Raw genomic sequence first — 199270 nt, forward strand, 5'->3', positions numbered from 1 at the left:
CAGGTATGAAGACCAAAAATAATGTTGAAGAGGAAAGAAATGTTCTTCATGGCAGGTATGAAGACCAAAAATAATGTTGAAGAGGAAAGAAATGTCCTTCATGGCAATTATGAAGACCAAAAATCAATTTGAAGAAGGAAGAAATGTTCTTCATGCCAGGTATGAATACTAAAAGTGTATAGTATGTCGGATCGAGGTTGTCCTTAACAGAAATGCATAGAATGATGGAACCGATAAACAAGAGAGTCCAGTCCCTACCAAAAATCCACTTCACAAATAAAGAGGACATCCAAATGCATAGGGAATCCTAAACATCCCTCACTCACCACATTGAACATTCTTATATAGTCGAAAATCTACATGCTTAGCTACTTGACGTTAAAACATAACTCGATTCAAAGGTGCGATGAAACTGAAAATAATAAACATAAGAGACCAGTAATTTAGGTCCCGCTAAATAAAATACATCTAAAATAGTTGCATTGAAAAATCCTATGCATAAATCAAGGCAGTGCAATTACTAAAATCTCCTCATAAACATTGAAACCATTTCAAATTATTATTACTTTTAACAAAATCAAAAGTCACCACGTCATGAACCACTCCCTCAACAATCACATATAGATAAGTGTGAGGTGAGCAATGTGAGTGTTATCAACACTATAAAGTGGATGAAAAAGGAACAATCGATTATTCCTTTATTAAAACCATATTTTGCAAATTTGAGTGAAGAACAGATTGAAAATAACCTTCGAATGTATGGGATGTCAAAAAAAGCTAAGGCAACAGATGAATGGATGAAACGGATTGAAGATACAAAAATCTTGAAGTTCTTACAAAGACATGAAACGATGCTTCGTGCTAAATGGCAAGGACCTGATATTCCAATTTTCACGCTTCCTTGTGATGAGCATAATCAAAAAATACAGGTGGAGTATAAGGGGCGAGCAGGGGTAGCTTTTTATGATAAGCTTTTTTATTTTTATCATCGCATATAGAGAAAGAATCTATAAAACCGTTATTTATACATGAATATCACCATGTGTGTCGCCTAGCCTCAGTAGGAAAAAAAGAAGCGGAATTTAGCTTGATTGATATTGTCATTATGGAAGGTTTAGCTGAAAATGCTGTACGTGAGGAATTGGGAGAAGCGGCTGTTTCGTCATGGGCTAAGCGTTACAATGATGATCAGGCTGATCGCTTGTTGGAAAGGATTATTATGCCTAATCATGAATTAACACGTAAACATCCGATTACTACACAAATTTTATACGGGACTGGGTTATATCCAAATATGGTTGGTTATGCCGTTGGCTATTATTTAGTTCAAAAGTATATGAATCGAACAGGATGTAAAACGAAGGATTTAATCGGAGTTGCTGCTGAAAAGTTTATAGAGTAAATAATTACTAGTGTTTTCAATGTATATCAGTGATGTTGGAATAATTTCTCTGTTTTTTGCCTATACTGTTTGACAAATGGTGATGAAGTGAGGGGTAAAAAATGTTATTTCTTCATGATGTTTGGGTAAATTGGTTTGAAGGTGAAGAGAATGGTTACAATGTTTGTCATTTCCATGAATGGAGAAAAGATGACAGTGTTGAACTTTTAGATCAGGTTCCCTTAGTCAAGGTAAATTCGCTACTATTTGACTACATAGAAAACAATTTAGCGGAGTTGCCACCTGGTCTACTAAAAGATGTTTTCCAAAAAGCTTATATTAGAAAAAACCATGAACGAATCCAATTAGACTATTGTTTTGTTGTAACAGATGGTATTGGAATTTTAGTAGTTGATACGATTGGCTATACAATTCCGATTAGAAAAAGCCGAGTTATTCCTCGTCAGGAACAATTAGTTTATGAAATGATAAAAGATATTGAACCTGAAACGTATTCAATTGAATCACTGAAAGATGAAATGGAAGATAAGGAATATCATATTCTTTCATTAGCTCCAGAATACGTAAGAGGATTGACTAGAAAAGAAAGACAATTAAAGCAATTATTATTTATGGCACTTGATCAATTACAAGGTACGAAAAATGCTGCAGAAGTAAAATATTGGTATACTGAATGGAATCCTACGATGTATCATGAAATTCAAGATAGTGCATTTGATGAAGTTTGGAGTAAATTATACGAAGAAACACTTGAAGGTTGGTCACAAAAGCACGTCCATTTATGTGAGAGACTTGTTAAAGGACAGCCATTTTTTGAAAAGCTCTGGGATATGGAGCATGAATCAAAAGTAAATTAATATATACTTACATACTATAGGAAACGATATGAAGGTTCATTGGAGATAGTGGACAAGCATATCGTTTTTCTTATTTATAAATGGCTGTTTTCGCAAATATTGTTGCTTTTAACTGAGTTGTCGTTTAGGGTTTGTCTCCTCTTACAGTCCTCACTTTCCGCGGGGTGGATAGTGCATCCCGCAGGAATCTCGCAATCAACTCCAACAAATCATTAAATCAGTGCAAAAGCCACAATCTTTTAGAATAGAGCTTATAAATCGTGAAGCTATGAAAAAATAGTCAGGCTCCGCAAACACTTTTACATCAGTGTTCGTAGGTGGAGGCTGACCATGATATGCTCAAAATTATTTACGTTTTCTGCCAAGTCCCATCGCATTTTCCATCTTCTTTAACATTTTGTTAGCTTGTGCGTTCGCCTTTGCAGCACCTTCGTCAAGTATGTCATCTAATAATGTTGAATTCATTAGCTGATGATACTTCTCTTGGATAGGAGCTAGAGTATGAATTATGACATCAGCGACGTCTGCTTTAAAATCTCCATAACCTTTACCAGCATATCTCGCTTCAATATCTTCTACCGATTCATTATTTAAGTTTGAGTAAATCGATAATAAGTTAGAGATTCCAGGTTTGTTTTCTTTATCGTATTTTACAATTCCTTCAGAGTCAGTTACGGCACTTTTTATTTTTTTCTCGATTTGTTTCGGTTCATCTAATAATGTGATAAAGCCTTTAGTGTTTGGATCTGATTTACTCATTTTCTTTGTGGGCTCGGCAAGTGACATAATTCTTGCCCCTACTTTTGGGATGCGAATTTCTGGAATTGTAAAAATATCATTGTATTTCTTATTGAAACGTTCTGCTAAATCTCTTGTAATTTCAAGATGCTGTTTTTGATCATCCCCAACTGGAACCAAGTCTGATTGATATAAAAGAATATCTGCAGCCATTAATGGAGGATATGTTAAAAGTCCAGCTGAGACTGCATCCTTCCCTTTTGATTTGTCTTTAAACTGTGTCATTCGTTCTAATTCTCCAATGTAGGCTAGGCATTGCATCATCCATCCTGCTTGTGCATGGGCAGGAACTTCCGATTGAATGAATAGAGTTGCCTTCTTGGGATCAATTCCAACAGCGATATAAAGTGCAGCAAGACTTCTGATATTTTTTCGTAGCGCGAGGCGGTCTTGAGGTACTGTAATCGCATGCTGGTCAACAATACAAAAATAGCAGTTATATTCATCTTGTAGTTCGACAAATTGCTTTAATGCTCCGATGTAATTTCCAAGTGTAACTGAACCACTCGGTTGAATTCCTGAAAAAATTGTTTTCATCATGATTCCTCCAATTGTTATACAAGTTATCTTTTCTATTTGCACATAAGTTGCTAAGGGTAATCCTAGATTTTCACTTTTGTGAAGTTTCCGAGAAATACAAAAAAGCCCACTCATCCCCTATATAGGGACGATGGACCGCGGTGCCACCCTATTTATTTCTAAACAGAAAATCACTCATGTCTTTAACGCAAGAATACGTCTAAGCTTACTTATTTCAGCTTAGAAGCTCGAAAGTCCATTCCATATCGACCATTACCTGTTTACAGCAACCACAGGCTCTCTGTAAATGAATCATATATGTACTACTCTTTGTCATCGCTTACTATTTTTTTCTTATTATATGAAAACAATCCTTATTTTGCAAATTATTTTGACAAGTTTGTATGTCAGTATTTACAGAAGCGAGGCAACTACCATGACGAATTTATGTCACGGCCACTAACATAACATATCGCTAACAATGCAAATGCTTCTTAATTGTAATAAATCCCTAATGCAATGAGCATGATACATAGTAAAGCTAATCCATTATAAAGAAGGATTGCATGGTCAAAAGTAACTAGTTTTGACATAGCAGGGATTTCAAGCGCCTCCTGCTTAGTAAGTTCTTTGCCTTTAGATACAAACATTCTCCGGAATCCATATGTGACAACATCAAAAAAACCGCTTTTAACCGTAATCGTTAAGAGGGAGATGAATAAGAAGAAGCCCCCGATAAAAAAGGTGGTATTAATGAAATGAAGTAAAGTCAACTCACGATAGGTTATAAGTGGAACTAAAATTGTAATAATGATTGAAAAGAAAAAGAGCATGATAAGCTTTTTAATCAAAAGTATCCTTCCTTTATAAGCGTAGTAATTCAATTATATCAAAGAGGAAGTGTATAAAAAAACTATCTTGAAATTGCAAATTGTTTGAATATTCACAATGTAAATAAAAATCTTAGATGAATGACATTTTTACAAAAACTTTATCAATTCAATGTTTTAAAGCGTTTGTTTATTAAACAGACAAAGTAATATAGTTCTTTGGAACTATTTTAATCTCTGTATAGCTTGCTATCACTAACTTGTATACATTTTCCTGAAAAAATATATACAAAATTGTTTGAATACTTGTATAATAATCCGTATGAGTTAATTTTAATACTGAAAGGGAGGTCATGATGTGAAAAAGTCAAAATTCACATTGGTTTTATCATTGCTTTTAGCAGTTAGTATGTTCTTAGCTGCATGTGGTGGCGGCGATACTGGATCAGATAAAAAGGGTGCTGAAAAGGGTAAAGCAGCACAAGAAATTACAGCGTTAGAGTCAGCATCTATCCCTTCAATGGATAGTGTAATGGCACAAGATACTGTAAGCTTTACAACATTAAATAACGTAAATGAAGGTTTATATCGTCTTGATCCTAAACAAGAAGTTGTTGAAGGTGTTGCTGAAGGTGAACCTGAAGTTAGTGAAGATGGTACAGTTTACACATTTAAAATTAAAGAAGCGGCAAAATGGTCAAATGGTGATCCTGTAACGGCGAATGATTTCGTCTATGCATGGCAACGTGCAATTGACCCTGCGGTTGCATCACCATACGGTCCCTACATGATGGACGGAAAAATTAAAGGTGCAGCAGAAATTTCAGCTGCAGGTGCAGAGAAAAAAGAATATGACTTAAATACGTTAGGTGTTAAAGCACTTGATGAAAAAACACTTGAAGTAACGTTAGAAAGACCGATTCCATACTTTAAATCTTTAATGGCATTCCCAACGTTCTATCCACAAAATCAAAAATTTGTTGAAGAACAAGGTGAAAACTACGGTAAAACTTCTGATAACTTAGTTTATAATGGACCATTTAAACTAACAGATTGGAAAGGTAGTACTTCTGCAGAGTGGACGTATACAAAAAATAATGACTACTGGGATGCAGATACAGTAAAACTTGAAAAAGTTCAATGGAATGTATTGAAAGACCCTCAAGCAGCTGCGAACGCTTTTGAAACTGGTGAGGCAGATGTTACAGGTAAATTATCTTCTGATATCGTACCTCAATATGAAGGTGACGACAGAATGGTTAATTGGTTAGAACCAACAGTATTCTGGTTGAAATTTAACCAATCTGAAAATCCAGCTTTGAAAAATGTAAATATTCGTAAAGCAATTGCTCAAGCAATTAATAAAGAAGATTATGTAAACAGTGTACTTAACAATGGGTCGGTTGTAGCTAATTATGCTGTGCCTAACGAATTTGTTAAAAATGATGAAACAGGTAAAGATTTCCGTGAAATTAATGGTAATGAATTACTACCATATGATTTAGATGCAGCAAAAGCAGCATGGGAAGCAGGATTAAAAGAACTTGGCACTGATAAAGTGGAAGTTAGATATTTAGGCGATGACACTGAAAACGCGAAGAAGACTGCTGAATATATTAAAAATCAATTAGAAACAAACTTACCTGGACTATCACTAAAAGTTGAAAGTGTACCATTTAGTGTTCGTCTAGACCGTGAAAACACTCAAGACTATGACATCCAATTAGCTGGTTGGGGTCCAGATTATCCAGATCCAATGACGTTTTCTGACCTATGGTTAACAGGTGGAGGAAATAACAAAATGGATTTCTCTAGTGAAAAATATGACAAGCTAGTGAAAGATGCGCAAACAACATTGGCTCAAAAACCTGTTGAGCGTTATGAAGCATTAGCTGAAGCTGAACGTGTGTTACTTGAAGAAGAAGCTGCAATTGCGCCGCTATACCAACGTTCTTCTAACGTATTAGTTGGTGACAATATCGAAGGCTTCACGTATCACTTAGTTGGTCCAGAGTACAGCTATAAATGGGCTTCAGTTAAATAAATCAGTAAGTTGATTTTACAATGACCTTCATTGTAGAAAGAGAGTATGTTGCCAGTCAATATGCTCTCTTTTCCCTTGTTTGAAATTGTCGAATTATGCGGAAAATTTTAAATTTTTTAGGAGGTGCGAGAATATGGCTAAATATTTAACACAACGTATTATTTACATGATCATTACTCTATTTTTAATTGCCACTTTTACCTTTTTCCTCATGAAAATAATCCCAGGTACACCTTTCACAAATGCTGGTAAATTATCAGAAACGCAGCTAACGATTATGAAAGACAAGTACGGTTTAGATGAACCGATCCCTGTTCAATATATGAATTACATGGTGAATATGGTGAAAGGTGATTTAGGCATATCTTTCCAATTTGATAATGTAGGTGTTACACAAATTTTAATGGATGCAATTGGACCATCGGCAACACTTGGATTCCAGGCAATTTTATTTGGAACATTTTTTGGTATCATTCTTGGTGTTCTCTCTGCATTAAGGCAAAATACGTGGGTCGACTATAGTTCAACTTTTGTTGCAGTTTTAGGTAAATCAATTCCATCATTCGTGTTTGCTGGATTATTACAATATTATGTTGGTGTTAAACTTGGTTGGTTCCCAGTTGCTTTCTGGCGCGGCCCTGAATACACGGTATTGCCAACAATTGCCCTTGCAATGTTTCCAATTGCAACAGCCGCTCGTTTTGTAAGAACAGAAATGGTTGAGGTGTTGGAATCTGATTATATTACGCTAGCGAAGGCTAAAGGTGCAAGTTGGTTTGATATTGCATTTAAACATGCTTTACGGAACGCATTAATTCCAGTTATAACAGTTCTTGGACCGTTAGTCGTGAGTTTAATGACTGGTTCATTAGTTATTGAGAAAATCTTTGGTATTCCAGGATTAGGAGAGCAATTTGTTAAATCTATAACAGTTAATGATTACCCTGTTATTATGGGAACGACGATTTTATTTGCTGTATTATTCGTAGTCGTAATACTTATTGTTGATTTACTGTATGGATTAATTGATCCTCGGATCCGCCTAGCGGGAGGGAAAAAATAATGGATTTAAAAAAAATAAGTAAAGACAAATTTGCTCCCGCGCAAATCGATGCCAATAAAAGCGAAGAAATTAATAAACCGAGCTTGAATTATTGGCAAGATGCTTGGCTACGTGTGAGAAAGAATAAGGGTGCAATTGTTAGTTTGTTTATTTTAGCAATTATCACAATCATGGCCTTAGTTGGTCCTCATTTAAATAGCTATGGTGTTGACGAGCAAAATTTAAAACATAATAATTTACCGCCAAGAATACAAGGACTTGAAAATATAAGCTGGTTACCATTTGACGGTGAATTGAAACGAAAAAATGGTGATACGTATAATGCTTATGAAGTAAAAAATGTTGAGAACTATTATTGGTTAGGTACCGATAGTCTTGGAAGAGACTTATTTACCCGAGTTTGGAAAGGTACACAAATCTCTTTATATATCGCACTTTTAGCTGCTGCCATTGATATGATTATCGGCGTCATCTACGGCGCAATTTCTGGTTTTGTTGGCGGCAGAACGGATAATATCATGCAACGTATTACTGAAATTCTAGTTGGTATTCCAAACTTAGTTGTTGTAATACTGATGATCATTGTTCTTGACCCCGGTATTTTATCAATTACAATTGCCTTAACTGTTACCGGTTGGGTTGGTATGGCAAGGGTTGTACGGGCCCAAGTGATGAAATTAAAGCAGCAAGAGTATGTATTAGCTGCTCGTACTTTAGGTTTATCGAATGGAAAAATAATTAGCAAGCATTTAGTTCCTAACTTAGCTGGAGTTATTATCGTCAATACAATGTTTACAATTCCTAATGCGATTTTCTTTGAAGCATTTTTAAGCTTTATCGGCTTAGGGCTGCAACCGCCACTTGCTTCATTAGGAACACTTATTGATGACGGATTTAAAGTGTTGCAACTATATCCTTATCAAATGATTATCCCAGCAATTGTAATCAGTTTAATTATGATTTGTTTCAATATGATTGCAGACGGATTACGTGATGCACTTGATCCGAAGATGCGTGACTAGAAAAGGTAGGTGAAATGATATGGATAAAATTCTTGAAGTAAAGGATTTGAATATTTCCTTTCATACGTTTGCTGGTGAAGTACAAGCAATTCGTGGAGTGAAGTTCGATTTATATAAAGGTGAAACTTTGGCGATTGTCGGTGAGTCAGGTTCAGGGAAATCTGTAACGACAAAGGCAATTATGCGCTTGTTACCTGAGTCGAACTCTGAAATCAAAAATGGCGAAATCATATTCGAAAATAAAGATATTACAAAACTGTCGAATAAAGAAATGCAAAAGATTCGTGGGAAAGATATATCAATGATTTTCCAGGATCCAATGACATCGTTAAACCCAACGATGAAGGTTGGGAAACAAATCATTGAGCCGATTGTAAAACACCAAAAATTAAGCAAAGCATCGGCGAAGGAACGAGCAATAGATATATTAAAACTAGTAGGGATACCGAACGCAGAAGAGCGATTTAATCAATATCCACATCAATTTTCAGGTGGTATGAGACAAAGGGTTGTTATCGCAATTGCTCTTGCATGTAATCCAAAAGTACTAATCGCTGATGAACCAACAACAGCATTGGATGTGACAATTCAAGCACAAATATTGGAACTTATGAAAGAATTACAAAAGAAAATTGATACTTCTATCATCTTTATTACCCATGATTTAGGTGTAGTTGCGAATGTTGCTGATCGTGTTGCGGTCATGTATGGTGGGAAAATTGTTGAAGTCGGTACGGTCGATGAATTATTTTATAATCCACAGCACCCGTATACATGGGGGTTAATAAGCTCAATGCCTGATTTAGATGTTGAGGATGAGGAGTTATATGCGATTCCAGGTACTCCTCCAAATTTATTACATCCACCAAAAGGTGATGCATTTGCACCAAGGAATGAATATGCGATGCAAATTGACTTAGAAGAACAACCGCCAATGTTTAAAATATCTGATACGCACTATGCTGCGACATGGTTGTTACATCCTGATGCACCAAAGGTTGAGCCACCCGAAGCGGTTAAACGCCGTAAAAGGCAATTCCTTGAAGAAGGAGGGAAACAATCATGAGTTCAAAAGAAAAATTAGTTGAGATAAAAAATTTAAAGCAATATTTCAATGTTGGTAAACCGAATGAAGTACGTGCTGTAGATAATATTTCCTTCGATGTATATAAAGGAGAAACGCTAGGATTAGTTGGTGAATCAGGTTGCGGTAAGTCTACGACTGGACGGACAATCATTAGACTATATGATGCAACTGACGGTGAAGTTTTATTTAATGGTGAAAACGTGCACGGGAAAAAATCACGAAAAGAACTAAAACAGTTTAACCGTAAAATGCAAATGATTTTCCAAGATCCGCAAGCTTCTTTAAACCCAAGAATGAAGGTATCTGATATTATTGCTGAAGGTATTGATATTCATGGCTTAGCTAAATCACCAAAAGACCGTATGAACCGTGTACATGAGCTTCTTGAGACAGTTGGATTAAATAAAGAGCATGCCAATCGCTACCCGCATGAATTTAGTGGTGGACAGCGACAACGGATTGGAATTGCGCGTGCACTTGCAGTAGAACCGGAATTCATCATTGCTGATGAACCGATATCTGCCCTTGATGTATCAATTCAAGCACAAGTAGTGAATTTATTGAAAAAGCTGCAGCAGGATAAAGGCTTAACATATTTATTTATTGCACATGATCTTTCAATGGTAAAATATATTAGTGACCGGATTGGTGTGATGTACTTCGGTAAACTTGTAGAATTAGCTGACGCGGATGAATTGTATTCAAATCCAATTCACCCTTATACTCAGTCGTTATTATCAGCAATTCCATTACCAGACCCTAACTACGAACGTTCACGGGTTCGCAAAACATATGACCCAAGTCAGCATCAATATAAACCTGATGAAGATGTATCATTTCGTGAAATAAAAAAAGGTCATTATGTGATGTGTTCACAAGCTGAATATGAAAAATATAAAAAAGAATATGTTTAATAATAATTGATGACTCGTAGCAATATGAGTCATCTTTTTTTGTTTTAATAAGACTATCTTTATGGCTTTTTCCCTAATTTTATTAGGGTCTATGGGGCTGAGTGCGAGAGTCCTGATTGGTGGTGAGGGGCACTGTGATTCATGCAGCGTATACGTCAAGCTTTACGAAAAGCGGAGCAATTTGCCCCCAGACGTACAATGGACCTGGAGTTTGCTTATTCGAGCAGATGGATCGATGAGGATCGCTACCAATCTCGAGGAAAAGGGTGGATGTAGCAGCAACCAACTAAGTTAAAATAAAACAATGTCTTAGAAAGCGGATAAATAGGTTTTATAGCAAACAATTACACGTTTAATGATAATGTAACAGGGTATATCTAACTATATACCAATAGCAACAAGAGATTGTTCCATACACCTATAGATAAGGGGAGACTGACATTGAATTGGTATGAAAAGTTAAATCAATACTTTCCGATTGAAGAAATGAAATCTAAAAAGCATATGGAATTATTACTGAAAGAACGTGCCGATATTTATATTAAGGATGAAGGGAAAAATCACGTCCTTATGTATGTAGAGCTCGATGATTTTATTTTTATTGATTATTTATTCGTTTCAAAGGATGCTCGGGGTGAGGGGTTAGGTCATAAACTTATTACCAAATTAAAAAAGAAAAACAAGCCTATTATACTAGAGGTAGAACCTGTTAATTATGACGATACAGACACTGAAAAACGACTAAAGTTTTATAAAAGAGAAGGCTTTCATCATGCAGAAACGATTGGTTACGAGCGCAGGTCAATTGCGACAAATGAAGTGAATAAAATGGAAATTTTATATTGGTCACCGAATGAGGAATCAGAGGAAGATATTTATAAAGCGATGATTAAAACGTATAACCTAATCCATACGTACAAAGATAAAGAAATATATGGTGAATCCTATGAGTCAGCACGTGAAGCAATTACCTTAGATGAAACAAAAAGGGATTCCAATATTTTAGATAATCTATAAAAAAGTTAGTTTGGTTGTAAAATGCAGGGTACATGCTTTAATTCTTATTCACAGTGGGCAAGGGTAACTAGACAGAAGAGTTTATCATGCCCACTTAATGGGGATAGGACTTTAACTTCTGTGTTAACTAAAGGCTACTTTTCTAAAAGATTGTTGTTTTTTGCATTGACTTATCGTAGGGAGATGACCTGAAGTTTGCTTGTTCGTGCCGCTAGGAGCTATGAGGCTCACCACCCACCCCGCAGAAAGCGAGTACTGTAAGAGGAAACCAACCCATATCGACAACTAAGTAAAAAGCAACAATGTTTGCGAAAACAGCCTTACTTAAAAAGACGATGTCAGTTTGACAAAATTGTTGGAATTTCTACAGTAATGTCAAATCTTGTTTAGAAAGGTTATTTTTTAATCTTTGTCGAATTTTTAAATTTGTCTGTATAGTTAAATGATACACAAACAACACTTTAAAGTATGCCAAAAAACAAGAAGTTTAGAAGAAAACACTAGTTAATGAAGTAAATAATAGATAAAATTTTCTCAATTACAAAACGCTCGTTGAGAAAAAAAGGTCGAATTGTAGTATGATTACATAAGGATTGTTAATGTTTGTAATCGGATTGTCACACTTTTAATCTTAATTTTTATATGCATACTTACTTTTTTATAGTATAATAAAAACAGTGATTCTTAATTTAAAGTAATTTCAATCAACATATTGTTAATCCATTCCAAAAATAGAGGAGTGAAAGTGAATTGGTCACATTATATACATCGCCAAGTTGTACTTCATGTAGAAAAGCGAAAGCATGGTTAGAAGAACATTCTATTGAATACGTAGAGAGAAATATATTATCTGAACCTTTATCCATTCAAGAGATTAAAGAAATTTTAAGAATGACAGAGGATGGAACAGATGAAATTATTTCAACTCGTTCAAAAATCTTTCAAAAGTTAAACATAAATTTAGAAAATATGCCACTTCAAGACTTATATAAATTAATACAAGATAATCCGGGACTGTTACGTCGTCCTATTATCATTGATGAGAAGAGACTACAAGTTGGATATAATGAAGATGAAATACGCCGTTTCTTACCTCGTCGTGTTCGTACTTATCAATTAAAAGAGGCACAACGTTTAGTTAATTAGCTTATATCCGAATAATGAAATATGAATATAATATAAAAAGAAAAGACTCCTCAAATATATTGAGGGGTCATATCTTTTTTTTGAAAAGTCACCTTTTTGCTTGTTGTTCTTAACCTTTATGATTTTGAATTAGGTTGTAATACGTGTTGATAGATGAGGCCAGCTAATAATATAAACGATGTTGTTAAAAGTGGTAAGCTTTGTGCCATGACAGGATATTCCTGATAAATAGCCTGTAGTCTTGGTTCATTGATAATCATTTTCCCTGATGTAAAAGCTAATAAACCACCGCCAACATAAATGAGAAGCGGATATTTTGTTAATAATTTTAAAATTAACTTACTGCCCCAAATTATGATAGGAATCGAAATAAATAATCCGATTACGATTAATATCATCTGCCCCTGTGCTGCTCCCGCAATTGCAATGACATTGTCAAAACCCATTAGTAAGTCTGCAATTATAATTGTTTTTATTGCTTTCCATAATGAATTATGACTTTCAATTTGATTTGAATCTTCTTCTTTGCCAACAATTAAGTGAAATGCAATATATAAAAGGAAAACCCCACCAATTAACTGTAAAAAGGGTATTCTCAATAGATAAACGGCGATTAGTGTAATGGCAATTCGTGTTAAAATAGCTAAGCATGTACCAATAATGATTGCTTTATTGCGCTGTTTATCCGGCAATTTTCTACTGGCCATAGCGATGACAACTGCATTATCAGCTCCAAGTACTAAATCAATACCGATGATTACTAATAGTGATAGGAAAAAATCATGTTCCATTTATAAAATACCCTCTTTCAGCTTAGTTAAAAGACCTTAAAAATTCAGGTTTTCTATTATGTTATATTGGGGTTAATAGGAATTAAATGTGAGACACCACGGGTACTCAATGATTACTATCCATTATGAGAATTTCTGAAAACTACCTCATAAGAATTTTGGTTTTTATAAGGTAAATGGATAAGTTTTCTTATGCTCGTACAATTATATGAAGGTAATCATAAATTATGATAGTGTGAACATATAGGTAAAATAACTGTTTTTACGAAATGAGGACTTTTTTATTTCATTTAAGAACGTTTTATCATAAAATAGGAGTACAAGATTATCTACTTGTATAAACTCCGATAAAGGTGTAGAAGAGCATCTTCAGCGTAGAGAGAAGGTTACCTACTAACACTTTTTCTTTATTCAATGGTTAAATTTAAATAAATTTGGGTAAAGTGTAGGAATGTACAACTACCTCACTTGGAGGGGGTTGTCCCTTCAACATCTTATATAGAAGGGAAGGTTTAAGTGATGGAAATCGAAAGAATCAACGAAAATACTGTAAAGTTTTACATTTCGTATTTAGATATAGAAGAACGTGGCTTTGATAGGGATGAAATTTGGTATAACAGGGATAGAAGTGAAGAGTTGTTTTGGGAAATGATGGATGAAGTTCATGAGGAAGAAGAATTCATGATCGAAGGTCCACTTTGGATACAAGTTCAAGCTTTAGATAAAGGCTTAGAAGTTATCGTAACGAAGGCACAAGTATCAAAAGATGGACAAAAACTTGAACTTCCAATCGCAGATGATAAATTAAAAGAACTTCCAATAGATGAGAGTGTTGAATCTTTACTTGGTGGCTTCTCAAAATCAGATGATGCACACGAGGAACTAGTCGAAGAGGTTGAACAAGAGCTACAATTCGTATTTAAATTCAATGATTTAGAAAACATTATTTCACTTTCAAAATACTCATTTTTAACGGGAATGACAAATCATCTCTATTCACTAGAGCAAACATACTATTTATTTATCGAATTCAGTGAAGAAATAACAGATGAGCAAATTGAAAATTCACTAAGTATTATATTAGAATATGGACAAGAATCTCGTGTTACGATACATCGTCTAGAGGAATATGGCACATTAATTGCGAAAGACCATGCCTTAAAAGTCATAAATAAGCATTTTGACTAAATAAATTGAATAAATAGCTTTGCAAATGATACCCGGTTCATTCGATCTCGGGTTTTTATTTTGGTTCATTTTTGGTTGTGTTTTACTTTGTTTGCTTAGACATTCCCTTTTAAAGATATCGTTGTCGCTGTATAGGTCTACATGCGCTATAGTAGTTACATATCATAATAAGAAGCTGAGTAGGCTAGACTTTTTGAGTTATCGCCTACTTTATTTTTAATATTAAAACGATACACCGAAACTTAACAACAAAAAAGTTTGCGAAAACAAATCACAGTTGGATTAAATTAATGAAATAGAAATATAATAGGTAACAATATCATGTTTGACTCTTTATGGGGAAAATTAAATCGACTACTTTGCAAAGAATCGACAACAAAGTGGCTTTAAAGTACATCCAAACGAAACGACTAATCCGTTTTCGTTTCATCTTTACAAGAAATCGAATAGAAAAAGCAGGGTGAAACGATGAAAAACACTTTTCGGCTTTTGTTATTTATAGGTCTGCTCGCAGCAATGATTCTTCTTACGAAAAGTCTTTGGGGAGACTTTGTCGTAGGGACAGTTAGTATCATCTTTACATTATCAATTATTTTTATTTGCATTGTAATTTTTTTAGAAAACCGTCATCCATCACATACGATAACATGGCTCGTTGTTCTCGGTGGCTTTCCGTTAATAGGGTTCTTTTTCTATATTTTGTTTGGGAGAAATGTGAAAAAGCGACGCTTATTTGCAAAAAAAGCTCTAACAGATGAGCGAGTTTTTTTAGAGATTGAAGGAAACCATTCTTCCTATCAAGATAAAATGGCTCATATGGGAGAACATCAACAACTCCTCTTTAAGCTTGCCCATCGATTGGGCCATAGCCCAGTATCCTTTGGGACAAGGACAAAGGCGTTAACAAATGGGGCTGAAACATTTGATCATATTTTTAATGAAATAAAAAAAGCAAAGCATCATATCCATCTTGAATATTATATCGTTAGGCATGATCAAATTGGACAACAACTAAAGGAGCACTTAATTGAAAAGGCCAAAGAGGGTGTAGAAATCCGTTTCTTATATGATGCGGTCGGTTGCTGGAAGCTTTCTAATAGTTTTTTTAAAGAGATGAGGGCCGCGGGCATTGAAACAGTTCCTTTCCTACCTGTTCGATTCCCATTATTAAATAATAAAATCAATTTCCGTAACCATCGAAAAATCATTGTAATAGATGGTGTTACTGGTTTTGTTGGTGGATTAAACATTGGTGATGAGTATTTAGGTAAAAATAGTCAGTTTGGATTTTGGCGTGATACACATTTGCTCATCAAAGGGGAAGCAGTACGTACTTTACAGATGATTTTCTTGCAGGATTGGTATTATATGACGAACGAGAAGCTTCTTTCAGAAACGTACTTGGCTTCTCCTAAAGAAAAACCTGAAGAAACGGGTGGAGTTCAATTAATTGCAGGTGGCCCGGATAATAAATGGGATGTCATTAAAAATTTATTCTTTTCAATGATTATCTCTGCGAAACAATCGATTTGGATAGCGTCTCCATATTTTATTCCTGATGAAGATATATTAACTGCTCTAAAGGTTGCTGCGTTAAGTGGTCTAGATGTGAGGCTGATTATGCCAAAGCATCCTGATAAAAAAATCGTCTATTATGCATCACGTTCCTACTTCCCGGAATTACTTGACGCTGGAGTAAAGGTGTATGAATATGAAAAGGGATTTTTACATTGCAAGATTATCATTGTAGATAATGAGCTTGCATCAATTGGTACAGCAAATATGGATATGCGAAGCTTCCATTTAAATTTTGAAGTAAATGCTTTTCTTTATCGAACTGGAAGTACACAGACACTTGTTAATGAATACTTACATGATATTAATCAATCGAAGCAAATTATGAAAATTGATTTTTCGAAGAGACCATTTTATAAAAAGCTATTTGAATCAACTGCAAGATTGCTATCCCCTTTATTATAAAGGGGATTTTTTAATCGCTAAAACGAAATGAAAATGAAGTTTTTATCATTTGCACAAAAGATTAAGATGTAGATAATAGGTGGTAAAAGGGTGTGTGGCATGTTTGTAGCTAATAATCAATCTGGTAAACCCGTGAATGTAGCAGAAAATAGACTATCAAAGGAACAGCTTCGTTATTTACGTGAAAATAACCAATTCTATTGTCCAGTATGCGGTAACGAGCTCGACTTGAAAATCGGTCATATTGTAAAGGCTCATTTTGCCCATAAAAGGCTATCGGGCTGTACAGCTAATCATATTTCTGAAAGTGATTATCATATGAAAGGTAAAGCTGATTTGTACAAATGGTTGTCATCTCAAAAGCACTTCAACGTAATGTTAGAGCCTTATCTCAATGAGATAAATCAACGACCTGACATATTACTTGAAAAAGTGAAACAACGAATACCAATTGAATATCAATGTTCTTCGATTGCCCCTTCAATCTTACTTAAAAGAACGAACAGTTACACTTCAATACAAATGACTCCACTATGGATACTTGGAGGAAAAATGTTAACTAGAGTTGGAGAAGTATCTTTTTTGCTCCCATCTTTTCAATGGCATTTTATCCAAACACCAAGAAAATGGATTCCACCTCATATTATTTATTATTGCAGTAAACAGGAAGCATTCATTATCTTAAATGCGATAATTCCTTTCTCAACTAGGTTAATATTTTCGAACCACATGTATTATCCAATTAAATCCATTTCATTCGAAAAGTTATTTAACATTAAAGTTGAGTTAAGGAATGTTTATTCAAAATGGTTTGAGCATGTAAAACAGTTTCGATTAAAACCACAACCTTACCAAACAAAAGAGACACGTAGCTTCAACAGATTGCTTTATCGGGCAAAACAACGTCCATTAACATATTTACCTGCGTTAGCTTTTCTTCCTCTTCGAACAGGTTATTTAATCGAATCACCAATCTACATTTGGCAAGGCTTCATTCTCCTTTACTTAGATAATATCCCTATTAATCATACTTTTTCCTTCCGCCATGTTTGTACCTTTGTAAACCAAAAAATAAAGAATAAACAGATAAAAATACGTATCTTACACCAAATTAAGGAAGATTATAGTTTGGCTATCAGGGAGTACTTAAGTAAATTAAGCCATTTTAAATTGATTAAGCAGTTCTCGAGAAATTCATATCAAAAATTAAAAGCAGTGAATTGGAGTAATCAACTAGATGATTTAATAAATGAAGACAAGCTTACGATGGAAACAGTTAACAAATTTTTTCGATAGTTGCATAGCTGCCATATTTTTGTACACATTAAAAGAGAGATAATAAGGCAGAGGTGATCATATGTTTAATAAAAAGAAACGGAAACCAAATCTATTTCTTTTTACAGCATCATTAATAGGTACAGGGGCAGTATCATACTATTTGACAAAAGATAGGCTACAAGGAGAAGATAGAGATAAATCTTCATATTCATCTGATTTTAATACCGTGCATGATTTGTAGGCAGCTGCGGAGGAAATTTTAGATGGGAGGATGAATATGAAGAACAACAGATTGCTTTTTATCATAACAGCGATTTCACTAATAAGTGGTACTATGACAAGCTCCGCAAATGCTATATCTAATTCTGAAGGGGGAAAAGTGATGAGTGAGCAAACAGCAGTAAAGAAGCTTCCAGCAAGAAGTGAGATTAAAAAAGAAGATACTTGGAGACTCGAGGATATATTCGCGACGGATCAAGAATGGGAAAAGGAATTTGAAGAAATTAAAGCACAATTACCAAAATTATCTGCTTTCAAAGGAAAACTAGGCAACAGTGCAGCAGACTTGTATCAAGCACTAAGTTTTCAAGATCAAGTGATGGAACGATTAGGAAAATTATATACATACGCACATATGAGATATGACCAAGACACAACGAATTCAACTTATCAAGCATTAAATGACCGTGCACGTAACCTTTATACACAAGCCTCTAGCTTAAGCTCTTATATCGTACCAGAGCTCCTAACAATTGATGAGGAGAAAATAAAGCAGTTCCTCAATGAGAAAGAAGAGCTAAAGCTATATGAACATGCTCTAGATGAAATTAATCGTCAACGTCCACATGTTTTATCAGCTGAACAAGAGGAGCTTTTAGCACAAGCATCTGAGGTATTAGGTTCATCAAGCAATACGTTCGGTATGTTAAATAATGCAGACCTTACCTTTCCAACGATTAAAGATGAAAATGGAGAAGAAGTAGAAATTACACATGGCCGCTATATACGCTTTTTAGAAAGTGAAGACCGTAGAGTGCGCGAGGACGCCTTTAAAGCGGTTTATAAGACTTATGGAGACTTTAAAAATACATTTGCTAGTACGCTTAGCGGAACGATAAAGAAGGATAACTTTAGTGCGAAAATTCGTAACTATGATTCAGCTCGTCATGCAGCATTAAGCAGTGACAATATTCCAGAATCAGTTTATGACAACTTAGTAAGTACGATTCACGATAATTTAGACCTGTTGCAACGCTACGTTAAGCTTAGAAAAGAAGTGTTAAACTTAACAGAAGTTCATATGTACGACTTATATACACCACTTGTTAAGGATGTAAAAATGGAAGTTACGTATGACGAAGCGAAGGATTATATTTTAAAAGGTTTAAAACCACTTGGTGAAGAATATCAATCGATTTTAAAAGAAGGCTTTGAGAATCGCTGGGTAGATATTCATGAAAATAAAGGGAAAAGAAGTGGTGCATATTCATCTGGTACATATGGAACAAATCCATATATCTTAATGAACTGGCAAGATAATGTAAATAACTTGTTTACATTAGCACACGAATTCGGCCATTCAGTTCATAGCTATTATACTAGGAAGCATCAACCATACCCTTATGGCAACTATTCAATTTTCGTCGCGGAAGTAGCATCAACTTGTAACGAAGCTTTATTAAATCACTATCTATTAGAAACGATTGAAGATAAGCGTCAAAGACTGTACCTGTTAAATCATTTCTTAGAAGGATTTAGAGGTACTGTATTCCGTCAAACAATGTTTGCAGAATTTGAGCATATTATTCACCAAAAGGCTCAAGAAGGAGAGCCGCTAACACCTGAGTTATTAACAAAAATTTATTATGATTTGAACCGGACATATTTCGGAGATGACATTGTCATAGATGAAGAAATCGGCTTAGAATGGGCAAGAATTCCTCATTTCTATTACAATTATTATGTATATCAATATGCTACAGGGTATAGTGCAGCAACTGCATTAAGTAACCAAATCTTAGAAGAGGGCGAACCAGCTGTCGAACGTTACCTAGAATTTTTGAAAGCAGGAAGCTCAGATTATCCAATCGAAGTGCTTAAAAAAGCGGGTGTAGATATGACATCTTCAACGCCGATTGAGGAAGCATGTAAAGTATTCGAAGAGAAGTTAACTGAAATGGAACAGTTATTAGCTGAATTACAATAATTACAAAGGGTCTGCCCCCTCCAACAAAGACTAGTATATAGAACGGAATCGTACAAGGAATTAATTCAAAAATAATGTTAGAGGGGGCTGACTCTCCTGTTTTGTCCCCTCCAAATATGACTAGTATATAGAACGAAATCGTACAGGAATTAATTCAAAAATATGTTAGAGGGGGCTGACCCACCTGTTTTGCCCCCTCCAAATATGACTAGTATATAGAACGAAATCAAACAAGGAATTAATTCAAAAATAATGTTAGAGGGGGCTGACCCTCCTTTTTTAGTCAGCTCCAATATTCAAAAGCCTTTAAATGTTTTACGGTGATTAATTAAATACAGCGTTATAAACAAGGCAATAAACAATAGAGGTGATGTGATATAGAGAGGAAGCAAATTCATAAATGCGAGTAAGTTAACAAAAAATAAAATTGTCGTCGAGATGATACCTACAATAATCCACTTCATCTAAAAAATTCCTCCTTACGTCTGTTCATAAATTATATATGAAACTGTATGTCCATTTATCCCACAATGACCTAATTTGATGGAACCATTCCTAAAACTATAGAAAAATACTATAATTATTTGTGAATTTTTTGTGAATATAAGGTCTTACCCTTGTCAAAATGCGACAGAATTTGATATAGTAAGGATGTGAAATTAATCACAAAACAAACATTTACCCCTTTGTTTGACCGTGAAAAATTTCTCCCATCCCCTTTGTTGTCGTTAAGACATAAAAGAGAAGACCTTATGCATTCGTGTATAAGGTATTCTTTATTTTAGAAGGTATTTTGAATACACAAAAGCTACATGCACGTTTTATGCTTTACTACATAAGGCTGTTTTCGTAAACATTGTTGCTTTTAACTGAGTTGTCGTTTAGGGTTTGTCTCCTCTTGCAGTACTCGCTTTCCGCGGGGTGGTGAGCTTCATAGCTCCTTGCTCACGAACAAGCAAACTTCAGGTCTTCTCCCTACGATAAGTCATCATCGATTCGCCATTCGGCTCATCGTGATTCCTTTATCACAGTCGATGCCCCTCCAGTTTGTACGTCGATGGGCAAGCCGCCTACGCTATACTTTCTCCTCAGCGTAAACGTCTGCTCACGTCTCACCTCTCCCACGCATCCCGCAGGAGACTCGCACTTTAAGCTCCAACAAACCCTTAAAAAGGTTAGTGCAAAAAGCCACAATCTTTTAGAAAAGAGCCATACATAAAAAGCCACCCTCACATGGCAATAAGGGTGGTTATCACTAATAATATATAAGGGCAATGTCATCGTAAGTAACGCCAAAACGTACCGTGTTTTGCTTGGACCTTTTCGACCTTTTGTGAAAGGATTAATTTTTTTAATTCCTTTTCAACCCCACTCAATGTCATGTTGTAGACGAGCGCAATTTCTGCAGAGGCGACAAATTGATAATGCTGTAAAAATGCCTCTAATGGAGGTGTATGTGACGGCTTAATTTGTTTGCCAATCATTTCTTGTAGGACGTTCACATACATATCATAGGAATATACTCCTGTAATAATGATACCTTCTTCCTCAACATTCTCACTAAAGAACGCTAATGTTGGAATCTCGCTCACATTCATTTCTGAGGTGATTTTTAAATCGCATTGAAACGCCTTTGAAGAAGCGTGTGAATGAATGTCCCGTTCAAATTCAGTTACATCTAATCCAACCATTTCTGCTATCGAGATTAAATGAGTAATTTTTGAGACATTTTTACTTTCAATGAATAATGTCTCTTGTAATTTTCTTAAAAAACGTAATCCAGCCTTTCTGCCTTGGAGCTCAGCTGCTTTAATTGCTAACGATGCTGTAAACGGAGAATCTACTCCTTCATCTAACCAAACTTTCCCGTCACAAGACATGCCTGTTCTGCTTGCAGTTTTCTCCCAAGCTTGGGCAAGCTTATCAGGCCTTTTTCTCTTTGTAATATTTAATGTTGCGAGCTTGCCACTAAGTATATGCCTAAGTGTAAATAGACGACCATACTCAATTTGAAGTTTTTTTATAATTGGTTCAAGTGCCCAACAGTCAGGACAAAGTGGGTCAACAAACATATAGATTTCTAGTGGCTTATTTGGGTGACCATTACAATGTGAGAAAAAGAGATTGTGGTCTTTATTCTCACAGTTGTTATTCATGATTTAATCCCTCTTTCTGATCGTTACTTGAGCTATTCACCATATGATGTGCTGTTAGTTGCAGTCGATGAAAAAGAAACTCTCTTATTTCTCCGCTTAGACCAACCTCATCCATTGCCTCTTCCATACAACTAAGCCATGCGTCAGCACGGGCAGGAGTAATTGGAAAAGGTAAGTGTCTCGCTCTTAACATTGGGTGTCCGTGTTCTTCGGTGTATAAAGGAGGACCACCTAAATACTGAGTAAGAAATTGTTTTTGCTTCCTTGCAGTTTCTGATAAATCGTCTGGGAAGATTGGAAAAAGCATTGGGTGCTTTTGCACTTTCCCATAAAAGGTATCAACAAGCCGCGAAAGCATTTCCTCTCCTATCGCATCATAGGGTGTTTGATTTGGTTCAGTCATGTTGAGAACTCCTTTATTTTGCTCAATTTTCTAATATATCTATAGAAGGAATACCGTTATTATAAAACATTATGTCATATTATTGCATTGAGTGAGAGCATTGCAGCTCATTTGTCAGATAAAGATATATAGTATACAAGCTGTCTAAAAACATCGAATTCAAATAATATAATATGATAGACTTCACCATACTTATTACATTTTAACAAGCGTTTGTAGATATCTCAAACAAATCGCTTTACCAATCCCATAAATAGTCCTAATCCAATTGTATGACTCGCTTTATATTATTAGGGGATTTACATATAAATGCTAGTATTTTCCTATTTGATGACTGTAGAAGACTATTGTTTATATCCATTGCCATTTGTTGAGGGAAATATGTATTAGTTTGATGGAGGAAGAAGGTATTTCAGTAGCGGAAATTTATTTATGACTGCTTCTGTAAAGAGGTATCCCCAAAATAAGAAATAGCCAATCGATGGATGATTGGCTATGCAAAATACGAAGCTGTTATTTTCTTTACATAATTTTGCGTTTCTTTGAACGGAGGTATTCCTCCATATTTATCTACATTTCCTGGTCCAGCATTATAAGCCGCTAACGCTAAAGTTACATCGCCATTATATTTTGAAAGCATCTTTTTCAAATATTTCGTTCCACCTTCAATATTTTGGACTGGATTAAATGGGTCCTCTACACCTAAAGAACGGGCAGTAGCGGGCATTAATTGCATAAGTCCCATCGCACCTACATGACTTTTAGCATTTGGATTGAATCCTGATTCTTGTTTTATTACAGCTTTAATGAGTTTTTCATCGACGCCATATTTCTCAGACGCGGCACGAATCATTGTGTCGATATCACCAGTTTGTCCAGTTTTCGTTACTGAGTCTGTAGATATCGGTGGGAGTTGGTGTGATGTTGTCTTGCTTAACAAACTTGTTAAGTTGTCTAAGTTTGGCATTATCTGCTGTTGTTCAGACGGTTTTGATTCAATAGACACTGAGTTTAATAGTGAATTCAATAAATCTTGAAAATCAGTATTAAGTGATGATGAGTCTGTTGTCGTTCCTTTTGTATCAAGATTTCGAAGTGCCTGTAATTCTAGCAGTGTTTTATAATATTGTGTTTTTATGTCCAAATAATCTACCTCATTTCTTTATATTTTTGCTCATAAAAACGTCTAATTTTATTTTTCGTTGTACGGACTGGAATTGCATATGTTTTTAGCAAATCAGTAAAGTGTTCCTTACCGATTTGTTCGTCTTTCACTTCAAATTCTAGCTCATAATCTTCTATATTTAAATATCGGCTATAATCTAAAACAATTAACCCTTCTCGGTAAATTTTTTCAGCGCGTATCGTTGTTAACGAACCAAAGTAGACAATGTCATGATGATTAACACCAAGATTTTCAATTTGTTTGATAATCTTCCCTTCAGGTAATTGACCAGTTTCGATAATAATCTGGGCAGTTTTTTCATCAATTTGTTGATGTGTTTCTAAAAGCCCAATCTGTGCAGGCTCCTTTAACGTTAAATATAATGTATCCTGTTTTTGGCGAATTCTTAACGCAGCGCCCACTTCTTTTAAATGAAATTGCGGTGTATCAAAATAATGATTTTCTTGTAAAATAAAATCACTGTCATCTATATCAAAAGCAGCCTTAAGTTTTGAAAACTCGTCCTTAGTGAGCATGTTTTTAAATTCGATTTCAATTTCCTGTGACATCTAAAAAATCGCCTCAAATCTATTGCGTATTTAAAAGGCTGTTATCATAAACATTGTTGCTTTTAACTCAGTTGTCGTTTAGGGTTTGTCTCCGCTACAGTACTCGCTTTCCGCGGGGTGGGTGCTGAGCCTCCTCAGCGCAAACGCCTGCGGGGTCTCAGCTCTCCCACTCATCCCGCAGGAGTCTCGCACTTCCGCTCCAACAAACCCTTAAAAAGGTTAGTGCATAAAGCCACAATCTCTTAGAAAAGAGCCATTTAAAAAGACTTTACCTCTATTATCTCTTCCTTTCAGTTAATAAGCAATGTTATCATCACAGTTTTTAATATGGTAAAATAATCATGGATGTAGAAACTGTTATATACAACAGTTACATTTATTTACTTGCACTTAGAACTGGAAGGAGATACATATGAATAAAAGAATTGAAGTAAAGCGCGCAATTATTGAAACTAATCGTATTCATTTACATATTGATGAATCATTAAATGAAATGGTCACTTTAGCACCTAAAGGACAAATGTTAGTTGATTCAGATAGGCTATCTTTTATCTATTTGTTAGAAACAGAGGATGAGTTTATTTATACAGATTTACCCCACACCATTTGGCCACAGCTTAAAAAGGCCGTGGATAACAAGTTTGATGTAGTATTGTCAATTAATGAACGAGAAATAGAATTGATAAACCTTGTTGACGAATTAAGCTACCTTATAGAAAATATTAAAGATAATGCAAATTATGGGGAAGAAATGGAAGCGAAAGTAACGGAAATATTCTCCCTTGATAAAGAATAACGACATATAATGAGGAGAAAACCGCTCGACCCTTAAGTTAGAGACATATCTTATGGGCATGAATCGTTCTATTTTAGGGGGCTTTTGATGAAACACGAACATTGGAAATTATTTTTAACACCGTATAATCAAGCAGTGGAAGAATTAAAAGTGAAGTTTAGAGGAATAAGAGCACAATATGAACTCCATCATTCACACTCTCCGATTGAATTCGTTACAGGACGCGTAAAACCTGTAGCGAGTATACTAGATAAAGCGAAGCGAAAAGGAATTCCTTTAGATAAAATTGAAGAAGGATTACAAGATATCGCAGGTATCAGAATGATGTGTCAATTTGTTGATGATATAAATGTTGTTGTGGAAATGTTAAGAAACCGCCATGATTTAGAAATTGTCGAGGAACGAGACTATATTACGAGTAAAAAAGAGAGCGGGTATCGTTCTTATCACGTCGTTGTGAAATATCCAGTTCAAACAGTCATTGGTGAGAAGAAATTGCTTGTAGAAATACAAATCCGCACATTGTCGATGAATTTCTGGGCAACAATTGAACATTCTCTAAACTATAAATATAGTGGGAATATTCCAGAGGATATAAAAGTCCGACTAAAGCGTGCAGCAGAAGCAGCCTACTCCTTAGATGAAGAAATGTCGCAAATTAAGGGTGAGGTTCAGGAGGCACAAGTTATTTTCTCAAGGAAAACAGAGTAGGATAACTTACGTATTGCTTGTTATTTAAAGAAAGTGAATGCGTCGGACATAACTATCAAACTTGAAGAATTTTTTGGGGTCACCACCCAATTTACATGGGCCAAGGCGTTTATTCTAATTGCTATTGGATATTGATATGATTTTCGATAATCATGTTTTATTTTATGAGATAAACTTAGTTCATATTGTGCGGATAGTCGTTTATTTATTGTTAGTAATCCATTAAAGATTTATGAAAATAACGATAAAGGGGTAGAATTATGAAATTTGCCATTTCATCAAAAGGTGACACGATTTCAAACTCGATTATGCAAAAAATGAAGACTTATTTAATAGATTTTCAGTTAGAATATGATGAAGATCAACCAGATATCGTAATCTCTGTTGGTGGAGATGGTACCCTATTATACGCCTTTCATCGTTACCGTAGCAGACTTAATAAAACAGCTTTTATCGGTGTTCATACTGGACATCTAGGATTTTATGCAGATTGGGTGCCAGATGAAATTGAGAAACTTGTCATCGCCATCGCAAAGACACCATATCAAATCGTCGAATATCCTATTTTAGAAGTAATTATCCGCCATAACGATAATCGTCGTGAGGCTAGATACTTGGCTCTTAATGAATGTACGGTTAAAAGCATTGAGGGTACATTAGTGATGAATGTTGAAATAAAAGGACAAAATTTCGAAACATTCCGCGGAGATGGTCTTTGTATCTCAACACCATCTGGTAGTACAGCCTACAATAAAGCTTTGGGCGGTGCGATACTTCACCCGTCGATTCGGGCAATTCAATTGGCGGAAATGGCATCAATAAATAACCGTGTGTTCCGTACGATCGGTTCACCACTTATTTTGCCTGAGCATCATACATGTATTTTAAAACCTGTAAATGATGGCGACTTTCAAATAACGATAGACCATCTTACTCTTTTACATAAAGATGTAAAATCAATAGAATGTCGTGTTGCCGATGAAAACATAAGATTTGCACGATATAAACCATTCCCATTCTGGAAAAGAGTGAGGGATTCCTTTGTTGGCGACGTGGGGAGAAAAGATTGAAGAAGCTAGCAAAATGATTGACAGGAGAATCATGAATGAGGCCATTTCAATTACGATGGAAGATAAGCGCACAAGATAGCGGGAAACTAGTAAGAGATTTTTTAAAGGAAAAGAAACTTTCAAAGCGTGCGTTAACCGATATAAAGTTTCATGGTGGAGATATTGTCGTAAACTCTGAACGTGTGACCGTTAGGCACCACCTTCGAGAAGGAGAAGAATTAACCGTTATTTTTCCAAATGAAGAAAGAGGTGCGGGGCTACAAGCAGACGTAGTTCCTTTTGAAATTGTTTATGAGGACGAACATTGTTTAGTCATTGATAAACCGGCATCTGTTCCGTCAATTCCTTCAAGGGAGCATGTTGCAGGAACAGTGGCAAACGGTTTAATTGACTATTATCAGCGAAACGATATAAACTCAACCGTTCATATCGTTAACCGTTTAGACAAAGATACTTCAGGCTTAATGTTAGTTGCTAAGCACCGTTTTGCCCATGCTCTCTTTTCTGAACAGCAAAAAAACAAACAAATTCATCGCACATATGAAGCAATTGCACATGGCCAATTTCGTTCAGCTAATGGAACAATTTCCAAGCCAATTGGGCGGAAAGACGATAGCATTATTGAAAGGGAAATTAGGGATGATGGTCAGGAAGCAATAACACATTTCAAAGTGTTGAAGGAATTGAAAGATAAGACATATCTCCAGCTTGTGCTTGACACGGGGAGAACACATCAAATACGAGTTCATCTTTCCTCGATTGGTCATCCTCTATGTGGGGATTCATTATATGGGGGAACGACCGAACATATCAATCGTCAAGCTTTACATAGTGCACAATTATCGTTTTGGCACCCATTTTTAGAACGCGAATTACAATTAAATGCGGATTTGCCAGAAGATATGAGATTACTTGTGGATAATAAATAGAATAGGGGAATCCAAAGTTACCCATTGCTGGTTAACTTGGATTCCCCTTGTTTAGCTTCTAAATCTTTCAGTGCCCAATGGAATAGAGGATTCAACAAATACGACCTCATCTTCCGGGTATCGATATGCTGTTAGTTTGTTGCCGAACACAGCACCGGTATCAATGTTAATTGTCCGTCCTGTTCGGACAGGCTCTTTAACAGGTGTATGTCCATAGACGATTAATGGTTTTCCTTTGTAATGTTTTGCCCAATCACGCCGTTCAGGTGTTCCGTCAGGATTGTTTTTACCTGTAATATCTCCATATAAGACAAATGTTTTTACCTTTTTTGAATACTGGCCTATGTAATCTTCACGAATACCTGCATGGGCAACGACTAGATTGCCGTTATCAAGTATTTGATAGAGTGGTGCTTGTTCATAAAGCCAAATGAATTTTCTTTTTATTTCATTTCGCTCTTTGCCTGATAACTGTTCATACTCTGCAACCGTTGTTTCAAGGCCATGTGTAATTTGGACTTTATTTCCAAGAAAATAACGGTACAGCTTATTGCAATGGTTTCCGGGAGAATAATAAGCCTGTTTCTCCTTTACTAACCGGTATACCACTTCGATAACTGGTATTGATTCAGGACCACGGTCTGTTAAATCCCCTACAAAAGACAATTTCCGCTTATCAGGATGAACAGGAATACCGCTTCCCCAATCATAACCAAGCTGCAATGTTAACGATTCAAACTCCTTATAACAACCATGGATGTCTCCGATAATATCGATGGACATGGATTACACCTCCTACATGTTGAGGGGGACAGTCCCCCGCTCCTTTAACGCGGTACATTGTTGGGGGACAGTCCCTCATCGCTTTAACGTGGTAATAAGCTGGGGGACTGTCCCCTATAAAGTATTTGCTAAGTTAATTTAGTATATGCCCTGCAGGGGGACAGTCCCCCGTTGTCAGTCGAACATATAAGACTTCGTACGGGAGCGGACGTTTAATACGATGCCGATGGCGACCATGTAGGTGGCTAGGGAGCTTCCGCCGTAGCTGACGAATGGCAATGGTAAGCCGGTAATCGGTAATAAACCAATTGTCATGCCGATGTTTTGGAATACTTGGAACGTGATCATCCCGATTATTCCTGTGCATAGGTAACTGCCGAAAGGGTCGTTACTTTCTAATGAGATATGAATCATTCTGTAAATGAGCATGAAAAACAGTGAAATGACGATACTTCCACCGATAAATCCAAATTGTTCGGAAATAATAGCAAAGATAAAGTCAGTATGTGCCTCAGGCAAATATACTTGAAGATTTTGATAGCCTTTCCCTTTTAACTCACCAGAGCCGATTGCTAATAACGATTTCACTAATTGGAACCCTTGCTCTCCAGAATATTCATAAGGGTTCAACCATCCATAAAACCGGTCCAACTGATATGACTTATCGCGGAGTACATATTTTAATAAAAATTCAGGGTATTTAATAAATGTAAACATAAATGCTCCTGCGACAATTACGACTGATGAAACTGCTGGGAGAAGTATACGCCATTTAATACCTGACACAATAATAAGTGAGGCTATGACGGCACAGAATACCATTGTCATACCCATATCCGGTTGTCTAATTAGTAAGAGCATAGGAGGTGCAGCTGCTGCAGCAAGTTTCCCTATTAATAAAAAATCATCTTTAACCGAATTTATCGGGTATTTTTCACGATGGTCTGAAATAATTTTACTCAGTACGATAATTAAAAAGATTTTCATTAATTCTGAAGGTTGGAAATTACCTAAAGGACCGAGCTTATACCAGCTTGTTGCACCCTTTATTGTTTGAACAATCCCGCTAGGCAGTACTTCTAGACCAAGTAATAAGAGCATGCCGAAGCCATACAAATACCATGCTAATTGTTTAAATCGGTCATAATCTATTAACATCGTTACCGCGATCGCTACTGACCCGATGATATACCATTGAATTTGTTTCATAGAAAAATCAATGTTTTGTAATACAGGTGGCAATGTAGCCTCTGCACTATGAATTGCGACAGAGCTAACAATTGCTAATAAAAAAAGTACAAAAAGTAAAGTGTAATCAATACGTTGCTGAGGGGACTTTTGTGTTGTCATAGAGGATCCCTTTCCATTCATTGCTTGATATTTTGCTAAAAGTCATTGTATCATAAACCATCGTAATTGATTAAGTTCGAAATGAATAGTTACCATAGTTCTATTCTGATACAATGTTAATTTTTTATGAAGTTTCTTAATCCGAATTGAGTTTTCAGGAAGGTTTCATTTAAAATATGATAATCAGGTTTTATTGATTTGCTGAAAATTGGCTATTGTGTCTATTCACTATTGTTTCGCAATCTCAATTATTCTAGAGAAAAAAGGAATAAACTGCAACTTCGTACTTCAGATTGGATGTTTCTTTACGGAGTCTGAAAGGTAAAAAGTAAGGAAAGGAGGAAATGATATGTCTGACGAACAAGAAAAAGTCATATTAGAAGAAGAGGGATTACTTGCTTCTTTATCAAGTCACAACTTAGATGCCTTTCGAGATATATTTCTCGAACAGCATCCATACGACCAAGCAAAGTTTTTTACAAAATTAGAGGAGGAAGCACGATTTACTGTATACAGTTATCTTTCTCCGGAAGAAATGGCTGCTATTTTTGAAAATATTGAAGTTGAAGAAGACCAATATGAAACGTATTTGTCAGAAATGGATCCAACGTTTGCGGCTCAAATGTTGTCACATATGTATGCCGATGATGCGGTCGATGTTTTAAATGAGCTGAACAAGGACCAGGTTGCTAGCTATTTAACAATAATGGACGATGACGCTGCCGAGGAAATCCGCGAACTCCTACATTATGAAGAATATACAGCTGGTAGTATCATGACCACAGAATATATTGCCATTCATGCGAATCAAACGATCCATTCGGCGATGCAAATTTTGAAAAATGAAGCACCAAATGCTGAAACAATTTATTACATTTATGTCATCGATGAAGATAAAAAACTAGTCGGTGTTATCTCATTAAGAGATTTAATAATCAATGAACCGGATTTAATGATTTCTGAAGTTATGAATGAACGAGTATATTCTGTTAGTGTCGGTGAAGACCAGGAAGAAGTAGCGCGGAAGATGAAAGATTATAACTTTTTAGCATTGCCTGTTATTGACTTTAAAGGGCATTTGTTAGGGATTATTACGGTCGATGATATTGTCGATGTTATTGATGAAGAAGCAAGTGATGACTACTCGAAACTCGCCGGAGTAAGTGATGTTGATTCAAATGACCGTGGTCCATTTTCAGCAGCTAAAAAGCGACTTCCTTGGCTAATTATTCTTCTTTTTTTAGGAATGTTTACTGCAAGCTTAATAGGTAGGTTTGAAGCGACATTAGATAAAGTTGCCATATTAGCTGTGTTTATTCCCTTAATTGCTGGAATGGCAGGAAACACCGGAACTCAAGCTTTGGCAGTTGTCGTAAGAAGAATCGCAGTCGGGGATCCGAAAGAGCATAGCAGTTTAAAAATGCTTATGAAAGAAGCTGGTACAGGTTTAATTACTGGCACAATATGCGGGATCGTTGTTACACTCATTATATTCGTATGGAAAGGTAATTTTATTTTAGGTCTATTAGTCGGTATTTCAATTTTAGCAACATTAACAGTTGCAACCATTGCAGGTGCATTTATCCCGCTTGTGATGCATCGATTAAAGGTTGACCCTGCTGTTGCATCAGGTCCGTTTATTACAACGATTAATGATATTATCAGTATTTTAATCTATTTCGGGATGGCTACATTATTTATGCAGTATCTAATTTAAACTTTTGATTGGAGGGATATGATGCATGGTGCATCTGTAACATCACTAGTTATTGTTATATTAGCAGCATTTCTAACGCCGATTATTTTACACCGCTTGAGGTTAAATTTCATGCCTGTCGTCGTGGCAGAAATTATTGTCGGATTAATTATCGGGAAGAGTGGTTTTGATGTTGTTTCACAAGATATGTGGTTAGAAACTTTATCAATGCTTGGCTTTATCTTTTTAATGTTTTTAAGTGGACTTGAAATTGATTTTACGGCCTTTGCGAGTGGGAAGAAGAAGGAAAAGCTTCCATCTGGTAAAAATGCACCAAATACCTTTTTCGTTTCTTCTATCGTCTTTTTAGGTATCTTTATTTTATCGTTACTATTATCTTACTTCTTTGTGTTAATAGGGTTAATGGATAATGCATTTTTAATGACATTAATTATCTCTACAATTTCGCTAGGAGTTGTTGTTCCGACATTAAAAGATGCCCAAATCATGAAAACAAATATCGGGCAAATCATTTTACTAGTTGCTGTAATCGCGGATCTTGTCACGATGGTGTTTCTAGCTGTATTTGCTTCGATATATGGTGGAGGAGAAAATAATACGTGGTTATTACTCGTGTTATTTGGCGCTGGTTTATTACTATATTTCTTAGGCAAGTCTTTCCAAAATCGTTCCTTTATTGAAACGATGTCGAAGGGCACGATTCAAATTGGCACAAGAGCGGTATTCACCTTAATCATTGTGTTAGTTGCCATATCGGAAACAATCGGAGCTGAAAATATCTTAGGTGCATTTTTAGCAGGTGTACTTGTCTCACTATTATCACCAAATAAAGAAATGGTACAAAAGCTGGATTCGTTTGGATACGGATTTTTAATTCCAATCTTCTTTGTGATGATTGGTGTTGACTTAGATATATGGTCATTATTCCAGGATCCGAAAATCTTTTTATTAATTCCATTGTTATTTATAGCATTGCTTATCTCAAAAGTTGTTCCAATTCTGTTCCTTAAACGCTGGTATGATACGAAAACAACATTAGCAGCAGGTTTTCTACTCACGTCAACATTGTCACTTGTTATTGCTGCAGCGACAATTGGGGAAAGAATGGAAGTTATTACAAGGGATATGGCAGATGCGTTAATACTTGTAGCAGTTATTACGAGTATCGTCACTCCGATATTCTTTAAAAAGCTATTCCCTAAACATGAGTCTGAGCGACAAAAAATTAAAGTAGCATTTATCGGTGCGAATCAGCTATCTCTTCCTGTTACTCGAGAGTTAAACCCGGATATTTATGATACGACGGTTTATCATATGAAACAGGAAAAATTAGATAAGCAAATTTCTGAATCACTGTTTGATATTAAAGAAATAGATAATTTCGAAGTTGAAACGTTACGAAATGAGCAAGCATTTGAGGCAGATTTACTCGTTGTGACAACAGGTAATGAACAACGGAATGCCGACATCGCCCTTTTTGCAAAAGAACAGCAAGTAGACCGTGTTATAGCGAGTGTGGCAACACCAGAATTAGATGAGAAGATGAAAGAACATGGTATCGATGTATTTTCTACATTGTTATCAACAAAAACAATGCTGCGTGCTCTTATCGAAGCACCTGGTGTCATGCGTATACTCACAAACAAAGAAACAATGCTGTACCAAATTAATTTAAATAATGCTAAATATGATAATATACTGCTACGAAATTTTCCGTTTACTGGCGATATCATTTTCGTTAGAATTTTCAGGGGCAAAGATTCAATCGTGCCTCACGGAGACACCGATTTAAAAGTTGGTGACCGCTTAATTGTGACAGGCTCAAGAGAATATGTGAATGAATTAAAAAGAGAGCTTGAGCTTTGGTAAGAGATTTTTTTCTTGAAAGTTAAAAAACAAATGGTATGATAGGTATAAGAAAAAAGTTTTGGGATTATTTTCTGAAACATTATAAAATGAATAACTCGTTAACCGCTAGGGGTGCCCTAATTAAAGGGCTGAGATTAAAGTGTTTCTTTAAGACTCTTATAACCTGATCTGGATGATACCAGCGTAGGGAAGTGGACTTACATTTGATAATCATTTATGTATGTTAGCCACTTTCCTACTTGGAAAGTGGCTTTTTGATGTTTTGAATAAAATGCTATTTTACAATATTGCTTTCAAATAGCCGATGGAGTCGAAAAACAATAGGTTGAAGTCTAACCCCGGCCACGGCATCAAAAGAAAAGGTTTCCGAAAATATTAACGATAATAGATTAACAGATTTAGCTCAATTGCTTCAGCTAATAAATGAGGGTGAAAGAAATGGAAATTCATATCATATCCAATGGTGTCATGACAGTTGAAGAGCTTACCCGAAAAATGCTCACCATTCATGAAAATGTTGATTATTTACATATTCGCGAAAAAACAAAAACAGTAGCTGAAATAAACGAGCTTGTATCAAATTTACTTCATCATGGAGTCGATCGAAATAAAATCGTCATTAATGACCGGTTAGACGTTGTCTTGTTACAAAATTTAATTAACTTACATTTACCAGGACATAGTTTTCCGATTGAAACAGTAAAAAAATATGCACCATCATTAAGAGTTGGGAAGTCCGTCCATTCGTTAAACGAAGCGATTGAAAGCGAAGAGGCTGGCGCTGATTATTTGCTGTTTGGTCACATCTTTTCTACAGATTCAAAGGCAAATCTCCCTCCTAGAGGTGTCAAGCAATTAGAGGAAATCTGCAAATCTGTCAAAATCCCAGTTATTGCTATTGGAGGTATTGTTCCTGAAACGATAAAACACATCACAAACATAAACATAGGTGGGATTGCGATGATGTCACATATTTTGGCAAGTGAGCAGCCTGCTGAGGCATTAAGGACGATAAAAGAGAGACTGGTAGAGGAGGAGCAAGATGGTGAATCATTATGATGTAGGAATTGTTGGAGGCGGCATTATCGGCCAGTCGATTGCATATCAGCTCGCAAAAGAGGGGCTGGCTGTTGTCGTTTTTGAAAGTAACCGAATTGGAAAAGGTGCAACTAGTGCTGCTGCTGGTATGCTCGGTGCTAATTCAGAACTAGAGAATAATGATGCGTTTTTTTCATTTGCGAAAGAAAGTCAACGACAATATCATAAATTGTGTGAAGAGCTTTTGCAATATTCACAAATCAATATCCAACTTGTCGATAACGGCATGTATAAACTTGCATTGACAGATTCAGAAGCAGAGTCATTGCAGCATACAACAAAGCACCATCAAGCAATCGAATGGCATCCGAAAGATATTGTATTGAATAATGAACCAAATGTGACAAATGAAATAAAAGGTGCTCTCTATATTCCTGAGGATGGTCATGTCTCACCAATTCACGTATGTGCAGCTTTTGCGAAATCAGCTAGCCATTTTGGCGCAACGATATTAGAGAATACACCCGTTCAACGAATTCAGAAAGTGGCAAATGATGAGTACAGATTATCTACTCCACATGCTAATTTTACATGTGAGCATGTCGTTGTTGCAAACGGGGTATGGAGTAATTATTTCTTTAACGAACTAGGAGTGCAGAGTGGCTTAAAACCTGTAAAAGGGGAGTGCTTCTCATTTCAGAGTTCTGAAATTCATTTGGAGCGCACATTATTCTTTGATCATTGTTATATTGTTCCGAAAGGGGATGGTCGCTTTGTCGTCGGCGCATCAATGGTAGAAAATGATTGGAGTACCGAACCAACTTTAGGAGGAATTCAATCATTGTTTGAGAAAGTCATTCCAATTTTGCCAAACATCAAATCTGCAAAACTATTAGAGACATGGGCAGGATTACGACCACAAACAGATGATGGGAAGCCGTATATTGGAAAACATCCAACAGAGGAAAATCTATATTTTGCAACAGGGCATTATCGTAACGGGATCTTACTTGCACCTAAAACAGGTACAATGATTCGTGACTTTATACTAAAAAGAACGCAGCAGGAAGAGTATGTGAATGCATTTTCACTTGACCGTAAACTAGTAAAAATGATGAGGTGATATAGGTGGAAATCAGGTTAAATGGTGAGTTAACAAGTTTGGAAAAAGTGAGGACAATCCAAGAATTATTAGCGTTTTATAATCTAGAGGATAGACTTGTCATTGTTGAACATAACCGTGAAATTATTTTAAAAGAAAAATATGAATCTACACCAATTCAAAATGGTGACGAAGTAGAGCTTGTTCATTTTGTAGGAGGAGGATGAAAAATGTTAAAAATAGCAGATAAAAAATTTCAATCAAGATTATTACTAGGAACGGGTAAATACCCATCATTTGAAATTCAAAAGGAAGCAGTCGCTGTTTCTGAATCAGAAATATTAACGTTTGCTGTAAGGCGGATGAATATATTTGAAGCGTCACAGCCGAATTTTCTAGAGCAGTTAGACCTTTCAAAATATACGTTATTACCGAATACAGCAGGTGCAAAAACGGCTGAGGAAGCTGTTAGAATCGCAAAGCTTGCGAAAGCATCAGGACTATGCGATATGATTAAAGTAGAAGTGATTGGTTGTGACAGGTCATTGTTACCTGACCCGGTTGAAACATTAAAGGCAAGCGAAATGCTATTAGAGGAAGGCTTCATTGTCCTGCCATATACGTCAGATGATGTTGTATTGGCAAGAAGATTAGAAGAATTAGGCGTACATGCAATAATGCCTGGAGCATCTCCAATCGGCTCAGGTCAAGGAATCTTAAATCCTCTTAATTTAAAATTTATAATTGAACAATCAAAAGTACCTGTCATTGTTGATGCTGGTATTGGCTCACCTGCTGACGCAGCAAGTGCAATGGAATTAGGTGCTGATGGAGTACTTTTAAATACAGCTGTTTCTGGTGCACAGGACCCTGTGAAAATGGCGATTGCAATGAAGCTTGCAATTGAAGCAGGCCGCATTGGTTATGAAGCAGGCCGGATTCCGAAAAAGGAATATGCAACAGCAAGCAGTCCAACAGAAGGAATGATGACAACTTAATGGAACGTTATTCACGTCAAGTCTTATTTGCTCCAATAGGAGAGAACGGTCAACAGGCGCTAATGCAAAAACATATCTTTATCGTAGGTGCTGGTGCACTAGGGACAGCAAATGCTGAGATGCTGGCAAGAGCAGGTGTAGGCAAGATTACCATTATTGATCGTGATTATGTTGAATGGAGCAATCTTCAAAGACAGCAAATGTATGTGGAAGACGATGCGATGAATCGTCTTCCGAAAGCAATAGCGATTAAAAACCATCTTGGAAAAATAAATTCAGAAGTGACTGTCGAAGCATATGTCGATGATGTGACATCAGCAAATATTGAAGAGTGGATTGATGGAGTCGATGTCATCGTTGATTCAACAGATAACTTTGAAACGAGACTATTAATCAATGATGTGTCAGCAAAGCATAAAATACCATGGGTTTACGGCGGTTGTGTTGGCAGCTATGGGTTGTCATTTACCGTCATACCAGCCAAAACACCATGTTTACATTGCTTATTAAAGCATATCCCGTTCGATGGCTTAACATGTGATACTGTCGGAGTTATTTCACCGATTGTCTCAATGGTAACCTCTCATCAAACAACCGAAGTATTAAAGCTCCTTGTTGGTGATGAAGAAAATTTACGAAGTAAGCTCGTATCATTTGATTTGTGGAAAAATCAATACTCGGCAATCAATATGGAACGACTCAAAAATGATGCATGTCCGACATGTGGTACAGATCCTGTTTATCCATATTTAACAGCAGAAATGGAAACAAAGGCTGCCGTTTTATGTGGCCGAGATACTGTTCAAATCCGTCCAAAGAGCGGAAATCAGTTATCATTTGCGAGCATCGCAGAACGGGTGAAACCAATTGCTGATGCCTTTTTAGAAAATCCATTTCTTATGTCATTTACATTTGGCGAACATCGAATTGTTCTATTTCAAGACGGCCGCGCACTTATCCATGGAACAAAGGATATTGCCGAAGCGAAAACACTCTACCATCGTTATATAGGTTAGGAGGGGAAGTAGATGCAAATAGCACGTGCTCTTACGATCGCAGGGTCCGATTCAGGTGGAGGCGCTGGAATACAAGCTGATCTGAAAACATTCCAAGAGCTGAACGTATTTGGAATGACGGCAATTACAGCTGTCACTGCGCAAAATACGTTAGGTGTTCAAGGAGTCTATCCATTATCATTAGATGCAATTGAAACACAAATTGAATCTGTAGCAGCAGATTTATATCCTGATGCGATTAAGACTGGGATGCTCTTTAATGCAGAAATTATTCAACTAGTTTCTGAACAAGTGAAAAAGCATGGTTGGGAAAATGTTATCGTTGACCCTGTCATGATAGCTAAAGGTGGTCAATCATTATTACAAAGAGAAGCGGTTGAAGCGATGAAAAAGCAGTTATTGCCGTTAGCGAAGGTAATTACACCTAACATTCCTGAGGCAGAAGTATTAACAGGTATGGTAATTAAATCACTTGAAGACCGCCAAACAGCTGCGAAAAAACTACATGAACTTGGCACAAGTTATATTATGATAAAAGGTGGACATGACATGTTAGGGGACGTTGTTGTCGATATGCTTTATGACGGGCAGTCATTCACCTATTTTGAAGGCGAGAGATTTGAAACAAAGCATACACATGGAACAGGCTGTACATTTGCTGCAGCAATTACTGCTGAAATAAGCAAGGGACATGACATTCATTCTGCGGTGCAAACTGCTAAGCAATTTATTCAAGCTGCGATAGAAGACCAATTAGGTATTGGTAATGGTCATGGACCAACGAACCATTGGGCTTTCGAAAAACGAAAAATGCTTAAGTCTGTTTAGGGGCCAGATTAAATGAATATTTCTGAACAATTAAAAGTTTATTTTGTGATGGGGTCGACGAATTGTATAAATCATGACCCAGAGAAAACATTAGCTGAAGCGATAAATGGCGGGATAACTCTTTTTCAATACCGTGAAAAGGGAGAGGCATCCTTAACAGATGAAAATCGAGTCTATTTAGGCAAAAAGCTTAGGGCATTATGTAAACGTTATAGTATTCCGTTCATTGTCAATGATGATATTGAGTTAGCATTGGAACTCGAATCAGACGGCGTTCACTTAGGGCAAGATGATGATGCACCACTTGTTGCGAAGAAACGAATAAAAAATCATATGATTATCGGGCTCTCAACTCATACCGTAGAAGAGGCGAAGCTAGCAGTAACAGCTGGAGCAGATTATATCGGTGTTGGACCGATGTTTACAACCAAGACAAAAACAGATGCACATGAAGTGGTAGGACCAACACTCATCTCCCATATACGCGCCGCAGGGTTACCTGATTTCCCTATCGTTGGCATTGGTGGAATTACGATTCACAACGCCCTAGAAGTCTATCAGTCTGGTGCAAACGGAATTGCTGTCATTAGCTCGATTAGTCATGCCTCATCCCCTCGGGAAGCAGCTGAAGCTTTCAATACATTAAGATAAATTTATACACTAAAGCAGATGAAAAATGTCTTTATTTTTTCATTTGCTTTTTTATTACATTTCAATAGTTTTTGCTATAAAAATACCACCCCTAAACGATTAGCCGCGCCCAAAACAATTAGAAATAATAGCACATGAAACATTTCCATGTTATAATTATAACCAGGTACTAATAACTTGTATTAAATTCGAGGAGGATATACATGAATTTATCACTTAATGGACGTAATATTGTCGTGATGGGAGTTGCGAATAAGCGCAGCATTGCTTGGGGAATTGCTCGTTCTTTGCATAATGCTGGTGCTAGACTCATCTTCACTTACGCTGGTGAAAGACTTGAGAAGTCAGTTCGAGAATTAGCAGCATCGCTTGATCGGGATGATTCAGTTGTTCTACCATGTGACGTTACTAATGATGATGAAGTAAAAGAATGCTTCAACAAAATTAAGGATGAAGTCGGAGTCGTTCATGGCGTTGCACACTGTATTGCGTTTGCTCATAAAGAAGAGCTTCAAGGTGAATATTTAAATACAACACGTGACGGATTCCTTTTAGCACAAAATATTAGCTCATACTCCTTAACTGCAGTAGCAAAAGAAGTAAGACCGCTAATGACGGAGGGCGGCAGCATTGTCACGTTAACATACCTCGGTGGTGAACGTGTATTACCGAACTACAATGTGATGGGAGTAGCAAAAGCATCCCTAGAAGCAAGTGTCAGATACTTGGCGAGTGACCTTGGAAAAGATAAAATTCGTGTCAATTCAATCTCTGCTGGTCCGATTCGTACACTTTCTGCAAAAGGTATTAGTGATTTCAACTCGATTTTAAAAGATATTGAGGAACGCTCTCCACTACGCAGAACGACTACACCAGAAGAAGTAGGAGACACAGCATTATTCCTATTTAGTGACCTTTCAAGAGGTATGACTGGTGAAAACCTTCATGTAGACTCTGGATATCATATTTTAGCTTAAACTAAAAAAGTAATTAGGTTTTGTCCGATGGAAAACGGTACAAGTAACCATTAAAAATTATAAAGAAAAACACTTGGATCAAAAGTCTAAGTGTTTTTTTATTGATATCCTTTTATACATAGTTGTCATCTGGATTTTTTGAGAACTTAGCGAGTAATATACTTAGAAAGGTTGTCCTCCTGTATTAAAAATGGTTATTTTGTAAAGGATGTAATCTCCAACAAACTTTTGCATAATCTCGGCTTCCCAATTAATAAACATATACATGAATGCTTTTTGATTTGTCTTAGTGTTTTAATCGACTTTTCGGGTGTGAGTAATTTGGTTTCTTTTCCCACTAAAATAGGCACGAACCTCATTTTGACGGCATACGATGTTTTAGTGTGTACATTCAAAAAACTCGGAGGTAATGTCATGAGTCATAAGCAAACACAGTATCGTCAAGCGAAGCCTCTCATGTATATTGTTCAACCAGATGGCATCAATGTTGATGTCAAGATGCAGTCCTTTGTTGTGAAAAAAGCAAAAAAGCAAGTTGAATCGGTCATTGAGGAAGAAGTAAAGGAAATTGATGAGCCTCAATTACAAATTGAAGTAGTGGACCAAGAAGTGCCAATTACACAACAGGAACCAGAAGTACCGACCGCAACAAAAGAGGTAGTGGAGGAAGTACAGGAGGAAGAGCCGCCACAATCTGCAAAACAATATCGCAAACAGAGAAAGCCGATATCGCAGATGACTATCGAGGAAAAAGTAGATTTTTTCAAAAACTTACCGAAAAACATGCCGCGTACTCTATGCTTGATTGAGACGACAGAAGAAAAATATCGCGGAGTAATTATTACAGAAGAAAATAAGATTGTAACCATTCGTTCTTTGCATCACACAAAGCCAATTCAATTACCGATAAATCAAATTAAAGAAATTAATTTGTTAGGATTTTAACTTTTAAGGATAGGCTAACTAAAAATAGTTGGCCTTTTTTGTTTTGTGCCACACAGTCGTTTTTTGTCAAATGACAGATTTTTTTAGAAAGTTGGGAGATTTTTCAATGGAGTTGACAGATTTTTTGGGAAAGTTGACAAATAAACCTCTAAAGTTGGGAGATTACACACTTATCTTATAAAAAAAGTAGCCTGGACGGGTGGTAGACCTGTCAAGCTAACTCATAAGCTTCGGTGATAGGCATTGAATTGCACAAAAACATGATAAATCTACTTCAATCCCACATCTTGTTTTCACTAACTCATCTACTTCACAAATGTCTTCGGCAAGATGGCCGTTTTTCTTAAGGGGGAGCAATAGACGAAGTGTTGCGCAACAATCAGAAATGCGTTCAATTCGATAAAAGGAAGTGGTAAAGCAATTCTTTCCTACAGAACCAGGCGACTGAAATAGTTCACCTTTTTGTGTGTATAACAGAAATGGAATTGTATCGCCGAGATAAGTTGTTTGTTGGAGGAGATTCTGGTAACAGCTTGTGAAACATTTTTCACGGACTTCGAGTTGCTGTGCCAATATGTTCTCTAGTACATGACATATACATTTATTTTCATGACATTTATCCATTTTTGACCCTCCTATTTTATTCTTACAATTAGTATAAGGAGAGGCAGAGAAAAGGTGCTAGGTGGGTGCCTATTCAAAGGAGCCTTTTAAAAAGGGAGCGAAAAATCAATAAAAAAGACTGCTGATTGTCAGCAGTCTATTCATTTTCAATTATTTGTGGTGTTTGTCAGCGATGCGGTCAACTAGCTCTGGTGATAAGCATTGGATAGCACAGAAGCAGCTAAGGTCAACTTCGATACAGAAGTCAGATTTTTCTAAGCCGAAGAAGCATTCGTCACAAGGGTCACATACACTTTCAGTATGGCCGTGAACGTCAACTGGGCGAAGTAAAGATAATGTCGCACAGCAATCTTCAACAGCTTCAACACGGAAGAAGATTGTTTTGAAGCAAGTCATATCTCCCATGAATCCACCAACATTACCGAATGCTTTGAAAAGTTCACCCTTTTTGTTCGTTAACATGAATGGAATTGTATCTCTTTGAGGTCCGCCAGCAGGGCTTAATAAATTACTGTAGCAGCTAGTAGGACAGCTAATTTCTTCGACCGCTTCTTGTTCAGCTAAGATTTGTTCTACTGCATCACATACGCAGTTTGTATCTTGGTCTCTTTTATCTTTGCAACCCATTATTAAGTCATCTCCTTAATAGTTATTTGACTTTAGTCCTTAACAGACTATGTGTTTTATGACTAGTTGGTGTGGGTGAATGTCTAGTGAATGCAAATCAATCAAAAAAGATTTGGGTGGTCAAGTTATTATTTATTGGTATGATATTTGACTGTAACCAGTGAAACGATCAACATGTAAAAAAAGCAGGGGTTCCCCTGCTTTTTGCGCATTAAAGGATATCGATGCTTACAACAAGTGCGATTAGGATTTGGAGAAGTACTTGTAGTGTAATTGCAACATCTGTGTCTGTTGTTGTTACTTTGACTTGACGAGAATTTTCGATGATTGTTTTTTGTTTATTTACTTGTTTAATATCTGCTTGTTGGATTAATTGCTGTGTTACTTGTTCAGCGCGGTTACTATCTGCAATTGTAATGTTAATAACTAATGCGATTGCGACTTGAAGTGCAACTTGTAGTGATACTGCAACTTGTGTATCAGTGCTTGTTACGTCTACTTCACAGGAATCTTTAATTACAATTGTTTCAGAAGAGATTTGTTCTGTATCACTTTCCTGGTCTGCGTGCTGAGATACTGTTGCATCTGTGTCAAAGAAGTTATGGTTGTGATTATGATTGCCACCTACACCTGCACCTTCATTACATTCACTTGGATGGCAGGATTGCTCATCTAAAGCTACCCATTTATATGGTCTTGCTTCCATTTGCTGATTCCTCCTTTCAATGTACTATTATTAAATGTTCAAAATTTATTTTTGTATATGACAAACATCTTGGGGAAAACCCCCATTTTTAGTTTATTTGTCATTTTTGCGGTTTTTTAGCATGTCTCTTAAAGTTGTGTTTTTTGTTGTTTCTTTAACTTCGTTTTCTTCATCCACTGTTTTCTTTGTTCCTTTTACATACTCATCAACTTGTGCTTGCAAATCTTCTACTACTTTTTTGATTTGCTCCTTTTGCTCATCTGTTAATGATTTTCGATTCTCTTTTGAAATATTGTTTTTAGCAAGGACGTCTTGAACGAATAATTGCATCATTGTTGATGAAATTTCCTGAAGGTTTAGTTTGTTTTTACTCATATTTATCACCTCACTTCTAGAATAGTAAAGGGGGTGCTTAAACGTGTCGCAAACACAAGTACCCCTTCAAAAATTACTCTTATTTTTATAAACAGTTCCTGGTCAGCTAAGCAGGAATTAGAGGATATCGATTGACACAACAAGTGCAAGTAGTATTTGAATTAATACTTGAAGAGAGATAGCTACATCCGTATCTGTTGTCGTAACTTTTACGTCTCTAGAATTTTCGATGATTAATTTTTGTTTGTTTGCTTGTTTAATTACAGAATTTTGTAATAGTTGTTGTGTTACTTGTTCAGCACGGTCACTATCGGCGATTGTTAAATTTATAACTAAAGCTATTGCAACTTGAATTGCTACTTGTAATGAAACAGCAACTTGAGTATCAGTAGAAGTTACTTCGATTTTGCAAGAATCTTTAATGTGAATAAATTCTTCTGAAGCTTGCACCGTTTTGTTGAATTGCTCGCTTTTCTGTGTTGGATTGTTTTCTTCTTTACAGTCATCTAAGGCAGACCATCTAGTTGTAGACAATACACTCACTCCTTTCGTGATTTAAAAAGGAGACACGCCTTAATAGGTTAGTCAGTGGACGCAAGGGGAAGCGTAATTGGTTAAAAGTCGTGTCTCCCTTTACTTGTATATAATGCAGATTCACTACTTTTTGTATGGGTAAAACATACAAAAAGACACCCATTTTTAGTGAATTGTCTAGAAAAAATAAAGTTATGAATAAAAACATGAGGCCGATTGCTTGGACGTAAACATAATTAACATTCGTTTTCATATTTTATTAGTGGAATGAAAAAAGGGGTTGAGGAGATGACATGGCTAAGTTTCATCATATTTGCATTTGCTTCATTTCGATTAACAAGACTCATCGTCTACGACAAGATTACATCGTTTATTCGTGCTCCTTTCCATAAAGAAATTGAAGAAGTAAATGAACAAGGAGAAGTTGATGTATACATAGAAATGAAAGGTACAGGGTTAAGAGCATGGATTGGAGAATTGTTAAGCTGCTATTGGTGTACGGGAGTCTGGAGTGCTGCCTTCCTTTACGGTTTATGGCTTGTTTGGCCACAAGGAACTGAGGTTTTAATGATGATTTTAGCAATTGCAGGAATTGCGGGAGTTATCGAGACACTTGTATCAAAATTGATAGATTAGGCTGTTCAATTAGAAACATAAAAGGAGATTCACATAAAATGATGTATGCTTCTTGAATATGGTTTCTAGTAGGCTATGTAACATTTTAAGTGAACATTTGAACACTTAGTTGAACGTGCGGATGTTTGAGGATTCTGCATAAAGCATTGTGCCGGTGGGAAATCCACAGTCGTTTGCTCTTATAGAACCAAGAGTGCTCGATGAATGTGAATGCCTCATGTTGCTATCAACAACAACCATGTTTAACTCCCTTAAAATGAAATGGAATTAAATAGGAAGGTGGGATAACCATGAAAAACGCAAAGTTGAATCCTTCCATAACAACACCAAGTAATTCAAACCAATCACTCTATCAAACTTCTAAACGTAAGAAAGTGAAAAAAAGAGGCTGTGGTTGTGGAAAAAAGAAAAAACAAGCTGAATAATTTAGACAAATCAGGGCTTGCCTAAGGGCAGTCCCTTTTTTCGTTGTTTAGTGAATCGACATCCAGACCTAGCCCCATGAGGAATAAGTCAATAGATCATTGAAGGCCAAAGAACACCTTCTATTCTAAATCGTCTTATGCTGGGTCATTGCAGAATAAGGCGCATGCGTTTTTCTTCTGGGAAAGTGACACATTCTATTATTCTGCATTATGTATAGAGAAAGGGGATGTTTAGGATGTCGCAAATTTCTCCAAGTCAATTAATTGAATGGTTATATAAGAAACATGAAAACATTCAGAACAGTGAAGACAAAAGGATAGGTCAAATATCAAACGAGCTTCATAACCTTGATAAAACGGCACTTCAATTCGAACAAAGGCTCGATACGATGGCAGAGGAATTTGAAAAGTGGATACAAGATTATGAAGAGAAAACTATAAAAAGGCCTTAACTTGATTGTTTCGTCCAAACAGTTAAGAGATTTTTTCATAAATTATAGTGAAGAAATGATAAGGAGGTGCTGATACACATGAGTTACGGATATGGTGGAGGTAACTATGGTAACGCTGGCGGCTACTACGGTAACAGCTTCGTGTTAATCGTTGTTCTATTCATTTTATTAATTATCGTTGGTGCATCCTTTTTTTAATCTTTAGATTTATGAGGGTACGGAACATAGAGTCCGTACTTTCTTTTTGCTGACAAAAGATTATTTTTAAAAGGCACTTTTCTAAAAGATTGTTGCTTTTAGCACAATCTTTATTAAGGTTGGTTGAAGCGAAATGCGAGTTCTTTAGCAGAGAACAACCGATAACACCAACTAAGTTAAAAGCAACAATGTTTACGAATACAGCCTTATTAAAAAACGATTATCACATTTTGCCTAGTCGATCATACACTATACCATGAATTAAGGAGGCGGGAAGATGGATAATAAATTTTTCAAAAACCTTGAAAATAAAACAGGTGTGAACATGAATGATGTGTTCCAATTGGCGAATTCCTTGCAAGGTGCAAACTTTAAAGATGAAAAAACAGTTAGAAATGTCATCAAACGTGTATCACAAATTGCGAATAAACCAGTTTCAAAGCAAATGGAAGATAAAATTGTTAAATCAATTGTAAATGGAGATGAAAAATTAGATTTTAACACGATTTCAAAAATGATGAATAAAAAATAAACCGAATTAATAAAAGGGTCTGCCCTCTGTCTAATATATAGAATACGAATCTATATATTTTGTTTGAGAGGGCGGACCCTTACTTGTTGAATAGGAGATAATCGCTCGACATACAGATTGAGCGCCTAGCCTCTCGAGGTCATAAACCAATATAGAATTGAAGGCAAAGAACACCTTCAATTCTATATCGTTTTATATTTGTCGGAGCTAATCTAGGCTCCCTGAGCTTTTGGTGAGTAATGGCTTTAGAAACCGTGATTGGACTGCTTTTCGATTGCGGCGATTATCGGGAGCAGATAAGAGGAGATGCTCTTTCGCTCGTGTCATCGCAACATATAATAATCTACGCTCTTCCTCTAAATAATCATAATTTCCTTTTCTTGCAGCTTCTAAGGCAAAATCATGCGGTAGTGAGCCGTCAACAGCACCAACAATGTATACATAAGGAAATTCTAACCCTTTGGAACGATGAATTGTCATCAGTTGTACACCTTGTGAACCTTGTTTTTCCTTTAATGCTTTTTGAGTCAAGATCATATGGTCGGTATGCTGAAGGAACGATTCAACAGTAGAGAATTTCTTCGCAACAACCTTTAGATCATGAATATCATCAGAGCCTTTGTCCATCGCATTTCCTTCGTTTCCTTGCTTTTTCATGTAATCATTAAATCCTAATTCTTTTTCAATTATTATAATGGCCTCTACAGGTTTCTTCTTCTTCAAATGACTAATCCGAGGAATGACCTTTTTTAACTTAGCCATTTGAAAGGCAGGGAGACCATTTAGCTGAAGCAGAGCATCCACTAGTGTACAATCATGCAAGATTGATAGTGCCTTCACGTCATTTAAAGCAGACTGTTTAAGAAATAACGGGCGGATTAGCTCAGTTAACGCACTAACATGGTCCGGATTTATACTTAACTGCAAGTATGCTAACACAGCTCGTACCATTTTTCGCTCATAAAACGAATTTTGTCCTTTTTCAATAACGAATGGGATGCTCGATTGAACGAAACGCTCAAATATTGCGCGACCTCCAGTATGAGTACGATATAAAATAGCAAAATCGTCTGGTTGTGCTCCAGAAGCAATTTTTTCCTTAATATCTTGAACAATCATTGTTGCTTCTTCCTCTTCGTCGTAAGGGAAAAAACATTTTGGTTCATTGGCTGTTTCATATTGTGCAGCCATTTTTTTAGATAATCTTCGTTTATTCTTTTCAATCACGGCGTTCGCTGCAGAAACGATTTTGTGGTCGGAACGATAATTTGAAGCTAAATGAACAATTTTCGCACTTGGAAACTCCTCTTTAAAGGAAAGGATAAAGGTTGGGTCACTTCCACGAAAACTATAAATTGTCTGATCATCATCACCTACTGCACATAGATTACGAGTATGGCTGGAAAGTATTTTCATTAAATTATATTGTGCTGGATTAATGTCTTGAAACTCATCAATTAAAAAGTATTGAAACCTATTTTGATAAGATGATAAAACTTCAGGGTTTTCGTTCATCAACTCATAGCATTTAACAAGCATATCATCAAAATCGAATTGCCCATGTGAAAGTTTTTGCTCTTCATAATATGTGTAAAGGGAAAGCGCATTTTCTTCAAAAGTGTCATTTGGTTTTACATCGCTAGGCATTAACAATGTATTCTTCCAATAGCTAATTTGTTGTAAAGCTTGGTCGAATGGAAACTCCTTCTCGTCAATACCAAATTCTCTGCAAGCCTGCTTAAGATAATTTTCTTTTTGCCAATCCCATTTTAATAGATGGTTCCCATTCCACTTCTGCCTGTCATGATGGTGTAATATTTTGTAAAATATACTATGGAAGGTACCAATAACAAGTTGATTCAACTGTGATGACTGGAGGCTTGTTTGCTGTTTGATTCGATGTTTCATTTCAAGAGCAGCCTTTGCGGTAAACGTTACGAGCATAATCGACTTTGGATTAATATTCATTTCTTCAATCATATATAATGCTCTTGTCGTTAGGACTCTAGTTTTACCACTGCCAGCACCAGCTAAAATAAGCAACGGGCCATTTACGGTTGTTACTGCCTCTTTTTGTTCAGCATCTAATGGTATACCGAGAATGGATGTAGGGGCGATCGTCTGTGGCTGAAACGGTGCATGTCCTTGTAATGTTTTTAATGTTTTCCAATCTGTCACCGTCGGCTTTTCGAGCGTTGCAATAGCTCTTGACTTCGGAATACGAAAGCCGTTCTGTTCTGAATAATACTGGTTCGTATCTACAGGTGTCATTTCAGCCGGTAGAGTTTGCTCTTCACGTTGACAAGTTTGATTTTCAAGTTTGTTCGGATGATAAAAGGAAGGTTCTTCAGTTAAACCGAGATAAAGTTTTACAGGTTTCCCGCAAACTATACATCGAACCTTGTCCTCTAAACATGCTTCATATATTTTCTGAAAGTCTTCACGAGGTAATGTTTGTAGTGAAATGTGTAGATTGTCTAATGCTGCAACTTGCATCCTCATTCTCCTTCCGAAACATAAGTAAATCTATAAAAAACCTATTATATATGGATATGTAAAGAGGTATTTTAATAGAAATGTCGAATATAATCCATATAGACACGACAAAGTCTATATTAACAGAATGAGATTCTCTCGGAAAGAAAAAGTTCCAGGTTTGTGTGATTCAAATATGGGGTAATAGTCTATAAGGGGTGAAGTGAAAATGGGATATATTTTACCAATCCAACAAGATACTTATACGCAATACGCGAATCGCTTTAGTAAAATCCAGGGACATTATTCACATATTGTTGCACCACAACGAGCTGCATCAATCCAACGAGAACAAAAAAAAGCAACCGAAAAGCAGCAAAAGAAATTTTCACAAGTACTAGAAGAAAAAATGTTTGAACAAGAAGTAAAGAATTCTTTAACAGGAAAAGGAAATCATATAAATTTGCTTGGATAGATTGCACAACGGTAACTATTTGATAAAGATGTGAGAGGGTGACACTTGATTAAGCGTTACGCTCTTTTTTATTTTTTTAGAAATATTGTTCTCTAGAATGAGAATAGTTTTTATATTAAGATTCCGATTAGAAATTCCTTTCTTAGGTCCCCCTTATTACCAAAGCACCTTTATAAACTTTTCTTACAGTGGCAAATTCTTTACCGTCAAGTCTGTCTAGTAAACAGGAAACCAAATCTTTGACCATCAATTCAGTTTGATTTTTGATGCTAGAAAGTGCAGGGAAAGTTGTTAGGCAAATTGAGTGGTTATCGAAACCAATAATGGAAAGTTCTTTTGGAACAGAAACACCATGTTTTTTGGCTGAAGAAAGCAACCCTGCTGCTAAAAAGTCACTACCTGCAAGAATTCCATCATAGTTGCATTGACCTGAAAAAATCTCATCTCCAAGTAGAAGACCTTCTTCAATCGTAGCGTAACCACTTACCTTTTGCTGAATTGTACATATTTTATTTAAATCAAGATGAGCTTGTTTAAACCCTTCCCATCTTTGTTGCTGAAGTGGGGTTATTTCTTCATCCATACACATTAATAGGTGGTTTCGTCCTTCCTTCAGTAGGTATTGAGTAGAGGAATAAACCGCATCCCTTTCATCAAGTGAAAAGACATCTAAATGTCTTGTTTGAAGAGGTTCGTTACAAATAAGCACTACATTATTTCTTACTCGCTGCTTAATCTCCTGCTCACTTAATAAAGTATGGGTAATAATTAAAGCATCCAGCTCATTCTCAGTTAATTTCTCATAAATTTCATATTCTTCTTCAATAGAATAAAACGTTTGAAAAACCACGATCTTATATCCAACATTTCTACATTTTGACGCAATCATGCCAACAAGTGGGCTAAAATAAGGATGATCAAGGTCCGGTATGGTTACACCAATAGTTTTTGTTGACTGTGTCCTAAGGTGTACACCTCGTGCATTTCGAACAAATGACAACTTTTCTATTGCCTCCATTACTTTTGTACGGCTGTCCTCTGAAACATGAGGATGATTATTGATAACGCGTGATACAGTGGACTTTGAAACGCCACTAAGCCGAGCAATATCTAAAATAGTAGCCATTTATTTTTCCCCCTAAAAAAGATTGACCTGGGAACGTTCCCTGCCTGTAACCTAAAAATAACATAAAACAGGGAGGTGTTAAACATGACATTTAATGTGTACCATTCTAATGGAAATCCCGACTACTTAATGTTATTTGACTTTGATGAAACGTACTTTCCGCATGAGTTAAAGGATTGGCAGTTAAAAGATTTATATAAGCTTGAAGAGTATCTTAATAGGATTGTTCATATGGAAAATATCAGAATTGGTTGGGTAACAGGAAGTAGCTTGGCTGATATCCATAAAAAAATGAGAGCAGCTAGGCTGAACTACCTTCCACATTTTATTGCATCAAACCTAGGGACGGAGTTATGGGAGATTAATAAAAAAGGAGAATTTCACCAAAATAAAGAGTGGAAAAATAGAATTGAAAAATCCGGATTTAGCCATAAAGTGGTTGAGGATTTAGTATATGATTTAAGACAGATATATGGGATACAGTTGCAAAATCAAACACAATTTGGTCAACAACCATTTAAAATGAATTATTATTATTTTGTAGAAGAAAGTGCGAGGGTTAAGTATGATCTTGATATCATCAAACAATTAGCACGCAATGCCGGAATAAACTTCAATATTAACCGTTGTAACCCTCTTGCTGGAGATCCGGTAAATGCATTTGATGTTGATTTTATTCCACAAAATACAGGCAAGCGTGCCGTTGTAAATTTTGTCATAAAACAGTTTAGGATTTCTATTGAGAATACTATTGCGTTTGGGGATAGTGGGAATGATATCGAAATGCTTAAAGCCGTAAAACATGGATATTTATTAAAGAATGCTACTGAAGAAGCAAAACGACTCCATGACATGATAACCTCAGAGCCTTATGCCAAAGGTATCCAAAGCGTTTGTAGTAGTTTTTTTGAATAGTATTCAGACGATTTTAGTGCTGACATTAACTAGCATAGCGAGGATTATTTCACAATTAATTTCTAATCACATATGACCATAACTTTTTGTTTATTCAGCCTTTTACCTTCAGAAAGTCAACACTACCACTAAGAATCTGTTGTAACTAAGGGATTCAGACCAATATTAAATAATGCATTACCGTATTTTCGAATGGTTGCGGTACTCCAATTTAGGGGTATCGCATTTTTTTATTCAGCTAAAAATATTAATTACTTTAAATCTGATGCAAGTACTATTTATACCATTGTTGAATTTGATTAATGGTGTATTAAGCAAGCGTCTACTCAAAACTTTATTAATTGGGAATTATTCATTGCAAAATATAACAAAATTGTATATATTAACATTGACTGACTATTCAATCAAAAAGGGAGCATCAGAAATGCCTAGAGACGAAAATAAAAATTTAGAAATCAGAGATGCAAGAAAAGAGCAAATATTAAGTGCTGCTGCAAAAGTGTTTGCTCGTCGAGGGATGGTAGCGGCGAAGATTAGTGATATAGCAAAGGAAGCACAGTTAAGTCATGGACTGGTTTATCACTATTTTGAATCGAAAGAACAAATTTTCGTAACATTGGTGAAAAAGGCATCTGATAAATCTATCGAGGTCGTAAATGAGGCAAACCAATATAACGGAACGCCAATCCAAAAATTAACGTGGATGACAGAAACGATATTAAGAAGTATTGCTACTGGTGAGGGGATTTATCTTTACCTAATCATGATACAGGCAAGTACATCCGACGCAGTTCCTGCAGAAGTAAGAGATGTTTTAATGGGCGATAATGCTAACTCTCCAGTATTCGCAACGATTCCTATAATAATAGAGGGACAAAATGAAGGAGAAATAGTGAAGGAAGACCCAGTTAAATTAGCTGTAACCTATTATGCATTTATTCAAGGGTTAGCGATAAATAAAATTCAGTGGAAAGAATGTCCTTTGCCTGAAGCAAAATTAATAATGAATGTATTTCAGACGAAACAAGAGGTTACTAAATGAGTATAGAGATAAGTAAATCTAAGAGAATAGCAGTTTTATTAACACCTCCATTAATCATTCTAATTGGGTATGTAACAGCTAGTATTTTTTCTAGGTTTCTAAATGAATGGGCATGGATTCCTTTGGCTCTTATATATTGGACTTCTCTTACGTGTTGTATCATTTATTTCAAGGGTGAGAAAAGGGTAAAAGATTGGTTAAAGAAGTCCAAACCATCTAAACTGTCAATAAGCTTGACTTTACTATTTGGTTTGTTTCCCATGTCAGTTTTAGTGATGAATTACCATTTGTTCGATTCAGCGATCATTATTATTCTTTGGATAGTATTTGCGTTAGTTAACCCTTTGTTTGAAGAGCTATATTGGCGTGGACTACTATTAGATGCTGCAATTAAGTGGTTTCCCAAATGGATTAGTGTCGGATATTCTACACTGTTTTTTATTCTTAGTCATCCTTTGATGTGGGGTGTATTTTCGATTGCTAATAATCATTACCATGTATTTATTACTTTATTTTTATTAGGGATAGTATGGTCTGTCATTTATTTTAAGACTGAGAGCTTAAGATGGGCAATATTTTCACACTTTTTAGTAGATGTAGGTATTATGACGGTCCCGGTCTTTTTAAATATATATGTACCACCAATGTGATATGTGTGTTTAGTTAATGCTTAATTGTTTTTCATAACCTATTAATCTCAGCATCTTAAAACGATATAAGTCCCAACTTATTATCTCATCATGGAATAGTTTAATGATATAGGTTGCTAATTTCCAACATGTGTAATTTAATAGAATAAAGAAACAGCGTTTAATAGGAGAGTGTATATGCCAAAAAATATAAAAGTTTGTTTGTTTTTTATTTTTGCTATGATGTTAACCGGGTGCGCAAGTACAGAAATAAAACAACCAGAAAACGAAACAAAAATAGAAACCCATAAACAAACCACTATACAAAACTCGAAGCTAACAATTGAGCCATATAACATAAGTGAAAAAGAGAGTATGCTCATTAGTAAAACAGGTGTAAATCAAATTGAATATTATACGTTAGAAGGCACATTGAAGGAAGGTGAATATATACAATTTGCTGTCGAGGTATATGAAAACGGGAAACGTAAAAGTGAGTTGTTAACGACTTCAGATGAAATGATACCAAAATATGAAAATAGCATCGTATCTTTTGGAATAAGTAATAGTACAGGTGAAGAGGATTCCTTGAAGCTGTTAACAGGTACACCTTCTGGGCTTGATACAACGGATTATCCGAATAACATGACTGTATCAACTTTTAGAAAGCTAATTGGCGAAAAGGTTACTTTAGAGAAAAATAAACCTATTTATTTAGCAGCATGGGCAGGTACAACGAAAAACGGACTGAGCTTTGGTGGCAACGAAAATGGTGAACTACCAACTGGGATTGATGAAGCTGAGACTGTACTTCTGTACAGGGTTTTATGGACTGATCCTATAAAAAATAATTAGCTTTCATATACATTTTAGCTATGTGTTGATGCCTGAGCTTTTTTGTATGAAAAAACACCGCAAAATAGCGGTGTAAATAATGATACAACATCACATATGAATTGCTGTGCACTTTACACAATTGGTATTTATTACCGATGTAATGGGTATAAGTTTACGAATGCTGTTTAACCATCGTTACGTGCGGAATACCTGCATCCAAAAAAACATCAGAAACAGTTTCGTAGCCTAGCCGTTCATAAAAAGGAATTGCGTGGGTTTGTGCATTAAGCTTAAACTTTGAGACTCCTTCTGCTAAGGCAATTTCTTCTAACTTATTGACTAATAGCTTTCCTGCTCCTTTGTTTCGAGCGGATGATAATACACAAATTCTCTCAAGCTTGCCAATCCCATCAATTACTCGTATACGAGCTGCCCCGACAGGAATATTCTCGTCATAGAGGACGATATGTGTTGCCTCATCCTCGAATTGGTCAATTTCTTCTTCTTCAGGTACTTGTTGTTCGTCTACGAAAACGGTTCTTCTTACTGTAAATGCATCTTCTAGTTGTTCTTTTGTCGTCACTTGTTGTATGTTCAATTATTTGCAATCCTTTCCAAGTAAAAAAGTTTCGTGTACAGTCCATGAACCATTTTCCAACTGGTATAGTAAGTGGAAACGGTCAATTGTCTCTTCATGCTTCACGTCAAGCATTTTTAAGCTCTCATATACATCTGAATGTTCATCATCGGATAGCTTTTGACCGATTGTAATATGTGGGACAAACGAATATTCAGGTGCACTGTTCAGAGAGCCGTTATGTAATCGGTCATGTAACTGTAACAATTGTTCAGTAGGCTCAACCTTTAAATAAATAACGTTATTAACGGGTGAAAAGGAGCTAACTTTTCTTATGGCTAATTTCATCGGAGGTGTGATTTCTGCAATACTTCTTAACTCTTCTGTAATCCTCGGCACATCTTCATCTGTTACTTCAAATGCAGATTTTAATGTTAAATGTGGTGGTACAAGAGCATAGTTAGGGTCATATCGTTTACGATAAGAATTTACTAAGTCCTGAATCTTTTTTGATGGAAAAAGGGCAATTCCGTATTTCATATCATTCCCTCCTAATTCGTTCTTTTCAATAGTATAACAAAAAGAGAAAAATAAACATATTTAGACTATAAGAACATCTCTCGTAAGATAGGTGTTAAAGCTGGCTGCCAATATTTCCAGGTATGGTCACCTGCAAACTCCTCATATTTGTAGGTGAATTGTTTAGATTCTAGAATCTTGTTTAGCTTGCGATTTGGTGTTAAAAAGTCTTGAATTGAACCATCTGTTGTTTTGACAGTTGTTTCTTGTATACCGATTTGATGAAAAATTGTCAAATGCTGACCAGAAGCATATCCCTCAACGGCTTTGATGACTGATTCGTCAACATATGGTGATTGTAGGATGAGCTTACTAAATGTATTTGGATAAGCAAGTCCGGTGAGCAGTGAAATAGTCGCACCTAGAGAATCTCCGATTAGAGCACGTCCTTCGGCTACTTGATGGGTAGGGAACTTACGATCAAGAAAAGGGACAAGCTCCAGGCTTAAGAATTGCTGATATTTTTCTGACTTCGGACTGCTAGGATGATACTTGTCGCGACGGTCATTCACGTTCTTATAAGGAATTCCGACAATGATAATATTTTCAATTTCGTTCATTTTCATTAAACTTTCTGCCTGTCTACCAATTCGTCCAAGTCGAAAATAATCTTGACCATCCTGCGCGATTAATAAGGTATAGGTAGAAAAATCTGAAAAATCCTCTGATAAATAAACAATTAAAGGTACTTCTTCTTCTAGAGCATCTGAATAAAAAAGCAGTTCTTTTATTCGACCTGTTTGTTTTGCCATGGAGACCTCCTCATGTGCAGCTTACAACTAGTGCGATTATTTCTATTTTATCGTACTATGTTGGCGAGAAAAACCCTTTCACATGGATTAATTTGTAAAGTGTAAAAGGTTGGAGTTTAGCGTAGTCGAATTTTTAAACTAAAACGTTTGATGGTAGCATGTGAGTGTTCAACCATTTAATAAAGCAGCAAATATTTATAACAAATCCTATTAAAAAATGATTTTTAGTTAAAAAGTCTTAGTGAAAAGTAGATGTTTGATGTTTTGGACCCATTTATTTCGTATGAAACCATTTGATACCATTAAATATTATGTATGTCTAAAACACTATCTATATAAATAGCGTCAATGGAAAGGAGAGATTAGTCATTGTCCTACTTGTCTTATTTACAATCAGAGCTTGCTGAGAAAAAGGAACAACTTGAACGATTAAAAAGTTGTGCAACTGAACTAGATGGTTATCAAGCTGAATTTAGCCAAAATCAACACCTCGTAAAAGATCCAGATTTATCAGGTACGACTTGGAAAGGAAATTTGGCAGACAAATTCATTGACATTCGTGAGGATATGGAAGGGGTTTATAAGGACCTCTCTGGATATCAACTAGATACAGCCATCACTGCAATCGAAAATAAAATTGCGACAATAAAAGCTGAAATTCAATCATTACAAGTGGCCATCTCTGCAGAAATCGCACGTATTGAACGGGAAGAGCGAGAGGAAAGAGAGCGAGAAAGAGCGAAAGCGAGAAATAAATAGGAAGGATGTGCAATTGTGAGCCAAGAAATACATATTAAATATGGAGAAGTTGAAGAAGCAATTTCTAAAATCGATCGAACAGCTGATTCTTTTGCAACAACGTTAGAATCAATTTCTGGCAGCAATGAACTTCAGGTTGTCGAGAAACTTAACGAGCTTAGCCAACTATTAATGGAAGTAAGTGATGCTTACAAACAAATTTTAGAGGATAACAACCAATCCGTACGAACAGCTTTAGAAGAAATGAAACAAGTAGATGAAAATCTTTCAAAAACGATTAAAGCAATATAGGAGGCAAAGCAAACCGTGAAGACACTAGATGCAAAAGCCTTACATACCGGAATAGCTGGATTAAAGAAAAACATTCAATCGCAAATGGAGCAGGTGAAGCAATTGGAATCTGCTGTTGGTGACTTTTCAAGTATGAGAAATGCCTTTCAAGGACAAGGTGGAACAGCGATTCGTCATTTCTATGACGATTGGCACGCAACAATTCTCTCTTATTATCAACATATGCTAAAAGAATTTGAGCGAGTTTTAGGTGATGTAGATAAGGCGTGCACGGACTTTGAGTCAGATGAAGCAGGCTTTATTCGGCAAAGCTTCCTTGAAGCAGAAGTAACACAGGGTGTTAACAAGGCAAAGAATTTTACAACAGAGCTAGTAGACGATGTAAATGCAGCTTTAGACAATGTATCAGATATTATTTATGTTTCACGATTAGATGACACGCGCTTCCATGCAACTGTCCAACGAGCAACGAGGAAAATTACTGAAACAATAGAAGACTTGGGGACGTTTGACTCTACCCAAACAAATGCATTGAATTCAGTTGAAGATGACCTGCAGCTTTTCAAAAAATCAATCGATGAAATTAAATCGATGTTTACAAGCGGAAAACTTACCGTTAGTAACTTTCAACCTCTTAGCTTAAAAAATGCAACAGAGTTTTCTCATTTAAAAAAGGACCTTGCTACGAAAAGGGTTATGGCTCTTGGTGACGCATTGACTTCACCGTTTGACTTCATTAACGGAAAGCTCAGTGTAGGAGATACGATGATTGCGGGCTACCAAGCGGCAGTATCATTTCGTACGCTAAAAGCTGCTGGAAAACTGAAAATTAACTATTTAGGACAAAAACCTACACTATGGCAAAAAGTAAAAGGCAACTACCGATTTAGTGTAGGGATGGATCCGAGTTGGACTAGTAAAAGCAAACATAGTAACAAACAAGCAAAATGGCTCTTAAACTTTTCGAGAGCTCCACAGCCTGCAAATCCGCTAATGAAACCATTGCATTCCTTTGTAAAATCTTATCAAAGCCCCTCACACTTATATAAGCATGTCGTGGGCTTTCCTAAAAATGCGAATGTGTTAACTGGAAAAGAATTTATGAAAATGAATCAAGAACGAATGTCTGCAGGGGTAAAGGAAGTAATGGGGAAGACTGTTACAAAAAGTGGGCTTGTTAATGTTGGTAAGCGGATTCCATTAATCGGAACAGGGGTATCAATCATTGCAAATGGTGGAGAATTTTTCTCTAAGGAAAATGAAAATAAATCAAATGCAGAAAAAACAGGGAGAATGTTAGGTGGTGTTGCAGCCGATATAGGCTCTATCGCTATAGGTGCAAAAATCGGAGCAACCATCGGTAGTGTAGGAGGACCTGTTGGCATACTTGTAGGTGGTGCTGTCGGAGCATTTGCTGGAGGTCTAGCAAGTTCGAAGGTTGGAAAAGTTGCCAAGGATATTGGTGGTAAAATAGGTAAGGGAATTAATGATTTTACAAAAAATGTAGGAAATAAATTAAAAAAATCTATAGTCAGTTGGTTTAACTAGATTTAAGTCAGGAGATTTTTATGATTGCTGATTTTGTATACATTTTTGAATTCGTATTAGGATACTTCTTAGGAATACAATGGGTATCAGTACTATTATTTTTTATTATTCAGTGGGCGATGGTTGATTTCTATAAACTGGGAACATTTGATAATCCTAAATCCATATTCGATAAGTTAACGAATTTTTTTATGATAACTTTCCTAGGATCAGGCTATTTTCTTTACAAAAGATTTAGTAAGCAAAAATGGGTAGTTAGAAAATTAAGTATGTTCGTTGCACTATGCTTGCAAGGGATTATATCCATTATCATGTACCATCTAATCACAATTCCTTTAAATCTCGTAGTTGATAAATTCCTATAAATAAGACTGGAGTCCAAATGCTAGAAGAAATACTATATGTCTTTAAAATGTTATTTGCCTATTACCTTTCTATTCAGTGGGGGTCAGTTCTACTTTTTCTATTTATTGAATGGGCAATGGTTGATTTCTTTGAACTAGGAACGTTTAAAAAAGCAAATACATTTTTTCAAAAAGTAACAAACTTTTTTATGTATGGCCTTATTGGATCAGGGTATCTACTATATATAAAATTCAAAAATAATAGTTGGATTATAAGAAAAATTTATATGCTGATAGCCTTAGTATTACATGGAATTCTCGCGATTATTATCTACTTTGTTATCACATTTCCGTTAGAACTAATCTTAGGATCTTTTTGATAATGTATTAAGGGATGAATGTTATGCTAATCTGAATATGACATGGTCAAAATTAGAGTATTTTTTAACCTGTAGCAAATTAAAAAAATATGATGTTATTAGGATGTTTTTCTATGACTATTGATTTTATCTATTTAATTAGTAGCATACTTGGGATATTTTTAGGCACACAATGGGTATCTGTCTTATTATTTTTTGCGATTGAATGGGCGATGGTAGATTTCTATAAACTAGGTACATTTGAAAATGCTACATCCATTCTTGATAAATTAACAAATTTCTTTATGATGGTATTCCTAGGATCAGGGTATTTTCTTTACAAAAAATTCAGTGGGCAAAAATGGCTAGTTAGAAAATTAAGTATGTTCATAGCGCTATGCTTGCAAGGGATTATTTCGATTATCATTTACTATTTATTGACGGTTCCTTTGAATCTAATTGTTGACCAACTCTAGTATTCAAGCTGAATAATATGAGTATTTCTATTAATCGAAATAATGCATCACTCTTATATAAAAGGACGTGACGAAATGAATCATTTACTTACATGTACAACTGAAGAGCTTGCATTGATGGTAAGTGTTGCAGGTTTTCCAGATGTTGCGAAGGGAATTGCTGAAACAGCGATCGGAGACAAATCAGAAAATGAATGGCTTGCCATTATGGAAGCAACTTCACATCAATTAATGATGAAAAGAATGTGGGACCCAGCACTTGAAGAAAAAGGGGAAATACCATTATCTCATGAGACAATGAAGTTTATTGAAAAATATGTTCATTCAGGACGGATGCTCCGTTGTTCAAATGCACCACAGCAATCTGCATTGATGCTGCATCATTATGAGGATGAAGAGTGGCTTATGCATATAATAGACCGAGATATTATTCATGAATTTGCAATGATTAGGTCCAACCAAGTTTCAGAAGTAATCCGGGATTATTATGGCATTGAATTCCCGCAATTTGCTGGAGAGCACCGCTTTGCATTAACAGATGAGGCATTTGATCAGCTTAGTAATCAAGATAAAGTTGAAACCGTTAAAAATCAGTCTAAATTTACTGAAGCAGAAAAGACCTCTTTTTCTCTATTTATTGAGGACTTACAAACATTCAATTGGACACTATTTAATATTTCAAATTTCAGTATGAGTTTGAAGGAAGATGAAATGTATTTAGAAAATATCCTCTTCTTTTTACCGTCAAAACATGGCATCTGGATTTCGGAATATACTGAAGATGAACACACACCTGTTTATATACATTTAGCAGAGCAAAAAGAATGGCAAGACATGTTGGATGGAATCGGGAGTTTGGTAACGTTACAAGTATGAAGATGGTCTGCCACAAAAGAGGGCAGGCCTCTTTTGTGACAAACCGAGTTAATCCTTTACCACATATGAGCCTTTGCGTTACTTCTCGTAATAATGTTTGTTTGCGACATCATTGTATGTCCATTCACTTGAGAGCTTGCACGCTTAGGTCTTGTCCAGTTATGGTGAAACTTCTGAGATAATGGATCTAAATGATCTTTATAACTCACTGCGAATCACCTCATAGTTAGTATAGGATTTATTGATACGATGTGTCTCACATGGTATCTTTTTTAGTATTTAACAAAAACGTTTGTACCATACATTTATATTCAGACGAATTTATTTTGTAAGCTTAAGGAATTTTATAGATAGGCTTAGTTAATTTCTGGGGGATGCTGTTTTCCTTCTTGTTATTATGTTTTTCATTTAGAAATAATGCGCTTTAGTACACACATTATTTGGAAAGAGATGTACTACGCTGTAAACACCTGTAGGGTCACGAATTTCCAACCTAAGCTCTTTTATAATGACTTTAACTTCTAGTAAAGCACCAAATTATATTATCCTTAAAAAATTTATTACTTGACTTCCATTATATATTGCATATAATATTCTTATTAATCCACATTAATCCGATAAAATAGATATGAATTAAAAAAGTAGGTGAAAACACTTGTTTTTAACGATAAATAATGTTTCAAAGCAATTTGAAAACCGTGAAAATAAAACAGAAACAGTTTTGGATGAAATAAATTTGCAAGTGAAGGAAGGGGAATTTGTTTCGATTCTTGGGCCTTCCGGCTGTGGGAAGTCTACTTTGCTTTCAATCGTTGCAGGACTTACGAAGCAAACTTCTGGTCAGTTATTCTTACAAGATAAAGAAATTAAAGGACCTGGTAAGGAACGTGGGATGGTATTCCAACAGGCGGCACTTTTTCCATGGCTATCAGTTGAAGAAAATGTCATGTTTCCACTCCGCAAAGAAATGTCAAAAAAAGATGCACAGGCAAGAGCACATAAATATTTATCAATGGTGCAATTAAGTCCATATGCAAAGCATTCACCACATGAGCTTTCAGGTGGAATGCAGCAACGTGTTTCGATTGCACGAGCATTAGCAATGGACCCTGCACTACTATTGATGGATGAACCATTCGGAGCTCTCGATGAACAAACACGTGCTAGATTACATGAAGTATTAGAAGAGGTTTTCCTTGAAACAAAGAAGACAATTTTGTTTGTCACACACAGTATCCATGAAGCATTAAAGCTATCAGACCGAATTGTCGTAATGGGTACTCAGCCAGGACGAATTTTAGACATTATTGAGTTAGATTTTCCACGACCTCGTGAACAAGCACGTGAAGAACTACTCACGTATGAGGAAAGAATTAAAGGCTTGTTAAAAACAGAGATTGATAAAGTTATAGCAAAGGAGCAGCAATATGCAACCAGTCGTTAAACGGATCTTATTTTACGGCATTCTGTTTATTGGTTGGCAGCTTGCAGTGACAGTTCTAGACATATCTGAGTCACTATTGCCTGCCCCAACAGATGTCTTTTCTTCACTTTATACAGGCTTTGCAGATATGACACTTGTTTACGACCTGACAGCTAGCTTTAGACGGTTAGCAATTGGTTTAGTGATTGCTTTGTCGTTAGGACTATTGTTAGGTGTATTATTAGCGAAGTCAAAAACAGCTGACGAAACATTAGGTTCACTCGTCATTGCCCTACAATCGGTACCAAGTATCGTGTGGCTGCCACTTGCGATTATGTGGTTTGGGCTAAATGAAGCAGCTGTTACATTTATTATCGTGCTCGGGGCAACACTTGTCATGACGCTTAATATGAGAACAGGACTGAAAAATGTACCGCCTCTTTATATAAAAGCAGCACAAACAATGAATTATAAAGGCTTTAGTCTGTTTTGGAAAGTCATGTTCCCAGCATCGATTCCATACGCTGTGACAGGGACACGTCTAGCATGGGCTTTTGCTTGGCGGGCGTTAATGGCAGGGGAACTGTTAAGCACAGGACCTGGTCTTGGCTATAAGCTTAAGTTCGCCTCAGACTTTGGTGACATGAGTTTAGTTATCGCGATTATGCTAATGATTATGGTTATTGGAGTAATTGTCGATTTATTATTTTTTCAACGAGTTGAAAAAAGCGTCATGAAAAAATGGGGCTTAGACACGAAGTAAAATGGAGGTAACAACATGAAAAAAGGATTACTATTAGCACTTATTTCGTTTTTATTTATCGGTGTTCTCGCTGCTTGTGGGACAACATCAAACTCAAATGGCAGTAAAGGAGATAAAGAAGAGGTCGTTATAGGATATTTTCCAAATATTGACCATGTTCCAGCGATGATTGCAAAAGAAAAGAAATTTTTTGAAGAAGCTCTCGGCGAGGATGTAAAAGTAACGTATAAAACGTTTCCTGATGGTGGAGCATTTATGACAGCATTGAAAACAGGTGATATCCATGCTGGTTTAGTTGGACCTGGTCCAGTTATGAATAACTATGCGAACGGGGCAGACGTGAAAATTGTTGCTGGTGCATCTTCAGGTGGTACAGTTGTCGTTGCATCTGCAACAAGCGGTGTTGAGTCTCTTGATGATTTAGCTGGTAAAACATTTATTACTCCAGGTGTTGGATGTACGCATGACGTTCAAATGGAAACATTCTTAAAAGATTATGGTATTACTTCTGCACGTATCGGCGGTACGCTGAAGCATGTGACAGGTAATCCTGCTCAATACGGCGCGATGTTTGAATCAGGTAAGGTTGATTTAGCTGCAGTACCAGAGCCATGGGCATCTGAGTTAGTAAAAGCTGGCGCAAAAATTATCGTTGATACGGAAGAAATAAGCTATGGAACGACACTTCCAAATACAGTGTTAGTTACAAGCGGCAAATTAATTAATGAAGATAAAGAGCTAATTGCAAATATTGTTGCAGCACATGAAAAAAGTGTAAACTTCATCAATGAAAACCCAGAAGAAGCACGTGAAATTGCGATGAAGGCAATTAAAGAAATTACAAATCAAGAGTTAGATAAGGAAATTGTTGAAAGTGCATGGGAGCGTGTCACATATACAACAGAAGTAAATGCTGAAGTTGTTCAAGAGTTTGCTAATTCATCATTTGATTTGAAATTTTTAAAAGAAAAACCTGAATTTAGCGATTTAATTGATACACAATTCTTAACGAAGTAGGCGTAAGCATGAAAAAAATCGCGTATATAGTATTTGTTGCTGTTCTTGGTTTGGTAGGCTGTTCGCAGTCTATCAACCTTGAAGAGCATTTTTCATTAAATGGAACAGTTGAGGAGTTAGAGGCGGTCAATCAAGATGGGGAGGCTGTGAACCTCATTGATGAGTATGAGAATAAAGTTTGGCTTGCTGCATTTATTTTCACAAATTGTGATACGGTTTGTTCGCCGATGACGTTTAATATGACTGGTCTACAAAAGGAAATGAATGAGAAAAAGGTAGATGCAGAGCTGGTTTCCTTTTCCATTGACCCTGAATATGACACTCCAGAAGTGTTGAAGCAATTTGCCCAAAGCTTTCATGTAGATGAGGGTAATTGGAATTTTCTTACTGGCTATGACCAAGAAACGATTGAATTGTTTGCAAACAAGAGTTTTCTCGCACCAGCAGCAAAACTTGAAGATTCAAACCAATTTATCCATAGCACAGAAATTTTCTTGATGAAAGGGACGAAAATTCTAGAAAAGTATGACGTCGCAGCAGAAGTTAATACAGAGAAAATAATCGAAGATATCAAACTATTACAATAATTTTATTGCAATCTATACTCGAATCATGTAAAGTAAGAGAAAATGTTAACGATAATAATTTCATATGTTTCTTATCAAGAGAGGCAGAGGGACTGGCCCTATGAAGCCTCAGCAACCGGTACAAAATAAGTGGATATCCATTAAGTAAGCTAATAGGCTTATGTGGGACTACAAGAGTTTGTACGCGTACCAAGGTGCTAAATCCAGCAAGCGACACAAGCGTTATGCTTGAGAGATAAGAAGGAGTTTTTAAATACAAAAGTCTTCTTCTTACGAGGAAGGCTTATTTCTGTTCTCTCAATTGTAATTTTTGATAGAATGATAATCTTTAATCTATAGGATGGTGACTAGCTATGACACAACGTATTGAAACAAAATTAGCGCAAATTGGGAATCGTAGTGAAAACGTAACAGGCACGGTTAATCCACCTGTCTATTTTTCAACAGCATACCGACATACAGGAATTGGTGAATCTACTGGTTTTGATTATATCCGTACCGGAAACCCAACGAGAATACTTGTTGAAAACGCAATTGCTGAATTAGAGCATGGGGACAGAGGCTTTGCTTTCAGCTCTGGAATGGCAGCGATTCAAACGATAATGGCCTTATTCAAAAGTGGCGATGAATTAATCGTCTCATCGGATTTATACGGTGGTACATACCGCTTATTCGAAAGAGAATGGCGCAAATATGGCCTGAATTTCAAGTATGATGATTTCTTAAATCCACTGGAAACAGAAAAGCTGATTACTGAAAACACGAAAGCATTGTTTATTGAAACACCAACAAATCCATTAATGCAAGAAGCGAATATTAAAGAACTTGCGGATTTGGCAAAAAAACATGGCATCCTTGTTATCGTCGATAATACATTTTATACTCCGGTCATTCAAACACCAATTTTAGATGGTGCAGACATCGTCATCCATAGTGCCACGAAATATTTAGGTGGACATAATGATGTGCTCGCTGGCCTAGTTGTCACAAAGGGGCAAGCATTAAGCGATGAGTTTTTCCAGCATCAAAATGCAATTGGCGCTGTTCTTTCTCCGTTTGATTCATGGCTTTTAATGCGTGGTATGAAAACTTTATCACTACGGATGAGACAGCATGAACAAAATGCACAAAAGGTCGCACAATTTTTAGAAGAACACCCAGATATTCTAGACGTGCTTTATACAGGAAAAGGTGGTATGCTATCGTTCCGTTTACAGGACGAAGCATGGGTCAATCCTTTCTTAAAAAGCTTAAACGTCGTTTCCTTTGCAGAAAGTCTTGGTGGAATTGAGAGCTTTATTACGTATCCTGCAACACAAACACATATGGATATACCTGAAGAGGTCCGAATTGCCAACGGTGTTTGTAATCGTTTGTTACGCTTTTCCGTAGGCATCGAGCATGTAGAAGATATTATTGAAGATTTAGCACAAAGCTTTAGAAACATGAAAGGAGATGGAGCAAATGAGTAATCAAGACTGGTCATTTCAAACGAAGCTGCTCCATAATGGGGCAAAGGTTGACAAAGCAACTGGTGCAGTAAGCGTACCAATTCAACATGCTTCTACCTTTCATCAATTTGATTTTGACGAGTATGGCAAATACGATTATGCTCGTTCAGGAAACCCTACTCGTGAGGCGCTAGAAGAGGCGATTGCTGAGTTAGAAGGTGGTACGAGAGGAATGGCCTTTGCTTCCGGAATGGCGGCCATTTCTACTGCGTTCATGTTATTATCGCAAGGTGACCATGTCGTTGTAACAGAGGATGTGTACGGGGGAACATTCCGAATTATTACGGATGTGTTAACGAAGTTTGGCATTGAGCATACGTTTGTTGACATGACGAATGTCGCAGAAGTAGCTGCTGCAATTCGTCCGAACACGAAAGTAATTTACATGGAAACCCCTTCAAATCCATTATTAAAGGTGACGGACATTCCTGCAATTGTAAGCTTAGCCAAACAACATGGCTGCTTAACATTTTTAGATAACACATTTTTAACTCCAGAGCTGCAAAGACCGCTTGAGTTAGGTGTTGACGTTGTTTTACATAGTGCAACGAAATTTCTAGCAGGTCACAGTGATGTGTTGGCAGGTCTTGCCGTGACGAAAGACGTAGAGCTCGGAAACCAGCTGTATAAGCTCCAAAATGCATTTGGTGCTGTTCTCGGTGTACAAGATGCATGGCTCGTACTCCGCGGCTTGAAAACATTGCATGTCCGTCTAAAGCAGTCACAGGAATCAGCACAGAAGTTAGCACAATTTTTAAGTAAGCATGAGAAGGTAGCAGAAGTGTATTATCCAGGTTTGCCTTCACATGCTGGATACGAAATTCAAAACAATCAGGCGGATGGCCCTGGTGCCGTTCTATCATTTAAACTAGCAGATGCTGACGCGGTCAGAACAGTCGTTAACAATGTTAAGCTTCCAGTTTTTGCAGTTAGTCTTGGCGCAGTTGAATCAATTCTATCATACCCAGCAAAAATGTCTCACGCAGCTATGCCTGCAGAAGAAAGAGAAAAACGTGGCATTTCGGATGGTTTATTAAGGCTAAGTGTTGGCTTAGAAAATGTCGATGATTTAATAAAAGACCTTGATGTAGCGTTGAATAAATTACCAGAATTAAAATCGTTGCAAAACATAAACAAATAAGAAATTAGCGGTTAATAATGTGAGGAGGGGAGCTGACTTGAAGCCCCCTTCATTTTTTTGCCTTTATATAAATACATAGTTTTCTTACAGCTTTCATCTACTACTTTTATCATACTTATACATAATATTGCGTAATTCGAAACAGACTAAAATCAACTTGATAATAAAAGGATGTATGTACATGAAGAAATATATGCCTTTATTCATTCTCATTGTAGTTGGGATGATTTCAGCACCAATTCTTGCAGATGCTCATGTGAAATGGTTTGCAAATGTTGCACCTCAGAAAGTGAAGCTTGAGGATATTCTCTCCCCGTTTTTCATGACGATCTCTTTATTAATAGCTATATTACTAGCTATTCTTTCACAAGTAATGGGAAAGCTAATGGACATCCCACTGGCAAAAAAGTTCGACCTAAGGCTTGATAGCTTTCGTAAGTATTCACGATATATTTTAAAATATGGGACAGCGGTTTCGTTCATCTTTCAAGTTTCTTACGGGACGATGTTTGCACCGGAATTTGCGATTCGTCATACATGGCAAACAATCGTCATGTGGCTAATTATTATCTTTTTAGTTATTCCACATCATATCTCAACAAAAATAGCCGCATTGTTGATGTTAGGATTATTTATTTCAGTTTGGGGACATGCTGGCTGGTTCCATATGCTCGACTATGGCTTTTACATTGCGATCATCGGTGTACTCCTAGTTGGGAAAACCAGGTTTGAAACAATTGGCTTTCCATTTTTATATTTAGGAACTGGCTTGAGTCTATGCTGGGTTGCCGTCGAAAAATGGGTATATCCAATGATGACAATAGATATTATCCACCACCATAACGTCCCGACCTTTGGATTCCCACCTGATATTTTCATTGTACTGTCAGCATTTATTGAATTTGTTGTCGGCTACTTATTAGTTGTCGGTATATTGAACAGAGTATTAGCTGTTGTTGTAACTATTCTCTTTATCTTAACAACAACGATTTTTGGTTATACAGAGGTTGTCGGGCACGCGATGATTCACATTGTCTTAATTATCTTTATCATTGAAGGGATTTCGTTCTACAACCCACCAATAAAAATGCATCAATCTAAGCTAGATCAAATGATTTTTGTCTCATTGAATTTTATTTTTGTGTTAAGTACGTTTCTAATCATCTATTATCGATTTGCGTAATTGGAGCTGTCTTAAATCAGGGAAAATGTCCCTGGGTTAAGGCAGCTTTTTTGTTATTTACACGAAATAACACCACGCCTTATTCAATGTCTATTGTTTCAATCTCGTGTGTTTTTTAGAAGTATTTATAAGAAATTATGCATGTACAGACGGGACAAATCATATATAAAAAAGTAAGCTATCGCTTTTTACACAATTTAGCAAAAGGGGGATATCAGAATGAAAAAAATGCGAACTAGCTTGTTATTTATTTTTATGTTGTCATGTATGTTAGTGTTGGCTGCGTGTAATGGTGGGAATGGGAATGAATCAGAGGGCTCATCAGGTGATGAGAAGGAAGGTACGACTGAGAATCAATCAAGCGGCAGTCAAGATTTAAGTCTTTTAACAGGTGGAACTGGTGGTACATATTATCCACTAGGTGGACAAATTGGCAAGATTATTACGGATAACACAGATGCAAAAATTACACCGCAAACATCAGGAGCATCTGCTGAAAATATGGAAACTCTTAGAGCTGGGGAAGCTGAGCTAGCATTTTCACAAACAGATATTGCAGCCTATGCGATTGAAGGAAAGGAAATGTTTGATGGCGACCCGATTGATAATATTCAAGCGATCTCTTCTTTATATCCAGAGACGATTCAGTTAGTTACAACAAAAGATAGTGGAATCAAATCAGTTGAAGACTTAAAGGGTAAGGCTGTTTCAATAGGAGCACCTGGTTCCGGTGTATATATAAATGCAGTTCAAATTTTAGAGGTTCATGGGATGTCGGTAGACGATATTAAGGCACAAAACTTATCATTCGATGAGTCAACAGACGGTATTCAAGCAGGTACAATTGATGCAGCGTTTGTTACAGCAGGGACACCGACAGGAGCAGTCGAGGCGTTATCTGCACAAGAAGATGTCGTTATTATTCCATTTGCGGATGACAAAATTAAAAGTTTAATAGAAAAGTATCCATACTATGCAGAAGACACAATTGCTAGTGGAACGTATAACATTGAAGAGGATGTTCATACAGTAGCCGTAAAGGCAATGTTGGTCGCGACGAGTGACCTTGATGAAAACTTAGTTTATGAAATGACAAAAGCGCTATATGAGAATACGGACAGTATTACACATGCTAAAGGAGAATTTATCACAGCCGAAACAGCATTAGAGGGCTTAGGTGATATGGAATTGCATCCTGGTGCAGCAAAATACTTTGAGGAAAAGGGAATAACACAATAATGAAAAGGTGTCGGTAGGTTATCTTTAACCTATCGACATCAGTCTATTAGGGGGGATGCAAAATGCAGCAACGATTGAAAATAAACATATTTTGCTTCTTAGTCCTCTTATTAGTTGTTGCTGTCATTTTCTCAATTACCCCATATAAAGAAGTTATTGCCTTCACATTTGAGGATAAACAGCAATTACTCACGTACCTTCCACTAGATGATGAAGAAACTTTTCAAATAACCTATACACATTCGATTCATCGCTCAGATGTATATGAAACCTTTGAAGTCAACGGAAATAAGCTTAAATTAATTGAAATAAGCTATGAAGATTTTGCGGTTGGCATGCCAGCAAATGCTGAAGGTGAAGAAACATTTGAAGTGATAAATGGTAGATATTATATAAGGAATATGAATCAAGTTTTCCCTTTTATTGATTTGCGAATTGGCCAAGTTCGAGCAAACCATTCGATAAACTATCAGGGAAATAAGTTTCAACTCTCAAACGTGATCGAGCCAGGTACTTGGGTGCGATTTTCTGTTAAAAAATTATCATTTTGGCAGCTTATGAAGGGAGTGAATCTCATTGGATAAAAATCATGATCAATTAACTGAGCAACAGCAACAGGAGCTATTGGAAAAATATGACCCAGAAGCAGGCACCCGTAAACTGACAGGAATGATTGGGAAAATTGTTTTTATCGGATTGTTAGCGTTTTCCTTATTTCAATTATATACAGCGATTTTTGGTGTATTTACAGCCCAAATTCAGCGGACAGTCCATCTTGGCTTTGCATTATCCCTCATCTTTTTATTATTTCCTGCAAATCGAAAGAAACGGAAAAAAGGTAAACTACAAATTGCGTGGTACGATGGTATCCTTGCGATATTAAGCATTGGTGTAGGTGCTTATTGGCCAATCTTTTTTGATGATTTAGTCATGAGTGTTGGAAGGTTATCCACAATTGACTTTGCTGTTGGTTTATTAGCGATATTACTCGTTTTAGAGGCAACACGTCGGGCGGTTGGATTACCAATTATGATTATCGCTGTTGTCTTCGTGTTATATGGATTACTAGGACCTTATATGCCAGGATTTTTATCACATCGAGGACTAAGTTTTGAGCGACTCGTGCAAACAATGTTTTTTACAACTGAAGGGATTCTTGGGACGCCTTTAGCTGTATCATCGACGTTTATTTTCTTGTTCCTATTATTTGGTGCCTTTTTAGTGAAAACAGGTGTTGGGCAATATTTTAATGACTTAGCGGTGACAATTGCAGGCCGCAGTACAGGTGGACCAGCAAAAGTAGCGATTTTCTCAAGTGCCCTACAAGGGACAATTAGTGGCAGTTCTGTAGCAAATGTTGTTACATCAGGCTCCTTTACAATTCCGATGATGAAAAAGTTAGGATATAAGAAGGAATTTGCCGGTGGAGTCGAAGCCGCCGCATCAACAGGTGGTCAATTAATGCCACCGATTATGGGAGCAGCTGCGTTTTTAATGGTTGAGTTCATTGGAAATGGTATAACGTATTGGGATATTGCCAAGGCAGCAGCAATTCCTGCTGTACTGTATTTTGCAGGAATATGGATTATGACGCATTTCGAAGCAAAACGAATTGGGCTTAGAGGGTTAGCGAAAGACGAAATGCCAAATCGTAAAGAAGTGTTAAAGAAAATATATTTGCTGTTACCAATCGTTATGGTTGTTGTCTTACTAATGTCTGGTGTCATCGTCACACATGCTGCACTTTATGCGATTTTAACAGCGATTATTGTTGGTCTCATTAATAAAGAGACAAGAATGGGTCCGAAGCAATTTGTCCTTGCCTTAGTCGATGGAGCACGTTCAGCACTTGGTGTAGCGGCAGCAACTGCAGCAGCAGGGATAATTGTTGGAATTGTCACGAAAACGGGTTTAGGACTAAAGCTTGCAAATGGTCTCGTCGATTTAGCTGGTGGGTATTTAATTCCAACTTTAATGTTAACAATGTTAGCTGCAATCATTCTTGGAATGGGCTCACCGACAACAGCTAACTATGTCATTACATCAACAATTGCAGCACCTGCTATTATTCTACTAGGCGTACCAGACTTGTCAGCTCATTTATTTGTTTTCTATTTTGGAATTATCGCAGATATTACCCCACCTGTCGCATTAGCAGCGTTTGCAGCAGCAGGTGTCGCTGGCGGAGAACCATTACGAACCGGTATAAACTCTGCAAAACTGGCAATTGCCGCCTTTATTATCCCGTATATCTTCGTTCTCTCACCACAACTACTAATGATTGATACAACATGGCTTGAACTCGTGTGGGTACTTATTACAGCGATATCAGGAATGATTGCAATTGGTGCAGGTGTCATCGGATTCTGGATGAGAAAGCTACATTGGCTTGAGCGGATCATCTCTGTCATTGCCGGATTATTGCTCATATACCCAGAACGTGTCTCAGATATAAGCGGGCTAGTCATCTTTATCGCCATGTTCGTCCTACAAATCATCAATAAACGAAAAGACGATAATTATAAATCAAATTTAGGGGACAGTCCCTCACTGCATTAATGCGGTAAACTGGTGGGGGACAGTCCCCCACTGCGTTAGTGCGTTAAACAAATGGGGGACAGTCCCCATATATTTTAGAAAATAATTGACTCACAAGTGAATTGTGAATATAATAGAAGATGTACATATAATTACGACCTGTTAGCTCAGTGGGAGAGCACTTCCTTGACAGGGAAGGGGTCGGGGGTTCAAGTCCCTCACAGGTCATCAAAGAAATCATAATTTGAAATAACAATGAAAAACCACGTCACACCAAATGTGAGGTGGTTTTTTGTTGTTTTAGAAGACGGAAAATCTCATATTTTATGGCTAAAACAGTTTCAAGTATAAAATGTCACCCTAGCGCAACATGTCTCAATTCCCCTTAATTCGACTTATTTCCCGGAAAATAGAATGCACTGAATTTTCAACATGATAATCAATAGTTCAGTGATTAGAATGTTAGCTACAAAGACAAGTATTACACCTAATATTAATGTCCATGACACACACCAATTTATTTTCACGCCAGAAAGCAAGAAATTTGCTAATAAAAATGAAACATGCTATTAATAAATCGAGAACGTAAAAAAGACTGGAGTGGAAAAAATGTATCGAACAGTTGCAGATTTTTTAGAGGATTGGAACAGTTCAGCAGACGGAACAATTCGTGTCCTAGAAGCTTTAACAGATGAGAAGCTAAATCAAGCGGTCGTAGAAGGTCATAGTACACTTGGCTGGTTAGGCTGGCATTTAGCAACAAGTATATCGTTTTTTGCTGGGCAAGTTGGTATAAATGTCAATGTTACTGGTGATGTGAACACTGTTCCTGGCAAGGCAAGCGAAATCGTTGCTGCTTATAAAAAAATCTCGGATGATTTCAAACAAGCTGTTGAAGAAAATGTAACAGATGCGAGCATTGTGGAAGAAGTTGAATCATTTGGAGGGTTAACGCCAAGAGGGAAATTACTTAGCAAGTGTATCGAACATCAAACACATCATCGCGGGCAAATGACCGTACTCCTTCGTCAAGCAGGTTTAAAAGTACCTGGCATTATGGGACCTACGAAAGAAGACCAAATGTAAGTACATAAATTAACTATTGAAAAGTGGTTGAAACAGGTCAGAACCCTTTAATACACACTGATATTAAGTATGTTTGCTTCATGGTTTACTAAATATAATGTGTTTGAGGGTCTGCCTGACACCACTACCTCTTATAACTACTAATTAACAAACTCCGTTCAAATACCGATACTTCTGTGGAGGTATCCCGACCACTTTTTTAAATGTTGCAACAAAATGACTCGTCGAACGAAACCCAACAGAGCTAGCAATTTCACTAATTGTCGTTGAACTCGTTTCAAGTAATAGCTTTTTGGATTGCTGAATTCGTAAATTCACAAAGTAGGCATATGGTGTAACGTGAAAGTTCTTCTGAAACAAAGAATTCAAATGGCGTTTAGATGTATTCATAAATACAGCCATTTCTTCTAAACCGATATCAGGATTTGCGAGATGTGATTTCATCCACTCAATGAGCCCATATAACGTCTGTAGGTGATTTGATTCTTTTAAACTGCTTTTATACGTTTTCCCGTATTTTTTTAATAGTAATAGAAATTCATAGATATGTGAGGAAGCACTAATACTAAATCGATCTGTTGTCTCATCACTATCCTTCAAAATGTCTAAAATAAATGTGGAGATTGGTGTATCCTGTTCCCAATGGAATAATGCAGATTGATATAGTTCAAGCGTAATCAGCATCTCTTTTACCATCTCACCACCAAAGGTAACATAGAGTGTTTCCCATGGCTGTGAATCATGGTCATTCTTATAGGAATGCGCGATATGTGGTAAAAGAAGAAATCCATTGTGAGCAGAAAGAGTTATTTGTTGATTTTGAAACGTTATCGTACCTTGGCCACTAACCGTCTGAATCCAATGATAATATGGATAACCAGAAGGACGTGTGATATGTTCTTGAATTGGATTGAAGCCAATTGTTTCAGCGAAAAGCGGCAATTTCTGTTCGTTTAATGGAATGAGGACATGCTTCTTCATGTAGTTATCTTCCTTCCGAGAGTTATCAATTCTTAAGTTCCTTATTCTTATATTGCTTTCCATTATATTATATATATTACAAGTTTGTAATCACTTACAATGTAAATATAATGATACTTTAGAAAAGGGTGAGCATTAATGATAAACGAAAGACTTCCAAAAATATGGTATGGTGGCGATTACAATCCAGAGCAATGGGAAAAGGAAGATTGGGATGAAGATGTCCGCATGTTTAAGCTCGCTGGCATTGATGTCGCTACACTTAATGTTTTTTCGTGGGCAATGATTCAACCAGATGAAGAGACATATGATTTTTCGTTTTTAGATGAGCAAATTGACAGACTCTATCAAAATGGTATTTATACATGTTTAGCAACAAGTACTGGGGCACACCCTGCGTGGATGGCGAAAAAATATCCGGATGTATTAAGAGTTGATTATGAAGGAAGAAAGCGTAAATTTGGCGGTAGACATAATTCATGTCCAAACAGTCCGACTTATCGTAAATATGCAGAGAAACTGGCAAATAAATTAGCAGAACGATACAAAGACCACCCGGCGGTATTAATTTGGCATGTTTCAAATGAATATGGCGGCTATTGCTATTGTGATAACTGTGCAAATGGTTTTCGAAATTGGCTGCAACAAAAATACGGAACGATTGAGAAAGTAAACAAAGCTTGGAATACACGGTTCTGGGGCCATACGTTTTACGATTGGGATGAAATTGTTCCTCCTAATGCACTTAGTGAGGAATGGAACGGTGATTCAACAAACTTCCAAGGTATATCACTAGATTACCGAATTTTCCAGTCTGATAGTCTTTTAGATTGTTTTAAACTTGAAAGGGATGCGTTAAAAAAGCATAATCCAGCAATTCCGGTTACGACGAATTTAATGGGTACGTATAAGGAACTTGATTATTTTAAATGGGGCAAGGAAATGGATGTTGTTTCTTGGGATAACTATCCTTCGTATAATACGCCTGAGAGCTTTACGGCAATGAGTCATGATTTAATGCGTGGCCTAAAAAGCGGTCAGCCGTTTATGCTAATGGAACAAACACCTAGTCAACAAAATTGGCAGCCATACAATTCATTGAAACGACCTGGTGTAATGCGCCTTTGGAGCTATCAAGCTGTTGCACGCGGTGCGGATACAGTGATGTTTTTCCAGTTAAGGCGATCAGTTGGTGCTTGTGAAAAATATCATGGTGCCGTCATCGAGCATGTTGGTCATGAAAATACAAGGGTTTTCCGTGAAACAGCAGCACTTGGCAAGGAGCTTGCACAGTTATCAGATTCACTGCTAGATTCACGTGTCCAAGCAAAGGTCGCAATCGTTTTTGATTGGGAGAACCGTTGGGCGATCGAACTATCAAGTGGTCCTTCTAAGGCATTAGATTATGTAAACGAAATTCACAAATATTACGCAGCCCTTTATGATGAAAAGATTGCCGTCGATATGATTGGTGTTGACGAAGACTTAAGCAAATATGATATAGTCATAGCACCAGTTCTATATATGGTTAAGACGGGATATGCCGAAAAGATAAAACAATTTATTCAAAATGGCGGTACATTTCTTACGACGTTCTTTAGTGGAATCGTCAATGAGCATGATATCGTGACAGTAGGCGGCTACCCAGGAGAGTTACGAGACTTACTTGGAATCTGGGTTGAAGAAATTGATGCCCTCCCACCAGAAGAAAAAAATCAAATCGTCGTAAAACAACAGACAGGAAACCTTTCAGGTAACTATGAATGCCGTTTATTATTTGATATTATTCATTCAGAAGGTGCAGAAGTACTTGCAGAGTATGGTTCTGATTTTTATGCAGGAACACCTGTCATTACGCGAAACACATATGGAAAAGGAAAAGCCTATTATGTCGGCACGTGTCCAGAGCATGACTTCTTAACAGATCTTGTGAAAACAATTTGTGCCGAAAAAGAAGTTGCCCCATTACTGAATGTACCTAAAGGAGTCGAGGTAACGGAACGAGTGAAAGATGGTACGTCTTACTTATTTATCCTGAATCATAATGAAGACGAAGTAGAAATTGATAATTGCAAAGGAACCGATTTATTATCAGGTAATCAACTAGCAGGTTCAACAGCATTGGCTGGCTATGGAGTAATGATTATAAAACAATAAGGTGCCAAGTAGTACCTTACTGATTCTTTAGACAGTAGCTAGTAATAACCTTGTTAAAAGGTGAGTCCCCATATAATAAGTAGTTTAGTCTTCGTGGAGAAAATTGAAAAAAACAGCAAAAATGTAGTGCTAAATCACACAGGGTTTAGCACTACATTTTTTGTTATCCAATCAATGGTTGAATGGATTATTAGCGATAATTAACATATCAAATAACACTATAAATAACAGATTGACAATAGCTATTGTCACTGCGTTAAATTTACTGCGAATTGATGTGCGATTTGGTATGTTAATTCCTCGGAGAGTAACAAGGGGATTTAGAATTTATTACCAAATATGCTATAATAAGACAAGAGTTTGTGATGAAATGATCTTAAACTAACGGTGCAGTATAGTTGAAAAGAGGACGTATGGTTTTTTATGATTGAAAATTCGAAAAAGTGAGGGGGATGTAAATGATTAGTAGGGTTTTGTTAGGAGTTATATTAGGTGCTTTAGGAGGATTTATTAGCAGTAAATTCCTAAATATTTTTTATAATCACACGGATGTTCAAACAGCTGTAGGCACTTATTTAGGTACTTATCTTGGTATTATTGCTGGATTAGTAATATGTCTAATTATTGAAGTTAATAAACTAAGGGATGGGAAAGAAAATAAAGTATAGATTACTATTGAACTAACGGGTGCAATAGTTAAAAGGAGCAACATCAAAAGAAGGAATGTTACTCCTTTTTAGTTAAAAATACTTCTGGTAAAATTCCTTCCGTAGTCTACCACTTAATTCGGCATATATCTTAGTCGTTTCACTTTTTTCATGACCCATTAAACTCTGAATTACCTCAATCGGTGCACCATTATTTAATAAATTAGTCGCATAACTGTGTCTGAGTTGATGGGGATGTATTACTTTATTAATTCCTGCTCGCTTGGATATACGTTGAATAATATATCTCATTTGTGCTTTACTCATACGGTGTGGATGTCTTTCTGTTACGAAGATAGCTGCTTCATTGTCTTCTCTACTCTCTACATATCGTTTTAACCAAATATCACACCGAATATTAAAATATACTTCTCTTTCCTTGTCACCTTTACCCCTAACGATTGCAGAATGATTAGACCAATTGATGTTATTCTTATCAAGAGTAACGATTTCCCCAATACGACAGCCTGTTGAGAACATAAACTCAAAAAGTGCTCTTTCTAAGGGTGAGTAACACGCTTCACGAAGATGTTCAATCTCTCTTTCTGTTAAGAACTTTGGAATTCGCTTCCCTACCTTTGGTTCTTTAATCTTAGCAGCTGGATTTCTACGAATATATCCTTCTTTATGTGACCATCGTAGGAGAGATTTTATTGAACGTACACGATGAGCTAATGATGAGGGTTTTAATGTTTTACTAGATTTAGAAAAGTATTCTTTTAATTGCTCAGTAGTAGGTGAATCAATATCTACATCCCCAAAATATCGTATAAGTAATTGAACTTGTAATTGATATGCTTTTAATGTTTGTTGTGAAAATCCTTCAATTCGCTTATCAGATTCATACGATTCCCATGCTTTTGATAATAACAAAATATCATCTCCAATAAATTGTCTTTATAAAGGAATTATTGACAGGTTTCTTGAAATTGAAACGGAAGTGATTATTTACTATTTGTGAAGTTTAATTTAACAACATATTTAAATACTGGTTTATTTATACCAATAAAGTAATATAATACTAGTTAATTTCTGGAGGGTAGCCAAGGATGAATTCATTAATTTTTATACAGCATTGTCAATCAGAACATCATATAAATAATATGTCGGGATGCTGGACAGATACTCCTATAACAGACACAGGGAGAAAACAAGCGAAACTTATAGGAGATAAATTAATAGAAGAAATAGTAGATATTAAAGAATATATTTTATATTCATCGGATTTATCAAGAGCAGTTGGAGGTATTACAATTTTAAGCCAAGATAGTTTTCAACAGAACGTTATCAATTAGTTTAATGATACCTCGCATTTTTCTTTATTGAACTAAATAAGCAGTTTAATTTATTATGGATTGAAACCTAATTTAAAACAATAAGTAGTTAAAGAGTCAAAATAAGCTGGTACTTCAACCAGCTTATTTTTAACTTAAACATAGAATTTTTCTGCTGATTCAACTGTATGTTTCATTAATGTAGCAATTGTAACAGGGCCAACCCCACCAGGAACAGGTGTTATTGCACCAGCAACTTCATAACAAGAGTTATAATCCACATCCCCGACATTCCCTTTATTGTAACCAGCGTCTAATACAATTGAACCCTGCTTTAACCAACTTCCTTTAATAAACTCAGGCTTTCCTACTGCTGCAACCACAATATCGGCTTGTTTTAAAATTTCGGATAAATTGGATGTTTTTGAATGGCAAGTAGTTACTGTTGCATTCGCATTGAGAAGTAAGGCAGAAACAGGTTTACCTAAAATTGGACTTCTCCCCACTACAACAGCATGTTTACCATCAATCAGGATCTTGTAATACTCTAAAATTTTCATAATTGCAGCTGGTGTGCAAGAAGGATATTCTCCGAACCCTAATGCAGTTTGTCCGTACCCTGAACTTGTGACACCATCAACATCTTTTCGAATATCAATTGCTTCAAATGCAGCACGTTCATCAATATGAGTTGGAACTGGATGTTGCAAAAGGATACCGTGCACCGAGTTATCGATATTTAATTCTATAATTGTTTCTACCAACTCTGATGTACTTGTTTCTTCTGGCAAATGCACACGAATGGAATTGATACCCAATCTTTTACAAGCATTCCCTTTCATTTTTACATAGGTCTCTGAAGCAGGATTATCACCAACTAAAATCGTTGCGAGGCAAGGTATTATTCCAATATTCTTTAATACTTCAATACGAGTTTTTAAGCCGTCTCTTATTTCTTGAGCAACAACATTCCCATCCAAAATGATTTTCCCCATAACAAAACCTCCTATAAATGTAATAAAAAAGAGATAAGGATATAATCCTTATCTCTGCCCAGACGACCCGACTAAATATAAAATCACAGCTTCCTTGTGGTCATTTCCACAAATGTCGTCAGTTACTGTGTCTATTTCCTTATATAAGTAAAAGATAACATATGGGGATTAAATGTCAACGACATTAATGGTTTTCTTAATTGTTTTTGGTATACTTTGTGAAAGTATGTACTTAAACCAATGGGTGCTTTAGTACAATAAAGAAAATATAAAGAAATAAAAAACGCTTGGAAAATCCAAGCGTTTTTGTTTGTTATTTAGTGTGTTACTATCTAAGTTTTTGGTAGGGAATTTAACGTGATATTTTGCTTTTTCTCCACGTTATCCTAACTACTTACCCATATAGTTGGGGGCTTTTTCTGTTGGGCTACTATCATTTAGGATAGGATATAACTTGCTTTATCATAAAATATATAAGAAACTAAACATAACGTTGCCTTTATTTATGCAACATACAGGGAGTTGCTGAAATGTTGGCAACTAGTCTTGGAGTTGTTGCTATTAGGGCAACATTCATCATTTTACGTTAATTGAAATAATTCTGAATGGGGTGAGTACTTCATGATTAAATATAGAGAGCATAATTTAACGAAAAAAAGATATGCTGCATGTATCGCCATTGATTTGATAAATTCAGAAAAAATGCTGAATCAAAATGAGAACCTTACATTATTAAAACGATTGATTAATCAGTTAAATGAACAGTATTCAGGAAAAGTTGTCGTCCCATTTCAAATTAGAGGTGGGGATGAAGTAATTGGCGTTGTTAATTCATTTGCAGGAGGCTATCATGTCGCCCACGATGTCTGGCTGTTTTCGTTAGAGAAAAAGATGAAAGTAAGAATTGGAATTGGATTCGGGAAATATGACACATTAGATACGATTGACCCGAATTTAATTAACGGAAGTTGTGTGATAAGTGCATTTAGGGCTCGTGATAAATTTTTGAAACTGACGAAAGATAATCCCTATGCTTTAACAGGACCCATTCAAATATACGCATATGCAAATGAATTACAAATCCCATTTCAGGCTGTAAATGCGTTAATGTATACAATGTATGAATTAATTAAAACAGAGAAACAACAGAAATTAGTCTTTATTTTACAACAGTACCCAGATGAAAATTATGAGCAAATTGCCGAGCGATTAGGGTATTTAAAGGACAGTACAAGTCAAAACAATCGTTCAACAATTAGTAAAATGCTAAAAAGAATGAAGTACAAAACGTTCACACAGATAAAAATCGATATCGCACATTTATTAAGTTCTTATCAAAATCTACTAGATGAGGAATGGAAGCATAATGATGAGTGAAATTTTATTTCTATTACTGGTAGGTCACTTCATTGCTGATTATTGGTTTCAAACTGCAAAAATGATTGAACGGAAAAATAGTGTCGATAATAGAGAACGACAGAAGGGGTTAGTTACACATGTCGTCATTCATTTTTTAACGTATCTCCTGCTGTTAATGTTTCTGGGGGAAATTTCATCGAAGACTATTTTGACAGTTTTCGCCATCTCAATCATTCACTATTTGATTGATTTTGGAAAAGTATCATTGGAAGCAAGGCCAACCAGGAAAAAGAATTCTATTAAACTCTTTAAGCAAATAAAGCATTATGCAGAAACGGTTCCTGGTAAAGCGAGCCTTTATATCACAGACCAGCTCCTCCATCTCATGACGATTATTGCAATGCTACATTTATTTTCGATTATAGATTATCGTGTTGAGCAATATATTCATTTCATTGAGACGCTATTATTTACTAATGCACTGACTTTATCAACATTAGATAAGCTATTGCTGATAACAAGTTTAATTATTTTCACCACCCATTTTTCAGGATATTTAATCGGGATTCTCCTAACGAATATTCGTCCAACGGATAGTACATTTACGGAAGCGAGAACAGAAAATAAAAATATTATGACGTTGAAGCATAAGAAAAAAGAAGTGGAGGAAGAGTCAACGGTAGAGAATGTCATCATACAGACAAGCTATTCAGAACCGAGTTTTGAAGTTGGCAGATATATAGGCATGCTTGAACGATTAATCATTATGATTTTAGTGGCGATGAATGCCTTTACAGGGATTACTTTTTTAGTTGCTACAAAAGCGTTAACACGTTTTAAACAGTTCGAAGATAAAAGATTCGCAGAATATTATTTAATTGGTAGTTTGTTAAGTATCTTACTAGCTTTAGGTTCCGGTTATTTATTACTTAAAATTATCAGCTAGTCTGAGCAGAATTGAATATAGGTAAACGATACAAGAGGGCGATTCAAAAGTGTCTAACACTATTGAGTCACCCTTTTTCTCTATTTTTGATTAATAGATTTAAATCATTGTATTAAATCTCGTAGTCCATCATATAAATAGAAAAATAAGTTTTCAACCCTTCAAGATCAGTAGAGATAAAACATAATCAATGGAGGAAAACGATGAAAAAGGAAAATATCACAATCTACGACATAGCAAAAGAAGCCAGTGTATCTCCAGCAACAGTTTCAAGAGTTTTGACAGGAAGTGCAAAGGTACGTCCGCAAACGATGCGCAAAATTGTTGATGTCATGGAAAAATATCATTTTCGACCGAATAGTCTTGCAAGAAGCTTATTGTATAAGCAAACGAAGACAATTGGGTTTATTTTGCCAGATATCAATCATCCGTTTTTTTCAACACTAGTATTGAAAAGTGAAGCACATGCGTTAAAGCTTGGCTATACTTCGTTTCTGTGTAATACGATGAACAATGCTATTAATGAATCGAATTATTTGCAAAGCTTGATCGAAAAACAGGTTGATGGGATTATTTATTTAGGCGGTCGCATTAACGATTCTGTTCCAGACAAACAGTACGCAGAAAAATTAAAGAAGGTGATGGAGCGAATACCGGTTGTGTTTGTGAATGGCAGGATGGAGGGTGTTGATGCACATATTGTTAGAGCAGATGAAGAAACAGGGATTGAAAGGCTTGTTGAATTATTAGTGAACTTAAACCATCAAAAAATTGGTTTTTTAGGTGGAGTTGAGGGGATTACGTCAACAGACGTGAAAAAGGCTGCATTTATTCAATTAATGGAGAAGAAAGGTTTAGAGGTCAACAGTGAGTGGATATTTGGTAATGGCTTTAGCATTGAATCAGGTGAAGAAGTTGCTGCACAATTACTTTCGTTAAATGAGCGGCCAACAGCTGTTATTTGTGCCAATGACCTTGTTGCGATTGGCATGATAAAGGTATTAACAAAGTTCGGGTTAAAAGTACCTGATGATATTTCAGTTGTCGGCTTTGACGATATTTATTTAGCAGAGCACTTTCCACCAGGAATTACAACGGTAAGTCAAAATTACGAGCAGTTAGGTCAGACTGCCATTAATGTGTTAGTTGATTTAATGAATCATAAACAAATCGAGAAGGAAATCATCGTCCCAACTTCACTTGTCTTAAGAGATTCGTGTAAGCTCCTTTGAATTTTTGGTAAGAAATAATTCATATTTTTGGAAAATGACAAATATGAATAAAACAAATTCTTTTTTTACAAAGCATTCGTTGAAATGAAACCCGTTTCATCATACAGCTGTGACGACTACTAAATGAATATGTTTTTACACAATTACATTTGGATATTCGAAGTTTTTTGAAACCCATTTCAAAAATTCGAATACTAAGAAATGAGGCCTCATACACATTAAAACATGCCATCTACTTATTATGTCTTTTGTGTATTAGCCTTAAAAAGGAGACTTTATGTTAAGGGGGGATTTACGTATGAAATCCGTACAATTACAGACATCCATTGTTGAGCCGCCGAAGAAATCGTTTTTCCAAAGGCTGTGGAAAAACCGAACCTTGCTGCTCATGTGTATGCCCGCGGTGATTTTCTTTGCAATCTTTGCATACTTACCAATGCCAGGGCTCTATCTCGCTTTTGTCAACTATGATTATTCACTCGGTATTTTTGACAGCGCTTTCGTAGGTTTTGATAATTTCCGCTTTTTAATTATGACAGGTGATTTATGGAGACTTACATTTAACACTGTCGCATATAACCTCGCCTTTATCGTACTAGGGAACTTCCTGCAAATCGGTGTTGCCATCATGTTGAATGAGTTAAGAAGTAAATGGTTTAAAAAAGTCTCTCAAACAATTATGTTTCTCCCGCATTTCATTTCCGCTGTATTAGTTGGTTTACTCGCCTACAATATTCTGAGCTATGATTATGGAACACTAAATTCATTTTTGAAATCAATGGGACTTGATCCCGTTCAAACGTATTCAAACCCTGCAATCTGGCCATATATTATTGTCATCACGTTCCTCTGGCAATCAACAGGCTACGGGTCAATCGTCTACTTTGCTGCAATTATGGGACTTGATAAGTCAATCTTAGAGGCAGCTGAAATTGATGGTGCTAATGCATTTCAGCGAATCCGCTATATTATTATCCCATGGTTAAAGCCGACCTTTATTATTCTACTGTTATTCTCTTTAGGTGGCGTACTGCGTGGTAACTTTGGGTTATTTTATAACCTCGTCGGTGCGAATAATACGATGTTATATGCGTCAACAGATATTATCGAAACCTATGTTTTCCGTACATTGATGACGAACTTTAATTTCTCGCTCGGTAGTGCCGTTAGTTTATATCAGTCTGTCTTTGGGTTCATCATCGTTATCACAGCAAACTGGATTGTGAAAAAAGTATCACCGGATAATTCACTGTTTTAAAGGAGGGAAGAATCGATGCAAAGTACACGGAGACGTAATATCGATGTTTCAACGGTAATGGTTCGGCTAATCGGATATGGCTTTATCGGCATTTTCGCTTTATGTTGTCTTTTCCCGTTTGTGTTAATTATTTCATCGTCATTTTCATCGGAACAGGCGATTATGGATAATGGGTTTACACTTTGGCCATTAGATTTTACGACGTTTGCATATGAAATTGTCTTTAAAAATCCACGGTTAATCTTTGGTTCCTATGCGGTCACATTTGGTATTACGATCGTAGGTACCGCTCTCGGGTTATTTATCGTTGCGATGACAGGCTACGCCTTACAGCGTCAGGATTTCCTATATCGCAATAAAATCTCATTTTATATTTACTTTACTACACTCTTCTCTGGTGGATTAGTGCCTTTTTATCTCTTAATCACTAAGTATTTACATCTTGGTGATAACTATCTTGCCGTACTTCTTCCGGGGTTATTGAGTCCGTTTTTAATCATTATGATGAAAGCGTTTACTAAATCAATCCCCCATGAAATTACCGAATCAGCGAAGATGGATGGTGCAGGAGACTTTACGATTTTTTTAAAGCTTATTTTACCGATGTCAACACCTGCTTTGGCAACAATTGGTTTGTTCATTGCCTTAGGTTATTGGAATGAATGGTACAACTCGATGCTATTTTTGTCACCAAATATGGAATATCGCCCGTTGCAGCTATTTCTTTATAACGTGATTACTAGTGCTGACTTCATTCGAAATTCAGCAGCAGCCTCCAATGTCGCACCACAGGAGATTCCATTAGAAACGATGAAAATGGCGACAGCAGTCATTGCGACTGGACCGGTTATTCTGTTTTACCCGTTTGTACAACGCTTTTTCATTAAAGGGATTACGGTTGGTGCGGTTAAAGGATGAACATGTATGTCACGAGGAAATATCCTCTTTCATAGAATCAACCATTAATTAAGGGGAGGCAGAGATATGTTTAGAATGAAAAGAATCCTAACTGTATTCTTGGTATTATTGTTAGCTTTTAGTCTTGTTGCATGTAGTAATTCTAGCAATTCGAGTAAAGAAAATGCTAAGCCGAGTACAAAGGTCGATGAAAATGGGGAAATTGACACATCAGAATTTGTGACCATTACGATGATGACATTAGGTGATAAACCGACGAACGGTCAATTAGAAAAAGTAATGGAGCAGGTAAACGCCAAGTTAAAAGAAAAGGTCAATGCACATCTTGAAATCAAATGGATCGAATGGGCCGATTATATGACGAAATATAATTTAACATTAGCTTCTGGTGAGCCTGTCGATTTAATTATTACAGCAACAGACTGGTTAGATGCATGGGGCAATGCCCAAAAGGGAGCATTCAAGGATATAACTGAGCTTTTGCCAACATACGCCCCTAATACATGGAAAGAGGTATCTGATGAAAACTGGGAACAAGTAAAGTATGAAGACAAAATTGTCATGATTCCAGAGGATGCCTTTACACAATGGGTAAACCACGGCTTTTTCTACCGCACAGATTGGGCGAAAGAATTTGGCATTACTGAACCGATAAAAGACTTTGAAACTTTAGGTGAATATTTTCAAGGAATTGTAGATAACAAGCCAGGTATCATCCCATGGGATACACCAGGAACGAATGTAACAACAGCATGGGGTTATACAACATCATACTCAGATGCGATTGAGCTACCTATTACAACTGGTGTATTTCCAATTTATTGGGCTGAATCATATGAAGAACCTTATACCGTAATGAGTCCGGTATTTGAAGATCTATTTGTTGACTACGCAAAAATGATGAAGGATTGGGCTGATAAAGGCTATTGGCGCGCTGATGTCTTGAATTATAAAGGGGATACGAGAGCATTATTCCAAGCAGGGAAAACAGGTGCTGACCAGCATCATACAGAAACATTTTCCGGGTTACGTCCACAAATGGATATAAAACAACCAGGTTCTGAGATTGATATGTTCGCATGGTCTGATACGCGTGACAACTTAATTTCGATGTCCATTACTCACGGTGCAACTGCGGTTGGTGCACATAGTAAAAACCCAGAGCGTGCGTTAATGGTCTATGATTTACTACGCAATGATGAAGAAATCTACCAATTATTTAACTTCGGAATTGAAGGCGTTCAGTATGAGCTTGAAGACGGCAAACGGGTTCGACCTGAAGGCTATGACGAAACGAAGCATTCTTATGCATCAAACTTCTGGGGAGGCCGTGTCGATAAATTTGAAATCCCAAGTGCCGACAAATGGGAGGGCATGTCTGAGATATACGCACAATATGATGAAATTAAAAAGCCGTACCCTTATGGACGATTTGTCTTTAACAGTACACCTGTAGAAGCAGAACTTGCCGCACTATCACAAGTAACTGCACAAATGATACCAGCCATTGCATTCGGCAAAGCAGGCGACCCAGAAAAAGCAGTAGAAGATTTACGTAAAAGATTAGAGGCAGCCGGCTATGAAAAAGTCCTAAACGAAATCCAAAAACAAATGGACGACTATAAGAAGCTGGTGGAGGGGAGTTAATCAACAACTACCTGGGGTCAGACCCCTCCAACAAAGAAAGAGTATAAAGAACGATAATTTATTATTTTAAACTATATTTTACAAAAGAGGGGTCTGACCCCAACATGACCCCTCCAACATTTAAAGGTATAAAGAACGGTAAATAATTATCTTAATCAATATCTTACGAATGAGGGGTCTGACCCCATTAAAAGTAGAATGAGGGGTCAGACCCCCACAACAACTACCCGGGGTCTGACCCCTCCAACAAATAAAGGTATAAAGAACGGTAAATAAATATTTAAATCAATATCTTACGAATGAGGGGTCTGACCCCATTAAAATGGCCCCATTAAAAAAACCCCATTAAAAGGAGTGCCTAAATGAAAAATAACAAAACCGAAATAATGAATACACATACGAAACGAACCAAATTCAACCTCAATTGGAGCTTTCTTAATGGCGATGCTCCAAATGCATACAAAATCGAGTTTGACGACTCCGAGTGGCGCGCTTTGCATTTGCCACATGATTGGAGTATTGAAGGACCTTTTAGTAAGGAATATGCGAGTGCTACAGGCTATTTACCTGGAGGAGTGGGCTGGTACCGTAAAAAATTTATCGTCCCCAATCATTTAAAAGGGAAGAAAGTATTCATTCAATTCGATGGAGTTTATAAAAATAGTGAAGTATGGATAAATGAACAATACCTCGGAAAAAGACCATATGGCTACAGTTCATTTCAATATGACGTAACACCATTTTTAAAATCCGAGTTAAAAGAAAATATCATTGCTGTAAAAGTCGACCATACCGACTTCGCTGATTCGCGGTGGTATACGGGCTCAGGAATTTATCGGAATGTGTTTATGACAATAACTGACCAGCTGTATATTAAACCATCGAGTATATTTATTACGACCCCGCTTATTACAGAGTCATTCGCAGAAGTTCAAATCCAAGCATACCTGAAAAATGAATACAACGAAAAAGTAAATTACGAGATTGTGCAGCAGATTAAAGATGCGAATGGTGATATCGTGCAAGAACATACTTCAGAAGCAACAATTGCTTCAAACGAAGAAGAGCATCTTTCGCAATCACTATTTATCGAAAAGCCATCTCTTTGGTCACCAGACCAGCCATATATGTACGAGGCGGTAACAAAGGTAATGAAAGCTGGGGAAGTCATTGATACGGAGACAACATATTTTGGGGTTCGCTCGTTTCAATTTGATGCAGATTCTGGTTTACACCTAAATGGTCGGAATATCAAGATGAAAGGTGTTTGTATCCACCATGATGCGGGCTGCCTTGGAGCTGCAGTACCAGAAAAGGTATGGTACAGACGCTTGAAACTTCTAAAAGAAGCGGGTGTCAACGCAATCCGTATGAGTCATAATCCACCAGCATCTGAACTACTTGATATGTGCGATAGACTAGGTTTTATCGTGCAAGCGGAGGCATTTGATGAGTGGGAGCACCCGAAAAACAAATGGGTCGATGGCTGGAATGTCGGCGTACCGTCTTTAGATGGATATGCTGCAGACTTCGCCAAGTGGGCTGAAATCGACCTGCGCGATATGATTTTAAGGGACCGAAATCACCCATCGATTATCTTTTGGAGTATCGGAAATGAAATTGATTACCCGAATGACCCATATTCACATCCAGTACTAGGGAAACGATACAGACCAGACAAACCGAAAGCTGAGGATATGGGAGAAATTGCACAAAAGCTAGCTGCAGTTGTGAGAAAGTATGACCCGACACGTCCTGTAACAGCTGCTCTTGCTAGTGTGAAGATGTCGAATGAAACGACATATCCAGACGCACTTGATGTTGTTGGATACAATTATCAGGAATCTCGGTATGACGAGGACCATTTAAAATATCCTAACCGTGTCATATACGGCAGTGAAAATGGTCGGAATCATTTTGAATGGCAGGCAGTCGAACAGAATCAATTTATATCTGGCCAATTTATATGGACAGGAATTGACTACTTAGGAGAGGCTCATAGCTGGCCACAACGCCACGCAACATTTGGAATGCTAGATTTAGCAGGATTTAAAAAGCCGCTTTATTACTTCAAACAGAGCCAATGGTCAAGTGTTAGTATGGTCTACATTGGATTAACTTCAATAAAAGAAGAACACGATGTTCAAATTAATTGGGATGGAGACGTAAAAGCGTCATGGTGTGGTCCAGAAGGAGAAATTGTCAGGGTTGCGTGCTGTACAAATTGTCCTGAAGTAGACCTGCAGTTAAATGGAAAATCATTAGGAATCAAAAAACGCAAAGATTATCCAGGAGGCACGATTTACTGGGACGTTCCATACAATGCTGGAACAATAATTGCAGTCGGACTAAGAGAAGGTCACGGGTGCTGTACACATGAACTGCACACTGCGAAAGAACCAACAAAGTTACAGTTACACAGTGATACATTCAAGCTAAACGCAGACAATGAAGATATCGCACATATCGAAGTATCAATCGTAGATGAGGATCATCATCTCGTCACAGATGCAACAAATCAAATTGATTGTAAGATTGAAGGTCCCGGAGAAATTATCGGGATTGAATGTAGTAATCCTGTAAGCCATCAAAACTATAAAGCAACTAGTAGAAATGCCTTTAATGGAAAGTTACTAATCTATGTAAAAGCAACTGACCAGCGGGGAACGATTAATTTAACAACGTCCAGTAAAGGGTTGGAAGGCCAAAGTGTAACGATTGAGGTTAAATAATGACTATATGATGCGAGCACTTGCAAAGTTGTTGCAGGTGTTCTTTAATTATCAAAAAATTTATATGAAAATAAAATAACTTGGTTTGAAAATGGAAGAATTATAGGCTAATATGGATTTTCTCTAGGTTAATGAGAGATTAGTATAGATATATTTTAGAATTTTCTAACAATGATCACCTCCTATAATTTGTTGTAATAAAACTATGAAAATTTTGAGTGAGGGTAGCTTTGAAGAATGAAACATATTGACCATGACCGTTTATTTAAAGAGTTAATCCGTACATTTTTCGGAGAGTTCATGCTACTATTTTTTCCAGCGATCCATGAATCAATCGATTATCGCCATACGACCTTCTTGTCAGAAGAGTTATATCGAGATATCCTTGAAGGAGAGAAAAACAGAGTTGATTTGCTAATTGAGACAAAATTGAAAGGAGAAGACGGCCTAATCATCGTCCATATCGAACCCCAATCATAAGAACAAAATGCTTTTCATGAACAGATGTTTATTTACTTCAGTCGCCTCTATGAAAACTACCGCAAACGTATACTACCAATTGCAATCTTTACCTATAATAAAAGAAGGAATGAACCGAACCGTTTTATCATGGAGTTTCCCTTTCACCAAGTATTAAAATTTGAATTTTTAAAAATAGAACTTAAAAAACAAAACTGGCGTGATTACGTAAAACAAGATAATTCCGTTGCCTGTGCCTTACTAAGTAAAATGGGCTATGCAAAGAGTGAAAAAATCCAGGTTAATCTAGAGTTTTTAAGAATGCTTACGTGCTTAGAACTTGACCTAGCAAGACTGGATTTAGTTGCAGGGATTTTTAATACCTACCTTAAGCTTAATAAAGTCGAGGAGAATCAACTGCGAGACAAAATAAGAAAATTAAATCCTGAGGAGGGAGCCAAGGTAATGGAAATCACAACTTCATGGCATGAAAAAGGAAGAGAAGAAGGGAAAATAGAGGCAGGGTTGGAAATTGCTAAAAAAATGTTAGAAGCAAAGTTTGAAATTGAACAAATTACAAAAATTACTGGGTTCTCTGTTGAAGAAATAAAGAGGATTATGAATTAATTATAAAAAATAACAATAAGCAACAGTAAAAGACGTAGCCGAACATTATTCGTGCTGCGTTTTATATTTGTTAGCCAATTTATCTTGCGAAAAGCGTAGGCGGCTTTCCCATCGACGTACAAACTGAGGGGCATCGACTAAGACCAAAGGTATCACGATGAGCCGAATGGCGAATCGATGATGACTTATCGTAGGAAGATGACCTGAAGTTTGATAACGGGTAGCCGCAAGGAGCTATGAGGCTCACCACCCACCCTGCGGAAAGCGAGTACTGTAGCGGAGACAAAGCCTAACCGACAACTCAGTTAAAAGCAACAATGTTTCCGAAAACAGCCTTAAATAAAGAAACTAGAAGAAAATTTAGTAACAACCTAACTTTATCGTATCTACCTATCATATAATAAAGGTATAAAAGTTGTCTATACTATACTTTATATACATAATGAACCACTATGTTTGTAAGGGAGCGTTTATTAATGACATTCTACAAAGATTTATACCCTTTCTACGACAGAATATTCCCACTTAACAAACAAGCCGAAGAATTCCTTTTACACTATTTTAACGAGGGGGATGCCGTTTTGGATATCGGTGCTGGAACAGGTAATATGGCAATTGCGTTAGCTGAAAAAAAGCTAAATATAACTGCGCTTGAGCTAGAACCATTGATGATTGAAGCGATTCAACAAAAGGCGAAATCAAAAGATATAACGATTGATTGTGTAAATTGCTCGATGATGGACATATCAAACATGAACAAAATGTTTAACGGGATTTATTGTATCGGTAATACATTACCACATCTACAAACAGTTCAGGAAATAAAGGCTTTTCTTCAAGAATGCTACGAAAAGCTTAATGATAACGGAAATTTCATTATACAAATGGTCAATTTTGATAAGTTTGCCTCAAAAGCAGATTTCTCCTTTCCATTAATCAATCAAGCAGATTTTTCTTTTAGAAGGAAATATGAGTGGACTGAAGACAAAATTCTCTTTACAGCAACACTTTCATTCGAGGGGAAAGAGACAACCAATCATACAACATTATTTCCGTTACAATCTCAGCAATTAGTTCAAATGCTAAAAGAAGCTGGCTTCAATAACGTAAGGCTTTTTGGCAATTTTAAAGCTAATCCGTATACTGTAGAATCCCCTGCAATTGTTACAGTAGCAATGAAATAACGTTTGGCTGCAATAATAAAAATAGTCATCAGGTAATGACTTTCTACCTGATGACTTTTAATTAGTTACTGATGGATGAGTTTTTTTCACCTAATGAAAATAATGAAACAGTACCAAGTAGTGAAGTCGTAAAGAGAATTATACCCATTGGAACAGCTGATGCTTCATTAATCCCAGCAAGTGGTGAAACAATCGAACCAATTAATAATGGCAGCATGCCGAGCAAGGCACTCGCACTACCGGCACGGTGTCCTTGTTTGGCGATTGCAACCGTAAACGAGCTTGTCAGAACGATTCCCATCCCTGTCATATAAATAAAGATAGGAATAACTATCAATGGCAGCGGACCTTTAATCATCGTCATAATAAATAGAAAAGCAGCTGCACTTGTCGATACTAAGGTACCAATTTGCAATAACCGTTTCTCTTCAATAATCCCAGCTAAACGACCGACTAAAAAGCTACCGGTAATAATCGCTATTCCGTTAATCCCAAATAAAATGCTAAATGCTTGTGGAGACACTCCGTAAATTCCTTGATAAACAAATGGTGTTCCTGAAACATAGGCAAAGCTTCCACCGTGAACGAAGCCCAGTGTAAGTGCATAGCCGATAAAGGAACGGTCTTTGAAAAGGTCACCCATCGTTCGAAACGTATGGCCTAAAGAGCTCGGCACTCGGTTTTCGTCAGGGAGAGTTTCCTTTAATTTGAAAAATATCATGATGATTATAAACAAGCCAACAATTGATAATGAAAAGAAAATTGTATTCCATTTCGAAAATGGCAACCATAATACAGCGCCTCCGGCAATTGGTGCTGCTAATGGTGCGACAGCATTGATGACCATTAGTAATGAGAAAAATTTCGTTAATTCCCTGCCACTAAACGTATCTCTTACAACGGCGCGAGATATCACAACACCAGCTGATGCGGTTAGTCCTTGTAAAAAGCGACCGGCGATTAATATTTCAATAGATGGGGACAAAGCACATATTAATGTCGCTAACACAAATAGAGATATTGAGATTAGCAAAGGTCTTCTCCGACCGTGTGCATCACTAATCGGACCAACAACTAGCTGACCTGTTGCAAGTCCGATTAAACAAGCCGTCAAACTCATTTGTACAAGTGAAGCTCTGGCATTTAAATCTGCAGCGATTTCAGGAAATGCAGGTAAGTACATATCAATATTTAATGGCCCTAAAGCTCCAAGCATACTTAGGATTAAGGCAAGACCAAGCCTTTGTTTTTTAGTTTGCTGATTTTGCATATATTTTTACACCTTTCTTGTTCGTTCTACCATTAATGAATACAACGGATTTTAATATATAACTATAATTTGTGTAGTTCAAGTAAATCGTATCCAATAGGAAATTTATATTTTAGGACACTAATTTCTATGGGATGTTGCTTATTAAACCCCGTTAGGTGAAGATAATCGTCACTGTAAAAACACCTAGTTAAACAATTAAATAAAGAAACTTCGCTAATATAAAGTGATTAGAAGGAGAATGACCAACTACCCGAGAATCATAGAGTAATATCTTAATATTTTGAAGAGTCAATGTACAATTAATAGGAGGCGTTCAAATTGAAGGAAAATTTATGGCCAAACAATCCAACGTTTCACCAAGGTGAAAAAGACGAAGAAACACCAACTATAACACATTATTTGTTAAACAAACAAGAACAACATTGTGCTGTCATCGTTTGTCCTGGGGGAGGCTATGTGAGACGTGCTGAACACGAGGGGGAACCAGTAGCTAAATGGTTAAACAGCATCGGCATATCGGCATTTGTTCTTGATTACAGAGTTGCACCTTCTAAGCATCCAGCTCCACTTTTAGACCTACAGCGGGCTATTCGATATGTTCGCCATCATGCCGAAGAGTGGAATATCGATAAGCAGAGAATTGGCATTTTAGGATTTTCTGCAGGAGGACATCTCGCTTCAACGGCAGCGACACATTTTGATGATGGCGATAAAAGTTCAGCTGATTTAATCGAACATGAAAGCAGCCGACCTAATTTAGCAATATTATGCTATCCCGTTATTTCTCTTACGCAATTTTATCATGAAGGATCAGCAAACCATTTACTAGGCGAGAATGCAACGCTTGAACAGCGACAGTTATTATCAAATGAACGGAATGTGACAGGAGCTACACCGCCTACTTTTCTATGGCATACTGCTGATGATGCAGCAGTTCCTGTTGAGAATAGCTTAATGTTCGCACAAGCGTTAAGTAAACAAAATGTCCCATTCGAAATGCATATTTTTCCAAGCGGACGCCATGGCTTAGGGCTCGCAGAAGATGAGCCTTTAGTAAGTAGATGGCCGGAATTATGTAAAAATTGGCTTAGCCAACAAGGATTCTGTTAATGCTCAAAAGAATATAAATGCTTATAGTAAGAGAAGTTTGTTTTCGTTCATTAACGAAGCCAGGCTTCTTTTTTTATGAAGCCGAAAATGAGCGAGATTCTGAGTAGAAATCGTCTTCATAAGGGGAAGGGATTTCTGCATATGGTTCTTATTGAACAAATGAAAAACTTCTCTGATTTTTAAACGGAATACACTGTTTTCTGCATGTCATTTTTAGGTAGATTCATTTAAAATAGACTAGATTTCTTTTTTTACAATAATTAAAAATGTAAGGGTTTACATTTTTGGGAAGGGGGCATAAAAACTATAATCTATTACGAAGAACCGACACAAGGGGATGAAAATTAAGGAGGTATGTTAAATGGGCAAAGGGATTTCTAAAAAGTTATCTGTCTTATTGAGTACAGTCATGTTGACTTCTACGTTATCTGGAGTGTCACCGTTTACGACAAAATCAGTAGCAGCAAAAGGACCTAAACAAAATTCGCTTGTCCAACTAGAATACCTTGATAGAGGCTTAGTAGCAGCTAGTACATCTGAAGGTATTTTCCTAAGCTGGAGACTTTTAGCGAATGAAGTATCAGGTTATTCAGAATCGGGCTTAACAGGTGTCGACTTCAATGTCTACCGTGATGGGCAAAAAATTACTACAGTTGAAGATAGTACAAATTTTTTAGATGAAAACGGATCGAGTACGTCAACGTATTATGTAGCAGCCGTTGATAATGGAAAAGAAATGGATAAAAGTTCTGAAGCTACACCTTGGGGAGATACATACTTCGACTTAAAGCTTAAAAAGCCGTCTGATGGCGTCACGCCAAGTGGTGAAGCATATTCTTATACGGCAAATGATATGAGTGTCGGAGATGTTGATGGTGACGGCCAATACGAATTCTTTGTAAAATGGGACCCGACAAATTCAAAAGATGTCTCACAAAAAGGATATACAGGTAACACATATATTGATGCCTACAAACTCGATGGAACATTGCTTTACAGAATTGATTTAGGGGTAAATATTCGAGCTGGTGCACATTATACACAATTTCTCGTTTATGATTTTGACGGAGATGGAAAAGCAGAGCTTATGTTTAAAACAGCTCCAGGTACAAAAGTTATTAAATATGATAAAAAAGGTCAGGTAACTTCAGAAGAGTACATTACTATGTTAAAGGAAGATACGAAAGCAGGTTTCAGTAATCAAGATGACTATCGGATGAATAGTGAAGATTACTATAACCACATTGTCGACACTTTTAAAAATTGGCATAACCATGAAGAGGTCAAAAAGGGCAACTGGCCAGCTACTCTTGAAGTAAGCTTTGGTATCGAAAAGCAATACAAGTACCCGCTTTCAACGGAAGATGCTGAAAAATTAGCAGACTATTTTATAGATGAATATGCTCCTAGTCGAAGTGCCCGCAATAATTTAAAGGATTTTGAAGGCTTTATCCTCAATGGTCCAGAATATTTATCGGTTTTTAATGGGGAAACAGGCGCAGAAATGCAAACAATTCGCTATAAGCATCAACGACATGATGATGGGCTAATGTGGGGCGATTATGCAATGTCTCGGATTGAACCTGGTAATCGTGTTGACCGCTTCTTAGCTGGTGTTGCCTATTTAGATGGAAAAAAACCATCTGCTGTTTTTGCACGAGGCTACTATACAAGAACAACAATGGTTTCATACAACTGGGACGGCAAGAAATTGAAGGAGGTATGGGATGTAGATAGCGGTTGGACACCGATGACGAACCCATTTAATGACGGACCGCACGGACGACTTGGGACAAGCAAGGAATATGGATCACTTACAACACAAGGTGCCCACTCTTTAAGCACAGCTGATGTTGATGGAGATGGGAAACAGGAAATTATATACGGTTCAGCAACAATCGACCATGATGGATCGCTTTTATATAGCTCAAGTGATATCATGCCTCCAGAAAGTGCAACACCTGGGAAAACAGCTGGCTTAGGTCATGGTGACGCTTTGCATGTAGCAGATATCGATCCGAATCGAAACGGATTAGAAATATTCATGGTACATGAAGGTGGCAGTTATGCACCATACGGCTATTCATTGCGGGATGCTGCAACAGGTGAAGTCATTTATGGCGGATACACTGGAAAAGACACTGGAAGAGGTATGATCGGTGATGTCGACCCAGACCACGAAGGCCTGGAAACATGGGCTGTTGGCTTATGGACAGCAGATGGCCAGAGAATTAATACGAATGCACCTGGTACGAATATGAACATAAAATGGTCAGCTGATATGAAAACACAAATCATTCATGGCTCTAGAGAAGAAACACCAACGATCCACGATTGGAAAAAAGGAACGGTCTTAACAGCAACTGGCACGAGAACGAATAATTACACAAAGGGGAACCCATCGTTAGTTGCAGACGTATTTGGAGACTGGAGAGAAGAAATGCTCGTCCGCACAGAAGACAGCAGTCGGATTCGAATCTTCTTAAGTACTGAAGTAACCGATCGGAAGCTATACACATTAATGCATGATGTACAATATCGAACGGGCATTGCCTGGCAAAATGTTGGCTATAATCAACCTGCATACCCAAGCTTCTATTTTGGCTCTGATATGAATTGGGAAGCAGTACCAACACCTGCTAGTTATATGCCAAGTGAAATTACTGCGTTGCAAAAATTTGTAGATTCATATATTAAAAATGGTGATATAAATGGCTCATTAGCTTCTAAGTTAAAAAACTCGTTAAAACAAGCACAACATCATCTTGAAAAGGGTTCCTATGATAAAGGTATCTCTTTCTTAAATAAATTTAACAGTCAGCTAGAAAAAAGTAAGAAAGGTGATGTAGCGGAAGAGGTAAAAGAGAATTTAATAGCTAAAGTTGAGAGGATCATCATGAGTTTAGAAAACGTAAGCTCCAGATAAACCTAGTTAATTGAATCTTATTATTGATAAGCTATTTTGGTAAAGAGGTAATGAAACCTTTGCCAAAATAGCTTTATTGTTGAGAGGAAGCTCATTTACATCTGTCATTAAATCATTTTAATTATCTTACACAAGACTTCCTACGAAGGACGTTCGAATTCCTGTAAAGTCGATTACCAGCTAGCCTTTTTTACACCCGGAAGCTGACCCTTATGTGCTAATTCCCGGAAAGTAATTCTGGACATTTTAAACTTACGCAGATAACCTCTAGGTCTTCCAGTTATTTCACATCTGTTATGCAATCGTGTAGGGGCGGAGTCTCTAGGTAATTTTCTTAATGCTTCGTAATCACCTTTAGCTTTTAATTCTTTTCTTATTTCTGCGTATTTTTTCACCATCTCCTGCCGCTTTCTTTCTTTTACAATTTTCGACTTTTTAGCCACTAGAAAACAACTCCTTATTTAAGTATGAATCGGAACCACAAAACGTAATTGTTACGATTTATGAAATATCTTATCTTGTTTTTCTTTGTAATGCAAATAAATTGTACTAGAGGTGATTAAGTATGTGGGCTAATTGAAACAAAGAAGTAAAAATAATTAGTAAAACTTGTAATTTGTTGATTTTAACATATTAGGTTGAAACAGATACATAGCTTAACTTGTATTGATTACATTTTGCAACAGCCTTATATTTTGAAAATAGTCATTAATAGATGTTTAAATTGTGGAATTTTGAGGTTATAGATTAAAGGTATTTTTTATGAACTATAATGGAGAATTATCATTTTTATGTGGAATGACCCTTTTATAGTGCCATATTACTTATTGAAGGGTTATGAATACCTCTTATCTGTTCGACTTATCAAGGTCTATCTTTAGCACTATATGTTCCGAGATAAACGAAAAAATCAGTTTTCTAATGGGAAATTCTCTAAGGTTTAATAAAAAAGTCTACCCCTCTAACAATCATATTAATAGAATCGATAATTTCTACTAAAATGTACATTGTAATAGAGGGTTATGACCTATTGGTACTTATTTCTTCTAAACGCTAAATCTATAATACAAACCGGCCAATTAATTGTTTTAAATTATTAGCGAGTTCATTTAATCTTACTGCACTTGTTGCGACTTCCTCCATCGATTTACTTGATTGTTCAACTGAGGCAGATGTCTCCTCAATTCCTGCCGCAGATTCCTCTGAGATAGAGGCGATTTCAGAGATCGATTTATTCATCGTATCACTGTTATTAGCAATGCTGCTGAGACTCTGTGAGATAGTTTGAATACCATTGGTCATTTGTGAGAGTGATTGTTCAATTTGCTCGAATGTTTTACCGGTATTAATAATTTTTGATTTTCCAGCTTCGACCTCTTCGTAGCCACCCAATAAAGAGTTTGCAATTTGGTTACTTCCTTCTTTTACCTCTTGTGAAGCATGAGTAAGACCATAACTTTGATTTGATAAAGTTTCAGATACTTCACTAATTTTTAAAAGCATATCTTTTAGGTTTTCATTTACTTGATTAGCTGAGTGAACTAACATACCGATTTCATCTCTGGAATTTGTTTCTAAAGGTTTGTTGTTTAAATCCCCATTTGCTAATAAATCCATACGCTCTTTTAATTGGAGGATTGGCTTTGCGATATTTCTTGGAATAAGAATTGAAATGACAATAACGACTATTAATAGAACAACACCGAAAAATATCGATACATATTGTGTAATTTCAGCGAGCTTTAAAGCTTCTAAACCATCTTGTGCACTAGTTTCCCCTCTTGCTAAAGCAAGTTGTGTCATTGTTTCAACAGACTTCATGAGGAGTGGGTCCACTTCATTGTTAAAAATTCGCATAGCTTCCTCACTGTTACCAGTCTCTACAGCAGGAAACAGTTTTTCTTCAATAATTTTATAGACTTGTTCAGTATCCTTTGCGACTTCATCAACCTGTGGATGATTTGATTCACTTAATAATTCTTTCTGAATTGCTAAACTCGGTTCTTTTAAGCCAAATTAAATCTCTTTATATTTAGCATCACCTGTCAATAAGTAACCTCTAAGCTCACTTACTTGTTGGGTAAGAATGCCATTTAAGCTAAAGTCTTTTGACATTAGTGGAATCGATTCTTCTGAAAGTAATCTTGTATGCTTTTCCATATTTTCGATTGAGTAAATTAAGTACCCACCGAATATAAACATAAGGAACGTAATAAAGAAAAATGAAGACATTAATTTCTTTCTAATGCTTTTAAATTTAAACAATTTTTCCAAGGATAAAACCTCCGTTTCATATTAATGAATGGTGCAGATAGTAAGTAGTAGCTGTACGGCTAAATTCGTATTGGAAAACTCGAAAAAGATTATGAAAAAACAGCTCTTCTAACTTAATATCGCCAAAATTCGACGTTGTTGAAGAGGAACATACAATTGGATAAAATTTGAAATGAATAAGGACCATAGTAATGTTTTAAATTACAGTGGATTCCGATAAAATAGAAAAGTTACAAGATACATATATAGATAGACAAGGGGGGAGTGCAATGCAAAGTCTTGAAGCGATTAAAAATCAAATAAGAGAATTGTCTAAAGCAAATGAATTTTTATCGTATCGTGAAATAGAAGAGCTTCAAAACGTTTTATATGATGACGAGGCAATCATTTATATGACAACTGGTGAAGTAGGCGGCTATAAAGGTTTATTGGTTGCAACTGACGAACGAATCATTTTTATACACTATAATACGCTGAATCAGCCGAAGGTTTTAGAAGTTTCATATGATAAGCTTGAGTATGTTCACTTAAAACAGATTGATTATAACGTCTCAATGGAAGTGTTTTTTACCGGTACAAAAATTGAAATTTCTAATATCCCACCTGATGATGCTAATTCAATAAAAGAAGAGCTGAATTATCAAATTGAAGTATATCAGACGCCGATAAAGCACAATAACTCTTCCAAAAAGAAAATTGGCTTTCCAACTTTCATATTCTTAATCGCAATCGCAGTTGCGACCGGTTATTTCGTAGGTCCGCAATTTAAAGTAGTTGATGTATATGACGCGGTCATTCCGAATTCTGTATCGAAACAGCAGGCTGAAAAAACATATCAATTAACATTTATTGATTTTGATATGGTTAAGGATGAATATAGCACAAAAGTGAACGGAACAGTCACGAACAACTCAGAAAAGGAGTATCGTTATCTTAGTGTGGATATTCAATTCTATGACAAACGTGGAGATTTGGTTGATAGTGAAATTATATCGGCTCTAAACTTAAAACAAGGAAAGTCATGGCATATAGAAGTGTTTTCATCCTCTGAATATGCTGAGAGCTATGAAATCGTTGGCGTTTATGCGGAGGAAGAAGATCAACAGTATTAAGGTTCACCATATGAAACGATAGCGAAGGGGGGGCTCAAACCAAAAGGTTCAGCCCCCTTAAACATATTCTGGTAATTTCCTGTAGATGTCAGATCTCTATGAGACCCCTATGAAAATGCGACAATCTCGATATAGTATGTAAGATAATGCAGCAAATTTAGAGAAAAAAGAAATAATGGAAAAGATTATGGTCTTTATAATCCGTCTAAGGAGGAAGAAGGAGTCAAAGGTAAAATAGGATTGTCCTAATAGCCCATCGAAGCAAGAAAAGGGAAACGAAGGTAAAATAGAAATGTCCTAATAACCCGTCGAAGCATGAAGAAGGAGTCAAAGGTAAAATAGGATTGTCCAAATAGCCCATCGAAGCAAGAAAAGGGAAACGAAGGTAAAATAGAAATGTCCTAATAACCCGTCGAAGCAGGAAGAAGGAGTCAAAGGTAAAATAGGATTGTCCTAATAGCCCGTCGAAGCAGGAAGAAGGAGTCAAAGGTAAAATAGGATTGTCCTAATAGCCCATCGAAGCAAGAAAAGGGAAACGAAGGTAAAATAGAAATGTCCTAATAACCCGTCGAAGCATGAAGAAGGAGTCAAAGGTAAAATAGGATTGTCCTAATAGCCCATCGAAGCAAGAAAAATGAAACAAAGGTAAAATAGGATTGTTCTAATAACCCGTCGAAGCAAGAAAAAGGAAACAAAGGTAAAATAGAATTGTCCAAATAGCCCGTCGAAGCAGGAAAAGGGAAACGAAGGTAAAATAGAAATGTCCTAATAACCCGTCGAAGCAGGAAGAAGGAGTCAAAGGTAAAATAGCTCAATCTTAATAGCCCATCCAAACAAGAAAAATGTTTACTTTTTCTTTCCGTTAATAATTAGAATAGAAGGAATAGACCGCCTTCTATTCTAAATCGTCTTATACTCGTCGGGGCCGATGATGACGTGCTTGATTTTTTCTTATAAAAGTCGTTTTCAACTTCTGATTTGTACAACCAATTTACCATTCGTGTGCTTTGTTTCAATCAAGTTATGTGCTTCCCTTACACAGATTTCAGTGAAAGGAAATATACGGTTTATATGAAGCTTTATCTTATTATCCTCTACCCAATCCGCGATTTGTTTCAGTTCACGCCTACTAGGCTGCACGATAACAAATTGAGCATCCACATTGTATTCCTTAGCGATATCTGAGATGTTTGGCGTCACAATTGAAACGACCCTCCCACCGTCTTTTAACACTTTAATATTTTTCTCTTGATTTAAGCCAACAACTGCATCAAAGACAATGTCCACATCTTTTACTGTTTCAGAAAAATCAACAACATTATAGTCGATAATCTCATCTGCACCTAAATTTTTGACGAAGTCATGATTTCGAGAACTGGCTGTTGTGATGATATAAGCTCCTGCAAGTTTTGCCATTTGAATCGCTATATGACCTACACCACCTGCACCAGCATGGATGAGAATTCGTTCTCCTTGTTGCAGCTTTCCGTACTGAAACAGTGTATGCCAAGCTGTTAAAGAAACTGCAGGTAGTCCAGCAGCCTCATTGAAAGAAACAGTAGGCGGTATTTTAGCAAGTAAAGCTTGTTCGGCTATTGCATACTCAGCATAACTACCAGAATTTCCTTTCGCTAATCCAAATACACGGTCACCTCGTTCGAATTGTGTCACGTTTTCTCCAATATCTATAATAATCCCTGCGACATCGAGACCTAAAATATGTGGAAACTCATCGACTGGAAATACATCCTGGACAATCCCTGCACGTATATTACTGTCAACAGGATTGATTGAAGTGGCATACATTTCAATAAGAACTTCATTCTCTTTCAAAGTTGGGATAACAACCTCCTGTTCAGTCAATACATTCGGCTCTCCGTAACCATTAATCACAATTGCCTTCATTGGTCATTCCTCCTCACTAATGAACAACTGTTGATTAATTAACAGTTGTTGCTTAAAATTAATACTAAATGTGCGAACAGATGAATTCAATCGTTAATAATAGAGGTTTTGTTCACTAATCAACACATTGCGAATGATTGTTCATTATGTAGGAGGAATTTACTTGAAAGTAGATAGAAGAATAAAAAAAACACGTGATGCAATTACGAAAGCGTTTATTGAACTCATGGCTGAAAAAGATTTTGAAGAAATTACAATAAATCAACTATCCGAACGAGCCAATCTAAACCGCGGGACAATTTATTTACATTATGCAGACAAATATGATTTATTGGATAAATGCATTGGTGAACAATTTGCGGAGTTAATGAAAGTCTGTGGGTCAAAAGAGCAAGAGGATGTTCACTTTCCAACATTAGAATCATTGATTGCCACATCCGAATATTTCGAGAAGCATTTCTTATTTTACTCTTCGATGTTGACGAATAAAGGAATGCCGTCTTTTCGGGAGCGCTTGCACGAAGTAATGGTTGAAGGGATTAATGAACAGGTTAATCTAGATGATTTAAATAAAGGGTTCAATAAAGAGTTTTTAGTCCAATTTATGGCATCTGCTATTGTTGGAACGATAGAATGGTGGATTAAGAACGAAATGCCAATCCCTGCAAAAATTATGGCTCAAGAAATATGGGAACTGTTAGAGCGGAATCAAATAAATAAGAAATGAATATATGAGTGCCTGGTTATCCCCCCCAGAAAAAATTAGCAGCACAGGAGTCAATTTTGGCTGCTAGTATGTTAGGGCATTTACAGTTCTGTATTAAACTATCGAATTTTAGTAGTCTTGAGCCAAGAGTTAAGGACTTCAATGTCCCAGCCTCGAACTAAGCTTAAAATAACAAACTAATGTGATGCACGGTTTTATTTAATCCTTAATAAATTGTACAAATTGCGATACTCCAGGACGGTTAAAGCGGTGGGCCTTTTTAACGAGCCATAAACTTCGTTTTATTGTTACTCCCGAAATACTCATTTCCTTTAACGTTCCGAGCTCTAATTCTCTTGCTACGGTTAAGCGTGATAGAATGCTAATCCCCAGACCTGCTTCTACGGTACTTTTAATCGCTTGTGTACTACTAATCTCCATGAAATCATGAATCTTATCTAAAACACCATGATCTCGTAACGTGTTTTCAACAATTAATCGTGTACCTGAGTGGGATTCGCGCCAGATCATCCGTTCATTGATGAGCTGTTCGATTTTGATTTCAGTAAGATTGTTCCAATGATGGTCTGGTGGATAGACGAGAATTAATTCATCATCTGCAAATTTTTCAGTCGCAAAGCCATTATTTTCAACGATTCCTTCGACCATTGCAATATCAATCACATTGTTTGCTAAGTCTTCAAGCACACTTGGAGTATTTTTAATCGATAAAGTAATGTTAAGCTCTGGATTCATTTTTTTAAAACGCCCGAGTAAGCTAGGTAATAAATATTCACCAATTGTCAAGGATGCTCCAACAAAAAGGTTTTTGTTAAGCTCATCATTTGCAGTTCGAATGACTTCTTTAGAACGGGTAAAATCATTAATGATTGAGGTTGCAAATGGATAAAGCATTTTACCTGCTTCGGTTACGGTCAATTTCCCATCTGTCCGGTCAAATAATAAGGTCCCATAAAAGTTTTCTAGTTGATGAATTTGTCTAGTAACAGCCGGTTGTGAGATGAAACGCAAACGTGCTGCTTGACTAATACTTCCCTCATCGACAACGAGGCAAAAGGTTTTTAAGTTTTCAATATTCATACATAGCTCCCTCCACAATGAAAGGTTGGTTTATCCTAATAGTAACATAGAGCTAGTGATAAAAACGATCGCAGTATAACAAACGGTTATGACCTATGCATTAGTTGCAATATCTTCGTCGTCTTTTCCATGGTATCGTAGTAGTAGGAATAAATAGTTGATAAAGGACTTGATAAACATGGAATTTGGTTGGAAAAAGCTGTTTCAAATCTTTTGGACTTTTTTGAAAATCGGACCAGTAACATTCGGTGGTGGGTATGCAATGATTCCTCTTATAAAAAGGGAGGTCACCCAACATAAGAAGTGGCTATCTGAGGATGATATTTCGGAAGTCTTGGCGCTATCTGAGTCCATTCCAGGGGCGATTGCACTTAATTCGTCAACATTTATCGGCTATAAAATTGGTGGGGTGAAGGGCGCGATTGCAGCATTACTAGGTATTTTTCTACCAACCTTTTTTATTGTAATACTCATGAGCATGATGTTTCTCCAACTTCAATATCACCCTAAAGTTGAAGCTGCCTTACATGCGATACAGGCATCGATTGTAGCACTAATTGTCTATGCATGTTATTCAAATATGAAAACAGCGATTATTGATAAGTCGACTTTCCTCATGGCCATAAGTGCTTTTGCGGTATTGCTATTTTTGAATATCCATCCAATTCTGTTAATCTTATTTGGTATATTATTTGGCGTTGTGCTTACGAAACTAAAAATTTTGTTAGGATATCAAAAACCTGAGAGCATACAAGAAAAAGCTGATACTAACGAAAACCGTGAATGGTATATGGGAGAAGGGATATAAATGCTCCTACTTGAGCTTTTTTGGATGTTTTTAATTATTGGCTTCGTTTCATTTGGCGGCGGCTATGCGATGCTTCCAATGATTGAACGCGAAGTTCTTATAAAAGGTTGGCTATCGGTCGAGGAATTTTCAAATGTTGTCGCGATTGCGGGTATGTCGCCAGGTCCGATCGCAACAAACAGTGCGATATTTGTTGGCTATAAAGTAGGCGGTATAGCAGGTGCGGTTGCCGCAGGTGTTGGGATGGTTGTCCCATCACTCTTACTCGTTTTGCTCATTGCAAGCTTCTTTTTCAAAGTACATCATAATAAATTTGTGCAGGCTGCATTTTATGGACTGCGACCGATTATAACAGGGTTAATTGGCTATGCAGCAATCCGCTTTGCAATGAATAATCATTTATTAGGTGGTGTGAATTGGGACTCTATTAGTCTATTCCTTATTTTTGCCATCTCATTATTTGCTTTAATAAAATTTAAGATACACCCTTTATTTGTGATTGTTATTTCAGGAATCGTTGGTGTTTTTATTTATGGATGATATAAGGAAAGAGGCTATCATAAACATAACAGCCTCTCATTTTTTAGCATTCTGGCAATAATAATATTCTTGAACTGTGGATTATCGCTTGAAATCCAGCTCAAGCGCCTTTGTTATTCAAATGGGTAAGTTAATCCCCATTGCCCTCTTACTTCATCTAATATTTTCATAATTCCTAAAGATTGATTTAACGAAATTGTCGAGCTTTCTGTTTTACCTGCAAGGATACAACGTCCTACTTCTTCAGCTTCAAAGGCGTAACCTAATGATTCTCTGTCATCAGTAAATGTAACTGGATCCTCATTATTAACGTGAAGAGTTGCTGATTTAGCATTTAAGAAGGATGGAATATGGATATGTCCGTTTGTTCCAAATATATGTGCTTCATTCGTTAAGCCAACGCGCACAGCACCATTAAGGCTTGCAGTTTTCCCAGAAGGATACTGTAAAATAATTGAGAACTGCTCGTCAACACCAGTTTCCCCTATGTATGATGAACTGACAATTTTTTCAGGATTTGCCCCAAAAATCATCGCTGCAAATGATACAGGGTATATTCCTGCATCCAGTAATGCACCACCACCAAGATTTGGGTTTAACAGGCGATGCTCTGGATCCCAGTCCATTTTAAATCCAAAGTCTGCTTTGACTAAACGTACTTCACCAATTTTACCTGAATTTATCCATTCATTTACCTTTTGAATTGGAGGAAGGAAACGAGTCCACATCCCTTCCATTAGAAATAATTTATTTTCTCTTGCATAATGTACAAGCTCTTCTAGTTCACTTGCATTCATTGTAAATGGCTTTTCACATAAAACCGCTTTCCCTGCACGTAAACAAGTAAGGACATTCTCCTTATGGAAAGGGTGTGGTGTCGCAACATAGATTGCATCAATCTCTTTATCTTGGACTAATTCTTCATAGCTCCCATAAGCACGAGCGATTTGATGTGTAGAAGCAAACTTCTCCGCACTTTCTAGAGTACGCGAACCAACTGCGACAGCTTGACCGTTATTGGCAAATGTTAAATCCTCTGTAAATTGTTTTGCAATCCATCCAGTACCCATAATTCCCCAATTAATTGTTTCTCCCATTTTTTCACGGCTCCTCTTGTTTAGAATAAGACATTATAAGACTATCATAAATGATGCCAGATGAGTTAGAATTTTGCAAAAATTAAACATTGCATTGATACCGATTTTTCTGTTAAGTGATATGTACGGATTGTGAGTTCCTTGTACTTAATGAGCATAATAATCTTTAGAAAAAGTTTGTTTCGAGCAAGCAATATCGATGTTAATCAGAGCCTATAGTATAAATCTAACTGTTAAGTCGATAATGGAGATGAAGATGATTAGAAAGAGGCTTAATAGATGAACCATTACGTATCTGTGGCGATTGAGCTAGTATCAGGATTATTTATATTATTTATCATGATAAAAGTAATTGGTAGAAACCAATTTTCTCAAATAACCCCTTTTGACTTTATTTCAGCACTCATTCTTGGGGAATTAGTCGGTAATGCAGTTTATGATCATGAAACAAACCTTGGTGAGATTATCTTTGCAGCCTTCATCTGGGGGTTACTCATTTATACAATCGAGCTTATTACGCAAAAGTTTATGAAGGCACGAAAGCTATTAGAAGGTGAACCGAGTATTGTCATTCTAAAGGGAGAATTAAAATATCAGGCCTTAAAAAAAGCAAAAATGGACATAAATCAATTACAAAGCCTTATCAGACAACAAGGATATTTTTCATTTGAAGAAATCGAATATGCGATTCTTGAAACAAACGGAATGGTTAGTGTTCTACCTAAGTCTAAGTATGATATACCGAGGTTTAATGACTTACAATTACCTGAAAAGTCCGTTCATTTACCGATTACGTTAATTCTTGATGGGGAAATTGTTTCCGTAAATTTAAAGGAATCCCGGCTCGAAAAGCAATGGTTGCTTGATGAATTAGCTAAACAGGGAATAACGGATTATAAATCGGTCGTTTATGCTGAATGGAAACCGAATCAACCAGTTTATGCGTTACAATATGAAAAAAAGTAAGAATTTCGTGACGATACATAGATATAATCTTTACAAGGGATGCTACCAGTTTTATACTATTGTTAACTAAAATTGAATTGAGGTTAACAAATAATGAAGTTAGTAAAATTGATGTATGTTTCAATGTTTGCAGCAATAATGGGGGTTTTAGGACTTTTACCGCCAATCTTCACCGGGATTACTCCAGTACCAATTACGTTACAAACTTTAGGTGTTATGTTGGCGGGGAGCATCTTAGGGGCACGTTTTAGTCCAAAATATGCTGCATATAGTCAAATCCTATTTTTATTGTTAGTTGCGACAGGTTTACCGCTATTATCAGGAGGACGAGGTGGAATTGGTGTATTTGTCAGTCCATCAGGTGGTTACTTAATCGGCTATGTCGCAGCTGCATATCTAATAGGATTTTTAATCTATCATATGAAAAAGAAAACATTTTTTAAGAGATTGCTAGTAAACATAATTGGTGGAATTATTGTAATCTATTCATTTGGGATTCCAATCCAAGCGTTTGTGATGGATATACCAATAACAAACGCACTTTTTCTAAGTTTCGTCTTTTTGCCAGGTGACCTTCTGAAATGCATCATTGCGACCTTATTAACCGTTAAGATGCAGCATTCAAGAGTCTTATCAGAAAGGGTGACAGAGGTTTGAGAATTACGAGTCCGTATAAAAAAACGGCAAGTCTCGCTCCAATCCGCCCAGCCATCGTAACAGAAAGACAAACACTTAGTTACGATGACTGGAATAAGCTTGTTCAGCGTACTGCAGCTAGTTTTTGCAAGGAGCCTTCAAAAAATCGCAGAGTCTTTCTATTGTTGCCAAATGGTTATTTGTTTTTACAGCTCTTTGCAGGTGCCAGTGAAGCAGGGTGGGCGAGTATTGTAGGTGATATTAGGTGGAAACGTCAAGAAATAGAGGAGCGGGTCAAGCAGGTTAAGCCTGATTTAATCATTGCTGACAGTAGCTTAAGGAGCAAGGTTTGTGAACAAAATGTAATGATTATTTATACAGAGTGTATTGATGAATGGATGAGTCAAACAGGTGAGTATAATCGGGAAGTGAGCAATGTGCCTTTTTATATTGGGTTTACATCTGGTTCGACAGGGACACCAAAGCCCTTTACACGATCGCATGAATCTTGGATTGAAAGCTTTGCATGTAATCAGCGAGATTTAGCTATGAACGAAACTGAACATATCCTCATTCCAGGTTCTTTCGTCAATTCAACGTTTTTATATGGGGCGATTAGCACGTTATTTTTAGGTGGAACGATTTACATACTGGAAAAATTCTCTGCAAAGGCATTACTCAAATACATAGAAACCTACCCGATAACATACGTTTACGTTGTGCCGACAATGCTTCAAAGCTTGTTAGCAGAATGTACAAATCATGAAATGAAGACAACCTTTATTTCAACAGGTGCAAAATTGCTCCCACATACAAAATCACAACTGAAAAGACAGTTTCCTAATGTGCGAATTGTTGAATTTTACGGTGCGTCAGAATTAAGCTATGTCTCATATTTAAAAGATGAGGATGAAGAGGATTATGCACACACTGTAGGACGACCATTTAATAATGTTGCGATAAGTATTCGCAATGATAAAGGACAAGAAGTTACCCCAGGTCATCCCGGCAAATTATATGTAAAAAGCAAGATGCTTTTTGATGGATACTTACATGATGAACAAGCAACACAGGATGTCAAACAAGGTGAATGGGCAACCGTCCATGACCTCGCTAAATTAGACGAAAATGGCTATATAACAATACTTGGTCGGGAAAATGACATGATTCTCTATGGAGGTATCAATATTTATCCACAGGAAATTGAACAGGTATTACGCACATACATTGGTGTGGAAGAAGTAGCGGTAGTTGGGGTGAAGGACGAATATTGGGGGGAGAAACCTGCTGTAGCTGTGAAAGGAACAGCTTCTATCACATCATTGAAACGGTTCTGTCTTGAAAACTTAGCCTCTTACAAAATTCCACGCATATGGAGAAAGGTAAATGATTTCCCGTTAACTTCAGGAGGAAAGATTTCACGTACAGACATTAAGAACTGGTTTGAGAATGGAGGATGAATATGACCCGCGCAGTCGTTGTGGATGCGAAACGGACTATCATTGGTAAGAAGGACGGGATTCTAAAACAATATTCACCTGAAGTACTAGCCTCTTATGTCCTGAAGGAGCTCTCTTGTAATCTTGAAAAACAGCTTGATGATGTGATAGTAGGAAATGTAGTTGGACCTGGTGGTAATATTGCTAGATTATCAGTTTTAGAGAGTGGATTACCATACACAATTCCAGGAGTAACTGTAGACAGGCAATGTGGGGCAGGTCTGGAGTCAATTCGGCTTGCCTGCCATCTCATCCAAGGTGGTGCTGGGGAAATATATATTGCTGGAGGTGTTGAAAGTACGAGTCAATCTCCATTTAAAGAAAGGGCACGTTTTTCACCAGCATTCATTGGTGACCCTGATATGGGTGTTGCTGCTGAATATGTAGCTGAAGCCTATCAAATCTCTCGGCAAATGCAGGATGAATATGCAGCGCTAAGCTACAAAAGAGCCATTCAAGCTATCAACAAAAATAGCTACCTTGATGAACTTGTTAAAATCCCGAATATTCCTCTCAGTGATGAAGCCGTTAATCCTCATGTAAATTACAAAAGAATGCTAAGTCGACTAAAGCCTTGTTTTAAGGAAAATGGAACGGTAACAATAGGGAATTGCTGTGGAGTAAACGACGGTGCTGCAGCTGTGTTGGTCATGTCTGAGGATAAAGCAAAACAATTAGGCCTTAAACCAATATTGCGCTTTGTAGATAGTGCCGTAACAGGGGTACACCCGCATTATCCGGCTACTGGTCCGATTCCTAGTATTCGCGAACTGTTAAACCAGCATTCATTAACTATGCAAGATATTGATTTATTTGAAATAAATGAAGCATTTGCAGTAAAAATTATTGCATGTGCCAAAGAATTAGAAATACCATATGAAAAAATAAATGTATCTGGCGGTGCAATAGCATTAGGACATCCTTATGGTGCATCAGGAGCAATCTTAGTCACACGTCTCTTTTATGAGGTTCAGCGTAGGCATGTTAAATACGCTATTTCAACGTTAGGAATAGGTGGGGGCTTAGGGATAGCTGTACTATGGGAGAGTCTTGTATAAATAGGTTGTGATAAAATTGAAGGTAATTTAGATTCACGGGAGTGGGGCTCTCCTATAAGACTCCCACTCCGCAACTTACTAATTTACTAATTCCTTTAACACCTTTTCATATTCATCTGCCTGTGTCGGTGTTAAGGACTTTGATAAACGTAAATAAATGTTTTTCTCTTGATAGCCGTACTCTGTAAACATCCCACCTAACTCGCTAGCAACTTGTGATACATATTCAAAACGTTTCTTTGCATCATCTTGATTCGCAAACACTTCAATACTTCCACCGTTAGAAACACCAAATTTTTCTCTCATTGTCGCCTTCGTTTCATCTTCTGGAATATTGTATTCTGTTTTTTCTGTTTCAATTAATTTCTTTTCAACATTTTTATCAATGAAATCCATTTTCCCAATATACCCACCTGGGCGTCCAAGTAATTCATTTGGGTCATCATCTTCATTGTAAGTACGAGAGTCACTTATCGGTAAACCTTTGTCCTTGAAGTAAGCAGCAATTGCATCTACATCTTTAAGGTCAACTTTTTCAAGATTGACGTCTGTTTTTGTTGTAGTTGTTTTATCATTCTCTTGATTATTTGCGCATGCAGTGAAAGTGAAAATAATCAAGAATAGGATGACTGTCCTTTTTAGCATAGAGTACACTCCTTTATTTATTGGGCGTTTACATTAGGTTAACGTGACCTGAATAACATGGGTAATGCTTATAAAATGTTCATGTGAGATGAGTGTGAATATGAAGTTTGATTTATCAACTATATAAATCGGGTTTAAATAAGCTAACTAAACTTGTTATTAGTATCAGTCATTGTACTAGTTCTATACAAACTTGTGATTTTTATCACAGAAATGTCTATTTGATTCATATAAAGTGTGTATATACCCCATGAAGTATATTTTGGTTGCGATATCAGAGATTAAATGTGCTTTACTTTTTTTATTTTCAATATATAATACCTATAGGGGTATGTGGTGACCCGCAATAACTCAGTATCTATAATTAAATGTTAAGTATTAGATAAGCGTTGGATAGATAAATAAAAACACTATTGGAGGAATAACAATGACTAAAAAAATTCTCATCGTAGGTGGAGTCGCTGGTGGTGCAACTGCAGCAGCAAGATTAAGAAGAATAAGTGAAGATGTTGAAATAATTTTAGTTGAACGAGGAGAGCATATTTCATTTGCAAACTGTGGATTGCCTTATTATATCGGAGAAAAAATTAAAGACCGCAGCAAATTACTTGTTCAAACAGTGAATGGAATGTCTGAACGTTTTAATTTGGATATACGCAATCTAAGCGAAGTAACGACTATTAATCCTGATACGAAACATGTCACAATTAAAAACTTGCAAACGGGTCAATCATACGAGGAATCTTATGACAAATTATTATTATCTCCTGGTGCAAAGCCTATTGTACCACCAATTCCAGGATTAGCAGAGAATAAGACATTATTTACATTAAGAAATATTCCAGATACAGATAAAATAAAAGCATATGTTGATGAACACAATCCAAAACGAGCTGTAGTTGTTGGTGGCGGCTTCATTGGCATTGAGATGGCAGAAAATTTAGTTGAACGTGGTCTTCATGTAACACTTATTGAAATGGCAAATCAAATTATGGCACCAATCGATATTGAAATGGCCTCCATTTTACACACTCATTTACAACAAAAAGGTGTTGAGCTGATTCTAGAAAATGGTGTGAAACAATTTAAACAGCAAGGAAAGATTATTGTATTAGCTGATGGACGGGAAATCGAAACAAATATGACTTTGCTATCAATCGGAGTGAGACCTGAGAATGAATTAGCCAAAACAGCAGGCCTGAAATTGGGTGAACGAGGAGGTATCATTGTAAATGAGTATCTCCAAACATCAAACCAAGATATTTATGCTGTTGGTGATGCAGTTGAAGTTGTTGACTATATAAGTGGAACAAAAGCGATGATCCCATTAGCAGGTCCGGCTAACCGTCAAGGTAGAATTGCTGCAAATAATATGATGGGTAAAAGAGAGACTTATCAAGGGACATTGGGGACATCGATAGCGAAAGTATTTGATTTAACTGTTGCTGCAACTGGTAACAATGAAAAGATACTTAATCGATTAGATGTCCCATATGAAGTAGTTCACATTCATCCTAGCTCACATGCAGGCTACTATCCTAATGCAGCACCTATTGCGCTAAAATTAATTTTTAACAAAGAAACAGGAAAAATATATGGTGCACAAGCAATTGGAATGGATGGTGTTGATAAACGAATTGATGTTATTGCAACAGCAATTAAAGGCAACTTAACTGTAGAGGACCTAACTAATTTGGAACTATCATATGCTCCACCTTTCTCCTCTGCTAAAGACCCAGTAAACATGGCAGGATATGTTGCAGCTAATATAAAGGAAGGTGAATTAGAGCAAGTACAATGGCATGAAATTGATGATATTGTTACAGAGGGTGGATTATTAATTGACGTTAGGGAACCTATGGAGCGGGAATTTGGTTTTATTAAAGGCTCAAAGAATATTCCGTTAAATGCACTTAGAAATCAGCTTGAACAAATCCCAAGGGACGAAACCATTTACGTAAGCTGTCAAGTTGGATTAAGAGGTTATTTAGCAAGCAGGATATTAAAAAATAATGGCTTTAAGGTGAAAAATGTAGATGGTGGCTGGAAAACGTATTCCTCTGTTTTTGGCAGCAACATCGCTCATAACAAAGAATGGTCATCTACTGAAAAGGAAGCGATAAGTAAAGGACAGGTAAATGTCGATTCAGTCGTTGATGTAATAGGTTTAGCTTGCCCAATGCCAATCGTAAAGTTAAAGCAAGGGATTGACTTACTACAAAGTAATCAAGTGCTTGAACTACATGTGACAGATAAAGGTGCATTAAATGATTTGCCAGCTTGGACAAAGAATGCTGGACATGAACTAATCAAAACAGAACAAGAAGGTTCACTCATTAAATTTTGGATTAAGAAAAAATAATGTAGGAAAGAAGGTGACTCATTCGTTTGAGTCACCTTCTTTCTTTGATTTGATGATTTTTTACACTTCGTTAATCGTGATTGTGCACTTAAAAATGTGGAAAATATTTATTAAAAGTATTGATTTTCGGATTCGTTAAATAATAGTTGAGAAAAGGAGGGAAGAAGAGTGGAGATCACTGTAAATAAAGTGCTTGATGCAAAAGGATTAGCATGTCCAATGCCAATCGTCAAAACGAAGAAGGAAATGAACTCTTTAGACCCAGGTCAAATAATGGAAGTACAAGCAACAGACAAAGGTTCAACTGCCGATATGAAAGCCTGGGCAGAAAGTACTGGACATCAATATTTAGGAACAATCGAAGATGGGGATGTTTTAAAGCATTATCTTCGCAGAGCAAATGAACATGAGGAGAAGCCAACAATTAAACACCCGCATATTGTGAAGCTCGATGAGTTACTTGAAAAGCTAGATGGACAAGAAAAAATCACAATTCTTGATGTAAGAGAACAAGCTGAATATGCCTTCGGACATATACCTGGTTCATTAAATATTCCATTAGGCGAGTTAGAACAGCGTTTTAATGAAATAGAGTCTCTAGATAATCTTCATATTATTTGTCGTACTGGAACACGTAGTGATTTAGCAGCACAGAAATTAACCGAAAAGGGAATTCGTGAGGTTAAAAATGTCGTTCCAGGTATGAAGGAATATACAGGTGAATTAATAAAAGGCTAATAGTAAAATAAATAAATCAACTGACCAATCACTGAAAAAGGATATAAAAACTAAGGAGGTAAACAACATGAAAGTCGCAATCATTGCAGCGAATGGTGGAATGTTTGATGCATACAAAGTATTTAATATTGCAACTGCAGCTGCTGCTACAGATGCAGAAGTAGGGATTTTTTTTACATTTGAAGGATTGAATCTCATTCATAAGGAGGCCCATAAAAATCTTCCAATGCCAACCGGAGCAGAACATTTTCAGGAAGGTTTTAAACGAGCGAATGTTCCACCGATAGAAGAGCTCGTTTCTATGGCAAGTGAGATGGGAGTTAAGATGATTGCTTGTCAAATGACGATGGATGTTATGAATTTAGAGAAAGAGCAATTTATTGAAGGAATTGATGTTGGCGGTGCCGTTACCTTTTTAACATATGCAAAGGATGCAAATGTAACGCTAACATTTTAAATATCGCTAAATGATAGACGGAAAGGAGGAGTAAAATGTCTAATGAAGTGAAAACGATAACGGTAAGTGAACTTGCCAAAAAGGTGATCAGAAATGAGGAAATTTTCATCCTGGACGCACGAAATACAGAAGATTTCGATGATTGGAAGATTGAAGGAAATAATGTAGAAATAATAAATGTTCCTTACTTTGAACTGCTTGAAGGGATAGAGCCAATTATCGATAAGCTTCCGAACAATCGAGCAATTTATGTCATTTGCGCAAAAGGGGGATCCTCTGAGTTTGTTGCAGAGCAAATTACTGAAGCTGGTTATGAGGATGTATACTCTATAGAGGGTGGAATGAAAGCATGGAGTGAGCACTTAGAGCCTATAAAAATAGGCGAACTAAAAAGTGGTGGAGAAATCTATCAATTCGTGCGAATTGGAAAAGGGTGTTTGTCTTATCTAATTGTATCAAATGGGGAAGGGGCTATGATTGATACAAATCGTATGCTTGACACGTATGAAGCTGTATTACAAGAGGAGAACGTAAAGCTGACCCATGTATTTGATACACATTTACACGCTGACCATATCTCTGGAGGAAAAAAAATAGCTGATAAGTATAATGCACCATATTATTTACCACCAAGGGATGCTGAAGAAGTCACATATGAATATTCTGAAATTCATGATGGGGACACACATAAAGTAGGAGACGTTACGATAAAAGCGATATACTCTCCTGGTCACACAATTGGTAGTACATCGTTTATTGTTGATGATCAATACTTACTAACAGGTGATATATTGTTTATTGATTCAATTGGTCGCCCGGATCTTGCAGGGAAAGCTGAAGATTGGGTTTCTGATTTAAGAAACACGCTTTATAAAACATATAGGGAACTAGCAGAACAATTAATTGTTTTGCCTGCGCACTATATGTCAATTAAGGAAATGAACAATGATGGTTCAATTGCTAAAAAAATTGGAACTTTATTTAAACAAAACCATGGTTTAAATATTGAAAGTGACCATGAGTTTAGAAAGATAGTAACAGAGAATTTACCACCGCAGCCAAATTCTTACCAGGAAATACGTGAAACCAATATGGGTAAAATCATCCCTGATGAAGAACAAAAGCGGGAAATGGAAATCGGCCCAAATCGTTGTGCCGTTAGATAAAGGTAAAGGTTGACTCTCTAGCTGGAGTCAGCTTTTTTATATAAATAGATACTTGCGATGATGGGTGAACAAGGCTATAGTAAAAATTGGATGATATTTCGAGTAAGTAAGCTGTTGACAATATACCTATGAGGGTATATTATAGGGAATGTAAGAAACACAATGAATGTGCTTATAAAAATGAGGTCATGTCAAGCTTACATCAAACGCAATAGTGAGGTATATGATATGTATATATTATTTATGATGGTAGGTCTGCTAATTATCGTAATAAGTAGTTTTATATATAGTAGGTATTTCCCAGTTTGGGGAGTTGATTGTTTAAAATCATTGAATGTTGATGGGGAATCAATTGATATTGTAGATGTCAGGGATTATCATCAATCTACTAACAAACCAATCCGAAAAGCGGTAAATATTCCAATTGCTTATATGAAAAGACATTATCAAGATATAAAAAGGCCGACTGTACATGTAGTGGCATCTAACACAATTGAAAAAAATATGAGTGTAAGATTTTTAAGAAAAAAGGGTTTTAAGGTAGCAAGCTACACGCTTACAGATTGTGACTGTAAATGATATTTATAGGAATGGAGAGATACAAATGGAATATAATGACCAAATTAAAAATAGAGTGAAACGTATGGAAGGACAGCTTCGTGGGATATTGAAAATGATGGAAGAAAACAAAGATTGTAAAGATGTAATCACTCAACTCTCTGCGGTCCGTTCTGCAGTTGACCGTACAGTGGGCGTCATTGTTAGCTCTAATCTAGTAGAATGTGTCTTAGATGCTGAGCAAAAAGGTGAAGATACAGATCAATTAATTAAAGAGGCTGTTAATTTATTAGTGAAAAGTAGATAACAATCAAGAAGGGAGAGTTACATGAGAAATTTCCCTTCATAAAATAATATTTTTGAAATTAGAGGTTTTGATTGACAGTTATTTTTTTATTTAGTAATATACCCTTAGGGGTAGAGGTAATATGAAATTAGGAGGATTTAATTATGAACATAGATAAATTTGTGGATGCAAAAGGACTAGCATGCCCAATGCCAATCGTTAAAACGAAAAAGGCGATAAATGAAATACAATCAGGTCAAGTCCTTGAAATTCACACAACTGATAAAGGCGCAAAAAACGATTTAACTGCATGGGCTAAATCTGGGGGACATGAATTGATTAAGCATGATATCGAAAGTGATATATTGAAGTTTTGGATAAAGAAAGCTTAATTTTTTATAAAAATTAATACCTATACATGTATTGGTAATTGGTACGGAGGAGGAAGTATTAATGACAGAAACGAAAAAAACAACAATTGTATTATTTAGCGGTGATTATGATAAAGCAATGGCAGCTTATATCATTGCAAATGGAGCAGCTGCATATGACCATGAAGTAACGATATTTCATACGTTTTGGGGCCTAAATGCTCTAAGAAAAGACGAGCCGATACAACTAAAGAAGTCTTTACCTGAAAAGATGTTTGCGAAAATGATGCCTAGAGGTGCTGATAAAATGGGCCTCTCGAAAATGAACTTTGCTGGCTTTGGTCCGAAAATGATTAAAGATGTCATCAAAAAACATAATGCGTTACCTTTACCGCAATTAATTGAGATGGCTCAGGAGCAGGATGTAAAGCTAGTTGCCTGCACAATGACAATGGACTTATTAGGGTTACAAGAGCAAGAATTACTCGAGAACATTGAATATGCTGGTGTAGCTGCTTACTTAGCTGATGCGGAAGATGGCAATGTAAACTTATTTATTTAACTTTGGTCAAGGAGGAATACGATGGAATATATTAATTATTTTTTAATCGGTCTCATTATTTTCTTCATTATTCAAAGATTTTTACCAACAAAAGGTGTCAAGCAAATTACAACAGCTGGACTAAAAAATGAGCTTCAAGATAAAAATAAACAATATATTGATGTGCGCACTCCTGCTGAGTATAAAGCAAACAATATCCGTGGCTTTAAAAATATCCCACTTCATCAATTAGCAGCAAAAACAAATCAACTATCAAAAGAAAAAGAAGTGGTCGTTGTTTGTCAATGTGGAATGAGAAGTAGTAAGGCAAGTAAACTATTGAAGAAGCAGGGCTTTAAGCATGTAACGAATGTAAAGGGCGGCATGAATGCCTGGAGCTAATAAAAGGAGGAAATAGTTATGAAACAAATGACGGCTAAAGAAGTAGAGACATTATTAAATGAAGGAAAAAATTTAAACATTGTTGATGTCCGTGAAGTTGCTGAAGTTGCCGAAGGGAAAATTCCTGGGGCTGTGAACATCCCATTAGGGTTGCTAGAATTTCGGATGCATGAGCTAGACAAGTCAAAAGAATATACACTTGTGTGTCGTTCAGGTGGCAGAAGTGGTCAAGCTTCTCAATTTCTTGAAGGCCAAGGTTTTAACGTGATTAACATGTCTGGTGGCATGCTTGCATGGGAAGGTAAACTAGAAAAATAAAATTTTTTTTAAAATAAATTATACCCCTTGTGGTATATGGGAGGCCGCTATATCATGAATGTAAAAGTAAATGAAGTATTAGATGCAAAAGGATTAGCATGTCCAATGCCAATTGTGAAGACTAAAAAGGTAATGAAGGGCTTAAGTCCAGGCTTTGTTCTAGAAGTTCAGGCAACAGATAGAGGATCAACAGCTGATATGAAAGCTTGGTCTGAGAGCACTGGTCATCAATATTTAGGAACTCTAGAGGATGGAGATGTACTGAAGCATTATATAAGGAAATCTTCGGACGAAGAGAGCAAGAATGAGAAAAAGCATCCACTTGTTGTAACAAATGATGAATTACAACAAAAACTATCTGAACAAATCGTTGTCTTAGATGTTAGGGAGAATGCAGAGTATGTTTTCAATCATATTCCTCAAGCTATTTCATTACCGCTAGGTGAATTGGAATCTAGGTTACATGAATTAAATAAAATGGACGAGATTTATGTTATTTGTCGCACAGGTAGTCGTAGTGACTTAGCAGCACAAAAATTAGCGGAACATGGTTTTACAAACGTAAAAAACGTTGTACCTGGCATGAGTCAATGGTCTGGGGAAACGAATAAATAAATTAGAAATTATATATGTAAATGACCGAATATGGTGAAACGCCGATTTTCATTCGCTTTAGTCTACGCTCCAGTGCTTATAACTTTTTTATGGGGTGCTGGAGTAAAACAAGCAGGAGAAATCTAAAAAATTTTACTACTAAATATACCTTAGGGGGTAATTTGTGATGACGGTAAACATGATGACTTCAAAAGATGTTACAAAGATGATTTTTAACAAAGAGGAGCTTTTCATATTAGATGTACGAAATGAAAGTGATTTTAAAGATTGGAAAATTGAAGGGCAAAACTTTACCTATCTAAATATTCCTTACTTTGACCTATTAGATGGTGTAGAACAAATATTATCAGATATACCGACTGATAAAGAGATACTAGTTGTATGTGCTAAAGAAGGTTCATCCGTGATGGTTGCTGATATGCTTTCAGAAGCAGGACAGACTGTTTCTTATTTACAAGGTGGTATGAAAGCTTGGAGTGAACATTTAGAGCCAGTTAAATTAGGTAATTTGAAAGATGGCGGTGAAATTTATCAATTTGTCCGTATCGGAAAAGGCTGCCTATCGTATATGGTCGTATCAAATGGTGAGGCCGCGTTAATTGATGCGACAAGAATGACAGATATTTACCTGCAATTTGCTAGCGATATTGGTGCAAACATTACCCATGTTTTTGATACACACTTACATGCTGACCATATTTCAGGTGGCCGAATCATAGCAGAACAAACGAATGCAACATATTGGTTGCCGCCTAAAGATGCAGCAGAAGTAACATTTACTTTTGCGCCGTTAGAAAATGGAAATGCTGTAAAAATAGGTGATACAGCTATTGATATTCATGCACTTTACTCACCAGGTCATACAATTGGCTCGACTTCCTTTGTCGTAGATGATAGCTACTTACTTTCAGGTGATATTTTATTCATTGATTCAATAGGACGACCTGATCTTGCAGGTATGGCAGAGGACTGGGTCGGTGATTTAAGGGATAGTTTGTATAAACGCTATAAGCAGTTATCAGAAGAGCTAGTAGTTCTTCCCGCACATTTTATGGTCATTGAAGAACTTAATGATGATGGAAGCGTCGCAGAGAAGCTTGGGTTGCTTTATGAAAAAAATCATGGTTTACAAATAAAAGATGAAAATGAATTTAGAAAATTAGTAACAGAAAATCTACCCCCTCAACCAAATGCATATCAAGAAATACGTCAGACAAATATGGGGAAACTAAATCCTGATGAAGAAAAACAACGCGAGATGGAAATTGGACCAAACCGTTGTGCGGTAAGATAGCAAACAAGATCAATTAATAAAACGAGTTAATTATTAAGGCTCTTCTCTAAAAGGTTGTGATTTTTTGCACTAAATTTTTTTAAGGGTTTGTTGGAGCGGAAGTGCGAGACTCCTGCGGGATGCGTGGGAGAGATGAGACCCCGCAGGCGCTTGCGCTGAGGAGGCTCAGCACCCACCCCGCGGAAAGCGAGTACTGTAGCGGAAACAAACCCTAAACGACAACTAAGTTAAAAGCAACAATGTTTACGAAAACAGCCATTATTAATATTGGAGGATGATATAAATGGAATCTACAAAAGTACTTGATGCAAAAGGATTAGCATGTCCAATGCCAATTGTAAAAACAAGAAAAGCAATGAATGAACTTGATAGCGGAGAAGTGTTAGAAATTCACGCAACAGATAAAGGTGCAAAAAATGACTTAGTGGCGTGGGCAAAATCTGGTGGACATGAATTCCTTCACCATGAACAAGAACAAGATGTATTAAAATTCTGGATTAAAAAAGGATAAATAAATGAGACTGTCTGTAGGGCAGTCTCTTTTTAGGAGGTAGATGTATGGATTTAGCTTTTATCATAACAATATTTTTAATTGGGTTTATCGGCTCTTTTCTTTCCGGCATGCTCGGTATCGGTGGGTCGATTATTAAGTATCCGATGCTATTATATATTCCACCGTTATTTGGTTTAGCAGCTTTTACTGCCCATGAGGTTTCAGGAATAAGTGCAATACAAGTCTTATTCGCAACGATTGGGGGAGTTTGGGCATATCGTAAAGGTGGATACTTAAATAAGTCGCTAATTATTTATATGGGTGTAGCTATATTAATCGGTAGCTTTGTTGGTGGATATGGTTCAAAGATGATGAGTGAGGGTGGCATCAATTTAATTTATGGAATCTTAGCGTTAATCGCTGCGATCATGATGTTTATTCCGAAGAAAGGCATCGATGATATTCCATTAGAAGAAGTGAAGTTTAACAAATGGCTAGCTGCATTGTTTGCGTTAATTGTTGGGGTTGGAGCAGGCATTGTTGGTGCAGCAGGCGCGTTTTTACTAGTCCCAATCATGTTAGTCGTCTTAAAAATACCGACGCGAATGACGATTGCTTCATCATTAGCAATTACATTTATATCCTCGATCGGATCGACGATTGGTAAAGTAACAACTGGACAGGTCGAATATTTTCCGGCATTTATTATGATTGTTGCCAGTTTAATTGCTTCTCCAATTGGTGCAAATGTGGGGAAAAAGGTGAATACGAAAGTTTTACAAGTTGTATTAGCCTTGTTAATTTTGGCGACTGCGATAAAAATTTGGATGGATATTTTATAATTCAGCCAAATAAAAAAGAACATAAAGTAAAAATTGACGGTATAACTAATTATTTAGTTTGCCGTCAATTTTTACTTCAACTGGCTGTTTTGTATCAATTCATTGCCTTTTCTATAATTTCTCAGAATCTACTATTGTTTTCTAGTAGACGTATCAATAGAGTTATTAAATCGATTATCTTTATATACGATTTGGAGCTTGTTGACTTCCTACTTACTTAACTCAAACTGTGTATTATTACTCAATTAATTTAAAGACTTCAGTGTAGTAGCTATCTATGGAATTTCACTTATTAATGCTTCCATTGTTTGTTCATCCATCGGCCCGACAATCTTTTTTGAAATCACACCATTAGTATCAATAATATAGCTAGTTGGGATCGTGAAGGCTTGATATTGTATACCTAAGTCCCCAGTTTCATCTAGCGGTATCGTAAATGTTAACCCATAGCTATTTTTAAATTCCTGAATAGCCTCAACACCATTGTCCATACTTGTTAAATTGACAGCAAGTATTTCTATCCCATTTTCTTTATTCTTTTCGTAAAAGTTTTGCATATGAGGCATCTCTGCCTTACAAGGAGGGCACCACGTTGCCCAAAAGTTTAAGATAACTTTCTTTCCTCGATAGTCTGAGAGTTTAACAGTGTTCCCATTAAGTGTATTCAATTGAAAATCAGGTGGGATTTTCCCTTCTTGAACTTCTGCTAAATCTACTCCCTTTATTGTTTTTTCTTCAGATTTTTGTTCATTATTAATGGTAGAATTATCCCTTCCCGTTATAGTTTGTTGTTCATTTAGTTCAAAGGATTTCCAGAGGTTCACTAATATGATTGCTACTGCAAGAAAGATTATGACAACAGCAATACTATTCTTTTTCAATTTCAAGCCATTCTTCCTCTCTTTAAGTAGTATAGTAAATAAGGTAAACCAAAGCCGAGCCAAATTATCGTATAAATGTCATATGTAAAGAGAGACTGATATACACTAAGTAATAATAGCTCTACCATGGTAGATAAAAGAATCATTTGCATATTAAACTTTAAATCTTCTTTGTATTTAAGAGAGAGCAAACTTAAACTTAATGATAGATGAAGTCCCCCTTCCACAAAGTTCATGTCAAGCAGGTTGATTACTCCTTGATAAAATATAAAATAGGATAGGATGTAGTGGATCGAATGTTGAAGCAATGGTACCCTTTTTCTGACAACGATGATAAAATAACCGGTTACGACTCCAATTGCTAGTATGTGACCTTTTAACCCTCCATGAAAGTAAATAAGTGACATTGGCATATCTAAAAAAAGTGAAAATTCAAAGAAAATATAGCTGAGCTTCCAAACTAAAACATAAAGAAAAAATCCATTCCAATACCAATCCGGAACCTTTTGCTTCATCATTAGTCGAATCATACTAGCTACAAGAAAAAGAGCTAATATTGCTGATAGCCAAGCAGAAGGGATCGTGAAAATTCCAATTTGAATATAGGTCATTGATAATCACTTGTAGCTTGTACAAAGCTAAGGACAAATGTAATGTCAACTGAAGTGTTAACAGATTGAATCATCCCACAGTTCTTTAAGACGAGTTCTGCTATCTTTTCAGCTTGTTTTTCACCAATAATTGTAGAAGTTTTAATAGATGCATTAAATTCTATCTTTTCAAATCGATTGGAATATATAGGGTTTCTTTCGAAGGTTGAATCGATATCAATTTCTTCAAATGCAATCCTTTTTTTCTCTAAGATTTTTGCTAGAATAGCTCCGCTACATCCTGCTAAAGATGAAATAAATAGTTCATACGGTCGAAAACCCTCACTTGCGTTAGGTGAAATATGTAATCGACCGTAGTTTAGGTTTGTAGAGACAATTGCTTTATTGATGGTATATTGCAATGTAAGACACCTCCTCTTGTTGATAAGTATGAGGGGCTTTTGTTAAGGAATGATTAAGTTTAAGGATAAATATTTAAGTGGCATGTGAATCGTTCATTCCAATATTGCGGTTTAAAATGAATATACGGGTATTAGGCATCCTGTGTGAATGAAGAGACAGCTTAGAAATTATTACTATATTATTCTCTACACATCCAGGCTGTCTGTTTAATCAACTATTAGTAAACGGTTATTTATATAAGAGACTTATTTAGTGGGAAAAGAAAAGGCTCAACAGTTAGGAGCCTTTATCTTCATAGGGAGGGATATCCAAAATGTATGACGAGACCCATCAGTGTTGATTCCAATCTCACCGTTATGGGCTAGAACGATGCTTTTAGCTATAGCGAGTCCAAGACCAGCTCCAGTTGATTTAATAGTTCGCGATTCGTCTAGACGATAGAAACGTTCAAAAATTAAGTCTTTATCTTCGGGGTCAATCGGTTTTCCTTCATGTGTAAATGAAAGAAGATAATGTTGCTTTTTAATTTCCCCAAAGATTTCAATGCTTTTACCAAGATTATAGTCAATAATATTTTGAAGAATATTAGAAAATACCTGGGTGAGACCATCTCTATTAGCTAATATCTTCGTTTGTTCAACGTTATATAGTTGCTCGCTAAATTGCTGATTCAATTTAAGCTGAAAGGTTGTAATGGTGTCATTGATAACAGTTTGTAAATCAATGATGTGAAAGGCTTTATCATTCATGTAGTTCCCATGGTTCCATGAATTTAATTCTGTCAGTAGTTCAACAATTGTTGTCATTCGCCTTGATTCATCCAATAGAGAACCAAAGAGCTCAGGATTACTGTCTATCATATTATTTTGCAAGGCTTCTAAATAGCCATTTAAATTGGTTAGTGGTGTCCGCAATTCATGTGCTATATCACGTAGCATATTTTCCCGCTGCTCCTGCATGGATTGTAGACTAGTGGCCATCGCATTAAAGTTTATGATTAATTCCTTTATTTCTCCTGATGAAGAGGACGTGATTTCAGTAGGTTTACGCCCCTCCTTTATCTCCTTTGCAGCATTTGCTAGTGCTTTAATCGGTTTAATGATATTTCTTGCTGTAATATAGTGAAATAATCCACCTATTAAAAAGGCAAGAATACTTACAAATAAAAGATAAAGGTTTAATGTGTCAACAAAATCTTGGCCGATTATTTGTTTCGAATTAACTAAGTAACAGGCGTAATTTTTTACAGATAACCCTGCTAGAATAATAACGAGTAAAATGACAAAACTATTAAGTGCAACTAGCTTTGATAAAAGATTTGTAAGTTTCTTATACGCCAACAAATTTGTATCCCATTCCTCTCACTGTTTGTATATAATCCTTCGGTGTTTTTTCTTTAATTTTCTCACGTAAATGTTTAATATGTACGTCTATCGTACGGTCGGAAACTACTTTTTCATTCTTTTCGTATATAAGCTGAAGAATTTGCTCTCTTGATAAAATTTGGTTCGGATGCTGCATTAGTGCATGAAGAAGTTTAAATTCAAAATGGGTTAGTTCAAGCTTTTCCCCATTGATTTGTGCTTCACCTTTAACAGGTTTAATTGTAAAGCCTGTAAAGCTTAATTTTCCACAGCGGCTTGCAGTTCTTCGTAATACGGCTTCGATACGGACCATTAATTCACCAGGACTGAAGGGTTTGATGACATAATCGTCAGCCCCTAACTTAAATCCACGGATACGTTCTTTCTCAGACACCTTTGCACTTAGAATAATAATGGGCATAACACTTTTTAAGTCTTCACGAACCCATCTACATATTTCCTCACCACTTATGTTTGGAAGCATTAAGTCAAGTATCAAGATACAAGGATCGAACTTTTCAATTTTCACCTTTGCATCTTTTCCGTCAGCTGCTTCAGTAACTTCATAGCCTTCGTTTTCTAGATAAAGGCTAATAAGTTTCCGAATTTTAGGATCATCTTCTACAACTAGAACAGTTTTTCCTATTAAATGAGTTGATGACATCAAATCCCCCCTTGTCCATTAAAGTTCGAATAAACGAAATGCGGATAACCAGGCACTTATTCTTTGCATTTGTCCACTTAATACTAGGAATCCGAGCATGACCATGACGATACCATTCACAACGGCAAGCTTACCTAAATATTTGTTTATTTTTCTCATCATTTTAAGTGAATTCGAAATAATAAGAGTTATTAGAAAAAATGGGATCGCCATTCCAAGTGAATAAGCTCCTAATAGTAAAATTCCTTGAGACAATGTATCTGTTGAACTAGCCAATAGTAGAATAGAGGAAAGGGCTAGTCCGACACAAGGTGACCAGCCACTTGCAAAAGCCATGCCCAACAAAATTGACCCAAGCATGCTTTTGGGTTTCCGATTTGATTGAATTCTTTTTTCTTTCATTAATAATTTAAATTTTAACAAACCAGCCATCTGTAAGCCAAAAATAATAATTAATAAGCCTGCTAACTGCATGATAAGTACACGATAATTTACTAGTACTTTCCCAATGAAGCTTGCTGAAGCTCCAAGGGCAATAAAGATGATGCTGAATCCTAGAATAAATCCAATTGACCTGTAATAAAGCAGTTTTCGGTCAACATCAAGCTTTGCATCTTCAATTTTCCCTCCAGTTAAATGTGTTATATATGCCGGCAAAAGTGGAAATACACAAGGGGAGAAAAAAGATAGAGTACCCCCAATGATGGCAAACAAAATACCAATATCATTCATTATCTAATCACCTCTTATTCTATTATCAAGTTGATTTGTTAAGTTTTGATTAAGATAGAGAGGAAAGTAAGAAGTATTAGAGAAAAGCTGATGTCAAATATGGATAAAAGGTAAGGTATTGAGAACTTGATTCAGTAAATATCTAATTATGAACGGAATATCGTGCTAAATTGTACATGGTATCATTGCTGTAATTCCATTTAAACTAAACATAAAATATGATAATTTGTGATTTTACATGTATTTTTGGAAGCGCTTAAAGAGATAAAACATTTATATTTTGTTTCTTATGAAAAAAATCTGTAGAGACCAATAATAGACTTATTATTTGTAATAGATTGATAGGAGGGAATGTTTTTGCAGAACGAAACGATCACCAAAACAATCGATAACCGAATCCCAGAATACGGAGCTTTTAGCAGACAACCCGCAGAAAAGTGGGAATTTGCCAACGTTACCGGAAACGGTGAACTAGGTGCTATGCATTATGGTAAACCGGAGCGCGAAACAGTTATTGTCAATCATGCTGAGCTCTTTTTACCGCTTGGTTCAAAGGAAGAAATTCCGAATATGGCACCGTATTTAGAGGAAGTGCGAAAAATTAGTAGAACAGAAGGCTACATTGCTTCACATGAATATTTCATCAGAAAAGGTGAGGAGCTAGGTCATACGCTTGTTGATACAGACCCATATCACCCAGGGGTATTTTTATCAATTGAGCAGCCTTCAGCAAAAGTTGTGCATGACTATATTCGTGCTGTCGATTTTGCAACAGGTGAAGTGTTAACATCTTGGAATGATGGAAATCAACAGTTTGAACGAAAGCTTTTTGCTTCACGACAAGATGGGGCAGTGATTATGTCAATTACTTCTAATAAAGTCATGCCGCTTGTTTGTTTATCTGCGGAGGAAATAGACCATCCGTTACTAAATGCGAGTTTCGATGTAGGGGCAACGACAATTAAAGGGCTCCACACTTATAAACATGCAGAACATGGCTATGAAAGCTTCGTCGAAGTTGTCTGTCCAGATGGTCACCTTGCTAGAGAACGAAATCGAATTACTGTGACTAATACAAGGGAAATACTCGTATTTATAAAAATCATCCCATTTGAGCTTGTCGATAAACTAGGTTCACAGACTGAGAAGCTATTTCCAACTAGACAGAGCTATGCTGAGCTTTTTCAATCGCATCGAAAAATTCATTCTGAAATGTTTCATCGTGTTGCAATTGACTTCCATGGCGGAGAGAAACGCAATTGGAGTTCAGAGCAATTATTTGAAGACGTTCGCCAAACGAAAGTATTATCAACAGCATTAGTTGAAAAAATGTTCCATGCCGGGCGCTATATGTTCATCACAAGCTCAGGATTGAGACCACCTAATTTACAAGGGATATGGACTGGGACATGGACACCTTCATGGTCTTCGGATTATACATTAGATACAAATCTCCAGCTTGCGATGGCATCTGTTTTTAGTGGCAATATGCTTGAAGGGTTTAAACCATATGTGGCGCTGCTGGAAAGCTATCTAGATGATTTTAAATACAATGCTAAAACAATGTTTGGTTGTCGTGGTATTATGTCAGGTGTTCGGGCTTCTAATAGCGGCAAGCATCTCCATTGGGGGGATTCCAGCTGGGGCGAACGGGAATGTGATACATTTTTCGGTGCATTTTGGACCTGTGGTGCAGGGTGGCTTGCTCATTTATTGTATGATTACTATTTATACACGGGCGATAAACCGTTTTTACAGGAGCATGTTGTTCCATACTTAAAAGAGGTTGTGCTCTTTTATGAGGACTTTCTCTATGAAGAGAATGGAACATTCGTATTCAATCCTTCTTATTCAGCAGAAAATGGTATTGCTGCTAATAGTACACAGGATATCGCAGTGGCGAAACAGGTACTGACAAATCTCATTTCTGCATGTAACGAGTTGAACATCGATAAAGAACAAATCCCACATTGGGAAACTATGCTTAATAAGCTACCTCCATATCTTATTAACGAAGAAGGTGCTTTGAAGGAATGGGCTGTAAATGACCATGATGATAACTATAATCATCGTCATTATTCACATTTGTATCCGATTTTCCAAAGCTATGAATTCTCAGAAGAGGAGACACCAGAACTATGGGTAGCTTCAAAGATTGCGTTAGAAAAGAAATTTGAGCATTGGTTGTACAATCCAAATACAGATACTTCATCACATGGTCGTATGCATGCTGGTTTAGCGGCGGCACGATTTGGAATGGGGGATATTGTTTGGGATATTTTTCGAATGATGGCTTCAGGTGGAGCAATCTATCCTAGTATGATGACTGCTCATTATGACAACTATGATGTATTCAATGTTGATGCAAACGGAGCGATTCCAGAGCTCATTCACAATTTGCTCGTATTCTCGCTACCTGGCAAAATAGATTTACTGCCTGCATTACCAAATGAACTTACAAGTGGAAAAATTTCCGGAACATTATGCCGGGGGCAAATTTATATTAATGAGCTCAGCTGGGATATAAAGAATGAAGGAAAAATTGAATTAAACGTTACTTCGAAAACAGACCAGGATGTTCATATAAGAATAAAGAGAAATGAGGCTTTTATGCTAACTACAGAAGAGCATGTTGTAAAGGAAGATGATGGGTGGAAGCTATCATTGAAAAAGGCTGAGCAAGTAAAGCTCATTTGGCAGATAGTGTAACAGCATTTTAGAAAGACTAGACATGAGGTGGATACATATGGAAATGAATGGATTAATGGGCGGCTTTTATAAATTTTCGGTAATCTTTACACGGATCGTGGTAACAAATATGATGTGGTTGCTTTTTAACCTGCCAATCTTATATGTTTTGCTTAGTTTAATAGGAAGTAACTTTGCGAATTTGCAAACGACAGGAATCCTTCTCGCCATATTGACGCCATGTGTTTTCTTTCCTGCAACCGCTGCGATGTATGGTATTGCTAGAAAGTGGGTAATGGGGGAAGGAGATATTCCGGTTATCCGCTCGTACTTGAGATACTATAAGGAAAATTATCGAAAAAGCCTGCTAGGTGGTATTGTCTTCGTATTATTTTGGAGTGGCTGGCTCGTTAATTATCTATTATTCTTTAAAGACCAATCACCACTCATTCTTGCTGTCTTTTTCATCATTACTGCATTCTTTTTTACATGGAATAGTCACTATTTTTCATACATTGTCCATTTTGAATTACGGTTTGTCACGATGTTAAAAAATACGTTTATACTTACAATTAGCAATCCATTTTCGACTGTAGGTGTGGCCTTAATTGCTGGTGCATTTGTTTACATGAGCAGCAGTTTAACATTTTTGCTACCAATTGGAATTGGTTCATTAATCGCTTATTTCTCATATTTTTATTTTTATAAAATTATACAGAAGACGATACTGAAAATAGAAAGTCGAAAAGCAAGTGTAAATCAAGCTTAAACGGCATGGATAAAAAAGGCTATTAACTTCGTAACACCTTGAAGGAGTCGTTCAATCAATTAAATGCATTAAACAAATAAAGAAGGAAATCTTTTCACTATAATGAGAAAATGATTCCCTTTTTTATTTGTATCAGACAATTATGTTTGAATTGGTAACGTTCATTAATCAAATGCACAGTTCACTATAACTACATAAAACTCAATTTCTCTAGGATAAAATGTAAGATTCTTTTAGAGTCATAGACGATATGTGCTTCGCAGGACATACCGATTTTAATCGAAATTCCTTTCTCCTGCAGCGATTTCATAGGAATCGTTGACTCGGCAACAAAATAATTCGCATTTGTTTCACTATCCACAACAATATCTGGACTTATATATGTTACTTTACCAGTAATACGTTTATTTTCATCTTTGGAAAGTGAATCAAATCTAAAGTTAATCGCATCTCCAATTTTTATCTTTCCAATTTCACTGCTAGGAATCGATAATTTAATTTTATATACTTTATTTTTCTCAGGAATAATCGAAAGGATTTTTTCGCCGCCTTGAAGTACATCCCCTTCACTGATTGGTTGTCCTAATTCAACGATACCAGTACTTGGGGCTAATATTTCGCTTGATTTCTCGGTTTCGTTGTTTAGTTTAGCCTGTGATTGTAGAGTAACTAATTGATTTTCTAGTTGTTGTATCGAATCATTAATTTGCGCAATTGTTTCTTTTTCATATTCCATTTTCGAGCTTAGAACTTGACTAATTTGGACGCCATATTGGCTATTGCTTGGTTGGTATGAATTCAATTCAATACTACGTTTTTCAGAATCTAAGCTATTAATTGAAGACAGAATTTGAGTTTGATAGTCTGTTTTTAATTGGTGGATCGCTTCATTTTTTTGCTTCTCTAAATCTTCAAATGAAATCTCACTTGACTGGTTAACTGCAACATCCTGAAGTCCTTCCTGAACCTGTAAAGCTTTTTCACTTTCCTCAGCCTGGTTTTGAAGAGTTGTCATTTGCTGTTCATACTCGTTTTCAATTTTGTCCAAATCTGCTAGGTAACGTTTGTATAATATATAAGCACTTGAATCATTGTTTATTGATATATCCTTGTTGTTCATTATTTTTTGCTCAAGGTTTTTATATTGATTAACTTCATTTGTAAGGTCGGCTAATTCTGAATCAACCTTTAAATGCTGATTCGATACATAACTTTTTGACTCATTTTCCATTTCTTGAAGTAGTGTTATTTCCTTTTGCAAGCTTTCTTGTTTAAGTAAATATTTGTCAAGTTCATTTCGATACTTTTCAACTAATTCTCCTTCACCATTAATTGTATTGCGATTAGAATCTATTCCTTCCTTATATGTTTGTAGAAGTTCTACTTCTTCCTTTAAAGTAGCAATTTGAGTATCGAGTTCTTCCTTTTTTATCGTAACCTCATCGTTATTAATCGTTAAGAGAGGCTCATTTTCCTTCACAATTTGCCCTTCTTCAACATACACTTTTTCGATTTCACCTGGCTTTCCGCTAATTGTACGAATATCCTCACCAGGCCGAACAATTCCGACTGCTTTCGTATATTCATCAATTTTGCCAAAGTAGCTCCATGCTAGAAGTGTAGCAATGATGAGTAAGAGGATGACTAAAAATAGTGGGACTATTCGATTAGGCTTGGCATTGAGAATATCTTTGCTAGCTGACCATTCTTCCATATCAATTATATTTTTTCTCATATATTAACACTCCATAAACTTTACTGAAATGAAGGTACAGTTTCTATTAAAAACTCTTGTGGAAGTTGATCTCTCCATAAGTGATAATACTTACCTTTACGATCCATAAGCTCTTGATGGACACCTTCTTCTAAAACTTCTCCATTATTAAGGACGACGATATGGTCACAATGCATAATTGTACTTAAGCGATGTGCAATAATGATTGTTGTAATTCCATTAATCGAACTAATTGTCTCTGTAATCGCTTTTTCAGTCGTTGTGTCCAAGTTAGAAGTTGCTTCATCCATAATGAGTATATCGGGATTTTTTAATAATGCCCGTGCAATTGCTAAACGTTGAATTTGTCCACCCGAAAAGTTAGAGCCATTTTCTTCAATTATAGAATCGTAACGTAATGGTAAATTATTTACAAAATCATGCACTCTCGTAATTTTACATACTCTAATGATGTCATCAAATGTAGCTTCGTCATTTCCAAGCATTAGATTTTCTCTTATCGTTCCTGTGAAGAAAAAGGCATCTTGAGTTATGTAAGCAATTTTTTTACGAATCGTCTCTAATTGTATATCTTGAATATTGACACCATTTATATAAATATCGCCTTTTTCCTGTTTATGAAACTGCACGAGAAGCTGGACTAATGATGTTTTACCCGAACCGCTTTCTCCGACTAAGGCCACTTTCTTTCCTTTAGGGATGTACATATTAATTCCATTTAAAATTTTTGCTCGCGTCCCAAAGCGAAAGTGGACATCTTGAAGAAGGATGTCTCCTTTAAGCGTGTCTGGCTTTAGTTTTTTGTCCTCTGTAGATGAGACTTCCTTATCTAAATCCATAATTTCCATTAACCTGTCCGTTGCAACAACAGCTGATTGCATTTGCGGCTGGAGATTAATTAAATTCTGAATAGGTTCTAAAAAGTATGCAAGTAATGCATTAAAGGTAATTAATTGTCCAATTGTTAAACGACCGTCAATAACCAACGTGGAACCAACCCATAGGATAATGACACCACCGACCAATTGAACAAATGTTTTTAGCGATGTCTGGATATTGTTATAATTCCCATGCTTAAATACACTTCTTATTAAGCTGACGAATTTTTTTTCAGTTTCAAACTGTACTTCTTTTTCAGCGTGAAATGATTTTACTGTTTCAATCCCGGTAACAGACTCAACTATATATGATGTAAATTCTGCGTTATTTTGCATCTCTTCACGATTGATTTTTTCAAAGAAATGATGAAATGACCATACAATTGCAATATAAAACGGAATCATACAGCATGTTACCGCAAATAATACTTTACTTTGCGTAAATAAAATTGCTCCGCCAACAAGGATCATTAAGATATCAATCATAATTGTTAGTGCGGCACTTGAAATCGCTTCTCTTACTTTAGAAGCATCCATTAATCTTGAAACAACTTCACCAACTTTACGATTATTGAAAAAGTTCATCGGAAGTGACAATACATGTTTGTAATAGCCAATAATTAATGAAATATCCAATCGTTGACTCATAAACAGCAATAGATAGCTCCTGAAAAAGTTCAAGATTACTCGAAACATATAAAGGACAATGACTCCAATGGAGACAATATGTAGTGTATTTGTTAATTGATAAGGTAAAATTTCATCTATTAAATATTTAAAGTAAAAAGCCCCAAGAATACCAAACACAGTATATAGCAAAGATGCTAGAAATATATGGGTTAATAATTTCTTTTGCGGCTTTAAAAGTTCTATAAATCGGCTAACAGTACTTTTAGTTTCATTGCGACTGACAAATTCTTCACTAGGAACTAACAGGACAAGTACATTTGTCCAAATATCGAAGAACTCTTGCGGGGAGAGTGTTTGAATTCCTTTTGCAGGGTCGGCTATGATTACTTTATTTTTTGTAATCTTATGGATAACGACATAATGTAATAATTTATTATCAATGACGACATGTGCGATTGCAGGAAGGGGGAATTCACCGAAAAAGGCTTCTTTATTCGCTTCGACTGCCTTTACAGTAAATCCAAGTTTTTCTGCTGCAACTGTTAATCCATATACACTAGTTCCTCTATGGTCAGTTCCTGCCACTTCTCTAATTTTTGAGATCGGTATTTTTAATTGATAGGATCTGGCTACTGTTGCTAAACAAGCAGCACCACAGTCTTTCAAATCGTGCTGTTTCACACATTCATATTTTTTAAACAGATTCATAAGAGGTCTTCCCTTTCCTCGGATTCACATTACATGTTATACAAGTACGTCTTTATTATTTTTCCTCATTGACCAAAGCAATAAGTCTAAACTAATCGTAATCATTGCGATTGTAATAAAAACTAATGAAGCTTTACTGTAAATAAGGTCAGAAAAAGCAATAATAAGTGGGCTTATATAGATTGCGAATGAAAATGCCTTTTGCAGCATATATAAAAACTTTTGATTGCCTGTTATTTCATCGGACGATTGAGTCATCGATACGTAACCAACCTTTAATATGTCCTTCAGAATATACCGTAGGCAAAATAAAATACCGAAGATAGCACCCCACATGATTTTGTCTAGCGAGAGGTAGGAATAAAAGACTCCATATGTACAATAAGCGGCGATTGCGATCATAAATAGATAAGTAATTGAAAAACCCTTTTTCATTTGAACTACCACCTTATGAAAGGATGATGTCAATTCGACATCATCCCCTAAATAATATATAATTAATCCTGATCAGCTTTATAAGCTGCATATGCTCCTGCTGCAAGGAGACCTACTCGCCAAGTAATCTTCCATGCAACAGCGACCCAGCCACCATCAATTTCTTGCATTTGTTGGTGGTTTAATTCTTTCATTCCTTTAATATCTAAGTTCATTCGAATCCCCGCCTTTAAATTAATTTAATGCATCCCAAACTGTATAACCAGTAACACCAGCACCAAACCATGCAACACCTTCAGCGACAGCAGCACGAGCAGCAGGGTTAGTTGCTACGTAATAAGCACCACGAGCAGCCCAATAAGCAATTGCTACAAAGCCGCCATCAATTTCAGTCATTTCCTCTTTGTGTAATTCGCGCATTCCTTTGATTTCCATTAATTCCATTTCAATCATTCTCCTTTCAAAGTTAATTGACCGTATCCATTAGTTTAGAGCATCCCAAACTGTATAACCAGTGACACCTGCACTAAACCAGTTAACACCTTTAGCAACAGCAGCACGAGCAGCAGGGTTAGTTGCAACGTAGTAACCTCCACGAACTGCCCAATAAGCAAGTGCTACAAAACCGCCATCAATTTCAGTCATTTCTTCTTTATGTAGCTCACGCATACCATTTAACGATAATTCAGTCATCTTTTTCACCTCCTTTCAAGTATGTGATTTTTATAGTCTATTAGGATTTACAGCGATATAAATATCAACAATAGGAGTTGCTCCTTGGTTGACATCATCTTCATTTGTTTGGACTGTGTAAAATCCTGAAATTTCTTGCAAGCTGTTCTCTTTAATATAATGAAGCAATGCTTGGTATGACTCATCGATTGAAGAAAGGGGGTTTGAATGACTCGTATATAATGCATTTGTTAGGTGGAATTCGCTAATAAACCTGTAATCATGATTTACGTCTATTTCTCGATTGATTGGAATGAGAAACTCCATATCTAGGATAGTTTGCTGGTTATCCGTTCTAACGGCATATGTTGTACTAACTGTAGGGCCAACCTTTTTAACATCCTTTCCTTTTAGGTACATCGCAAAGCTTTGCAACTCCTGTTGAATTGCATGTTCAGCCATCTCTTTCCGAAATGCAACAACGTTTGGTATCGTTAATGATTGGTTTGTTTTGATTGTCATGTTTACCTCCAAAGAATGTATTCAGTTTGCTTTAATTGGAATAATATTTTTACGAGTTAGAATAGATGTCATGAAATTTGAAAGACCATGTATAATCATTGCAGGCCAAATAGTTTCTTGGATGACAAAGGAAACAGATGTCAGTATTCCGATAAGAAACAGATAGGTGAGTAAATAATATTGACCATGATACTGGTCACTTAAATGTGCGAGAACAAAAACAAAGCTTGATATGAGAATAGCAATTACTGGGTTTGTAACTGTTAACAAAAGTCCTAATAACACAGCTCTGAAAAAAAACTCTTCAAAAACTGCAGGAAAACAAGTAACTAGGAGTACATTTGAAGGCTTGTCCTTAAGCATATCAACTAAGTGTATAACACCTTTTGTATGCGGATAATAGAGCTTTCCGAGTAGAAGTAAAATTACAAGGACAATTGATAACATGAATGAATAAATAAAACCTATTAATAAATCATTGCCGATAGACGTAAAAGTAAAAACCTGATGAAGATATAGGAACATGTCTGACTTTTTCCAGAAGAAAAGGATAATGAATCCAATTATCCCGAATATGAAACTACTAAATATAACAAGAATCTTCGTAGTTGGTTCTTTTTCCATTTGCATCATCCTGACATATTTATTCCATTTTCTACCATAAGTAACATACATCCCCATTATATTTTGAATTTTTCAAATTGTAAAGTTAGCATGTTCATTCCAAAATAGCCAATTAGTACGGAATGAGTACAGAATGAATCGAGAAAAAGAATAAATCATTTCGATAGGTTCATTGAAAAAGTACTAGAGATTCTGGTTGTAAATTCCAATTCAAAGAGTTATGTAAATTTTAGATTAATATTCTGTTAAATATCAAAAAATATGTAGGAAAGTAGATTTATTTTGTCATGTAAATTTTGATTGTAGGAACTAAATACTTAGTTATATCAATGCCTTTTGTTTTGTTTTTTATAGTAGACAAACAAATTACATCACTAAACACCTATATCAACACTAAAAATTCAATACCCTTTGTGAAATTTAACCTAGTTAAAGTAATCATACTAATCTATAAATATGAACTGATTTTATTGCTAATTTTACAGGTTTGAAACCGCTTAACTTTCTATTACAATAAAAGTACTCATTACGTAGAAAAGAGGGAGTAGGATGGATTCAGTAACGAAAACTTACAATTTCCAAAATTGTGAGCTTCCACTCGAAGAACGAGTAGAGGACTTAATCTCACATCTAACATTAGAAGAAAAAATAAATTTAATGTGTCAGTACCAAGTGGAAATACCGAGACTTGGGATTCGGAAATATAAACATGGTACAGAGGTAGCCCATGGTGTCGCATGGCTCGGTGAAGCAACGGTTTTCCCGCAAAATATCGGACTCGGCTGTACATGGGACGAAGAGTTAATGAAGGAAGTCGGAAGTGCAATTGCTGATGAAGCACGTGTCTATTATCAAAAAGAACCTGAAATAAATGGCTTAACTGTTTGGGCACCAACTGTAGATATGGAACGGGACCCTAGATGGGGAAGAACGGAAGAAGCGTATGGTGAAGATCCACACCTTACCGGAAAACTCACGACAGAGCTCATAAAAGGTTTACAAGGCGAAGATGAAACATACTTAAAAACGGCTGCAACTTTAAAGCACTTTCTCGGAAATAATAATGAAGTAGACCGTGGTGAATGTTCTGTCAGTATTGATCCAAGAAACATGAATGAATATTATTTAAAAGCATTTGAAAGACAAATTAAAGAAGGCAACGCACAGTCGATTATGACCGCGTATAATGCAGTTAACGGTACATTATGTAATATGAATCCTGCTGTAAATGACATCCTAAAAAAAGAATGGGGCATGGATGGTTTTGTCGTTAGTGACGCGGGCGATGTATTAGGGTCAGTAAACGAACATAAATACGTTGAATCGTATGCCGAAGCCGTAGCCTTATCAATTAAAAACGGAGTCGACAGTATAACCGATAATCAAGAAGTTTCATTACGTGCGATTAATGATGCATTAGAACAAGGCCTTTTAGAGGAGGCAGACCTCGATCAGGCTTTGAAAAACACATTTCGCGTCCGCTTTCGTTTAGGTGAATTCGATCCTGACGAACAAAATCCTTTTGCAAATATCAATGAAGATAAGCTCTGCTCCCCTGAACATAGTAAGCTTTCATTACAAGCAGCGAGAAAATCTATTGTTCTTCTTAAAAACGAGCAAAGCACGTTACCATTGAAATCAAACAAGGTGGCTGTCATTGGTACGTTAGCAAATGAAGTATTCACTGATTGGTATAGCGGCACACCTCCGTATAAAGTAACACCAGTGCAAGGAATTTCAAAAAAAGTAAGTGAACAAATACTTTTTGCTGATGGCTGTGACCGTATTAGGCTACGCTCGGCTTCTACTGGTAAATACGTTCAAGTTGATGAAACAACACATTTTGTAAAAGTCGGTGAGGCGATAGATGGTGCACAGGATACCTTTATACATAAAAATTGGGGCTGGGGTAGTGTCACGCTGCAATCAGAGCACAATCAAAAATACGTAACGGTTGAAGATAATGGAAATCTATCTGCAACTGCATTAGAAGCAAAAGGCTGGTTTGTAAAAGAAGTGTTTGGCATGCAGGAGAAGAGTAATCAACAAGTTCATTTAACGTCATGGGACCAGCAGCCAATCGGCTTGAATAAAAATGAGTCTGTAACAGTTTTAGATAAGGAAGCAGACTATTTTGTAAAAGAAGTAGTAGAAAGTGGTATCGAAAAAGCAGTGGAAGCTGCAAAACAAGCTGAAACCGCAATTTTATTTGTTGGCAATAGCCCATTTATTAATGGTAAAGAGTGTATTGACCGTCCTAATTTAAATTTACCATCGGACCAAGAAAAATTGATACAGGAAGTCTTAAAGGTTAATCCAAATACTGTTGTAGTCATTGTTGGAAGCTATCCGTTCTCAATTAATTGGGTGAAACAACATGTACCAGCAGTAATCTATACATCACACGGTGGACAAGAGCATGGTCAAGCGATAGCAGATGTCTTGTTTGGTGATTACAATCCTGCCGGCAGATTAAATATGACATGGTACCAATCGGCAGCACAGCTAGCAGATTTCATGGATTACGATATTATCAAAGGGAAAAGAACATACCAATATTTTGATGATGTTGTGCTCTATCCTTTTGGTCACGGCTTATCTTATTCTAGCTTTCTTTATGAGAATCTAGTGATTAGTGAGATAGATAGAGAGAAACTCAACATTTCAGCTACTGTTACAAATACAAGTGAAGTTGACGGTGAAGAAGTTGTCCAACTATATGTGAGATGTGATATATCACGCGTGAAGAGACCATTAAAAACGTTAAAAGGTTTTAAGCGAGTGTTTATTAAAAAAGGACAAAGTAAAGTAGTCACGTTTGAGATACGTAAAGATGAGCTTGCGATATGGGATGTAACGAGAGAAACGTTTTGTGTTGAAAAAGGGACGTATACGTTAATGGTCGGAAGCTCATCAGAAGCTATTAAGCTAGAAAAGCAAGTTGAGATTGATGGCGATATTATTCCACTACGAAAAGTGAATGAACTTGTAAAAGCAATAAACTATGATGATTATCATGCAGTTTACTTGGATGAATGCAAAGATGGCCTCACAGGTAGCATCCATGCAAGTATTCGTTCTAAAAAAGACACAAGCTGGATTTCCTTACACGAAGTAAGCTGGGATAACTCGTATCAAAGCTTTATCGCCAGAATTGCAAACGGCGGCGAGAAAACATTGCTTGAAATTCGTGCGAATGATTTAGATGGACCTGTCATTTGTGAATGTGAAGTCCCGAAAACTGGCGGATATCAGGCATGGACAACAATTCATTTTCCTATTAATCAAGGACTCGAAGTAGATAAGCTCTATATTCGTTTTAAAGGTGAAATACAACTAAGCTGGTTCAAGTTCGTATAATAAATCGAGACTGACGAGTAAGTACAAAAGCTATCCTAGTGAGCTAGCTTTTGCAAACTCGTCGGTCTTTTTCTGTGATGACTAATATTGACATGAAAAAATGTAAAATTATATATACCTTGTTTTTGTTAGCTAACGAGTATTTCTACGGTATAATATAGGTACTACATCTGAAAGCGCTTACTGAAAAAGGAGTTATACTCGTGAAAAAAAATGTTGCCACATTTCTAATAAAGACGATTAATGATTTAAAATTACGAGATAAATTGATGGTTATTTTCATATCTGTCGTCTTTATCCCAATTTTTGTAGTCGGAATTGTGCTCACAAATGAACTGAGAGATGATGCCATTACAGATGCAATTGAATTATCGAAACTAAATGTTGAGCGTGTTAAGAAGCGGACAGTAGATTTATTAAATGTACCAATCTATGTATCAAACAATCTACAATTTGACCAGAAACTTAGTTCATTAGTAAATAAAAAGTACGATAATACCTTTGATGTAGTTGCTGAATATCTAGACTATAAAACATTTGATTATTATTTACACTATTATTCATCAATTGAAAATATTAAACTTTATATCGATAACCCTACTTTAATGAGTAATTGGGAAATCATCCCGATAAATGAGCATGCTGCTGGCGCTAATCTATACCATTTGGCAAGTGACGATCCCGCTTACAACCGTTGGTATTACTTGACGGATAATACGAAAAATAATAATCCATATTTAAGCTTAGTTAGAAGGATAAATTTTTTAGATTATAAAACATACGGTGTGTTAGTTGTGACTGTAAATATTAGACAAGTAAATATGATTCTTGAACAAGAACCATATTTAACAATGATTGTTGATGATGCCAATCACATTATCGCGGCAAATCAACCAGATTTCATCGGTGAGAGAATGGATGGAATTATTGATCCAAAGCATGAAATTACGAGTGATACAATGATTATCGAAGGAGAGTTTGAAGGTGAGGCTTCACGGTTTATTATTGATCACCTACGACCGGAAATGAGCCAAAATGAGCTAAAAATCATTTCGGTCGTAACTGAAAAGGAAATTGTCAAGGATGCGAATAAGCTTGGCTTACTTGGTGCAATTGTTACGATTGCGGGTGTTGTATTTGCAATCATCTTAATCGTTATCGTCTCATGGTTACTCTCAAAGCGGCTGTCAAATTTGAGCAAGAGCTTAGATAAAGTGTCAAAAGGTGATTTATCGGCAAGAATTGTTGTAGATGGCGATGATGAAATCGGTCAGTTATCTATGCAATTTAATCAAATGGTTGAAAATATCCACCAATTAATTGAACAGGTTCAAGATGCGACACAGCAAAGAAATTTATTAGAAATCCGCCAGAAAGAAATAAAGCTAAAAATGATGGCGAGTCAAATTAATCCCCACTTTTTATTTAATACACTCGAATCGATTCGGATGAAGGCATTTATGAAGGGAGAAAAAGACATTGCAATGGTCGTCAAGCAATTAGGAAAACTGATGAGAAAAAGCTTGGAAGTCGGTGGTAACACAATTCCATTACGAAACGAAATCGAAATGGTCCGATGTTACTTAGAAATACAAAAATTCAGATATGAAAATCGTCTAAATTATCAATTATCAGTTGACCCAAATACGGAAGAGATTCCAATTTATCCTTTAATTATTCAGCCATTAGTTGAAAATGCTGTTATCCACGGCCTTGAGGATAGAGAAGATGGTGGTACTGTCACTGTATCAACACATCTAGATGAATCGAATTTATTAGTGACAGTTGAGGATAATGGCAGTGGCATACAACCTGAAAAGCTTTCAAGTATACAAGAAATGTTATTAAACCCAAATGAACTTGATGGAAATCGAATCGGTCTTTTAAATGTTCATAATCGGTTACGTCTCTCGTACGGAGATGATAGTGGGTTGAAGATAACTAGTACAGTCGGAAAAGGGACAAAAATTCAGTTTACAATACGGGGGGATTAACATGTATAAAGTAATCATTGTCGATGACGAACCGATGATTAGAAAAGGGCTGCAAGCAATTATTCCATGGGAAGAATTAGGATTTGAAGTTGTTGACAACGCAAAAAATGGCCGAGAGGGTTATGAAAAGTATAAGCAGTATAAACCTGACTTAATGATACTAGATATCAAAATGCCAGAAATGAATGGAGTCACACTGCTTGAAAAGATAAGAGATGAAGATGACTGGATTCACTTTCTTATTTTAAGCGGTTATGCAGAATTTGATTATGCAAAGCGAGCGATAGGCAGTAGATGTGATGGCTATCTGTTAAAGCCTATAGATGAAGATGAAATGGTTGCTTATATTAAAGAAATCTATCAGAAGCTAGAAAAGAAAAAGCAAATAACCGAGTTAATCGAATCAGATAAAGAAAAACAACAGAAAGAAATTGTTAGAAGCTACATTTTTGGAAGAGAAATGAACGTCGAGCATAGTAAACTAGCAGAATCTCAGCAATTAACATCACCTAACTACCAAATCGGGATCATTTCAACAGGAGATGAAAAGACAGGAATAAAAGTGAAAGAAATCATTGAAGCTAGTAAATGTGGCTTCATCTTCGAAAAAGGAGACTATTTAATAATTTTATTTCTCGATGATTTTTATTCGAAACATAGAAGGATAAAGCCTTTCAAAGACCTTCACGATTTAATAATAGAAAATCAATTGTATGCTGCATTCGGTGACACAGTAATGGAACTTGAACAAATACAAGCTTCCTATCAAGGTGCAACTAAAATCTATAATCGAAAGTTTTTTTATCCAAAAGGTAAACTGTTATCTAGTAAAGAGCTTCAGGAAAACATGTTGATCGATGACATCCATTCAGAAGTTTCGATTGATTCTTATGTCGAAAAACTATATTTCTCTATTGATGTTGTCAATGCAGAAACGTGTGAAAAGGTAATAAATGAGCTTTTTAACGAACTGTGTCAACATTATGATACAGAAATGAATGTGAAAAAAGTCGTATTTCATATTTATACAACAACAATCAATAAGCTGCTGTTAGCAAATCGTGACTTACAAACTGCATTAAATGAATTTGTTACAAGAGCTGGGGACCTATTTGAAAAGCAAAGTATTCCATGTATAAAGGCATACCTATATGAACAAATGAAAGCAATTTTATCCCTTTTTGATAATGGTGAAACAGATGTCACATTAAAAAAACTAATCGATTTGATTCACAAGGAGTACAATCAAGGGCTACGTTTGGAAACATTAGCCGACGTATTCAATTATAATAGCGCTTACTTAGGAAAGCTATTCAAAAGCTATACTGGAGAATATTTCAATACGTACCTTGATAAAGTGAGAATAGAAAACGCTAAAAGATTATTAGAGGAAGGATACAAAGTATACGAAGTAGCTGAAAAAATCGGTTACGCAAACGTCGATTACTTTCATCGAAAATTCAAGAAATACGTCGGTGTATCACCTTCTTCATTTCGGAAAGAACATTAAGGTATCTATTATGGATACTTTTTTTGTTTGTAAAAAACAATAAGTAATTATTCTAGAAAAACCTAATGAGAATGCAGAATATACCTCTCTAATAAAATTAGATAATAGATTCGATAGACGAGATGGTGAAAGGACTTCATCTAAAGTAGTCTGAGTGTAAAAGAGCATATTCCTAATATCTCGTAAAAGTGTAAAACAGTTGTAGGAGGAAAAATAAAAGAGTCTTCAATGACCGTAGAAGCAGAAAAGAGACTAAAGGGTAAAATAGCATTGACTTAATATCCCGTCAGAGCGTAAAACCGCTGTTAAAGGTAAAATAGCATTGACTTAAAATCCCGTCAGAGCGTAAAACCGCTGTTAAAGGTAAAATAGCAATGTTTTAAAATCCATTCAGAGTGTAAATCCGCTGTTAAAGGTAAAATAGCAATGTCTTAAAATCCCGTCAGAGCGTAAAACCGCTGTTAAAGGTAAAATAGAAATGTTTTAATATCCTGTCAGAGCGTAAATCAGCTGTTAAAGGTAAAATAGCAATGTTTTAAAATCCCGTCAGAGCGAAAATCCGCTGTTAAAGGTAAAATAGCAATGTTTTAAAATCCCGTCAGAGCGTAAAACCGCTGTTAAAGGTAAAATAGCAATGTTTTAAAATCCCGTCAGAGCGTAAAACCGCTGTTAAAGGTAAAATAGCAATGTTTTAAAATCCATTCAGAGTGTAAAACCGTTGTCAAAGGTAAAATAACAGAGTCTTCAAAGACCGTAGAAGCAGAAAATAAGAGAAAGCCCTAACAGAAACCATCTTCCACCTTCATATAGAGTATAAGCCCAAAACGAACTAATCCTCACCAAAAAGGGTCTCGATATAAAGGAGCATGAAGATTAAAACATATAAAGTAATTCGGGAAAAGACCTACATATATTGAATCAGCCCTATTCACACAAAACATTTCCATCCCATGTAAACCTCGTAAACTCCTAAACAATCAGTAACTCGCTATTTTGTTCCACAATAAGAGACGTGTAGATTTATTACTTCAGAAATATACAATAAGAGCCCCAGCTACTATTCCCTTTAAAATACTGTTTGCAACTAGCCCAATACAGTGTCATTTCCACACTCAACATAAAAACAACTTACCTATTAAAGGTTTTATGATGCTATCTAACAAATATCAGTCACTCTCAATAACAATCTATAATTGTGACATGATTTCTATTAAAATCTATCAGGTATTTGAAGGAGGTATTTTTCGTTAAGATATAACTATAGATATGGGGGGAGATAAGATGGATGTCGTAAAAGAGAAAGCGCATTCAAATACTGTTATTACAAAGAAGAAGAAAAGCTTCTGGCAAGTATTTAAGCAACAAAAAATCTTATATTTAATGTCTCTGCCATTTGTCGCATGGGTTATAGTCTTTAATTATTTTCCTCTATGGGGCTGGACAATGGCATTTCAAAATTATCGACCAGGCTTAGGCTTTTTTGAGCAGCAATGGGTAGGCTTTGAACACTTTGTTGCTTTGTTTCAAGATGAACGATTTTATTTAGCCCTTCGTAATACACTTGCAATGAGTATTATGGGCTTAACATTAGGATTTACAATCCCGATAGTGTTCGCGGTATTGTTAAATGAAGTGAGAAAGAAAGCGTTTAAAAGTATCGTTCAGACCGTCTCATACTTACCGCATTTTGTATCTTGGGTAGTTGTTGCCGGAATCGTAACGAAGATGCTCTCAATTGATGGCGGGATTATTAATGAATTACTCGTATCAACTGGGATTATCGATAAGCCTGTTCAATTTATGACAAAAGGTGAATGGTTCTGGATTATCGTAACGTTATCTGATTTATGGAAAGAGATGGGCTGGAACTCGATTATCTTCCTTGCAGCAATGGCCGGTATTGACCCGCAGTTGTATGAAGCAGCAAAGGTTGACGGTGCTAGCAGATGGAGACAAATATGGCATATCACGTTGCCAGGAATAAGACCAACAATTTTAGTCGTGTTAATCTTATCAATTGGACATTTAATTACGATAGGATTTGAAAAGCAATTTTTATTAGGAAACTCAACAGTCGTTGATTTTGCTGAAGTACTAGATTTATATGCGCTAAACTATGGTATTGGCTTAGGAAGATTTTCTTACGGTACGGCAATTGGAATCTTTAATTCACTTGTAAGTATTATTTTGCTTTTCTTAGCAAATGGAATCTTTAAACGTTATACAAACAACAGTGTTATGTAAGGGGGGACATACGATGAACAAAAAAAAATACAATTTATCGGCTAAATGGGATGACAGAATTTTTGATACGTGTAATTACATCTTTCTCACGCTTGTATTTATCGTCACTCTCTACCCATTTTTAAATGTACTAGCTATTTCGCTAAATGATTCAACAGACACCGTCCGAGGTGGTATATACATTTGGCCGCGTGAGTTTACACTTGATAACTATAAAGAAATTTTTAAATATGACCATTTAGTAACAGGTTTCTTCAACTCAGTGCTCAGAACTGTCATTGGAACGGCACTAGGAGTTCTGTCCTCTGCAATGGTCGCCTTTACACTTAGTAGAGCTGATTTCCAAGGGAGAAAGGCTGTTTCGACACTATTAGTACTAACGTTATATTTCTCAGGTGGATTAATTCCAGGCTACATGTTAATGAGAGAGCTTTCATTAATTAATTCGTTCTGGGTATATGTGTTACCAGGTATGGTTAATGCGTTTAATATCATCATTGTCCGCTCTTTTATGGACAGCTTACCATATTCTTTACAAGAATCAGCAAAAATTGATGGTGCTAATGACTTCTCGATATTTTGGAGAATTATCTTGCCGCTATGTACACCGGTATTAGCAACAATCGCTTTATTCGTTGCGGTTGGTCAATGGAACTCTTGGTTTGATACGTATCTATATAATAGTTCAAATCCAAGTTTGACAACATTACAGTATGAACTTATGAAAATATTGCAAAACACATCGATGGGTGCAGGTGATGCAAATGCATTTCGAAACTCAACTGGAGAACAATTAGCTACAAAAGTATCACCAGAATCAATTAAAATGGCCATCTCAATGGTTACAATTGTTCCAATATTATGTGTGTATCCTTTCGTTCAGAGATTCTTCGTACAGGGAATGACTCTCGGGGCAGTGAAAAGCTAAAGTTGGTTAATCCAGGTATATCCTGTTAACAAATGGCTTTTTCTAAAGCTAATTGTTTTTAATCGTAATAATCGATATAGTTGATTTGACGTTAGCGGTTTTGTGGGATTCGGATATGATGAGGTTGCTTTTTAACCATCCTGCAAAACTATACCAAATCAACGAAAACGACTATTATATATAAAACAATACAGCATCTGAAACAGCCAAATAAAAAAACGATAAAAACTTACGAGGGGGAAAGTAAGATGAGAAAAGGGAATTTCAAAAGAGCAACGATTTGTATGCTATTAGCTTTTATTATGCTCGTCGCAGGCTGTAGCAACAACGATAAGACGAGTAAAAACAGCAGTGAAAATGAAGACGGTACTGTTACATTGTCACTCTTTAGTGCTGACCCACATTCACAATGGGATAACATGGAAAGTCCTGTCAGTAAAAAAATTATTGAAGAAACAGGTGTAACATTAAATGCAGAATTTGATGTCAGTGGTGGGGAGCAAAAAATCCCATTAATGGCTGCAAGTGGTGAGTACCCTGATTTAATCCTTCCAAAAGGAAATGCAAGTACATTAGTAGATGCAAAAGCATTCCTTGATTTAACAGACTTAATTGAAGAGCATGCACCGAACTTAAAAAAGGTCTACGGTGAATATATCGATAGACTTAAATGGAGTGAAGAGGATCCTTCTATCTACATCTTACCAACTACTCCAGTCGACCAAACGTATTGGGTACCTGGTACAGGCTTTATGCTTCAACATGAAGTTGTCAAGGAATTAGGTTATCCTGAAATCCGTACTGTGAAAGATTTTGAAAACGCAATCAGAGAATATAAGGAAAAACATCCAACAATTGATGGACAGCCAACATTAGGTTTATCATTATTAGCAGATGATTGGAGAATTCAAATATCTACTACAAATCCAGCATTCCTTGCAACAGGTGCTCCGGATGATGGTGAGTACTATATAGACCCAGAAACATATGAAGCGACAATGCATTATCGTCGTCCAGAGGAAAAGGATTACTTTAAGTGGTTAAATCATATGAATGACGAAGGCTTAATCGACCCAGAGAGCTTTGTGCAAAAATATGACCAATATTTAGCAAAAATTTCATCAGGTCGTGTGCTTGGTTTAATTGATGCGGATTGGGATGTAGCAGAAGCACAACGCGCATTAAGAGAAGCAGGCAAGCAAGAAAGAATGCATGGTATGTATCCGGTTACATTAACAGAGGAATATAAGCATCCTAACTTCCAAGATACTGGTTACCTTGGTGGATGGGGAATTGGTATCAGCGTAGATTGTGAAGATCCAGTTCGGGCAATTAAATTCATCGATTACCTTGCGTCGGAAGAAGGTCAAATTCTTCAAAACTGGGGAATTGAAGGAGAGCATTATGAAGTTGTCGATGGGAAACGTGTTATTTCTGAAGAAGAGATGGAAAAACGTAATAACAACGCTAACTACGTAAAAGAAACTGGTATTGGTGTTTTAAAAGGATTCTCACCAGTATATGGTGATGGTGTTACAGACTCAACTGGTCAAACTTACACAATCGCAAACCCAGACCAAATTAAAGATGCCTATACTGATGTAGAAAAAGAAGTATTGCAAAACTATGAAGTTGAAATGTGGAAAGATTTGTACCCACAAAAAGAAGAGTTCCCTGTGAAAAAGTGGGGTGCAGGCTTCAACATTCCAGTACCATCAGGTTCAAACTTAGAATTAATCAATCAGAAATGTTTTGATATTGTGAAAAAACGTATTCCAGAAGCTATTTTAGCGAAGCCAGAGGATTTTGATAAGGTTTGGGATCAATTTATGAAAGACCTTGAAAAAGCTGGCGTTGAAGAAGCTGAGAAAGAATATACTGAACTCGTAAAATCTCGTGTAGAGCTTTGGGAAGGGAAATAAGATAACTAGTAGTTTAACAAGCTCCACTCCCTGCTGTGAAGAGTGAATAAGGCTCTTAGAAAAAGCAACTATATATTAAATGAAACGAATATCAATGCTTAGACCGTCTCATTAAATGGGGCGGTCTAATTATATCTTTTGATGTAAATCTACCATTAATCCATATGAACGTTTCTACTAAAGGATGAAGCTCCTCTTATAACAATAAATACTTAATACATATCTATCCTCTTCAATATATATGTATATGGCTGATAATTAAATAACATTATGCCATATCGAAAATAACATTATGATATTCCCTTAATTGTAAAAGAATGCTATTTTAAGTTATAGGAGTGTTATCTTAAGTAAAAGAAAAGTTTATGATTGAATGTCTTTAATATAGAATTGAAGTAATATGCTATACAGTTTTCAAAAAGTAGAATAGTTATAGATTTTAGCATGAGCACCGACGTAGAGGGTTTGATTTTGAGATTCATGGCTACCTTCTATAATTCTTAAGAGCATTTTCCTGCGATACGTAAGGCACAGTTAACATATCTAATCCTTTAAGAAATAACAAGGGTTACAAAAAATGCAAATTGCTAACAGAGGGATTTTTAGTTTATCGTCGAACTTAGTAATCATAAATGTAAGGGTATACATTTTGGGTTTGTCTTCGATGAGGTTAGTTAAGGAGCCTTTATTAAGTCCTCAGGTTACATTTCTATTAACGTAGATAATAGGTTTTCTATTATAAACATGAACATCATAATGATAGAAATATCGATTAGAGAATCGTTATGATGCCTTATTAGGGGGGATTACGATAAGTTTAAAAGTAGTGAAGGATAAATTAAATGATATTAAGTTACGTAACAAACTTATCTTTGCCTTTATTTTTGTAGTGTTTGTTCCAGTCGTAATCGTAGGTGGTTATTTGACAAATGAATTACGTAAATTAGCATTAGATGATGCCAAGCAAGAAGCTGAAACGAATATGGAACGTGTAACGGAACGGACAATGGAAGTGTTAAAAATCCCATTTTATATTTCTAATAACCTCATTTATGACCAAAGACTAATGCAAGTTGTCAAAACAGACTATAAGAAACCATATGACGTCGTTTTATCTTATCGTGAATTTCACGTCTTCCACAATTACCGTCAAATTTATCATAACGAAATTAAACATATTAAATTTTATACAGAAAACGATACATTATTGAATAATTGGCAAATCATCCCTGTTAATAATCAAATTGCAAACACTGATTGGTACAAAACAGCAATAAACGGAAATGGCTTTGCAAGATGGTTACATTTAGAAGATGATACGAATCATCAACACAATTATTTGAGCTATATCCGTAAAATTGATTTTGTCGATTTTGAAACAAAAGGTGTCCTCGTTATTCAATTAAAGCCAAGTGTATTCAATCTCATTCTTTCACAGGAATCCCAGCCAATTATGTTAGTCGATGAAGAAAACCATATCATTAGCTCAAATCAGCGTGAATACATTGGGAATAACTTACACAGTGTCATTGACGCTAACATCTTGACCGGCAATAAAAAGGGTGTATTTCAAGGAATAGTCGGTGGTAAGGCTACACATATATTTGTAAATCCAATACAGCTTGAGGGTAGCTTAAACCAATTAAAACTAATTTCAATTATTGAAGATGAGAGTATTGCCAAAAATGCAAATATGTTTCGAAATCTCGGTCTCATTGTTGTTATATTTAGCTTTTGTATTGCACTATTATTCATTTATTATTTATCCAAAGTTTTAACAAAGCGCTTATCGACATTAAGTCATCAAATTAATAAGATAGGAAACGGAAATTTTAATACTCATATTTTCATAGATGGAAAAGATGAAATTGGACAGTTATCGAAGCATTTAAATATTATGGTGACTAATATTAAACAGCTATTACATGAAGTTTATGAGTCAAATCGGCAAAAAACACTGCTTGAAAGAAAACAAAATGAAATCAAATTTAAAATGATGGCAAGTCAAATTAATCCGCATTTCCTATTCAATTCACTTGAATCGATTCGCATGAAAGCAAATATAAAAGGCGATAAAGAAATCGCAAGAATTGTGAAGCTCCTTGGCAAATTGATGAGAAATAGCATAGAGGTTGGTTCAAGAAACGTCAAACTAAGTAGTGAAATGGAAGTTGTAAAGTCATATCTGGAAATTCAAAAGTTTCGCCACGGGGACAGATTAAACTATGAAATGATCGTAGATGATGCTGCATTGGATATTCCAATTCCACCACTTATTATACAGCCGCTCGTAGAAAATGCCGTCATCCATGGAGTTGAGAATAATCAAAGTGGAGGAAGTGTGTTAGTAAAAGCGGTTGTCAGTGAAGCTAAACTAATCGTTTCTGTAAGTGATAATGGTACCGGGATTAGTGTACAAAAGCGACAAGAAATTTATCAAGTGCTAAATGAAGTAGAGGAAAAAGAAGGGACGAGAATCGGGTTAAGGAATGTCCATCAACGGCTACAACTCACTTATGGTAACGAAACAGGTTTGACCATTCAAAGCAATGAACATGAAGGGACAAAGGTATCATTTTTCATACCAATTAAGGAGGGGCTTGGATGATAAGTGTGATGATTGTAGATGATGAATCGACAACACGCCAGGGAATTGTTACGCTCATACCTTGGGAGGACTACGGTTTTTCGGTTATTGGTACTGCAGGCAGTGGTTTTGAAGCAATTGAGAAGGTTGAACAGCTGAAACCTAAGCTCATGATTGTAGACATCAAAATGCCAGGAATGTCTGGAATTGAATTAATTGAACATATAAATAAAAGTAATTCCTCAATGAAATTCTTAATTCTAAGCGGCCATGCTGAATTTGAATATGCGAAACGGGCGATGAAGTGTAATGTAAATGGTTATTTATTAAAACCGGTTGATGAAGATGAATTAATCTCACATCTTATCGAAATAAAGACAGAAATCGATAAACAAGACTATTACCATGAGATGAAAACAAAAATGGTAGTAGAAAAGAAAGAACGCCTCATCATGAGTGGGATTAAAGGAGAAAATCTGTCACGACTTGATGAATTTTTAAAACAGGAAAGTGGCTGGTATTCGTATCGAACATTAATTATTGAAACAAATGGAGATGACAATCATAAATCACAGTTAAAAACGAAGCTAATCAATGAAATTGAATCAAAACAAATCGGGTTTGTGGTTATCTATGACACATATTTATGTGTTCTCCTCCATGGAAACCATGCACTTGTAAATCATGAAAGCCATTTATACCATCAGCTTAATAAAATATGTCGTTCGCAAGCTACATCTTTTCGAGCTGCGATATCTAACAAATTCGAAGATATAAAGAAGTTGCCGATCATGTATGAATCTGCACGAACATTACTTGAATACCAATTTTTTTATAAGGAAGATTGCTTATTATCGAATCAGAGTGTCCCTATCTATATAAGTAAGGCTAGAAGAACTGAAGGAGTAAATGTTTCATCTAGTATTGAAAAGTTGCAGTTAGTTATTGAAATAGGTGATAAAGCTTCGATGAATCGCTTACTTCTTGAATTTATGCAGCAACTGGTTGATAACGGAGAAACAGAGGAAAAAATAAAGCATCATTTTGTCCAATTGACAACCTCATTGTTAAATAAACTGATGTACGAGCATCAGAATATACATCCTATTATATTAAATGTACTTTCACGTGTATTTGAAATCGAGGAGAAAACAAATATTCAAAGTCTCTTAACATATGTAGAAACCTTATTTGATGAAATCACCAGCCATATGGAGGTGAATGATTCAACATTATTAGTGAAAAAGATGATACATCTCATTGAAAACAACTTTGATAAAAACATTAAGCTAGAAACGTTAGCTGAAGTTTTGAACTATAACCGAAGCTACTTAGGCAAAGTATTTAAAAACTCTACAGGCGTCCACTTTAATACCTATTTAGATAAAGTTAGAATTGAAAATGCAAAAAAACTCTTACTAAAAGGTCTTAAAGTTTATCAGGTCGCCGAACGGACCGGCTTTTCAAATGTCGATTATTTTCATAGTAAATTCCGAAAATATGTCGGGCTGTCACCATCTAAGTATCGGAATGAACAACGGGTGAAGCAATAATTATGAACTTACAGTGTCAGAGTATATTGCTCTGATTTTTTTATTTTTATAAGCAGACATATTTGTAAGCGTTCCCATTTTTATATGATTTTTGGTGGCATTCCTTAGGTATTTTTAAAGTAATAAATCTCTTACTATTAAGTTACAGAGAAAATTACATCAGAAACTCACAAAGTAAGGAGGGGGCTATATGGAAATAGATAATCAGAAAACGCTTACCGATGAAGTTGTCAGTACAAAATTAACACACAAACGAAGCTTTTGGAAGGTGTTCGCAAGTCAGAAAATCTTGTATTTGATGTCATTACCGTTCGTTGCCTTAGTATTTGTGTTTAACTATTTGCCATTATGGGGCTGGACGATGGCTTTTCAAAACTTTCGACCTGGTAAAGCATTCATTGAACAAGAATGGGTAGGATTTATGCATTTTATCGAACTGTTTCAAGATGAACGTTTTTATATGGCACTTCGAAACACATTAGCGATGAGCTTGCTTAGTTTGATTGTTGGATTTACCGTTCCAATTATTTTTGCAATTTTACTAAACGAGGTTAGACACTCAGTGTTTAAACGAACAGTCCAAACGGTGACCTATTTACCTCACTTCGTTTCATGGGTCGTTGTTGCAGGTATTGTCACGAAGATGCTTTCAACAGATGGTGGTATTGTCAATGATATTTTACTAGGTTTAGGCATTATCGATGAACCGTTTCAGTTTATGGCAGAGAAAACGTGGTTTTGGGGGATTGTCACCGTTTCTGATTTATGGAAAGAAATGGGCTGGAATGCAATCATCTTTTTAGCGGCAATTGCAGGTCTTGACCCGCAGCTGTATGAAGCAGCAAAAGTAGATGGAGCAGGCAGGTTAAGAAGAATTTGGCACGTAACACTACCAGGTATTCGACCTACGATTTTAGTTGTGCTCATATTAAATATTGGCCATCTCATTAGTATCGGCTTTGAAAAACAAATGCTCCTAGGAAATTCACTCGTTGTTGATTATTCCGAGGTCCTAGATTTGTATGCGCTTAACTACGGGATAGGCTTAGGACAATTTTCATACGGTACGGCAATTGGAATTTTTAATTCAGTCGTGAGCATCACCCTATTATTTATCGCAAATGGAATCTTTAAGCGTTATTCCAACCAAAGTGTCATGTAGGGGGGAGGTAAAATGATGAACAAAGTTGGTTACAAAGTTTTTAGTAAGGATTTCTTATTTGATTTTCTTAACTATACATTACTAATTGTCATTATGGTCGTGACACTTTACCCCTTTTTAAATGTACTAGCGATCTCATTAAATGATTCGACTGATACAGTACGGGGTGGTATTCATATTTGGCCACGTGAGTTTACTTTTAATAACTATTTAGAAATTGCCAAATACGACAACCTTGTCACAGGCTTTACAAACTCAGTATTACGGACTGTGATTGGAACAGCACTCGGAGTATTTGCACAAGCAATGGTTGCATTTACGTTAAGTAGGGCTGATTTCCAAGGTAGAAAATTTGTCTCGACATTCATCGTCCTGACGATGTATTTTTCCGGCGGACTTATTCCTGGATATATGTTAATAAGAGATTTAGGTTTAATGAATTCATTCTGGGTGTATGTATTACCAGGTTTGATAAGTGCTTTTAATATCATTATCATTCGTTCGTTTATGGATGGAATTCCATATTCACTTCAAGAATCAGCAAAAATGGACGGGGCTAATGATTTCACGATTTTCTACCGTGTTATCTTACCGCTATGTAAACCAGTTTTAGCAACGATTGCATTGTTTGTCGCAGTTGGGCAGTGGAACAGCTGGTTTGATACGTATTTATATAACAGCATGAATGAAGGGTTAACAACATTACAATATGAATTAATGAAAATACTAGATAATACAACAGTAGGCGGCAATGTTGATGCGAGCCAAATGAAGCCAAATGAAGCACAGCGAAACCATGTTTCACCTGATTCAATCAAAATGGCGATTACGATGGTAACGGTCATTCCAATTATGATGGTATACCCATTCGTACAACGCTTCTTTATCCAAGGTATGACATTAGGTGCAGTAAAACAGTAATCAGTCATGAAGGGCTTTTTTCTAGAGCGTTTGATTTTTCACAAACGAACGATGTACACAAGGTGTATCAAGTCTTATTTTCAATGGTATGTACAGCTAGCTTTTGGCTGTTTATACAATATAAACCAAAGATAAAGGGGAGGAATCTACATGAAGTCTTATAAGAAAATGATCGGGCTCCTAATGTTTACAGCTCTTATCGTTTGTTTAGCTGCTTGTAAAGGTTCAAGTGAAGATGCTTCATCGAAGACAGAGAAAACATCTGATGAAGGTACACCGATCACATTTACAGTCTTTGATGCTGATGCCAATAATGATTGGGAGAACATGGAAAGTCCAGTCGGAAAGAAAATTACGGAAGACACTGGCGTTACCCTAAAACCGGAATTTGATATTGACGGTGGTCAAACAAAAATCCCGTTAATGGTTGCTAGTGGTGAATACCCAGATTTAATTACTTCTAAAGGTGCGAGCCAGCTAGTTGAAGCAGGAGCGCTAATCGACTTAGCACCTCTTATTGAGGAACATGCACCAAATATTAAAAAAATGTTAGGTGACGAGATAGACCGTTTGAAATGGAGCAAAGAAGATCCATCCATTTACGTCTTACCGAATACACCAATTAAAAATGAACCGATGACACCCGGCTTTGCAGCACTTGTGCAGCACGATGTTGTCATGGAACTAGGTTATCCTGAAATGAAAACGTTAGAAGATTTAGAGAATGCTTTAAGAGAATACTATAAAAAGCATCCGGAAATTGATGGACAACCAACAATTCCGTTAACACTACAAACAGACGGCTGGCGTTTCCAAGCATCTACTTTAAATAGTGGCTTTATGTTTACAGGTGCCTCTGATGATGGAGAATATTATGTTGACCCGGAAACATATGAAGCTACATTGCATTACCGTCGCCCAGCAGAAAAAGAAGTTTTTAAATGGTATAACCATATGAATGCAGAAGGCTTATTAGACCCAGAATCATTTGTTCAAAAAGAGGATCAATGGCTTGCAAAAATGTCAACAGGGCGCGCCCTTGCAACGATTGCGCCAGATTATATGATTTACGATGCACAAAATGCATTACGTGATGCTGGTAAATATGAAAGAATGTATGGCTTCTATCCGATTACATTAAGTGAAGAATACAAACACCATGCATACCAAAGTAACGGATTCCAAGTAGGTTGGGGTATCGGAATCTCGGTCGATTGTAAAGACCCTATACGTGCGATTAAATTCCTTGATTATTTAGTATCGGAAGAAACACAAATTATGCTTAACTGGGGAATTGAAGGAGAACATCACGAAGTTGTCGATGGTAAACGTGTCATTCCTGAAGAAGAATGGGAAAAACGCAGAAATGACAAAGACTACTTGAAGAAAACAGGTATCGGCTATAACTTCCAACGTTTTGCACCTCGCTATGGTGACGGCGCCCTTGATTCAACAGGCCAGACATTCACAGTCAACACACGTGAACTTGCAATTGAAGGGTTAACAGATGTAGAAAAAGAAGTTCTTAAAAACTATGGTGTCGAACTTTGGAAGGACTTATATCCAGGTCCGGACGAATTCCCTGTCAAACCATGGGGAGCTGCCTATAACTTAGCAATCCCAGCAGGCTCAAAACTAGAAGTCGCAAACCAACGTATGCTCGATATCACATTCAAGCGAATTCCTGAAGCAATCTTAGCTGACAAAGATGAATTCGACAGCGTATGGGACCAATACATGTCCGACCTAGATAAAGCAGGAGTAGAAGACGCTGAAAAAGAATACTCACAAATTATAAAAGATACTGTTGAACTTTGGAGTGAGTAAGTTTTGAATAAAAGGGTTCCTTTATGGGACCCTTTTTTCGTGTAGACTAACAGTAAGTATAAATCTTTATATAGACGATGAACTAATATGACACAAACAATTTGAGAATGGTAAGGACAAAAATGAAGAGCTAAGATATTTTGGGCATCCTTCATCCTTATGATGAACAAAACGGAGAAGCGAGTTCAGAGAAGCGGGCTTTCATAGCAATGATGAAGACTAAAACAGAAGAATGAAGTTGAAGAAATGTACTTCATGGAAGCGATGAAGACTAAAAATAGTGAGCCGAAACCGAGAAATGTACTTCATGGAAGCGATGAAGCCCAAAAATAGTGAGCCGAAACCGAGAAATGTACTTCATGGAATCGATGAAGCCCAAAAATAGTGAGCCGAAACCGAGAAATGTACTTCATGGAAGCGATGAAGACCAAAAATAGTGAGCCGATATAACCGAGAAATGTTCTTCATGGCAACGATGCAGACCAAAAGTAGCGAAGCGATACCCAACAACCGGTCAACTTATTACTAATGAGAACTAAAACGAATAATCAATCCTAAAAAGCTCTTCATTCTCTCCGATATAGACAAAAATAGAAATCAGACGTACGAAAAGATACTCGATGAATTCATAAAAACAACAAATTGGTCCTCTCCAGCCTGCCTCCTCTTAAAAACAAGCATTCCCGCAACATAACAATAAAAACAAAAAAACAAGCAGCCAACAACAACTACTTGCTTTTTCACCAATCTATTAATCTGTTTTTTCAATTAGCTTCTTTATCATTTTCATCGCATTTTTATCATTTTCTGCACCGACTTTTATAGCTGCGACTAGCTGTGCATCTTGATTCATATCAAAGCCTTTGAAATAGCTTTTATCGTCAATGACAATTCCATACAATTTTTCGGCTTTGATATCCTCTGTACTTGTATAAAGAAGCTTATCACTTTCAACTGCTTCTGTTATTGAAGGATCAACTTCATCTAACGGCTGAAAAATATTTGTGGTAACAAGGCGTTCAAAATTACCGACATCCATGATGAATAAATCGGACTTATCATCGACTAATGTCACAACACTTTTTTGCTGGCTTGCAACATCCATTGAGTTGTTAATAGTTAGTGGTGAATAATTAAGATTAACCGTCACTCTTTCCCATTCAGGCATTAACGATAATAGATTATCACTTACCGGAGCTGGGTCATTACTAGCATTGAAATATTCTCCTAGCAATAACACTCTGATGTTTTCAGGTGGAAGACTTTCTAATGCCTTTTTTTCTTGATAGTTTTCGATACTCGTATATATGATTGAGCTAAGAATTGCTAACAATGCAATGACCCCAACAATATGAAGTTTATGATAATAGAGAAAATGATTAAGTTTTTTGCGAGTTGTCATTTCAACTTTAGGTGGGGTTTCTGAACCATAAAGCCGATACGTTTTAATTGTGTTGTAAGCAGATGTAATCTCGTCAATGTCAAACGGCTTTTCATCTGGTTGGACATCCTTGTAGGCACGGTCTTTTCTAACCCATATCATATATTGCTTTTCAATTTCTTCGTCCGTTGCTTCCTCAGAAACATCTAATATCGTATATGCTTCTTTTATGTTCAAACTTGTCACTCCTTCTTACCTAGTGAAGTTAATTTCGTAGTTGATTCCAAATCGTAAACGATTACATTTAAAGTCTAGTATTTTACTTATGACTCTTGATTATTATAGCATAGTATTGATTAGAGTATAGAAAATATATAGAATGGTTCCAAAGAGTTTAGGGAGCAGGGACGAAGATGATTCAGTATGTGACAAAAAGTCTACCAATAACTGATTTATACTTAACTCAATATGGAAAAGAAAAGTGTTTACCGGCACATGACCACGGACCCGCAATGAGAGATTACTATTTAATACATTATATTTTTCACGGAAAGGGGACTTTTAAGGTTGGTAAAAATACGTATCACTTAAAAGAAGGGCAAGGATTTTTAATTTGTCCAGATACGATTACTTATTATCAAGCAGACGAAGCGGAACCTTGGCATTATTATTGGATGGGGTTTAATGGATATCAAGCAGACAATTTATTAAACCAGGCAAATTTATCCCGTGAGAATCCTATTTTCGATACATCTTTACATTATCAATTAACACAACAATTTGAACAGCTATGCAATAATAAAATGGCTGACCAAAGAGATGAATTAGAAAGTATCGGACAGTTGTATTTATTATTATCACTACTAGCTTGCGGACAAACAAAAGATGAGGCAACAGACTCAAGTGACAAACATATAAAATATGTAAGTCAGGTTGTTGACTTTATCAAAATGAATTATGCAAATAAGATTACTGTTGCTGAAATTGCCTCCTTAATAGGGCTAAATCGCAGCTATTTAAGTTCAATATTTAAAAAATATATGAATCAGAGTATTCAAGGATATTTAATTCAACATCGCATCCAGGTAGCGAAAGAACTTTTACGTAAAAAAGAAATAACAATTGGTGATATTGCAAGGTCAGTCGGCTATAGCGACCCATTACTGTTTTCAAAGGTTTTTAAAAAAGTATGTGGAATTTCACCATTAAATTATCGAAAGGCATGTGTGCACACGAACAAATGAGGTGAAAATTGTGAGTCGTAAAACGAATGCAATGAGAATTCTCGATGCAGAGAATATTCAATATGCAGTGCTAAACTACAATAGTAATGATGGACGAATTGATGGAATCGCTGTAGCAGATAAAGTTAACCGTCCAGCGGCACAAGTCTATAAAACACTCGTTACAATCGGTCAAAACAAGATTTATGTGTTTGTTATACCTGTGACAGAAGAGCTAGATTTGAAAAAAGCGGCGAAATGTGCAAATGAGAAAAAGTTGGAAATGCTTGCTGTGAAAGATTTACAAAAGTGGACTGGCTATATTAGAGGTGGCTGCTCCCCTCTCGGCATGAAAAAAAGCTTCCCAACCTATTTGCACGTCTCAGCAAACGAATTAGATAAAATCATCATCAGTGGTGGGAAAATCGGTGTACAAATTGAAATGCAGCCTAATGACCTTATCAAGGTAATTAACGGACAACTTGTGGAGTTAGTAAAATAAGATGATTTGTATGAAGGTGAGTTAATATGATGTGACATATCCAACATGTACGCTCTAAATCGAGTGGTTGAGAAGTCTAATCAAATTAAATCACTTTTTTTATTAAAATAAATAGTAAAACATAAATACAAGTCGAAGTATGTGATTTATTTCACAATTTAAGGTATGATAATTGGTAAAGAAAATAATGAACGGTTTATTTAATTCCGTTCACTTGTACACTTATCTCACTATAGTAAGAAGGTGACCAAGCATAATAATAAAGATAGTTAATGAGCTTAAAAAACATAATGCTAAACGAAGTAAAAACTATTTTAGAGTGTTAATTGCTGTTTAATCTTCCAATAGATAAATAGTTTTCCAATATTGTTGCCAAATTGTGAATAAACTTCGTCTAAATTTTGAAATTTGTACGAATTAAGGTGAAAAGTAGGTTTCTCCTGTTTCGTTTTTCATACGATTTGTTAATATATGTAGGTACCACTGAAATAATAAATGAAATCTTATTTTTATAGTTTAGCTTTGTTAAGAGTGGGTAACTGAATATCCACTGAGTATACTTTATCGTTTAGATGATTTAGAATGCTTAATCATTAACATTGCCAATTTCTTATGAGAGTCTAGAAGGGATGGTGAACATAGATGTTCAAAAAGGTTAAACCGTTACTTATGTTAATAACAGGATTATCATTCATTATGATTTTGACTGGTTGTAGTGAAATGGCGATATTTGATCCGAAGGGACCTAATGCAAGAACATTACGTGATTTAATTATGTTTTCAATCTACTTTATGGTTGGCATTATGGTAGTTGTTTACGTCTTGTTTACCTTTGTTGTCGTGAAATATCGAGATCGTAAGGGTAGAGGTGATAAAGACTATGACCCTGATATGCATGGTAGTACAAAATTAGAAATCATTTGGACAGTTATTCCGATAATAATCGTTATTTTGCTTTCAGTACCAACTGTTAATGCATTGTACGAATTAAGAGAGCCACCTAAAGATACGGCTCATAAAGAACCGATTGTTATTCATGCAACATCAGCTGACTGGAAATGGATATTCTCATATCCAGGTGAAAATATTGAAACGATTAACTATGTGAATGTTCCAGAAGATCATCCAGTTCTTTTCAAAATTACATCTGCAGATTCAATGAGTTCTTTCTGGGTACCACAAATCGGTGGTCAAGTATATGGGATGCCTGGAATGGTCAATGAGCTTTACTTACAAGCTGATGAGCCAGGTATTTATGAAGGTCGTAACTCTAACTTTACTGGTGCCGATATGGCTGACCATAAGTTTGATTTTGTGGCACTTGAAGAGGATGAGTATCAGGCTTGGGTAGAGGATACTCAAGAAAATAGTGAAAAATTGACTGAAGAAACGTACGAAAAACTAATGCTACCTGGAACTGTTGATAAAATGACTTTCTCATCAACACATTTAGATATTGTTGATCACGGTATTGACTCAGGTGTCTATGCATTAAAGATTCGTGAGAAATATGGATATGAACAAGATAAACACGGTCACGGCGATGACATAAATGTCGATGAATTAGAGCCTGTTAAAGAAGTAGAGATAGAAGATACACAAGAAGAATCAGGACATCATCATCACCACTAAGAGGGGAGGAACTACACATGTTTGATTTTATAAAAGATAATTTAATCCTTAATGACCCAATGTTAATTGGTGCAAATATATCGATATTATTATCAATGATTGGGATTGTCTTTATCCTCACTTATTTCAAAAAGTGGAAATGGCTTTGGACAGAATGGTTAACAACTGTTGACCATAAGAAAATTGGTATTATGTATATTATCGCAGCAGTTATTATGCTTTTCCGCGGTGGTGTCGACGCATTATTAATGAGGGCGCAATTAACAGTTCCTAATAATGAATTTTTAACATCACAGCATTACAATGAAATTTTTACAACACATGGTACAATCATGATTATTTTTATGGCGATGCCATTTGTTATGGGGTTAATGAACGTTGTTGTTCCATTACAAATTGGAGCTAGAGACGTTGCATTCCCGTATTTAAATGCACTAAGCTTTTGGTCATTCTTCTTCGGGGCGATTCTGTTTAATATTTCATTCGTATTTGGTGGTTCACCTGATGCTGGATGGACGAATTATGCACCGTTAGCAATTGAAGGAAGTACGGGACCAGGTATTAACTATTATCTGCTTGGGCTTCAAATCTCTGGTATCGGTACGTTATTAACAGGAATTAACTTTATCGTCACGATTATTAAAATGCGTGCACCTGGTATGACATTAATGAGAATGCCAATGTTTACTTGGACATCATTAATTACAGCATTCATTATCGTGTTTGCATTCCCTGTTTTAACGGTTACTTTAGCGTTAATGACATTTGACCGTATATTCGGGTCACATTTCTTTACAATGGCTGATGGCGGTATGCCAATGCTTTGGGCGAACTTGTTCTGGATTTGGGGACACCCTGAAGTTTATATCGTTATATTACCAGCGTTTGGTATTTTCTCGGAAATATTTTCAACTTTTGCGAAGAAAACACTATTCGGATATAAATCAATGGTCATCTCAATCGTCACGATTTCATTTTTAAGTATGCTCGTTTGGGTTCACCATTTCTTTACTATGGGTGGTTCGGCAGCAGTAAACTCAGTGTTCTCGATTACAACGATGGCGATTGCAATTCCAACAGGTATTAAAATCTTTAACTGGTTGTTAACACTGTATAAATCGAAAATTGAATTTACCGTTCCAATGCTATGGTCTGTAGGATTTATTCCAACATTCCTTATTGGTGGGGTAACAGGTGTTATGTTAGGGATGGCAGCAGCTGACTTCCAATACCATAACAGTTACTTCCTAGTTGCTCACTTCCATTACACACTAATCGCAGGTACTGTGTTTGCATGTTTTGCCGGATTCGTTTTCTGGTATCCGAAAATGTTCGGGCATAAGATGAACGAGCGTTTAGGAAGATGGACGTTCTGGTTATTCACAATTGGATTCAATGTATGTTTCTTACCACAGTTCCTTTTAGGTTTCGACGGTATGCCAAGACGTATTTACACTTATGGACCTGAAGATGGCTGGACCGGATTAAACGTTGTCTCAACAATCGGCGGTCTATTGATGGGTGTCGCGTTTATCGTGCTTGTATATAACGTATACTACAGCTTCCGTTACTCTAAAAGAGAAACTTCAGGCGATCCATGGGGTGTTGGTCGTACGTTAGAATGGGCAACAGCAACAACAGTTGCACCACATTATAACTTTGCGGTTGTTCCAGAAGTAAAAGGACTAGATGCTTTTTGGTTGATGAAACAAGAGAAAAAAGCAGGTAAGGATAAACCTGTTGAATATAAACCGATTCATATGCCAAGTAATGCAGGAACTCCATTTGTTATATCTGCCTTCTTCTTTGTTGCAGGCTTTGGTCTTGTTTTCAAATTGTGGTGGATGGCAATTATCGGCGGAATAGGGATTTTAGCATGCTTAGCGCTCCGTTCTCTACGTTCACACAAAGAGGATGAGGGCTTCTATGTTAGCGTTGAAGAAATAATTGAAACAGAACAGAATAAGGAGGCGTGAATTAATGGCACAAGTAAATAGTAATCTAAGTCCTGACACGCCCTTGGAATATCAATCTAGTATTGGTAGATTGAATATCTTCGGATTCTGGGTCTTCCTGGGCGCTGAAATGGCGTTATTTGCAACAATCTTTGCAACATTTTTTGTTCTTGATGGTCACACAGGTAGTGGTCCACTACCTAGTGAGCTTTTCGATTTAAAAAATACATTGATTATGACGTTACTACTATTAACAAGTAGTTTCACAAGCGGCTTAGCAATACATGAAATGAGAAGAAACAATGTTAAGTCAATGGTGGTTTGGACAATTATCACCTTGTTGTTCGGATTAGGCTTCTTATATATGGAAATTGAAGAGTTTGTACACCTTGTCCATGAAGGAGCAAACATTGGTACAAATGCGTACTGGTCTAGCTTCTATTTCCTAACAGGTACACATGGTCTTCACGTATCATTGGGGATTGGCTGGATTATCTTAATTCTGTTACAAATTAAAAGTAGAGGTTTAACACCTGATACAGCTAAGAAGGTCTTTATCTCAAGTCTTTATTGGCACTTTTTAGACTTCATCTGGATCTTCGTATTTACAGGTGTTTACCTATTAGGGATGGTGGGATCATGAGTAGTAAAACAAATAATCACCATTTTCCATGGTCACAGCTCATCGGATTTATCTTATCTGTCGGTTTAACCTTCTTAGCTGTATATCTCGGACTTCATGCAGGTCTTGCAATAAACATAGTAATTGTGATGGTTTTTGTGCTTGCTTTTTTACAAGCAGCGATTCAATTGTTTATGTTTATGCACGTTACTGAAGGAGAAGGCAGATGGCAAGTAGGTAAAATGCTATCAGCAACATTGATTGCGATTATAATTGTTGTAGGCTCAGTTTGGGTTATGACATCGATGCACTAATGTTGTAGTTAAAGTACAAACCCCTAAGGAAATTCCTTGGGGGTTTTTTATGGAATGGAAATTGAATTTGGTTAAGCCACTTGTTTTATAGTCTTTAGCAAAATTGGCGTGTATTTTAAAGCTTGGCTGTTTTCGAAGACATTGTTGCTTTATACATAGTTTGGCGTTTTGGGTTGGTCTCTTTTTGCAGTACTCAAGGGTAGCGGGGAGGGTGGTGAGCCTGACTAGCTTCGTCGGTACAAACAAGCAATAAGTCATCATCAATTCGCCATTCAGCTCATTGTGCTTTCTTTGGTCTTAGTCGATGCCCCTCCAGTTTGTACGTCGATGGGCAAGCCGCCAACGCTTTTCGTACTCCTCATTGTAAACCGCCTGCTCACGTCTAACCTTTCCCACGCTTCCCGCAGGAGTCTCGCACTTACGCTCCAACCAACCCTTAATAAAGTGTGTGCTAAGAGCAACAATCTTTTAGAATAGAGCCTAAAAAAGTGAAAGTCTTCTACACGAAAATCATTTTTATAAGAAAACAAATTTATGTATTGTACAAACTATTTTTGTATGGTATATTTTATTTGCAAGTTAAGCGCAAACGATTTCGCACATTTTGCACAAATGATTACGGATACATTTTTCACTATTTTATAATTCATAACTGATTAATGAAATATTCGAAAAGAGTACTCTATTCAATTTTAACCATTTGCGCAATCGTTTTCCTTAACTGATAGATTAAAAAATGGGGGTATAAAGATGAAACGCAAAAAAATCGTATTAGGGCTTATTTCAATTTTCTTTCTTGTAAGCGTTGTATTAGCGGGATGCTCTTCCTCTGGTGATTCAGGAGATAAGAAAGCAGATGGAGATAAAGTAACGTTAGATATTTTTCAATTTAAAGTAGAATTTAAGGATCAATTTGAAGACGTAGCTAAGCAATATGAAGAAGCAAACCCTGGCGTGAAAATCAACATCCAAACGGTTGGCGGTGGCGAAGATTACGGTGCAGCATTAAGATCTAAATTTGCTTCAGGTGATGAGCCAGCTATCTTCAATATCGGTGGACCAACAGATGTTATTGACTGGGAAGATAATTTAGCTGACTTAACAAAAACAAAATCAGCAGAAGCAGCACTAGAAGGAACACTTGACGGTGTGACAAAGGATGGAAAAGTTCTCGGATTACCATTTAACCAAGAAGGCTACGGATTAATCTATAATACTGAAATCTTTGAGAAAGCTGGAATTAATCCAGAAGATATTAAAGATATGGCTTCATTAGAAGCAGCAGTTGACACATTGGATAAGAAAAAGGGTGACCTTGGACTTGATGCAGTATTTGCATTACCAGGTAAAGAAACATGGGTAACTGGACAACATTTAGCGAATGCATTTATTGCACCAGAATTTGAGGGGAATGTAACAAAAGCATTCGAATCGAAAACAATTGGGTTTGAGTATAGCGATGCAATGAAAGCATTCCTTGATTTACAAAACAAATATTCAGTACAACCGACAGTAAGCCTTGACTATTCACAACAAGTTGAAGAATTATTCTCAACAGGAAAAGTTGCAATGATTCAACAAGGTAACTGGGTATACGGTTCAATCGCTGGTATTGACGAAGAGTTAGCGAACAACAAAGTAGATTTCTTACCGATTCCTGTTCCGGGCTATAAAGAAGATTCAATTCCAGTAGGAGTACCAATGTATTGGGCTGTAAATAGCCAGAAAGATGAAAAAGTAGTTGAAGAAGCTAGTAAGTTCCTAGATTGGTTATACACATCTGACGAAGGGAAAGAAGTCGTCATTAACGACTTTAAATTCGTTCCGGCATATGAAGGTTACGATGCATCAAAAATTACTGACCCACTATCAAAATCAATATATGAATATTCAGAAGCTGGTAAAACAATTGGTTGGACATTCAGTGGTTATCCTTTAAACTGGGCACAAAATGTTTTAGGAGCAAATATGCAAAAATATTTACTAGATGAAGCGTCATGGGAAGAAATCATTGAAGAATCAAAAGCAGCTTGGGAAGAATCTAGAGCAGAATAATCTGAATAAATAGGGTCAGTCCTCTTTCAGTAATTGGGGGCTGTCCTATACCTAATAAGTGGGTCATTCCATAATAGAAAACACTTTATGCTTTCTATTATGGAGTGCCTTACTTATTTATAAGATTGAATGGTTACTAACTATGTCCACTTCGTTAATCGAACGAACATTGTTTTCACGAATATAAAAAAATTAAATGTTATTTATGGTCTACTTTTCATCATTGGGGGGAAATGACATGCGTACTCGCGATTTGGCCTATTGGTTATTTTTGGCACCAGTATTATTGGCGTTACTATTAGTCATCATTGTGCCTTTACTTATAGGAGTTTATTATTCATTTACAGATTGGAATGGAATTAAAGTCGGTTCCTTTGTAGGATTCGAGAATTACATTGATGCGTTTAAAGATAAAGAGTTTATCGCATCATTATGGTTCACTGTTAAATTCTCGGTTGTCTCAATTATTTTAACGAATGTGATTGGGCTAGGATTAGCTCTAATTGTGACAACAAAAATTAAATCAAGCAAACTATTAAGAACGGTATTCTTCATGCCAAACTTAATCGGTGGGTTAATATTAGGGTTTATATGGCAGTTTATCTTTATTAAAGTATTTGCTGGTCTTGGAGATATTTTAGGAATTGAAGGCTTAAAAGGTTGGTTATCGACAACCGAGACAGGGTTCTGGGGCTTAGTTATTTTAATGAGTTGGCAAATGTCTGGTTACATTATGATTATTTACATTGCTTATTTAGAAGGCTTACCAGGTGAATTGTTAGAAGCAGCTGAAATTGATGGAGCAGGTCCCCTCAAGCGGTTCCGATATGTCATTTTCCCACTTGTAGCACCAGCATTTACAGTAAGTATGTTCTTAACATTATCAAATTCATTTAAGTTATATGACCAAAACCTTTCATTAACAGCAGGTGGTCCATATAATTCAACACAAATGGTTGCGATGGAAATATTCAAAACGGCGTTTGGCGAAACGGAAATGGCCTTTGCGCAATCGAAAGCGGTTATCTTCTTTATTATTGTCGCGGTGATATCTTTAACACAGGTATATATAAATAAGAAGCGGGAGGTTGAAATGTAATGCGTAAAAAGAAACTACTTCCTGTTGAAATACTTGGGATTATCCTCGGAATTATTTGGCTATCACCTTTTTATTTGATGATAGTAAACTCTTTTAAAACGAAAAAAGAAATCTTCACAGATGTATTAAAGTTACCTAGTGAATTTACGTTTGATAACTATATTGAAGCGTTTGAAGAGCTCGAATTTATGCATACACTAATGAATTCACTCATTATAACGGTAATTAGTGTATTTATTATTATCATCTTCTCTTCAATGGCTGCTTACGCGTTATCTCGTAATAAAAGCAAAATGAGTACAGTATTGTTTATGCTATTTGTCGCAGCGATGTTAATCCCTTTCCAATCGGTGATGATTCCACTTATCACTGTGTTCGGTCAGGCTGATATGCTAAACCGAGTCGGACTTATTTTTATGTACCTAGGCTTTGGAAGCAGCTTATCGATTTTCTTATTTCATGGTACATTAAATGGTATTTCTAAATCATTGGATGAGGCAGCAACGATTGACGGCTGTAACAAGTTTCAAGTGTTTTGGTACATTATCTTCCCGATGCTCAAGCCAATTACTGTGACAGTTGCCATTTTAAATATTATTTACATTTGGAACGATTATTTATTACCATCACTCGTCATCAACCAAGAAGGCTTACAAACAATACCATTAAAGATGTTCTTCTTCTTCGGTGAATATACAAAACAATGGCATTTAGCATTAGCTGGTTTAACAATTGCAATTATTCCAGTTATCTTAGTTTACTTCCTTGCTCAACGTGAAATTATTAAAGGTATGACGGAAGGTGCGGTTAAGTAAGTTAAATTAACCTACAAGATTTGAATAGACAGTAAAATGACTGATGGTTGCATTCCTTAAACTAAAGCTTTGTCTAAAAATGTTGTATATAGGCGGTACAGTTTTTTATATAGAAGAGATCAGAGAAGTTAACAACATCGGTGTAAGGGTATCTTTTCGCAATGTAATGAAAAAGAAAAAGTTACCATTCGTTATTTCATCAAGTAAAATGATGGTATAACAAATAAGTATGATAATTAAGGAAAGAAAGAATGAATTTAAATCCGCATTTGGTATACTTAGTTTCAGATAATGAATAGATAAAACTTTCGTTGATAATGCAAAAGTACTAGATAGATATAAAGTGTTATAGAATCACATATTGAGTAGGCTTTTGGTTAAGGAGGCAACAACTATGGTCGTTACAATTAAAGATGTTGCAAAAAAGGCAAATGTAGCACCTTCAACTGTATCAAGGGTAATTGCTAATAGTCCTAGAATTAGTGAAAAAACAAAAAAACGTGTTCGTGAAGTGATGGAGGAATTAGGGTATTATCCAAACTTTCAAGCGCGGAGTTTAGCGGCTAAAAGTACACAATCAATTGGCGTCATCATGCCGAATTCTGCTTATCACGCATTCCAAAATCCGTTCTTCCCTGAAGTATTAAGAGGAATCAGTAAGAATGCCCATGCTAATAAATATGGCATTTACTTATCAACAGGGTCGACTAGTGAGGAAATCTATACAGAAGTAGCATCAATGGTACAAGGTAGACGTGTAGATGGAGTAATATTACTGTATTCACGTATTAATGATAAAACGATGAAGTTTTTACAGGAGATGGACTTTCCATTTACAGTTGTTGGGAGACCTTTCCAAAATGAGGAGCGAATTACGTACGTAGATAACGATAATATTTTTATTACAAAAGAAGTAACAAATTACCTAATTGATTTAGGACATCGAAATATCGCTTTTGTTGGTGGAAGTGCAGAATTTGTCGTCACGCTCGACAGGTTGAATGGATATAAGCTTGCACTGAATGAAGCGGGTATACGATTTAATAAAGAATATATGGTACATGAGGAATTCATTAAAGATAACGGCAAAGAAGCGATTAAATCATTAATGGAGCTTGAATCGCCGCCAACTGCACTCGTGACACAGGATGATTTAATTGCATATGAAATGATTAGTCATCTAGAGGATATGAAAATTAGAGTACCTGAAGATATGTCAATTGTCAGCTTCAATAACTTAATGCTGTCAGAGCATTCAAAGCCACCATTAACATCAGTGGATATTTGCACATACCAACTAGGATTTGAAGCGACAAACTGTCTGATTGAAAAAATTGAAAAACCAGATACATTACCAAAAAGGACGACAATTCCAACGAAATTCATTAAACGTAAGTCATGTGAAAGAAAACTATAATAAAGACAATTTTATAAAGAATATACTTTATTTACATTACGGGGAAGTTGTAATGTATAAAAACGTACATCGTGGGAATTTTCAGGGAGGGTGTTTTCTGAAATATTTATAGAAATACCTCTGTAGAAAACAGACAAAGTGAGGAATTAAAAATGAAGAAAACATGGTGGAAAGAGGCAGTTGCCTACCAAGTCTATCCTAGAAGCTTTATGGATTCAAATGGGGATGGAATTGGTGATTTACAAGGAATGATTACGAAATTAGATTATATAAAGGATTTAGGGATAGATGTTATTTGGATTTGTCCGATGTATAAATCACCAAATGATGATAACGGCTATGATATTAGTGATTATCAAGATATTTTGGAAGATTTCGGTACAATGGCTGACTTTGATGAATTGCTCGCAGAAGTGCATAAGCGTGACATGAAACTGATTGTTGACTTAGTCATTAATCACACTAGTGATGAACACCCATGGTTTATTGAATCGCGTTCATCAAAAGATAATCCGAAACGTGATTGGTACATTTGGCGTGACGGTAAGGATGGAAAAGAACCGAATAACTGGGAGAGTATTTTTAACGGCTCTGCATGGAAATATGACGAAAAAACGGATCAATATTATATGCACATCTTCTCGACAAAACAGCCAGATCTTAACTGGAAAAATCCAGAGGTACGCAATTCATTATATGAAATGATTAATTGGTGGCTTGATAAAGGCATTGATGGTTTCCGTGTTGATGCAATTAGCCATATTAATAAAGAAGAAGGCTTAGAAGATATGCCAAATGAAAAGGGTCTAAAATACGTCCCGTCATTTGATAAACATATGAATGTTGAAGGAATCCATAAATATTTGAAAGAGCTCAAAGAAGAAACATTTGCTAAATACGACATTATGACAGTTGGTGAAGCAAATGGTGTTAAATCTGATAATGAGGCAGATTTAGATGAGTGGGTTGGTGAAGAGAACGGCAAATTCAATATGGTCTTTCAATTTGAGCATTTAGCTTTATGGGATGCTAGTACTGAAAAACAGCTTGATATTATCGGTCTTAAAAAAGTACTGTCAAGCTGGCAAAAGAGTTTAGAAAATAAAGGCTGGAATGCTTTGTTCATAGAAAATCATGACCAACCACGCCGCGTTTCGACATGGGGGAATGACGAAGAATATTGGTATGAAAGTGCTACAGCATTAGGTACAATGTATTTCTTAATGCAAGGTACACCTTTTATCTATCAAGGCCAAGAAATTGGTATGACAAATGTAAAGTTTGATAAAATTGAAGATTACAATGATGTCGCGACTAAAAATCTATACCATTTCAAGCGTGAAGAAGGCATGTCACATGAAGAAGTAATGAACATCATTTGGGCTTCGAGTCGTGATAACTCACGTACACCGATGCAATGGTCTGCAGCAGAAAACGCAGGCTTCACAACAGGAACACCTTGGATTGGCGTAAATGAAAACTATAAGCAAATTAACGTAGAAGCACAACAAAAGGATCAACAATCGATTCTTCACTTTTATAAAAAAATGATTCAATTAAAGAAAGCAAATGAAATTTTCACATATGGTACGTATGACCTTATCCTTGCTGACAATCCGCAAATTTATGCATATACACGGACTTTTGATGATGAACAAGTTGTGATTTTCGCAAACTTAACTGACCAATTAGCAGTAACGGAAAAGTTACCATTTACCGTGCATTCACAAAACCTATTGTTAGCTAATCAGCAAGTTAAACATGATGCTGTTAATAAATTGACGTTAAAACCTTTTGAAGCAAGAGTATATCGTGTTCGTTAATTTTAATTTATAGGGGAGCACAATTCGAATTCGATTTGTGCTCCTTATTTATGCCTATATTTAAAAATTTAATAAATTTGACTAATCTGTCTTCCCTTTACCTATTGTACTAAGCTTATGACATAGCAATTTAAACAAAGTAAACTGCTTCACGTGCTTATCAAAACAAAGCTATGGTAAGATGATTAAGATTGACAAGGGAGGTTGTCATTGCCATGGCACAACAGGACTTTACAAAAGGGAAGATTGTAAAACAAATTTGGTTATTTTCGTTGCCGATTATGTTGGCTAATCTTTTACAAGTTTCTTATCAATTTATTGACAGTCTTTGGGTAGGAAATATATTAGGAGCAAATGCATTAGGGGCAATTGCAGTATCAAGCACAGTTATCTTTACGATTTTATCGTTTATTATAGGAATCAATAATGCGACATTAACAATATTATCCCAACAAAAAGGGCAAGGGAATGACAACGGACTAAAAAGTTATGTCAATGCATTCGTTGTTGTACTGACTATTTTAGCTGTTATTTTAGGGATTATCGGTTTTTTTATGTCTGAGTGGATCGTTACAATTTTAGGAACTCCAGATGTAATGAGTGCTGATGCGATTTTATATTTACAAATCAACTTTATCGGGATTCTTTTTTTATTCGGCTATAATTTCATCGGGACAGTCATGCGTGCACTTGGAGACAGTAAGACACCAATTCGATATGTGCTACTAGCTGTTATTTTGAATGCTATTCTTGATCCGATTTTCCTTTATGGATTAGAGTTAGGAATTGAAGGTGCTGCATATGCGACAATACTTGCTCAAGGAATTGCGTTTGTTTACGGATTTGTAGATGCGTTGCGGAGAAATCTCGTTCCATTTAGTAAACCAACTTTGCCAAAGCGAGAAGAAGTTTATACAATCTTAAAGCTTGGCATTCCATCCGGTTTACAAATGACGGTTATTTCTGCAGGCGTAATGGCAATCATGGGTGTCGTCAATACATTTGGAGAGGATGTTGTTGCAGGGTTTGGAGCAGCACAGCGGTTAGATAGTATTATTATGTTGCCTGCAATGGCTCTTGGTACGGCAGTCAATAGTATGGCTGGACAAAATATTGGAGCTGAAAAGTGGGAGCGTGTTCACCAAATTGCAAAATATGGTGTTATCATTAACCTGTTTATTATGATGCTCATAAGTATTGTCGTTGTTCTTTTTGCAAAATTTGCTACAGGTCTTTTTATTAAAGAAGAAGCGGCTGTGCAATTCGGCGCTACATATCTGACGATTATCGCCTTCTTTTACCCATTTTTAGGGATAAATTTTATTTTAAATGGAATCGTCCGGGCTGCTGGGGCAATGGTCCAAGTACTTGTTTTAAACATCATTTCCTTTTGGCTCCTAAGAGTTCCGCTTACCTATTTATGCTCGATTGTACTTGGCGAAAACGGAATCGCTGTCGGAATGGGAATCAGCTTTATCATTAGTAGCGTGATTGCTTTTCTATATTATAAATATGGAAAGTGGTCAGACATTGACTTGACGAAACAGAAGGAGCAATAACAAAGTTTTATCTTGACATACATTCTAATTCTCTGCATAATAATTTAAAATTGTTTTATCGTATCTAGCAAAAATGACTTTGCTCTCGTATAATAGAAGCAAAGCAATTATATATGAACGAGAAAAAAAGGACTAGTATGCGTTACTTTATGTTACAGAGAGTGAAGTTTTTAAGCTGGGAGACTTCATACAAAAAAGCCGCAGAACCTACCTTTTTAGTCCTATGTAAACATGGGCGTCACCCAACGTTATTGGGGAAAGTGGGATATCGTTACATCATATCCAAGCAAGGTGGTACCACGGAAGCATGCTCCTTTCGTCCTTATTTATTTAGGGATGAATAGGAGCTTTTTTATTGCTTAGGAAATGATAAAATCTTGAGTTGTGGATAAGCGCTTCGACATCCAACGCCTAGCCGCTCTAGGGTCTAGCCACAAATGGATCGAAGACAAAGAACGTTTTCTATTCATTTACGTCTTATTTGCCCTAGGTCGATCAAGGCGGCCTGAGCTTTTATTATATCTGCCAAATTGATAGGTAATGAGGAGAAGAACTATGGAAAAAAAACGAATCGTTGTTAAAATCGGCAGCAGCTCCTTAACAAACACAAAAGGACAAATTGACCAGGAAAAATTAGCAGAGCATGTTGAAGCAGTAGCGATGTTGCGTGAGTCAGGTCATGAAGTCTTACTCGTTTCATCGGGAGCAGTAGCAGCTGGGTTTGCTCGTCTTGGATATCCATCGCGTCCAATTACGTTAAAAGGTAAGCAAGCAGCAGCTGCCGTAGGTCAAAGCCTACTTGTGCAATCATATATCGAAAAATTTAGTCAATTTAACCTCATACCTGCTCAAATCCTTTTAACACGGAATGATTTTTCGAAACAAGACCGTTACAAAAATGCATATGCAACATTGACTGAGCTATTGGAACGAGGAATATTACCAATTATTAATGAAAATGACACTGTATCAGTTGAGGAGTTGACATTTGGTGATAATGATATGTTATCAGCACTTGTTAGCGGTTTAGTGCACGCGGACCATTTAATTATTTTAACGGATATTAACGGTCTTTATGATGCAAATCCTCGTAATAATCCAGAAGCGAAAAAAATTGATTATTTGCCAGAAGTAACCGATGAAATGGTCGCTGCAGCGGGCGGCTCAGGATCGAAAGTCGGAACTGGTGGAATGAAGTCAAAAATGATGGCGGCTAAAACGGCCCTATCTTTAGGTGTACAAGTGTTTATCGGACTTGGAAATGGTCCTCGAAAACTAATAAACATCATCAATGGTGATGGAGATGGAACGTATATTGGCAAAGATGGTTTAACTGCAATTACTAATAGTCGACAATGGATCGCGCTGCATTCTGAAGTCGCAGGGACATTATACGTTGATAAAGGTGCAGAGGAAGCGCTCCTCCACAATGGGAAAAGCCTCCTTCCAGCAGGAATCTTTGATATGGATGGCAGCTTTCAAAAAGGTGATGTTGTCGAAGTAGTCGGCCCAAATGGCGTTCTAGGTAAAGGAGAAGTTCTCTTCTCATCTGATGACATAAAAAACATTATGGGAAAACGAAGTGAAGAATTAGTAGAGGAAGAAACATTACCAGCAAAAGTAGTGATTCATCGAAATAAATGGGTAAAGCATAATAGGGGGAATTAGAGTATGAGTGAAGTATTAATTAAAGGAAAGGCCGCTAAAGAGGCAAGCTTTGCAATGGTTGATTTAACAACAGAAGATAAAAATGATGCGTTAGCAAAAATCGCTGAGCAATTAATCATTGATCAGGAAATCATTATCGAAGAGAATCAAAAAGACATAATTGCCGGACGAGAACGTGGTTTATCAGAAAGTGTACTTGATCGGATTATGTTAAATGAAAAGCGAATTAAGGACATGGCAGAAGCGATTCATTTGTTAATTACCATGAATGACCCAATTGGGGAAACATTAGAAGAGATTCGTAAAGACAACGGTCTAGAAATCTATAAAAAGCGTGTTCCTTTAGGTGTAATTGGTATGATCTATGAAGCGAGGCCAAATGTAACTGTTGATGCAGCAACATTAACATTGAAAACAGGTAATGCGGTAATTCTGCGTGGAAGCTCATCAGCTCAACATTCAAATGAAATATTAATGAAATCCATTCATGCTGCATTGGAAAAAAGTAAGGTTCCTGTTGAGGCAGTGCAACTGATTGAGGATACGAGCAGGGAAACAGCGAAGCAATTATTTCATATGAAGGAATACCTTGATGTGTTAATTCCACGCGGAAGTAAAAATTTAATCGATACAGTTGTGAATGAAGCAACAGTTCCAGTACTTGAGACAGGAGCAGGAAATTGTCATGTGTTCATTGATAAAACTGCAGATTATAAAATGGCTGAATCTATTGTCATTAATGCGAAGACACAACGTCCATCAGTATGTAATGCAATTGAATCAATCTTAATCGAGGAAAGCTGGTTTGCTCGCTTCGGAAAGGAACTTCTTGAAGCATTACATGACCATGGTGTAGAAATATATGGAGATGAAGCGGTAAGAAGTATTTTTGGTGCTGCCAAACCTGCAACAGAAGAGGATTGGTCCCAAGAATATTTAGCAATGGCAATTAGCGTTAAAGTGATAAAAAATGTTGATGAAGCGATTTCCCATATTAATAACTATGGGACAAACCATTCAGAAGCAATTGTGACCGAAACAGAGGAAAATGCAAGGAAGTTTCTCAATAAAGTAGATGCTGCGGCTGTTTATCATAATGCATCAACAAGGTTTACGGACGGGTCTGAATTCGGCTATGGTGCTGAAATTGGCATAAGTACTCAGAAGCTTCACGCCCGCGGACCAATGGGACTAAATGCATTAACATCAAGTAAATTTGTCGTGTACGGCACAGGACAAATTCGCAATTAACTGCTACTAGAGGGTGATTCTCTGTTTTGAGTCACTCTCTTATTTTTTCATAACAACATCATTCTTAGTAAATAGCTTTATAGCATACTATGTTAGGATATTACAAATACCATTTTTAAGTGTGTACAGTATATGTAACTAAGGAGGTTCGAAAAGATGGAAGGCATTACTTTTTATCCACAAGGAGACCGTGCAGTTACCGTTCGTTTTGGCACAGAAATTAATGAAGATATTCATGAAAATGTTATGAAGCTTACCAATCTATTAAAGCAGGAGCCTTTTTCAGGTATGGAGGAGGTAGTTCCGAGCTATCATACTGTTACTGTCTACTATCATCCCACTCGATTGAGCAAAACGTCCCTACACCCATATGAACAAATCATCTCAATCTTAAAACAAAAACTCATAAGTAGCCCAAGAATAACCTTACAGAATAGTACTATTATAACGATTCCAATTTGCTATGGCGGAAACTACGGACCCGATTTAGCTACTGTCGCAAACTTTCATCAGTTATCAGAAACAGATATTATCGAGTACCACCTTAATCAAACGTATAAAGTTTATATGATTGGGTTTGTACCGGGATTCCCTTACCTAGGCGGTATGGACAAAAGGATTGCCACACCAAGGAAGGAGACACCGCGAATGGCTGTACCTAATGGAAGTGTTGGGATAGGCGGAGAGCAAACAGGAATTTATCCAATTGAAAGTCCTGGCGGCTGGCAAATTATTGGTCGAACACCACTTCATCTTTTTAAAGCGACAAATATTCGACCGAGTATATTAAAGGCAGGAGACATTGTTCAGTTCAAGCAAATATCTGAGATAGAGTATGAGAATTGGGATGGTGCGAGCACATGTATATAAACGTTCTCGAGCAAGGCCTGCTTACGACAGTACAAGATTTAGGAAGAACAGGCTATCAACAATTCGGTGTTGGTGCAACAGGTGCAATGGATGATGTCGCAGCAAAACTAGCAAACTTACTAATCGGTAATGACGAGAATGATGCTTTACTTGAAATCACAGTTATCGGGCCAACGTTGCGTTTTGTGCAAGATACACTTATTGCAATAGCTGGAGCGGACCTTTCAGCAACAATAGAAGGTGAACGTGTACCAAGATGGAAGCCTGTATTTGTAAAGGCAGGTACTGTATTAAAATTTGGCCGGCCGAAAAACGGGTGTCGTGCTTACCTCGCGATTTCTGGCGGCTTCAATGTTCCAATCATTATGGATAGCCGCAGCACATACTTAAGAGGAGGTTTTGGCGGCTATAAAGGAAGAGCACTACAACGTGGCGATATGCTACAAATGAACAATAAATATAGCAAATTAACACAACAATTACTTACGTATTTTCATAATCAACGTAATACAACACCATTCATAACTGTGAATTGGACAATTCCACCAAGTATTAGCAAGTATGTGGAAAATAAAGATGCCATCTACTTTATAAAAGGTCCGCATTTTAATCATTTAAATGTCGAGGCGACAAATGAATTTTTGACAACAACATATACAGTAACACCTAATTCAGACAGAATGGGCTATCGTCTTAATGGAGTTCCTTTAAAACTTTCGAAATCACTTCAACTATTATCGGAAGCAGTGCCTGTTGGAACGATTCAGTTGCCCCCAGACGGCCAGCCGATTGTATTAATGGCCGACCGGCAAACGATCGGTGGTTATCCAAAGATTGGCTATATAGCAACCATTGATTTGCCAAGACTCGCACAATTTATGCCAGGAGAAAAAGTAAAATTTAAGGAAATCTCAGTTCAAGAAGCACAAGTAACATTAGCAGAACGAGACCGAGTTTTAACGTTAGTACAAAATGGAATTAATTTAGCAATAAGGAGGATGTGCTAATGGCACAAATAGATTTAAATTGTGATATGGGTGAAAGCTTTGGAAAGTATGTGCTTGGAGCAGATGAACAGCTAATTAAATTTATTACATCAGCCAATATTGCCTGTGGCTTTCATGCAGGTGATCCTGCAACGATGAGAAAAACAGTTCGCTTAGCATTGGACCATTCCGTTTGTATCGGAGCACACCCTGGATTACAAGATTTAACTGGCTTCGGTAGAAGAAATATTTCGATAACTCCTGAAGAGGCATATGATCTTATGATGTATCAAATCGGTGCACTTTTAGCGTTTATTACTTCAGAAGGTGGCAAACTCCATCATGTAAAACCGCATGGTGCTTTATACAATATGGCTGCACATGATGAACAATTAGCAGATGCTATAGCGAAAGCAGTATACAAAATCGACCCTGCACTCATCTTATATGGACTATCTGGCAGTCAATTAATACAGGCAGGCGAGAAATACGGGTTAAGGACAGCCAATGAAGTTTTTGCAGATCGTACATATATGCAAGATGGAAGTCTTACTCCGAGAAGTCACCACAATGCAGTTATCACTGATGAGGATGTTGCAATAAAACAGGTTATGGAAATGATCACCGAACAAAAGGTCTCGACTATAACAGGTGAGCGGATAAATCTAAAGGCTGATACAATTTGCCTTCATGGTGACGGTAAACACGCAGTAGCATTTGCCAGCAAGATGAGTAAAGCCTTACAAAACGCTGGATTGGTATTGAAGGGAATAAGTCAGCAGATATCATCATAAGAAATTCTCCCAGATTTGAAGGGAAATATTGCTACTTATGTACGGTTGTGTTTTTATGGGGGTTTGTTTTGCATCCTATATCATTCTGTTTAAACGGCTTGTTCGTGAAAGAGATAATTATTTACATGCTAGCATTACAGACCCCTTAACAGGTGTTTACTCTTTTGGACATATCATGAAAATCGGTGAAGACTGGTTAAAGAGTGGGAAAGAATTTCGACTTATGCTTATCGATGTGAACCATTTCAAACAATTGAATGATAAACACGGTCATTTATCAGGTAATATTGCGCTTGAACAGCTTTCATCATTACTGAAACGAGAAGCTGAAAAAATGCATGGTGCAGTAGGGCGACTTGGTGGTGATGAATTCATTGTCATTGTCCCTAACAATGACAATGGTAATCAATTAAGTGAGGCGATTCAACAGGACCTATTACAAAAGCCGTTAATCCTTATGAATGGAGAAAAATATTATTTATCTTTATCAATAGGCGAGACGGTTTCAACAAATACAGAGCATGATAACTTTCAGTCGCTACTCCATACTGCAGACATGCAAATGTACGAACATAAGCAAATGTGTTAAAAGATTATTGTCAAAGCGGGTGCTTGAAATCGGACTAGAATCCCAATGATTATGGAATATCTAGCAGTTATGAGCACCCGCTGGCATTACGATAGAATAAAGCCGCTATAAACCATCCCGAGATTAAGTAAAATGTGCCAAAAAATTGATGGATAAATACTATTTGACCTCACAACAACCCCAGCAAAGAATAAGCCTCCAAATGTAAACAGCAACGACGGAATAAGAGGGATACCGATGGCAATGTGCTGTAAGCCAAACCCAATACTAGTAAAAATGACGGCATAATACTCATTAACGCTCTCTTTTAGCTGTGATAAGAAATATCCTCTCCAGATGAACTCCTCTAATGTTGCATTCAATATCGCGAAACTAATCGCAAATAAAAAGAACTGATTTGTGTACTCACCATCTTGAATCGCAATGATTGGAATAAAAATGATGATATTAATCAAGATAGCAGTCAGGAGGAAATATTTTACATCTATACTGTGGAATCCCCTCCAAATGAATGGAAAGAAAATTTTTGCATCCCATTTAGGTCGTTTGTGATATTGGAATGGTTCTTTAAAAAAACGAGATATTGATACGAGTGAAATCACAACGAATAGCAAACATAGTCGATTTGCTAGCACGATTAGTTGCTTATTATCAACTAATTGTGCAAAGGTCGTTGCTGAAACTTGGAAACCAGTAAAACCAATTAAGAAAGCTGAATATACTACAAGCAATTTACGATTTGTTCCTTTTAAATAAAAGTAAATGAATACTAAAAGGACAGGGGACAGTCCCCAAAAAAGAGAGTAAGAGATAAAGAGAATCCCAATAAAAAATAAACAGCCTAGTAAAAGATTTACTTTGTTGTTCATTTCTTAGTATCCTGTTGTCTTCGTTACATATACAACGTACGTTGACCTGTCTTCATCAATTTCAGCTGAAATCTTCTCATATTCAGTATTATTTAACATTAAGTAATCTGAGCCGATATAGGATAAAGCCTCTTCATGTGAATATAAATCATATGTATATAGTAAAGGTGATTCACTATACTCTTTGTAGTCACGAATCTCTAACGTGACATGTGAATACGTTTCTGCATTAGCAAAGGAAGTTTCCTCATCGTCAACATTTACATAAATAACGTAAAAATCATGTTCATAACTGGATGATGTTTTCACATACACTTTTTCATTTTTAACAAAAAACTCACACAACCTTCTGCAAAATATTTCTGTCGGATTAGAAAATTCGTAATGAAATAGAGCTGGATAATGATTAACCGGATCATTTAATCGGTACTCTAACTTATAGGATTTACTCATAAAAACCTCCATTTTTTACTGATAATCATTTAGGTCAAACCTACTAAATTTACAATAGCCAAACAATAGGATACATGTTAATAGGTTGAAAATAAAGGTACGTCCGTATTGAAATCCTTAATAGGACTTATTGTCTATTAAAGGAAAAAGCATCAGGATATGGATGTTTTTCTTTCTTTCTACTATACTATAATATAGTTCTTCATGAGGTGTTTTTACTTAAAGATTTTTCAACTTTTTTGATGCGAATGTGCTACGACGTCATACCCGATACTTCTTATGTTGAGGGAGCAAGTCACCCATAGTTTATTTGCTGTAGGACTTATTAATTTAGTAGAACCATCATGAATAGCAAGGTGGGAATTGATTGGATATGTTAGGAGGTAGACTATTTGAATAAGACAGGAAAATTATTAACAGGCGTTCTCGTAGTAACTGTCATTGCGGCAACAAGTTGTCAAGATGAGGAGGCATTACCAGATACACCTGATGATCCAAGCTGTGATGATTGGGAATGGGAAGCTGATGAAGGAGTTTGGGAATGTGATGACTATGATTCTTCCTATTATGGTCATTATTATTACGGAGGAAGCTATTACTCTTCCAAAAATAAATTAACATCGAGCTCTTCCTATAAAAGTTATAAAACAAGCAGCTCATTTAAAGGCGGTAGTTCTGGATTTGGTTCAGGTAAAAGCGGGGGGTTTGGTGGCTAATGAGCCATACCTATGATTTAGAGCAGCATCGTAAGCAAAGACAAGATATATATCAACAGCTCGATTCATTTTGGCATGACTTATATGATGGTGAATACGGTCTATATGATATCGCGTTAATGGAAAAAGAAAATTTTGACGAAATAAGGCTTGTGACAAAAAGAGTGGGCATAGTTTATCAAAAAATTGGCCGCTTTTTAAGAACGTTGCCTGATGAAACATTATTACAACTTGATTTTCCGAAAACGATTTTGCCATATATCAGACACCGTGCACTCCCAGTGGAAACAGTAATTTCCAGAATTGATTTAGTTCGTACAGAGGCTGGCTTAAAATTACTTGAAATAAATAGTGATACACCAACATTTGAAAAAGAAGTTTTCTATGTAAATGGCAAGCTATGTAAAGTGTTTCAAGTAGAGGACCCAAATGAAGGATTGGCACATAAGCTTGGAATCGCGATGAGAAAAGCACTTGCTGAAGTATTACACCATTTCTCACTTGAAGATAAGCCAAATATTGTCTTTACTTCACATGATGACCATGAGGAAGATAAATTAACGACCCTTTTTTTAAAGGATGTGGCAAATGTCCACTCCAAATATGTCCCACTACATAAGTTGACAATTATGAAAGGTGAAGGACTATTTGATGATGAAGGTCAGAAGATAGATGTACTGTATCGCCAAACGTATCCTCTGGAACATTTAGTAGAGGATGTCGATTTAGAGACAAATGAACATATAGGTTTGCAATTATTAGAGTTAGTCAAGACGAAGAAGTTAGCAATTCTTAATCCAATTTCAGCATTCCTACTACAGTCTAAAGCTGTTCAGGCGTTAATTTGGGGAATGATGGAATCAAACCATCCGTATTTTTCGGATGAAGAGAAGCAATGGATCACCGACTATTTTTTACCAACTTACTTAGAAGCGGATCACTTTATCAATACAGATAAACGATATGTTAAAAAACCAAGCTTTGGTCGAGAAGGTGACACCGTTTCAATTTATGACAAAGGTAGAAAAGTCGTTAAGGAACACGAGACAACATATGAAACTTCATTACCTGTCTACCAAGAGTTCGTGGAGCTGCCAAAACGGACAATTAAAACTGTGAATGGGTTAAAAGAGGCAAGCATACTAATTGGTAGTTTTTTAATTAATGGTGAGCCAAGTGGCATTGGTTTAAGAGCTGGAGCACAAATCACGGATAATAATGCATACTACTTACCAGTCGGTATTAATACATAAGGAAGGGAATGAACAAAGTGACATTTATTGATTTATTTTTATCTACCATCTCCTACATAGGGTTGGCATGCTTATTGCTATTAGTCGGAATTTTCCTATTTGAAGTTACGACAAAAAATAAGGAATTCACCCTAATAAGTAAAGGAAACAAGGCAGCTGTCTATGCATTTGGAGGAAGAATTTTAGGGTTAGCAATCGTTCTTTATGCGTCAATCTCTAACTCTGTTAACCTATGGGATATGCTCATTTGGGGCGGAGTAGCAATTATTATTCAAATTGTCATCTTCTATTTAGCTGAATTATTAACCCCGAAATTTAACATTACCCAAGCAATAGACGATGATAATCAAGCAGTCGGGTTGTTTTTACTATTTTTATCTGTTGCAATTGGTCTAATTATTGCAGCATCACTAACATATTAATAAGTTAGTAGTTATATTATCGAATGTAAACAGGGCTGTCTCAAAGGGACAGTCCTGTTCGTGTAAGGTGATAATAGTACTTTACAGTATAGGGTTTACCGAGGGAGTATATGAAAACTTCTCTATGAAGGATGGGAATGACAGATTGTGAGTAGATAAAGCATCACTACGTAAAAAGAGTAGATGAAGGAGGTTTTGAAAGAAAGACAAACCAGAAATGTTCTTCATGGGTGGGATGAAGTAGATTTTGAAAGAAAAGTAAACCAGAAATGTTCTTCATGGGTGGGATGAAGTTAGATTTTGAAAGAAAAGTAAACCAGAAATGTTCTTCATGAGTGGGATGAAGGAGATTTTGAAAGAAAAGTAAACCAGACATGTCCTTCATGGGTGCGATGAAGGAGATTTTGAGAGAAAAGTAAATCAAAAATGTTCTTCATCAATGCGATGAAGGAGATTTTGAGAGAAAGACAAACCAGAAATGTTCTTCATCGATGTCATGAAGGAGATTTTGAAAGAATAGTAAGTCATAAATGTTCTTAATCAATGTCATGAAGGAGATTTTGAAAGAAAAGTAAATCAGAAAAATACTTCTTCGCTGCCAAAAAAGGATTAAAGTGACGGAAAGCTGAAACTGTAGATCTTCACGAGAATAGCAATATAATAATAGATCACCACCACCAAAGGAGCAGCACCTATCTACAATCACTTCCGCTCTCAAAATCACTATGAGATTAGAATCTAATTAAATATAAAACTTAAATCTATTAGAGAAATTCAATAGTTTACGAAACCGGTTTATATAATTTTTGGAAAAAAATCAAAAAATGGTTGATCTTTCCGTACAAAAGAACTATAATTTGAATTGTAAACGGTTACCCATACATGAAAGGGTGCTTTTTCCTAGGAAATATGGAAACCGATTTCGAAAATAGGTTAGTAGATTACATGAGATGTAAAAGGATTTTCATTACTTTAGGGAGGTGTTAAAGCGAAAGAAATAAAGCTTTTCACAGTTTTGGAGAAATGGATAATATCAAGGGGGAAAAATAATGAAAAATATGAAAAAGTTGTTAACATTGGGCTTAACATTAGTTTTAGCTTTTACACTTGCAGCTTGTAATAACAAAGAAGGCAGCAGCAAGGAAAGCGGTGGCAAAGGGTCTGGCGAAGTTGTTGAATTAAACTTCTGGTCATTCGGTGCGACAGGCTATGATAAATTAATCGAAGAATATGAAAAAGAAAATCCAAACGTGAAAATTAAATTTAAAACATCTGAAACTTCTGATCATCATGATGCGTTATTTACAGCATTATCAGCAGGAAGCGGAGCTCCAGATATCGCACTTTTAGAGCTTGATCAATTAGATCGTTTCAAAGCAGCACAAGACCGTTTCAATAACTTATATGACCTTGGTGCGAAAGATGTTCAAGATAAATATCTTGGCTGGAAATGGGATGGCGGAGCAAACCTTGATGGAGATTTCTTAATCGGACTTCCAACAGATATTGGTCCTAAAGCATTGTACTATCGTACAGATGTATTTGAAGCAGCAGGCTTACCAACTGACCCTGTAGAAGTTGGTAATCTAATCAATTCACCGGAAGCATTTATGGAAGCAGCGAAAACAGTAAAAGAAAAAACAGGAAAACCATTTGTTGATACAATTGAAATGGCATACCGTGCATACTTAGACCCTGCAGAAGAAGCATACTTAAACCCTGAAGGTGAACTAATTGCTGATAAAGAAGGCAGTGAAGTGAAAAAGTCTTTTGATTTTGCAGCTGAATTATGGGAAAAAGGTTATGTAGGACCAGCTGAAATGTGGTCTCCTGAATGGAGTAACGGTGTGAAAAATGGTGATTTTGCAGTTGCGTTAGGTGCTGGTTGGTTTAAGGGCTGGTTGAAAGATAACGCTCCAGAAGCATCAGGATTTTTTAGAGTGGCAAAACTACCTGAAGAATTTGCATCAAACTGGGGAGGATCTTACCTTTCTGTACCAAAAGAAACTGAACATGCTCAAGAAGCTTACGATTTTATCGAATGGTTAGTAGCTCCTGAACAACAATTAAAATCATTCCAAGATGCTGGATTATTCCCTTCTGCTGTTGAAGTATATGATATGGAAGAATTCAAAACAATGGAAGATGAGTTCTTTGGAGGTCAAGTTTCATCTGTAGTGTTCGCAGAAGCAGCACAAGATATCAAAGGATTACCGTACAAAGGTGAAAAATACTTCCCAGTTCATGAAGCAATTACTAATGGATTACAAAACATTCAAACTGGTAAGGACCCAGAAAAAGAATGGAAAGCTGGCATTAAAAAAGCAAATGATTTATTAAGTCGATAAAACTCTTGGGGTATGGGTTCCTTCGTGATTCCATACCCTACTTTTGAAAAAGGAACGGGGAGTGAAAATGAATTCAGTAAAGGATAAACAAGTAAATCAAAATCTTGTCTCTATGAAAAAGGGTAAACAGAAGAAGCAATTGTCTGAAGAAAAAAAGGACATGATTTCAGGCTATCTTTATATAGCTCCATTTTTTATCATTTTTGCAATTGTAGGATTATACCCTGCTTTATTCAGTATTTTTCTAGCATTCCAAAAGTGGAATGGTCTAGCACCGATGGAGTTTGTCGGTCTTGATAACTTTGTTGTTGTTTTAACGGATCCACTGTTTTGGAAGTCAATCTATAACACAATAATCATTGGTTTAATGGGTACTGCTCCTCAGTTAGTTGTAGGGATTATTTTAGCCTACTTATTAAATTTATCGTTCCTCAAGTTCCGAAATTTCTTCAGAGTAACGATCTTCATGCCTTATATCACGTCAATGGTTGCTGTAGCACTTATCTTCAGCGTGTTATTTAGTAATAGTGAATCATCAATTGCGAACTATGTGATTGGCCTTTTCGGTTTTGAACCGGTAAGCTGGCAAGCATCTGAGTGGGGAACAAAGATTGCCGTCTCAATTATGGTCTTTTGGAGATGGGTTGGTTATAACACGATTATTTATTTAGCTGGAATACAAAGTATTTCAAATGATTTATATGAGGCTGCAACAATCGATGGAGCTAACAAATTTCAACAGCTTATCCATATTACGATGCCGCTGTTAAAACCGTTTATCGTATTAAATGTATTCTTCTCAACAGTTGGAGCACTACAGTTATTTGCAGAACCAACTGTATTCTTAGGAGCGAATGCATTCTCAAGGGAAGAAGCATTAACAGTTGTAATGTACTTATACCGAGACGCTTTTAGTCTTCAATCATTCGGTACTGCATCTGCTACAGCTTTAATATTACTATTTATTATCATTATCTTCTCAGCGATTAATACGTACTTAACTTCTGGTGTCGGTAAAAAGAGAAAGGAGGCTAAATTATGAGTCAAGAGGTCGGAGTAAAGAAAAATTCAATTAGTCGAATTTTCATCTATTTATTCTTAATTGTATCTGCGCTATTATCGATGTTTCCGTTTTATTGGATGTTCGTCATGGCGACACGACCAAGCTCAGCTTTTAATTCCCTTCCTCCTACGATAACACCGGGGAACATGCTTGTTGAAAACTTTAAAAAGGTTCTTGACCAAATTAACTTTTTCGGGGCAATGTGGAATACAGTTATTCTTTGTGTAACAGTTACACTAGTAGTCTTGTTAATTAGTTCATTAGCTGGATTTGCATTTGCTAAATTCAAATTCCCAGGGAAAAACTTCTTTTTTCTTGCAATTTTATTAACACTTGTTATCCCGCCACAATTGGGATTAATCCCACAATATTATTTAATCTCAAAAGCGGGATTATTGGATACTCTACAAGGTGTTATGATTCTATCATTTCTAAATCCATTAGGGATTTTCTTAATGCGCCAGTATGTTAGTAACTCTGTACCAGATGAGCTAATTGAAGCTGCTAAGCTTGATGGCTGCTCAAACTTTAGAATCTATCGAAGTATTGTTTTACCTATCATTCTACCAGCATTTGCAACATTAGGAATTATCGTCTTCACCGCTGTTTGGGGAGAGTTCTTATGGCAATTTACAGTTCTGAGAGACCCTGATATGTATACTATCCAAGTGGCTCTAGCATCTTTAAGCACAGGTTATAAAGTTGACTTCGGAATGATTTTATCTGGAGTATTCTGGGCAACTGTACCACTAATTATTATATTCTTGTTCTTTAACAGGTTGTTTATTTCAAGTATTACAGAAGGTGCGGTTAAATAACTATTTGCTAGAGAATAATAAAATCAGCAATATAAGAAATTTGTAGAAAACATGATTTATTAGTAATCTATTTTTAGGATTAGCTATTTCTAACCTTCACTAATTAATAGACCTTGGTACAATCGATAGTGAAGAAGGTTTTTTTCTTCTAAGAGATATACCGGGTCTATTAATACAATACGGCACTTTTCTAGAAGATTGTGGTTTTTAACAGAGTTGTTTTGAAAGAAAAGTAAGGATCGTATGTGGAAAGCATCCCAAAACGTAAACTATAAACAAACGACAATGTCCTTGAAAATTAGCCAATAATTTATATGTAAGAATTAGCTTTGATGAAAAATTTATTTAGAAGGCATAGTAGGGGAGCACAATGAACTTAACGATAAAAGATATTGCAAAAATGGCAGGAGTTTCTCCTGGTACAGTTTCAAAAATTATTAATAACTATAGTGGCATAAGTGAAAAAACGAAGAGAAAAGTGTTAGATATCATCGGTGAAACCGGTTATCAACCGACTTTTTCTGCGAAATCACTAGCAACTAAAAAATCTAATTTAATCGGATTAATATATGCTGGAAAAGTAAATGTTGAAATTACCCATCCCTTTTTCAATGAAGTAGTCACAACCTTTAAAAAGACGATAGGTAAACTAGGTTACGATATAATCATGTTTTCAAATGAACAGTTTTATCAAGATAACGGTAGCTATATCGCTCGATGTAATCACTTTCATGTTGATGGTTGCTTAATTATTGCTGGTGATAATGTTGAGGATGCGATTTATGAATTAGATGAATCGGAAATTCCTTGCATGGGCATCGATTTAAAGCTTAAGGGACCAAATTCAAGTTTTGTGATGACAGAAAATTACGCCCTTTCCAGTAAGGTTATCCAACACTTTTATTTACATTCAATTCGGGATATTGCTTTTATCGGTGGTAGGAAGGATTCTTCGATAACTATATATCGTGAACAAGGATATATTCAGGCAATGCAACAATTAGGCTTAGAAATTCGTGACGAATGGATTCAACATGGGGATTACTTTGAAGAAAGCGGATATGAGGCAATGAAACGAATTCTAGATACAAAAATGTATCCTAAGGCAGTTTTCGCAGTATCTGATATGATGGCGTTTGGAGCTATTCGAGCGATAAAAGATAGCGGTATGCGTGTACCAGAGGATATTCGTGTCATAGGTTGTGATGACATTGAAGCTTGTCGCTTTAGCTCTCCACAGCTAAGTACGATACAGCAAGATAAAGACCGCTTAGGTAAATTAGCTGCGAATATGTTAAATGATTTAATTAGTGGAAATTCACAGCTTAGTCCTGTATTTGTTGATTCTGAATTAATTATTCGAGAATCATGTGGTAGTAAATAATATATAAATCCTATTTTGTTTTTTTAATAAAGAGAGAGCTAGAAGTTTAGAAACAAGAGGAAGAACTTTAGGAGGCAATTATGGCAATTATTGAATTTCCAAAAGATATGAGATGGGGAGCGGCAACAGCTGCTTATCAAATTGAAGGAGCTGCCTATAAAGATGGCAGAGGGCTTTCAATTTGGGACACATTTTCACATACACCAGGAAAAGTGAAAAATGGGGACAATGGTGATATCGCATGTGATAGCTATCATCGCTACAATGAGGATATTCAGCTAATGAAGGAACTTGGTATTGATATTTACCGTTTTTCTGTATCTTGGCCACGTATCTTCCCTACAGGTAAAGGTGAAGTGAATGAAAAAGGATTACAGTACTATCATGACTTCGTCGATGCATTAATCGAGAATGGCATTGAACCGATGTGTACATTGTACCATTGGGATTTACCTCAGGCACTTCAAGATGAAGGTGGCTGGGCAAATCGAGAAACGACTGATGCATTTGCAGATTATGCTGAGTTTATGTTCAAACAATTCAATGGAAAAATTAAGAAATGGATTACAATTAATGAACCATGGTGTGTATCGTTTTTATCAAATTATATTGGTGAACATGCACCAGGGTACAAAGATTTACAGCTGGCAGTGACAATTTCCCATCATTTGCTTGTAGCGCATGGAAAAGCAGTAACAAGATTTAGAAGTACTGGTATAGAAGGTGAAATCGGCTATGCACCAAATCTAGAATGGGTTGAACCTTTTAGTACGAAACAGGAAGATATTGATGCATGTAACCGTGGGATGGCATATTTTATTGAATGGTTCTTTGATCCAGTATTTAAAGGTACCTACCCACAATTTATGGTTGATTTGTTTGCAAAAAATGGTGCAACGTTAGCTGTTGAAGAGGGCGATCTCAATGTTATTAATCAACCGATTGACTTCGTCGGCATCAATTATTATACAGGTAGTGTCGGACGTTATAAAGAAGGGGAAGGCTTATTCGAATTAGAAAAAATTGATATCGGCTATGAAAAAACTGATTTCAATTGGAATATCTACCCTGAAGGCTTTTATAAAGCATTAAAGAAACTAAAAGACGAGTATGGTGACATTCCAATTTATATTACAGAAAACGGTGCTTGTTATAACGATGGCGTTGAAAATGGGCGGGTAAAAGATGAAAGAAGAATTGATTATTTAAAACAGCATCTTACCTCATTAAAGAGAAGTATTGATGCTGGGGTAAATATTAAAGGTTATTTAACATGGTCATTACTAGATAATTTTGAATGGGCTCTTGGCTATGATAAGCGATTTGGTTTAATTCATATTGATTTCAATACGTTAGAAAGAACTAAAAAAGACAGCTACTATTGGTATAAGCATATGATTAATAATGGTTGGTTTGAGATGACATATAAATAATGAACTTATTAGGGTCAGTACCTCTTTAGATAATGTAACCTTTACATAAAGTGATTATCTCTTGATTAGGACTGGCCCTTTTACCTAATACAAGGCATTCAAATCTGTAATGAAAATCTTCAACTGTGATAAGTGTGGGGTTTTTGCTTAGCTCAATTACCATCTATATAATCATCATTCGTTTGTCGCTACTACCAATATAAATATAGAGGGGATTTTTATGGGGAAGGTCAATAAATGGAATCATACAAAATCTACAAAAATAAAGAGAAATAGCTTGAAAGAGAAGAAAACAAGAAAAACCGTTGGTAGAAAAATATTTATTACGTTTTTAACGATGTTTATGTTAATAGCTGGATTAAGTGCGTTTATTTTGTATGGTATGAATAAAATTAATCAAAAATCAACAGAAATTCAACAGACGTGGCTTCCAACAGTTGAAGGCTTAGGGGAAATGCGTTTTTATATCGAGCAAGTTGTATCCTTTCAGCTATTTTATGCAAATGCAAAAACAGTCAGTGAGATGGATGATTTCGAGCAACGTTTTGAAGAGATTTTTTTAAACTTAGACGAGCTGTTTGAAGATTATGAAGAAGTGATAACCACTGAAAAGGAAAAAGAAATCTATCAAAATTTTCGCACGGAATGGGATGCATACTTACAAGTTCACGAACAAGTATTAGAACTGTCTAGAAATGCGGAAAGTAATCAGGTAAAGACAACAATAAGAGATTCTAGAAGACAAATTGAAGTCGTTGAAAATTATTTATCACAATTAGTTGAGTTAAATCAACAGCATGTTGCCGAAGTAAAGAGAGAAAGTGACCAAATCCTTGTTGAAACATTTATACTTTCGGTAGTAATAATTGTTCTTGTTCTTATTATTTCAATCATTTTAGGGATTACACTCGGACGAAATATATCTAAACCGTTGGCGCTTATTACAAGCAAGGTTAAACAAGTAGCCTCTGGGAATTTGTTAACGGAACCTCTAACGATTAAAAATAAAGATGAAATCGGTCAATTGGCCAATGACTTTAATCAAATGTCCGATAATCTAATGAATTTAATACACCATGTAAATGATAATGCACAACTCGTTACAGCAACATCAGAAGAACTTTCCGCAAGTGCTGACCAGACGAAAAAAGCAACTGAGCAAATTTCTACCTCTATTCAGGAAGTAGCATATGGTATCGAAAATCAAGTCTCACATGCATCCGCTGCAAATGAGATTGGTAAGAGGATTTCTAGTGGCATGGAGCATGTATCATCATCTATTCACTCTGTAGCAGACTTAGCAAAATTAACAAATGAGCATGCGACTAGTGGTCAGGATATTGTTTCACAAACAATTGAACAAATGAAAGATGTCCATAAGAAGGTCAATCTAACTTCAACTGCTGTCCATACACTAGGAGAGAAATCAAAGGAAATCGGTCAAATTGTTGGGTTAATTACTGAAATAGCTGAACAAACAAATTTACTAGCGTTAAATGCAGCTATTGAAGCGGCAAGAGCAGGAGAGCATGGAGTAGGCTTTGCAGTTGTAGCAAAAGAAGTGAAGAAGCTTTCACAACAATCTGGACAAGCTGCAGAAAACATTAAGATGTTAGTGAATGAAATAGCTGGAGAAGCAATTCGAACTGAAGGGTTAATGGTCGAGGGTTCTTCCTCAGTTGATGAAGGCCTTTCAATGGTAAATATGACAGGCAAAACTTTTATCGAAATAGCTCAAATGATTGCTGAGGTTACAGCTCAATCACAAGCTGCTTCAAATGTAGCCGAACAAGTTCATACAAATTCACAACAGTTAGTGAAAATGGTTAAGGAGATATCAGCAATTTCAATCCAGTCAGCTACTAATTCAGAGGAAGTAGCCGCATCTGCAGAAGAACAAAATGCCTCGATGGAGGAAATATCAATGGCCGCGGAATCCTTAAGTGGTCAAGCACTAGAGCTTCAAAAGCAAGTTCAAAAGTTCATTTTTTAGCAACTGTCGGGAACGCAGTCGTATAGATAACCTAATAGTTTGAGACAAAGTTAAAATGAAGAAACTTTGCACATTTAAGGAGGTGATGAAGAGGTAAGACTTATTACAGCTATTATTAAAAAATTTATTGGAAGCGATTACAGATTTTAACATGGACAATTCATGGGGATGATTTGTTCTACTTTAAGAGGAGGATTTACGTTGGGAAAACTAAAGGGGTTCGTTCTTTCTATAACATTTATATTGATATTCGTCTATTTACCATCATATACACAAGCAGAGGAAACAGAATTTAATCATTTAATTGTTGAGCCAGCGAAAAAACCGTCAACAGCAGGTGCATTAAAAATTACCGATATCAACGGGATGAAAACATTGAGTGATAAAAATGGGGAGCCGATACAACTACGAGGAATGAGTACTCACGGTCTTCAATGGTTCCCTGATATCGTAAATGAACGCGCGTTCTCTGCGCTTTCTAATGATTGGGGTGCAAATTTAATAAGGCTTGCTATGTATGTTGGTGAAAATGGCTATGCAACAAATCCTGAGGTTATAAAACAAAGGGTAATTGATGGTATTGAGTTAGCAAAAGCAAATGATATGTACGTCATTGTTGATTGGCATGTCCATGCTCCAGGTGACCCGAATGCAGAGGTATATAGTGGAGCGATGAATTTCTTTGATGAAATCTCTAGTCTTTATCCAAATGATCCGTCTATTATTTATGAGCTTGCCAATGAACCGAATAGTAATGAACCAGGAGTTACAAATGATGCTGCAGGATGGGATAAAGTAAAATCATATGCTGAACCAATTATTGAAATGCTTCGTAATAAAGGGAATGAAAACCTGGTTATTGTAGGTAGCCCGAACTGGAGTCAACGTCCAGACTTAGCAGCAGATAATCCAATTGATGATGATAATACAGTTTATACTGTTCATTTTTATTCTGGAACACATGAACCAGCGGATGATAGTACAAACCGTGAAAATGTCATGAGTAATGCGCGATATGCCATGGAAAATGGAGTTGCTGTATTCGCTTCAGAATGGGGAACGAGTGAGGCAAACGGTCATAACGGTCCATATTTAAATGAGGCTGATGTTTGGATTAATTTCTTAAATGAACATAATATAAGCTGGGCAAACTGGTCGTTAACAAATAAAAATGAAACATCTGCAGCATTTCAGCCCTTCGAATTAGGAAAACAAGCTGCAACAGACCTTGATCCTGGAGAGGATGGAGTATGGTCAGCAAAAGAATTAACGGTTTCAGGAGAATATGTTCGTGCGCGAATAAAGGGTGTACCTTACGAGCCGATTGACCGTACAAAAGAAGAATTTCAAACAGTGATTTGGGATTTTAACGATGGAACATTACAAGGATTCGGTATCAATCCCGACAGTCCAATTAAGGATATTCAATTAGCAAATAGTAATAATGCCTTACACATTAGTGGATTAACAAATAGTAACGATGTAACAGAGGGAAATTATTGGGCAAATCTACGTCTATCGGCTGATGGTTTAAATACTGAAGTTGATATATTGGGGGCAAATGAGCTTAGTATGGATGTCATAGTAACGACACCGACAACTGTATCAATTGCGGCAATCCCACAAAATAGCAGTTATGGATGGGCTAATCCTACACGTGCGATCCAAGTGAATGAAGAAGACTTTGCAGTACAAAATGACGGAACATATAAAGCAAAATTATCGATTTCTCGAGAGGATTCTCCTAATCTTGAAGCAATCGCTACAGATCAAGAAAATAGCCAGTTAACCAATCTCATTTTATTTATTGGAGCAACCCAAACAGATGAAATTAAGCTAGATAACATTACAGTGACAGGCGATCGAACAATTGTAGAAGAACCGATTGTTCATGATGAATTAGGAACGCCGACATTCCCATCAAATTTTGAGGACAATACTCGTCAAGGCTGGAAGTGGGACCAAGCCTCCGGAGTGAAAAGCTCTCTGACTATTCAAGAAGCTAATGGGTCAAAGGCATTAACTTGGGATGTTGCCTATCCGGAAGTCAAACCTGGTGATGCTTGGGCTTCAGCTCCGAGAATCATACTTGGCGACATTAATACAAGTAGAGGTGAAAATCAATATTTAGCTTTTGACCTTTATCTAAACCCTGTTCGTGCGAGCTCAGGAGCACTCTCGGTCAATCTAGCCCTTGCCCCACCTAGTCTTGGTTATTGGGCCCAAGCAGCAGATGTGCATACAATTGATTTAACTCAACTTGACAGTCAACTACAAACTGCAGATGGTTTATATCATTATGAAATATTATTTGATTTAAATAATATCTTAGAAGATAAAGTCATTTCAGCGGATACAATCTTACGTGATCTTACACTTATTATTGCAGATCAAGAAAGTGATTATGCAGGAAAAATGTCTATTGATAATGTACGTTTTCAAAATGAGAAAACACCAGAACCAGGTACAGGAGATGAAGAAGGCGAGACACCGGAACCAGGTACAGGAGACGAAGAAGGCGAGACACCGGAACCAGGTACAGGAGATGAAGAAGGCGAGACACCAGAACCAGGTACAGGAGACGAAGAAGGCGAGACACCGGAACCAGGTACAGGAGATGAAGAAGGCGAGACACCGGAACCAGGAGCAGGTGACGAAGAAGGCGAGACACCAGAACCAGAAGCAGGTGATGAAGAAGGCGAGACCCTAACACCTGGACAATCAGAAGACAGTGGTAAGATTCCAGTATCGCCAGTAAGTGATGTTAAGGGTAATGAGGATGCTAAACAAAATATGATAAAAAATGAAAATAAACACCATTTACCTCAAACGGCTACAACAATGTACAATTTCTTCTTACTAGGATGTCTAATTATTCTAATCGGTTCATTAGGATTTACCATACAGAAGAGAAGAAATAGTTAATGTGATAGGAGCACGTCTTTCAATAGACGTGCTCCTTATATATTTCTAAAAAATAATATCTTAAATTAGAATGGAATTGGAAGTCACTGTAAATAATAAAGTCACAGTGCTAGTAAGACAACGGAAAGGGTTGTTACATACTAAAAAGAAATAAGAAAGAATAGGAAGCATTCACTATGACAAGTAAAATTGAAGCGATTTTTTGGAGTATTGCATTACCCGGATTTGCCCAACTATTAAACAAAAAATATGCAAAAGGTTTTGTGTTTATTTTTTTGGAATTCCTTGTCAATGTGTGTAGTAATTTTAATTCAGCAATTATGGCCAGTTTCCTGGGGGATATTGACAAAGCATTTCAAGTTGTTGATTTTCAATGGCTAATGTTTTATCCATGTTTATACATGTTTGCGATGTGGGATGCATTTAAGGATGCTGAAGGAGAAGTATCAAAGTATTCCTTCTTCCCATTTGTTTTTGGTGCCTATTTTATTACAGTTGGCATCATGTATTCGCCAATTGCAAAAATTAACGGTGTAAAATTGGGCCCTGTTTGGTTTCCAATGCTTTCGCTCATTCCCGGGTTATTAGTCGGATTCATCATTTGGGGAATATTGAAGTGGATAAACAAAAATAAAAAAGTAAAATCACCCTAAAAAACCAATTCTTTCAGCGAAGTATATATGAAGGAATTGGTTTTTTTCTGATTTTTATTCAATTTTCGATTGTAAACTTCTAAACTAGATGTAAGGGAAATAAACTAATCATGCTTAGAGGCAAATTATAAACAAATCAAATTGAATCAGTTGTATAATAACAATAGACCTTATTCAAACTTTCATGACCATAAATCTGTTAAAAGCCCCCTCTTAAGTCATACCTAAACCTAACACCAGTACATATAAAATAAATAGTGTAATTAACATTTAACGATAACCCGTATCAATTTTCGGGAGGAGGATTCAAAATGATTGACGAAAAACAGCTTATCGAGAAAATATATTATCACAACTTTTTAGACGAGAAAACAAAACCAACTGCAGAAGTGCTTGGGCAAATCTACTTTGATGAACAAAAGAAAATAGAGGATTTTGATTTATCGTATATTCGCTTTGCACAAGGTGAATTGTATTATCATTATAAAGATTATGAAACTGCAATTTTTAAGTGGGAAAATATCAATAATGAACTTGAGCAATGGGCACATAAAAATATCGGTGATGCCTACTATAAATTGGGGCTTATTTCGGCAGCAGAGGAAAAATATACTTCAATAAATAGTGGTGACCCAGTACTTGCAATTGAAGTGTATTTAAATTTATTTTATCTCTATCAAGAAAATAACAATCTAGAAAACGCATATGAGATTTTAAGTAAAGCATTGCAGTTAAATGCTGATTATCCAAATGTAACGAAAATTGCACGCAACTTTTACGAACAGCAAGATGATATTGAGCATGCCGTTAAATTAGCGATCAAAGAATCAATTCGAACGGAGCAAGAAGAGTGGTTTTCAACTTTAATATCATATGTGAAAGCAGGTCACTCAAAGCAATTTGAACCAGGATTTTTTGCGGAAGCATTGCTAACATTTTATGAAGTGGATGAGCATGCCTTTATCCAACTCGTTGAGGCGCTTTGGCATCGTTACAAGGAAACAAACTACTATTTATCCTGGATTAGAACAGTGAATGATTTTTTCTATTCGATAGATGTTGAAATAACTAATGCAAATTGGCGTAAGGTAGTCGATTTATTTGAATCAACATTTCTACAGTTAACAAGTGGTTCATACTATTTAAGTGAGCTACATAGTGTCATCCCGAATCTTTTATCCAATTGGCTTTCCTTATCAGAAAATAGCGACGGACTTCTTCCTTCTGCGACGGTATTAGCATGGAATGAAATATTTCCTGGGACAATTTTACCTGATGCTGTATATAATGCAGAATCGATTATATTTGAGGCGGAAAATAACGATAGTGGACTTGATATTGCTGTAGAATTGTTCCATGCAATTAGCAAGTGGGCATTGAAGCATTCAATTAATATTGATAAAAGGCAACAGTGGCTACTTGATGAAGTGACAAAACCTCATGTGAAAAATCATTTTCTACTCGCAGGGAACAGCGGTAGCGGTAAAACTACTTTTGTTCAATCTCTAGTCGGTGACAAGATTCTACCGGAAAATACGTCTTCTTTTGTTTTCATAGAAGATAATGATGTGCTTGAATCGAATCGAATTAATTCACAACAAGTTCAGACCATTAAAGGTAACCAATACTTAGATGTTACTGTAATAGACCAGGAAATTTATCAAATAAAACGACCATGTATCCTCTTACATGAGCATCAATGTGTGATTATAGACAGCCCGCCGATTCGTACTAACGGGATTAGACAAGACTTTTTTGATTTGTTGCCTTTAGTTGATGGATTACTATACGTTGTCGATGGCTCTATACCATTTTCAGATCACGAATTTGATTTTCTTAGTCAAATAAAAAATGTTGCACCGAATATACAGGTTCACTTTATATTGAATAAGGTTGACCTAATTAGCAGTGATGAAGAGACAAGAAAAAGAATTGATATGATTAAATCAACGATTCAATCAATTTATCCTGGCTCAGACGTACTACCATATTCATCGCTCCATCCATTTAATGAACAATACACACAGTTAAATAGCTTTTTATCAGACCATTATCCATATGACGAACAAGAAAAACAGGAAAAGCGAACTGCTAAAGTATTAACACTCGTTCACAATTTATTAGCCGAACTGCTGCAAAAACGAGTGGATATGGAGAAGGGCTTAATTGATTCAATACAATGGCATGAAGACTTGCTAGGCAGAATGAATGGCTTCTCAAACAAGCTTAATGATTTAACGTTAGAAAAAGGTCATGAACTTGTGAAATCCTATCGTACTCTTCTTGATGAAGGAAGAGACGAATTAAAAGCAACGATTCCAATGATTTTAAAAGAAACTGCAGAGCTTATTAAAGATGACAGTGATTTTAAAAAGGTTCATTTAACGATTAACGACGAGATGAACGCAAAGCTAAAAGAATATTTTGAAGGAATATTTTTACCAGGATTATGTGACAAGTTTGAGAATTGGCTGAAAGACATTCACGATGTACTCCTAGATAGTCAGACATATCTGATTGAAATGAAGGAAAGCTTCAAGGAACTTTATCAAATTGATAAACTTGCGCTAGAGTGCGAATTTTCAATTTTAGAAGATTGGCATCGTGACTTAAATCGGATGGCAGGAAGAATACAGTATGAAAAGGAAAATATTCTTCTAAAAAGAACACCAACACAAATTCTATTAAAAGGTGCTGGAAAGCTATTCGGAGCAATGAATCAAAATAAAGCAATGATGGCCAACCAATACCGAAAATATATCGAGAATGAATCATATGAAGAAGTAATTACCTCAATTACGAAAAAAGTATTCTTACCTTTTGAATTGTTTGAAAAGGGCATTCATCAAGATATTCATACATTCTATCATCAGCCTGCAGAAGAAGTAGGGGAAATCATTACAGAAACAGAAGCGATTATCGCAGATAGTAAAGAAGAATTAAATGAAATGAAAGTATCACCGCATTTCTTTTATGATCCATTAAAGCTGTTCGAAGTAAATCTACTGCAACAAGAATTTATATTGCAAGCGAAAAAAGATTATAGCCGAAGCAGGTAATCTCTTGATTGGACCGTTTTAACGAGGACACCTTGTTGAAGCGGTCTTTACTTGTTTTGAATGAGGATTATCTCATTCTCTTTTTAGCGCAAAAGACATATAATAATAGATAAAAAGAGAATGGCGAACGAGGAGACAAACATAAATGCCAAAACGTACCCAAACATTCAAACGAATCCTGATTTTTTGTTTATTGCTCATCATTATTGCATTCATACCGACACCATACTATTTATATCAACCCGGTCCGATTGAAGAGTTGGAGTCAAGGGTTACAATTGAAGGCGGACATAAAGATGAAAAGGGGAGCTTTCATTTAACAACGATTCTTTCATTGAAGGCAGCAAATATTTATATATTGGGATATGGTCTCATCGCCCCCCATACAGAAATTAAACAAGAAAAAGATGTAAAAGGAAATTTATCAGATGAAGAATATAGCAAGCTATTAGACTTTATGATGAAAGATTCCAAGCAAAATGCACTTGTCGCAGCATTTACAACGGCTGGCGAAAAGGTAGAAATGGACTACCATGGAATATTTGTTAACCAATTATTAGCTAACTCACCAGCAAAAGATATACTTCAAGTCGGTGATGTGATAACAAGTATTGACGGTAAGCAGATAGGTGAAGTAACAGAATTCACAACCTATTTAGAACAGAATAAACAGCCAGGAGATACTGTTGATTTAGTGATTATGCGAGATGATAAAGAGCTGAAGGAAACAGTGGAATTAATGGCGGTAGACAAGCAAACCAACCGAGCCGGAATTGGGTTCCAACCAGAAGAGGACTTTACAGCAACCCTTCCTCGTGATGCGAAGATAGAAAGTGAAGATATTGGTGGCCCTTCTGCAGGTCTTATGTTCTCATTAGAAATATTAAACCAACTAACTGAAGAAGATTTAACAAAAGGCTATAAAATCGCCGGTACAGGCACAATTGACCATCACGGCAATGTTGGTCAAATCGGCGGCATTACACACAAAGTCACATCCGCCTACAAAGAAGGTGCCGATATTTTCTTTACACCAAAAGACTTAACAGCACTCGACAGCAACGAAAAAGACGTCCGCAAAGAAGCAAAAGCAAACAATTACGAAATAGAAATTGTCCCAGTCGCAACACTCGATGAAGCAGTTACTTACTTAAAAAAACTAGAAAATAAACAGTGATAAAAATTTTATAAAAATATAGAAAAAAATTAACAATTTAGGTTTATCCTTGAAAAAATCGGGTAAATAATTACTACCGTATCCCCCCAGATACTTTCAATTGAAAAACCTTAAAAAACCTCCACGGAAATGGAGGTTTTTTTCATGTTTGGGAACAATCCTATCAAAACCAAGCTCTCGAGGTGAAATAATACGTTGTGCAGTGTTGCTTCAAAAAGAGGGATGAAACCTTATATTCTAAGTGATTTCGCGAAATGTTCTTCATAAAGTTCTTCATAAAGGAGATGAAGACCAAAAATTAAAAAGAGCGGCGGCGAAATGTTCTTCATAAAGGAGATGAAGACCAAAAATTAAAAAGAGCGGTGGCGAAATGTTCTTC

General features: G+C 36.3%; 185 protein-coding genes, 1 tRNA gene, 3 pseudogenes, 3 riboswitches and 2 other annotated features. Of the genes and pseudogenes, 140 read left to right on the forward strand and 49 right to left on the reverse strand.

Annotation, left to right across the window (positions count from 1 at the left end):
• Window positions 1-851 precede the first annotated feature (851 nt).
• Window positions 852-1402: pseudogene (locus tag J2S19_RS08650) on the forward strand (DUF2268 domain-containing putative Zn-dependent protease).
• Window positions 1403-1503: 101 nt separating this feature from the next.
• Window positions 1504-2259, forward strand: a complete 756-nt coding sequence (locus J2S19_RS08655; RefSeq protein WP_307340177.1) for a YjbA family protein — start codon at window positions 1504-1506, stop codon at window positions 2257-2259.
• A gap of 345 nt (window positions 2260-2604) precedes the next feature.
• On the opposite strand, the gene trpS is transcribed toward J2S19_RS08655, so the two are convergent.
• Window positions 2605-3594 carry a tryptophan--tRNA ligase gene (gene trpS, locus J2S19_RS08660; RefSeq protein ID WP_307340180.1) on the reverse strand — a complete coding sequence of 330 codons (990 nt, stop codon included), beginning with the start codon at window positions 3592-3594 and terminating at the stop codon, window positions 2605-2607.
• Between the two features lie 123 nt (window positions 3595-3717).
• Window positions 3718-3922: a binding site (T-box leader), on the reverse strand.
• 148 nt (window positions 3923-4070) lie between these two features.
• On the reverse strand, window positions 4071-4427 hold the full coding sequence (locus J2S19_RS08665) for a DUF3899 domain-containing protein (protein ID WP_307340183.1): 357 nt from the start codon (window positions 4425-4427) through the stop codon (window positions 4071-4073).
• 337 nt (window positions 4428-4764) lie between these two features.
• Between J2S19_RS08665 and J2S19_RS08670 the strand changes: the two genes are divergently transcribed.
• The 8 genes from J2S19_RS08670 (at window position 4765) to spxA (ending at window position 12699) form a co-directional block, all read left to right on the forward strand.
• The gene (locus J2S19_RS08670; RefSeq protein ID WP_307340186.1) at window positions 4765-6450 is read left to right on the forward strand and encodes a peptide ABC transporter substrate-binding protein; all 1686 of its coding nucleotides are present in this window, start codon (window positions 4765-4767) and stop codon (window positions 6448-6450) included.
• Window positions 6451-6583: 133 nt separating this feature from the next.
• Window positions 6584-7513, forward strand: a complete 930-nt coding sequence (gene opp3b / locus J2S19_RS08675) for an oligopeptide ABC transporter permease (protein ID WP_307340189.1) — start codon at window positions 6584-6586, stop codon at window positions 7511-7513.
• A complete protein-coding gene (gene opp3C / locus J2S19_RS08680) occupies window positions 7513-8535 on the forward strand; it encodes an oligopeptide ABC transporter permease (protein ID WP_307340192.1) in 1023 nt (340 codons plus the stop codon). The genes opp3b and opp3C overlap by 1 nt, the downstream gene beginning before the upstream one ends.
• Before the next feature lie 19 nt (window positions 8536-8554).
• Complete coding sequence (locus tag J2S19_RS08685; RefSeq protein ID WP_307340196.1) at window positions 8555-9601, forward strand: ABC transporter ATP-binding protein; 1047 nt, start codon at window positions 8555-8557, stop codon at window positions 9599-9601.
• A complete protein-coding gene (locus J2S19_RS08690; protein ID WP_307340199.1) occupies window positions 9598-10536 on the forward strand; it encodes an ABC transporter ATP-binding protein in 939 nt (312 codons plus the stop codon). Before J2S19_RS08685 ends, J2S19_RS08690 begins: the two co-directional genes overlap by 4 nt.
• 141 nt (window positions 10537-10677) lie before the next feature.
• On the forward strand, window positions 10678-10812 hold the full coding sequence (locus tag J2S19_RS08695) for a hypothetical protein (RefSeq protein ID WP_307340203.1): 135 nt from the start codon (window positions 10678-10680) through the stop codon (window positions 10810-10812).
• Window positions 10813-10977: 165 nt separating this feature from the next.
• Complete coding sequence (locus J2S19_RS08700; protein WP_307340205.1) at window positions 10978-11553, forward strand: GNAT family N-acetyltransferase; 576 nt, start codon at window positions 10978-10980, stop codon at window positions 11551-11553.
• Window positions 11554-12303: 750 nt separating this feature from the next.
• Window positions 12304-12699: a transcriptional regulator SpxA gene (gene spxA / locus J2S19_RS08705; RefSeq protein ID WP_307340206.1), complete on the forward strand. Its 396-nt coding sequence runs from the start codon at window positions 12304-12306 to the stop codon at window positions 12697-12699.
• 116 nt (window positions 12700-12815) lie between these two features.
• Here the strand turns inward: spxA and J2S19_RS08710 are convergent, their stop codons facing one another.
• Window positions 12816-13490, reverse strand: coding sequence for a TerC family protein (locus J2S19_RS08710; protein WP_307340208.1), 675 nt, complete (start codon window positions 13488-13490; stop codon window positions 12816-12818).
• A gap of 432 nt (window positions 13491-13922) precedes the next feature.
• Between J2S19_RS08710 and J2S19_RS23705 the strand changes: the two are divergent.
• The 6 genes and pseudogenes from J2S19_RS23705 to pepF form a co-directional block, all read left to right on the forward strand.
• Window positions 13923-14003, forward strand: a pseudogene (locus tag J2S19_RS23705) (hypothetical protein); the annotation flags it as partial.
• Between the two features lie 6 nt (window positions 14004-14009).
• Window positions 14010-14678 carry an adaptor protein MecA gene (gene mecA, locus J2S19_RS08715; protein WP_307340211.1) on the forward strand — a complete coding sequence of 223 codons (669 nt, stop codon included), beginning with the start codon at window positions 14010-14012 and terminating at the stop codon, window positions 14676-14678.
• Between the two features lie 468 nt (window positions 14679-15146).
• A complete protein-coding gene (gene cls / locus J2S19_RS08720) occupies window positions 15147-16658 on the forward strand; it encodes a cardiolipin synthase (protein ID WP_307340214.1) in 1512 nt (503 codons plus the stop codon).
• 99 nt (window positions 16659-16757) lie between these two features.
• Window positions 16758-17954: a competence protein CoiA gene (locus J2S19_RS08725; protein ID WP_307340705.1), complete on the forward strand. Its 1197-nt coding sequence runs from the start codon at window positions 16758-16760 to the stop codon at window positions 17952-17954.
• A gap of 61 nt (window positions 17955-18015) precedes the next feature.
• Window positions 18016-18177 carry a hypothetical protein gene (locus J2S19_RS08730; RefSeq protein ID WP_307340216.1) on the forward strand — a complete coding sequence of 54 codons (162 nt, stop codon included), beginning with the start codon at window positions 18016-18018 and terminating at the stop codon, window positions 18175-18177.
• Between the two features lie 141 nt (window positions 18178-18318).
• Window positions 18319-20142, forward strand: coding sequence for an oligoendopeptidase F (gene pepF, locus J2S19_RS08735; RefSeq protein WP_307340708.1), 1824 nt, complete (start codon window positions 18319-18321; stop codon window positions 20140-20142).
• Between the two features lie 296 nt (window positions 20143-20438).
• On the opposite strand, the gene J2S19_RS08740 is transcribed toward pepF, so the two are convergent.
• The 5 genes from J2S19_RS08740 to J2S19_RS08760 all read right to left on the reverse strand — a co-directional run bounded on the left by J2S19_RS08740 (window position 20439) and on the right by J2S19_RS08760 (window position 24435).
• Window positions 20439-20606 carry a hypothetical protein gene (locus J2S19_RS08740; protein ID WP_307340219.1) on the reverse strand — a complete coding sequence of 56 codons (168 nt, stop codon included), beginning with the start codon at window positions 20604-20606 and terminating at the stop codon, window positions 20439-20441.
• 813 nt (window positions 20607-21419) lie between these two features.
• Entirely contained in the window at window positions 21420-22298 is an 879-nt protein-coding gene (locus J2S19_RS08745; RefSeq protein ID WP_307340222.1) for a ClpXP adapter SpxH family protein, read from the reverse strand.
• Window positions 22291-22701 carry a globin domain-containing protein gene (locus J2S19_RS08750; RefSeq protein WP_307340226.1) on the reverse strand — a complete coding sequence of 137 codons (411 nt, stop codon included), beginning with the start codon at window positions 22699-22701 and terminating at the stop codon, window positions 22291-22293. The genes J2S19_RS08745 and J2S19_RS08750 overlap by 8 nt, the downstream gene beginning before the upstream one ends.
• 493 nt (window positions 22702-23194) lie before the next feature.
• Window positions 23195-23839, reverse strand: coding sequence for a lytic transglycosylase domain-containing protein (locus J2S19_RS08755; RefSeq protein ID WP_307340710.1), 645 nt, complete (start codon window positions 23837-23839; stop codon window positions 23195-23197).
• 11 nt (window positions 23840-23850) lie between these two features.
• Window positions 23851-24435 (reverse strand): CYTH domain-containing protein, encoded by a 585-nt coding sequence (locus J2S19_RS08760; protein WP_307340229.1) that lies wholly within the window; start codon window positions 24433-24435, stop codon window positions 23851-23853.
• Between the two features lie 412 nt (window positions 24436-24847).
• On the opposite strand from J2S19_RS08760, the gene J2S19_RS08765 reads away from it, so the two are divergent.
• From J2S19_RS08765 to J2S19_RS08780, 4 genes are all read left to right on the forward strand, one after another.
• Complete coding sequence (locus tag J2S19_RS08765; RefSeq protein WP_307340232.1) at window positions 24848-25231, forward strand: UPF0738 family protein; 384 nt, start codon at window positions 24848-24850, stop codon at window positions 25229-25231.
• Between the two features lie 87 nt (window positions 25232-25318).
• Window positions 25319-25942, forward strand: coding sequence for a GTP diphosphokinase (gene yjbM / locus J2S19_RS08770; protein ID WP_307340235.1), 624 nt, complete (start codon window positions 25319-25321; stop codon window positions 25940-25942).
• Window positions 25943-26199: 257 nt separating this feature from the next.
• On the forward strand, window positions 26200-27012 hold the full coding sequence (locus J2S19_RS08775; RefSeq protein WP_307340713.1) for an NAD kinase: 813 nt from the start codon (window positions 26200-26202) through the stop codon (window positions 27010-27012).
• A 35-nt stretch (window positions 27013-27047) separates the two neighbouring features.
• A complete protein-coding gene (locus tag J2S19_RS08780) occupies window positions 27048-27941 on the forward strand; it encodes an RluA family pseudouridine synthase (protein WP_307340238.1) in 894 nt (297 codons plus the stop codon).
• A 51-nt stretch (window positions 27942-27992) separates the two neighbouring features.
• On the opposite strand, the gene prpE is transcribed toward J2S19_RS08780, so the two are convergent.
• A complete protein-coding gene (gene prpE, locus J2S19_RS08785) occupies window positions 27993-28724 on the reverse strand; it encodes a bis(5'-nucleosyl)-tetraphosphatase PrpE (RefSeq protein WP_307340243.1) in 732 nt (243 codons plus the stop codon).
• A gap of 174 nt (window positions 28725-28898) precedes the next feature.
• On the reverse strand, window positions 28899-30074 hold the full coding sequence (locus J2S19_RS08790; protein WP_307340246.1) for an FtsW/RodA/SpoVE family cell cycle protein: 1176 nt from the start codon (window positions 30072-30074) through the stop codon (window positions 28899-28901).
• Window positions 30075-30423: 349 nt separating this feature from the next.
• Here J2S19_RS08790 and mgtE point away from each other — a divergent pair, with 349 nt between their 5' ends.
• The 11 genes from mgtE (at window position 30424) to J2S19_RS08845 (ending at window position 41215) form a co-directional block, all read left to right on the forward strand.
• Window positions 30424-31791, forward strand: coding sequence for a magnesium transporter (gene mgtE / locus J2S19_RS08795; protein WP_307340250.1), 1368 nt, complete (start codon window positions 30424-30426; stop codon window positions 31789-31791).
• Between the two features lie 18 nt (window positions 31792-31809).
• Window positions 31810-33660 carry a monovalent cation:proton antiporter family protein gene (locus tag J2S19_RS08800; protein WP_307340253.1) on the forward strand — a complete coding sequence of 617 codons (1851 nt, stop codon included), beginning with the start codon at window positions 31810-31812 and terminating at the stop codon, window positions 33658-33660.
• Window positions 33661-33757: 97 nt separating this feature from the next.
• A riboswitch (TPP riboswitch) is annotated at window positions 33758-33867 on the forward strand.
• A gap of 231 nt (window positions 33868-34098) precedes the next feature.
• Complete coding sequence (locus tag J2S19_RS08805; protein ID WP_307340257.1) at window positions 34099-34719, forward strand: thiamine phosphate synthase; 621 nt, start codon at window positions 34099-34101, stop codon at window positions 34717-34719.
• Window positions 34703-35821, forward strand: a complete 1119-nt coding sequence (thiO, locus tag J2S19_RS08810; RefSeq protein ID WP_307340260.1) for a glycine oxidase ThiO — start codon at window positions 34703-34705, stop codon at window positions 35819-35821. Before J2S19_RS08805 ends, thiO begins: the two co-directional genes overlap by 17 nt.
• A 5-nt stretch (window positions 35822-35826) precedes the next feature.
• Window positions 35827-36027 carry a sulfur carrier protein ThiS gene (thiS, locus tag J2S19_RS08815; protein WP_307340263.1) on the forward strand — a complete coding sequence of 67 codons (201 nt, stop codon included), beginning with the start codon at window positions 35827-35829 and terminating at the stop codon, window positions 36025-36027.
• 3 nt (window positions 36028-36030) lie between these two features.
• A complete protein-coding gene (locus J2S19_RS08820) occupies window positions 36031-36798 on the forward strand; it encodes a thiazole synthase (RefSeq protein ID WP_307340266.1) in 768 nt (255 codons plus the stop codon).
• A complete protein-coding gene (locus J2S19_RS08825) occupies window positions 36798-37814 on the forward strand; it encodes a thiazole biosynthesis adenylyltransferase ThiF (protein ID WP_307340269.1) in 1017 nt (338 codons plus the stop codon). Before J2S19_RS08820 ends, J2S19_RS08825 begins: the two co-directional genes overlap by 1 nt.
• Before the next feature lie 12 nt (window positions 37815-37826).
• A complete protein-coding gene (thiD, locus tag J2S19_RS08830) occupies window positions 37827-38642 on the forward strand; it encodes a bifunctional hydroxymethylpyrimidine kinase/phosphomethylpyrimidine kinase (RefSeq protein ID WP_307340272.1) in 816 nt (271 codons plus the stop codon).
• 12 nt (window positions 38643-38654) lie between these two features.
• Window positions 38655-39293, forward strand: a complete 639-nt coding sequence (gene thiE / locus J2S19_RS08835) for a thiamine phosphate synthase (RefSeq protein WP_307340275.1) — start codon at window positions 38655-38657, stop codon at window positions 39291-39293.
• 203 nt (window positions 39294-39496) lie between these two features.
• Window positions 39497-40270, forward strand: coding sequence for an enoyl-ACP reductase FabI (gene fabI, locus J2S19_RS08840; protein WP_307340278.1), 774 nt, complete (start codon window positions 39497-39499; stop codon window positions 40268-40270).
• Window positions 40271-40684: 414 nt separating this feature from the next.
• Window positions 40685-41215, forward strand: coding sequence for a CotO family spore coat protein (locus J2S19_RS08845; protein ID WP_307340282.1), 531 nt, complete (start codon window positions 40685-40687; stop codon window positions 41213-41215).
• 216 nt (window positions 41216-41431) lie between these two features.
• Here J2S19_RS08845 and J2S19_RS08850 read toward each other — a convergent pair whose 3' ends face one another.
• The 5 genes from J2S19_RS08850 to J2S19_RS08870 form a co-directional block, all read right to left on the reverse strand.
• Window positions 41432-41839: a CotY/CotZ family spore coat protein gene (locus J2S19_RS08850; RefSeq protein WP_307340285.1), complete on the reverse strand. Its 408-nt coding sequence runs from the start codon at window positions 41837-41839 to the stop codon at window positions 41432-41434.
• 150 nt (window positions 41840-41989) lie between these two features.
• Entirely contained in the window at window positions 41990-42466 is a 477-nt protein-coding gene (locus tag J2S19_RS08855) for a CotY/CotZ family spore coat protein (RefSeq protein WP_307340288.1), read from the reverse strand.
• A gap of 211 nt (window positions 42467-42677) precedes the next feature.
• A complete protein-coding gene (locus tag J2S19_RS08860) occupies window positions 42678-43172 on the reverse strand; it encodes a spore coat protein (RefSeq protein ID WP_307340290.1) in 495 nt (164 codons plus the stop codon).
• Window positions 43173-43265: 93 nt separating this feature from the next.
• Complete coding sequence (locus J2S19_RS08865) at window positions 43266-43547, reverse strand: hypothetical protein (RefSeq protein WP_307340293.1); 282 nt, start codon at window positions 43545-43547, stop codon at window positions 43266-43268.
• A gap of 117 nt (window positions 43548-43664) precedes the next feature.
• Window positions 43665-44090, reverse strand: coding sequence for a spore coat protein (locus tag J2S19_RS08870; protein WP_370875104.1), 426 nt, complete (start codon window positions 44088-44090; stop codon window positions 43665-43667).
• Between the two features lie 279 nt (window positions 44091-44369).
• Here J2S19_RS08870 and J2S19_RS08875 point away from each other — a divergent pair, with 279 nt between their 5' ends.
• From J2S19_RS08875 to spoVIF, 5 genes are all read left to right on the forward strand, one after another.
• On the forward strand, window positions 44370-44717 hold the full coding sequence (locus J2S19_RS08875; protein ID WP_307340300.1) for a DUF1360 domain-containing protein: 348 nt from the start codon (window positions 44370-44372) through the stop codon (window positions 44715-44717).
• Between the two features lie 290 nt (window positions 44718-45007).
• Complete coding sequence (locus J2S19_RS08880; RefSeq protein ID WP_307340303.1) at window positions 45008-45142, forward strand: hypothetical protein; 135 nt, start codon at window positions 45008-45010, stop codon at window positions 45140-45142.
• 236 nt (window positions 45143-45378) lie between these two features.
• On the forward strand, window positions 45379-45594 hold the full coding sequence (yjzK, locus tag J2S19_RS08885) for a protein YjzK (RefSeq protein ID WP_307340306.1): 216 nt from the start codon (window positions 45379-45381) through the stop codon (window positions 45592-45594).
• 78 nt (window positions 45595-45672) lie between these two features.
• Entirely contained in the window at window positions 45673-45792 is a 120-nt protein-coding gene (locus J2S19_RS08890; protein WP_307340308.1) for a YjcZ family sporulation protein, read from the forward strand.
• Window positions 45793-46069: 277 nt separating this feature from the next.
• Complete coding sequence (spoVIF, locus tag J2S19_RS08895; RefSeq protein ID WP_307340311.1) at window positions 46070-46324, forward strand: sporulation-specific transcription regulator SpoVIF; 255 nt, start codon at window positions 46070-46072, stop codon at window positions 46322-46324.
• Between the two features lie 207 nt (window positions 46325-46531).
• Here the strand turns inward: spoVIF and J2S19_RS08900 are convergent, their stop codons facing one another.
• Complete coding sequence (locus J2S19_RS08900; protein ID WP_307340315.1) at window positions 46532-48820, reverse strand: ATP-dependent helicase; 2289 nt, start codon at window positions 48818-48820, stop codon at window positions 46532-46534.
• 208 nt (window positions 48821-49028) lie between these two features.
• Here J2S19_RS08900 and J2S19_RS08905 point away from each other — a divergent pair, with 208 nt between their 5' ends.
• Window positions 49029-49274, forward strand: coding sequence for a hypothetical protein (locus tag J2S19_RS08905; protein ID WP_307340318.1), 246 nt, complete (start codon window positions 49029-49031; stop codon window positions 49272-49274).
• 142 nt (window positions 49275-49416) lie between these two features.
• Here the strand turns inward: J2S19_RS08905 and J2S19_RS08910 are convergent, their stop codons facing one another.
• Entirely contained in the window at window positions 49417-50400 is a 984-nt protein-coding gene (locus J2S19_RS08910) for a LacI family DNA-binding transcriptional regulator (protein ID WP_307340321.1), read from the reverse strand.
• Window positions 50401-50484: 84 nt separating this feature from the next.
• On the opposite strand from J2S19_RS08910, the gene J2S19_RS08915 reads away from it, so the two are divergent.
• The 4 genes from J2S19_RS08915 to J2S19_RS08930 all read left to right on the forward strand — a co-directional run bounded on the left by J2S19_RS08915 (window position 50485) and on the right by J2S19_RS08930 (window position 53841).
• On the forward strand, window positions 50485-51315 hold the full coding sequence (locus J2S19_RS08915; protein ID WP_307340325.1) for an HAD-IIB family hydrolase: 831 nt from the start codon (window positions 50485-50487) through the stop codon (window positions 51313-51315).
• 424 nt (window positions 51316-51739) lie between these two features.
• Window positions 51740-52357: a TetR/AcrR family transcriptional regulator gene (locus J2S19_RS08920; RefSeq protein WP_307340328.1), complete on the forward strand. Its 618-nt coding sequence runs from the start codon at window positions 51740-51742 to the stop codon at window positions 52355-52357.
• Window positions 52354-53007 (forward strand): CPBP family intramembrane glutamic endopeptidase, encoded by a 654-nt coding sequence (locus J2S19_RS08925; protein ID WP_307340331.1) that lies wholly within the window; start codon window positions 52354-52356, stop codon window positions 53005-53007. Before J2S19_RS08920 ends, J2S19_RS08925 begins: the two co-directional genes overlap by 4 nt.
• A gap of 177 nt (window positions 53008-53184) precedes the next feature.
• Window positions 53185-53841: a YgaN family protein gene (locus tag J2S19_RS08930; RefSeq protein ID WP_307340334.1), complete on the forward strand. Its 657-nt coding sequence runs from the start codon at window positions 53185-53187 to the stop codon at window positions 53839-53841.
• A 154-nt stretch (window positions 53842-53995) separates the two neighbouring features.
• Here J2S19_RS08930 and J2S19_RS08935 read toward each other — a convergent pair whose 3' ends face one another.
• From J2S19_RS08935 to J2S19_RS08945, 3 genes are all read right to left on the reverse strand, one after another.
• Window positions 53996-54421 carry a GNAT family N-acetyltransferase gene (locus tag J2S19_RS08935; RefSeq protein ID WP_307340337.1) on the reverse strand — a complete coding sequence of 142 codons (426 nt, stop codon included), beginning with the start codon at window positions 54419-54421 and terminating at the stop codon, window positions 53996-53998.
• Window positions 54422-54940 carry a YjcG family protein gene (locus J2S19_RS08940; protein WP_307340340.1) on the reverse strand — a complete coding sequence of 173 codons (519 nt, stop codon included), beginning with the start codon at window positions 54938-54940 and terminating at the stop codon, window positions 54422-54424. It abuts the gene before it with no gap.
• Between the two features lie 65 nt (window positions 54941-55005).
• Complete coding sequence (locus J2S19_RS08945; protein WP_307340344.1) at window positions 55006-55731, reverse strand: alpha/beta hydrolase; 726 nt, start codon at window positions 55729-55731, stop codon at window positions 55006-55008.
• Window positions 55732-56100: 369 nt separating this feature from the next.
• On the opposite strand from J2S19_RS08945, the gene J2S19_RS08950 reads away from it, so the two are divergent.
• The 7 genes from J2S19_RS08950 (at window position 56101) to J2S19_RS08980 (ending at window position 60384) form a co-directional block, all read left to right on the forward strand.
• The gene (locus J2S19_RS08950; RefSeq protein WP_307340347.1) at window positions 56101-56490 is read left to right on the forward strand and encodes a YwqH-like family protein; all 390 of its coding nucleotides are present in this window, start codon (window positions 56101-56103) and stop codon (window positions 56488-56490) included.
• Window positions 56491-56505: 15 nt separating this feature from the next.
• Entirely contained in the window at window positions 56506-56781 is a 276-nt protein-coding gene (locus J2S19_RS08955) for a DUF5344 family protein (RefSeq protein WP_307340352.1), read from the forward strand.
• Window positions 56782-56796: 15 nt separating this feature from the next.
• Window positions 56797-58329: an LXG domain-containing protein gene (locus tag J2S19_RS08960; protein WP_307340355.1), complete on the forward strand. Its 1533-nt coding sequence runs from the start codon at window positions 56797-56799 to the stop codon at window positions 58327-58329.
• Between the two features lie 20 nt (window positions 58330-58349).
• Window positions 58350-58694 (forward strand): hypothetical protein, encoded by a 345-nt coding sequence (locus J2S19_RS08965; RefSeq protein ID WP_307340358.1) that lies wholly within the window; start codon window positions 58350-58352, stop codon window positions 58692-58694.
• Window positions 58695-58711: 17 nt separating this feature from the next.
• Window positions 58712-59053 carry a hypothetical protein gene (locus J2S19_RS08970; RefSeq protein ID WP_307340361.1) on the forward strand — a complete coding sequence of 114 codons (342 nt, stop codon included), beginning with the start codon at window positions 58712-58714 and terminating at the stop codon, window positions 59051-59053.
• 113 nt (window positions 59054-59166) lie between these two features.
• Window positions 59167-59508, forward strand: coding sequence for a hypothetical protein (locus J2S19_RS08975; RefSeq protein WP_307340364.1), 342 nt, complete (start codon window positions 59167-59169; stop codon window positions 59506-59508).
• Between the two features lie 75 nt (window positions 59509-59583).
• The gene (locus J2S19_RS08980; RefSeq protein ID WP_307340367.1) at window positions 59584-60384 is read left to right on the forward strand and encodes a YfjC family protein; all 801 of its coding nucleotides are present in this window, start codon (window positions 59584-59586) and stop codon (window positions 60382-60384) included.
• 56 nt (window positions 60385-60440) lie between these two features.
• Here J2S19_RS08980 and J2S19_RS08985 read toward each other — a convergent pair whose 3' ends face one another.
• Window positions 60441-60593 carry a YpzG family protein gene (locus tag J2S19_RS08985; protein WP_307340370.1) on the reverse strand — a complete coding sequence of 51 codons (153 nt, stop codon included), beginning with the start codon at window positions 60591-60593 and terminating at the stop codon, window positions 60441-60443.
• A gap of 446 nt (window positions 60594-61039) precedes the next feature.
• Between J2S19_RS08985 and J2S19_RS08990 the strand changes: the two genes are divergently transcribed.
• The 12 genes from J2S19_RS08990 (at window position 61040) to J2S19_RS09045 (ending at window position 72872) form a co-directional block, all read left to right on the forward strand.
• Complete coding sequence (locus J2S19_RS08990) at window positions 61040-61828, forward strand: ABC transporter ATP-binding protein (RefSeq protein WP_307340372.1); 789 nt, start codon at window positions 61040-61042, stop codon at window positions 61826-61828.
• Entirely contained in the window at window positions 61812-62570 is a 759-nt protein-coding gene (locus J2S19_RS08995) for an ABC transporter permease (protein WP_307340375.1), read from the forward strand. Before J2S19_RS08990 ends, J2S19_RS08995 begins: the two co-directional genes overlap by 17 nt.
• Before the next feature lie 15 nt (window positions 62571-62585).
• Entirely contained in the window at window positions 62586-63587 is a 1002-nt protein-coding gene (locus J2S19_RS09000) for an aliphatic sulfonate ABC transporter substrate-binding protein (RefSeq protein WP_307340378.1), read from the forward strand.
• A gap of 8 nt (window positions 63588-63595) precedes the next feature.
• Complete coding sequence (locus J2S19_RS09005; RefSeq protein ID WP_307340381.1) at window positions 63596-64174, forward strand: SCO family protein; 579 nt, start codon at window positions 63596-63598, stop codon at window positions 64172-64174.
• A 68-nt stretch (window positions 64175-64242) separates the two neighbouring features.
• Window positions 64243-64416, forward strand: a riboswitch (SAM riboswitch).
• Window positions 64417-64527: 111 nt separating this feature from the next.
• A complete protein-coding gene (locus J2S19_RS09010; protein WP_307340383.1) occupies window positions 64528-65646 on the forward strand; it encodes a methionine biosynthesis PLP-dependent protein in 1119 nt (372 codons plus the stop codon).
• The gene (gene metC, locus J2S19_RS09015; RefSeq protein ID WP_307340386.1) at window positions 65639-66826 is read left to right on the forward strand and encodes a cystathionine beta-lyase; all 1188 of its coding nucleotides are present in this window, start codon (window positions 65639-65641) and stop codon (window positions 66824-66826) included. The genes J2S19_RS09010 and metC overlap by 8 nt, the downstream gene beginning before the upstream one ends.
• 181 nt (window positions 66827-67007) lie before the next feature.
• On the forward strand, window positions 67008-68009 hold the full coding sequence (locus tag J2S19_RS09020) for a DoxX family membrane protein (protein WP_307340389.1): 1002 nt from the start codon (window positions 67008-67010) through the stop codon (window positions 68007-68009).
• A gap of 219 nt (window positions 68010-68228) precedes the next feature.
• The gene (locus J2S19_RS09025; RefSeq protein WP_307340392.1) at window positions 68229-69248 is read left to right on the forward strand and encodes a TAXI family TRAP transporter solute-binding subunit; all 1020 of its coding nucleotides are present in this window, start codon (window positions 68229-68231) and stop codon (window positions 69246-69248) included.
• A 62-nt stretch (window positions 69249-69310) separates the two neighbouring features.
• The gene (locus J2S19_RS09030; protein ID WP_307340395.1) at window positions 69311-69832 is read left to right on the forward strand and encodes a DUF1850 domain-containing protein; all 522 of its coding nucleotides are present in this window, start codon (window positions 69311-69313) and stop codon (window positions 69830-69832) included.
• Entirely contained in the window at window positions 69825-71807 is a 1983-nt protein-coding gene (locus J2S19_RS09035; protein WP_307340398.1) for a TRAP transporter permease, read from the forward strand. Before J2S19_RS09030 ends, J2S19_RS09035 begins: the two co-directional genes overlap by 8 nt.
• Before the next feature lie 135 nt (window positions 71808-71942).
• Window positions 71943-72014, forward strand: a tRNA-Val gene (locus tag J2S19_RS09040).
• A 381-nt stretch (window positions 72015-72395) separates the two neighbouring features.
• Window positions 72396-72872: a DinB family protein gene (locus J2S19_RS09045; protein ID WP_307340400.1), complete on the forward strand. Its 477-nt coding sequence runs from the start codon at window positions 72396-72398 to the stop codon at window positions 72870-72872.
• Window positions 72873-73016: 144 nt separating this feature from the next.
• Here J2S19_RS09045 and J2S19_RS09050 read toward each other — a convergent pair whose 3' ends face one another.
• On the reverse strand, window positions 73017-73853 hold the full coding sequence (locus J2S19_RS09050; RefSeq protein ID WP_307340403.1) for an AraC family transcriptional regulator: 837 nt from the start codon (window positions 73851-73853) through the stop codon (window positions 73017-73019).
• Window positions 73854-73991: 138 nt separating this feature from the next.
• Between J2S19_RS09050 and J2S19_RS09055 the strand changes: the two genes are divergently transcribed.
• Together J2S19_RS09055 and J2S19_RS09060 are read left to right on the forward strand one after the other, a co-directional pair.
• Window positions 73992-76010 carry a beta-galactosidase gene (locus J2S19_RS09055; protein WP_307340406.1) on the forward strand — a complete coding sequence of 673 codons (2019 nt, stop codon included), beginning with the start codon at window positions 73992-73994 and terminating at the stop codon, window positions 76008-76010.
• 458 nt (window positions 76011-76468) lie between these two features.
• Window positions 76469-76678, forward strand: a complete 210-nt coding sequence (locus J2S19_RS09060) for a hypothetical protein (protein WP_307340409.1) — start codon at window positions 76469-76471, stop codon at window positions 76676-76678.
• 72 nt (window positions 76679-76750) lie between these two features.
• On the opposite strand, the gene J2S19_RS09065 is transcribed toward J2S19_RS09060, so the two are convergent.
• Complete coding sequence (locus tag J2S19_RS09065) at window positions 76751-77590, reverse strand: tyrosine-type recombinase/integrase (RefSeq protein ID WP_307340412.1); 840 nt, start codon at window positions 77588-77590, stop codon at window positions 76751-76753.
• A gap of 176 nt (window positions 77591-77766) precedes the next feature.
• Here J2S19_RS09065 and J2S19_RS09070 point away from each other — a divergent pair, with 176 nt between their 5' ends.
• Window positions 77767-78012: a histidine phosphatase family protein gene (locus J2S19_RS09070; protein WP_307340415.1), complete on the forward strand. Its 246-nt coding sequence runs from the start codon at window positions 77767-77769 to the stop codon at window positions 78010-78012.
• A 134-nt stretch (window positions 78013-78146) separates the two neighbouring features.
• Here J2S19_RS09070 and J2S19_RS09075 read toward each other — a convergent pair whose 3' ends face one another.
• Complete coding sequence (locus J2S19_RS09075; protein ID WP_307340418.1) at window positions 78147-78986, reverse strand: bifunctional 5,10-methylenetetrahydrofolate dehydrogenase/5,10-methenyltetrahydrofolate cyclohydrolase; 840 nt, start codon at window positions 78984-78986, stop codon at window positions 78147-78149.
• A 49-nt stretch (window positions 78987-79035) separates the two neighbouring features.
• A riboswitch (ZMP/ZTP riboswitch) is annotated at window positions 79036-79122 on the reverse strand.
• Window positions 79123-79607: 485 nt separating this feature from the next.
• Between J2S19_RS09075 and J2S19_RS09080 the strand changes: the two genes are divergently transcribed.
• The 9 genes and pseudogenes from J2S19_RS09080 to J2S19_RS09120 all read left to right on the forward strand — a co-directional run bounded on the left by J2S19_RS09080 (window position 79608) and on the right by J2S19_RS09120 (window position 91348).
• On the forward strand, window positions 79608-80363 hold the full coding sequence (locus J2S19_RS09080; RefSeq protein ID WP_307340421.1) for a SatD family protein: 756 nt from the start codon (window positions 79608-79610) through the stop codon (window positions 80361-80363).
• Entirely contained in the window at window positions 80356-81291 is a 936-nt protein-coding gene (locus J2S19_RS09085; RefSeq protein ID WP_307340424.1) for a DUF3307 domain-containing protein, read from the forward strand. Before J2S19_RS09080 ends, J2S19_RS09085 begins: the two co-directional genes overlap by 8 nt.
• Window positions 81292-81494: 203 nt before the next feature.
• On the forward strand, window positions 81495-82523 hold the full coding sequence (locus J2S19_RS09090) for a LacI family DNA-binding transcriptional regulator (protein WP_307340427.1): 1029 nt from the start codon (window positions 81495-81497) through the stop codon (window positions 82521-82523).
• Window positions 82524-82821: 298 nt separating this feature from the next.
• Window positions 82822-83781 (forward strand): ABC transporter permease, encoded by a 960-nt coding sequence (locus tag J2S19_RS09095; protein WP_307340430.1) that lies wholly within the window; start codon window positions 82822-82824, stop codon window positions 83779-83781.
• A 15-nt stretch (window positions 83782-83796) separates the two neighbouring features.
• Window positions 83797-84699, forward strand: a complete 903-nt coding sequence (locus J2S19_RS09100; protein ID WP_307340433.1) for a carbohydrate ABC transporter permease — start codon at window positions 83797-83799, stop codon at window positions 84697-84699.
• Window positions 84700-84765: 66 nt separating this feature from the next.
• Entirely contained in the window at window positions 84766-86346 is a 1581-nt protein-coding gene (locus J2S19_RS09105; RefSeq protein WP_307340436.1) for an extracellular solute-binding protein, read from the forward strand.
• Window positions 86347-86708: 362 nt separating this feature from the next.
• A complete protein-coding gene (locus J2S19_RS09110) occupies window positions 86709-89078 on the forward strand; it encodes a glycoside hydrolase family 2 TIM barrel-domain containing protein (RefSeq protein ID WP_307340439.1) in 2370 nt (789 codons plus the stop codon).
• A 237-nt stretch (window positions 89079-89315) separates the two neighbouring features.
• Window positions 89316-90164 (forward strand): annotated as a pseudogene (locus J2S19_RS09115) (Rpn family recombination-promoting nuclease/putative transposase).
• Between the two features lie 476 nt (window positions 90165-90640).
• Entirely contained in the window at window positions 90641-91348 is a 708-nt protein-coding gene (locus J2S19_RS09120) for a class I SAM-dependent methyltransferase (protein ID WP_307340443.1), read from the forward strand.
• Window positions 91349-91409: 61 nt separating this feature from the next.
• Here J2S19_RS09120 and J2S19_RS09125 read toward each other — a convergent pair whose 3' ends face one another.
• Window positions 91410-92618, reverse strand: a complete 1209-nt coding sequence (locus J2S19_RS09125; protein WP_307340445.1) for a Bcr/CflA family efflux MFS transporter — start codon at window positions 92616-92618, stop codon at window positions 91410-91412.
• Between the two features lie 321 nt (window positions 92619-92939).
• Between J2S19_RS09125 and J2S19_RS09130 the strand changes: the two genes are divergently transcribed.
• On the forward strand, window positions 92940-93731 hold the full coding sequence (locus J2S19_RS09130; RefSeq protein WP_307340448.1) for an alpha/beta hydrolase: 792 nt from the start codon (window positions 92940-92942) through the stop codon (window positions 93729-93731).
• 361 nt (window positions 93732-94092) lie between these two features.
• A complete protein-coding gene (locus J2S19_RS09135) occupies window positions 94093-96657 on the forward strand; it encodes a rhamnogalacturonan lyase (protein WP_307340452.1) in 2565 nt (854 codons plus the stop codon).
• Window positions 96658-96830: 173 nt separating this feature from the next.
• Here J2S19_RS09135 and rpsN read toward each other — a convergent pair whose 3' ends face one another.
• The 3 genes from rpsN to J2S19_RS09150 form a co-directional block, all read right to left on the reverse strand.
• Window positions 96831-97100: a 30S ribosomal protein S14 gene (gene rpsN, locus J2S19_RS09140; RefSeq protein WP_307340454.1), complete on the reverse strand. Its 270-nt coding sequence runs from the start codon at window positions 97098-97100 to the stop codon at window positions 96831-96833.
• A 616-nt stretch (window positions 97101-97716) separates the two neighbouring features.
• On the reverse strand, window positions 97717-98514 hold the full coding sequence (locus tag J2S19_RS09145; protein ID WP_307340458.1) for a HAMP domain-containing protein: 798 nt from the start codon (window positions 98512-98514) through the stop codon (window positions 97717-97719).
• Window positions 98515-98673: 159 nt separating this feature from the next.
• On the reverse strand, window positions 98674-98931 hold the full coding sequence (locus tag J2S19_RS09150) for a CHASE3 domain-containing protein (RefSeq protein WP_307340461.1): 258 nt from the start codon (window positions 98929-98931) through the stop codon (window positions 98674-98676).
• Between the two features lie 269 nt (window positions 98932-99200).
• Between J2S19_RS09150 and J2S19_RS09155 the strand changes: the two genes are divergently transcribed.
• Complete coding sequence (locus J2S19_RS09155) at window positions 99201-100043, forward strand: PH domain-containing protein (protein WP_307340465.1); 843 nt, start codon at window positions 99201-99203, stop codon at window positions 100041-100043.
• Between the two features lie 966 nt (window positions 100044-101009).
• Here J2S19_RS09155 and J2S19_RS09160 read toward each other — a convergent pair.
• Window positions 101010-101948 (reverse strand): NADP-dependent oxidoreductase, encoded by a 939-nt coding sequence (locus J2S19_RS09160; RefSeq protein ID WP_307340468.1) that lies wholly within the window; start codon window positions 101946-101948, stop codon window positions 101010-101012.
• 163 nt (window positions 101949-102111) lie between these two features.
• Between J2S19_RS09160 and J2S19_RS09165 the strand changes: the two genes are divergently transcribed.
• Complete coding sequence (locus J2S19_RS09165) at window positions 102112-102675, forward strand: TetR/AcrR family transcriptional regulator (RefSeq protein ID WP_307340471.1); 564 nt, start codon at window positions 102112-102114, stop codon at window positions 102673-102675.
• Between the two features lie 198 nt (window positions 102676-102873).
• Here J2S19_RS09165 and J2S19_RS09170 read toward each other — a convergent pair whose 3' ends face one another.
• Window positions 102874-103755 carry a LysR family transcriptional regulator gene (locus J2S19_RS09170; protein ID WP_307340474.1) on the reverse strand — a complete coding sequence of 294 codons (882 nt, stop codon included), beginning with the start codon at window positions 103753-103755 and terminating at the stop codon, window positions 102874-102876.
• A gap of 178 nt (window positions 103756-103933) precedes the next feature.
• On the opposite strand from J2S19_RS09170, the gene J2S19_RS09175 reads away from it, so the two are divergent.
• Together J2S19_RS09175 and J2S19_RS09180 are read left to right on the forward strand one after the other, a co-directional pair.
• Entirely contained in the window at window positions 103934-104563 is a 630-nt protein-coding gene (locus J2S19_RS09175) for a chromate transporter (RefSeq protein WP_307340476.1), read from the forward strand.
• Complete coding sequence (locus J2S19_RS09180) at window positions 104564-105103, forward strand: chromate transporter (protein WP_307340479.1); 540 nt, start codon at window positions 104564-104566, stop codon at window positions 105101-105103.
• Window positions 105104-105216: 113 nt separating this feature from the next.
• Here the strand turns inward: J2S19_RS09180 and J2S19_RS09185 are convergent, their stop codons facing one another.
• Window positions 105217-106200, reverse strand: a complete 984-nt coding sequence (locus J2S19_RS09185) for a Gfo/Idh/MocA family protein (RefSeq protein ID WP_307340482.1) — start codon at window positions 106198-106200, stop codon at window positions 105217-105219.
• 279 nt (window positions 106201-106479) lie between these two features.
• Here J2S19_RS09185 and J2S19_RS09190 point away from each other — a divergent pair, with 279 nt between their 5' ends.
• From J2S19_RS09190 to J2S19_RS09205, 4 genes are all read left to right on the forward strand, one after another.
• Window positions 106480-107166: a DUF421 domain-containing protein gene (locus tag J2S19_RS09190; RefSeq protein WP_307340485.1), complete on the forward strand. Its 687-nt coding sequence runs from the start codon at window positions 106480-106482 to the stop codon at window positions 107164-107166.
• Between the two features lie 93 nt (window positions 107167-107259).
• A complete protein-coding gene (locus J2S19_RS09195; RefSeq protein ID WP_307340487.1) occupies window positions 107260-107823 on the forward strand; it encodes a biotin transporter BioY in 564 nt (187 codons plus the stop codon).
• Window positions 107820-109262 carry an AMP-binding protein gene (locus tag J2S19_RS09200; RefSeq protein WP_307340489.1) on the forward strand — a complete coding sequence of 481 codons (1443 nt, stop codon included), beginning with the start codon at window positions 107820-107822 and terminating at the stop codon, window positions 109260-109262. The genes J2S19_RS09195 and J2S19_RS09200 overlap by 4 nt, the downstream gene beginning before the upstream one ends.
• Window positions 109263-109264: 2 nt before the next feature.
• A complete protein-coding gene (locus J2S19_RS09205) occupies window positions 109265-110359 on the forward strand; it encodes an acetyl-CoA C-acyltransferase (RefSeq protein ID WP_307340492.1) in 1095 nt (364 codons plus the stop codon).
• A gap of 78 nt (window positions 110360-110437) precedes the next feature.
• On the opposite strand, the gene J2S19_RS09210 is transcribed toward J2S19_RS09205, so the two are convergent.
• Window positions 110438-111004: a hypothetical protein gene (locus J2S19_RS09210; RefSeq protein WP_307340495.1), complete on the reverse strand. Its 567-nt coding sequence runs from the start codon at window positions 111002-111004 to the stop codon at window positions 110438-110440.
• A gap of 427 nt (window positions 111005-111431) precedes the next feature.
• On the opposite strand from J2S19_RS09210, the gene J2S19_RS09215 reads away from it, so the two are divergent.
• The 14 genes from J2S19_RS09215 (at window position 111432) to J2S19_RS09280 (ending at window position 121447) form a co-directional block, all read left to right on the forward strand.
• Complete coding sequence (locus J2S19_RS09215) at window positions 111432-113366, forward strand: CoA-disulfide reductase (RefSeq protein ID WP_307340498.1); 1935 nt, start codon at window positions 111432-111434, stop codon at window positions 113364-113366.
• A gap of 168 nt (window positions 113367-113534) precedes the next feature.
• The gene (locus J2S19_RS09220) at window positions 113535-114104 is read left to right on the forward strand and encodes a sulfurtransferase TusA family protein (protein ID WP_307340501.1); all 570 of its coding nucleotides are present in this window, start codon (window positions 113535-113537) and stop codon (window positions 114102-114104) included.
• A 67-nt stretch (window positions 114105-114171) separates the two neighbouring features.
• Complete coding sequence (locus J2S19_RS09225) at window positions 114172-114561, forward strand: DsrE/DsrF/DrsH-like family protein (protein ID WP_307340503.1); 390 nt, start codon at window positions 114172-114174, stop codon at window positions 114559-114561.
• A gap of 35 nt (window positions 114562-114596) precedes the next feature.
• Window positions 114597-115727, forward strand: coding sequence for an MBL fold metallo-hydrolase (locus J2S19_RS09230; RefSeq protein ID WP_307340506.1), 1131 nt, complete (start codon window positions 114597-114599; stop codon window positions 115725-115727).
• 228 nt (window positions 115728-115955) lie between these two features.
• Window positions 115956-116306, forward strand: coding sequence for a rhodanese-like domain-containing protein (locus J2S19_RS09235; protein WP_307340508.1), 351 nt, complete (start codon window positions 115956-115958; stop codon window positions 116304-116306).
• Between the two features lie 25 nt (window positions 116307-116331).
• Window positions 116332-116592 (forward strand): metal-sensitive transcriptional regulator, encoded by a 261-nt coding sequence (locus J2S19_RS09240; protein WP_307340511.1) that lies wholly within the window; start codon window positions 116332-116334, stop codon window positions 116590-116592.
• A gap of 143 nt (window positions 116593-116735) precedes the next feature.
• Entirely contained in the window at window positions 116736-116963 is a 228-nt protein-coding gene (locus J2S19_RS09245) for a sulfurtransferase TusA family protein (RefSeq protein ID WP_307340514.1), read from the forward strand.
• A gap of 61 nt (window positions 116964-117024) precedes the next feature.
• Complete coding sequence (locus J2S19_RS09250) at window positions 117025-117504, forward strand: DsrE/DsrF/DrsH-like family protein (protein WP_307340517.1); 480 nt, start codon at window positions 117025-117027, stop codon at window positions 117502-117504.
• A gap of 21 nt (window positions 117505-117525) precedes the next feature.
• Complete coding sequence (locus tag J2S19_RS09255; protein WP_307340519.1) at window positions 117526-117885, forward strand: rhodanese-like domain-containing protein; 360 nt, start codon at window positions 117526-117528, stop codon at window positions 117883-117885.
• Window positions 117886-117903: 18 nt separating this feature from the next.
• Entirely contained in the window at window positions 117904-118203 is a 300-nt protein-coding gene (locus tag J2S19_RS09260; RefSeq protein WP_307340523.1) for a rhodanese-like domain-containing protein, read from the forward strand.
• A gap of 54 nt (window positions 118204-118257) precedes the next feature.
• The gene (locus J2S19_RS09265) at window positions 118258-118818 is read left to right on the forward strand and encodes a sulfurtransferase TusA family protein (RefSeq protein ID WP_307340526.1); all 561 of its coding nucleotides are present in this window, start codon (window positions 118258-118260) and stop codon (window positions 118816-118818) included.
• 166 nt (window positions 118819-118984) lie between these two features.
• Window positions 118985-120112, forward strand: coding sequence for an MBL fold metallo-hydrolase (locus tag J2S19_RS09270; RefSeq protein ID WP_307340529.1), 1128 nt, complete (start codon window positions 118985-118987; stop codon window positions 120110-120112).
• A gap of 283 nt (window positions 120113-120395) precedes the next feature.
• Entirely contained in the window at window positions 120396-120623 is a 228-nt protein-coding gene (locus tag J2S19_RS09275) for a sulfurtransferase TusA family protein (RefSeq protein WP_307340532.1), read from the forward strand.
• A 47-nt stretch (window positions 120624-120670) separates the two neighbouring features.
• Window positions 120671-121447, forward strand: coding sequence for a sulfite exporter TauE/SafE family protein (locus tag J2S19_RS09280; protein ID WP_307340535.1), 777 nt, complete (start codon window positions 120671-120673; stop codon window positions 121445-121447).
• 275 nt (window positions 121448-121722) lie between these two features.
• Here the strand turns inward: J2S19_RS09280 and J2S19_RS09285 are convergent, their stop codons facing one another.
• The 6 genes from J2S19_RS09285 to J2S19_RS09310 all read right to left on the reverse strand — a co-directional run bounded on the left by J2S19_RS09285 (window position 121723) and on the right by J2S19_RS09310 (window position 126101).
• A complete protein-coding gene (locus J2S19_RS09285) occupies window positions 121723-122334 on the reverse strand; it encodes a peroxiredoxin family protein (protein WP_370875105.1) in 612 nt (203 codons plus the stop codon).
• Complete coding sequence (locus J2S19_RS09290; protein ID WP_307340537.1) at window positions 122331-122939, reverse strand: hypothetical protein; 609 nt, start codon at window positions 122937-122939, stop codon at window positions 122331-122333. The genes J2S19_RS09285 and J2S19_RS09290 overlap by 4 nt, the downstream gene beginning before the upstream one ends.
• Complete coding sequence (locus J2S19_RS09295) at window positions 122936-123340, reverse strand: OsmC family protein (RefSeq protein ID WP_307340540.1); 405 nt, start codon at window positions 123338-123340, stop codon at window positions 122936-122938. Before J2S19_RS09295 ends, J2S19_RS09290 begins: the two co-directional genes overlap by 4 nt.
• Before the next feature lie 270 nt (window positions 123341-123610).
• The gene (locus J2S19_RS09300) at window positions 123611-124681 is read right to left on the reverse strand and encodes a sensor histidine kinase (RefSeq protein WP_307340542.1); all 1071 of its coding nucleotides are present in this window, start codon (window positions 124679-124681) and stop codon (window positions 123611-123613) included.
• Window positions 124671-125369, reverse strand: a complete 699-nt coding sequence (locus J2S19_RS09305; protein WP_307340544.1) for a response regulator transcription factor — start codon at window positions 125367-125369, stop codon at window positions 124671-124673. Before J2S19_RS09305 ends, J2S19_RS09300 begins: the two co-directional genes overlap by 11 nt.
• A gap of 18 nt (window positions 125370-125387) precedes the next feature.
• Window positions 125388-126101: a cytochrome c biogenesis CcdA family protein gene (locus tag J2S19_RS09310; RefSeq protein WP_307340546.1), complete on the reverse strand. Its 714-nt coding sequence runs from the start codon at window positions 126099-126101 to the stop codon at window positions 125388-125390.
• Window positions 126102-126458: 357 nt separating this feature from the next.
• Here J2S19_RS09310 and J2S19_RS09315 point away from each other — a divergent pair, with 357 nt between their 5' ends.
• Window positions 126459-128810: a glycosyl hydrolase family 95 catalytic domain-containing protein gene (locus J2S19_RS09315; RefSeq protein ID WP_307340550.1), complete on the forward strand. Its 2352-nt coding sequence runs from the start codon at window positions 126459-126461 to the stop codon at window positions 128808-128810.
• A gap of 37 nt (window positions 128811-128847) precedes the next feature.
• A complete protein-coding gene (locus tag J2S19_RS09320) occupies window positions 128848-129558 on the forward strand; it encodes a YesL family protein (protein ID WP_307340552.1) in 711 nt (236 codons plus the stop codon).
• A 190-nt stretch (window positions 129559-129748) separates the two neighbouring features.
• On the opposite strand, the gene J2S19_RS09325 is transcribed toward J2S19_RS09320, so the two are convergent.
• The 8 genes from J2S19_RS09325 to J2S19_RS09360 all read right to left on the reverse strand — a co-directional run bounded on the left by J2S19_RS09325 (window position 129749) and on the right by J2S19_RS09360 (window position 135762).
• Window positions 129749-131293: a beta-barrel domain-containing protein gene (locus tag J2S19_RS09325; protein ID WP_307340555.1), complete on the reverse strand. Its 1545-nt coding sequence runs from the start codon at window positions 131291-131293 to the stop codon at window positions 129749-129751.
• 20 nt (window positions 131294-131313) lie between these two features.
• The gene (locus J2S19_RS09330; RefSeq protein WP_307340558.1) at window positions 131314-133509 is read right to left on the reverse strand and encodes a peptidase domain-containing ABC transporter; all 2196 of its coding nucleotides are present in this window, start codon (window positions 133507-133509) and stop codon (window positions 131314-131316) included.
• 36 nt (window positions 133510-133545) lie between these two features.
• The gene (locus J2S19_RS09335; protein WP_307340561.1) at window positions 133546-133944 is read right to left on the reverse strand and encodes a hypothetical protein; all 399 of its coding nucleotides are present in this window, start codon (window positions 133942-133944) and stop codon (window positions 133546-133548) included.
• Between the two features lie 62 nt (window positions 133945-134006).
• On the reverse strand, window positions 134007-134159 hold the full coding sequence (locus J2S19_RS09340; protein ID WP_307340565.1) for a class IIb bacteriocin, lactobin A/cerein 7B family: 153 nt from the start codon (window positions 134157-134159) through the stop codon (window positions 134007-134009).
• Window positions 134160-134178: 19 nt separating this feature from the next.
• Window positions 134179-134388, reverse strand: a complete 210-nt coding sequence (locus J2S19_RS09345) for a hypothetical protein (RefSeq protein WP_307340567.1) — start codon at window positions 134386-134388, stop codon at window positions 134179-134181.
• Between the two features lie 39 nt (window positions 134389-134427).
• Complete coding sequence (locus J2S19_RS09350) at window positions 134428-134637, reverse strand: hypothetical protein (protein ID WP_307340571.1); 210 nt, start codon at window positions 134635-134637, stop codon at window positions 134428-134430.
• A gap of 30 nt (window positions 134638-134667) precedes the next feature.
• Entirely contained in the window at window positions 134668-135138 is a 471-nt protein-coding gene (locus J2S19_RS09355) for a GyrI-like domain-containing protein (RefSeq protein WP_307340575.1), read from the reverse strand.
• A 21-nt stretch (window positions 135139-135159) separates the two neighbouring features.
• Window positions 135160-135762, reverse strand: coding sequence for a CPBP family intramembrane glutamic endopeptidase (locus tag J2S19_RS09360; RefSeq protein WP_307340578.1), 603 nt, complete (start codon window positions 135760-135762; stop codon window positions 135160-135162).
• Between the two features lie 549 nt (window positions 135763-136311).
• Here J2S19_RS09360 and J2S19_RS09365 point away from each other — a divergent pair.
• From J2S19_RS09365 to J2S19_RS09415, 11 genes are all read left to right on the forward strand, one after another.
• Window positions 136312-139122, forward strand: coding sequence for a glycoside hydrolase family 3 C-terminal domain-containing protein (locus tag J2S19_RS09365; protein WP_307340582.1), 2811 nt, complete (start codon window positions 136312-136314; stop codon window positions 139120-139122).
• 203 nt (window positions 139123-139325) lie between these two features.
• Entirely contained in the window at window positions 139326-141116 is a 1791-nt protein-coding gene (locus J2S19_RS09370) for a sensor histidine kinase (protein ID WP_307340586.1), read from the forward strand.
• 1 nt (window position 141117) lies between these two features.
• The gene (locus tag J2S19_RS09375) at window positions 141118-142626 is read left to right on the forward strand and encodes a response regulator transcription factor (protein WP_307340588.1); all 1509 of its coding nucleotides are present in this window, start codon (window positions 141118-141120) and stop codon (window positions 142624-142626) included.
• Between the two features lie 1281 nt (window positions 142627-143907).
• Window positions 143908-144870 carry an ABC transporter permease gene (locus J2S19_RS09380; protein ID WP_307340590.1) on the forward strand — a complete coding sequence of 321 codons (963 nt, stop codon included), beginning with the start codon at window positions 143908-143910 and terminating at the stop codon, window positions 144868-144870.
• A gap of 13 nt (window positions 144871-144883) precedes the next feature.
• Window positions 144884-145798 (forward strand): carbohydrate ABC transporter permease, encoded by a 915-nt coding sequence (locus J2S19_RS09385; protein WP_307340593.1) that lies wholly within the window; start codon window positions 144884-144886, stop codon window positions 145796-145798.
• 248 nt (window positions 145799-146046) lie between these two features.
• Window positions 146047-147720 carry an ABC transporter substrate-binding protein gene (locus J2S19_RS09390; RefSeq protein ID WP_307340597.1) on the forward strand — a complete coding sequence of 558 codons (1674 nt, stop codon included), beginning with the start codon at window positions 146047-146049 and terminating at the stop codon, window positions 147718-147720.
• A gap of 826 nt (window positions 147721-148546) precedes the next feature.
• Window positions 148547-150328: a cache domain-containing sensor histidine kinase gene (locus J2S19_RS09395; protein WP_307340600.1), complete on the forward strand. Its 1782-nt coding sequence runs from the start codon at window positions 148547-148549 to the stop codon at window positions 150326-150328.
• The gene (locus J2S19_RS09400) at window positions 150325-151860 is read left to right on the forward strand and encodes a response regulator (protein ID WP_307340603.1); all 1536 of its coding nucleotides are present in this window, start codon (window positions 150325-150327) and stop codon (window positions 151858-151860) included. The genes J2S19_RS09395 and J2S19_RS09400 overlap by 4 nt, the downstream gene beginning before the upstream one ends.
• A 190-nt stretch (window positions 151861-152050) precedes the next feature.
• The gene (locus J2S19_RS09405; protein WP_307340606.1) at window positions 152051-153022 is read left to right on the forward strand and encodes an ABC transporter permease; all 972 of its coding nucleotides are present in this window, start codon (window positions 152051-152053) and stop codon (window positions 153020-153022) included.
• Window positions 153023-153037: 15 nt separating this feature from the next.
• Window positions 153038-153943 carry a carbohydrate ABC transporter permease gene (locus J2S19_RS09410; RefSeq protein WP_307340609.1) on the forward strand — a complete coding sequence of 302 codons (906 nt, stop codon included), beginning with the start codon at window positions 153038-153040 and terminating at the stop codon, window positions 153941-153943.
• A gap of 150 nt (window positions 153944-154093) precedes the next feature.
• Window positions 154094-155770 carry an ABC transporter substrate-binding protein gene (locus J2S19_RS09415; RefSeq protein ID WP_307340612.1) on the forward strand — a complete coding sequence of 559 codons (1677 nt, stop codon included), beginning with the start codon at window positions 154094-154096 and terminating at the stop codon, window positions 155768-155770.
• A 751-nt stretch (window positions 155771-156521) separates the two neighbouring features.
• Here J2S19_RS09415 and J2S19_RS09420 read toward each other — a convergent pair.
• Complete coding sequence (locus tag J2S19_RS09420) at window positions 156522-157388, reverse strand: hypothetical protein (RefSeq protein ID WP_307340614.1); 867 nt, start codon at window positions 157386-157388, stop codon at window positions 156522-156524.
• A gap of 176 nt (window positions 157389-157564) precedes the next feature.
• Here J2S19_RS09420 and J2S19_RS09425 point away from each other — a divergent pair, with 176 nt between their 5' ends.
• The 18 genes from J2S19_RS09425 (at window position 157565) to J2S19_RS09510 (ending at window position 178325) form a co-directional block, all read left to right on the forward strand.
• A complete protein-coding gene (locus tag J2S19_RS09425) occupies window positions 157565-158395 on the forward strand; it encodes an AraC family transcriptional regulator (RefSeq protein ID WP_307340616.1) in 831 nt (276 codons plus the stop codon).
• A gap of 7 nt (window positions 158396-158402) precedes the next feature.
• Window positions 158403-158876, forward strand: a complete 474-nt coding sequence (gene ybaK / locus J2S19_RS09430) for a Cys-tRNA(Pro) deacylase (protein WP_307340718.1) — start codon at window positions 158403-158405, stop codon at window positions 158874-158876.
• A 642-nt stretch (window positions 158877-159518) separates the two neighbouring features.
• Entirely contained in the window at window positions 159519-160508 is a 990-nt protein-coding gene (gene qoxA, locus J2S19_RS09435; protein ID WP_307340618.1) for a cytochrome aa3 quinol oxidase subunit II, read from the forward strand.
• Window positions 160509-160525: 17 nt separating this feature from the next.
• On the forward strand, window positions 160526-162484 hold the full coding sequence (qoxB, locus tag J2S19_RS09440; RefSeq protein ID WP_307340621.1) for a cytochrome aa3 quinol oxidase subunit I: 1959 nt from the start codon (window positions 160526-160528) through the stop codon (window positions 162482-162484).
• A 4-nt stretch (window positions 162485-162488) separates the two neighbouring features.
• Window positions 162489-163106 carry a cytochrome aa3 quinol oxidase subunit III gene (qoxC, locus tag J2S19_RS09445; protein ID WP_307340624.1) on the forward strand — a complete coding sequence of 206 codons (618 nt, stop codon included), beginning with the start codon at window positions 162489-162491 and terminating at the stop codon, window positions 163104-163106.
• Window positions 163103-163399 (forward strand): cytochrome aa3 quinol oxidase subunit IV, encoded by a 297-nt coding sequence (gene qoxD, locus J2S19_RS09450; RefSeq protein WP_307340627.1) that lies wholly within the window; start codon window positions 163103-163105, stop codon window positions 163397-163399. The genes qoxC and qoxD overlap by 4 nt, the downstream gene beginning before the upstream one ends.
• A gap of 750 nt (window positions 163400-164149) precedes the next feature.
• Complete coding sequence (locus J2S19_RS09455) at window positions 164150-165454, forward strand: ABC transporter substrate-binding protein (RefSeq protein ID WP_307340630.1); 1305 nt, start codon at window positions 164150-164152, stop codon at window positions 165452-165454.
• Between the two features lie 238 nt (window positions 165455-165692).
• Window positions 165693-166553 carry a carbohydrate ABC transporter permease gene (locus J2S19_RS09460; protein WP_307340633.1) on the forward strand — a complete coding sequence of 287 codons (861 nt, stop codon included), beginning with the start codon at window positions 165693-165695 and terminating at the stop codon, window positions 166551-166553.
• Window positions 166553-167368 (forward strand): carbohydrate ABC transporter permease, encoded by an 816-nt coding sequence (locus J2S19_RS09465; RefSeq protein ID WP_307340635.1) that lies wholly within the window; start codon window positions 166553-166555, stop codon window positions 167366-167368. The genes J2S19_RS09460 and J2S19_RS09465 overlap by 1 nt, the downstream gene beginning before the upstream one ends.
• A gap of 394 nt (window positions 167369-167762) precedes the next feature.
• Entirely contained in the window at window positions 167763-168785 is a 1023-nt protein-coding gene (locus tag J2S19_RS09470) for a LacI family DNA-binding transcriptional regulator (RefSeq protein WP_307340638.1), read from the forward strand.
• Window positions 168786-168937: 152 nt separating this feature from the next.
• Entirely contained in the window at window positions 168938-170608 is a 1671-nt protein-coding gene (locus J2S19_RS09475; RefSeq protein WP_307340641.1) for a glycoside hydrolase family 13 protein, read from the forward strand.
• A gap of 215 nt (window positions 170609-170823) precedes the next feature.
• Entirely contained in the window at window positions 170824-172167 is a 1344-nt protein-coding gene (locus J2S19_RS09480) for an MATE family efflux transporter (protein WP_307340644.1), read from the forward strand.
• Window positions 172168-172278: 111 nt separating this feature from the next.
• Window positions 172279-172494 (forward strand) — a binding site (T-box leader).
• A gap of 228 nt (window positions 172495-172722) precedes the next feature.
• Window positions 172723-173835 (forward strand): glutamate 5-kinase, encoded by a 1113-nt coding sequence (proB, locus tag J2S19_RS09485; protein ID WP_307340646.1) that lies wholly within the window; start codon window positions 172723-172725, stop codon window positions 173833-173835.
• A gap of 3 nt (window positions 173836-173838) precedes the next feature.
• A complete protein-coding gene (locus J2S19_RS09490) occupies window positions 173839-175086 on the forward strand; it encodes a glutamate-5-semialdehyde dehydrogenase (RefSeq protein WP_307340649.1) in 1248 nt (415 codons plus the stop codon).
• 156 nt (window positions 175087-175242) lie between these two features.
• Window positions 175243-175956, forward strand: a complete 714-nt coding sequence (pxpB, locus tag J2S19_RS09495) for a 5-oxoprolinase subunit PxpB (protein WP_307340652.1) — start codon at window positions 175243-175245, stop codon at window positions 175954-175956.
• Complete coding sequence (locus J2S19_RS09500; RefSeq protein WP_307340654.1) at window positions 175947-176963, forward strand: 5-oxoprolinase subunit C family protein; 1017 nt, start codon at window positions 175947-175949, stop codon at window positions 176961-176963. The genes pxpB and J2S19_RS09500 overlap by 10 nt, the downstream gene beginning before the upstream one ends.
• Entirely contained in the window at window positions 176963-177736 is a 774-nt protein-coding gene (locus J2S19_RS09505; protein WP_307340658.1) for a 5-oxoprolinase subunit PxpA, read from the forward strand. The genes J2S19_RS09500 and J2S19_RS09505 overlap by 1 nt, the downstream gene beginning before the upstream one ends.
• A 55-nt stretch (window positions 177737-177791) precedes the next feature.
• On the forward strand, window positions 177792-178325 hold the full coding sequence (locus J2S19_RS09510; protein ID WP_307340662.1) for a GGDEF domain-containing protein: 534 nt from the start codon (window positions 177792-177794) through the stop codon (window positions 178323-178325).
• Between the two features lie 86 nt (window positions 178326-178411).
• Here J2S19_RS09510 and J2S19_RS09515 read toward each other — a convergent pair whose 3' ends face one another.
• Window positions 178412-179194: a CPBP family intramembrane glutamic endopeptidase gene (locus tag J2S19_RS09515; RefSeq protein ID WP_307340663.1), complete on the reverse strand. Its 783-nt coding sequence runs from the start codon at window positions 179192-179194 to the stop codon at window positions 178412-178414.
• A gap of 3 nt (window positions 179195-179197) precedes the next feature.
• On the reverse strand, window positions 179198-179647 hold the full coding sequence (locus J2S19_RS09520; RefSeq protein ID WP_307340666.1) for a hypothetical protein: 450 nt from the start codon (window positions 179645-179647) through the stop codon (window positions 179198-179200).
• A gap of 392 nt (window positions 179648-180039) precedes the next feature.
• On the opposite strand from J2S19_RS09520, the gene J2S19_RS09525 reads away from it, so the two are divergent.
• The 13 genes from J2S19_RS09525 (at window position 180040) to J2S19_RS09585 (ending at window position 198891) form a co-directional block, all read left to right on the forward strand.
• Complete coding sequence (locus tag J2S19_RS09525; protein WP_307340668.1) at window positions 180040-180363, forward strand: hypothetical protein; 324 nt, start codon at window positions 180040-180042, stop codon at window positions 180361-180363.
• Entirely contained in the window at window positions 180363-181616 is a 1254-nt protein-coding gene (locus J2S19_RS09530) for a glutathionylspermidine synthase family protein (RefSeq protein WP_307340672.1), read from the forward strand. The genes J2S19_RS09525 and J2S19_RS09530 overlap by 1 nt, the downstream gene beginning before the upstream one ends.
• Before the next feature lie 8 nt (window positions 181617-181624).
• Window positions 181625-182038 carry a DUF350 domain-containing protein gene (locus tag J2S19_RS09535; protein WP_307340675.1) on the forward strand — a complete coding sequence of 138 codons (414 nt, stop codon included), beginning with the start codon at window positions 181625-181627 and terminating at the stop codon, window positions 182036-182038.
• A gap of 1049 nt (window positions 182039-183087) precedes the next feature.
• Complete coding sequence (locus J2S19_RS09540) at window positions 183088-184386, forward strand: ABC transporter substrate-binding protein (RefSeq protein ID WP_307340678.1); 1299 nt, start codon at window positions 183088-183090, stop codon at window positions 184384-184386.
• A gap of 112 nt (window positions 184387-184498) precedes the next feature.
• Window positions 184499-185428, forward strand: a complete 930-nt coding sequence (locus tag J2S19_RS09545) for a carbohydrate ABC transporter permease (RefSeq protein WP_307340721.1) — start codon at window positions 184499-184501, stop codon at window positions 185426-185428.
• On the forward strand, window positions 185425-186267 hold the full coding sequence (locus tag J2S19_RS09550) for a carbohydrate ABC transporter permease (RefSeq protein ID WP_307340683.1): 843 nt from the start codon (window positions 185425-185427) through the stop codon (window positions 186265-186267). Before J2S19_RS09545 ends, J2S19_RS09550 begins: the two co-directional genes overlap by 4 nt.
• Before the next feature lie 370 nt (window positions 186268-186637).
• Window positions 186638-187651 (forward strand): LacI family DNA-binding transcriptional regulator, encoded by a 1014-nt coding sequence (locus J2S19_RS09555; protein ID WP_307340686.1) that lies wholly within the window; start codon window positions 186638-186640, stop codon window positions 187649-187651.
• Between the two features lie 80 nt (window positions 187652-187731).
• Complete coding sequence (locus J2S19_RS09560) at window positions 187732-189084, forward strand: GH1 family beta-glucosidase (RefSeq protein ID WP_307340690.1); 1353 nt, start codon at window positions 187732-187734, stop codon at window positions 189082-189084.
• A 220-nt stretch (window positions 189085-189304) separates the two neighbouring features.
• Entirely contained in the window at window positions 189305-191077 is a 1773-nt protein-coding gene (locus tag J2S19_RS09565; protein ID WP_307340692.1) for a methyl-accepting chemotaxis protein, read from the forward strand.
• Between the two features lie 201 nt (window positions 191078-191278).
• Window positions 191279-194002 (forward strand): carbohydrate-binding domain-containing protein, encoded by a 2724-nt coding sequence (locus tag J2S19_RS09570; RefSeq protein ID WP_307340694.1) that lies wholly within the window; start codon window positions 191279-191281, stop codon window positions 194000-194002.
• Window positions 194003-194178: 176 nt separating this feature from the next.
• Complete coding sequence (locus J2S19_RS09575) at window positions 194179-194655, forward strand: hypothetical protein (protein WP_307340697.1); 477 nt, start codon at window positions 194179-194181, stop codon at window positions 194653-194655.
• A gap of 311 nt (window positions 194656-194966) precedes the next feature.
• Entirely contained in the window at window positions 194967-197714 is a 2748-nt protein-coding gene (locus tag J2S19_RS09580) for a GTPase domain-containing protein (protein WP_307340699.1), read from the forward strand.
• A 145-nt stretch (window positions 197715-197859) separates the two neighbouring features.
• Window positions 197860-198891, forward strand: a complete 1032-nt coding sequence (locus tag J2S19_RS09585) for a SepM family pheromone-processing serine protease (protein ID WP_307340702.1) — start codon at window positions 197860-197862, stop codon at window positions 198889-198891.
• Window positions 198892-199270 lie beyond the last annotated feature (379 nt).

Source organism: Metabacillus malikii (genome assembly GCF_030813355.1).
Classification (GTDB): domain Bacteria; phylum Bacillota; class Bacilli; order Bacillales; family Bacillaceae; genus Metabacillus; species Metabacillus malikii.

Excerpts from the sequence above, each read along its gene's own strand:
- J2S19_RS08655 (WP_307340177.1), top strand. The coding sequence starts at position 1,504 with ATGTTATTTCTTCATGATGTTTGGGTAAATTGGTTTGAAGGTGAAGAG.
- trpS (WP_307340180.1), bottom strand. The coding sequence starts at position 3,594 with ATGAAAACAATTTTTTCAGGAATTCAACCGAGTGGTTCAGTTACACTT.
- opp3b (WP_307340189.1), top strand. The coding sequence starts at position 6,584 with ATGGCTAAATATTTAACACAACGTATTATTTACATGATCATTACTCTA.
- opp3C (WP_307340192.1), top strand. The coding sequence starts at position 7,513 with ATGGATTTAAAAAAAATAAGTAAAGACAAATTTGCTCCCGCGCAAATC.
- J2S19_RS08685 (WP_307340196.1), top strand. The coding sequence starts at position 8,555 with ATGGATAAAATTCTTGAAGTAAAGGATTTGAATATTTCCTTTCATACG.
- J2S19_RS08690 (WP_307340199.1), top strand. The coding sequence starts at position 9,598 with ATGAGTTCAAAAGAAAAATTAGTTGAGATAAAAAATTTAAAGCAATAT.
- J2S19_RS08695 (WP_307340203.1), top strand. The coding sequence starts at position 10,678 with ATGCAGCGTATACGTCAAGCTTTACGAAAAGCGGAGCAATTTGCCCCC.
- J2S19_RS08710 (WP_307340208.1), bottom strand. The coding sequence starts at position 13,490 with ATGGAACATGATTTTTTCCTATCACTATTAGTAATCATCGGTATTGAT.
- mecA (WP_307340211.1), top strand. The coding sequence starts at position 14,010 with ATGGAAATCGAAAGAATCAACGAAAATACTGTAAAGTTTTACATTTCG.
- cls (WP_307340214.1), top strand. The coding sequence starts at position 15,147 with ATGAAAAACACTTTTCGGCTTTTGTTATTTATAGGTCTGCTCGCAGCA.
- J2S19_RS08725 (WP_307340705.1), top strand. The coding sequence starts at position 16,758 with ATGTTTGTAGCTAATAATCAATCTGGTAAACCCGTGAATGTAGCAGAA.
- J2S19_RS08730 (WP_307340216.1), top strand. The coding sequence starts at position 18,016 with ATGTTTAATAAAAAGAAACGGAAACCAAATCTATTTCTTTTTACAGCA.
- pepF (WP_307340708.1), top strand. The coding sequence starts at position 18,319 with ATGAGTGAGCAAACAGCAGTAAAGAAGCTTCCAGCAAGAAGTGAGATT.
- J2S19_RS08740 (WP_307340219.1), bottom strand. The coding sequence starts at position 20,606 with ATGAAGTGGATTATTGTAGGTATCATCTCGACGACAATTTTATTTTTT.
- J2S19_RS08745 (WP_307340222.1), bottom strand. The coding sequence starts at position 22,298 with ATGAATAACAACTGTGAGAATAAAGACCACAATCTCTTTTTCTCACAT.
- J2S19_RS08750 (WP_307340226.1), bottom strand. The coding sequence starts at position 22,701 with ATGACTGAACCAAATCAAACACCCTATGATGCGATAGGAGAGGAAATG.
- J2S19_RS08760 (WP_307340229.1), bottom strand. The coding sequence starts at position 24,435 with ATGTCACAGGAAATTGAAATCGAATTTAAAAACATGCTCACTAAGGAC.
- J2S19_RS08765 (WP_307340232.1), top strand. The coding sequence starts at position 24,848 with ATGAATAAAAGAATTGAAGTAAAGCGCGCAATTATTGAAACTAATCGT.
- yjbM (WP_307340235.1), top strand. The coding sequence starts at position 25,319 with ATGAAACACGAACATTGGAAATTATTTTTAACACCGTATAATCAAGCA.
- J2S19_RS08780 (WP_307340238.1), top strand. The coding sequence starts at position 27,048 with ATGAGGCCATTTCAATTACGATGGAAGATAAGCGCACAAGATAGCGGG.
- prpE (WP_307340243.1), bottom strand. The coding sequence starts at position 28,724 with ATGTCCATCGATATTATCGGAGACATCCATGGTTGTTATAAGGAGTTT.
- J2S19_RS08790 (WP_307340246.1), bottom strand. The coding sequence starts at position 30,074 with ATGACAACACAAAAGTCCCCTCAGCAACGTATTGATTACACTTTACTT.
- mgtE (WP_307340250.1), top strand. The coding sequence starts at position 30,424 with ATGTCTGACGAACAAGAAAAAGTCATATTAGAAGAAGAGGGATTACTT.
- J2S19_RS08800 (WP_307340253.1), top strand. The coding sequence starts at position 31,810 with ATGATGCATGGTGCATCTGTAACATCACTAGTTATTGTTATATTAGCA.
- J2S19_RS08805 (WP_307340257.1), top strand. The coding sequence starts at position 34,099 with ATGGAAATTCATATCATATCCAATGGTGTCATGACAGTTGAAGAGCTT.
- thiO (WP_307340260.1), top strand. The coding sequence starts at position 34,703 with ATGGTGAATCATTATGATGTAGGAATTGTTGGAGGCGGCATTATCGGC.
- J2S19_RS08820 (WP_307340266.1), top strand. The coding sequence starts at position 36,031 with ATGTTAAAAATAGCAGATAAAAAATTTCAATCAAGATTATTACTAGGA.
- J2S19_RS08825 (WP_307340269.1), top strand. The coding sequence starts at position 36,798 with ATGGAACGTTATTCACGTCAAGTCTTATTTGCTCCAATAGGAGAGAAC.
- thiD (WP_307340272.1), top strand. The coding sequence starts at position 37,827 with ATGCAAATAGCACGTGCTCTTACGATCGCAGGGTCCGATTCAGGTGGA.
- thiE (WP_307340275.1), top strand. The coding sequence starts at position 38,655 with ATGAATATTTCTGAACAATTAAAAGTTTATTTTGTGATGGGGTCGACG.
- fabI (WP_307340278.1), top strand. The coding sequence starts at position 39,497 with ATGAATTTATCACTTAATGGACGTAATATTGTCGTGATGGGAGTTGCG.
- J2S19_RS08845 (WP_307340282.1), top strand. The coding sequence starts at position 40,685 with ATGAGTCATAAGCAAACACAGTATCGTCAAGCGAAGCCTCTCATGTAT.
- J2S19_RS08850 (WP_307340285.1), bottom strand. The coding sequence starts at position 41,839 with ATGGATAAATGTCATGAAAATAAATGTATATGTCATGTACTAGAGAAC.
- J2S19_RS08855 (WP_307340288.1), bottom strand. The coding sequence starts at position 42,466 with ATGGGTTGCAAAGATAAAAGAGACCAAGATACAAACTGCGTATGTGAT.
- J2S19_RS08860 (WP_307340290.1), bottom strand. The coding sequence starts at position 43,172 with ATGGAAGCAAGACCATATAAATGGGTAGCTTTAGATGAGCAATCCTGC.
- J2S19_RS08865 (WP_307340293.1), bottom strand. The coding sequence starts at position 43,547 with ATGAGTAAAAACAAACTAAACCTTCAGGAAATTTCATCAACAATGATG.
- J2S19_RS08875 (WP_307340300.1), top strand. The coding sequence starts at position 44,370 with ATGACATGGCTAAGTTTCATCATATTTGCATTTGCTTCATTTCGATTA.
- J2S19_RS08880 (WP_307340303.1), top strand. The coding sequence starts at position 45,008 with ATGAAAAACGCAAAGTTGAATCCTTCCATAACAACACCAAGTAATTCA.
- yjzK (WP_307340306.1), top strand. The coding sequence starts at position 45,379 with ATGTCGCAAATTTCTCCAAGTCAATTAATTGAATGGTTATATAAGAAA.
- J2S19_RS08890 (WP_307340308.1), top strand. The coding sequence starts at position 45,673 with ATGAGTTACGGATATGGTGGAGGTAACTATGGTAACGCTGGCGGCTAC.
- spoVIF (WP_307340311.1), top strand. The coding sequence starts at position 46,070 with ATGGATAATAAATTTTTCAAAAACCTTGAAAATAAAACAGGTGTGAAC.
- J2S19_RS08900 (WP_307340315.1), bottom strand. The coding sequence starts at position 48,820 with ATGCAAGTTGCAGCATTAGACAATCTACACATTTCACTACAAACATTA.
- J2S19_RS08905 (WP_307340318.1), top strand. The coding sequence starts at position 49,029 with ATGGGATATATTTTACCAATCCAACAAGATACTTATACGCAATACGCG.
- J2S19_RS08910 (WP_307340321.1), bottom strand. The coding sequence starts at position 50,400 with ATGGCTACTATTTTAGATATTGCTCGGCTTAGTGGCGTTTCAAAGTCC.
- J2S19_RS08915 (WP_307340325.1), top strand. The coding sequence starts at position 50,485 with ATGACATTTAATGTGTACCATTCTAATGGAAATCCCGACTACTTAATG.
- J2S19_RS08920 (WP_307340328.1), top strand. The coding sequence starts at position 51,740 with ATGCCTAGAGACGAAAATAAAAATTTAGAAATCAGAGATGCAAGAAAA.
- J2S19_RS08925 (WP_307340331.1), top strand. The coding sequence starts at position 52,354 with ATGAGTATAGAGATAAGTAAATCTAAGAGAATAGCAGTTTTATTAACA.
- J2S19_RS08930 (WP_307340334.1), top strand. The coding sequence starts at position 53,185 with ATGCCAAAAAATATAAAAGTTTGTTTGTTTTTTATTTTTGCTATGATG.
- J2S19_RS08940 (WP_307340340.1), bottom strand. The coding sequence starts at position 54,940 with ATGAAATACGGAATTGCCCTTTTTCCATCAAAAAAGATTCAGGACTTA.
- J2S19_RS08945 (WP_307340344.1), bottom strand. The coding sequence starts at position 55,731 with ATGGCAAAACAAACAGGTCGAATAAAAGAACTGCTTTTTTATTCAGAT.
- J2S19_RS08965 (WP_307340358.1), top strand. The coding sequence starts at position 58,350 with ATGATTGCTGATTTTGTATACATTTTTGAATTCGTATTAGGATACTTC.
- J2S19_RS08970 (WP_307340361.1), top strand. The coding sequence starts at position 58,712 with ATGCTAGAAGAAATACTATATGTCTTTAAAATGTTATTTGCCTATTAC.
- J2S19_RS08975 (WP_307340364.1), top strand. The coding sequence starts at position 59,167 with ATGACTATTGATTTTATCTATTTAATTAGTAGCATACTTGGGATATTT.
- J2S19_RS08980 (WP_307340367.1), top strand. The coding sequence starts at position 59,584 with ATGAATCATTTACTTACATGTACAACTGAAGAGCTTGCATTGATGGTA.
- J2S19_RS08995 (WP_307340375.1), top strand. The coding sequence starts at position 61,812 with ATGCAACCAGTCGTTAAACGGATCTTATTTTACGGCATTCTGTTTATT.
- J2S19_RS09000 (WP_307340378.1), top strand. The coding sequence starts at position 62,586 with ATGAAAAAAGGATTACTATTAGCACTTATTTCGTTTTTATTTATCGGT.
- J2S19_RS09005 (WP_307340381.1), top strand. The coding sequence starts at position 63,596 with ATGAAAAAAATCGCGTATATAGTATTTGTTGCTGTTCTTGGTTTGGTA.
- J2S19_RS09010 (WP_307340383.1), top strand. The coding sequence starts at position 64,528 with ATGACACAACGTATTGAAACAAAATTAGCGCAAATTGGGAATCGTAGT.
- metC (WP_307340386.1), top strand. The coding sequence starts at position 65,639 with ATGAGTAATCAAGACTGGTCATTTCAAACGAAGCTGCTCCATAATGGG.
- J2S19_RS09020 (WP_307340389.1), top strand. The coding sequence starts at position 67,008 with ATGAAGAAATATATGCCTTTATTCATTCTCATTGTAGTTGGGATGATT.
- J2S19_RS09025 (WP_307340392.1), top strand. The coding sequence starts at position 68,229 with ATGAAAAAAATGCGAACTAGCTTGTTATTTATTTTTATGTTGTCATGT.
- J2S19_RS09030 (WP_307340395.1), top strand. The coding sequence starts at position 69,311 with ATGCAGCAACGATTGAAAATAAACATATTTTGCTTCTTAGTCCTCTTA.
- J2S19_RS09045 (WP_307340400.1), top strand. The coding sequence starts at position 72,396 with ATGTATCGAACAGTTGCAGATTTTTTAGAGGATTGGAACAGTTCAGCA.
- J2S19_RS09050 (WP_307340403.1), bottom strand. The coding sequence starts at position 73,853 with ATGAAGAAGCATGTCCTCATTCCATTAAACGAACAGAAATTGCCGCTT.
- J2S19_RS09055 (WP_307340406.1), top strand. The coding sequence starts at position 73,992 with ATGATAAACGAAAGACTTCCAAAAATATGGTATGGTGGCGATTACAAT.
- J2S19_RS09060 (WP_307340409.1), top strand. The coding sequence starts at position 76,469 with ATGATTAGTAGGGTTTTGTTAGGAGTTATATTAGGTGCTTTAGGAGGA.
- J2S19_RS09070 (WP_307340415.1), top strand. The coding sequence starts at position 77,767 with ATGAATTCATTAATTTTTATACAGCATTGTCAATCAGAACATCATATA.
- J2S19_RS09075 (WP_307340418.1), bottom strand. The coding sequence starts at position 78,986 with ATGGGGAAAATCATTTTGGATGGGAATGTTGTTGCTCAAGAAATAAGA.
- J2S19_RS09080 (WP_307340421.1), top strand. The coding sequence starts at position 79,608 with ATGATTAAATATAGAGAGCATAATTTAACGAAAAAAAGATATGCTGCA.
- J2S19_RS09085 (WP_307340424.1), top strand. The coding sequence starts at position 80,356 with ATGAGTGAAATTTTATTTCTATTACTGGTAGGTCACTTCATTGCTGAT.
- J2S19_RS09090 (WP_307340427.1), top strand. The coding sequence starts at position 81,495 with ATGAAAAAGGAAAATATCACAATCTACGACATAGCAAAAGAAGCCAGT.
- J2S19_RS09095 (WP_307340430.1), top strand. The coding sequence starts at position 82,822 with ATGAAATCCGTACAATTACAGACATCCATTGTTGAGCCGCCGAAGAAA.
- J2S19_RS09100 (WP_307340433.1), top strand. The coding sequence starts at position 83,797 with ATGCAAAGTACACGGAGACGTAATATCGATGTTTCAACGGTAATGGTT.
- J2S19_RS09105 (WP_307340436.1), top strand. The coding sequence starts at position 84,766 with ATGTTTAGAATGAAAAGAATCCTAACTGTATTCTTGGTATTATTGTTA.
- J2S19_RS09110 (WP_307340439.1), top strand. The coding sequence starts at position 86,709 with ATGAAAAATAACAAAACCGAAATAATGAATACACATACGAAACGAACC.
- J2S19_RS09120 (WP_307340443.1), top strand. The coding sequence starts at position 90,641 with ATGACATTCTACAAAGATTTATACCCTTTCTACGACAGAATATTCCCA.
- J2S19_RS09125 (WP_307340445.1), bottom strand. The coding sequence starts at position 92,618 with ATGCAAAATCAGCAAACTAAAAAACAAAGGCTTGGTCTTGCCTTAATC.
- J2S19_RS09135 (WP_307340452.1), top strand. The coding sequence starts at position 94,093 with ATGGGCAAAGGGATTTCTAAAAAGTTATCTGTCTTATTGAGTACAGTC.
- J2S19_RS09145 (WP_307340458.1), bottom strand. The coding sequence starts at position 98,514 with ATGCGAATTTTTAACAATGAAGTGGACCCACTCCTCATGAAGTCTGTT.
- J2S19_RS09155 (WP_307340465.1), top strand. The coding sequence starts at position 99,201 with ATGCAAAGTCTTGAAGCGATTAAAAATCAAATAAGAGAATTGTCTAAA.
- J2S19_RS09160 (WP_307340468.1), bottom strand. The coding sequence starts at position 101,948 with ATGAAGGCAATTGTGATTAATGGTTACGGAGAGCCGAATGTATTGACT.
- J2S19_RS09170 (WP_307340474.1), bottom strand. The coding sequence starts at position 103,755 with ATGAATATTGAAAACTTAAAAACCTTTTGCCTCGTTGTCGATGAGGGA.
- J2S19_RS09175 (WP_307340476.1), top strand. The coding sequence starts at position 103,934 with ATGGAATTTGGTTGGAAAAAGCTGTTTCAAATCTTTTGGACTTTTTTG.
- J2S19_RS09180 (WP_307340479.1), top strand. The coding sequence starts at position 104,564 with ATGCTCCTACTTGAGCTTTTTTGGATGTTTTTAATTATTGGCTTCGTT.
- J2S19_RS09185 (WP_307340482.1), bottom strand. The coding sequence starts at position 106,200 with ATGGGAGAAACAATTAATTGGGGAATTATGGGTACTGGATGGATTGCA.
- J2S19_RS09190 (WP_307340485.1), top strand. The coding sequence starts at position 106,480 with ATGAACCATTACGTATCTGTGGCGATTGAGCTAGTATCAGGATTATTT.
- J2S19_RS09195 (WP_307340487.1), top strand. The coding sequence starts at position 107,260 with ATGAAGTTAGTAAAATTGATGTATGTTTCAATGTTTGCAGCAATAATG.
- J2S19_RS09205 (WP_307340492.1), top strand. The coding sequence starts at position 109,265 with ATGACCCGCGCAGTCGTTGTGGATGCGAAACGGACTATCATTGGTAAG.
- J2S19_RS09210 (WP_307340495.1), bottom strand. The coding sequence starts at position 111,004 with ATGCTAAAAAGGACAGTCATCCTATTCTTGATTATTTTCACTTTCACT.
- J2S19_RS09215 (WP_307340498.1), top strand. The coding sequence starts at position 111,432 with ATGACTAAAAAAATTCTCATCGTAGGTGGAGTCGCTGGTGGTGCAACT.
- J2S19_RS09225 (WP_307340503.1), top strand. The coding sequence starts at position 114,172 with ATGAAAGTCGCAATCATTGCAGCGAATGGTGGAATGTTTGATGCATAC.
- J2S19_RS09230 (WP_307340506.1), top strand. The coding sequence starts at position 114,597 with ATGTCTAATGAAGTGAAAACGATAACGGTAAGTGAACTTGCCAAAAAG.
- J2S19_RS09235 (WP_307340508.1), top strand. The coding sequence starts at position 115,956 with ATGTATATATTATTTATGATGGTAGGTCTGCTAATTATCGTAATAAGT.
- J2S19_RS09240 (WP_307340511.1), top strand. The coding sequence starts at position 116,332 with ATGGAATATAATGACCAAATTAAAAATAGAGTGAAACGTATGGAAGGA.
- J2S19_RS09245 (WP_307340514.1), top strand. The coding sequence starts at position 116,736 with ATGAACATAGATAAATTTGTGGATGCAAAAGGACTAGCATGCCCAATG.
- J2S19_RS09250 (WP_307340517.1), top strand. The coding sequence starts at position 117,025 with ATGACAGAAACGAAAAAAACAACAATTGTATTATTTAGCGGTGATTAT.
- J2S19_RS09255 (WP_307340519.1), top strand. The coding sequence starts at position 117,526 with ATGGAATATATTAATTATTTTTTAATCGGTCTCATTATTTTCTTCATT.
- J2S19_RS09260 (WP_307340523.1), top strand. The coding sequence starts at position 117,904 with ATGAAACAAATGACGGCTAAAGAAGTAGAGACATTATTAAATGAAGGA.
- J2S19_RS09265 (WP_307340526.1), top strand. The coding sequence starts at position 118,258 with ATGAATGTAAAAGTAAATGAAGTATTAGATGCAAAAGGATTAGCATGT.
- J2S19_RS09270 (WP_307340529.1), top strand. The coding sequence starts at position 118,985 with ATGACGGTAAACATGATGACTTCAAAAGATGTTACAAAGATGATTTTT.
- J2S19_RS09275 (WP_307340532.1), top strand. The coding sequence starts at position 120,396 with ATGGAATCTACAAAAGTACTTGATGCAAAAGGATTAGCATGTCCAATG.
- J2S19_RS09280 (WP_307340535.1), top strand. The coding sequence starts at position 120,671 with ATGGATTTAGCTTTTATCATAACAATATTTTTAATTGGGTTTATCGGC.
- J2S19_RS09290 (WP_307340537.1), bottom strand. The coding sequence starts at position 122,939 with ATGACCTATATTCAAATTGGAATTTTCACGATCCCTTCTGCTTGGCTA.
- J2S19_RS09305 (WP_307340544.1), bottom strand. The coding sequence starts at position 125,369 with ATGTCATCAACTCATTTAATAGGAAAAACTGTTCTAGTTGTAGAAGAT.
- J2S19_RS09310 (WP_307340546.1), bottom strand. The coding sequence starts at position 126,101 with ATGAATGATATTGGTATTTTGTTTGCCATCATTGGGGGTACTCTATCT.
- J2S19_RS09320 (WP_307340552.1), top strand. The coding sequence starts at position 128,848 with ATGGAAATGAATGGATTAATGGGCGGCTTTTATAAATTTTCGGTAATC.
- J2S19_RS09325 (WP_307340555.1), bottom strand. The coding sequence starts at position 131,293 with ATGAGAAAAAATATAATTGATATGGAAGAATGGTCAGCTAGCAAAGAT.
- J2S19_RS09330 (WP_307340558.1), bottom strand. The coding sequence starts at position 133,509 with ATGAATCTGTTTAAAAAATATGAATGTGTGAAACAGCACGATTTGAAA.
- J2S19_RS09335 (WP_307340561.1), bottom strand. The coding sequence starts at position 133,944 with ATGAAAAAGGGTTTTTCAATTACTTATCTATTTATGATCGCAATCGCC.
- J2S19_RS09340 (WP_307340565.1), bottom strand. The coding sequence starts at position 134,159 with ATGAACTTAGATATTAAAGGAATGAAAGAATTAAACCACCAACAAATG.
- J2S19_RS09345 (WP_307340567.1), bottom strand. The coding sequence starts at position 134,388 with ATGGAATTAATGGAAATCAAAGGAATGCGCGAATTACACAAAGAGGAA.
- J2S19_RS09350 (WP_307340571.1), bottom strand. The coding sequence starts at position 134,637 with ATGACTGAATTATCGTTAAATGGTATGCGTGAGCTACATAAAGAAGAA.
- J2S19_RS09355 (WP_307340575.1), bottom strand. The coding sequence starts at position 135,138 with ATGACAATCAAAACAAACCAATCATTAACGATACCAAACGTTGTTGCA.
- J2S19_RS09360 (WP_307340578.1), bottom strand. The coding sequence starts at position 135,762 with ATGGAAAAAGAACCAACTACGAAGATTCTTGTTATATTTAGTAGTTTC.
- J2S19_RS09365 (WP_307340582.1), top strand. The coding sequence starts at position 136,312 with ATGGATTCAGTAACGAAAACTTACAATTTCCAAAATTGTGAGCTTCCA.
- J2S19_RS09375 (WP_307340588.1), top strand. The coding sequence starts at position 141,118 with ATGTATAAAGTAATCATTGTCGATGACGAACCGATGATTAGAAAAGGG.
- J2S19_RS09380 (WP_307340590.1), top strand. The coding sequence starts at position 143,908 with ATGGATGTCGTAAAAGAGAAAGCGCATTCAAATACTGTTATTACAAAG.
- J2S19_RS09385 (WP_307340593.1), top strand. The coding sequence starts at position 144,884 with ATGAACAAAAAAAAATACAATTTATCGGCTAAATGGGATGACAGAATT.
- J2S19_RS09390 (WP_307340597.1), top strand. The coding sequence starts at position 146,047 with ATGAGAAAAGGGAATTTCAAAAGAGCAACGATTTGTATGCTATTAGCT.
- J2S19_RS09400 (WP_307340603.1), top strand. The coding sequence starts at position 150,325 with ATGATAAGTGTGATGATTGTAGATGATGAATCGACAACACGCCAGGGA.
- J2S19_RS09405 (WP_307340606.1), top strand. The coding sequence starts at position 152,051 with ATGGAAATAGATAATCAGAAAACGCTTACCGATGAAGTTGTCAGTACA.
- J2S19_RS09410 (WP_307340609.1), top strand. The coding sequence starts at position 153,038 with ATGAACAAAGTTGGTTACAAAGTTTTTAGTAAGGATTTCTTATTTGAT.
- J2S19_RS09415 (WP_307340612.1), top strand. The coding sequence starts at position 154,094 with ATGAAGTCTTATAAGAAAATGATCGGGCTCCTAATGTTTACAGCTCTT.
- J2S19_RS09425 (WP_307340616.1), top strand. The coding sequence starts at position 157,565 with ATGATTCAGTATGTGACAAAAAGTCTACCAATAACTGATTTATACTTA.
- qoxA (WP_307340618.1), top strand. The coding sequence starts at position 159,519 with ATGTTCAAAAAGGTTAAACCGTTACTTATGTTAATAACAGGATTATCA.
- qoxB (WP_307340621.1), top strand. The coding sequence starts at position 160,526 with ATGTTTGATTTTATAAAAGATAATTTAATCCTTAATGACCCAATGTTA.
- qoxC (WP_307340624.1), top strand. The coding sequence starts at position 162,489 with ATGGCACAAGTAAATAGTAATCTAAGTCCTGACACGCCCTTGGAATAT.
- qoxD (WP_307340627.1), top strand. The coding sequence starts at position 163,103 with ATGAGTAGTAAAACAAATAATCACCATTTTCCATGGTCACAGCTCATC.
- J2S19_RS09455 (WP_307340630.1), top strand. The coding sequence starts at position 164,150 with ATGAAACGCAAAAAAATCGTATTAGGGCTTATTTCAATTTTCTTTCTT.
- J2S19_RS09460 (WP_307340633.1), top strand. The coding sequence starts at position 165,693 with ATGCGTACTCGCGATTTGGCCTATTGGTTATTTTTGGCACCAGTATTA.
- J2S19_RS09465 (WP_307340635.1), top strand. The coding sequence starts at position 166,553 with ATGCGTAAAAAGAAACTACTTCCTGTTGAAATACTTGGGATTATCCTC.
- J2S19_RS09470 (WP_307340638.1), top strand. The coding sequence starts at position 167,763 with ATGGTCGTTACAATTAAAGATGTTGCAAAAAAGGCAAATGTAGCACCT.
- J2S19_RS09475 (WP_307340641.1), top strand. The coding sequence starts at position 168,938 with ATGAAGAAAACATGGTGGAAAGAGGCAGTTGCCTACCAAGTCTATCCT.
- J2S19_RS09480 (WP_307340644.1), top strand. The coding sequence starts at position 170,824 with ATGGCACAACAGGACTTTACAAAAGGGAAGATTGTAAAACAAATTTGG.
- proB (WP_307340646.1), top strand. The coding sequence starts at position 172,723 with ATGGAAAAAAAACGAATCGTTGTTAAAATCGGCAGCAGCTCCTTAACA.
- J2S19_RS09490 (WP_307340649.1), top strand. The coding sequence starts at position 173,839 with ATGAGTGAAGTATTAATTAAAGGAAAGGCCGCTAAAGAGGCAAGCTTT.
- pxpB (WP_307340652.1), top strand. The coding sequence starts at position 175,243 with ATGGAAGGCATTACTTTTTATCCACAAGGAGACCGTGCAGTTACCGTT.
- J2S19_RS09500 (WP_307340654.1), top strand. The coding sequence starts at position 175,947 with ATGTATATAAACGTTCTCGAGCAAGGCCTGCTTACGACAGTACAAGAT.
- J2S19_RS09505 (WP_307340658.1), top strand. The coding sequence starts at position 176,963 with ATGGCACAAATAGATTTAAATTGTGATATGGGTGAAAGCTTTGGAAAG.
- J2S19_RS09510 (WP_307340662.1), top strand. The coding sequence starts at position 177,792 with ATGGGGGTTTGTTTTGCATCCTATATCATTCTGTTTAAACGGCTTGTT.
- J2S19_RS09515 (WP_307340663.1), bottom strand. The coding sequence starts at position 179,194 with ATGAACAACAAAGTAAATCTTTTACTAGGCTGTTTATTTTTTATTGGG.
- J2S19_RS09520 (WP_307340666.1), bottom strand. The coding sequence starts at position 179,647 with ATGAGTAAATCCTATAAGTTAGAGTACCGATTAAATGATCCGGTTAAT.
- J2S19_RS09530 (WP_307340672.1), top strand. The coding sequence starts at position 180,363 with ATGAGCCATACCTATGATTTAGAGCAGCATCGTAAGCAAAGACAAGAT.
- J2S19_RS09535 (WP_307340675.1), top strand. The coding sequence starts at position 181,625 with ATGAACAAAGTGACATTTATTGATTTATTTTTATCTACCATCTCCTAC.
- J2S19_RS09540 (WP_307340678.1), top strand. The coding sequence starts at position 183,088 with ATGAAAAATATGAAAAAGTTGTTAACATTGGGCTTAACATTAGTTTTA.
- J2S19_RS09545 (WP_307340721.1), top strand. The coding sequence starts at position 184,499 with ATGAAAAAGGGTAAACAGAAGAAGCAATTGTCTGAAGAAAAAAAGGAC.
- J2S19_RS09550 (WP_307340683.1), top strand. The coding sequence starts at position 185,425 with ATGAGTCAAGAGGTCGGAGTAAAGAAAAATTCAATTAGTCGAATTTTC.
- J2S19_RS09555 (WP_307340686.1), top strand. The coding sequence starts at position 186,638 with ATGAACTTAACGATAAAAGATATTGCAAAAATGGCAGGAGTTTCTCCT.
- J2S19_RS09560 (WP_307340690.1), top strand. The coding sequence starts at position 187,732 with ATGGCAATTATTGAATTTCCAAAAGATATGAGATGGGGAGCGGCAACA.
- J2S19_RS09565 (WP_307340692.1), top strand. The coding sequence starts at position 189,305 with ATGGGGAAGGTCAATAAATGGAATCATACAAAATCTACAAAAATAAAG.
- J2S19_RS09575 (WP_307340697.1), top strand. The coding sequence starts at position 194,179 with ATGACAAGTAAAATTGAAGCGATTTTTTGGAGTATTGCATTACCCGGA.
- J2S19_RS09580 (WP_307340699.1), top strand. The coding sequence starts at position 194,967 with ATGATTGACGAAAAACAGCTTATCGAGAAAATATATTATCACAACTTT.
- J2S19_RS09585 (WP_307340702.1), top strand. The coding sequence starts at position 197,860 with ATGCCAAAACGTACCCAAACATTCAAACGAATCCTGATTTTTTGTTTA.